The organism is Acinetobacter sp. BIGb0102, from assembly GCF_003815055.1.
Lineage (GTDB): Bacteria > Pseudomonadota > Gammaproteobacteria > Pseudomonadales > Moraxellaceae > Acinetobacter > Acinetobacter vivianii.
This window is the reverse complement of record NZ_RKQE01000011.1, coordinates 115,343-346,028: the sequence shown is the minus strand read 5'-3', so window position 1 is coordinate 346,028 and position 230,686 is coordinate 115,343. Positions and strand designations below refer to the sequence as shown.

Annotated in this window: 224 protein-coding genes, 7 tRNA genes and 2 pseudogenes (2 of these 233 cut by a window edge); 73 read left to right on the top strand and 160 right to left on the bottom strand. The window is 40.6% G+C overall.

The features are described from left to right. The 4 genes from EC846_RS07885 to EC846_RS07875 form a co-directional block, all read right to left on the bottom strand. Positions 1-268, bottom strand: the beginning of a protein-coding gene (locus EC846_RS07885) for a hypothetical protein (RefSeq protein ID WP_123774790.1). The gene continues 332 nt to the left of window position 1, outside the view; only the first 268 of its 600 coding nucleotides appear in the window; its start codon is at positions 266-268; its stop codon lies off the left edge, out of view. Between the two features lie 486 nt (positions 269-754). After that, entirely contained in the window at positions 755-1,237 is a 483-nt protein-coding gene (locus tag EC846_RS07880) for a hypothetical protein (RefSeq protein ID WP_123774789.1), read from the bottom strand. A 125-nt stretch (positions 1,238-1,362) separates the two neighbouring features. Continuing rightward, positions 1,363-1,539 (bottom strand): hypothetical protein, encoded by a 177-nt coding sequence (locus EC846_RS18305; protein ID WP_171410001.1) that lies wholly within the window; start codon positions 1,537-1,539, stop codon positions 1,363-1,365. A gap of 393 nt (positions 1,540-1,932) precedes the next feature. Further along, positions 1,933-2,253: a GrlR family regulatory protein gene (locus tag EC846_RS07875; protein ID WP_123774788.1), complete on the bottom strand. Its 321-nt coding sequence runs from the start codon at positions 2,251-2,253 to the stop codon at positions 1,933-1,935. A 578-nt stretch (positions 2,254-2,831) separates the two neighbouring features. Here EC846_RS07875 and EC846_RS07870 point away from each other — a divergent pair. Beyond that, positions 2,832-3,761 (top strand): lauroyl acyltransferase, encoded by a 930-nt coding sequence (locus tag EC846_RS07870; RefSeq protein ID WP_123774787.1) that lies wholly within the window; start codon positions 2,832-2,834, stop codon positions 3,759-3,761. A 69-nt stretch (positions 3,762-3,830) separates the two neighbouring features. Here EC846_RS07870 and EC846_RS07865 read toward each other — a convergent pair whose 3' ends face one another. The 3 genes from EC846_RS07865 to EC846_RS07855 form a co-directional block, all read right to left on the bottom strand. Beyond that, on the bottom strand, positions 3,831-4,040 hold the full coding sequence (locus tag EC846_RS07865) for a cold-shock protein (RefSeq protein ID WP_032866722.1): 210 nt from the start codon (positions 4,038-4,040) through the stop codon (positions 3,831-3,833). A 103-nt stretch (positions 4,041-4,143) separates the two neighbouring features. After that, entirely contained in the window at positions 4,144-4,365 is a 222-nt protein-coding gene (locus EC846_RS07860; protein ID WP_047428614.1) for a hypothetical protein, read from the bottom strand. A 199-nt stretch (positions 4,366-4,564) separates the two neighbouring features. Continuing rightward, positions 4,565-4,641: transfer RNA gene (locus EC846_RS07855), tRNA-Met, on the bottom strand. 247 nt (positions 4,642-4,888) lie between these two features. Between EC846_RS07855 and EC846_RS07850 the strand changes: the two genes are divergently transcribed. After that, positions 4,889-5,533 (top strand): glutathione S-transferase family protein, encoded by a 645-nt coding sequence (locus EC846_RS07850; protein ID WP_123774786.1) that lies wholly within the window; start codon positions 4,889-4,891, stop codon positions 5,531-5,533. A gap of 75 nt (positions 5,534-5,608) precedes the next feature. On the opposite strand, the gene arsH is transcribed toward EC846_RS07850, so the two are convergent. The 18 genes from arsH to EC846_RS18395 all read right to left on the bottom strand — a co-directional run bounded on the left by arsH (position 5,609) and on the right by EC846_RS18395 (position 23,044). Then, positions 5,609-6,313 (bottom strand): arsenical resistance protein ArsH, encoded by a 705-nt coding sequence (gene arsH, locus EC846_RS07845; RefSeq protein ID WP_123774785.1) that lies wholly within the window; start codon positions 6,311-6,313, stop codon positions 5,609-5,611. A gap of 5 nt (positions 6,314-6,318) precedes the next feature. Continuing rightward, entirely contained in the window at positions 6,319-7,362 is a 1,044-nt protein-coding gene (arsB, locus tag EC846_RS07840) for an ACR3 family arsenite efflux transporter (RefSeq protein ID WP_123774784.1), read from the bottom strand. A gap of 7 nt (positions 7,363-7,369) precedes the next feature. Further along, complete coding sequence (locus tag EC846_RS07835; RefSeq protein ID WP_123774783.1) at positions 7,370-7,843, bottom strand: arsenate reductase ArsC; 474 nt, start codon at positions 7,841-7,843, stop codon at positions 7,370-7,372. A gap of 5 nt (positions 7,844-7,848) precedes the next feature. Next, the gene (locus tag EC846_RS07830; protein WP_123774782.1) at positions 7,849-8,172 is read right to left on the bottom strand and encodes an ArsR/SmtB family transcription factor; all 324 of its coding nucleotides are present in this window, start codon (positions 8,170-8,172) and stop codon (positions 7,849-7,851) included. 365 nt (positions 8,173-8,537) lie between these two features. Further along, complete coding sequence (locus EC846_RS07825) at positions 8,538-9,119, bottom strand: glycoside hydrolase family 19 protein (protein WP_123774781.1); 582 nt, start codon at positions 9,117-9,119, stop codon at positions 8,538-8,540. Positions 9,120-9,179: 60 nt separating this feature from the next. Beyond that, positions 9,180-9,401, bottom strand: a complete 222-nt coding sequence (locus EC846_RS07820; protein WP_005231578.1) for a hypothetical protein — start codon at positions 9,399-9,401, stop codon at positions 9,180-9,182. Next, positions 9,391-9,672 (bottom strand): phage holin, encoded by a 282-nt coding sequence (locus EC846_RS07815; protein WP_123774780.1) that lies wholly within the window; start codon positions 9,670-9,672, stop codon positions 9,391-9,393. The genes EC846_RS07820 and EC846_RS07815 overlap by 11 nt, the downstream gene beginning before the upstream one ends. Positions 9,673-9,735: 63 nt before the next feature. Beyond that, positions 9,736-13,170 (bottom strand): host specificity factor TipJ family phage tail protein, encoded by a 3,435-nt coding sequence (locus EC846_RS07810; protein WP_123774779.1) that lies wholly within the window; start codon positions 13,168-13,170, stop codon positions 9,736-9,738. Continuing rightward, a complete protein-coding gene (locus EC846_RS07805; protein ID WP_123774778.1) occupies positions 13,163-13,525 on the bottom strand; it encodes a hypothetical protein in 363 nt (120 codons plus the stop codon). The genes EC846_RS07810 and EC846_RS07805 overlap by 8 nt, the downstream gene beginning before the upstream one ends. Beyond that, a complete protein-coding gene (locus EC846_RS07800) occupies positions 13,522-14,028 on the bottom strand; it encodes a DUF1833 family protein (protein WP_005231582.1) in 507 nt (168 codons plus the stop codon). The genes EC846_RS07805 and EC846_RS07800 overlap by 4 nt, the downstream gene beginning before the upstream one ends. Then, complete coding sequence (locus EC846_RS07795; protein ID WP_123774777.1) at positions 14,028-14,426, bottom strand: hypothetical protein; 399 nt, start codon at positions 14,424-14,426, stop codon at positions 14,028-14,030. Before EC846_RS07795 ends, EC846_RS07800 begins: the two co-directional genes overlap by 1 nt. Before the next feature lie 44 nt (positions 14,427-14,470). Next, positions 14,471-14,686 carry a hypothetical protein gene (locus EC846_RS07790; RefSeq protein WP_123774776.1) on the bottom strand — a complete coding sequence of 72 codons (216 nt, stop codon included), beginning with the start codon at positions 14,684-14,686 and terminating at the stop codon, positions 14,471-14,473. A gap of 16 nt (positions 14,687-14,702) precedes the next feature. Then, complete coding sequence (locus EC846_RS07785; protein WP_123774775.1) at positions 14,703-15,029, bottom strand: hypothetical protein; 327 nt, start codon at positions 15,027-15,029, stop codon at positions 14,703-14,705. 197 nt (positions 15,030-15,226) lie between these two features. After that, the gene (locus EC846_RS07780; protein ID WP_123774774.1) at positions 15,227-16,300 is read right to left on the bottom strand and encodes a RelA/SpoT domain-containing protein; all 1,074 of its coding nucleotides are present in this window, start codon (positions 16,298-16,300) and stop codon (positions 15,227-15,229) included. Between the two features lie 189 nt (positions 16,301-16,489). Next, positions 16,490-21,013, bottom strand: a complete 4,524-nt coding sequence (locus tag EC846_RS07775) for a tape measure protein (protein WP_123774773.1) — start codon at positions 21,011-21,013, stop codon at positions 16,490-16,492. 153 nt (positions 21,014-21,166) lie between these two features. Further along, positions 21,167-21,667: a hypothetical protein gene (locus EC846_RS07770; protein ID WP_123774772.1), complete on the bottom strand. Its 501-nt coding sequence runs from the start codon at positions 21,665-21,667 to the stop codon at positions 21,167-21,169. 1 nt (position 21,668) lies between these two features. Next, positions 21,669-22,343: a hypothetical protein gene (locus EC846_RS07765; RefSeq protein ID WP_123774771.1), complete on the bottom strand. Its 675-nt coding sequence runs from the start codon at positions 22,341-22,343 to the stop codon at positions 21,669-21,671. Between the two features lie 131 nt (positions 22,344-22,474). Further along, a complete protein-coding gene (locus EC846_RS18395; RefSeq protein WP_213071306.1) occupies positions 22,475-23,044 on the bottom strand; it encodes a hypothetical protein in 570 nt (189 codons plus the stop codon). 159 nt (positions 23,045-23,203) lie between these two features. On the opposite strand from EC846_RS18395, the gene EC846_RS07755 reads away from it, so the two are divergent. Next, positions 23,204-24,073, top strand: a complete 870-nt coding sequence (locus EC846_RS07755) for an ORF6N domain-containing protein (RefSeq protein WP_123774770.1) — start codon at positions 23,204-23,206, stop codon at positions 24,071-24,073. Between the two features lie 79 nt (positions 24,074-24,152). On the opposite strand, the gene EC846_RS07750 is transcribed toward EC846_RS07755, so the two are convergent. The 26 genes from EC846_RS07750 to EC846_RS07630 form a co-directional block, all read right to left on the bottom strand. Next, entirely contained in the window at positions 24,153-24,707 is a 555-nt protein-coding gene (locus EC846_RS07750; protein ID WP_123774769.1) for a hypothetical protein, read from the bottom strand. Next, positions 24,685-25,167 carry a Panacea domain-containing protein gene (locus tag EC846_RS07745; protein ID WP_123774768.1) on the bottom strand — a complete coding sequence of 161 codons (483 nt, stop codon included), beginning with the start codon at positions 25,165-25,167 and terminating at the stop codon, positions 24,685-24,687. Before EC846_RS07745 ends, EC846_RS07750 begins: the two co-directional genes overlap by 23 nt. Positions 25,168-25,381: 214 nt before the next feature. Further along, a complete protein-coding gene (locus EC846_RS18300) occupies positions 25,382-25,546 on the bottom strand; it encodes a hypothetical protein (RefSeq protein ID WP_171410000.1) in 165 nt (54 codons plus the stop codon). A 98-nt stretch (positions 25,547-25,644) separates the two neighbouring features. Continuing rightward, complete coding sequence (locus EC846_RS07740; RefSeq protein ID WP_123774767.1) at positions 25,645-26,160, bottom strand: hypothetical protein; 516 nt, start codon at positions 26,158-26,160, stop codon at positions 25,645-25,647. A 94-nt stretch (positions 26,161-26,254) separates the two neighbouring features. Then, on the bottom strand, positions 26,255-27,172 hold the full coding sequence (locus tag EC846_RS07735) for a phage tail tube protein (RefSeq protein ID WP_123774766.1): 918 nt from the start codon (positions 27,170-27,172) through the stop codon (positions 26,255-26,257). A gap of 49 nt (positions 27,173-27,221) precedes the next feature. Beyond that, positions 27,222-28,229 carry a phage tail protein gene (locus EC846_RS07730; protein WP_123774765.1) on the bottom strand — a complete coding sequence of 336 codons (1,008 nt, stop codon included), beginning with the start codon at positions 28,227-28,229 and terminating at the stop codon, positions 27,222-27,224. After that, positions 28,229-28,582 carry a hypothetical protein gene (locus EC846_RS07725; protein ID WP_123774764.1) on the bottom strand — a complete coding sequence of 118 codons (354 nt, stop codon included), beginning with the start codon at positions 28,580-28,582 and terminating at the stop codon, positions 28,229-28,231. The genes EC846_RS07730 and EC846_RS07725 overlap by 1 nt, the downstream gene beginning before the upstream one ends. A gap of 69 nt (positions 28,583-28,651) precedes the next feature. Beyond that, a complete protein-coding gene (locus tag EC846_RS07720; RefSeq protein WP_123774763.1) occupies positions 28,652-29,050 on the bottom strand; it encodes a phage tail terminator-like protein in 399 nt (132 codons plus the stop codon). Continuing rightward, on the bottom strand, positions 29,051-29,419 hold the full coding sequence (locus tag EC846_RS07715) for an HK97 gp10 family phage protein (RefSeq protein ID WP_123774762.1): 369 nt from the start codon (positions 29,417-29,419) through the stop codon (positions 29,051-29,053). After that, positions 29,403-29,798 carry a hypothetical protein gene (locus EC846_RS07710; protein WP_123774761.1) on the bottom strand — a complete coding sequence of 132 codons (396 nt, stop codon included), beginning with the start codon at positions 29,796-29,798 and terminating at the stop codon, positions 29,403-29,405. Before EC846_RS07710 ends, EC846_RS07715 begins: the two co-directional genes overlap by 17 nt. A gap of 9 nt (positions 29,799-29,807) precedes the next feature. Beyond that, positions 29,808-29,978 (bottom strand): hypothetical protein, encoded by a 171-nt coding sequence (locus tag EC846_RS18295; protein WP_171409999.1) that lies wholly within the window; start codon positions 29,976-29,978, stop codon positions 29,808-29,810. Continuing rightward, positions 29,978-30,346, bottom strand: a complete 369-nt coding sequence (locus EC846_RS07705) for a glutamate 5-kinase (protein ID WP_123774760.1) — start codon at positions 30,344-30,346, stop codon at positions 29,978-29,980. The genes EC846_RS18295 and EC846_RS07705 overlap by 1 nt, the downstream gene beginning before the upstream one ends. After that, a complete protein-coding gene (locus EC846_RS07700) occupies positions 30,346-30,726 on the bottom strand; it encodes a hypothetical protein (RefSeq protein ID WP_123774759.1) in 381 nt (126 codons plus the stop codon). The genes EC846_RS07705 and EC846_RS07700 overlap by 1 nt, the downstream gene beginning before the upstream one ends. Before the next feature lie 3 nt (positions 30,727-30,729). Next, positions 30,730-31,068, bottom strand: a complete 339-nt coding sequence (locus tag EC846_RS07695; protein WP_123774758.1) for a HeH/LEM domain-containing protein — start codon at positions 31,066-31,068, stop codon at positions 30,730-30,732. Between the two features lie 46 nt (positions 31,069-31,114). Continuing rightward, complete coding sequence (locus EC846_RS07690) at positions 31,115-32,065, bottom strand: major capsid protein (protein ID WP_123774757.1); 951 nt, start codon at positions 32,063-32,065, stop codon at positions 31,115-31,117. Positions 32,066-32,077: 12 nt separating this feature from the next. After that, complete coding sequence (locus EC846_RS07685) at positions 32,078-32,869, bottom strand: hypothetical protein (protein ID WP_123774756.1); 792 nt, start codon at positions 32,867-32,869, stop codon at positions 32,078-32,080. 102 nt (positions 32,870-32,971) lie between these two features. Next, positions 32,972-33,361 carry a Gp49 family protein gene (locus EC846_RS07680; RefSeq protein WP_123774755.1) on the bottom strand — a complete coding sequence of 130 codons (390 nt, stop codon included), beginning with the start codon at positions 33,359-33,361 and terminating at the stop codon, positions 32,972-32,974. A 56-nt stretch (positions 33,362-33,417) separates the two neighbouring features. Next, positions 33,418-33,633, bottom strand: a complete 216-nt coding sequence (locus tag EC846_RS07675; RefSeq protein WP_047428707.1) for a hypothetical protein — start codon at positions 33,631-33,633, stop codon at positions 33,418-33,420. Between the two features lie 19 nt (positions 33,634-33,652). Next, positions 33,653-34,762 (bottom strand): minor capsid protein, encoded by a 1,110-nt coding sequence (locus EC846_RS07670; RefSeq protein WP_123774754.1) that lies wholly within the window; start codon positions 34,760-34,762, stop codon positions 33,653-33,655. A gap of 12 nt (positions 34,763-34,774) precedes the next feature. Further along, positions 34,775-36,115, bottom strand: a complete 1,341-nt coding sequence (locus EC846_RS07665) for a DUF4055 domain-containing protein (RefSeq protein ID WP_123774753.1) — start codon at positions 36,113-36,115, stop codon at positions 34,775-34,777. A 39-nt stretch (positions 36,116-36,154) separates the two neighbouring features. Next, entirely contained in the window at positions 36,155-37,447 is a 1,293-nt protein-coding gene (locus EC846_RS07660; protein ID WP_123774752.1) for a terminase large subunit domain-containing protein, read from the bottom strand. After that, positions 37,407-37,925 carry a DUF2280 domain-containing protein gene (locus tag EC846_RS07655; protein ID WP_123774751.1) on the bottom strand — a complete coding sequence of 173 codons (519 nt, stop codon included), beginning with the start codon at positions 37,923-37,925 and terminating at the stop codon, positions 37,407-37,409. Before EC846_RS07655 ends, EC846_RS07660 begins: the two co-directional genes overlap by 41 nt. 59 nt (positions 37,926-37,984) lie before the next feature. Continuing rightward, positions 37,985-38,629: a putative metallopeptidase gene (locus EC846_RS07650; RefSeq protein WP_123774750.1), complete on the bottom strand. Its 645-nt coding sequence runs from the start codon at positions 38,627-38,629 to the stop codon at positions 37,985-37,987. Further along, entirely contained in the window at positions 38,586-39,065 is a 480-nt protein-coding gene (locus tag EC846_RS07645) for a hypothetical protein (protein WP_123774749.1), read from the bottom strand. The genes EC846_RS07650 and EC846_RS07645 overlap by 44 nt, the downstream gene beginning before the upstream one ends. Before the next feature lie 144 nt (positions 39,066-39,209). After that, complete coding sequence (locus EC846_RS18465; protein ID WP_228200670.1) at positions 39,210-40,382, bottom strand: hypothetical protein; 1,173 nt, start codon at positions 40,380-40,382, stop codon at positions 39,210-39,212. A 266-nt stretch (positions 40,383-40,648) separates the two neighbouring features. After that, positions 40,649-40,858: a hypothetical protein gene (locus EC846_RS07630; RefSeq protein ID WP_123774748.1), complete on the bottom strand. Its 210-nt coding sequence runs from the start codon at positions 40,856-40,858 to the stop codon at positions 40,649-40,651. 349 nt (positions 40,859-41,207) lie between these two features. Here EC846_RS07630 and EC846_RS18290 point away from each other — a divergent pair, with 349 nt between their 5' ends. Beyond that, complete coding sequence (locus EC846_RS18290) at positions 41,208-41,384, top strand: hypothetical protein (RefSeq protein ID WP_171409998.1); 177 nt, start codon at positions 41,208-41,210, stop codon at positions 41,382-41,384. 289 nt (positions 41,385-41,673) lie between these two features. Here the strand turns inward: EC846_RS18290 and EC846_RS07625 are convergent, their stop codons facing one another. The 13 genes from EC846_RS07625 to EC846_RS07560 form a co-directional block, all read right to left on the bottom strand. After that, a complete protein-coding gene (locus tag EC846_RS07625; RefSeq protein WP_123774936.1) occupies positions 41,674-41,904 on the bottom strand; it encodes a hypothetical protein in 231 nt (76 codons plus the stop codon). Positions 41,905-42,063: 159 nt separating this feature from the next. Then, positions 42,064-42,543 (bottom strand): hypothetical protein, encoded by a 480-nt coding sequence (locus tag EC846_RS07620; RefSeq protein ID WP_123774747.1) that lies wholly within the window; start codon positions 42,541-42,543, stop codon positions 42,064-42,066. Positions 42,544-42,714: 171 nt separating this feature from the next. Further along, positions 42,715-42,897 (bottom strand): hypothetical protein, encoded by a 183-nt coding sequence (locus EC846_RS18285; protein ID WP_123774746.1) that lies wholly within the window; start codon positions 42,895-42,897, stop codon positions 42,715-42,717. A 131-nt stretch (positions 42,898-43,028) separates the two neighbouring features. Further along, complete coding sequence (locus EC846_RS07610; protein WP_123774745.1) at positions 43,029-43,346, bottom strand: hypothetical protein; 318 nt, start codon at positions 43,344-43,346, stop codon at positions 43,029-43,031. 506 nt (positions 43,347-43,852) lie between these two features. After that, positions 43,853-44,083, bottom strand: a complete 231-nt coding sequence (locus EC846_RS07605; RefSeq protein ID WP_123774744.1) for a hypothetical protein — start codon at positions 44,081-44,083, stop codon at positions 43,853-43,855. Positions 44,084-44,315: 232 nt separating this feature from the next. Then, positions 44,316-44,873, bottom strand: a complete 558-nt coding sequence (locus EC846_RS07600; RefSeq protein ID WP_123774743.1) for a hypothetical protein — start codon at positions 44,871-44,873, stop codon at positions 44,316-44,318. Positions 44,874-44,877: 4 nt separating this feature from the next. After that, the gene (locus tag EC846_RS07595; RefSeq protein WP_123774742.1) at positions 44,878-45,291 is read right to left on the bottom strand and encodes a DUF1064 domain-containing protein; all 414 of its coding nucleotides are present in this window, start codon (positions 45,289-45,291) and stop codon (positions 44,878-44,880) included. Continuing rightward, on the bottom strand, positions 45,288-46,145 hold the full coding sequence (locus EC846_RS07590) for a DNA cytosine methyltransferase (RefSeq protein WP_213071309.1): 858 nt from the start codon (positions 46,143-46,145) through the stop codon (positions 45,288-45,290). The genes EC846_RS07595 and EC846_RS07590 overlap by 4 nt, the downstream gene beginning before the upstream one ends. A gap of 116 nt (positions 46,146-46,261) precedes the next feature. Continuing rightward, entirely contained in the window at positions 46,262-47,311 is a 1,050-nt protein-coding gene (locus tag EC846_RS07585; protein ID WP_123774741.1) for a replication protein, read from the bottom strand. A gap of 217 nt (positions 47,312-47,528) precedes the next feature. Continuing rightward, positions 47,529-47,813 (bottom strand): hypothetical protein, encoded by a 285-nt coding sequence (locus EC846_RS07575; protein ID WP_123774740.1) that lies wholly within the window; start codon positions 47,811-47,813, stop codon positions 47,529-47,531. Next, a complete protein-coding gene (locus EC846_RS07570) occupies positions 47,810-48,094 on the bottom strand; it encodes a hypothetical protein (protein ID WP_123774739.1) in 285 nt (94 codons plus the stop codon). Before EC846_RS07570 ends, EC846_RS07575 begins: the two co-directional genes overlap by 4 nt. 17 nt (positions 48,095-48,111) lie before the next feature. Continuing rightward, on the bottom strand, positions 48,112-48,420 hold the full coding sequence (locus EC846_RS07565; protein ID WP_123774738.1) for a hypothetical protein: 309 nt from the start codon (positions 48,418-48,420) through the stop codon (positions 48,112-48,114). 30 nt (positions 48,421-48,450) lie between these two features. Then, positions 48,451-48,684: an XRE family transcriptional regulator gene (locus EC846_RS07560; RefSeq protein WP_123774737.1), complete on the bottom strand. Its 234-nt coding sequence runs from the start codon at positions 48,682-48,684 to the stop codon at positions 48,451-48,453. A 130-nt stretch (positions 48,685-48,814) separates the two neighbouring features. Here EC846_RS07560 and EC846_RS07555 point away from each other — a divergent pair, with 130 nt between their 5' ends. The 8 genes from EC846_RS07555 to EC846_RS07515 all read left to right on the top strand — a co-directional run bounded on the left by EC846_RS07555 (position 48,815) and on the right by EC846_RS07515 (position 54,439). Next, positions 48,815-49,564, top strand: a complete 750-nt coding sequence (locus EC846_RS07555; protein WP_123774736.1) for a LexA family transcriptional regulator — start codon at positions 48,815-48,817, stop codon at positions 49,562-49,564. Positions 49,565-49,722: 158 nt separating this feature from the next. Continuing rightward, complete coding sequence (locus EC846_RS18460; RefSeq protein ID WP_123774735.1) at positions 49,723-50,643, top strand: hypothetical protein; 921 nt, start codon at positions 49,723-49,725, stop codon at positions 50,641-50,643. Positions 50,644-50,698: 55 nt separating this feature from the next. Then, on the top strand, positions 50,699-51,646 hold the full coding sequence (locus EC846_RS07545) for a hypothetical protein (protein ID WP_123774734.1): 948 nt from the start codon (positions 50,699-50,701) through the stop codon (positions 51,644-51,646). Beyond that, positions 51,621-52,076: a hypothetical protein gene (locus EC846_RS07540; RefSeq protein ID WP_123774733.1), complete on the top strand. Its 456-nt coding sequence runs from the start codon at positions 51,621-51,623 to the stop codon at positions 52,074-52,076. Before EC846_RS07545 ends, EC846_RS07540 begins: the two co-directional genes overlap by 26 nt. A 218-nt stretch (positions 52,077-52,294) precedes the next feature. Then, on the top strand, positions 52,295-52,492 hold the full coding sequence (locus tag EC846_RS07535) for a hypothetical protein (RefSeq protein ID WP_123774732.1): 198 nt from the start codon (positions 52,295-52,297) through the stop codon (positions 52,490-52,492). A 3-nt stretch (positions 52,493-52,495) separates the two neighbouring features. Further along, entirely contained in the window at positions 52,496-53,041 is a 546-nt protein-coding gene (locus EC846_RS07530) for a hypothetical protein (RefSeq protein WP_123774731.1), read from the top strand. Between the two features lie 11 nt (positions 53,042-53,052). Then, entirely contained in the window at positions 53,053-53,778 is a 726-nt protein-coding gene (locus EC846_RS07525) for an ERF family protein (protein ID WP_123774730.1), read from the top strand. A gap of 361 nt (positions 53,779-54,139) precedes the next feature. After that, a complete protein-coding gene (locus tag EC846_RS07515; protein WP_123774729.1) occupies positions 54,140-54,439 on the top strand; it encodes a hypothetical protein in 300 nt (99 codons plus the stop codon). A gap of 23 nt (positions 54,440-54,462) precedes the next feature. Here the strand turns inward: EC846_RS07515 and EC846_RS07510 are convergent, their stop codons facing one another. The 8 genes from EC846_RS07510 to efp all read right to left on the bottom strand — a co-directional run bounded on the left by EC846_RS07510 (position 54,463) and on the right by efp (position 62,978). Continuing rightward, a complete protein-coding gene (locus tag EC846_RS07510; protein ID WP_123774728.1) occupies positions 54,463-55,479 on the bottom strand; it encodes a tyrosine-type recombinase/integrase in 1,017 nt (338 codons plus the stop codon). Between the two features lie 255 nt (positions 55,480-55,734). Continuing rightward, positions 55,735-55,811, bottom strand: a tRNA-Val gene (locus tag EC846_RS07505). 35 nt (positions 55,812-55,846) lie between these two features. After that, a complete protein-coding gene (locus EC846_RS07500) occupies positions 55,847-57,835 on the bottom strand; it encodes a transglutaminaseTgpA domain-containing protein (RefSeq protein WP_123774727.1) in 1,989 nt (662 codons plus the stop codon). A 2-nt stretch (positions 57,836-57,837) separates the two neighbouring features. Next, positions 57,838-58,755, bottom strand: a complete 918-nt coding sequence (locus EC846_RS07495) for a DUF58 domain-containing protein (protein WP_123774726.1) — start codon at positions 58,753-58,755, stop codon at positions 57,838-57,840. 13 nt (positions 58,756-58,768) lie between these two features. Beyond that, complete coding sequence (locus tag EC846_RS07490) at positions 58,769-59,728, bottom strand: AAA family ATPase (protein ID WP_123774725.1); 960 nt, start codon at positions 59,726-59,728, stop codon at positions 58,769-58,771. A gap of 78 nt (positions 59,729-59,806) precedes the next feature. Further along, positions 59,807-60,109, bottom strand: coding sequence for a YbdD/YjiX family protein (locus tag EC846_RS07485; RefSeq protein ID WP_123774724.1), 303 nt, complete (start codon positions 60,107-60,109; stop codon positions 59,807-59,809). Positions 60,110-60,111: 2 nt separating this feature from the next. Further along, positions 60,112-62,214 (bottom strand): carbon starvation CstA family protein, encoded by a 2,103-nt coding sequence (locus tag EC846_RS07480; RefSeq protein ID WP_004770454.1) that lies wholly within the window; start codon positions 62,212-62,214, stop codon positions 60,112-60,114. Between the two features lie 194 nt (positions 62,215-62,408). Beyond that, positions 62,409-62,978 (bottom strand): elongation factor P, encoded by a 570-nt coding sequence (gene efp / locus EC846_RS07475; protein WP_004652839.1) that lies wholly within the window; start codon positions 62,976-62,978, stop codon positions 62,409-62,411. An 89-nt stretch (positions 62,979-63,067) separates the two neighbouring features. Here efp and epmB point away from each other — a divergent pair, with 89 nt between their 5' ends. The 3 genes from epmB to EC846_RS07460 are packed head-to-tail and all read left to right on the top strand — an operon-like array spanning position 63,068 to position 67,924. Next, positions 63,068-64,084, top strand: coding sequence for an EF-P beta-lysylation protein EpmB (gene epmB, locus EC846_RS07470; RefSeq protein ID WP_123774723.1), 1,017 nt, complete (start codon positions 63,068-63,070; stop codon positions 64,082-64,084). Positions 64,085-64,097: 13 nt separating this feature from the next. Then, the gene (locus EC846_RS07465) at positions 64,098-65,852 is read left to right on the top strand and encodes a hypothetical protein (RefSeq protein WP_004770456.1); all 1,755 of its coding nucleotides are present in this window, start codon (positions 64,098-64,100) and stop codon (positions 65,850-65,852) included. Next, the gene (locus tag EC846_RS07460; RefSeq protein ID WP_123774722.1) at positions 65,834-67,924 is read left to right on the top strand and encodes an EAL domain-containing protein; all 2,091 of its coding nucleotides are present in this window, start codon (positions 65,834-65,836) and stop codon (positions 67,922-67,924) included. Before EC846_RS07465 ends, EC846_RS07460 begins: the two co-directional genes overlap by 19 nt. A 99-nt stretch (positions 67,925-68,023) precedes the next feature. On the opposite strand, the gene rpmE is transcribed toward EC846_RS07460, so the two are convergent. The 4 genes from rpmE to EC846_RS07440 all read right to left on the bottom strand — a co-directional run bounded on the left by rpmE (position 68,024) and on the right by EC846_RS07440 (position 72,131). Next, entirely contained in the window at positions 68,024-68,248 is a 225-nt protein-coding gene (gene rpmE, locus EC846_RS07455; protein WP_004770458.1) for a 50S ribosomal protein L31, read from the bottom strand. A gap of 199 nt (positions 68,249-68,447) precedes the next feature. Then, complete coding sequence (locus tag EC846_RS07450; protein ID WP_171410009.1) at positions 68,448-69,422, bottom strand: bile acid:sodium symporter family protein; 975 nt, start codon at positions 69,420-69,422, stop codon at positions 68,448-68,450. A 133-nt stretch (positions 69,423-69,555) separates the two neighbouring features. Beyond that, positions 69,556-69,957 carry a lactoylglutathione lyase gene (gloA, locus tag EC846_RS07445; protein WP_004770462.1) on the bottom strand — a complete coding sequence of 134 codons (402 nt, stop codon included), beginning with the start codon at positions 69,955-69,957 and terminating at the stop codon, positions 69,556-69,558. A gap of 2 nt (positions 69,958-69,959) precedes the next feature. Further along, entirely contained in the window at positions 69,960-72,131 is a 2,172-nt protein-coding gene (locus EC846_RS07440) for an AmpG family muropeptide MFS transporter (protein WP_123774720.1), read from the bottom strand. Between the two features lie 184 nt (positions 72,132-72,315). Here EC846_RS07440 and EC846_RS07435 point away from each other — a divergent pair, with 184 nt between their 5' ends. Further along, positions 72,316-74,952, top strand: coding sequence for a Lon protease family protein (locus EC846_RS07435; protein ID WP_123774719.1), 2,637 nt, complete (start codon positions 72,316-72,318; stop codon positions 74,950-74,952). Between the two features lie 38 nt (positions 74,953-74,990). Here EC846_RS07435 and EC846_RS07430 read toward each other — a convergent pair whose 3' ends face one another. The 3 genes from EC846_RS07430 to surE all read right to left on the bottom strand — a co-directional run bounded on the left by EC846_RS07430 (position 74,991) and on the right by surE (position 77,767). Further along, entirely contained in the window at positions 74,991-75,920 is a 930-nt protein-coding gene (locus tag EC846_RS07430; protein ID WP_123774718.1) for a LysR family transcriptional regulator, read from the bottom strand. 136 nt (positions 75,921-76,056) lie between these two features. Beyond that, positions 76,057-76,887 carry a peptidoglycan DD-metalloendopeptidase family protein gene (locus tag EC846_RS07425; RefSeq protein ID WP_069579752.1) on the bottom strand — a complete coding sequence of 277 codons (831 nt, stop codon included), beginning with the start codon at positions 76,885-76,887 and terminating at the stop codon, positions 76,057-76,059. A gap of 109 nt (positions 76,888-76,996) precedes the next feature. Beyond that, the gene (gene surE, locus EC846_RS07420; RefSeq protein WP_004770469.1) at positions 76,997-77,767 is read right to left on the bottom strand and encodes a 5'/3'-nucleotidase SurE; all 771 of its coding nucleotides are present in this window, start codon (positions 77,765-77,767) and stop codon (positions 76,997-76,999) included. Positions 77,768-77,869: 102 nt separating this feature from the next. On the opposite strand from surE, the gene EC846_RS07415 reads away from it, so the two are divergent. Beyond that, a complete protein-coding gene (locus EC846_RS07415; RefSeq protein ID WP_123774717.1) occupies positions 77,870-78,244 on the top strand; it encodes an MCR_0457 family protein in 375 nt (124 codons plus the stop codon). Positions 78,245-78,344: 100 nt separating this feature from the next. Here EC846_RS07415 and EC846_RS07410 read toward each other — a convergent pair whose 3' ends face one another. Beyond that, the gene (locus EC846_RS07410; RefSeq protein WP_005258570.1) at positions 78,345-78,704 is read right to left on the bottom strand and encodes a hypothetical protein; all 360 of its coding nucleotides are present in this window, start codon (positions 78,702-78,704) and stop codon (positions 78,345-78,347) included. A gap of 325 nt (positions 78,705-79,029) precedes the next feature. On the opposite strand from EC846_RS07410, the gene EC846_RS07405 reads away from it, so the two are divergent. The 8 genes from EC846_RS07405 to purB all read left to right on the top strand — a co-directional run bounded on the left by EC846_RS07405 (position 79,030) and on the right by purB (position 86,115). Then, the gene (locus EC846_RS07405) at positions 79,030-79,434 is read left to right on the top strand and encodes an MCR_0457 family protein (protein ID WP_123774716.1); all 405 of its coding nucleotides are present in this window, start codon (positions 79,030-79,032) and stop codon (positions 79,432-79,434) included. 127 nt (positions 79,435-79,561) lie between these two features. Next, a complete protein-coding gene (gene dacC / locus EC846_RS07400; RefSeq protein WP_123774715.1) occupies positions 79,562-80,710 on the top strand; it encodes a D-alanyl-D-alanine carboxypeptidase PBP5/6 in 1,149 nt (382 codons plus the stop codon). Between the two features lie 91 nt (positions 80,711-80,801). Beyond that, positions 80,802-81,344: a gamma carbonic anhydrase family protein gene (locus tag EC846_RS07395; RefSeq protein WP_123774714.1), complete on the top strand. Its 543-nt coding sequence runs from the start codon at positions 80,802-80,804 to the stop codon at positions 81,342-81,344. 64 nt (positions 81,345-81,408) lie between these two features. Then, entirely contained in the window at positions 81,409-82,176 is a 768-nt protein-coding gene (locus EC846_RS07390) for a DUF4262 domain-containing protein (RefSeq protein ID WP_123774713.1), read from the top strand. Positions 82,177-82,261: 85 nt separating this feature from the next. Continuing rightward, positions 82,262-82,750, top strand: a complete 489-nt coding sequence (locus EC846_RS07385; RefSeq protein WP_005258573.1) for an NUDIX hydrolase — start codon at positions 82,262-82,264, stop codon at positions 82,748-82,750. Between the two features lie 4 nt (positions 82,751-82,754). Continuing rightward, positions 82,755-83,888: a tRNA 2-thiouridine(34) synthase MnmA gene (gene mnmA, locus EC846_RS07380; RefSeq protein WP_047428793.1), complete on the top strand. Its 1,134-nt coding sequence runs from the start codon at positions 82,755-82,757 to the stop codon at positions 83,886-83,888. A gap of 18 nt (positions 83,889-83,906) precedes the next feature. Further along, positions 83,907-84,638, top strand: coding sequence for a high frequency lysogenization protein HflD (hflD, locus tag EC846_RS07375; RefSeq protein ID WP_123774712.1), 732 nt, complete (start codon positions 83,907-83,909; stop codon positions 84,636-84,638). Positions 84,639-84,726: 88 nt separating this feature from the next. Continuing rightward, the gene (gene purB, locus EC846_RS07370; protein WP_123774711.1) at positions 84,727-86,115 is read left to right on the top strand and encodes an adenylosuccinate lyase; all 1,389 of its coding nucleotides are present in this window, start codon (positions 84,727-84,729) and stop codon (positions 86,113-86,115) included. 74 nt (positions 86,116-86,189) lie between these two features. Here the strand turns inward: purB and EC846_RS07365 are convergent, their stop codons facing one another. The 8 genes from EC846_RS07365 to EC846_RS07330 all read right to left on the bottom strand — a co-directional run bounded on the left by EC846_RS07365 (position 86,190) and on the right by EC846_RS07330 (position 92,727). Beyond that, on the bottom strand, positions 86,190-87,641 hold the full coding sequence (locus EC846_RS07365) for an amino acid permease (RefSeq protein WP_123774710.1): 1,452 nt from the start codon (positions 87,639-87,641) through the stop codon (positions 86,190-86,192). A gap of 454 nt (positions 87,642-88,095) precedes the next feature. Continuing rightward, positions 88,096-89,133, bottom strand: a complete 1,038-nt coding sequence (gene astA, locus EC846_RS07360) for an arginine N-succinyltransferase (protein ID WP_123774709.1) — start codon at positions 89,131-89,133, stop codon at positions 88,096-88,098. A 583-nt stretch (positions 89,134-89,716) separates the two neighbouring features. After that, a tRNA-Trp gene (locus EC846_RS07355) sits at positions 89,717-89,790 on the bottom strand. Between the two features lie 67 nt (positions 89,791-89,857). After that, positions 89,858-89,942: transfer RNA gene (locus EC846_RS07350), tRNA-Leu, on the bottom strand. A 146-nt stretch (positions 89,943-90,088) separates the two neighbouring features. Beyond that, a tRNA-Trp gene (locus EC846_RS07345) sits at positions 90,089-90,162 on the bottom strand. A 69-nt stretch (positions 90,163-90,231) separates the two neighbouring features. After that, positions 90,232-90,316, bottom strand: a tRNA-Leu gene (locus EC846_RS07340). Between the two features lie 106 nt (positions 90,317-90,422). Further along, positions 90,423-91,244, bottom strand: coding sequence for a protein kinase domain-containing protein (locus tag EC846_RS07335; RefSeq protein WP_123774708.1), 822 nt, complete (start codon positions 91,242-91,244; stop codon positions 90,423-90,425). Next, entirely contained in the window at positions 91,219-92,727 is a 1,509-nt protein-coding gene (locus EC846_RS07330; RefSeq protein ID WP_004770491.1) for a DUF3336 domain-containing protein, read from the bottom strand. Before EC846_RS07330 ends, EC846_RS07335 begins: the two co-directional genes overlap by 26 nt. A gap of 173 nt (positions 92,728-92,900) precedes the next feature. On the opposite strand from EC846_RS07330, the gene EC846_RS07325 reads away from it, so the two are divergent. From EC846_RS07325 to EC846_RS07305, 5 genes are all read left to right on the top strand, one after another. Next, the gene (locus EC846_RS07325) at positions 92,901-93,791 is read left to right on the top strand and encodes an ATP-binding protein (protein WP_004770492.1); all 891 of its coding nucleotides are present in this window, start codon (positions 92,901-92,903) and stop codon (positions 93,789-93,791) included. 99 nt (positions 93,792-93,890) lie between these two features. Beyond that, on the top strand, positions 93,891-94,991 hold the full coding sequence (locus EC846_RS07320) for a DUF6670 family protein (protein WP_123774707.1): 1,101 nt from the start codon (positions 93,891-93,893) through the stop codon (positions 94,989-94,991). Between the two features lie 183 nt (positions 94,992-95,174). Next, complete coding sequence (locus EC846_RS07315) at positions 95,175-95,753, top strand: TetR/AcrR family transcriptional regulator (RefSeq protein WP_123774706.1); 579 nt, start codon at positions 95,175-95,177, stop codon at positions 95,751-95,753. Beyond that, positions 95,750-96,655 carry a DMT family transporter gene (locus EC846_RS07310; protein ID WP_123774705.1) on the top strand — a complete coding sequence of 302 codons (906 nt, stop codon included), beginning with the start codon at positions 95,750-95,752 and terminating at the stop codon, positions 96,653-96,655. Before EC846_RS07315 ends, EC846_RS07310 begins: the two co-directional genes overlap by 4 nt. 22 nt (positions 96,656-96,677) lie before the next feature. Then, positions 96,678-97,085, top strand: a complete 408-nt coding sequence (locus EC846_RS07305; protein ID WP_123774704.1) for a hypothetical protein — start codon at positions 96,678-96,680, stop codon at positions 97,083-97,085. 96 nt (positions 97,086-97,181) lie between these two features. Here the strand turns inward: EC846_RS07305 and EC846_RS07300 are convergent, their stop codons facing one another. Together EC846_RS07300 and tsaD are read right to left on the bottom strand one after the other, a co-directional pair. Further along, a complete protein-coding gene (locus EC846_RS07300) occupies positions 97,182-97,685 on the bottom strand; it encodes a hypothetical protein (RefSeq protein WP_123774703.1) in 504 nt (167 codons plus the stop codon). Positions 97,686-97,864: 179 nt separating this feature from the next. Continuing rightward, complete coding sequence (gene tsaD / locus EC846_RS07295; protein ID WP_047428814.1) at positions 97,865-98,872, bottom strand: tRNA (adenosine(37)-N6)-threonylcarbamoyltransferase complex transferase subunit TsaD; 1,008 nt, start codon at positions 98,870-98,872, stop codon at positions 97,865-97,867. Positions 98,873-99,016: 144 nt separating this feature from the next. Here tsaD and rpsU point away from each other — a divergent pair, with 144 nt between their 5' ends. Both rpsU and EC846_RS07285 read left to right on the top strand, forming a co-directional pair. Further along, on the top strand, positions 99,017-99,232 hold the full coding sequence (gene rpsU / locus EC846_RS07290; RefSeq protein WP_004652785.1) for a 30S ribosomal protein S21: 216 nt from the start codon (positions 99,017-99,019) through the stop codon (positions 99,230-99,232). Positions 99,233-99,261: 29 nt separating this feature from the next. Further along, a complete protein-coding gene (locus EC846_RS07285) occupies positions 99,262-99,708 on the top strand; it encodes a GatB/YqeY domain-containing protein (protein WP_004770502.1) in 447 nt (148 codons plus the stop codon). A 77-nt stretch (positions 99,709-99,785) separates the two neighbouring features. On the opposite strand, the gene EC846_RS07280 is transcribed toward EC846_RS07285, so the two are convergent. From EC846_RS07280 to EC846_RS07255, 6 genes are all read right to left on the bottom strand, one after another. Beyond that, positions 99,786-100,145 (bottom strand): hypothetical protein, encoded by a 360-nt coding sequence (locus EC846_RS07280; RefSeq protein WP_062848234.1) that lies wholly within the window; start codon positions 100,143-100,145, stop codon positions 99,786-99,788. A 40-nt stretch (positions 100,146-100,185) separates the two neighbouring features. After that, on the bottom strand, positions 100,186-100,551 hold the full coding sequence (locus EC846_RS07275; protein WP_123774702.1) for a GFA family protein: 366 nt from the start codon (positions 100,549-100,551) through the stop codon (positions 100,186-100,188). A 29-nt stretch (positions 100,552-100,580) separates the two neighbouring features. Continuing rightward, complete coding sequence (locus tag EC846_RS07270; protein WP_416332314.1) at positions 100,581-101,996, bottom strand: M48 family metalloprotease; 1,416 nt, start codon at positions 101,994-101,996, stop codon at positions 100,581-100,583. Between the two features lie 162 nt (positions 101,997-102,158). Further along, a complete protein-coding gene (locus EC846_RS07265; protein ID WP_123774700.1) occupies positions 102,159-102,737 on the bottom strand; it encodes a 1-acyl-sn-glycerol-3-phosphate acyltransferase in 579 nt (192 codons plus the stop codon). Positions 102,738-102,848: 111 nt separating this feature from the next. After that, a complete protein-coding gene (locus EC846_RS07260) occupies positions 102,849-103,814 on the bottom strand; it encodes a 2-hydroxyacid dehydrogenase (RefSeq protein WP_123774699.1) in 966 nt (321 codons plus the stop codon). Positions 103,815-103,830: 16 nt separating this feature from the next. After that, entirely contained in the window at positions 103,831-104,475 is a 645-nt protein-coding gene (locus EC846_RS07255) for a hypothetical protein (RefSeq protein ID WP_123774698.1), read from the bottom strand. A 280-nt stretch (positions 104,476-104,755) separates the two neighbouring features. Here EC846_RS07255 and EC846_RS07250 point away from each other — a divergent pair, with 280 nt between their 5' ends. Further along, positions 104,756-105,856 carry an MBL fold metallo-hydrolase gene (locus EC846_RS07250; protein ID WP_123774697.1) on the top strand — a complete coding sequence of 367 codons (1,101 nt, stop codon included), beginning with the start codon at positions 104,756-104,758 and terminating at the stop codon, positions 105,854-105,856. A gap of 165 nt (positions 105,857-106,021) precedes the next feature. Here EC846_RS07250 and EC846_RS07245 read toward each other — a convergent pair whose 3' ends face one another. Beyond that, complete coding sequence (locus EC846_RS07245; protein WP_123774696.1) at positions 106,022-106,618, bottom strand: NAD(P)H-dependent oxidoreductase; 597 nt, start codon at positions 106,616-106,618, stop codon at positions 106,022-106,024. Positions 106,619-106,717: 99 nt separating this feature from the next. Between EC846_RS07245 and EC846_RS07240 the strand changes: the two genes are divergently transcribed. After that, positions 106,718-107,629 (top strand): LysR family transcriptional regulator, encoded by a 912-nt coding sequence (locus EC846_RS07240; RefSeq protein WP_123774695.1) that lies wholly within the window; start codon positions 106,718-106,720, stop codon positions 107,627-107,629. 55 nt (positions 107,630-107,684) lie between these two features. Here EC846_RS07240 and EC846_RS07235 read toward each other — a convergent pair whose 3' ends face one another. The 4 genes from EC846_RS07235 to EC846_RS07220 all read right to left on the bottom strand — a co-directional run bounded on the left by EC846_RS07235 (position 107,685) and on the right by EC846_RS07220 (position 111,824). Then, on the bottom strand, positions 107,685-108,611 hold the full coding sequence (locus tag EC846_RS07235; RefSeq protein WP_123774694.1) for an alpha/beta hydrolase: 927 nt from the start codon (positions 108,609-108,611) through the stop codon (positions 107,685-107,687). A gap of 227 nt (positions 108,612-108,838) precedes the next feature. Beyond that, a complete protein-coding gene (locus tag EC846_RS07230) occupies positions 108,839-109,747 on the bottom strand; it encodes an AraC family transcriptional regulator (RefSeq protein ID WP_123774693.1) in 909 nt (302 codons plus the stop codon). Positions 109,748-109,909: 162 nt separating this feature from the next. Then, a complete protein-coding gene (locus EC846_RS07225) occupies positions 109,910-111,208 on the bottom strand; it encodes a Y-family DNA polymerase (RefSeq protein ID WP_123774692.1) in 1,299 nt (432 codons plus the stop codon). Positions 111,209-111,212: 4 nt separating this feature from the next. Further along, complete coding sequence (locus tag EC846_RS07220) at positions 111,213-111,824, bottom strand: LexA family protein (protein WP_004770534.1); 612 nt, start codon at positions 111,822-111,824, stop codon at positions 111,213-111,215. Positions 111,825-112,118: 294 nt separating this feature from the next. On the opposite strand from EC846_RS07220, the gene EC846_RS07215 reads away from it, so the two are divergent. Further along, positions 112,119-112,349 (top strand): hypothetical protein, encoded by a 231-nt coding sequence (locus EC846_RS07215; protein ID WP_004770535.1) that lies wholly within the window; start codon positions 112,119-112,121, stop codon positions 112,347-112,349. A 219-nt stretch (positions 112,350-112,568) separates the two neighbouring features. Here EC846_RS07215 and EC846_RS07210 read toward each other — a convergent pair whose 3' ends face one another. The 5 genes from EC846_RS07210 to EC846_RS07190 form a co-directional block, all read right to left on the bottom strand. Further along, entirely contained in the window at positions 112,569-112,796 is a 228-nt protein-coding gene (locus EC846_RS07210) for a hypothetical protein (RefSeq protein ID WP_004770538.1), read from the bottom strand. Positions 112,797-113,115: 319 nt separating this feature from the next. After that, positions 113,116-113,448, bottom strand: a complete 333-nt coding sequence (locus tag EC846_RS07205; protein ID WP_123774691.1) for a hypothetical protein — start codon at positions 113,446-113,448, stop codon at positions 113,116-113,118. 267 nt (positions 113,449-113,715) lie between these two features. After that, the gene (locus EC846_RS07200; RefSeq protein ID WP_047428846.1) at positions 113,716-114,168 is read right to left on the bottom strand and encodes a hypothetical protein; all 453 of its coding nucleotides are present in this window, start codon (positions 114,166-114,168) and stop codon (positions 113,716-113,718) included. Between the two features lie 225 nt (positions 114,169-114,393). Beyond that, complete coding sequence (locus tag EC846_RS07195) at positions 114,394-115,299, bottom strand: LysR family transcriptional regulator (protein ID WP_228200668.1); 906 nt, start codon at positions 115,297-115,299, stop codon at positions 114,394-114,396. A 165-nt stretch (positions 115,300-115,464) separates the two neighbouring features. Then, positions 115,465-116,445, bottom strand: coding sequence for an MBL fold metallo-hydrolase (locus EC846_RS07190; RefSeq protein ID WP_123774689.1), 981 nt, complete (start codon positions 116,443-116,445; stop codon positions 115,465-115,467). A gap of 116 nt (positions 116,446-116,561) precedes the next feature. Between EC846_RS07190 and EC846_RS07185 the strand changes: the two genes are divergently transcribed. The 3 genes from EC846_RS07185 (at position 116,562) to EC846_RS07175 (ending at position 120,595) form a co-directional block, all read left to right on the top strand. Beyond that, positions 116,562-117,506, top strand: coding sequence for a LysR family transcriptional regulator (locus EC846_RS07185; RefSeq protein ID WP_123774688.1), 945 nt, complete (start codon positions 116,562-116,564; stop codon positions 117,504-117,506). A gap of 131 nt (positions 117,507-117,637) precedes the next feature. Then, positions 117,638-118,708 carry an AraC family transcriptional regulator gene (locus EC846_RS07180; protein WP_123774687.1) on the top strand — a complete coding sequence of 357 codons (1,071 nt, stop codon included), beginning with the start codon at positions 117,638-117,640 and terminating at the stop codon, positions 118,706-118,708. A gap of 282 nt (positions 118,709-118,990) precedes the next feature. Next, a complete protein-coding gene (locus EC846_RS07175; RefSeq protein WP_171409997.1) occupies positions 118,991-120,595 on the top strand; it encodes a M28 family peptidase in 1,605 nt (534 codons plus the stop codon). Positions 120,596-120,931: 336 nt separating this feature from the next. On the opposite strand, the gene EC846_RS07170 is transcribed toward EC846_RS07175, so the two are convergent. The 11 genes and pseudogenes from EC846_RS07170 to EC846_RS07120 form a co-directional block, all read right to left on the bottom strand. Continuing rightward, entirely contained in the window at positions 120,932-121,213 is a 282-nt protein-coding gene (locus EC846_RS07170) for a hypothetical protein (protein WP_123774685.1), read from the bottom strand. 353 nt (positions 121,214-121,566) lie between these two features. Next, positions 121,567-121,776 carry a hypothetical protein gene (locus EC846_RS07165; protein ID WP_123774684.1) on the bottom strand — a complete coding sequence of 70 codons (210 nt, stop codon included), beginning with the start codon at positions 121,774-121,776 and terminating at the stop codon, positions 121,567-121,569. A gap of 40 nt (positions 121,777-121,816) precedes the next feature. Beyond that, a complete protein-coding gene (locus EC846_RS07160) occupies positions 121,817-122,410 on the bottom strand; it encodes a LysE family translocator (RefSeq protein WP_123774683.1) in 594 nt (197 codons plus the stop codon). A 366-nt stretch (positions 122,411-122,776) separates the two neighbouring features. After that, on the bottom strand, positions 122,777-124,495 hold the full coding sequence (locus EC846_RS07155) for an acetyl/propionyl/methylcrotonyl-CoA carboxylase subunit alpha (protein ID WP_123774934.1): 1,719 nt from the start codon (positions 124,493-124,495) through the stop codon (positions 122,777-122,779). Further along, entirely contained in the window at positions 124,495-126,078 is a 1,584-nt protein-coding gene (locus EC846_RS07150; protein WP_123774682.1) for an urea amidolyase family protein, read from the bottom strand. Before EC846_RS07150 ends, EC846_RS07155 begins: the two co-directional genes overlap by 1 nt. A gap of 32 nt (positions 126,079-126,110) precedes the next feature. After that, entirely contained in the window at positions 126,111-126,926 is an 816-nt protein-coding gene (locus tag EC846_RS07145; RefSeq protein ID WP_123774681.1) for a putative hydro-lyase, read from the bottom strand. A 2-nt stretch (positions 126,927-126,928) separates the two neighbouring features. Beyond that, positions 126,929-127,693, bottom strand: coding sequence for a LamB/YcsF family protein (locus EC846_RS07140; RefSeq protein ID WP_004770563.1), 765 nt, complete (start codon positions 127,691-127,693; stop codon positions 126,929-126,931). A gap of 34 nt (positions 127,694-127,727) precedes the next feature. After that, positions 127,728-128,982: pseudogene (locus tag EC846_RS07135) on the bottom strand (NRAMP family divalent metal transporter). A 338-nt stretch (positions 128,983-129,320) separates the two neighbouring features. Then, positions 129,321-130,232, bottom strand: coding sequence for a LysR family transcriptional regulator MumR (gene mumR, locus EC846_RS07130; protein ID WP_123774679.1), 912 nt, complete (start codon positions 130,230-130,232; stop codon positions 129,321-129,323). Positions 130,233-130,340: 108 nt separating this feature from the next. Beyond that, positions 130,341-131,285: a DUF4424 family protein gene (locus EC846_RS07125; RefSeq protein ID WP_123774678.1), complete on the bottom strand. Its 945-nt coding sequence runs from the start codon at positions 131,283-131,285 to the stop codon at positions 130,341-130,343. A gap of 273 nt (positions 131,286-131,558) precedes the next feature. Next, entirely contained in the window at positions 131,559-132,575 is a 1,017-nt protein-coding gene (locus tag EC846_RS07120; RefSeq protein WP_123774933.1) for a fatty acid desaturase, read from the bottom strand. Positions 132,576-132,789: 214 nt separating this feature from the next. Here EC846_RS07120 and EC846_RS07115 point away from each other — a divergent pair, with 214 nt between their 5' ends. Further along, the gene (locus tag EC846_RS07115) at positions 132,790-133,794 is read left to right on the top strand and encodes an AraC family transcriptional regulator (RefSeq protein WP_123774677.1); all 1,005 of its coding nucleotides are present in this window, start codon (positions 132,790-132,792) and stop codon (positions 133,792-133,794) included. 59 nt (positions 133,795-133,853) lie between these two features. Here the strand turns inward: EC846_RS07115 and EC846_RS07110 are convergent, their stop codons facing one another. The 3 genes from EC846_RS07110 to EC846_RS07100 all read right to left on the bottom strand — a co-directional run bounded on the left by EC846_RS07110 (position 133,854) and on the right by EC846_RS07100 (position 137,737). Beyond that, positions 133,854-135,221 (bottom strand): amidohydrolase, encoded by a 1,368-nt coding sequence (locus EC846_RS07110; protein ID WP_123774676.1) that lies wholly within the window; start codon positions 135,219-135,221, stop codon positions 133,854-133,856. A 38-nt stretch (positions 135,222-135,259) separates the two neighbouring features. Beyond that, complete coding sequence (locus EC846_RS07105) at positions 135,260-136,633, bottom strand: OmpP1/FadL family transporter (protein WP_123774675.1); 1,374 nt, start codon at positions 136,631-136,633, stop codon at positions 135,260-135,262. A 222-nt stretch (positions 136,634-136,855) separates the two neighbouring features. Continuing rightward, a complete protein-coding gene (locus EC846_RS07100) occupies positions 136,856-137,737 on the bottom strand; it encodes a LysR family transcriptional regulator (protein ID WP_123774674.1) in 882 nt (293 codons plus the stop codon). A gap of 198 nt (positions 137,738-137,935) precedes the next feature. Here EC846_RS07100 and EC846_RS07095 point away from each other — a divergent pair, with 198 nt between their 5' ends. Next, positions 137,936-138,805, top strand: coding sequence for a DMT family transporter (locus EC846_RS07095; protein WP_123774673.1), 870 nt, complete (start codon positions 137,936-137,938; stop codon positions 138,803-138,805). A gap of 90 nt (positions 138,806-138,895) precedes the next feature. Here the strand turns inward: EC846_RS07095 and EC846_RS07090 are convergent, their stop codons facing one another. Both EC846_RS07090 and EC846_RS07085 read right to left on the bottom strand, forming a co-directional pair. Then, the gene (locus EC846_RS07090; protein ID WP_123774672.1) at positions 138,896-140,176 is read right to left on the bottom strand and encodes an OprD family outer membrane porin; all 1,281 of its coding nucleotides are present in this window, start codon (positions 140,174-140,176) and stop codon (positions 138,896-138,898) included. 32 nt (positions 140,177-140,208) lie between these two features. Then, on the bottom strand, positions 140,209-141,555 hold the full coding sequence (locus EC846_RS07085) for an MFS transporter (protein WP_123774671.1): 1,347 nt from the start codon (positions 141,553-141,555) through the stop codon (positions 140,209-140,211). A gap of 373 nt (positions 141,556-141,928) precedes the next feature. Between EC846_RS07085 and EC846_RS07080 the strand changes: the two genes are divergently transcribed. The 5 genes from EC846_RS07080 (at position 141,929) to EC846_RS07060 (ending at position 148,059) form a co-directional block, all read left to right on the top strand. Then, positions 141,929-143,614: an arylsulfatase gene (locus EC846_RS07080; protein WP_123774670.1), complete on the top strand. Its 1,686-nt coding sequence runs from the start codon at positions 141,929-141,931 to the stop codon at positions 143,612-143,614. 25 nt (positions 143,615-143,639) lie between these two features. Continuing rightward, complete coding sequence (locus EC846_RS07075; protein ID WP_123774932.1) at positions 143,640-144,593, top strand: formylglycine-generating enzyme family protein; 954 nt, start codon at positions 143,640-143,642, stop codon at positions 144,591-144,593. 12 nt (positions 144,594-144,605) lie between these two features. After that, positions 144,606-145,793: an OprD family outer membrane porin gene (locus EC846_RS07070; protein ID WP_123774669.1), complete on the top strand. Its 1,188-nt coding sequence runs from the start codon at positions 144,606-144,608 to the stop codon at positions 145,791-145,793. A gap of 232 nt (positions 145,794-146,025) precedes the next feature. Further along, entirely contained in the window at positions 146,026-147,102 is a 1,077-nt protein-coding gene (locus EC846_RS07065) for an aromatic ring-hydroxylating oxygenase subunit alpha (protein WP_123774668.1), read from the top strand. A gap of 12 nt (positions 147,103-147,114) precedes the next feature. Further along, positions 147,115-148,059: a PDR/VanB family oxidoreductase gene (locus tag EC846_RS07060; protein WP_123774667.1), complete on the top strand. Its 945-nt coding sequence runs from the start codon at positions 147,115-147,117 to the stop codon at positions 148,057-148,059. 43 nt (positions 148,060-148,102) lie between these two features. Here the strand turns inward: EC846_RS07060 and EC846_RS07055 are convergent, their stop codons facing one another. From EC846_RS07055 to mhpT, 3 genes are all read right to left on the bottom strand, one after another. Continuing rightward, positions 148,103-148,795 (bottom strand): GntR family transcriptional regulator, encoded by a 693-nt coding sequence (locus tag EC846_RS07055; protein ID WP_005802836.1) that lies wholly within the window; start codon positions 148,793-148,795, stop codon positions 148,103-148,105. A 123-nt stretch (positions 148,796-148,918) separates the two neighbouring features. Then, complete coding sequence (locus EC846_RS07050; RefSeq protein ID WP_005070428.1) at positions 148,919-149,374, bottom strand: MarR family winged helix-turn-helix transcriptional regulator; 456 nt, start codon at positions 149,372-149,374, stop codon at positions 148,919-148,921. Positions 149,375-149,443: 69 nt separating this feature from the next. After that, on the bottom strand, positions 149,444-150,676 hold the full coding sequence (mhpT, locus tag EC846_RS07045; RefSeq protein ID WP_123774666.1) for a 3-(3-hydroxy-phenyl)propionate transporter MhpT: 1,233 nt from the start codon (positions 150,674-150,676) through the stop codon (positions 149,444-149,446). A 248-nt stretch (positions 150,677-150,924) separates the two neighbouring features. Between mhpT and EC846_RS07040 the strand changes: the two genes are divergently transcribed. The 8 genes from EC846_RS07040 to EC846_RS07005 all read left to right on the top strand — a co-directional run bounded on the left by EC846_RS07040 (position 150,925) and on the right by EC846_RS07005 (position 160,577). Then, the gene (locus EC846_RS07040; protein ID WP_171056853.1) at positions 150,925-151,764 is read left to right on the top strand and encodes a p-hydroxycinnamoyl CoA hydratase/lyase; all 840 of its coding nucleotides are present in this window, start codon (positions 150,925-150,927) and stop codon (positions 151,762-151,764) included. Positions 151,765-151,801: 37 nt separating this feature from the next. Next, a complete protein-coding gene (locus tag EC846_RS07035; protein ID WP_123774665.1) occupies positions 151,802-153,253 on the top strand; it encodes an aldehyde dehydrogenase in 1,452 nt (483 codons plus the stop codon). Positions 153,254-153,334: 81 nt separating this feature from the next. Further along, a complete protein-coding gene (locus EC846_RS07030; protein WP_171409996.1) occupies positions 153,335-155,221 on the top strand; it encodes a feruloyl-CoA synthase in 1,887 nt (628 codons plus the stop codon). Positions 155,222-155,295: 74 nt separating this feature from the next. Next, positions 155,296-156,435 carry an acyl-CoA dehydrogenase family protein gene (locus tag EC846_RS07025; RefSeq protein WP_123774663.1) on the top strand — a complete coding sequence of 380 codons (1,140 nt, stop codon included), beginning with the start codon at positions 155,296-155,298 and terminating at the stop codon, positions 156,433-156,435. 82 nt (positions 156,436-156,517) lie between these two features. After that, a complete protein-coding gene (locus tag EC846_RS07020; RefSeq protein ID WP_005258687.1) occupies positions 156,518-157,768 on the top strand; it encodes an OprD family porin in 1,251 nt (416 codons plus the stop codon). Between the two features lie 57 nt (positions 157,769-157,825). Next, positions 157,826-158,362, top strand: a complete 537-nt coding sequence (locus tag EC846_RS07015; RefSeq protein ID WP_123774662.1) for a DUF3237 domain-containing protein — start codon at positions 157,826-157,828, stop codon at positions 158,360-158,362. 40 nt (positions 158,363-158,402) lie between these two features. Beyond that, positions 158,403-158,792, top strand: coding sequence for a PaaI family thioesterase (locus EC846_RS07010; RefSeq protein ID WP_123774661.1), 390 nt, complete (start codon positions 158,403-158,405; stop codon positions 158,790-158,792). Positions 158,793-158,825: 33 nt separating this feature from the next. Next, entirely contained in the window at positions 158,826-160,577 is a 1,752-nt protein-coding gene (locus EC846_RS07005) for a tannase/feruloyl esterase family alpha/beta hydrolase (protein WP_123774660.1), read from the top strand. A 75-nt stretch (positions 160,578-160,652) separates the two neighbouring features. On the opposite strand, the pseudogene EC846_RS07000 reads toward EC846_RS07005, so the two are convergent. Beyond that, positions 160,653-163,912 (bottom strand): annotated as a pseudogene (locus EC846_RS07000) (AAA domain-containing protein). Positions 163,913-164,481: 569 nt separating this feature from the next. Between EC846_RS07000 and EC846_RS06995 the strand changes: the two are divergent. From EC846_RS06995 to EC846_RS06985, 3 genes are all read left to right on the top strand, one after another. Further along, positions 164,482-165,180: a DUF1826 domain-containing protein gene (locus tag EC846_RS06995; protein WP_171410007.1), complete on the top strand. Its 699-nt coding sequence runs from the start codon at positions 164,482-164,484 to the stop codon at positions 165,178-165,180. A 145-nt stretch (positions 165,181-165,325) separates the two neighbouring features. Next, complete coding sequence (locus tag EC846_RS06990; RefSeq protein WP_123774658.1) at positions 165,326-166,552, top strand: acetamidase/formamidase family protein; 1,227 nt, start codon at positions 165,326-165,328, stop codon at positions 166,550-166,552. Positions 166,553-166,858: 306 nt separating this feature from the next. Continuing rightward, complete coding sequence (locus EC846_RS06985) at positions 166,859-167,284, top strand: DUF4377 domain-containing protein (protein ID WP_123774657.1); 426 nt, start codon at positions 166,859-166,861, stop codon at positions 167,282-167,284. 103 nt (positions 167,285-167,387) lie between these two features. Here the strand turns inward: EC846_RS06985 and EC846_RS06980 are convergent, their stop codons facing one another. Further along, the gene (locus tag EC846_RS06980; protein ID WP_123774656.1) at positions 167,388-169,646 is read right to left on the bottom strand and encodes a TonB-dependent siderophore receptor; all 2,259 of its coding nucleotides are present in this window, start codon (positions 169,644-169,646) and stop codon (positions 167,388-167,390) included. Between the two features lie 133 nt (positions 169,647-169,779). Next, positions 169,780-170,811, bottom strand: coding sequence for a LysR family transcriptional regulator (locus EC846_RS06975; protein ID WP_047428913.1), 1,032 nt, complete (start codon positions 170,809-170,811; stop codon positions 169,780-169,782). A 196-nt stretch (positions 170,812-171,007) separates the two neighbouring features. Between EC846_RS06975 and EC846_RS06970 the strand changes: the two genes are divergently transcribed. From EC846_RS06970 to EC846_RS06960, 3 genes are read left to right on the top strand one after another with little or no spacing between them, the layout of a single operon-like run. Beyond that, positions 171,008-172,231, top strand: coding sequence for an efflux RND transporter periplasmic adaptor subunit (locus EC846_RS06970; RefSeq protein WP_123774655.1), 1,224 nt, complete (start codon positions 171,008-171,010; stop codon positions 172,229-172,231). A gap of 5 nt (positions 172,232-172,236) precedes the next feature. Next, on the top strand, positions 172,237-175,416 hold the full coding sequence (gene adeG, locus EC846_RS06965) for a multidrug efflux RND transporter permease subunit AdeG (RefSeq protein ID WP_123774654.1): 3,180 nt from the start codon (positions 172,237-172,239) through the stop codon (positions 175,414-175,416). 10 nt (positions 175,417-175,426) lie between these two features. Further along, on the top strand, positions 175,427-176,878 hold the full coding sequence (locus EC846_RS06960; protein WP_123774653.1) for an efflux transporter outer membrane subunit: 1,452 nt from the start codon (positions 175,427-175,429) through the stop codon (positions 176,876-176,878). Positions 176,879-177,082: 204 nt separating this feature from the next. Here the strand turns inward: EC846_RS06960 and EC846_RS06955 are convergent, their stop codons facing one another. Further along, entirely contained in the window at positions 177,083-178,435 is a 1,353-nt protein-coding gene (locus EC846_RS06955) for an outer membrane protein transport protein (protein WP_123774652.1), read from the bottom strand. Between the two features lie 249 nt (positions 178,436-178,684). Then, positions 178,685-179,290 carry a TetR/AcrR family transcriptional regulator gene (locus tag EC846_RS06950; protein WP_123774651.1) on the bottom strand — a complete coding sequence of 202 codons (606 nt, stop codon included), beginning with the start codon at positions 179,288-179,290 and terminating at the stop codon, positions 178,685-178,687. 413 nt (positions 179,291-179,703) lie between these two features. On the opposite strand from EC846_RS06950, the gene EC846_RS06945 reads away from it, so the two are divergent. After that, entirely contained in the window at positions 179,704-181,239 is a 1,536-nt protein-coding gene (locus EC846_RS06945; protein WP_171409995.1) for a flavin-containing monooxygenase, read from the top strand. Positions 181,240-181,310: 71 nt separating this feature from the next. Then, positions 181,311-182,222 (top strand): alpha/beta hydrolase, encoded by a 912-nt coding sequence (locus tag EC846_RS06940; RefSeq protein WP_171409994.1) that lies wholly within the window; start codon positions 181,311-181,313, stop codon positions 182,220-182,222. Positions 182,223-182,419: 197 nt separating this feature from the next. Here the strand turns inward: EC846_RS06940 and EC846_RS06935 are convergent, their stop codons facing one another. Continuing rightward, a complete protein-coding gene (locus EC846_RS06935) occupies positions 182,420-183,052 on the bottom strand; it encodes a TetR/AcrR family transcriptional regulator (protein WP_228200665.1) in 633 nt (210 codons plus the stop codon). A 212-nt stretch (positions 183,053-183,264) separates the two neighbouring features. Further along, the gene (locus EC846_RS06930) at positions 183,265-184,137 is read right to left on the bottom strand and encodes a phytanoyl-CoA dioxygenase family protein (RefSeq protein WP_123774648.1); all 873 of its coding nucleotides are present in this window, start codon (positions 184,135-184,137) and stop codon (positions 183,265-183,267) included. Between the two features lie 613 nt (positions 184,138-184,750). Here EC846_RS06930 and EC846_RS06925 point away from each other — a divergent pair. Next, positions 184,751-186,760, top strand: a complete 2,010-nt coding sequence (locus EC846_RS06925) for an esterase/lipase family protein (RefSeq protein WP_123774647.1) — start codon at positions 184,751-184,753, stop codon at positions 186,758-186,760. Positions 186,761-186,802: 42 nt separating this feature from the next. On the opposite strand, the gene EC846_RS06920 is transcribed toward EC846_RS06925, so the two are convergent. Together EC846_RS06920 and EC846_RS06915 are read right to left on the bottom strand one after the other, a co-directional pair. Next, the gene (locus tag EC846_RS06920) at positions 186,803-187,210 is read right to left on the bottom strand and encodes a hypothetical protein (protein ID WP_069576121.1); all 408 of its coding nucleotides are present in this window, start codon (positions 187,208-187,210) and stop codon (positions 186,803-186,805) included. 291 nt (positions 187,211-187,501) lie between these two features. Next, positions 187,502-188,098, bottom strand: a complete 597-nt coding sequence (locus EC846_RS06915) for a TetR/AcrR family transcriptional regulator (protein ID WP_069576117.1) — start codon at positions 188,096-188,098, stop codon at positions 187,502-187,504. Positions 188,099-188,179: 81 nt separating this feature from the next. Between EC846_RS06915 and EC846_RS06910 the strand changes: the two genes are divergently transcribed. Together EC846_RS06910 and EC846_RS06905 are read left to right on the top strand one after the other, a co-directional pair. Continuing rightward, the gene (locus tag EC846_RS06910) at positions 188,180-188,932 is read left to right on the top strand and encodes a hypothetical protein (RefSeq protein WP_123774646.1); all 753 of its coding nucleotides are present in this window, start codon (positions 188,180-188,182) and stop codon (positions 188,930-188,932) included. A 76-nt stretch (positions 188,933-189,008) separates the two neighbouring features. Continuing rightward, positions 189,009-190,382 (top strand): NAD(P)/FAD-dependent oxidoreductase, encoded by a 1,374-nt coding sequence (locus tag EC846_RS06905; RefSeq protein WP_123774645.1) that lies wholly within the window; start codon positions 189,009-189,011, stop codon positions 190,380-190,382. Positions 190,383-190,473: 91 nt separating this feature from the next. Here the strand turns inward: EC846_RS06905 and EC846_RS06900 are convergent, their stop codons facing one another. The 12 genes from EC846_RS06900 to kdpA form a co-directional block, all read right to left on the bottom strand. Next, the gene (locus EC846_RS06900) at positions 190,474-191,370 is read right to left on the bottom strand and encodes a PoNe immunity protein domain-containing protein (RefSeq protein ID WP_123774644.1); all 897 of its coding nucleotides are present in this window, start codon (positions 191,368-191,370) and stop codon (positions 190,474-190,476) included. A gap of 79 nt (positions 191,371-191,449) precedes the next feature. Further along, positions 191,450-192,517 (bottom strand): PoNe immunity protein domain-containing protein, encoded by a 1,068-nt coding sequence (locus EC846_RS06895; protein ID WP_123774643.1) that lies wholly within the window; start codon positions 192,515-192,517, stop codon positions 191,450-191,452. Positions 192,518-192,520: 3 nt separating this feature from the next. Then, complete coding sequence (locus EC846_RS06890) at positions 192,521-193,987, bottom strand: hypothetical protein (RefSeq protein WP_123774642.1); 1,467 nt, start codon at positions 193,985-193,987, stop codon at positions 192,521-192,523. After that, positions 193,984-197,052, bottom strand: coding sequence for a type VI secretion system Vgr family protein (locus tag EC846_RS06885; RefSeq protein WP_123774641.1), 3,069 nt, complete (start codon positions 197,050-197,052; stop codon positions 193,984-193,986). The genes EC846_RS06890 and EC846_RS06885 overlap by 4 nt, the downstream gene beginning before the upstream one ends. A gap of 185 nt (positions 197,053-197,237) precedes the next feature. Continuing rightward, positions 197,238-197,423: a hypothetical protein gene (locus EC846_RS06880; protein ID WP_004773573.1), complete on the bottom strand. Its 186-nt coding sequence runs from the start codon at positions 197,421-197,423 to the stop codon at positions 197,238-197,240. 204 nt (positions 197,424-197,627) lie between these two features. After that, positions 197,628-199,505 carry a potassium transporter Kup gene (locus EC846_RS06875; RefSeq protein WP_005258723.1) on the bottom strand — a complete coding sequence of 626 codons (1,878 nt, stop codon included), beginning with the start codon at positions 199,503-199,505 and terminating at the stop codon, positions 197,628-197,630. 91 nt (positions 199,506-199,596) lie between these two features. After that, the gene (locus EC846_RS18570; protein ID WP_032810794.1) at positions 199,597-199,809 is read right to left on the bottom strand and encodes a hypothetical protein; all 213 of its coding nucleotides are present in this window, start codon (positions 199,807-199,809) and stop codon (positions 199,597-199,599) included. 175 nt (positions 199,810-199,984) lie between these two features. Next, the gene (locus tag EC846_RS06865; protein ID WP_047428947.1) at positions 199,985-200,683 is read right to left on the bottom strand and encodes a response regulator; all 699 of its coding nucleotides are present in this window, start codon (positions 200,681-200,683) and stop codon (positions 199,985-199,987) included. Between the two features lie 11 nt (positions 200,684-200,694). Further along, entirely contained in the window at positions 200,695-203,340 is a 2,646-nt protein-coding gene (locus EC846_RS06860; RefSeq protein WP_123774640.1) for a sensor histidine kinase, read from the bottom strand. A 12-nt stretch (positions 203,341-203,352) separates the two neighbouring features. Then, positions 203,353-203,964 (bottom strand): potassium-transporting ATPase subunit KdpC, encoded by a 612-nt coding sequence (kdpC, locus tag EC846_RS06855; RefSeq protein WP_123774639.1) that lies wholly within the window; start codon positions 203,962-203,964, stop codon positions 203,353-203,355. Positions 203,965-203,973: 9 nt separating this feature from the next. Further along, positions 203,974-205,986, bottom strand: coding sequence for a potassium-transporting ATPase subunit KdpB (kdpB, locus tag EC846_RS06850; protein WP_123774638.1), 2,013 nt, complete (start codon positions 205,984-205,986; stop codon positions 203,974-203,976). A gap of 16 nt (positions 205,987-206,002) precedes the next feature. Beyond that, a complete protein-coding gene (gene kdpA, locus EC846_RS06845) occupies positions 206,003-207,700 on the bottom strand; it encodes a potassium-transporting ATPase subunit KdpA (RefSeq protein ID WP_123774637.1) in 1,698 nt (565 codons plus the stop codon). Between the two features lie 233 nt (positions 207,701-207,933). Here kdpA and EC846_RS06840 point away from each other — a divergent pair, with 233 nt between their 5' ends. The 6 genes from EC846_RS06840 to EC846_RS06820 all read left to right on the top strand — a co-directional run bounded on the left by EC846_RS06840 (position 207,934) and on the right by EC846_RS06820 (position 213,689). Next, complete coding sequence (locus tag EC846_RS06840) at positions 207,934-208,323, top strand: cytochrome b562 (RefSeq protein ID WP_123774636.1); 390 nt, start codon at positions 207,934-207,936, stop codon at positions 208,321-208,323. A gap of 258 nt (positions 208,324-208,581) precedes the next feature. Continuing rightward, complete coding sequence (mutS, locus tag EC846_RS06835; protein ID WP_004773597.1) at positions 208,582-211,239, top strand: DNA mismatch repair protein MutS; 2,658 nt, start codon at positions 208,582-208,584, stop codon at positions 211,237-211,239. A gap of 138 nt (positions 211,240-211,377) precedes the next feature. Next, positions 211,378-211,545 (top strand): hypothetical protein, encoded by a 168-nt coding sequence (locus tag EC846_RS18280; RefSeq protein WP_004773598.1) that lies wholly within the window; start codon positions 211,378-211,380, stop codon positions 211,543-211,545. Positions 211,546-211,713: 168 nt separating this feature from the next. Continuing rightward, positions 211,714-212,043: a ferredoxin FdxA gene (gene fdxA, locus EC846_RS06830; RefSeq protein ID WP_004652744.1), complete on the top strand. Its 330-nt coding sequence runs from the start codon at positions 211,714-211,716 to the stop codon at positions 212,041-212,043. 126 nt (positions 212,044-212,169) lie between these two features. Further along, entirely contained in the window at positions 212,170-212,883 is a 714-nt protein-coding gene (locus EC846_RS06825; RefSeq protein ID WP_032874297.1) for a D-Ala-D-Ala carboxypeptidase family metallohydrolase, read from the top strand. A gap of 137 nt (positions 212,884-213,020) precedes the next feature. After that, complete coding sequence (locus tag EC846_RS06820; protein WP_004773601.1) at positions 213,021-213,689, top strand: O-methyltransferase; 669 nt, start codon at positions 213,021-213,023, stop codon at positions 213,687-213,689. A gap of 119 nt (positions 213,690-213,808) precedes the next feature. Here EC846_RS06820 and EC846_RS06815 read toward each other — a convergent pair whose 3' ends face one another. The 12 genes from EC846_RS06815 to EC846_RS06760 all read right to left on the bottom strand — a co-directional run bounded on the left by EC846_RS06815 (position 213,809) and on the right by EC846_RS06760 (position 225,841). Then, positions 213,809-214,651, bottom strand: a complete 843-nt coding sequence (locus EC846_RS06815) for a universal stress protein (protein ID WP_004773602.1) — start codon at positions 214,649-214,651, stop codon at positions 213,809-213,811. 383 nt (positions 214,652-215,034) lie between these two features. After that, entirely contained in the window at positions 215,035-215,649 is a 615-nt protein-coding gene (locus EC846_RS06810; RefSeq protein ID WP_123774635.1) for an acyltransferase, read from the bottom strand. Between the two features lie 77 nt (positions 215,650-215,726). Then, complete coding sequence (locus tag EC846_RS06805; protein ID WP_047428975.1) at positions 215,727-216,314, bottom strand: IMPACT family protein; 588 nt, start codon at positions 216,312-216,314, stop codon at positions 215,727-215,729. Positions 216,315-216,408: 94 nt separating this feature from the next. After that, a complete protein-coding gene (locus EC846_RS06800; protein WP_004773607.1) occupies positions 216,409-217,599 on the bottom strand; it encodes an HlyD family type I secretion periplasmic adaptor subunit in 1,191 nt (396 codons plus the stop codon). Between the two features lie 24 nt (positions 217,600-217,623). Continuing rightward, complete coding sequence (locus EC846_RS06795; RefSeq protein WP_032810841.1) at positions 217,624-219,747, bottom strand: type I secretion system permease/ATPase; 2,124 nt, start codon at positions 219,745-219,747, stop codon at positions 217,624-217,626. Then, complete coding sequence (locus tag EC846_RS06790; protein WP_004773611.1) at positions 219,747-221,237, bottom strand: TolC family protein; 1,491 nt, start codon at positions 221,235-221,237, stop codon at positions 219,747-219,749. Before EC846_RS06790 ends, EC846_RS06795 begins: the two co-directional genes overlap by 1 nt. A 347-nt stretch (positions 221,238-221,584) precedes the next feature. Continuing rightward, a complete protein-coding gene (lptB, locus tag EC846_RS06785) occupies positions 221,585-222,331 on the bottom strand; it encodes an LPS export ABC transporter ATP-binding protein (protein WP_004773613.1) in 747 nt (248 codons plus the stop codon). Next, entirely contained in the window at positions 222,331-222,879 is a 549-nt protein-coding gene (gene lptA, locus EC846_RS06780; protein ID WP_005258742.1) for a lipopolysaccharide transport periplasmic protein LptA, read from the bottom strand. The genes lptB and lptA overlap by 1 nt, the downstream gene beginning before the upstream one ends. Next, a complete protein-coding gene (gene lptC / locus EC846_RS06775) occupies positions 222,863-223,411 on the bottom strand; it encodes an LPS export ABC transporter periplasmic protein LptC (RefSeq protein WP_004773616.1) in 549 nt (182 codons plus the stop codon). The genes lptA and lptC overlap by 17 nt, the downstream gene beginning before the upstream one ends. 39 nt (positions 223,412-223,450) lie before the next feature. Continuing rightward, complete coding sequence (locus EC846_RS06770) at positions 223,451-223,990, bottom strand: KdsC family phosphatase (RefSeq protein ID WP_004773617.1); 540 nt, start codon at positions 223,988-223,990, stop codon at positions 223,451-223,453. A 3-nt stretch (positions 223,991-223,993) separates the two neighbouring features. Then, positions 223,994-224,971: a KpsF/GutQ family sugar-phosphate isomerase gene (locus EC846_RS06765; protein WP_123774634.1), complete on the bottom strand. Its 978-nt coding sequence runs from the start codon at positions 224,969-224,971 to the stop codon at positions 223,994-223,996. 222 nt (positions 224,972-225,193) lie between these two features. Then, positions 225,194-225,841, bottom strand: a complete 648-nt coding sequence (locus EC846_RS06760; protein ID WP_123774633.1) for a hypothetical protein — start codon at positions 225,839-225,841, stop codon at positions 225,194-225,196. Between the two features lie 260 nt (positions 225,842-226,101). Between EC846_RS06760 and cysS the strand changes: the two genes are divergently transcribed. Further along, on the top strand, positions 226,102-227,523 hold the full coding sequence (gene cysS / locus EC846_RS06755; RefSeq protein WP_123774632.1) for a cysteine--tRNA ligase: 1,422 nt from the start codon (positions 226,102-226,104) through the stop codon (positions 227,521-227,523). A 62-nt stretch (positions 227,524-227,585) separates the two neighbouring features. After that, positions 227,586-227,661, top strand: a tRNA-Gly gene (locus EC846_RS06750). A gap of 150 nt (positions 227,662-227,811) precedes the next feature. Here EC846_RS06750 and EC846_RS06745 read toward each other — a convergent pair. Both EC846_RS06745 and EC846_RS06740 read right to left on the bottom strand, forming a co-directional pair. After that, complete coding sequence (locus EC846_RS06745; RefSeq protein ID WP_123774631.1) at positions 227,812-229,125, bottom strand: MFS transporter; 1,314 nt, start codon at positions 229,123-229,125, stop codon at positions 227,812-227,814. Positions 229,126-229,225: 100 nt separating this feature from the next. Further along, entirely contained in the window at positions 229,226-230,446 is a 1,221-nt protein-coding gene (locus EC846_RS06740; RefSeq protein WP_123774630.1) for an alpha-hydroxy acid oxidase, read from the bottom strand. A gap of 98 nt (positions 230,447-230,544) precedes the next feature. On the opposite strand from EC846_RS06740, the gene EC846_RS06735 reads away from it, so the two are divergent. Next, positions 230,545-230,686, top strand: the 5' portion of a protein-coding gene (locus EC846_RS06735) for a LysR family transcriptional regulator (RefSeq protein WP_123774629.1). It continues 779 nt past the right edge of the window; only the first 142 of its 921 coding nucleotides appear in the window; the start codon lies at positions 230,545-230,547; the stop codon falls past the right edge of the window.

The following is a 230,686-nucleotide window of genomic DNA, read 5'->3' as shown; positions in this document are numbered from 1 at the left end:
TATTAACCCCATAAAATTCATCTACATAAGGTTTTAAAGCATAGTGAACCCCAAGACATTGAGCAACTAATAGGTCCGGTGTTAAATTTAAGTGTTTTATATAATCATGAAATTCTAGCAAGGACTCATCTGTTACAAGCCGTTGATTGGTCTTTTTAAATGATTTATATGTGCCTAAACCATTTTTTAACGTATTTTTGACGGCATTTGAAAACTCAAGCTCATAACCCGTTTTATTTGAAAAAAATAATTTTATCTTTTCAAACATAATTTAACCTTATACTTGTTAAAATAATAACTAATGTTTTATAAGCTAAATAATACTAAATCTATTTATTTGAACAATTCTTAACAAATTAAGTATTAATTCATGTGATCTTGAAATGCCTTCATTAAAGGGCTTTTACACATATCCCATTTTTAAGAAAAGGTCCTTTTTGGCTGCACGGCGATGAACAAGCCCACCTAGTGCTTCAGTGATAAAGAGTTAGAGCCAATGAATGAAATAGAAGAAATTGTTTTAGGCCAATATAGAGAAAATCGACCAACACTATATGTTAATTCAAAACTCAAGTTCGGATCACATGAATGAAATAAAGCCCTTATCAGGAAAAAAGATCAGATTATTCTTTTAGGGCTTAAGTTTAAGTAATGTCTTTATTTGTAATCCCCAATTAATACAATAACTTACATATTTTTAATTTTATAATTATTATTCAATTGCATATATAAGATACAATCTTATAAAATTTAATTAATAAAGTTTATATCTAAATTTTTGCATATCATGTGGCATGTTTAGTTTTACATACCATTTATCACCCTTTGGATTTCCAATGACGATTGCATCAACCTCAAAAGCGTCATGTTCAGATAAACTTTTTATTTTTATAAAATTACAAAATTCTTTGGCACTACTCTCATTTAGATATCCGACCCTTAAAGTATCAATATATACTCCAACCTTTCCTGTAGCTTCTTGAGCAATAATTGCATCCTTTTTGACCTTAATAAACTCTTCACTCTCTATCCCTATCACTGTTTTCAATTCATTCTGATAAAGTATAACTATTACTTCATGTCCATACTCCTCTCCTGCTTCATTAAATATTTTCCCTAGAATATTTAGCGTAGTATTAGGCATTTCTTGTACCCTGCCTTTTTTTCTTATATTTTTTTCAAACTTAAAATATAGCACCCATAATAATACTATTGTTATAAGAAAAGCAAAAATCATATTATTTCACTCTTATATATACAATCCAAAATCACTCACTTAATCAACAAACTGTAAACGACAATTAGAGAGCTATTTATAGCTCTCTAACGCCAACTTATTAACTATACTAAATAGTTAAAATTCTAAATCAATAATGACCATTTAGATTGTTCATTATTTCCTTTAGGCTGATTAATCACTGGCTGCTGTGAATCTGGCTGTACAGGGGGATTCTGTTTAGGATCAGATTGCTGTTGTTGTCCAGGTGGTTGATTTTGTTGATTAGACTGTTGTTTTGAATTATCTTGATTCTGAGACATTAGTGTCTCTCCTGTATAATGATGTGTAGATAACTATCTATCACTCATTCACAATAAGCCTTTAGTTGATATATAGATAGCACGAACTTTCATTAAGTTGTAATTAATTAATTCCTACAAAATTTAGAAAACTATAATTAACTAATAAATATGAACATTACACTCCAAAGCTTTACACCTATATTATTATCTCTAAATCCTTTCTCATTAAATCCTTAATTAAAATCAAGGTGTTTCAACTTAAGCTTCAGATTAGTATTACTAACTTCTTTCAAAACACATTTAACCAATAAACTCAATTAATTCTTTAAAGTTCAAGCTATTGAAATTATTTTATTAAAAAAGCCTAAAATAGGCTTTCTAATTTAAGAAAAACTTTAAGCAATGAAAAAGCTAACTTTTTTTACCAATTAGTTTTGCTTGGACGAGTAAAGGTACAGTCTGTAAATTTTCAACATTTCCATGCAACATATAGCCTTGATTATCCTCTTGAAAAGTTAAATTAAGTTTTAGTAATCCAGAACCTCCAAAAAGAGAATGTACATTTATATTGTGCTTGCTGAGACTTAAGATTAGCCGATTCTCTTCAATATACCCATTGTAAGAATAGGTTGTATCTCCTCCATTAGCTATCTCATCATCAACAACAAGTATTCCATTTCCAAAATCTTTATCACTGCTTTTAAATGTTAGTAAGTAAATTCCATCTTTCATAGCTAGCTCACCAAACGATACTGAATATACAGTTATATTATTTTAACTCAGGATCATCACAAAAAGTCTATAAACCGCCATTGAATTGTAATACTTTATTTTTACAAGAATAATAAAATGTTTAAAAAGAAGACATTATACAAGTAGGATTAGTTTTATTTAATGGACTCTCATATATTTCAAGAGGCAGATCATATTATTCTTGAGTTCAGTATTACCAAGTTAACCTTTATAAAAACTTTTTCTTAAGAAAACTGAATACAAGCCTGATTAACAATAAAAAAGATAATACCCAACCAAACTACGTAAAAAATAGATATGCTTGAGAATACATCCAAAAACTTATAGGAATAACAATCAAACCCAAAACTATTCTATGCTAGTTGAGATATGTAACTATAAAATCCCACTTTCAAGTAATTTAATATAATACCAATTCTTATAAGCTGTTATTTTCATTTAGGTTAATTAGCACTACTCATCAATCTTACCAGTAGATTATCGTGTCATAATTAAATAACTGAATAAAAATTATCTATGTTACTCTATACAAGACTCTTCTTAAGAAACACTCTGCTATGAATTACACATATCCGTATATCGCAGGTACGTTTCTCTGGTCATTTTTGCTACCTAAATATTGGTTTATCTGGGTTTCTATTGGAATTTTATTAGTGTTGGCATTATTGCCCTGGGCGCTTCAATGGCGTCTTGCAGAAATTTTATCAAAAATAGCATGGAAGACTTTAGGATCTCGCCGAAAGACAACTCTTCGTAACTTACACTTATGTTTTCCTCAGAAATCGTCCTATCAAATTGAATTAGATGCTAAACAAATTTTTTTTAATGGAATGCTTGGTTATTTTGAGGCTATAAATTCTTGGTACTCACCTAAATGGTTTGCAAATAGAATTCATATAGATGGATTAGAACACCTTAAAAAGCATAAAGGCAAAGGTATACTGCTCCTTGGGAGTCATACTACACTTTTAGATGCTGGAGGTTTCGTAAGTAGTTGCTTCTTTAATTTAGATGTTGTGTATAGACCGCAAAATAACCTTCTTTTAAATTTCTTGATCATTAGAGGGCGTTCTAGAGTTTATCAGAATCAAATTCCGAAAAATGATATGAAGGAGCTTATCAAAAATTTAAAGCAAGGTCATGCTATATGGTATAGCCCAGATCAAGACTTCGGTTTAAAACAAGGTGTAATGGCCCCTTTCTTCAATGTTCCTGCAGCCACCCTGACAGCTCATAGGCGTTTAATGAAAATTGCAGACGCAGTTGCCATTCCATTATTTTTCTATAGGACAGGTGATATAAAGAACCCTCAATATCATGTTCTCTTAGAGCCTGCATTAGACAATTTTCCAAGTACCGATGAAGTAGTTGATGCGACTAGAGTTAATCAAATACTTGAAAACCAAATTAGCATGTATCCTACACAATATATGTGGTTCCACCGTAGATTTAAGACCCGTCCCTTGGGGGAGGAAAGTCTATATTAAGTTACATAATTTTGTGTATGTAAGAAAATAAAAAGCCCACATATAGTGAGCTTTTTATTTTTCTATAAATTAAATAGCTTTAATATAAGTAGCTTGTGGACCTTTCTTACCCTGACCAGAAACGAAACTTACTCGTTGACCTTCATTCAGAACTTTAAAGCCACTGCTTTGAATCTCGCTGAAATGAGCAAATAAATCTTCACCAGAATCAGCCTGGATGAAACCAAAACCTTTAGCTTCATTGAACCACTTAACTGTACCAGTAGATGTATCAGACATATTTTAAACCTTATATACTTTATTTAGGGATTAAATCATAATTTTAAAAATGCTTTAATCCATTTCATCTTTATTAAAAAGATACTACAAATGTGTGAATTAGTTAGATTAATCGATAAAGTTGATTAACATCAGTATAGAAACTATTTCCATCTAAATTAAAGTCAATTTCTTGGCCACAATTTAGTAGTACTCTTTTTCCAACCTCTACCCATTTGAAACCTTGCAACGTACTCTGTTGACGTTTCAAAGGGATAATTTTCACACAAATTTCATTGCCATTGATGGCTTTGGCTACGCGCCAGTCATTAATAATTGTTAACACAAAATCACTCTACTTAAGAGCTCAAATGATTGATTTTATTTACTATACGCTAGACAGATAAGAGGTGATAACTGAGTTTCTAGAATTTAATAATATATAGCTTTATTCAGATTTATATAAGCTAACTTAGTCGTTATTCGTCTTCTCAAACAAAATATCAACTTTAAATACATCACAGAGCAAAATTAATTTAGTCGGTTGGTAGCGGGAGCTGGATTTGAACCAACGACCTTCGGGTTATGAGCCCGACGAGCTACCAGACTGCTCCATCCCGCACCGACGAGTTAGGTTTATAGGCTCTTTACCGTTCATAAGCAAGCTTAATCGTGATTAGCAGTGCTAGAAGGTCAATATACATACTATTATTCTATATTTGAGAGTTTAATCAAACTTCCTAAGAACAACTCATGTTTAACTGTATGGTGTTACCACTCTGTCTAAGACCTTGCTACAGCAACAGCTAGCTCTACGATACGACTAGGACATGGGAAATTACCCATAAATTTTTAAAATTGGAATTATCATGATTACATTACATCACTTAAATCAATCACGCTCTTTTCGAATTTTGTGGTTACTTGAAGAAATTAAAGAACCTTATCAGTTGAAGTGCTATTACCGGGACTTAACCACGCATTTGGCTCCTGAGTCATTAAAAAAGATCCATCCTTTAGGAAAATCTCCCGTGATTGAGTGGGAAGGTAAAGTCATTGCAGAATCGGGTGCTATAGTAGAGTTATTAATTCAAAAGCTTGCCCCTCACCTAGCACCAGATATAAATGATGCTGCATATGCAGATTACCTACAATGGATTCATTTCGCTGAAAGCTCGGCCATGGTCCCATTTCTACTAAAAACTTTTAATGCGATAGAAATGAAACAGGGAACCAAATTGGCATTTCTAGAAGACTATGCTCAAGTTGAATTTGATAAAGTCTTTGGTTTTTTAAATAATTATCTAGATAATAAAGAATTTTTAGTAGGCGATCGTTTAACTGGAGCAGACTTTATGATGGGATTCGGACTTCATGGCTTAATCCATAATATGGCCCAAGGTGAAAATTATCCACATCTTCAAAGCTATGTTGAACGTTTGAGCCTTCTTCCGAGTTGGAAAGCAGCAGAAAAGATTGAAAAAGATAGCCTAATCTTAAAAAACAAAAATTAAGGATAATTAAGAAAATTTGCAAAGAAATTAGCCAATGATAAAAGCCCTCCTCAGAGGGCTCACATCTATATCAGATCATATGTTTTTTTGATTCACTCTTTTAGACAGCTCTTCTGCGGATTCTTTTCTCTCTGAATAACGATCGGTTAGATACTGGCTTTGCCCACGGGTAAGCAAGGTAAATTTATAAAGCTCCTCCATCACATCCACAATGCGGTCGTAGTAAGAAGAAGCTTTCATACGTCCATCCTCTTCAAATTCCAAAAATGCTTTAGGAATTGAAGATTGGTTTGGAATCGTAATCATCCTCATCCAGCGTCCCAAAATACGCATCTGATTCACGCTATTAAACGATTGCGATCCCCCACAGACTTGCATCAATGCTAATGTTTTACCTTGAGTCGCACGAATTGCCCCGCCAGCAAGCGGAATCCAGTCAATTTGCGATTTAAAGATTGAGCTCATGGAACCATGACGTTCAGGTGAGCACCACACCATCCCTTCAGACCAGGCGAGTAAATCATGCAACTCTTTCACCTTTGGATGCTCAGTGTCCGCATCTTCAGGTAAGGGCAAACCTTTCGGATGAAAAATTTTTACTTCAGCACCAAACTGCTCCAAGATACGCCCTGCTTCCATCACCGCCAATCGGCTGTATGAGCGTTCGCGGTTAGAACCATACAGCAGCAAAATTCGTGGTGGATGATCCAGCTGTTTAGCTTGTACTTTTTCTAAAGTAGGTTGATCCAAAAGATTCATATCTACATTTGGGAGAGTCATAAGAGTTAAACCTCTTCTTTAAAAAACTTTTTTCTGAGCCACAAAGACACACCAACTAAAGCGATCAATACTGGCACCTCAACCAAAGGACCAATCACTGTGGTAAATGCCACAGGTGAAGCTAAACCAAAGGTTGCAATTGCGACAGCCAAAGCCAGTTCAAAATTATTCCCAGCAGCCGTAAACGAAATTGCTGTTGTTTTAGGATAGTCATTCCCCATCCATTTGCTCATAAAGAAGCTAATGAAGAACATCACGATAAAGTAAATCGTCAATGGAATGGCAATACGCAAGACATCCATCGGTAAGCTCACCACATCGCTACCTTTCAGGCTAAACATCGCCACAATCGTGAACAATAAAGCTAACAAACTCAGTGGACTGATCTTAGGTAAGAAGACATTTTGATACCAATCAAGACCTTTAGCTTTCACTAGAGTGAATCGTGTAATAAAGCCAAGGAAAAATGGAATTCCCAAATACACTAATACCGCATGGGTAATGGTCCAAAAATCGACATTGATCACTTGCCCTTCAACACCAAAATAAGGTGGTAGGAAGGTCAAGAACAACCACGCATACGTACTAAAAAATAAAATTTGGAAGATACTATTAAATGCTACCAATGCAGCTACATATTGGTTATCACCGCAAGCTAAACCATTCCACACCAAGACCATTGCAATACAGCGAGCTAACCCAATCAGGATTAGGCCTGTCATGTATTCTGGATAACTATGCAAAAAAATAATGGCTAATGCAAACATTAGTACTGGTGCTATCACCCAGTTCTGTACCAAAGACAAAGTTAAGGTTTTTTTGTCTTTAAACACTTGTGGTAGGGCTGCATAATCCACTTTGGCTAACGGTGGATACATCATCAGAATCAAACCAATCGCAATTGGAATATTGACGGAATCCACACTCATTTTATCCAAAGCGACGGAGGCTTGCGGAAAGAACACACCTATCGCAATTCCCAATGCCATGGCGATAAAAATCCATAGAGTGAGGTTGCGATCTAGAAAGGACAATCTTTGCTGAGCCATGATGTTCTCATTCAATATCTGAGATGTGATTGATTGCAGAAATCAATTCAGAGCGTGTCATATTTGCTGTGTCCAGTGCGAATAGAGCATCTAAACGACGATTAATATGGTCTACAGTCACTTGGAATGCCTGTAGCTTTTCTTCTTTCGGCAAATCTAAATGTGAAGGATCAGCCAAGCCCCAATGTGCCTTGATCGCTCCGCCCAAATAAAGGGGACACGCTTCCTGAGCTGCTGAATCACAAACAGTAATCACCACGTCAGGCTGGTATTGTTCGCAGTCATCAATAGTTTTGCTCCACAAACCATCTGTTGAGAGGCCAAGATTTTCTAAAGTTTCTATAGTCAACGGATGTACTTGCCCTGATGGCTTACTACCTGCACTGTATGCTTTCCACCCTTCATGCGCACGACTGTTAAAAAGAACTTCTGACAGGATGCTACGGCAGCTGTTGCCTGTACATAGAAATAAAAATTTCATTGATATTACTCACATTGAATTGATATTGACGAAATAACATTTTGATTGTTAATAGTTTCATCATTTTGATTTGCAATAATATTTAAAACAGATTTAGCCCATTCAGGAATATCTGGATTTAAACTGTAATACACCCATTGCCCTTTTCTTTCGTCTAGCAATATGGAAAGGTTTCTTAATAGTGCCAAGTGTCGAGAAATTTTAGGTTGATTCAGTTCAAGTTGTTCTGTGAGCTCACAGACACAAATACTGTTTTTAGCAAGAACCAACCTCAAGATATCCAAACGAGTTTGATCTGAAAGACATTTGAAGAAATCAGTTTGATCCATTTTCTAGCTCAACTTAGTATTATTATTTAAATATACGCATATCCGCATATACATACAAGAAGTTTATATTGATAATTGTTTTTTTATAAAAAATGCCAATCCCTTAAAATTGGCATTTTTCATGGTATACATATTTATCAATAACTTAATTTATCGGTAGTTCGCCCAAAACTCAGCTGCAGATCTTCGTACCAAAAAATTTATTTGGAAGATAATGCCAATCAAACAATGAAATCAAAGTGCTCGAACGCATATCCCAACTTGAATATTATTGTTGATCGTATGCGCCGTACAACCTGGCAAAATTATCAATACCGCAAGACTCAGTGCAATGGATACTGGTGAACATCTGCAATGATCGTGCATCACTTCCCCAGCATATTTTTCATCGTATTTAACTTTGCCTTTCGATCATCTAACCCATTGTAACCACCATTGATACGGCGTGTAATGAGATTGATATCGTCTTTATCGGCCAGCTCATTTAATCCATTATCGAACCAGTACTTACATGCCACCAGCATCCCGATACTCGGTAAAGCCACAATCTCTGGATTATTCTCAAAGTCTATTCCAAGAGCACGGCCATATTTACGGTAATTTGCACGACCTGTTAACTGGATCGGTCCACGACCTTTGTATCGAGTACCATCCCCTTTTTCAGTATTACCCAGATCCTTACGTCCTTCGTATGCTCTGCCACTGGCGATTTCCTCCATATAGCGGAAATTACCCGATTCATGAGCCAACTGAGCTATGAAGTGCGCCAGACGTAGATCATTATCTAAAATATGATATGTAGGCATGTGTACATTCGCTGCAAGTGCAAGCTCTTCAGCACGTGCATGTGATGCACCTAGTTTCTTGAATAAAGCTGTTAAAGTTCCACGGCCAGCAATACCATCATCATTAACACCTAATGCTTTCTGTAAATTTTGAATACTCATCACTTTTCCTCATGCATAAAAAAACCGCCCGAAGGCGGTCACGATTGTTTAAAAACTTAACTACTGATTTGGACTGTCTTTATCTTTCTTCTTTTCCTGCTCTGAACTACCGAAATAGAAACCACAGGCTGTAGTCATTGCTCCAGCAATGAAACCTAAGGCGGTATTAATCAGGTTGCTATTTTCCCGTGGCATATCCACAAAAAATAATGCAATCACCAGAACGAACATCAGCCCAACCAATGCAAAGGCTAGATAAGCCCGAGTCTGTTCACTTGTCATCACAATCCCCCTTTAAACGTTCTTTAGTCTGCTCATATTGCTTCTTACGCAATTCATGGATCTCCTGAGCCCGCTTGTCATCTCGCCGTTTAAAATACAGTGTGGTAAAAAAAGTAATTACACCGATAAAGACTGAGGCCCATACCGCCCAATCAATGCTTGCTGCATACGCTGCCACTGATAACCCCGCTGATGTATATGAAACCTTGGATGCTGTTGCTGCGATTGTGTTTGTAGCAGCTTCAACCGCGCTTGCTGCCTGTTCTTGCATTTCCTGTCTCCAATAGACAATAAAAAAGCACCCGTTTGGGTGCTTATAAAAGATTTAAGACTGTTAAAGCGTTTGTAGGATTTGTCCTCCATTGATTATCTGTAAGGTCAATAGCGGTGCACCAATAATTGCTGCTCCACCGGGTCCTGCCAGCCCTTCAAGTGTTCCGTGATAACTCCAGTTCCACGTACCAACATTAGCTGAATTGGTACCACGCTGGCCCCACCCCCCACCATTACCAGATACGGGTGATGAATAATCACTATCCAGTTTTTGATAACCTTTTCCTGGTGTATCAAAGGTGGCATCAGTCACCTTCTCAACAATATAATTATTGTCAAAGAATGCCCTGAATCTCGGTACCTCTTGTGCAATAGGTACATTGGTTAGAACCCTTCCATACGGGGCACCACCACCGCCTGGTACACCCATAAGCCCGTAGCCATATTGGTTGCTCACACCACTTGGCGTAGCTCCACCACCAGAACCACCACGGGCCACGATGCCGCCATCAATGATTAGATTCACTTTAGAATGACGAACAAGTAAGCCCGGTGCACCTGCATACCCATCGCGCCGTGATTTTGTATAAGCATCATCAGCAGTGTTTGATGTGCCACTGCGATAAGCAGCATGAGCTGCCCCACCGTCACCACCTCGACCAACGATCGTGCCTTTAATGATCAGGTTTACCAGCAGATCTGGCGGGAAATCACCAGTATCGATAGCTGGTACTTCCTTCATCGCAGGAACGGTATAGACAGATTTAGGCATATCAGGTCGGTGTTGATAAATGAGTTTAAGCTCATCCCGATACGCACTCGAACTTAAAATAAGAATGCCTGGCTCAACAATAAAAGTGATTTCCCCAGTCTTTGGTAAATCACCCCGTTGCATCTGATATAGACGAGCCAGATTAATATCAAGCTGGTCATAACGAATGTAAAGAGGCGTGTCATCCACTGGTGAGTCAGTAAAGTCCTTGTCGTTCATGTAATACCGATCATCGTAGTTGATGGCGGTGATTTTATTGCTCGTCTTGCCCACTGGTTCCTTTTTTGCCACCAGATAAGGCAACGAGCCTTTAGTATCATCGCTCACCACGATATACGTCGTGTTCATGTAATCCTCTGGATCTAACTTAAGCGGACTATTCGGCAAGCGTCCTAACACGACTTTGTTTGAAGACGAACCTGCAGTCACCGGAATCAGATCCACGCTGCCATCACTCATCTGCAGATAAATCACATAGCTTTTGCCTGCAATAAACTCCACATCATGACTTAAGGTCAGGATCAGACCTTCTTGCTGCAGCACATCACCGCTGCGGTGAACACCATTGCGATAGTCCGCCACTGCAATCCGGTCACGTAGTACCAGCAACTCTGACTCGGATGCTGCATCGAAAGTAATCGATCGACGCTGGAAGCGCATCTTGTTCCAGAGCCGGTACGCATTAAAGTGTGCTTGCCACTTGTTACGTACACCGACCGATTTCACCACTTTAGGATTCTTGGCGCTCTTGTCTGGCAGATAGATATTGATACGGCTATCGTCAACAGGATCCGTGTATTCATAAATCAGGCCATCATAGTCATCCATCACACCAAAGCTCAGATCCCTTTGATAGGTATCTGGATAAATATTCCTGAAGTTAAACAACAATACCGAGTTATCCGTAGGCCTTTCAAAATACAGCTTGAGCTTGTTGTTCTGGCGATATGACGTACAAAATACAGCATCACAAAGATTAATCACCAGTTCTTCAAATGATAAGTTTGAATCATCAATGGTTGTGCAGAACTCTGCAGCCAGCGGCGTACCAAAATAATCCACGATCTCATGATAAGTACGATAGATGTTTTCCAGATCGATCTCATCAATAGTACGGCGACCGATCTTTTCATCCAGTGCCATTGCAACCAGCGCATCAGCAAAGCTCGATGTCGGGTACAACTCTGTGGTCATCGCGCCATTTTTATAAGTCGGCAACATCCGCTGCAGATCAAAATTGATCTTGCGTGTCTTGACTGATAGAGCGCCTGTGGTCGCATAGGTTCTGGCACGGAAAACAGTTTCGCTGTGATATTTGGTGCTCTGTAGCGGGAAAGCCCCGTAAAGTGCCTGCCACTTCACTTCATCAACAACACTTGGTGCATTGATTGCGCCGGTTACACGACGTGCACGGACACTGCAACGGCCCTGAAATGTGGTCATATCCAGCGTGACACCCACAGTTTGGCGTGACTTAGAGGATCCTTTCATGGTAATGCGCTGGAACATTGGATTACCCAATGGCTCACCATTCACATTGATCGGTGTCACTTCCACTTCAAGCTCAACATCCAATGCACCTTGAATGTTGCCGTTGAAAATAGCGTAGAGACCATTGGTCGCTACAAAGTTACAGAGCACACGGCTACGTTCAACATTGTCCAGAACAAAAGGCCCGATCCATTTCTCGCCTATCGATGCAAGTCGTGGTGATAGCTCAGCTGTTTTCTGGGTTTCCAGCTCTTTCAGGATCCACCAGCCTGGATTGACTGCGGCTGGATTGGATAAGGTCATCCGGTCATTTGCAACAGACAAAACACTGTAGACCCCATCCAGATGATAAAACTGGTTATTGAACCAGAAACCGCTATTGGTGATTTCTACCCGATCATTACTGACAAACTTGGTGGTTAAATCCGTAAGATTAGATGCAGATCTTAAAATTTCATTCGGATAACCAAATCTTAAATGGTTGGTACCTTCCAGTACCTGAGTATCTGCAGAGCGCAGGATCTGGCCGTTGACCGAGTTTTGTTGCTGCACGGACAAAGGAAGTGTCGTAATCTCACTGCCTAAAAAGAAATAAGGATTGCCTGTAACAATATCGACATCAGGGCTATACACCTCAATCGATGCACCGGCAATATCAACAATATTGGTTTCACCGTCATATGCGCCATTGATGTGATAGTGGCCACGGCCAATACAGCCGACAATATGCTCAACCTCAACATTGTTCTCGTACACCTTGTAAGGCACAGCCACCAGATCAGGTGTATCGTTTGCAGCGCCGAATAGATCCACAACACGGCCATTGACTCGCATCTTGTTCTCACGGCTTGAAAGCTCGTTATTTGCTGATGAGGACTGGTTGTTATTCTGAGTGGTCTGTGCGATCGACGGCGTTGGCATCAGCAATGCAACGGCAAGGCCAACGACTAATGAAACAACTGCAGCAACCAATGCGGGGATCCCTTTCGGATTCTCGATCACAATGAATGTGCCAGGAAGAAAATCGAGCTGCTTCAAGTCATGGGCATTTTTCGGTGTGACCTCATTGGCCATTGAAATTTCAGCATGCTCCATATCACTCGGATTGTGGAAAATACGCAGGTGCTCAGGCATATGCTCATACTTTGCGGTGAGCCATTGCCCTAAGGTTGCAGCGCGTTCAACCACCTTCTTTTCAGATAAAGGATCCTGTTTATAAATAATCTTAATCATAGTAACTGACCCGATTAAACCCCATTGCCATAACAACTTGTTCAGATAAATAAGACACTCCGCTTTCCATCAGGTGCAAAACCTTACCCCCACGAAAAAGCCCCACATGCGGGGGCTTATTTTTCAGTCTGGGGTGGAAGGCGACTATGCAGCCCTCCTTGGGCATGGGCAGCGGATTAAGCAACTTCAATCGTGAGGGTAAAAAAGTGATTTCACCCTTAGGTTGCATGAACAGTTCTAGTGCTTCACCACGGTCGATGCCGTACAGATCCAATGCTGCTTCATGGGCAAAGTGGACACAGTTATAACGTTCCTGATCGTATTGCCGATCAAGTAAATGATCATGACCTTTCATAATGCCCCCTTGAGACCCGTGAAGCGATCCAGTGAGAAGATGTCGCCAGTCTTGGCAGTATTCAGTCGCGGTGATTCAGCTTTGAATGTGACTGCCTTATGATCCATGGCCACGCCTGAGAGTTGCAAGCCAAGCAGGAAGTACATCGGTGTATTGAGATTATCTGAGCTATAAAGCCGGTAATTTACTGTTGGCTTAATATCCGGATACTGCCCCTCCATCACTCGCTCAAACTCATCCGGCAGCACATCACCCAAGCCTGATATTGAAATCGTTAAGGACTGGTCCAGATCGCCCAGCATGCCCGAACGCTGAATCTCGGCAGGCAGATATTCATAGAACAGCTGGCTGTCATTCTCCTTGTGCCGGACATAAACACCCTGATCATCATTACGGACCACCCGATAGGTATTGATGAAAGACGGATGTGTCAGCTCGATACACTCCAGCTGATAAATGTCGACCGTGCGATTGAGAAAGAACTTTGCATATTCCTGATCCATCACACCACCCAATCATTGATAAGCGCCTGATCAGCAGCCAAGTCCTTCTGATTCTGTACGACCTCAAGCTGAGCATTTACCCGGTATAGATTGCCGTTAACTTCATTGGTTTTGAAAGTGCCTGGCATGAAGTTACACAGGTATTGCTGACGTGTGCCTTGGTCAATCACCAGATCCACATAGAATGATGCAGGCTGACTTTGGTAAACTCGCCAGAAAGCCATCATCTTATTGAAGTCGGCTTTGCTTAAGCTCCAGTTCACATCGACAATGTGGCTATTACGCTTTACATCAATGTAGTAGCGGCCACGGCCACCATCAAACTGCTGGCGTTTCACATCATCACCTGGTGTCACGCCATAGCCACTCGTTTGAGGATTAAGTTTTAACTTGTACATAACTTTCCTTCAGGCAATAAAAAAGCGCCTAACGGCGCTTTAAATTAAAGTTTTTGAATTCTGACTATATCAATTAAATGATCTCCAGTTGTGGACTCAGAATGTTCATCTACAATTCTAATTTCTCCGTTGTTCTGAAGAATTTTAATTAGATGAATTACACTCTGCATTTCATTTAAATCAAAATCATTGCCAATCCACATTTCCTTTCCAGAATCCAGATTTTTAATTTCTTCTTCCAATATGGCTAATTTGCTCATAAAAGCTCCCACAAGGTTAATTCACCCATTTCGGCAAACATTTATATTTCTTTAAATGCTTTTCCTCATAAAGAGAAACAACATCAAAATATCCCCATACGGCAATTACTATAGGAACAATGCCTTGCCCCCAAATAATTAACTTTACATTTTGCTGGATGATCTCTTGAAAGACATACATCCCCATAATGTTGAACTTATAAAGAAGAACTACAAATGGCTGATATAGTATCGCCGCCATTACTATCAAAAAAACGAAGAATATAGAACGCCATTTAAGGACTGGAAACTCGCTAAATGCATAAGCAACCCGGCCTAATCGCCCCTCAAACCAATCAAACATAAACCCCTCTTTTTAATATGTTTAAACCTAAAGATTAACAAATAATCAGCATAACTTAATACCGAATATAATTTAGACGACAATAGATGTCGTTTAAATCAATCACTTTTTCCTTAAGAAAAAGAAAACCACCTATCAAGGTGGTTTTCTAAAAAATACATCTAGCTCTAAGAGGGATTCTCACAAGGAGGCTTAAATCACACCTCTAAAAACTTCTTAAATGCTGACTGCATCTCTTTAATAAATTGATTCGTATCTAAAAAGTAGTTTGGATAAGCTTTTTTAATTGCCTTTAAGTCACCAACAGATACTAAAACCACATCCACATCAGGATCACTTTTAACGCTAGCTTCTAATGAAGCATAAAAAGTTTTAGCTAAATCCTCTTGATTTTTAGAAAAAGGCATTACATCTACTTTCCATGCATCCTCATCTCTATACAATCTCAAAATATGATATGCATAACGACTATTAGAAGTAGATTCAATGTGTTTTGCGGTAATCGCAATACCTTTGAGTTTCTTAAAAATTTGCAGTCTTTCCTCAATTTCTTTTGCTTGTAGAGCAATCTCATGAGGGCTAAGTTCAGAAAACTCAGTTAACATAGGAGTTTGCTCTTTTATTGAAAAAAGCGCACTACTCAGTTTAAAGAATTTCTTATGATCATCAGATCCAAAGCCCGACTTAATTGACGCCTTTTCAATGATTCCAAGCGTTTCCACAGCTGTTGCCCAAGAATGCTGAAGCTTGGTTCGTATTTGCAATTCAATACTCAATCCATCTAATTCAGCATGATCTCTACTTTTATAGATGAATATTTGATGAAGACTACGATAGCCATCTTTTTTGGGGTTGTGAATATAATCATCACAAGGAAGTTTGGGTTCATGGCTGAACCTTTTATTTACATGAATTAAATCAGCATGTAAACGATAGACATCTTGGATGCTTGGCAAAATTACCCGCAATCCTCCAATATCTTGCATACGCGCTAAATTCATCCCTGGATGCCGTTTCAATTTAGAAACAATAGAAGGCAAACGCTTAAGACGCTGCGCAACGGTAAAATCCTTAAATTTTAATTCAACACATCTTCTTTTCAAAGTTTTTTGAAAAGTGTCAATAGGGTAAGTATGTAAAGATCGCCATGCAGTTAAAACTTTAAAGGCTTCTATTTTCTGAGTTTCACTTGCCTCAGAGCTGATTAAAGTGTTACCTGCTCTTCTTAATACATTTGTACCCGGTACAACTATTTTTTCTGAGCCACTCATAACCAATACCTAGTATTTGTTTAAAAACAATTTTAACATATTTTTTAATTTGGTGTTTTAAATTTCTAATAAATTAATGTTTTTAAATATTAATTTCAAGTCAAAACCAGCTTTAAATGAAAATTAAAAATAATTTCTACTCCAAAAATTGTAAAAGAAAAGGCCACCTCGAAAGGTGGCTTTTGTTGATTAACGATTACGGCGTGCAGTCGTGTTGGTTGAAATGGCTCGGCTAATTGGTGAGTTAGGTTCCTTGATTTGATCACTGACAATCTTCGGCACCTCACGTGGAAGCTCCTTTTTCAACTCATCTTTAACAATAAGCCGGACAGTACTTTCATCCAGTTGCTCTGCTTCGACCGTTGTCCCTTTCACCTGGTTCACGACTTCAATTTTAAAGTTGATCGTAGGTGCTAATGGTTGAACTGAAGCTATCGCCTCAGCCTGTGGCCGTGCAGATCTGCCTAGAGTGAAATCATAGACATCCTCAAGATTTGAGCGATCCTGAACCAGACCATTTGGTGAGAAATACACTTTGCCATCATGATACAGATCCGAACCGGTAGAGATCTTTGGAGTATCTGTAGTCTGATTCGCCTTATAGATAATCTGGCCATCTCCGGATTGATTGAAGATGTTTGATTTCTTCTGGCTTTCCATAAAGGCATTTGAGCTCATCAGTGCACGGCGCATAATATTTTCAGCCGAGTTGTTTTTGAGGAATGCTTCAGGGTTCGCACTCTTACGCATACTCTCAACTAAATTGACACCACCCCAGCGTTTAATATCATCCTGTGACCATACGATCTCGCCTTTATGAACAGATCCGGCAACCTCGTATTTACCACCTTTACCCGTATAACCACCCTCAGCAAAGCCTTGGTCCTTAATTGCACGGATATTGCTGATAATGCTGGCACCTTGAGCAATCGCCCCTGCAATTAATGGCAAGTTTTGAGGAAAACCAACCTTGGCAGCTTGAGCAATGTTCTGTTGAATCGCAATACCGGCTGCTGCGATCGCATAGGCTTTATCTGCAGCAAACATGATCTTGTAGGCCTTGGATTGCTCACCGAACATAGAACCAAACATCGATGTTACTGAACCAATCATTTGCCCACCGAGAGCAATTTGAGCATTCAATCTATCTTGTTGGTACTTATCTTCAATCTCTTGGGCATTTTGAGCATATTCATCATAGATGATATTGCGTTGCTCAAGAGCGGCTTGCATGATCGCTGTTTTCTGATCCTCAAAATCTTGCTGTGTTAAAAGACCGGCCTGGAGTTTGGAGTTGATATCCTCAATACCGCTCTGCTCGCTATAGTCCACCGCTGCTGACTTGCTATCAAACAGATCCTGAGCTGCACCAAGGCGGCTAAACCGGTCTTGATCCTGTCTATAGAAATCACCATAGCCATTCATATCAGCCTGGATACTCCCCCAGTTCTGAACAGCACCGGTAATCTTGTCATGCACCTCCTTTTCCTGATTGGCTTTGGAGAACGTAATCAGTTTTTGGCGCTCTTCAATACTCAGCTTGGTATTTTTTAAAATTTCCTCCCGTTCTAATCGATATCGTTCCTGCATAGCTTCTGTTTCAGATAATAAGGATAGCTTCGCCTGGAACAGACGCTGTTCTTGTGCCAGTTGTACCAACCCGAGCTCTTGCTGATATTGTTGCTCCAGCAGTTCAACAGCCTGTTTTTGTTCAGACTTGCTTAACTCAATATCATGAGCGGCATTGAATTTTTTACGGGCAAAGCTTTCTGCAAGCAACTCAGTTTCAGTTTTTTGGAACTCCTTATAGTCATCCAGCTTAGTACGTAAAGCTTGTTGAGCGATCGCAATATCATTGTCTGCACGAGCTTTCAGATCGGCAACAATCTCCGCTTTACGTTCAGGACTAAAGTTGGCTTTATCAACATCCTCTAATTTTTGAGCCAGATCATTGCGTATCTTGGTTTGCTGATCAGCAACTTCATTTTCAAGTTGAATCCGTAAACGTGCCTGCTCTTCAGCCATTTTGGCGTCATCTTGAAGCATTTTTGAGAAATCTTTTGATGAAATATCACCAGCAGAATATCCATTGATGCCTGCCATATAGCCCTGAAAGTCTTTCCAGTATTGATTGTTATATTTACCAATACCTTTACCCTTCTGAACGTTGCCCTCACCGGCATGGTAAGCACGTACAGCCTTCTCCAGATCACCCTTAAACAGTTTGAGAAGGTAGGACATGTACTTACCTGCACCCTCCGCAGACTGAGCCAGATCTGTTCGATCTTTGACACCGTATTGCTTGGCAGTACCGGATAAGAACTGGAAACCTCCCGTTGCGCCGGTATCTTTGTTATAGGCTTTTGCATTCCCTCTGGATTCAATCATGTGAATTGCAGAGAGTGTTCCTGCAGGCAGTCTGTATTTAGACTCAATGTTGGAAAAACCAAATTTTGATGCATTGGCCTGAACCTTGGCATTTACAGATAGAATTTTCTGTTGTTTAGACAACTCATCTGTTGTTTCCTTTAATGCCTTATTTTTAGCCTCTATAACCTGGTTATTTTTCTCCTCAATGGCTTGAACTCTCAACGCTGCCTGATACATCTCAGTAGTAATCTGCACACCATTTTTTCGCGCCCAGTTTGCCAAATCTAATAATGCCTTTACTTGTGCTGGAGTATAGTTCTTGGCAAGCAGTCTCTGTGATAGTTGGGCATCAAAATCACGATCAAATAATGAATCGGCATATTTCTTTTGGGCCTCTTTTGCAGCCAAAGCAGCCTTTTCATTTTCAGTTAATGACTTGGTATTTTTATCAAGTCCGACAATCGCATTCTCAGCTTTATTGCCCGCAAGGGTTACCTCAATCCCAAACAAACTATAGGTTTTTTTGGTCTTGTTGGCAGTTTCAGCGGCCACATCATAGGCGCTTACTTGTTTGAGCAATGCATCCCTGAGATCTGAAGGGATTCTCTGATCCTTCAGTTGCTCTATCGCTTCAGTATATGAAATGGTACCAAGGCGGGCCTTATTTGAAATATCGGTAACTTTTACATTACCAACTGCATAGTTTTGAATGGCAATTAAAGCTGATGCGACCGCCTGCTCTTGTTGCTTCAGCTTCTTGTTCTGATCATCCAGCGTTGCAGCTAGATCAGCAAGCTTTTCTTTACGTTGCTCTTCACTCAGTGCCTTGATTTCATCTTTGGTTAACTTTGCAGCCTCAGCTTGCTCTTTTAACTTTGCCGTTGCCTCCTCTGCCTTACCATTGAAATAAGAGTAAGCGGCAGTCAAACCGGCCACGCCCAAGGTAATTGCACCTATTGGTCCACCAATTAAGGCAAACGCTCCACTAGCCAATCTTCCTACATTGATAGAAGCAGCTGCAAGACGTCCTTGCGCTGCTGTTTGTGCATTCGTAGCGGCCGTGACCGCTGCTTGAGCCTGTGCATAACGAGCTGCCGCTGCCGTAGCGCCGTATTTAGCCTGTGCTTCAGCATTGGTCGCCTGAACATTGGCAAGATGTGCTTTAGCCGCATTAAGTGTTGCTGTTGCTTCTGCAACCTCAGCCTGAGCATTTGCAACAGATGCCTGACGACTGCGGATGGTTGAGATAATCCCGGTATCGGTGGCAACAGTTTTAGCAATAATTGTCTTTGTTAAATAAGCAAGACCACCTGCCGCTGCTGCACTCATCACAATATCAATATTATCAGCTAATAAGCCTAAGCTTGCAGCTGCAGTATTGGTTGCACCCGTACTCTGATTGATTTCACCAAGCAATTTGGTCACGGCATTTGACAATGTAGTCAGGCCATCTGCCAGACTATTCTCCATTGCATCCGCTAATTCCTGATTCGAGTCTCTGGTGGCTTTTAATGTCTTGATCAGATCTTCTAAAGAGATTTTACCGGTTGCACCCAGCTCACGAATTTGTACCTCAGTCTTACCTGTGGTTTTGGCCATATCTGCAATAATGTTATCGGCAGCGGTAACAATCGAGATCCAGGCATCAGCATCAATTTTGCCTTTGGCCATAGATTTAGAAAATGCATCAATTGCTGATTGCGCCTGGTCAGCACGTGCTGCATTTGCCGTAAATGAAAAGGAAAGTGAGTCAGACACATCCAAGGTATCATTGGTGGCGTAACCTAAGGCTTTCATCCCACCAGCCAAGCCTAAATAAACCTCTTGCGCTTCACCTAAGGCACGGTAAGTGCTTTTTGTAGACGCATATAGACGCTCCTGAACAAGATCAAACTCAGCAGCACTATCTGTTGCATTACGAATACGTGCGGCCATCTGAGTTGCACCATCAGCTCTGGCAATTGCTTCATTTACAGTAACCAGACCCACCATAAAACCGGCCAAGGCTTTAATCGATGCCCCATAAGAATGAATCGACTTTTCCTGTTTATCCAGCTCTTGCGATGTTTTTTTAATTTCCTGTGAAAACTTTTGGTTCTGCTGAGTTGCCTGCTTGGTAACTGCAACCGTTTTTTGCACGGATGAGTTGGCATTGTTTACCGTGGTATTGAAGTTCTGGACAATGTTATTGGTCACAGAAAACTGTTTACCCATGTCCTTTGTAGATTGTGATGCTGAATCGCCACGCTCAGTAATTCTAGACATTTCATCAGCCAAGGCTTTGGCATTGCGTTCAGCATTCTGTGAGTCAATTACGATGACTAAGCGGGATTCTTGCGTCATGTTTACTTTCCTTCAGGCAATAAAAAACCGCCTAAAGGCGGTCATATGTTGGATATAAAAAAAACCACTCATTGAGTGGGTTATAAAGTTGAATATCTTTATCTTTAAGTTAATGATAAAAAAGAATTATGTGGTACTTTCTTGTATCAGTAATTATAATTTTGAAACATCTGCACTTGCTTTACTATTGGGATAATAGCTTACGCTAACCTGAGCAAATGAAATACTTGCTATTGCAACTCTGCTCAACTCAATAGTAGTACTATTGGTTTTCCAAGTTACAGTCTTCTCATCGCTAAACTGGGGTTTTCCATATTTTTGATGAAGCAGCTTGCTTAATGAAGCAAACTGCAAATTAATAATTCCAGCATTCTTTTTTTCATTGCTAGTAATTATTGTCTCTACAAGTCGATCTGAAGTATCAAAAATAAAATTAACTGTATATTTGCTCTTATCAATCTCCAAGTCTTCTATCTGCACCTTACTGAAACCAGAATCATATTTCTTTGGTTCAATTAACTGAGCTTTGCCTTTCTCAACCTTAACAACTTGTTCTGGATTCATTTCCCACTGAGTATTGCTGTAACCTAATCCTTTAGCGAAAGTTATTACAGGAAATAAAAGAAAAATAAATGCTGTAATGATCTTTTTCATATTAGTCTACCTTGTTAAAGTTTTTGATCACTTTATATTTAATATTTTGGTTTGTTGCTTCAATAATTTCCAATAATGCACCTTTATAGCCAATTTCTTTTGATTGACTTAGATCATATTCAACATCATTATTAAATGCAGGCCTAGCAGTGTTGCTTGAAAACTCACGATATCCAACATTAATTTTACTACCAACCTTTCCACTATAAATAAGAGTTTGCTGGAATGAATTGTCTGCTGCTATACCAATAGTTGATAATTTAGCCTCATGCTTTTCTGTGCAGGCTTTAGCATTAAAAACAGTAATAACGCATATTTCATTTTTAGAGTCCAGCATAACCGCTTTAAATGGATCAACAATAAAATTTTTCTGAACATTCCCTCCATTTGGCATCATATTTACTGCTTGGAAATAATGACCTTTTTTATCATCACCAGTTTTTAAGTAATATCCAGAATTAAAAGTGTATCCACTATGTTTCACGGTTTTTGGAATATACAGTGCTTCTCTTTCAATAAAAGTTCCCTGCTCCAACATTTTGTCACCAACAAATGCGTGATTAATAGAACCAATTGGAGGTTTGCTAATGTTTTGAGGTGTTGCTTGATAATTATATTTTGGAGTAGCACACCCCACCAATCCAGACACCAGCCCAATTAATAAAATCTTTTTCATAAAAACACCCTCTTAAAATCAAAACACAATTTAACAAAAGGTTAAAATAAAGTCATTAAAAAACCCACATTGAGTGGGTTATCTATTTTAAGTCATCTATAGAAATGAGAAAAATATTAATTATCTCAAATCTACCAAGAACCCCATGTTTCACCATAGTGTTTTTTGCGTCTCTCGTCAGCTTCTTCTCTTGTCTCATTCATAGATTCATCTAACTGCTCTCCCTCCTCTTTATTCAAATGAACATAGTGATCTTCGACAATTAACCAATTCAGACTCCCTACACCATTGTCCACAATATCTAGATGATTATTACCTTGATAAACGAAAACATTTTTATTAAAAAATGCCAATCTTTTAAACAATGAGGAATCGTAAAGTCTTTGTAATGAAATCTCGATATCCGCTTTTAATGAAGTTAAATCTTGAGTGTAATCAAGGTCGAAAGCTTTCAAGAACTTGCCATACACCAAGCGTTTCATTCCATTCTCAAGCTTAATTATTTTTATGTCTAATTCTGCTGGATCAACACGGCTCTCCACAACTTTTAATCCATTATCCATAAGTTCAATCATGGCTGTATTTAGAGAGATATCTTTACTCTCTGCATACAAAACTATGTCCTCGTATTGATCTTGAGGAATACGAACTTGGGTACGCTTCCATTCATCTTGATTCTGAGTTCTTATCTTATCAGTCACAGCACCAATCTCATTAAATACATATTGACATAAGATTAATGTCACACTAGATTATTGTCAATGACATAATTTTAATGTCGTTACTACAGTCTAATAAAAAGCCTCGCTGCCCGTGGAAAGAAAACGAGGCTCTTGTCTAAACCAATGGAGATTTAAGACATGGCTAGTTTAGCACAAATCAATGATACGCAAGTATCAATCATTAATTTCAAATCTGTACCAGTTTTGACAACTGAACAATTGTCAAAATTCTACGATACCGAACCTGTCCGTATTCGACAAAATCATCATGAAAATAAAGGCCGCTTTGTTGAAGGAAAGCATTTCTTCAAGATTACTGGTCAAGAACTTAAAGATTTTGTGAGTAGTTTAAAACTACTCACAAATTTCCCTGTAATTTCAAACAAAACCCGTTCCCTCATCCTCTGGACAGAACGCGGTGCTGCACGACACGCAAAGATGTTGGATACAGACCAAGCATGGGAAGTATTTGAACAACTTGAAGATTGCTATTTTGTCCGCAAGGAAATTTTAGCCAAAACCCACAAATCAGAGCGTGAACCTTTAACAAACGCCGTTAATATGCTGGTAGCTAAAACCAAGCATCTCAACTACAGCGATGCATATAAGCTCGTACATCAGCGTTTTAATGTAGAGCATATCGAAGACATCCCTTTTGACTCAATTCCGGTAGCCGTGGAGTATGTTCATCACCTAATTGCGCTTTACAGCAATGCCCCAAACCACTTCCCATCACAGCCCCCAGATCTGGATTCTCGCGCCAAAAACGTAGCAATTCACATGTACTGGGTATCTGCATGGTGGCGTTGTTTTGGTGATTCAATCAGAATGTTAAACCCTAAAATGGCTGGACATATTCACGATAATTTCGCAGACGGCGCTTTTAGTGCAGGTCTGATTTTAGGATGTGACTACAGCCAAGAGCTTAATGCACATATTTTGAAAGAACTACCATATGATCTAAGCGAAAGCGGACGTATTGATCATTTTCGCCGTCTCCAATTCTAATAAATAGCAAAGCCCTTCGGGGCTTTTCTTTTGAAATAAAAAACCACCCGAAGGTAGTTTAGTTTTAGTGGTATAAATTCTATTCCTCAGTATTCTGATCTTTATTTTGTTTATCTTCGGTTTTTTTGTCTTCTTTACTTCCTTTGTAAAGCCATACTGCTGCGATGGTGTACAGACCTAATATTGTTGCAGTTGTAGTTGTGATTAACGCAATGAATGCTTGATTGGTTAATTCGAATTTGGGGCTTGAAATATAGAAAGGAAGTTTCTGCAACCACTCATCTTTAATGTAAATATTCACAAGGCCATTGCCTTTAAACCCCTGCAAGTAACTTACAACAGAAATTAAGCCTAACCAATATATTGTGATCTTAGATAAAAATCGTAGATGCTCTTTACGTAGCGCATGTTCTTCCCTTTCATGCTCCATTCGCATTTCAGCAATTTTTACACCAATTTGCTCTAATGACTTAGCTTCATCATTAAGCTGTTGAGCCATCAGCGCATTTTGGGATGCCTCATTAGTAGCTATATCTTCTAAAGGGTTAGTAGGGAGGTCAGTACCTTCCTCCCTTAGTTGACTGATTGCGTCAGTATTAGCAGAAAGCCTATTATGAAGCGGACGTCGTTTCATTGAAATATTTCTTATACAGATCTTTATAGTGCTGTTGGATCAATGAATCAGGAATTTTCTCAGCCCAACCATTTTCATTATATACAGCCGACCACGGAGTATTTGGCATGTGTGTAATTTGAGAGAGCTTAGCGGCTGTTGAATCCCCATAGACCTCTAAAGTAAACTTAAGAGTATCAATCTCATTTTCTGTAAACTCATCATCTTCACCATAAGTTAAAGATGGGACTGTCACCTTGGAAGATCCAAATATTTTAATGACAGAATATAGATCTGGAATTACTGGGCCATATTTCCAAGCCTGAATTTCACTATTAATCAATGGTTGATCGTAAGCACCCAACATCCACCCATGAGCAATGTAAACCAGTTTTAGCAATTGCATCTGAGTGAATTCTAGACCTTTCTCTCTACCTAATAATAGAATTTTATTTGCAACTTGAAGTGCAGTATGTGCCATGCTGTACCTCCTTAAAAATTTATGCAGAAAAACAGTCCACACGAAAAAGTGACTATGTGCGAACTAAAACGCACATAATCGACTATAGGCGCATATAGTAGCACCTACATATTATTAATATAGTATCTTTTTATGATATTTAAATGATACGAACAAAGAGTCGCAAACGACAAATTGGGACGCAAATGTTTATTCTACCGTCCCACTCAACTCATCACTTCTTCCTTTTGTCAGCCTCTACCTTCACCTTTTTATAGGCCTCTTCCAGAAACAGATCATCCAGCGCAAAGATGCAGTCATTAAAGATATGTGGACCAACAGGCAGATCATTATGCTCGGCATAAACATTTATAGCCTGCTGGTCTATTGATAACGGCATACCCTGCTCATATCGTCTGGATCTGCAAATCGTGCTGAAGGCCAGCAGAATTGATTCAGCTGCATAGGATGATTCTGGTGGCTCAGGAATATGTCCACCTAAGAACTTGATTTGTTCGATTTCGTGCGGCGATTTCGACGCATAGGTTTTTTGGTACTTGTAGAGCTCAATGACTTTCCCAGAATAACTGCCTTGTCCTTATCCGCATTTTCTTGAATCTTCTGAGCTTCAGTTTTAACGAATAACCAGATCGCCACACCAATGTCACCAAGATTAAAGAGCTTGGATGCGTTCTCGGCTGTATAAGGCATATCAGTCTCAACCGTTTTACCGTTCACTACCTCAGCGAAGAATACGCCCTTCCAGTCTTCAATCAGATGCGCAGCACAGGCATCCATCAATAACTCATGATAAAGCTTGTCAGCTGGATCTATGGCCATAACGTCATAACCTTTGGATGTAATCTGATTCCCTGCCCGTTCGATTGCCACCTGAAACGGTTTATAAGCAACTCCACGGATCTTGAATTCGGCCTGAACCTCACCTTTATCATTCTTAAACTGGCACCATTTAGATACCTCTGAACTTTGTACAATACCGACTTTTAACGCCATAACGACCTCTAAAATTTAAGCAATCAAAAAGCCCATGGCATTGCATAGGCTTGGTTTTTAAGTTAGATGAATACTTGTGTTATATACGCACTTATTACAACAACGCACGCACAATGGTTGGGCTGGTACGCACTTGGGCAAAGTTGATGTCTACTGTGATGATGTCATCACCACCGCCGTCAGGATGATTAGCTTCCATCACTTCCAGCTGCGGAAAGTTCAGTGAGTATTTGCTATTTTTGTTATCGGTGATATCAAAGCCCAGCGTGAATACATCACGAGTTTTGATCGCATCAATCCAGGTAGCTGATGTCGCCGAGAACATGAAATTACCGTTTACACCGATATCCATCATCTTTTCTAAGTAAAACTCTGGTGTGTATTTGCCAGATCCAATACAGCGGATCGCCTCCAGGTTGTTATTAAAGTTAATAGTGAGTGACTGCAGACAAGCTTTGCCCTGAATCGACTGGCCATTAATCAGTAATTTTTCAACGTTTGGCATACTGACCACTGGACGGCTTGAAGCTGGCACTGGATTGGTCACTGGATTCACTTGCTGACGGGTAAAGGAACTACCGACCAGACCAAAGTTACCTGTGATCTTTCCTGTGGTCTGTATAGTGATTTCACCGGTATTGACCTGTACACCACGATAGATAAACACCTGGCCAACATCTTCATAAACTTTAACCAAGGTCAGCGATTTACGTACACCGCCACCAAAGCTTAAGGAATTGGCCGCCCAGTTATTAAAGGCAAGCACACTCAGGAATAAATCAAAAGTGCCAAGTGATAATTCAAATTCCAGCTGGCCAGTGACTTCCGCTTCAGTAACAGATGCACCCTGACGGAAACGTGAATCAACCACCTCATTGCTTTGTTCGGTAGATACGTTTTCTGATAACCCATCGGTTACACGGCGAACGGTGTACCAGACCGGATTTGCTGGAGTGGTACCGAGCACTGCCTCTTCACAAGCATATAGTCGGATTTTTGCGCCTGAACTCATTTATTGTTCTCCAAATTTTAGGCATTAAAAAACCCGCTTTCGCGGGCTATTAAAGTGATTCGTTTGATGGTTCGTCCTGGATCTCTGGTGGCTCTACACCGTCCATGGCAGCTGCCACGGCCTGAGCCAGATTGGTTGGTTGGAACTCCAATGGGGTTTCATTAATAAGTTGTTCTGGAAGTGGCTCTTCATGTAAGCGGACATCAATCCAACGCCCTGCAGGAATATCAAGTGGATTGTCCAGGTCAGCCACGACTGCAGCTATATCAAAGTCAAACTTGCGTTTGTAGGTTTTAATTGAGATGTCACCGTTCTCTAATGTTTCATAGAGTACTGCGACGACTGTATTACCATTGGCATCTTTTGGAATTTCGATATACCAACCTTCTTGGGCAAATCCTAAAGAGCCTTTAAGGAGATAGTCACCAGTACCTAACTTTTCAAATTCAATTGGCTGCTGCTTTGCTTCTTCATTCAGTTCAATTCCATTAGCAAAAAGCTTAACAATCGGAGAAGCGGCTTTAATAAATCCATTTGAATCAGCTGCTGAGTTACCAGTTGTCCAGAACTCCCTCCAACCAGTATAAGTATTGTTTGTACCTGCCACCCTAAAAGCAACACGTGAAAGCGTATAATTATATGCCGTTTGCAACTTCCCAACATTCGGCTGATAGGTTGAGATAGTTTCAATGTAATATAGCCCAGACCCAATAGAAGGTCGATTATCAACCCCTTGAGCGACTCCAGACATCAATACCTTGGTACCTACAGGTAAATCATCGAGATTAGTATAAGTTGGTGTACCCGTCCCAGACCAATAATAATCTACGGCAGTTGAAAAGGCGCATCCAAAAACATTTTGTACTTCTACAACATTTCCATTACTCGTCCCAGTATTCTTTGTCGCAGCCGTTCCCACACCTTGGACTTGAGAAATATCTGGTGTCAGATTTGGAATGCCTGAAGCAAACGGCAACATAAACTGCTGCTTACCTTGTGCAGCATTATAAGGATATGGTCGATGTTCCCAATTAAATTTAAAGACAAGATTAGCCATTATGCAGTCACTCCATCAATGACCTGAAACGTCAATGTTTCAGAATGTTGAGTTACACCGCCGACTACAGCTTTGAGATCCATCTGGACCAGTCCCAATGGCCATGCTGCGGTACTGGTACCAGACTTCACATTCAACCAGCCTTTTTGATTCGTCTGGTTTAATGCAGCACAGGTTAAAGTGGCAACGGCAGCACCGTCACTCAAAGCTTTGACCTGAGATGTAAAAACATATCCAGTTAGGTTAATCGCACGGCGTACATCATCCGCTGGAAATTGCAGATTCTCGTCCATATCGACAAGTTGCAGATTCAGGTTAAAGGTGTCACCGCGCTTAAAAACAAAATTGCTCATAAGTGATTCCTATAGACATAAAAAAACCACCGATGAGGTGGTAAGTGTTAAAAAAATATTCAAATTGATTTAATTGATTTTATAGCCGATCGTTACGTTGTACTGGATGAAATCGCTATCCATGCCTACATTGAGGGCTTGCCCCTGCAGACATTCCAGATGCTCAATACTGAAATACTCGAAATGAGCCAGTAATGCATCACTGAGTTCAGTAATCGCTTTCTCTCCAGCATGCAGCCGGTCAAAGCATTGGATCATAATGTTGCCGGTTCGCCGTGTGCATGGCTTGTCGGCTATACCTGAAATAAAGCTTGATCCACCAGCAATCGTTAAACGACACCACAGGCCAATTTTAGGCACTTTAAATTCTGGTGCATTCGGATACTGGATCCGGGCTTGTTCGATGCCAGTGAAGCCCTGCATGCGTGCAATGACGGCTTGTCTTGCCTGCTCTAATGTCATTGCCATTTAGCCACCGTACTTTTGGGTAATAAAGTTAAATGTCGTGCTAAAGATGCCCTGAGGTGCCTGATCTGACCAGCCATTTTCCAGACGTTCAGCATAAGGCAGATTGTTCTGGATATAGACCAGATTACCCAGCTTGATTTTAACCGCCTGTACTGCAGCATCCTGATTGGCATTTACCTCAGGTCCACGGACACCCATATCAGCAGATCCAATAGAGACAATGTGAGAAGCACGATATGCGCCGGTATCGACTGGACTCGAAGCAACCAAGGATTGAACTGAATCCATCACAATATTTTTTACATGTGTTTCTGAATCGCTGACTATCTGCACGGCGAATTCAGTTGGTTTTTTACCCTTCCACCCCATCCTTCACCTCACTAGCTTCGTGCATTTCAAAAAGATCCTGAGCGATCGCTTGAATTGAATAAGCTTCAAATTCAGTGCTCGGCTCACGCTCACCCATCAATACTCGAACTTGCTGCCAAAGGTGCACCGCTTCATGTAAAAGCAGCCCATACACTTCGATAAGATCACGATCTGAAGTATCACCAAGTTGAACAACTGCATAAGTCCCTGCCTGATAATAATCAACTTGAGCTGCAGCACCTTCCATCGAGAGGAACTGATCAGCTTCTTGCATGTCATCAAATAACAGATCCATGTGAAGTTGATTGCGGGCCAACGTGTATTGCATGTGCTGAAAGGGAGATTCGCGCCACATCGGTACATAGTTAGTGTTTACCATGGATCCTCGCTAACTTGGCAAAGGCGTTTCATAATGCTCACGCCCATCAAATGAGTAATGAATAAAAATGCCATCCTTATAATCGGGATGGCATTCGCAATGAAAAAATGTGTGTGGTTTCAGATCATCATCAGGTACCACCTGCACACTGTCGTGAAATTTATATACGGTCCAGCTCACTACACCTTCCTCAACTGACATTTCCAGATTGTTTCTGCCGGATCCTGCTGAATATGCATGACTCGGAATACGCCAAGGGGGGTAAACCACTCATCATCAATTTGCGGTGTCATGGTTACTTCATTCTGCAGAACAACCGCCTTTTTATCGGTGGCCAAGACTCCTAACGTCTGGATCTCGTATTGATTGTATGAACCAAACAGCACACCACGGCCAGAATAGATCTCTTTAACCCCCTTATGTGTTTCGGTCAGAGGATCCCAATCTTTTTTGATGATCCGCTCACACGAAAAGGATTGAACGGCATCTGCCAGATCTTCATTAAATGCCTCGGCAATGTCTGCTTGCAGTTCAGCACGTAAGCCCATTAGATCCTCCGGATAAAGAATACTGAAGAACGTTTGGTGAATGGCTTGATCAGATCCAGAATGTATTGCTCAGTGGCATTCAGCTTTACTGATCCATCCTGATATTCCTTTTCCGATTCAACCGAATCAGCCTTAACCTTTTTACGTTTTAAGGACTGTTCTTGCCCTTGGTAAAGCTCACCCTTCAGGATGCCCTTAATGATCTCGTATGAGGCTGTTTTTAGTGCCTTAGGCACTTGTGTCACATCATCATAGGGTTTTACGTTACGGGCGATCAGATAGGCTTCGGCTTTTTGCAAATAATCAGCCTTATCACTGGCAGATAAAGCCTCAAAGCCTTTTACATGTTCAATCGCTTCTTGTTCAGTGATAAAGCTCATGGATTATTCCTTTGGCTCTTGAGGGATAAGTGCCAGCAACTCGTCTTTACGGGTAACGCCGTCAAATGAAATGCCTTTTTCGGCTAATACTGCTTTGATTTCATCTACCTTCAGAGATGAATAATCAACAGGTTTATTCTGTTCCTGGTTATCACCTGCACCCGTTTGTTTCTGATCACCTGAACCGGCTTCCAGCTCGGCAATACGCGCTTTCATTGCTTCAGGATTATTTTTGAATGCAATAAACTCACCTTTTACGCCAGCAAGTTGCTCTTCAAGTTCATTCACTTTTTGTTGTGTCATTTGTCGTTCCCGTGCTCGGTTAAATGATGAAAGTCCCATGTGAGGATCTCCAAAAAAGATTAAGGCGGGATTACCCGCCTTTTCGTTATTTGACCTTGTGTTTAAACGCCACAATACGAATCTGCTTTGGATCGTATACGCGTTCCCAGTTACTTTCTGTTGAAAGGCCTCCATTGTTCGGTGCAACGCCCATTGCGCCAGCCCATTTAATGCCACGAGGATGCAGAACAAAGTGACGACGGTTAATCAGAATGTCTGAACCGGCTAAACTGTCACGGTCTGTTTCAACTCCAACTGGAGCACCAATATCCTGAAAACCAATTGCACCTTGGCCAAACAGGAACGACGTAAATACATCACCGTCAACCGGCATCCCATCATCTACAATAACGCGGCGATCCATAAAGGTTTTATAAAGCACCACACCATCTGCATCACGAACGGTTTCAATCAGACCTTGTTTCGCCAATGCAGCCATTGTCGCTGAGTGCATGGCAATTGCAGTTAATTTATCTACAGCATCACCCAACTTATAAGACGCATCAATAAAGGAAACGCCGTCAATCACCGCTGCAGCGCCCGCACCTGCTGAAATATCGTGGATATTACTGGCCATACTGGCAGAACCGAACACACCTTTAAGAGTATTCACGGTAAAGCCCTGAAATTCACGAGCCCAGTAATCTGCAACAAGATCACCAATAGCACCCAATGGATCATCACCGGACAATGCTTTGGCTAAGTCATTGGCACCCCATGCTTTACCGCGGGCATGTAAAATCGCAATATCCTGGCCCGCTGCAATGTTATTTACGGTTAAGGCCTGACTATCTGACAGAACTTCAGACTCACCATCCAGATCGTTCCAGAATGGGATATTTACGGTAGATCCGCCTTGAGTACCAAATGCAACTTCAACATCCAGCTCACCAACAATACCGGACTGCCATAAAGCAGACTTCTTGGTGGTTTTGTTTAGAACGTACTGTGTGAATAATTCCGGAACGATTACATCAGCAATTTTTGTTTCAGCCATTTGGCCTTCTCCTTAAAGTTTAATACCATGTTTTGCAGCAAGCTCTTTGGCTAACTGCGGATTTTCATTTCGTAATTGAGCTAATTTAGTGAGGTTCACAGACCCATCAGGTTTAGTGATATCGACCTGAGTTTTTGTATTGGTGCTGCCAGGTGAACCCGAACCATTTGCTTTTGGCCAGAAGTAAGGTTTTTGTTCACGCAAGGTTTCAACCCATTCCTTTGGTGATAATGGCGTCTTGCCATCTTTACCAATGACGACGTCACCGTTTGAATCGACTGCGACCGCTTTGCCATCCTCATCTAATACAAATTTAGACTGGGCAAGAAATGCGATATCAACAGTTGCTTCTGGTAGGGCTTCAAGTTCAAGAGCAGCCTGTACAATCTGGCTTTGAACCACGGACTGTTTAAACTTATTGGCATAGGCTTCGGCCTGATCAGCACGTTCTTTTTCAGCATTCAGTAACTTGTCATGTTGTTCACGCATCTTCTCGGTACGCTTCTGAATGACTTCGCCAACCTTGCCTTCAGCAATTAACTTTGCATCTTCATCAAGTTCCAGTTGGGCAAATAACTTTTTAACGGTTTCAGGATCGATACCCTCAAACTGTTTCTGCAGGCGTTGTAATTCGCGTTGTGCAGTCTTAGCGGCATCACGCTCGCTTTGAAGTGCAGTTTTTAGGCCTTTGGGATCTTCGTAACCTTCTAAGTCAAGGCGAAACTTCCCGTTCTCCTCAACATACAAAGCATGATGTTCTTCTTTGATCTGGTCTAGTGAATCCACAATAAATGGCAATGACATGTTCAAACCTCTCGTTTGATTAAGTTGGGCCTTTTCTCAAGGCAATAAAAAAAGCGCCCTTAGGACGCTTGAATTGATAAATATTTAGAACTTTGTTGAGATTTACTGTTGTTGCAATTTCTCCTTAAGCAAATAACCCTCTAACGCCCAAATTTTATTACGGGCATTTTCATACGCAACTTTCTGGCCAATTTCAGCATTAAAGTTTTCAGGGCTTGCACATGCAGACTCACCTGTAACCGTAAAACCATTTTTAAGTATAATTACACAAAATGTCAGTAGGTCTAATTCCTGAGGAGTAATTACCACACGCTCCTCTTCAGGAAGATTGTTAAATTCTGCGGAACCAGTAATTGCTCCAACAAAGCCATCACCTGCGGTAAAGTAGGCAACATGTTTAATAACTGAATCGATATGACTCGGTATTAAGCGAGGTGCATTTAGCCCCTTACTTTGAATTTCATTTTCAATTTGTTGCTCGGTATTTGACATTTCTTTTACTCACAAAAAAAGCACCCTTTTGGGTGCCTTACGATTAATGAAAATAGTTAATCAGATTCTAGCGTTTTGACTGTGACGCTCGTAAACACATAACGATCAGGCCGATCAATTTCAGACACATCAGTAAAATTCAGGTAAATATCATGAATATTGACACCCGTTTCGATTTCAAACTTATTGACCAGTTCTGCAATCTGAACCGTTAGAGCTTTTTCCAGTTCTTCCTTGCGCTTTTTGCATTCGCAGATTGATAATTTAGACATTTTAAATACCTTCCTTACTTTAAATACCTAGCTCTTTAAAAGCTCGTTCATCCAGAAGTCTTAATTGCTCTAATGTATAAAGCTCACCTTCAGGATCGAAGAACTTTTCAAAATCAAACTTTCCCTCTTTGTAGAGCTTGTACCGTTTTGGACCGAGCCATTCCTTTTGAAAGAAATCATCTGTTTTTTTGAAAAATTCTTTAAAGGTGGTGTTTGCGTCTAACTGGCCAATCAGCTGATCACGTTCCTCTTTAGGAATGTCCTTAACTTTGCGCTCATCCATGACAAAAGGTCGTTGACCAGCCAGTTGCCCATCCTTCTCAACAGGAACCAAGGTACTTCGGCAGTTAGGATGTAACGGCGGGACACGTTTTGCAGGATCATCAATTTTCCAGACCGAGCCATCCAGGGAAGCACAAACTTTGGAAGTTCTTCCATCGAGTACGCTGATAAACCTGACATATTGAATATCTAGCTCTTTAAAACTGTTTAAATAGGCCTGATTAGAGACATGAGTACGTATAGTCCTTACCGTACGATCAATATCAATTTTGGTACTGTTTAAAAGCCCGTCTTCATATTGAAGTCTTTTAGTACCACGGATACGTTTAATAATCTGGTGATTGGTCATCCCAGTATTAATGCCGTCACGAATCGCATATTCCACTCTCTGACGGGCAGTTTCTGTGATTTTAGATAAAAGTTCATCAACGAGTGCTCCACCCGCCAAAGGTACCTGTTTCGCTGTTTTATAAAGCGGTTCTCCTTTATGAGCTTTCTTTGTTGAATGGCCAAACAGTTTTGACGTGTAATTCGCTTCATAAACTGCAAATGAAATGGCTGATACGGCGAACGTCTCTGGTATAGCAACATGAATTGACGTAAACCACTGGTTAATGAGATCCCGAACTTCACGTAAATTTGAGGTTGTATACTGACCACCAGCAAGTGCAATCTTCTCGGCATCGCTTAATTCATCAAGCAAACCATTTAATCGGGTCAGCATATCCATCGTTGCATCATTAAAAATACCTAGCAGTTCATTCACTGATCTCGAAGCAGCACGATATAAATATGCCTGATGCTGTGTTAGAACATTAAACAGAATTTTTTCATCATGATTTGCCATAAAACGTTACCTCTATAGTGGCGCACTCTCCTGTTCTACTTCTATACGCTCTAATTCATCTTTATATTCATGTGCTGGTAATTTCCCAGTCACCAGATACTCCCAGTATGTCTGGAATGAATTCTTACCTGCTAGTGCACCTTCGTAAAGTTGTTTAGCAAGATTGATATCATATTGCTGAACAATGAACTCAGGCTTCACCGTAAATGCGTATTTAGACGGATCCAGCTTTAACCACTGAGCAGCATATTTAATGGCCTGCTCGATAGCTTCAGCCGCACACATCACAATGCTGTGCAAGCTGGCATGCTGATCATCCTGACGTGCACGGCGGGCTTCACCAGATTCCTGGCTATTGGTATCAATCACCTTTGCACCAGCTTCAAGTGCTGAGTTCTTCTGGGCATCCATTTCCTTTTTGGTCATATCGATGCCATCCCCTGATATTTCCAAATAACCGCAAGTCGAATCCTTAGGTAAATCCCATACCGCCATGACTCCAGTCACACTAATATCGGTTCCATCATCCAATCCGCTGATCCATGGTTGCGGATGCGCCGTGTGGTGTAATGACTGGTAATAATCTGCACTTAACTGGTAATACTTCAACGCAGCTTTGGCCATGGTTAATAGTGGTACCGATCCGACATGCGGTGAATTGTCTGTGGTACCGCAGAATACAAACGGCGTAAAAGAAAGCTGGTTTCCGCCTAGATCTGGCGTTTTATCTTCAGGTAAAGCCCCATCAAATAACCGAACCGTTAAAGCACCATCCTGCATGGATAAAACACGGTGTACGGTTTTAGTTTCGTGGCCAAACTCATCTTCGCTATTATCAAACTGCTCCTCGAGCACCAACAGCTTTAAATCCTTACGGCCACCAATGCTGTTCTCCTTCCAGTTAATGATTGATAACGCGTCATACATTGCGAAATAGGGTACGCCGTCCCCATCTACATCCACCAGCAAACCACAGCGACCACATTCCAGCAGTTCAACACATACGCGGATAAATAGCTGCTTTAACCCAAAACCATCATTGGTCGCGTTATTGATCAGCCCCTTAAGCAAAGAACTCTCAATCACGATATCTGGCTCAAGTTTGGAGACCAGGCCAATCATGGTCCGTAATGAATCCTGAACCCATAGAGGATACTGAGCTCGGTTCACATATGCCTTATAGATCTCGCCTGTAGTATCACCCTGCTTCTCGGCTTCAATCATGCCTGCAGACTTGGAAAGGTACTTTGTTGTGGCCTGCTTAATCTGCTCTTCGCCAGCAATGGAATCACGCATCATCTGCCAGCTTTTTTGTGCAGCCTTATACTGCGGATGTTTATCAGTAACTGCCATAAAAACACCATAAAAAAAGCACCTGTAAAGGTGCATTGATTAATAAGACATACCGCCGATACGACGCCGTTTAAATACTTTCTGAATGATGATCGGGAAACGCTTCGCCAGTGGGTATCCACCTGCATCACCTACGTGATCCAGACCAGCACTTTTATCAGGCATTCCAAATGAGTCGTAAATCTGCTGCTCTAAAGTCGCGGTGAAATTTGGGCATTTATTGGTATTCACTTTTAGATTTCGCTCACCTTCAGCATTCAGGATCTGGGAATTCACCGCATTGATCCGGTCTTTAATGCCAGGGTTAACGCTGTTTACTTCCACCTTAAATCCATTTTTCTTCAGGATTGCATGGTCTGACTCACTAAAACCTTTTGATGATGTCGCTTGTCCCGAGGCATCAGGAATAACTGTAATGTCATGCTCTGGAAAATGCTCCTTGATTAGATAACACATGGTCGGTGTGTCTCTCACTCCAACCAGCTCATCCAGCGCTCTTGGCTTGCCTTCTCTAATGACATAAACCACAGCAGCCATCTTCAATACGTTAAAGTCCATCCCGATGAGCAAAGGTTCATTCGGTGTAATTTCCTCATCCGTATGGTTGAGCCTACGATCAAAGTCCGGATATACGGCACCACTGGTTAAGTTAACGAATTGCCCTTTCAGATAAGCTGAAATCAACTGGGGCGGATATGATTCATATAACGATGAAATATAGTCATCTGGCAGATTGGCTTCATTGTCATAAGTTGAAGCCTGAATCATTCCATATAATGCCCGTTTAGCTGGTGTTGAATTGGCTTCTTTTACAAATTGCTCATAAGTGAACTTAAAGCCTTCAGGTGTGGTAGCAACATCAATACCATTCAGTAAACCCGCTTGTTTATATCGCATACGTGCAATGATCTTACGCCACGACTGCTGTGCCTTCAGCATCGCCATTACATCGAGCTCATCAATCAGCGCATGGCCAATCTTGAAGCCGACAATGGTTGCCGGCTTTTCCATAGATCGGCATATGATTGTGGTCCGATATTGGCGACCATAATAAATATCCACTTCCTTGTTGGTTTCATAAACCTTGGTTTTAAGTCCCCAGTCGAAAGCAACCTCATCAATTGTGGGAAAGAAGATATCTCGGATCTGAGGATATGTCGGTGCAAAGTAACCTAAAGGAACCTTAGGAAACTCCCAGGCTTTATTACATAAGCTTGAGCAGCCAACCCAGGTCTTCCCCGATCCAAACCCAGCGACAAAAGCCCGGAATTTCTTTTCCATCTGTAAAAAATTAGCCTGAGGTACATTCAGTGTCGGATTGATATTCGGCATCTTTTTTACTCGCATCTACAACCTGGATGGTTACTTTTACTGGTGTTGGATCGTCAGCACCTTCGCCGTCACCATTCCTGATTTTTTCGATCTCAAGCTGTTTCAATTCTAGATCCAGCAAATGCGCTGAATGGCCATGCATTTCATCCTTCACCTGCTTAATGATGTTCTGCTTAACGACCTTGTTCTTGGTTGTGTCATACATCTTTTGCAGTTCATTAATACGAAATGACTTATTGGCCAGAGGAATATCAAAAACATTGTTCCTAAAATCTTCACGTGTCTTTTCGAACAAGGCTTTCAGTTTCTTACTTAGATTTTTCCCAGTTGCTTTTGTTGGATCGTAGAGTGCTACCTGTTGCCGCTCAATCTCAATATTAAATTCTTGCTTTACAGCATCCGCTACCTGTTGAGGTGTTTCCATGCAAGCAAGCGACTGAACTATAAAGATTTTAACAGGCTCTTTAAGTGCAGCCATACCTACCTCTTCGTAAAGCTACGTAAAGCAAAATAAATAAAAAAAATGAGCCAAACGGCTCAACTTATTAAACATGTCCCACAGCACCTGGAGATATTCACATCTGATACAAACGGCGCTTGCTTCGCCACTTCAACAAGTCGCTTCACGTCTTCGCTTGCTCCCCAGCGTTTGACCACGCCGACAAACTCTTCAATATCATGGCCAGCAAGATAATGTTTAGGCAGGCCTGTCATATCGCTATAGATTGGCTCGCCGTCTTCAGGATCTCGCTCGACTCCGATGTGATACAGCTCATGTTCGATCAATGCACAAAAGTCCCGATCCGAAGCTTGTTCGCAAAAACTTGCATCAATGGTAATGAGATATACCGGTACATAACCGAACCAATCCCGCATCTGCTGCTCTTGTCGGGCTTTACGCCATCCGCCTTGGTTAAACATCACCTTTTCACACTGGCCGAGCACCATACGCTTTTTAGCTACACATGCGGATGATGCCCAAGCAAATGCCAGAAACTCTTCGCCGTCGTGGATGAGCTCAGCAATATGATCATGGTCAGGATTGTGTAGCGGTCCACCAATCGTTAGGAAATTATCAATTACCCACTGCATCAGATCTGGCGCCGGTGCCAAGCGGATCGCTTCTTCCTCATCGGCTTTATCCATCAATTCCGTCGGTGGAAATGGTCGAATCTGGCTCATTGAATTTATGCCTCTTTAAACTTTTAAGCCATTGGTCTGCATGGCAAGCTTCAATCTGTGTTGGTCCTGATTCATCAATTCTGTATCGAGTAGATGATTCAATCCTTACAACCGTATAATCCTTCTCCCAAGCCTGATCATATTTATCTTGGCTCCAAGCTTTACTTGCCAATTTACCTTTACGGCCACCCGACCAAGGACCACCAGCAATCTCAATTAAGATCCGGTGTTCAATAAGGTGAAAGTCATAACGCCAGTGCTTTGTTGATTTGAACTGGAATAGTTTTTCGTACTTGATCTCAAAGATCTGTAGAGCACGTTCCATAACTTGAAAGGTATCTAGATAGGCTTGTTTGGCTTTCGGCAGCGGCCTACTTTTAGGCTTGGGTTTCGGTACAAGTTTTCTGGTGAGTATAAAATACTTGTCGATATCCATTCTTTCACCCGTATGTCACGGCGACCTTTCAGCCAACTTAACTTTTCAACTAACAAAAAAAATCGCTCATCTGAGTGAGCGATTTTTTCAGAGAGAATCCATTCACATGAATTCCATTTGAAAAAGTAAATTTATCGAATTTTATTAATAAACAAAAGAAAAGCCATTTTCGTAGATTTTATCTGTTGGAACATAGAAATATCCGTGACACGCTCCTGTTACATCATCCATTGCTCCAAGAGAAAGAATACCACTTGCAATAGTTAGCGCCGTAAATACTGGACCACCACTGTCACTAGGACCACAGGTATTGGTATTAACTTTTACCCAAAAAGAACCAGGAAAGCTTGGATCTCCAATCGAGGTCCCAACAGCCTCTACTTTCCCACAACTATATCCTGTCGCGACGCCGTAGTGACAAACACTATCACCCACTTTTGTAGATGATAAAGTTCTACGCCCTGTTAGGGTGCGCGTGGTATTTGGACCAACATAAAATTTATTTGTGATATTTGCTACAGTACTGTTCCATTGCAAATCATTCGATTGAGAAAATGGCTTTTCTCCAACAAATATGTATTTTGTCCCATTTTGTTTATCTTCAAAATTATTAGGACAATGAGCAGCTGTACTCATGTATTTGGTACCAGCTGAGTTCTTAATACCGAATGCTGTCGTACAATCATAATAGGTTGGAGCTTGAGACTTATCGACTACAAAACTTCCACCATGAGCATCAACTAAAGGCTTAATTGTCCAATTAACAAAATTAACCTCTAAAGGAATATTAGGGTTCTTCCACTCAGATTTAATCTGCTGAATTTTCTTGAAATTCTCTGATGTATTACTACCTTTTACATTTACAACAATACTTCCAGTTTTTTCATCATAACTAGCTGTTTGTACATTAGTAAAATATCGTTTTACTAGCTCTTGAGCCTTCTTAATTTGCCCCTTAGCCGTATCCCTTGTTTCAGAAGCTCCATATTGTACTTCTATAGGAAGATTACTTTTTGCTTTGGCATTGCTAATAGCTACATTCCGCTTTTGGTTAGTGCCATACCCTTTAACTCTTACAACGATCTTATAAGTTGGTGTATTTTCAACGTAAATACCCGCAATACGCCCTTTAAACTCTTTCTCAATTGCTTCTAAAGCAGCATCCCTATTTGCCTCTAAAAAAATAGCTTGATTAGCTTCAGCAGTACTCACACCATGTAATACAGAATAACTACGGATATCTTGCTCAACACCATTATCAGAGGCTGCAAATGCGTAAGAGGATGATATTAATAATGTTAATAATATTTTTTTCATTTTTTACCAACTGTTCTAAAAATAAGTTTCACAATATAAAGATATATTATTTAAATAAAAACCAAGTAAAGCAGTAAGATCAACATCAACACTTCTCTATAAGAACTAACACTTTCTCTCAACCATTGAATATATAAGTAAAAAAAATTGAGATTTCAATTTATAAAAAGCAATCTTAGTAATTGTTATTTTTTGTTCAACTTGTTTTTCTAAACCCATCGTTGTAATTAAAGCGCAAAATTAAAAACCCGCCGAAGCGGATCAATTCATTTTATATAATAGCTATTTCCATCAGAGCTATTAAAAACCCAATCTAAAGTAGGATAAATAATTTCACCTTTAATCAAAATATATTCAATTTTTGCACTTGGGATACGTTTTCTTGAAAGTGTAATTTCAGTATTTTCCTCTAGATAGCATGCCTGTGCTCTTCTTTCGCTACCCTGATAATCAACAACTGTAATGTCTTTTAGCATCAATGTGCTCCATTTTAATCATCCATAGTATGCTTAGAAGCCCATTTATACAAACTATAATTTTATTACTATCATTTTTCTTATCTTGCAGAATTTCTAAATAATTTCCTAATCAAAAATATATATGTGTGCTTTATGTACCCCTACTTGAAATTCACAAGGTATGTTTTCAGTCTTTTAATGATAAGACTCAAGCAGTTATATATAATTGATTTTATTTGTGAAATATTTCATCGAGATAAATATCATCTGTAGCACATATCAACACATATAGATCTTAAAACTACCGTAGTGTAACGGCTTTTAAAGCGTACTATGGGCTCTCCACAGTGAAGTTAAGAAGATAAAAATGTCAGGTTTTAAAAGTTTCTCACAAAATACAACTAACCATGCTAATACGATTAAAGCTCAATCGAATGAGCATACAGAAGTAAATTCCCCTACTGAATCTCAACCTTCACAAGTTCCAGGCCTCGATAAAGATCAGCCAGAAAATAATGAACAGCCAGATCCTAACAACAAATAATTTCTTATTAGCAGCGCTTTAGTGTTATTTAATGTGCTGCTACTATTAAGAATAAATTAGTGCACTGATTTATTTTACTTTTAACTACTATTATCAATTTAATTTGTTTAGTTATTTAAGAAATTACAACCATTCATTCCCTAAAATTGATATGACTAGTCTCTCAGATCTGAGGGGCTTTTTTAATTGTTTTCAGCGCCTTACTCTTCTACCAGCATTTTTCTTTCGAGTACTCTCTATACAAAAACGCCCACCTTTAGATGAGCTATATCCTTTTATATAAATTAAATTACGAAAGATATGAATATTTTTGTGCTAAGTAATTATTCGCCATCCTTGTTGTCTCTGCATAAGGCAATTCAGCACAAAGCCAAAAACGATATGTATTTTCACCAATGATATAGCTTTGCCGATTGTATGTAGACTGTTTACTAGAATCTATCTCGCTTGCTTCAAAGTATGCTCCTTCCCGGTTAGTCACTACTACGCCGTCTAAATCACCACCTATACAGATGTGCATCATACTTATCCTTAAATTTATGATTCACAGCTTAACACATAAAGTAAAAAGCCCCGCTAATAACATGTATGTCAGCGGGGCTTCTTGTGCCGAAATACGCTCGGCCAGTTGACTCGTATTGCGCTGTTACGAGAGGAGTTAAAACAATAGAATTCCAATTTAGATTATTTTTTTAAACTCATTACTTTCAAAGTAACTCTTAAATTCATTAAGAATCTGATGTTCCTTTGATTTTGTTTGTTCCTCAACTTTCTTCACGCCTTCCAGTTCCAGTAATTCCTCTGGATCACTTGATATAGTGAAATCAGCAGGAACATCTTTTACAATTGGGGGTAGATACTCACGCCCTCCTGTAGTAATTTTCTCAATGAAACTGGCGAACCACAATATGAATTCATCTTGCTTCTTATATGATGGTATCAGGCTAACATCTATACTCACCCCTTCTTTATTGACCGGTTTTTTAAACCCTTCATGAAAATCAATAAAATTATATAATAGCTTTAAGTTGGTTCCCTTCACTTCCTTTCTGATGTGTTTTATCAATAAATTTAAATAGTCCAAAGGTTCATCTGTAAATAACTTTTTAGACAAAAGCTCTTTATATATTTTTTCAGCAATTTTTAAATGAATTGGCATTTATCGACCTCTATCTAATAGTTGTTTTTACAATAAATTATGAAAAATATTATTTTTCTGAATGTATATTTTTTTATTAGTCATGTGAAAAATATTACATCTCGTAAAATATAATTTATTCAGGTGATAAAAACAATTAATTAAAGATCAAAAAAACAACTACCTTCGCATTCAACTCCATAAAGAAGATTCAACTTTAACTGTTATAGGAATATTCGTATTTTTATCTAGATAAACAATCCTATTTTCTTTCATCCTTTTTTTTAGCCTCTCCAAGGCCGCATCAATTTTTGCAGTAATTAAAGACTCTTCCTCTTGCTCCGGATCGGGGATGTATTCAATCACTAGTTTCATCCTTTAAAACATGTGTTCCTTAGTAGAATTAAAGCATATACCCAATAGAATCAAGTAGATTAGTGTTCTATTTTTCATAAAAAGCCCGTTATAAATGAGTATAGCGGGCTTTTTACGGTAACCAATACTAATTACTTCGCTTCATTTATACCCACAATAAATTGACTACAATTTGAACCTTCAACTGCATTAGACAATGCTTTTTCAGAGAAGTTAAATTTAGATGCGACTGAAGCATAGTCTTTTTTAAGAGCGCTACCAGTTAAGTTGCCCAATTGCTTAACTTGCTCAGCAGTTAACAACTCATTATCAACAGCCTGATTAACAATGACACAAGCTGTTGTCATAGCATCATAACGTGCAGCAGTTTTTGAGTACCCTAAAGAGCCAATTAGACCACCGATGATCAAACCAAGAATCGAAGATAAAACTATGTACTTTTTATTCATTTTGGTGACCTCAAAGAAAAAGTGTGAAAAAAGATGTAGGAATATAAATCAGCTTTCTACTACCCACAACATATTGTGACACACTTCACACAAAACCATTAGGAATCAGATCGATATAACAAATGGTTTAATTTTTCTCAAAACTTTCAAATTTAAGATGACGATCAACTTGAGATTGAATGATCAAAAAAAGAAAAATTGTAAATGCAAGTACGTATCATCTGATGCTCCTACATAGAAATACTAATATTCCCCAATAAGATAATACTCATTCCCATCTATCAAAACTTTCAAACCAATAACATATTGATTTGATTCAAACAGCTGTTTCCAGTAGAAATTATATACAAGATTCCCCGTCCCATCTTCATAAAAAACACGAGAACTGTAGCCTTCACATTGTTGAATGTACTCTTTTAATCGAAATCTCCGCTTTGATTCAGGATCATAAGCAATAAGCTTAATCCTCATGCGTCTCTCCAGCTCTTACCATTATTTCGTAGGTATTATAGATTATTGTCATCAGAGCTTTGCTTTGTACTCGTTTTTGTAGTGTCTGAGTCAGAAAGCCTTAGAGCATCTTGTGCATTGGCTATTGAATTCTCTGCCTCTTGAACAAGCCGTTCTGTTTTTGTAGTTTCTTCAGAAGCATGAACGGGTCTTGATCTTGTGGCGATCACATATGCGCAGTAAAAAAGAGAAGTTCCAAGAGCGACAACCAGTAATTTTTTTAACATAAGCGAATTATCAAAACATTTCTCTTTTATCATACATTTCTGTGATGCTTTTATCATTAAATTAATGGCAAAAAAATTATTATCTATCTATTCTCAATCAGTTATCCAATTCCATGCAGTAAATGTAATAAATAAAAAAGCCCGCATAAGGCGAGCTTTATATACTTATCGTCACAGATAAATTGTAATACGACCATTCTATAAAAACTATACCCTAGTTAGCAGAATAATGCTAACAATTATTTTTAATTTCTTTGTAAGTCGCATTCTTATATTTTTCTATGGCTTTAGAGGCCTCATCAATTGCAGATTCAATCGCTATTGTCATAAGGTTTTCATAAGGCTTCCAGGTTTGACGGTATGAACTAATAGACATTTGAGTGCGCTTCACTCCTGCATACATCAAACGCCCTTTAGCTGTGTAATTTTCTTCTAACTCTGGATCTAAAGCAAAATCCAATACCATTCGAGCAATTAACCATGCCAGATGAAACATGGCTATTCTCTCAGGTTCTCTTTTCTTATCTCCAATGGCGTTTTTAATTAAAATATTTGCCAAGTGTTGACGAACATATTCATAATCACTTTGTGCCCGCCCTTCAAACACAATTAGAGCTGTAACAGACTTTGCTAATTGAGTTTCCATTGACGCAATAGCACCCAAGCGATCTTGATAGTCCAATGGTTTCTCACCTGTTCCGTGAATAGATGGTTCCTGACTTGGTGAGCTCACAGTTAGGCCGTGAGCCAACCATTCAAATTGTTCAAACTTCGCAGCTGTTGCACTCATCTATTTACACCTCATTCACATCAATATTTAGAACCGTTTTCATCAAATGTTTTTTATTCCTATAGCTGTCTTTTTTTCTTGTTATTGCAGATTTCACATCTTCAACGATGTATTCACCAGTAGCAGTGTAATAGGTGAAATCTGCAAAATAACGTAATGCTGGCTTTGCCCGCTTTTCTCCATCGATCTTTGTTTTTGGTGCCAGTTCAAACTTAGTGTGATGTTCTAGGTTGTAAATTTCTCCACGCTGCTGCATAGCCTTGAGCTCAATGTACCGCTTGTGCTCTTTTTTGCTATCGAAGGTCATACCATCGCATTCGACCTTACTGGCATTGAACTTGTTACGTTTAGTAGCCTTAGGCAGACGAGACAGCTTAAGAATTTCTTCACGGTACTGGGCGAGGCTCATTGAAGTCATAGGCCATCACCTAAATATTTGAATGCGTTTTTAGCCACGATTGGAACTTGTCCATTTCCAATGGCTTTAAGTCTGTCCACCCGATGGGCCACCCCATCAGCCACTCGACCCAATCTGGATTTAATGCCCCAGATGTGTCCGACACACTCATAGAAAGTCCGATTTGTTTGCCATTCTTGATTCTCCGCTGGATCACTGGAGAACCAAGATTTCCCCTGTCCCTGCAATCTGAGGCTTGAGGTGTCGGAAAATTCTTCACTTGACCGGCCAATCCATTTCTTGGATCTGAATTCACCATTCCTCGCTTGTTCCCATCTAGTGCCTTTGGTGTAGCCCACATTTTCACCCGTGACTCTAGACACGGCGCTCTTCGATTCCGCTCCGATCGACAATCCTTCCGTATGGAATCCGATGCTTTGGGTGTAGGCAACAATCCAGAGACGGTCACGTTGATGGGGCGCTCCAAAGTTAGATGCTGAAAAACGTGTCCAGTGCGCGTCATACCCCATTTGGGCAAGGTCACTGATGACTCGGGCAAGTCCTCTGGAAACAAGCATTGGTGAGTTTTCCACCCAGACTTCTCCAGGTCGAACTTCACTGATAATTCGTGCCATTTCTGACCAAAGTCCTGAACGTTCCCCATCGATCCCTGCGCCTTTTCCTGCAGATGAGATGTCCTGACATGGAAATCCGCCAGATATAACATCAACAATTCCCCGCCATGGTCTTCCGTCAAAAGATTTAATGTCAGACCAAATTGGGAAAGCCGGGAGAATTCCATCATTTTGTCGTTGCGCCAAAACTTGTGCGGCGTAGGCATCACGTTCAACTGCGCACACTGTTGTACATCCCATGAGATGCGATCCGAGTATTCCGCCACCAGCGCCTGCGAAAAGAGCCAACTCATTTAAACCACCTTTATTTTTAAATTTCTCACTTAAACTAACTGTCAAAGAATTAAGAGGTCGATTCACGCCACATTCCCCTTATGCTCATTGCTGATGTTGATCAGGTACTCAGCCCACTTCTTGAGATTTGCAGGATCTTTAAGCATTGGCTCCAAACGTTTCGCCAACTGCTCATAGCTTTCGTTGCCTACCGAGTATTTAGCGAAGTCAGGTAAACGAGCTAACTTGCTTGCAAAGAAATATCTCTGTTTGTCGCTCAATCCGTTTGATGCAGTCTGTGGGACTCGAACCTGCGATTCTGGTTTCAACTGTGTGGTAGTTTGTTTCTCGTATTTGAAATATGCCTTCAGCAACCAGTCTGCAAACAAGTAAATTTTGAAATCAGGATTATGGTTACGGTCTGCATTGAAACTCTCAAATGCCTCAAGTTCTCGTTTGAACCATTTCGCCTCAGTAATTTTCTCAACTGGAATTGAATCATTTGCCGAAGCAATCTGATCTTTCAATTTTTTCAAAACCAACCAGCTCTTTTTTTTATTTTGATTAGTTTTTTTTGATAGTGTTTTTTGTGTGTAAAAATTTTTAACTAGCAGCGGTAAAATATTTTTACTAGTGAGGTTAAAATTTTTAACTAGTAAAGATTTTTTACTAGGACACTTGAGGCGGATTTCCCCGCTATTAGGTGTTTCTGGACTGACCTGATTTCGAGAATTTTTAGGGGGGTTAAAATTTTTAACCAGCACGCGTGGATAGCTTGTATTGGTGAAGCTAAATTCTTTGACTAGTAAAAATTTTTTACTAGGGAATTTTATTCTCTCCCCAATATTGTAGTTATCAATCAGCGAATAGACATTCCCATAGATTGAAGGAGGATGCTTCTTTACTAATCCGACTTTGACTAACTCATTGAGGCATTTAACAACGGTAGGCCTACTTTTACCTGAAAGCTCTTCCAATTGGCTTAATGAAAGTGAATCACTATCTTTCCCCCAGCCTCGAGTTTTTCTCACAATCAGTAAATAGATCTTCACAGATGCATCACTGAGTTTATTCATCGCTTCATCAACAAAGGCATTCGTGATTTGAAATGAGTTTGGTACAAACTTGCTCATGACCTGCCTCCATTCTCAGAGTTCTCATACTTGTCTGCATAATCTGGATCGATCCATCGGCACTCGAAGTCATAAACATACAAATTTGCGATTTCACGGGCGCATTCAACACATAAGCAAATGCGTCTATTCATTCGATAGATGGGATAAAAAATTTCTTTGGTATGGCAGAGATCGCAGAAGATTCTTTCATCTACATTGGTTTGATTATTGTGGCTCATGTCATCTCCTTAGGTCGAATATATCCGCCCATAAATTCAACCTTCTTAGCCTTATACAGACTCGTTTCTATCTCTCCCGCCAAATACAACGTAATGCGTCCACAGCGAGCGAGTTGTTGTCTAAACTCTTCACGGGTTATTGCTGCATTTTCTTCGTTGTATCCACGTTTACGGAGATTTGCTTTATTGCGTTCAAGCAATTTATTAAGAATATCCAATGCAGGTTCATACCAAGATTGAATCGCCTGAAGTTGTTTGTAATCTGGAAGTTTTGTATTCATGAAACCTCCGCCAGCACTTGCTCAATATCTGTCAGACGGCGTTTGGCATTCAACTCAGCAATTGAGGCATGGCGCAGTTCAGATTCTGCTGCTGTAACACGTTGGCCATTCACCAAGATGGTGATTCCACTACTCTGGAGTCCACAAATATCCTGCACTGTGAAAAGCTCATCTGAGTCAAAAGTTCTGTTGATAAACTCAAATGGTGTTTTAATTACAACCGTATCCCCCATAATGAAATCACTGTTGTGGGTTGATACTTCGTTTGATATATTTGTCATGTTCTTGATTCCTTCGATTAATGAACACTGCTCAAAGCTCGATCTCGCACATCGGGCTTTTTGCTTATTTGGAATACCGAAAAAAGACTTTTGAATAAATTCATGTATTCGCTTGAATTCATTGTATTCTTTGATTTTTTCTTCGCTTCGCTTAAAGATTGACCCAAATCAACTTCAATCTTTAATTCAATGGCCTCTCTAATCCATTTCGCTCGATTACCATCAGCCAAATCATCAACTATCAGCTTTACATCAACAGGGACCCGGGTGGTCATTGGTTCTAATAGCTTTTCACTCGATTTAAGTTGTGCTGTTGCGTTTTGCATATCTTTTCCTGTTTTGCAAATATCTTCTTTTCACAATGTCGACTGTTGCCCCAACTCTTTTCCTAAGAAAAAAATAAATAGGCCTTCATGGGTTAATTTTTTATTGCTGGCATCAACCATTTTTTGGATCGTATCCATGCTTGGTTTTTTTCGGCCATGAATCAAATGAGATTCCATATATCCATATGAAATGCAGGTTGTTTCACAAAAGCGGATACGTTCGCTCTTTTCTAATCCGCGCCAATATTCATAAAGGGTAACCATACATACACCTACTAGGTAAATTAGATATAAATATACCCAACAGGTAAACAAAATACAACCTATCAGGGTATTTATTTTTTCTACCTTACAGGTAAATTATTCAACTAGAATCAAGCAGGTAGATTTCGTCATGAGTGAATTAAAGACAATTCATGAAATAAGACTTAGTAACACCAAAAAATTAATGAAAGATTTAGGGCTTAGTCGCACAGAATTCGCTGATAAAATTGATATGTCTTACAATCTGCTCAGCCAATATATTGGGAAAAATCCAACAAAAAATATTGGTGATGAAACTGCAGAAAAAATTGAACAGGCTTGCAATAAGCCAAAAGGATTTTTAGATCAAGCTAATGGCTTATCACCAATGACTTCATCGAAAGATGAGGCGTATATAAGCTCTTTGAAATTTCAATCATCCTATGAAAATAAAAATACTGTAAGAATCCCTGTTCATAAGGATGTAAAAGCTGCGTGTGGTAATGGCGTGACCAATTTTTTAGAAGACATTTCTGACTATTTAGAAATAGATCCAAACATTCTTATGTTATTAGGCATTAAATCAAAACCTGAAAATTTGAGAGTAATTTATTCTGCGGAATATAGTATGTGGCCTACTGTTACACCTGATAGCCCATTGTTTGTAGATATATCACCTATTGATACAGCTGCGATTATTAATGGAGATGTGTATGTATTCCTCCATAATGGATACTTACGAATGAAACGAGTTTTTATCAGCTATGGGAATGAAAAAACTGTTCGTTTGCAAAGTGATAATCCTGATAAAAACAAATATCCAGATGAATTTATAACCAAGGAACAATTAAATGAGCTGAGCTTTGTTGGTCGATTGGAGTCTGCTTTGGTTAAACCCTAAGAAATGTAAGGACCCTCAAAGCAATTTTTAATAAACATGGTGAGTTTTTATGTTTTGGTCACCGCTATATTTTAAATATAAAACATAAACTTACAAACAATAAGGTTGTTTTGATCACCACCTAATTTGAGTAAAATTAAGTCTATTTGGAGTGTGAAATGTCGTCAACAAACCAAGGCAATTTGGGGTTATTCTCAATAACAGAATCCAGAAGTAATGATTTGGGTATGGGGGTATTAAGTGATGGAACGCCCTACTTAACCAATCGAGGATTGGCTAAGGTTTGCGGGGTTGATCCATCTGCCACATTGAGATTATTACAAAAATGGGAGGAAGAGAAACACAAACCCCGTGGCCGAAAAATATTAGAGTTATTAAATGCTCAAGGCTACTCGGAATCCAATTTGTACATAGAGGCAAATGGGATACATGGGATGTTTTACGCCATACCTGATGCTGTTTGTATGGCTTTCCTTGAATATTATTCCTTTGAAGCAGGTCAACCCAATGCTGAAATAGCAAAAACAAACTTCCGCCTTTTAGCTAGATCATCCTTTAAACTATATGTCTATGAGCAATGCAATTATAATCAGAATCAAAAAATTGATGATTCTTGGCAGCTATTTCATGAACGTTTATTATTAAATGATGATATACCACATAACTATTTTTCCATATTTAAAGAACTCTCCGCAACAATTGTAAACATGATACGTGAAGGTTGTAAAATTGATGATACAACCGTTCCCGATATTAGTGTTGGCCAAATATGGGCGAGATATTGGACACAGAATAAGTTGGATGAAATATATGGTGAAAGGTTTAAATTTCCGCATACATATCCCGATACTTTTCGTCAATCAGCGGGCGGTCAATATGATGCATGGGTATATCCCATAGATGCTCTAGGTGTCTTTCGTAGATGGTTGCATGAAACATATTTTATGGAAAAGTTTCCTAAATACTTAAACACAAAAATCACAAGTGGAGCCATAGTTGCTCAAGATGCCACCAAACTACTTGATGTGCTACAAAAACCAGCTCTTAATGCTCAAAATAGCAAAGACAAAAATATTTAAAACTGTGAACCCAACACACTCTCTACAATAGTTTATTAAATTTTGGAGTTAAAAGATGGCTATAGCCAAATTACGTGCGTTTGAATTAATCAATTCAGATATTAATAAAAAAAATTCAGATTTAGGTGATAAATTAAGAGCTAAGCTGCAAACATCAGTTGCAGTTCATGATAGACGAATGCTCTTGAATGCAGAAGACCCTCAAAAGGAAGAGGACTTAATATCTGACTTTGCAAGAAATAGCTCTGCTGGGGATCCACTTTTCTGCACTATGCTTAGGGTTGCCTTGGGTAATAATGTACAACATATAGATGGCACATTGTTCTCAAAGCCTAACTTTACTATTGCAGAGTTAAACAACAGCGTAGTTAATGCGGAAGCGATTTATAAGAATCACTACTACTTTGCCGTGAATAATAATTTTCTAATAACAAATATGCCGGGCAACTTAACAATTACTCGCTTGCAAACCTACTTAAATTGGTTGCTTAATGATCTATATGAAGTTAATCCATTGATCGCTGAAGATGCAATGCCAGAGTTAGCAAATATTAAAGACATTGTTGTAAGAGATCCAGTTACAGGAGGGTCTATTTCTACTTCTGGAGGGAAACCAACATTTGGAAAATCATATAATATTGGGAAGGCAGCTTTAGAGTTGGTAAAAGAGGCATTAAGTGATACTAAAAATCTCTCTGACCACCAGTTAGAACAGATGATATCGGCAAAATTAGTGATCGAATTTAAAAAACCAAAAAAAGATGATGATGAGCAAATCAAGAAAGCTTTTGGAGCTCTATTGAAGCCTGTATCCGATTTAGATAATTTTGAATTTATGACTAGAAATAACAAAAGAATTATTAAAGGGAAAAAGTTATTAAGAGTAAAAGAAGTTACAATAGAAACCACAGACACAAACTTGTTTAACGAGGCTCAACTATCCCAAGAGATGAGTAGATTTATTAGAGAGTTGGAAAATGAACGTAAAAAAGCTACTGGTTAATGTTTCACTTTTTTTAGTGATCTCAGTTGCCGTAGCCTCTGCTACCTCAAAAGTTCCTAATACCTCATTTTTAAATACAATTTACACAGTATCAGGAATAATGTTCTCTATTGGCATGGGGGTTTTATGCACCCTTAATCCAGAAAAAGTAAAGAATGAAATTTATTACATCGCAATTAAAGAGAATGTTCTGGCAGTTCGGGACTCTTATTTGATGTATTTTTTCATTCTATCTTTTATATATTTACTATATCAGATCCATCCTGATGCCAATTTTGTTAAAGATTTCTGGAAAGTACATATAAAACTTGACATTGCGTATGCTACATTGTTTTTGAATATTCTAGGAATCTTGTATTTCATCGCTAATTTTATGCAAATACAAAAGTTAGGTTTCGATATTTCAGATCGAGTAAGAGAATCCGATTAAATTATCTCAGCCTATAGTTCTAATTCACCCACCCTACCGGTGGGTTTTCTTTTACTTAAAAACAGAAAATTACCCAGCAAGTATATATATATTTTCGATTATTTTACCCATCAGGTATTTACAATATTTTACCTTATGGGTATATTTGTCTCATGCACAACAAAAAGCCCCGAAACTTTGGACGGCGACGGGGCTTTACAGAAACCTGCGAGATAAGTATGAAACAAAAGCCTATACATAGTCAAACGTCCCAACGTTTGCATCAACACCCTTCTGCTGCTGATTATCAGGTCAGTACGCTTGAAGTCATCAAAACCAATCTTAAAGATGCGATTAAGCTCCTCCCTATTATTTTAGTCGTTTTCCTACTCTGGCTAGTCCTTACTGCTGTCGTTTATGGCACTTTTGGAGGATAAGTCATGACACATTTACATGCAGCTTCCAGCTCAAAAACCAAACCATTTAACGGCTCGTTATCGAACAAAATACAACCGACAGGCTATGACGCACATCGACTTGAAAGCCCTGTAAATACTGGGCATTCAGCATCATATACACAGGGTAAGACCAGTAATATGGAGCCTGTCATGCAAAAGAAACGCTATACCACACCATTCGCAGAATTTATCTGTAAAGACGTGAATGGCTACTACAACGTACGCCTTGGCCCAAAAATTTATCTGGTCAAAGTATCGTTAAATTACACTCCTGGTTTTGATACAGAATTCTTCGGTGGCATTCAGGCTGCTGCTTTTGACTGGCACTCTATCCTCATCAAGGAAACGCCAGATAGCGAGCCTCGCCCGATCAATGAAGAAGAATTATCTGTGTACTGGCTAAAAGGTAATATCAAGAAGCTCGTAAATTACCAACGCGCGATTCAACGCAGTGCCAAAAGCCAAACTCCACGCTATAGCAAAGAACAACGTATTGATTACCGTAACGCGCAGCACAACGGTGCCTAAGGAGATTTAAGATGAATGCAGCAGTCAATCAACAAATGGCATCGGCAACTACACTTGATGCCTTACAACTGATCCAGCTTGAGTTAAAAGCACCGAAGAGCAAATACAACAGCTTCGGTAAATTCCATTACCGTAGCCTTGAAGATATTTTGGAAGGTGTAAAGCCACTCTTGCAAAAATACGGCGCTACCCTTGTGGTGACGGATGAAGTACAAGAGATCGGTCCGGTTGTGGTGATCACGGCCAAAGCAGTCTTTACCGATGCACAAGGCAAACAAACCATGACCACCGCACATGCTGGTGTAGAGATCAATAAAAAGGGAATGGATGTGGCGCAGACTTTTGGCTCATCCAGTTCCTATGCGCGTAAATATGCATTGAATGGTCTTTTCCTGATTGATGATACTCAGGATGCCGATACCGATGCTTTCCATCAACAGACCAATGCACCTGCCCGTAACAACCAACAGAATGCCCCTGCTCAAAACCAGCAGCGCAATCAGAACCCGCCACCAACGCAACAGCAACGTCAGCCACAGCAGCAAAACCAGATGGCTCCGGCCAATGCTACTCAGCAATTGACTCAAGACTTCCAGCAGGCTTTAAACGCGATCCATCATGCGGATAAAGAAGTAGATCTGGGGCCGATCTATAAACAGTTTAAGGGCACCCGCTACGAAGCCCAGATCGTGCAGGCCTGCAAGGCAAAAAAGGACATGGAGGGTTGGAGTGCGTAAAAACCTACATCTTTAAGTATGTGGCCAAGCTTCACAGCAAAGGCAGCTTACGAGGACGTGTAGAGGCTACGACAGCTCTCCAGGCAAAACAACAGGTCCTGCAAGGTAATGAAATGATCAAGGATGTTTCGGTCTCCTTGTTAACCAATCAGAAGGCTGCTCGCACGCAGTCTTTTGAAAAGTTAAATAATTAAAAGTTTTTGCAGGTGGAAGTATGAAGAATTTCATAAATCCTATTAAACCTAAAATTTAAAAAACACACTTCTAAACAATAGAACATTCTTAGCAATGTTCTCCAGAAGCGATCGTATTGTTGACCCATGTGATCGCTTCTGGAGTACATTGCATAACAGGTAGAAGCATGAGCATTATGCAAAAATATATAATTGTTGTTGAATCAGAAAAACCACCAAGAGTGTGTTTGCAGGATGTGATACCACAAGTGGGCAAAGTTTTAGAATTGAAATCTGAGGCGCTCCCTCACCGGGTTGATACCAAGTGGGTAATGGAACGTTATGAAATGGCTCGCACCACAGTAATTGAATTCTTAAAACCATTCAATAAAGGTTCAGGTGGTAAGTATTCCTATGATCCTTTAGAGATTATCCCAGTGTTAGATAACCGCCATAAAATAAAACGCGGTGCAAAGAGAAAAAACTAAGCCCCTATCAAGGGGCTTTTCTTTTATGCTGCATTTAGCATTTTTGCAATCTCTGATGCGCTAGGATTGTAATAAGTATTCACTAAAACATTAATGGTTTTATGACCTGTAATTTTAGCGAGGATCTCTACAGGGATTTTCTGAATATTTACCAAACGTGTAATAGCTTCATGGCGCGTATCATGGAACGTAATGACTCCATTTAAGCCAACCTTAGTTAAATTCCGCTGCCAGATAAGTCTAAATGAATTGCAGTTATGTTTTAACAGCTTCCCTTTCCGACCTTTTAATAGATCCAGCAATTTACGTCCACGTGTTGTTAAGGGCACATCCCGTGCACTTCCATTTTTGGTATCTGGTAAATGCACATAGTCACCATAATCATGGATGTCATGAATACCTAATATCTCACCTCTACGCATAGAGGATTCCATGGCAAACAAAAATGCCCATGCGACCTCTTGAGCTGGTGTAACCGGCTCTTTTTCTTCATTGTAGTTATCTAAACCAGCCAGAATGATTTTTACATGTTCATCAGTGATTCGTTGATTTCGTGGCGGTGGTAGAGATGGCTTCTTGATGACTTGAACGGGGTTATTTTTTAATAAGAATAATTCACTAACAGCATATGTGAATACAGCAGAACATAGACTTAGTTCTCGGCTAACCGTACTTGATTTAACCACCTTTAAACGACGATCTCTGAGGGCAACCATATCTTGTGGAGTAATATCGTAAATTGAAGTATTTGCTAGATGGCCACAATAATAGTTGAAACGTTTAAGATAGTTCTTTATATAGGAGCTGCTTTTTTTATACTTCCCTACATTTTCGTAGTACTGGGTAAATAGTTCGGAAAAAGGGATATCTGGTTGTTCAAGTTTTTTTAATTCTTCTTGGTATTGCAGCTGAAGCTCCATCAGTCGACGTGCAGCCCAATCTGTACACTCTTTAGCGGTGTCTCTTGTAGCTGCGTCACGGAGATGTTTGTATTTTACCTGGATGCGATAAGAATTACCGCGCTTGACTGGCTTTTGCATATTAACCTCTTAATATTTGTGCTTAAATCAAGCGCAACAAAGAGGAACGAAAAAGTTCGCCCGTTGGCGCCCGATCCGAGAGCCATACTTCAGCATTAGATGCTAAAAATGGCGCCCAAAAGCGGAATATAAAGTAGTTTTTATGCCTTTTTTGAACTTTTTGAAGGTTCAAATTTGACCCGAAGGACAATAAAAACAAGGCCGAATTCATTAAAAATTCGGCCTTAAAACGCTGATTTTACTCAACTTTAATCTTGGTAGGTATATCCAGACTCGAACTGGAGACCTCTACGATGTCAACGTAGCGCTCTAACCAACTGAGCTATACACCTAGAATGAGAAGCATCATATTCATTTTTTTGACGCTTCACAAGTTTTTTTGCGACTGTTTTATTACAATCGCACAGTCTTTAAGCAACTGCTTAAACTCTTGGGTATTTACCTTATCCTTTTGCTCTAAAAATACGATTTTTTGATATAACACAGTCACTTGTTTAAATGAGTCTTTCTCCTCAACCAACATAGAGAGTCGCTGCATCCAGCTTTGAAAGGTTTCAGATGGATATTTATGCAAATGCTTGGGTAATTGTTTTTCAAATTGAATAATCATGCGTTGATACTGATCTTGTTGCCCTCTTTGCCTCCACCAGTACCATCCTGCATAGATGATTAAAATACTTCCAATACCAATAACTAAAACAATCACATAGCCATAACTTGAATCCAAACCCAATCTAGATAGCCAGTTTTTCTGTTTTTCTGCATCATAGCCAACCACTTTGCTTTGCCATTGGTAACTTAAATAATCACTCCAGATGCGTACATTTTTCAAAAATTTAAATTGCTGCACACGCCAAGCCTGAGTTTGCCCATCTCCCCATACAGCCTGATCTTGCGCCAAATAATCTTGCATCCCCGTATCAATTCGTTGCGGTGCAATCATTGCAGTTGGATCGATCCTTTGCCATTTTCCATTCAGATAAACCTCGCTCCATGCATGTGCATCCAGCTGGCGTACTTCCCAACTTTGTCCGTCTGGCGCCAATTGTCCCCCTTGATAGCCAGTCACCACTCGTGCAGGAATCCCGACATAACGCATTAGCATGACAAAACTAGATGCATAATGTTCACAAAACCCTTTGCGACTAGAAAACAGGAATTGATCAATCCGATCTCCACTCAAAGTGCCCGGCGTCAAGGTATAGGTAAAGCCATTTTTCCTGTACCACGACAGCACCGATTGTAGGTACTTTTCAGGCTGTCTCTGGTTCTGCTCAAATAATTGCTGCGCCAGTTGCTGTGCTTTTTTGTCTTTACCCTCATCAAATCGAGTATTCAGTTCAAGTTGACGCGGTGACAGGAAAACGGGCTCTGCTGCTGTTCGCCCTAGCCAAAGCATCTGTATGGGTTGATTGCGTTTAATCAATTTAGAAGGACGAATACTATCGTCTTGATACAGCTGTAAATAACGCTCTTGCGGAATCGAATATTCCAGTCCCATGATCCAGTTGGCTTGCTCATCAGCAGGTAAATATTGATAGCTCACACGACGCGATGAGACAGGGATGCGCTTTAAGTGCTGATTATAAAAACTACTACTCCATGTGGTTCCATCATATTCGTCTAAAACCAACGCTCGCCAGTACAATTCTGATCGACTAGGCAAATCATACATCGGTGCGATAATACGAAAAGCCAAGGCAGACGATTGAGATAATTGAGCAATATCCCCCGGTGACATTCGATCACTGATGCCTGTGGTCGCGTGGTTCTGTTGAATGGGAATCGCCCAAAGCGGCGGTAAACGTGGGAAGAAAATAAACAGCAGAATAAAAAATGGCGTGGCAATCCCGACAAATTTTAGGATTTGTCTCAGATCTTGTTTTAACTGATTTCTGGTCTGATTCTTCTGTTTAAATAAATCAGTTTGAATCCGATACAAGCCCATCAGGCACATCACAAATGCCACAAAGACAATCACGGCCATCCAGAATGCTTGACTATATAACAGTAAACTTGCACTGACAAATAAGGCAAAGTTAAAGACAATCAGCAGATCACGAGTGTTTTTAGATTCAAGACTTTTGGCAAATAAACAAGTTGTTAAAAATGCAACCCCAGCCTCTACACCTAGCAAGCTTTGATACTGAATATAAATCAATGCAATCGACAATAAGGTAAATGCCACTAAAAGCAGTTTAGGTAATGGTGTGATTTTTTGCTTGTGATAGCGCCATACCAAAGTCAACCAAACGATGCCCCACAATCCACTTAATGAAGCAGGAATAAAACTGACTTGACCCATCAGGATCAATCCTAAAGCAGCTAAAATACAAAAATAGATGGCTTTGGTCATGTTTAAGCCTGCGCAAGTAAAAGTCTGGCTTTCATCAATTGGGTTTGGCCTTGCCCACTTTCCAGTCTGGCATGCGGCAAAATCACAGCATAGTCATCGCCAAATTGTTCACACTGTTCAATCAGCCCCATCATAAAACTTAATTTTTCCTCATGACCTAATGCAGGTATTTGCTGATAGTCAATTTCTACATGTTGATGATTGGCCTGCGCTTCAAACATCTTGATAAAGAAACCCTGCCCACGCGCAACTTGCTTCCATGCCACGTTCTGATAAGAGTCTCCATGCTGGAAAGTTCTAAGTTCCTTAAATTCATCCAGACTATCCTGCGCCGAAGTCGGCTGACTTTTATGTTCTTTTTGCCAATCATAGGCTTTCGGTGCAATCCAGACTTTTTGTTTTGGATATAAATAGGTCCATGCACGGACTAATCCCAAAGGATAGGTCGCATAAATTTTCAATGCATCTAGTTCATATCTGCCACGCTGTTCAGGTAGAACCGCAAGTTCTAGGCTTTGCTGAGTTTGGTCCAGATATAGAAAATGTTCTTGTCCTTGCCAATCTAAACGCAAATATCGAACCGTCTGTACAGATTGTTTAAATAAAATTTTTAGGATTAGCGGCTGACTCACTTGCCCAACCTCTGGCGTGACCAGTTCAAACTCCAAGCCATGCAGTTGTTTAAAAGTCAGATAAAAGCTGATACAGAGAATAGCGCTGATTAAAAAGCAAAACCCGAGAATCAGGTTATTTGCATAGTTAATCCCTGCAATAAATGTAATGACAATCAGAACCAGATATAAGAAACCTTGCTTATAAATAAATACCAGCACATCTTTCTGCAATAAGACCTTACTGCCTTCGACCTGAAAGCGCTTCGCAATCCATTGTTGTAGCTGCTGCTTGACTCCTTTGTGCATATGCCGATCTCAACTATAAGACATCGACCGATTGTAAAATCTGCCCAACTTCAACGTCACTCAGACTTAAACGATGTGCCACCACAGCGACAAATACAGTTTGTATATCATCTGTCATTACAAAACCACGCCCCTCAACCAATGCATAAGCTTGTGCCGCAGCCTTCAATGCCAATACCCCACGCGTTGACAGCCCATGACGTAGCTTCCTTGTTTCAGCAGCCAAGTCCAAAATATAATTGAGTACAGCCTCGCTCAGAAAAACCTGTTTTGCCAGCTCACGTAAATGTAAAATATCAGCTTGATTAAATACAGCATCCAGTTGATGGATCAAAACCTGACGTGAACGCTGTTGCAATAACAATTTTTCCGCTTGTCGAGAAGGATATCCCAACGACAAACGCATCAAGAAACGGTCGAGTTGCGATTCTGGTAATGCATAAGTACCACTTTGAAACAATGGGTTTTGCGTGGCTAAAACCCAGAATGGTTGTGGCAATTCATAATGCACACCATCTACGGTAACAGCCCCTTCCTCCATTGCTTCTAATAAGGCGCTTTGAGTTTTGGGACTACAGCGGTTAATTTCATCTGCCAACAAAATCTGGGTAAAAATCGGCCCTTGCTTAAATTCAAATAGATGTTCTTTCTGATTAAAAATATTGATCCCAATCACATCACTCGCCAACATATCGTTAGTGAATTGAATCCGCTGGAAATGCAGCCCTGCCAGACGCGCCAAAGCACTAGCTAAAGTGGTTTTACCTAAGCCGGGTAAATCTTCAAACAACACATGACCACCCGCCAACAAGCAAGTCAGCGCCAATTTGGTTTGCTGTGGTTTATCTAAAATCAGCTGGTTTACTTCAAATAAGAATTGCTCAATCTTCTGGGCAAAGCTTTGAATATCTTGTTCTAATGCCTGATTCTGTTTTGTTTTCTCTTGAGCCGATGACTTTTCCATGCCCCACATTATTCTATCCCCCAAAATAAAACAGTGTATGTTCAACATACACTGTTTTGGTTTTTTTTCAAAGAAATCAAATAATTTCTAGCAAGGACACTTCTTCATATTGCCACCCGCAGAAGGATAACGCGCATCGATACAATGACGATAAAAAGTCTTTGCATCCATTGGCGTTAAATCTGGATGATGCACTTTCATATGCTGCACATAGGTTTCATAATCAGGCACACCGACCATCAGACGGAAACTCTGCTGCAAACGTTGCCATAAAACAGCAATACGCGACCAATTCTTCGGTGACAAAAGTAAGTGCTTTTGCGACATGATGGTGAATTTAATAATCTTCACGATCACTGCGCTACCTTGCCGAGCAATTTTAAAATCCATCGCTACTCTCCTTTGATGCTATTCGCAGTCATCGGGGTTTCTGAATAAACCGCTGGCGCTTCATTCGCGGTTGGTGTTGGGCTTGCCAAAGCACGGCGTATAATGCCAATTGATGCAATCACCATAACAATCGCAACAATCATAAAGAAGCCACAAAGTGCCGCATTGATTTGATTCGACATTACAATGGTCTGCATTTCAGCAACAGTTTTGGCTGGTGCCAATACCTCACCACGTGCAATTGCATCAGAGAAACGATTCGCTTGTGCAAGGAAACCAATTTTCGGATTTTCGTGGAAAATCTTTTGCCAGCCCGCTGTCATCGAGGTAATAAACAAGAAAATCGTTGGGACAATCGTCACCCAAACATATTTCTCTTTCTTCATTTTGAATAAAATGACGGTTCCCAAAATCAATGCCATCGATGCAAGAATCTGGTTACCGATACCAAAGAGCGGCCACAACGAGTTAATCCCGCCGAGTGGATCAACCACACCTTGATAAACGAAGAAACCCCAACCTGCGACCGCGACAAAGGTCCCGACCATATTTCCAAAGAATGAACTTGATTGCTTGATCGCTGGAACCACGATACCCACTGTATCCTGCACCATGAAACGACATGCACGTGTTCCTGCATCAACAGCAGTCAAAATGAATAAGGCTTCAAACAGAATCGCAAAGTGATACCAGAATGCCATCATGGAGCGGTTATTGAAAATCTCGGAAATGATATGCGCCATACCAATTGCAAATGTAGGTGCGCCACCTGTACGAGACAGAATTGAACTCTCACCCACTTCCTGAGCCAGTAAGGTCAACATTTCTGGACTAACCACAAAGCCAAGATTACGCACTGCTTCCGCAGCGGTCTCTACCGAGGTTCCTAAAACTGCTGCTGGCGCATTAATTGCAAAATAAATACCAGGATCAAGTACCGTTGCACAGATCATTGCCATGATACCGACAAATGATTCCATCAACATACCGCCATAGCCGATCATACGAATATTGACTTCATTATCGACCAGTTTAGGGGTTGTACCTGATGCCACCAGTGCATGGAAGCCTGAAATCGCACCACAAGCAATGGTAATAAATAGAAATGGAAATAAACTACCTGCAAATACAGGGCCTGTACCATCCACAAAATGCGTGACTGCTGGCATTTTCAGATCAGGCATCGCAAAGATAATCCCAATCGCCAAACCTGCAATCACACCAATTTTCAAGAAAGTTGATAAATAATCACGTGGCGCTAATAACAACCAAACTGGTAATACCGAAGCGATAAAGCCGTAAATAATCAGTGCCCATGTCAATTGCGTTCCACTGAGGGTAAATAATTGTCCCCAATATGGATCTTTTGCCACATCACCACCGTAGACAATTGCCGCCATCATCAGCACAAAGCCAATAATTGATACCTCAGCAATTTTCCCCGGGCGGAGATAACGCATGTAGATACCCATAAATAAAGCAATTGGAATCGTCGCTGCAATACTGAACACACCCCACGGGCTATGTGCCAAGGCTTTAACCACCACCAGTGCCAATACTGCAAGGATAATGATCATTACACCAAGCGTACCCAGCATCACAATCACACCAGCAAAAGTACCAAGCTCCTGTTTTGCCATCTCACCTAAAGAACGGCCATCGCGTCTTGTGGAGATAAATAAAACCAGAAAATCTTGTACCGCACCGGCAATCACTACACCGACCAAGAGCCAGATGGTACCAGGTAAATAACCCATTTGTGCTGCAAGAATTGGCCCGACTAAAGGCCCTGCTCCAGCAATCGCAGCAAAGTGATGACCAAATAAAACGAATTTATTGGTCGGTACATAATCCAGACCATCGGCAAGGCGATGCGCTGGTGTTAACCGTTTAGGATTTAATTCAAAAACTTTGTTTGCAATAAATAAACTGTAGAACCGATATGCAATGCTATATACACAGACCGCAGCAAGAACCAACCAGACTGCATTGACATGCTCACCACGACTAACCGCCAATATCCCAAATGAAATTGCCCCAACAATGGCAACCAAACTCCATAGGAGTTTTGAGGAAAGTGTTGACTTCGCTTGTGTTGTCTCCATTCAAAACCTCTCAAATACATAACGCGTGGTTATTTAGCTTTCCCTTTCTATATTTTCTGTAGAAGAAATATCTTTGTAAGTTTACCTTCTAGCTTCAATTATTTATCTAATACTTTGGCATAAAAAAAGGGATGATTGTTCATCATCCCCTTCGATAATTGTATATCTTGCGTAGCTCAGCTACGCCTTCACAATTATGCACGCTCTAGGTAGTCACCAGTACGGGTATCTACACGAACGCTTTCTTCTTGCTGTACGAATAATGGAACACGTACCACAGCACCTGTTTCAAGTTTCGCAGGCTTACCGCCACCGCCAGAAGTATCACCACGTACACCCGGATCAGTTTCAACGATTTTGAGGACAACGAAGTTCGGTGGGCTTACTGTTAAAGGTACGCCATTGAACAACATAATGGTACATTTTTCATTTGAATCGTCTTTTAACCATTTCGCAGCATCACCCATTGCTGTTTTATCAGCAGCGATTTGCTCAAAAGATACAGGATCCATGAAGTTCCACATTTCACCATCGTTGTAGAGGTAGTCCATTTCCACTTCTACAATATCAGCTGCTTCTAAAGAGTCACCTGATTTGAATGTTTTTTCTAATACTTTACCAGAGCGAAGGTTACGTAATTTCACACGGTTAAATGCTTGACCCTTACCTGGTTTTACATATTCATTTTCCATGATTGAACATGGGTTGCCATCAAGCATAACCTTAAGGCCTGCTTTAAAATCATTTGTAGAATAATAGGCCATGAAAGGCGCACTCCAAACTTAAAACTCAAATCTATTAATGCTAGACTACACGCACTGGTGTAACACTAACACTATTTTTAACGTATGGCATGATAAACTATTTACATCAAGAGCAAAACTGGCAATCGCAACTCAGTGACTTAATTACTGATCCTTTAGAGCTGTTAAATCTGCTTGAGTTATCTACCGATCAGCTATTATCAGGGGCAATCCTCGCCTCTGAACAGTTTAAATTGCGCGTCCCGCGCGCATTCGTCGGAAAAATGAGCATTGGCGATCCGCTTGACCCCCTGCTCCTGCAAGTCTTGCCTCATCACTTGGAACTGGAACAACATCCCGAGTTCGTGACCGATCCGCTCGGTGAGGAAGCGGCCAATCAAATGGCGGGGGTTCTGCATAAATACCAGTCGCGTTTTTTACTGACCTTGACCGGTGCCTGTGCAATTCACTGTCGATATTGTTTCCGTCGACATTTTCCATATCAGGAAAATCTTCCAAAAAATGACGACTGGATCAAGATCAAAACTTATATTGAACAAAATCCACAGATCAATGAAGTGATTTTAAGTGGTGGCGACCCACTGACTTTAAACAATCGAAAACTTGCTTTATGGCTAGAACGTCTAGCATCTCTCCCTCAGATCAAGATATTGAGAATTCATTCACGCGTTCCGATTGTGATCCCGAACCGTATTGATGAAGAGCTGATTTCTATATTAAAAAACAGTAGGCTACGCATTGTAGTAGTGGTACACTCAAATCACGCAGCTGAACTCGATGATTTCACTTGCTCAAAGTTATTACAGTTATCACTCCACCATATTACCGTGCTAAATCAGGCGGTTTTACTGAAAGGTGTGAATGATTCTGCAGAAACTTTAAATGCATTGAGTTTCCGTTTATTTGAAGCACGAGTAATGCCCTATTACCTTCATGTTTTGGATAAAGTCAAAGGTGCTCAGCATTTTGATTTAAGATCTTCAGAGATAGATCATATATACACTGATGTATTAGCAAGTTTGCCGGGCTATCTGGTGCCAAAACTTGTCAGGGAAATTGCGGGCGAAAAAAATAAAACACCGCTTTTTGGGGTTCAAACGTTCTGAGATTGATAACACAATGATGAATAATGCTTTTTCGGATATTTTTCAAATTCCAACTGTCTTGAGACGAGACAAACTCAGCTTTTGCGATACCAATTCGAAAAGTCTAAATGAATGGATTTCCAATTTATCCATCATGCAGTTGGGTGATACCTCTAAAGCATTATTTGCAGCCTTACTTGAACTAAGCGAACTTGAATGCCCTGAAACCTTACGTTTTGATTTGGTTCAGGTGCTGCACCCAACCATTGAAAATGTTTTGGGAAGTCTAGAAAAGAACTTTTTCAATCAGGGCGTGATCAGTTCAGATCGTAATGAGCACATTATTGAACTAGCCATGTTACTGCGCTGTTATTTTGCAGCGATTTATATCAATATCGTCCGCCGTAGTAACGATCAGCTCGATCAACAAAAATTCTCTATCTTTGCGCTAAATCAAAAGAAAAATCTACAAACGGCACGTACCCTCGCAACCTTTCAGTCCTTACAACAACTGACGCAACTGCTCTATCAACAACATATGTTGTATAGCGAACCTGTAGCAGGACAATGGCTGATTGCGCATCAGCTCTATGATGCTGCAGTGACACATAAATATCAGCATACCAATCTGGATCAGGTACAAGGTAAACCGAATGCATTAAGCAACATCTCACAAGCCTATGCCCAATTGATTTTGATGGATATTTTTAATACCAATCAAATTCGCCAATCCGAAATTCAAGCGTTATTCCAGTGTAGTTTTGACTGGGCAAAAATGGTTCAGATCCTGACCAAAGAAACAGACCTGACCAAATATGTAGTCGACACCACCAAAGACCACCCACCCATTTATAATAAAAAACAAAGCTCTGGCTTTAATCCAAATATTTTTATTAGTACGCATAGCTTACTGGATCACGTCACAGCAACCCTGCATAAAAATGCAGAATATGTTTCCAAGAATGAGAAGATCTATTTAACCCCTGCATTAAAATTCCATGTGCAAACCATTCTGGGCACGACAGCAGAACGTCGACATGAGCGTTATGAATATTCGGCTCAATTGCATATCTGTTTTGGCTTACTTACTGCTCACTTTTACCTATCTAAAGCCAAAAATTTTTCAGAAACACTGTTGTTAGATCATAGTTACGGTCTACAAAATGAATCAAAATTTATGTCTGCTTGGGATAAGAAAGGCTCAACGGACAATCAGGAATCGGCCATTCAACGTTTAAGCCGTGAAAGTAAAGCCGTTTACCAAGCTGATATCCTCGATATTAGTGTGAACGGTTATCGTATTAAATGGTCTGGGGAGGCACCAAAGAACTTAAGAACAGGTGAATATATTTTAGTTAAAGAAACATCGCATGGGCATTGGCGTGGCGGTGTGATTCGTTGGCTCAAACAATCGACCGAGAAAAGCCTGGAACTCGGCTTAGAAGTGCTGGCACAGGAGATCTTCCCTTGTGCGGTACGTGTTCAGGCAGATCGCCACATCAGCAATTATCATCCTACACTTTTATTAAAAAACCAGAATTTGGATGAAACCAAAACAACTTTAATTTTACCAGGTTCACAAATTTTTCGAGAACACCAAGCTGTTCATTTAAGATTGGGGAAAGAGGAAGTAAAAGTGTACTTATTAAACGCACAATTAATAACCCAAAGTTTTGTTCAATTTGATTTTGAACTGCTGAATGATGAGGAACAACCGATTCTTCAGCGATATATGGCACAAAAGAATATGGACACCATTGATCAAGATTTATGGGAAGCTTTAAAGTGAGAAATTCTTTACTCTCTAAAAAATTAAAACGCACTGAAACACGTTTATTGATTATTGATGATAACCAGCTTCGTTATAATCAGATTTCAGCTTTATTTACGGCTCAAGATCATCAAATTAAAGCAACCTTGCTCGATGATCTCAAAACCTTCGAGAAACAGCTTAATTTACCTTGGGATATCGTTATTTTTGGTCGGGCCTACGACTTAAAAATCGAACAGACCCTCTCCCTGATTCAAGCTTCATCGCAACCAAGTTTGCCAGTTCTGTTACTCGAACCTGAGGACTATAAAGCCGATCAATATCAGACTTATATCCATAAAGGCATTTATGATATCTTAAATCTAAAAGCCCCAGAAAAATTCTATATCAGTATTATTCGCGCGCTTTCTTACAGTCGCTTAGTACAAGCAGAACATCGCTTGCTCAATGAGCTGGAAGCTGCACAAACGCAAGCGCAATCACTGGTTGCAGAAAGTCATAAAGCGGTTGCCATTTTGCAGGAAGGTATTCACATGAATGTGAATGCTGAATATGCAAATCTATTTGGTTTCGCCAATCCAGAAGAATTAGTAGGCTTGCCGATTCTGGATGTATTGCAGCCAGAAGACTTAAGCCAGTTTAAACTGCGCTTTAAAAAGATTTCTCAAGGACAGTTTGAACAAGGCCGTTTTGAACTTCGCACACAAAATTCAACGGTGAAGCAAAATCCCCTTCATCTGGAATTCTTACCTTCAGGCAATGAAGATGAAATCCAGCTCAATATTGAATGTGGCACTTCATCTCAAGCGGCAGCAACGCCTTCAACAGCCGCACCTGTAGAGAAAGCATCGAGTCTAACCAGTGCCTTACAACACATTAACCGTCAGTTGACCAATCATCCTGCAAATGCCAATGCGCTGGTTTTATTCAGCTTAAGCAATTGCCCAAGTGAGGTTTTCCAAACCGATTGGCGTGGGACGCGTGCATATTTTGCCAATATTCCTCACTTCATTAAAGAACAAGTAAACGTCCCTGTATGTCAGGTTGAACACGGTTTGTATGTCTCATTATTTCAAGCAGAATCAAAGAGCGTGCTCAATTCGCTCCTGATTGGTTTGAATAGCTTACAAAAACCACAACTGGTGGTGACCGATCATTATACCTTCCCGCTGCATTTAAAATTAGGCTATTGTGAAATTACCCAACCAATTGCAGATGAAGTTCGTTTTGAACAGGTTTTAACCAAGGCTTTCCTGGTTCCTCTACCTGTGTTTAATAGCCCGAAAATTGATGCAGATATTGGCCTTACCACAGAACATATTCCTGTTGCTGTACAATTAACTCTGCTACAAGAGCTGAAAAAGAAACTTGATGCTGGCGATATCCATCTGAAATATCAGCAGCTCTATGACAAGCAGGATCAACACACACATACTTATGAAGTATCTGGCGGGTTTATCTATAATAATCAGTGGCAGGATTTAAGTGATCTTGGCGACTTGAAAGATGATCCTGAGCTCTCTATTCAACTCGATCGCTGGATTCTTGTTGAAGCCTGCAAGCAGTTACACAACTTTATTACCCAATATCCAAAAGCGAAATTGATTGTAAATCTCAATCATCACGTCTTGCTGAATGATAAAAAGCTGCCAGAACTGGTGGCGAAGCTGTTAACCATTATTGGCAGTAAACAAGCTCATCCTTTAATTTTGCAGTTCTCTGAACAATCACTGCAACAAAACCTGTCACAAGCACAACCGCAAATCGCTTTATTGCGTCAGCACGGCGCCGAAATTTCAATCCGCGGTTTTGGCGATTCCCTCTACAGCGATTCGATGTTGCAACAAATCGATGTTCAGTATCTGAGCCTACATAGCAAACTCACCCAAATGCTGAGCGCTGAAAAAGACATGGCGACACTACAAGAGAAGATTTTGCACTTTATCGGGCAAAAACCTGTCGAAATATTCTTAACCGAACTCAATGATATGAACCTGTTTGCCAATGCATGGAATGTTGAAGCACGCTTTTTGCAAGGTAACTATTTCCAGAAAAAACTGGATCGTCTTACTGACGTACAGGATCAATAACACCTTCTCAGGATTGAGGAACTGCTGCAAGTGTTTCTCAGTCCAATAATCCACACGCATAAAAAAACGGGCATATAGCCCGTTTTTTCTTTCTTGATATTAACGTTTGATAGAACGTGACATACCAGAGAAACGTTGTTTGAATTTGTCGATACGGCCGCCTGTATCCACATTCTTTTGTTTACCAGTATAGAATGGGTGGCAAGCTGAACATACGTCAAGGTAAATTGTTTCTTTACCAAGCGCAGATTTAGTTTCGATAACGTTACCACATGAACAAGTAGCAACTAATGTTTCGTATTTAGGGTGAATATCGGCGCGCATGGTCGATGCTCCTATTTAGTAAGAAAGGCTTAAGCTGTTATCGCAATTGATCACTCTCAACATGAGGAAAGCAAAGTGTTCTCACACTTGCAGATCAACACCACAACAGACCATTTCTTTTGACTCACCGAGACTCTAACGGTCAGAGCAAAGTCAACAAGTGGCGAGCATTATACGCCAATAAATTAAATTTTGCGAACTATTCTTGATTCGATTTTGACCAATGATTCGCAATAATGCCACAGACCATGAGCTGGATTTGATGAAAAATCATAATCGGCAGCACAATCATTCCCAAAGGCTGTCCAATAAACAGGATCTGCGCCATCGGGACACCACTCGCCAAGGTTTTCTTGGAACCACAAAAGAAAATCGTAACCTGATCGGCTCGTGTAAAGCCTAACCATTTTGGCACATATAATGCCAGCAACATCACGATGGTTAACAGTACCGAACATGCCAGGATTAAATAAAACAATGTCAGGCCATTCACCTGTTGCCATAGACCTGCAATCACGGCGCTACTAAACGCACCATAGACCACCATCAGAATCGATCCCTGATCGAAAGCCTTGACTAAACTCGGCATTTTAACCATATAAGGGAAAATATAAGGACGTAGTAACTGACCTAACACAAATGGTACCAGTAGCAACAAAGTAATTTGCAGAATAGATTCGGTCGGATCAAAATCATGCTGACTTTGGCCTAAAATAAAATAACTGACCAAAATCGGGGTAATCATCATGCCGACAATATTAGAGAAAGACGCACTACACACTGCCCCAGCCACATTGCCTTTGGCCATAGAGGTAAATGCAATTGACGACTGCACTGTTGATGGCAAGAAGCACATGAACAGGAAGCCCCAATAGAGTTGCTGGCCTAATAGCGGTTCTAACACAGGCTTTGCCAATAACCCAATCGCTGGAAAAACCAAGAAAGTAAAAGCAAACACTAAAGCATGCATTTTCCAGTGCAGCATGCCTTCAACCACAGCTTCACGTGAAAGTTTTGCCCCGTGCAAGAAAAAAAGTACGGCAATTGCAACAGTCGTAAGAATATTAAAATAATGTGCAACCTGACCTGAAACTGGAAAAAAAGTTGCCAGTATCACCATCACAATCAATAAAATTGTAAAGCGGTCCAATGCCAATAATTTCAACATAACTATCCCTATCCACGCTAATAATGAAAAAGCCCAATATGGCGAATAATTCAACCATTTGATCAAATTACTCATCATACTGGGCTATTTAAATAAAGCTAGCGTTTTAGGCCAAAAATCTTGAACTTTAAAGCCAAGATTAGTTGTTATAGGCATCCTGATCTTGTTGAATCAATTCGACTTTATAGCCGTCTGGATCTTCAACAAAAGCAATTACCGTCACACCACCTTTCATTGGACCAGCTTCACGTACGACTTTACCGCCACGTGCCTTGATTTCTTCACATGCTTTATAAGCATCGTCTACACCAATCGCAATGTGACCATAAGCATTGCCCAAGTCATAGCTAGAAGTATCCCAGTTATGCGTGAGCTCAAGTACGGTATTGTCTTTTTCATCACCATAACCTACAAATGCTAACGTAAAACGCCCTTCTTCATAGTCACGTTGGCGTAGCAATTTCATACCAAGTACCTCAGTGTAGAACTTTAAAGACTGTTCTAAATTACCTACTCGTAGCATCGTATGTAACATGCGCATAGTTATTCACCTTTCTGCTGTGTTGTCTGGTTTTCATGATCACGTAAAAGTTTCGCGACCCAAACCACAAGAACTAAAATTGGGATACCAATTAAAGTCGTCATTAAAAAGAAATTCGGATAGCCAATATTGCTGACAATTGTTCCCGAATACCCACCCAACAATTTAGGCGTGAGCGTCATGAGAGAACTGAAAATCGCATATTGAACGGCTGTAAATGATACGCTGGTTAAGCTAGATAAGAAGGCAATAAATGCTGCACCTGCCAAACCAGAGGCTAAATTATCGATAATAATCGCCAAATACAACCATAAAGAACTGTAGCTCTTAATCACCTTACCTGAGAGTTCAACAGTTCCAGCCTGACCTGGATCAATCACCGCCACAGGCTGAATATCAATATCTAGCGCCTCGGTATGTGAAGCAGTATCGATACGGTATTGTCGTGTTGCCAGTAATTCATGACCAGCATTATTTTTCTGATTCGCCAAAGCAGTAATGGTTTTGCTGCTAGATGCTTGCAACAGTTTGCCGTCTACCGCACCCGTAAATAAACCATTGGAATCAACTTTCGCGACAAATTCCTGACCATCGAGTTTTAAAACAACAGGACGTTCAGCATTTAAATCTTCAGCTTTGATTCCTGCCAACTGCCCTTTAATCACCAAACTTTGTTTTAACTCTTTTGGGGTTAACTGATCGTCATTACTAATCGGCAACAACTGGATTTGTGGCTGTTGCGAAGTAATTAAATAAGGCACTGCAAGTTGAATGTTTGAATCAGCTTGATTCTGATACTGGGTACTGACCTGAACTGAATTCGCTTTCGCCAAGACCTCATTCGGTACTTGCAACTTCCAGTAGCCCACCTCATCAGTGTGTACCTGATAGCGTTGCTCACCCACCTGAACTTGTACCTGATCCAGTGGTTGACCAGATTTCACCAAACCAATGAAAATCAAATTGGTTGAACTTGCCAGCACCGCCCCCACAAACATCAGTTTCATAATGTTCATACGTTGTGCCAGCAAACCACCAAGGAAACCACCAATCAGGCTAAATAGAACGCCATAGATCTTCACGGCTTCCGCAATCTGTTCTTTACTAAAGTTCAGATCCTGATAGAACACATTGGAAATGACCCCTGCAATGATGTCCGAGATACGGAAAAAACCGATGAGCAATAACAACACCAATGCAAGCTTGACACCATAACGCTTAAAGAAGTCCAGAATAGGCGCAACCCAGGTTTCTTTCGCCATTTGCTGGTTCACAACACCGATTTTGACCAGTCCAAAACCAATCAATAGCGCTGCTGCTGTAGCGGTTAAAAAGCGTAGTGCTTCTAAACCAAATAATGCGGCTGTGTCTTTAATGTCTGCTGATTTAGAAATTGCCTCTGTTACATTGCCCGAATAGATATAACTCACCACGAATGTAGCGACTGCAACAAAAAATACAAAGACTAGGCGATAGTAATCAGTGGTTTTGTAGTGCTTATGAATACGATTGACCTGTGGCTCACGCACACATAGCGTGGTGATAATACCGACGACCATGACTGCAGCCATAGTTAAATAAGTATATTTCCAAGCCTCGTAAATATAGTTCCCTTTTGCAGTTCCGAGATAAGCAGCCAAGAACAAAGCACCTGCACCCGCAACAATCATCCCGATACGGTAACCGGCATTGTAAGTTGAGGCTAATACCGTCTGCATTTCAGTTTCAGCGAGCTCAATACGATAAGCGTCAATCACAATATCTTGCGTTGCCGCCGAGAAGCCCAGTAACACAGCGCCCACCGCCATCTGGATCAAATAGCTCTGTCCAAGTGCTGGATCAGAAAATGCCATAATACAAATCGCACAGATAATCAAACTTTGTGCAATCAGCAACCAGGCACGACGGCGACCCAAGCTTTTGGTTAGAAATGGAACTGGCAACTCATCAATCAGCGGTGCCCAGACAAATTTAAAGGAATATCCTAATGCAGCCCAACTGAAAAAGGTGACTGCACTCTTCTCAATGCCCGCCTCACCTAGCCATAAAGACAAGCTAGAAAAAATCAATAAAATTGGTATCCCCGCAGAGAAACCAAGAAATAACATAATCAGGGCACGACGATCTAAAAATGCTTTAAATGCCGAAGCCCACCCAGTGGCTTGTGTTGTCATTGGTTATTATTTTCCAATAATCTATAAATGTGCTTATTCAATCGTTTCTTGCTCTTGCTTGCAAGTTGCTTTATGCAATCATTCTTTTGTTTTGTCGATAAAAAACACAAGTTCGCTTGATCTTTAGGTCCAAAACTGTATACCTTTAATTACTCAACTTACGTTTATTTGTTGGATAGCAACAGTGACCCAAAAACTTGATCAAATGACTGCAACAACTTTATCTTTAACACCAACAAACACGATTACAGCGAAGATCAATTCATTTCCAAGCGCTTTTGAACAGACGGACATACAACCAACACTGATTAAAACAGCACTACGTGCAGACCAACTCACGCATACTCCAGATTTAGCGGAAATACCAAGTTCAACCAAACGAATCAAGCCTCTTAATAACTTCTTAGGACAAGATCGCGCACGCGCTTCGGTTGAGGCGGGTATTGCCCTGCCTTATTCTGGCTATAATATTTTTGCTGTGGGGACAGCTGGACTGGGTAAGCGCACCATGATCAAGCGTTTACTGCAACAACACGCCAAAACCATGCCAACCCCAGATGACTGGGTATATCTCAATAATTTTAAAAATCCGCGTCAACCGATTGCTTTACGCTTTCCAGCAGGACAAGGCGTTAAATTCCAGAATGCCTTACAGCAAACATGGCAAATTATTCTTAAACAATTAGAACGCCGTTTTAGTGCCGAAAGTTATCACAACCGCATTGAACGTATTCGTCAGGCCACAGGCGATGTCCAACAGCAGGCACTGGTCGAACTCACCAAAGAAGGTGAAGAACTCGATTTAAAACTGATTTCGCGTAATGACAAACATGTCTTTATTCCGATGCAACTCAAAGATAATGAATATTATGAGTTGACGCAGAGTGACCTGAATACGCTCAATAGCAAAGAACGTGCTGAAATCACCTCAAATATTCGCTATATGGAGAAGAAACTTGAGCGCCTCGGATTACATCTCGGTGATCTGGAAGATGATGCACGCGATCAAGTTTCAAGTCTAAATCGCGATATTGCAACGCAAGTGGTTACGCCTCGGGTAGAATCGATTTTAAATAAAAATAAAGACGTCAAAGGTCTGGATTTATATTTAAAACATTATGCAGAAGACATTATTGACAATGTTGAGCTCATTCTTGAACAAGAAGAGGATGACTTTACCCCAGCTTTATTCAACCGTGTTCCATCACGCTACCAAGCCAATGTCATTGTATCGAATAAACCGAACAGCGGTGCGCCAGTCATTTTTGAAGACTTCCCAACACACTACAACCTGTTAGGCCATGTTGAGCAACTGACCCATAACGGCACCATTACCACTGATTTCACCTTGATTCGTCCAGGTTCATTACATCAGGCCAATGGTGGCTTTTTAATGCTGGAAGCTGAGCAATTGCTTGAGCAACCTTATGCATGGCAGGGTTTAAAACGCGCATTAAAATCTGGTCAGCTTAAACTGTCTTCACTAGAGCACATGCTAACCCTAACAGGTAGCATCTCGATAGAACCTGCTTCAGTTCCCCTTGATATTAAAGTAGTTTTATTGGCAGAGCCTGAAATTTATTATGAAATTTTAGAGGTTGAACCTGAGCTCGGCAGTGTCTTTAAAATTCGCGCTGACTTTACAGATACATTACAACGTAATGACAGTAATGAGCAGGCATATATGCAGCTGATTGCGGATTATGTACAAGCCGATAAGCTATTGCCTTTTGATCGCTCTGCACTTGCAGCGTTACTGACGGATTCAAGTCGTCAGGCTGAAGACCAAAGCTCACTCTCTTTGCATGCCTCTACGCTGGGTGATTTAATTCGCGAAGCACATCACCATGCATTTAAAGCTGGCGACAAGATTGTGACCGATGAGCATGTCAATCAGGCATTGCATCACCGTCAATATCGCTTAGGCTATTTACGTGAACTCTACTGGCAGGATCTGTCTCGTGGGACACAATTGATTGAAACCTCTGGGCATCGTCTGGGGCAAATCAATGCCCTCTCCGTGATTCATTATGCTGATGTCGAGTTTGGTTTGCCTTCTCGTCTCACTGCCTCTGTTTATCAGGGTGGCGGTGATATTCTGGATATTGAGCGTAGCGTAGAACTGGGCGGCTCTCTACATGCCAAAGGTGTGTTGTTAATGTCGAGCTTCCTGAAAGCACATTTTGGTCGCGAACAAATCCTGCACTTCTCTGCCGCATTAGCCTTTGAACAAAGCTATGGTCAAGTCGATGGAGACAGTGCGACAGTTGCAGAATTGTCTGCACTGATCTCCGCAATCTGCCAGATCCCGATTGATCAATCTTGGGCAATCACAGGTTCGATGAACCAGTTAGGTCAGGTTCAGCCGATTGGTGGGGTCAATGCTAAAATTGAAGGCTTCTATGATGCCTGTAAATTACAAGGTCTAACTGGCAAACAAGGTGTGATTATTCCACGTCAAAATATGCAACACCTGATGCTACGTCAAGATGTCAGCGAAGCGGTTAAAGCGGGACTGTTCCATGTTCACGCAATTGACACCATTGACCAAGCTTTAGAAATTTTGATGGCACGCCCAGTCGGCACGCTGGATAAAAAAGGTCGCTACAGCAAAAACTCGATTTATGCTGCAGTGATGGAACAACTTGAGTACTGGCAAGCAATCGAAGACGGCGAAGCGGTTGAAGAGGACGAACCAAAGAAAAAGAAAAAGCGTAAAAAAGCCAAGAAAGATGAGGTGGAAGCAAAAGCCAAAGCGAGTGAAGAAAACACCGCTGAAGCGAAAACGCTAAAATCGATAAGTAAAAAGAAAATTAAATAAGTAAAAAGGCCATGTTCTTCGGAACATGGCCTTTTTACTTAGGCGACACCCTGCAAGGAGCGTCCACCAGGTAACTGGGCAAAATATTGCTTCAAGGCATCAATACAACGATGAACCTTTATTGGGTATTGTTCACGCTTCGAGGTTAAAGCATGCAAGGTATAAGCTGGTAGTTGCCAATCTGGTAGAACCTCAACCAAAGATCCATTGATCAGCTCTTTTTGAATATCCATATAGAGAATACGCGCCAAACCATGCCCTTGCTGACATAACGCCTTGGCAACGAATACATTATTAGTACCTAAACGAGTTTTCATATCCACATTGACTACATCCCCACTAATACCGTGGCGGAAAGTAAAATGCTGATAGTTTTGCATTAAAGTAATTGGAAGCAGCTCATGATGACGTAAGTCTTCAGGACGAGTAATCGGTTGTGCTTGATTCAGATAACTTGGAGATGCAACCAGAACCTGATCTACACGTGCCAATGGCACAGCAGACAATTGCTGATCTTCCATCTTCAAACTCATTCGAATCGCAATATCAATACGCTCTTCAATCAGGTCAATATAACGATGGTCTGCTTCAAAATGAATCGCCAGCCCTTTATGCGCCGACATCCAGTGAGACAATGCAGGAATGACGTGTAATGCACCCAATTCAGGTGTGGTGGCAATACGCAGATCTCCAACCAGATCATCACGTAATTCATTAATACGAATTTTGCCCCGTTCAGCTGCAGCCAGCATTTCCTGACAACTGAGGAAAAATGCCTGTCCAGCTTCTGTAAGACTGAGTTTTCGGGTTGAACGATGAAGTAGGGTCACATCCATTTCTTGTTCTAAAGAACGGATTTGTTGGCTAACCGCACTGGTTGTAATTCCGAGTTCCCTTGCTGCACCACTAAAAGAACTTTTTTCTACAACGCAAGCAAAGACCCCCATTGCACGCAATTGATCTAGCATAGACTTCCCTCTCAACTTAATTTATTAATATGCTTATTGTTCTAATGAAAGCAATCAAATTAAGTATACAAGGAAGTCTATTTTTAGACTAGGGGGATTATTAATAAATTATTGAAAGTTTATTAATAATCTTTAGTTAATTTGGTAAAACTGTGCTTGGGTTCACAGGTTTGCCATCCAGGCGAACTTGGAATTCCAACATGACTTGTGATGCGCCAGAAGACCCCATTTCTGCAATTTTCTGTCCAGCTGTCACATTATCACCACTTTTCACCAGCATTTTGCTGTTGTGTGCATAAGCTGTGATATAGCCATCAATATGTTTCACCAACACCAGATTGCCATATTCTTTTAGGCCGTCAGCCGCATAGACTACCTGACCATTTGCAGCTGCAAAGATTGGATCGCCAACATTACCGCCATAGCGTGTACCTTTTACATTACTCGCCAGATTGAAGGTTTGAATCACAGCACCATTCGATGGTTTAACCCAACGCAGACTTGATGCGACAGTCGAAGATGACGGATTCACTGGAACCGCTGGCACGACAGGACGAGGTACAACTGGTTGTGGTTTTGGCGCTACAGGTTGCTGAGTTGGTAAATTAATACTTTGACGCTGGATTGGAGCTGTTTGCGCCATCGCTTGCGTTGATGTAGTACGCTGAGCAACTGAACCTTTTAAACGCAATGATTGATTGACATAAATACGATAAGGCGGTGCGATATCATTCAGTGCAGCAACATTAAGATAGTTCAAACCATAACGATTTGCGATCCCGCTTAAGGTATCACCTGAACGCACCGTGTAATAGTTTGGTGCTGGCATCGTATGACGTGCTCCACCATTGACTTGCGGTTTTGATGCACACCCTGTCATAACTGCCACTGTCGCAACCGCCATAGACAAAACGATTGTTTTAATCATTTTCTGTGATAGAAAAACCGAGACATGGTTTAAGTGCATCTTCGCCCTCATCGAAAAAACCTCAATTTATTTGCGCTAAGAGTATCAAAAAAGTGAGAAAAAACGAGTTCTCACTTTCTTTATTCACAAAGTTATAACATTCACACCATTATCCATTTACATGAGCATGTAAATTTTCCAGCACCGTGTAGTTGGTTGCATCCATCTGGATTGGGGTAATACTGACATAACCATTTGACACAGCAAAGAAGTCTGACTGAATAAAATCCGAGACAGGCTGCGGATCTGTCACCGCTTCACCTGCCAGTCCAATCCAATACACCTGACGTCCACGCGGGTCAACATGGCTGCTGATCGGTTTCGATTGTGCCCTGCGCCCTTGATAGGTCACTTGAGCACCTTGAATCTGCTCAACATCCGGAATATTAATATTAAAAATATGGCGCGGTGGTAAAATTGGTAAACCTTTGGCAATAAAGTCGTGTACCCATTGTGCTGCTTTTGCATAATGTTCTGGATGCTCATATGCACGTACATTCGCGCCCGCCAGAGATACTGCAATCGCAGGATGTTTCATTAAACGCCCTTCAAAAGCTGCACCAACAGTCCCTGAATATAAAACATCATCGCCCAAATTTGCTCCACTATTGATTCCGCTGACCACCAGATCAAATTCAAAATCAAATAAGCCATTCATGGACAAATAAACACAATCTGCTGGTGTGCCATTTACCGCCCAGACATCTTCAGATATTTGAACAGGACGTAAAGGACGATCCAGCGTTAATGCACTTGAATAACCACTACGTTCACTTTCAGGCGCAACCACAACCACACGACCTAAAGGTTTTAATGCTTGAGCCAAAGCCTGTAGGCCAGGTGCGAACACACCGTCATCGTTTGCAATTAAAATATTCACTAAAATCAATTCTCTTCAATGTTACTAAGCAGTTTTTTCAATTGAATTATTCTTTGAATTATATATATTTATGGCTTCTTAGTATTAAAAATTTACGCAGCCATGAGACATTTATCTAATTTTCTTAAAGTTTTTGGGGTGAGTTTCACGCTTTTTACAGCACCTGTTGTATTTGCAGATGAAGCGGTTTCAGTTAAAGAAGCAGATGCACTGATTAAAGATGATATTGCCAATGCGCAAGTACTGATTGAGATGTGTCCAGCTCTGATTGGTAAAAATGCCAAATTTGATCAAAACATCAAAAAAATGGTTGGAACTTATTTAAGTAACTATTCTGACAAATCAGCTTCGCTTGAGAGTTTGCAAAAGGATGCGGAATTTAAAAGTTTGTTGAAGGATGCCCATGAAGCGGCAACTGAAGTCGACAAGACTGAGCAAAAAGCGGTATGTGAAGAAGTATTGAATTTCGAAGGTTAATCACACTTTAGAATATCAGTGTGGTTTTAAATCTAGATTGTTTAAAACCACACCTTCTCCATTTCATCATCCACATCATATCCCTATATCGCTACAGCCATTACCACGCATCTGGCTCACGAACCATATGAATAATATTTGCAGGGCTGGTAATCCATCCACCCTTAAAACCTTCGGGCAAAGGCTCAATCGCATCACAACGCACAACACCCGCTTCATTTAGATATTGAGCTGCCTCAGTAAAATCATCCGTAAATAGTTCAAGCCAAAGTTCTGCCTGACTCATTTCTGGTACGGCGGCGATCCACAGTTTGACTGGCCCGAATTCAAAACCAATATCAGGTTCTTTTTCTGTAATCTGTTTAAGACCAATCACATCCCGATAAAATGCAACTGTCGCTTCAAATTGATGAGGTGGAAGTTTTAGTGCGATATCAACACCACCATTAAATCTATTCATTCTCTTACTCCTTACGTTAATCTCTTCTTTCTTTATTAACTCCTTCTTATCATTTTAATTTTCTACCTCACCTTTTAATGGCTAATTTTTAATCTTGTTTAAGTCTATACAGGATGTCAAGTGACCTCATGCCATCCTCCACGACAGCGAAAGCAGGACGAATACGGCAGGAGAAAATCGCTTAAATCTATTGAAGAATTTAAAATTCTGAAAATTTAAACCCACACTTTCTCCACGTTTCCTACAGCAAACATACAATTTTTTACCTGCATCTATGCTATAAGTTATTCAAATTCTTTAAGTCTTGTTCTGAGTTTGATTTCTTATGAAGAAAAATGTTTTTAAAACACTAGGTTTATCATTTCTCATCGCTTCTAGCGCTTTAGCTCCTACAGCATTTGCGGCAGATAAAAAATCTACGGATGCAGAAAAGATTGAAGTGACTCCAACTTCTGATAGCGTAACCAAGCAAGAGCTTGCAGCGATCTATGTTCTCTCTGAAATTTGTCCAAGTCTGATTGGCAAAGATTTAAAATTTAACAAAGCCTATGACAATCTGGTTAAAGCTTATTTAAATAATGACCCGAAAGCAGTTGAAACTTTAAATAAACGTGTAAAAGGCCAAGATTTTAAAGAGGCTTTAAAAGAAGCACGTAATGATGCAAAAGCAGCATCTGACAGTGATAATCGTCAAATTTGCGATGATGTCCGTAATTATTATTCCAAATAAGATGAACAATTAAGGTTCAGGTTACAATACTGTATGAAAAAGCCGATTTCCCCCGTAGAAGTCGGCTTTGCTTTATCCTAAAATGCTAGGCTCGTCTGCTTCATACAAGATATTGGAACCACCTAGAATGACACACAAAAGCGCTCTTGCTGCATTATTACTTTTGCCAAGCTTTTCATATGCAGCAACTGTCCTATCCGCTCCACCAGAATTAAATAATAAATCCTACGTATTAATGGATTACGAGACTGGACAGATTCTCGCTGCCAAAAACGAAAATGAAAAACTTGCACCTGCTTCAATGACAAAAATGATGACAAGCTACATCATTGAGCAGAAACTTTTAAAGGGTGAATTGACTGAAAATGAACAGGTACGCATGAATGAATCTGCGTGGTGTCGTGGTAGCAGCTCTGAATCATGTATGTATGTTCCATTAAATGGCACTGCAACCGTTTTAGAAATGTTACGTGGGATTATCATCCAGTCTGGTAATGATGCTTCTAAAGCAATGGCTGAACATATCGCGGGCAATGAAGGTACCTTTGCTCATATGATGAATCAGGAAGCAAAGCGTGTTGGTATGGTGAATACTCACTTTATCAACTCAACAGGTATGCCAGCTGAAGGTCATTATTCAACAGCCAAAGATATGGCAATCCTTGCACAGCACATCATTAAAGACAGTTCTAAATACTATCCAATCTATTCAGAAAAAGAATTTGCTTTTAATGGCATCAAGCAAGGCAACCGTAATGCCCTGCTTTATACCGATCCAAGCGTTGATGGTTTAAAAACAGGTCACACCAATGAAGCGGGTTTCTGCTTAACCACTTCAAGTAAACGTGGCCCAATGCGTTTAATTTCAGTGATCTTCGGAACACCAAGCATGAATGAACGTGCTAATCAAACACGTACACTTTTGGCTTGGGGCTTTGCAAACTTTGAAACAGCCAATGTTCAACCAGCAAACCAGGTTCTTGCCAAAGCAAAAGTATGGTTTGGTAAACAAGACGATGTTCAAATTGGTTTAGCAGAAAACTTCAATGTGACCATGCCTAAAGGCCAAGCAGATAAAATCAAAACTCAGCTTGTGGTTCAACCTAAACTCAATGCACCTTTAGCAAAAGGCCAAGTTGTAGGTAAACTGGTTGCAAGCCTTGATGGTAAAGTGATTGCGGAAAAACCTCTGGTTGCATTAAAACCTGTTGAAGAAGCTGGTTTCTTCGCACGTATGTTTGACCATATCAAAATGTTCTTTAGCAACTTGTTCTAAATTTTAGAAGAGTTAGATTAAGCATTCATGCTCTTGGGTATGAATGCTTTTTTATTTTATAATTCCCCTAAATTTTCAAGCGAACGCTGCTATGCCAAAGAACATTCGTCCTTATCTCGACCAAAAACCTGATGTTGATTCTAGCTGTTATATCGATGAGATGTCGGTTGTTGTAGGTGATGTTAAACTCGCTGAAAATGTTTCGGTCTGGCCTTTTGCTGTGATTCGCGGTGACGTGAACTCAATTCAGATTGGTAAAAACAGTAATGTACAAGATCATTGTATGTTGCATGTCAGCCATAAAAACCAGTCTAAACCGAATGGTTCGCCATTGGTCATTGGTGAAGATGTCACTGTTGGGCATCATGTGACTTTACATGGTTGTACCATTGGCAGTCGTGTCTTGATCGGAATTAATACCGTTGTTTTAGATGATGTGATCATTGAAGATGATGTAATGATAGGTGCTGGTAGTCTTGTTCCGCCACGTAAAGTGTTAAAAAGCGGTTATTTATATGTCGGTAGTCCAGTACAACAAGTGCGTGCACTGACTGAGAAAGAAATGGAGTTTTTACCTTATTCAGCACGTCATTATGTGAAAGTGAAGGATAATTACAAGAATAGCGAAGATTAACTTCGCTTTTTCCTCTTCTATTCTTTATACATCGTTAAGAATAATAAACTTTTAGAGATATCTAATGAGCACTAATCATCCACATGATTGCCCCACTCCAGATGAACTGATTAATACAACTAAACTCAATATTGAGAAATATGGACTGCAAGTCGTAGGAATTAGTGCGACAGACTATCTACCTTCTTTTAGCTATAGTGTCGGTTTGTATGAAAGCTATCAACATCCTGAAATTATATGCTTCGGATTACCAACTGACTTAGCCCATATGATTATCAATGATGTAGCGGATCTAATCAGAAATGGTGAAAAGATAAAATCTTATAATCATTATGGAAACATCTTCAAAAATAGTCGTGCTGAGTTTTTACCAGTAGATTTTAGAAATATTGAAGATTATTTTGGTGCTGCTTTAAATTACTACCAACACAACAACTTTTCCGCTTTGCAATTAGTCTGGACAGATCGCAATGATAAATTTCCTTGGGAAGATGAGTTTGAGGAAAGATTTATTCATGATCAACCACTCTTAGACCGAAATGCTGATTTTAAATTTAGAGAGGCTAAAAATTTAGGCGTCTTTACGACTAGCCAATGGTTAGAACATAACCAGCCTATTTTAAGAGTTGTTCATGACATTGATGGTGACTGGCAATTTTTAACAGGCGATCAAGAACAAGAAGATATTCGTCTTGTTGCTTTGGAACAAATGGTATTAAGAGATCCAACTCTGAATGAGGTGTTCGATCTAGACTACAATCAAGCAGCAGAAAGAGGCTTTATCGGTGGAAAATGGGAAAGATCAAATCTTGAAGATTATGAGGATATATAAGGCAATTATTTTGTCTAGAAATCTGACCATAGCCAAAAACTCTCAAATTTTGTAGAATACATTTTTTAAAACCATGGTGCTTTCTATGACCGCTTGGACACCTCATGTCACAGTCGCCACTGTTGTCGAAAAAGACGGACGTTTTCTGTTTGTTGAAGAACACAGCGAAGGCTTTGTACATACCGTGTTTAATCAACCTGCTGGTCATGTAGAATGTGGTGAAACCATTATTCAGGCAGCGATTCGTGAGACTCTGGAAGAAACAGGTCATCATGTTGAAGTCGATCATCTGCTCGGTATCTATACCTACACTCCTCCAATGTTCCCCGATCGTACCTATTATCGTTTTTGCTTTTTGGCGCATGTCACATCAGTTGAAGAAAATGCGCAGCTGGATACAGGTATCGTGGGTGCTGTGTGGATGAATCTGGATGAACTACAAGAATCTGCACGAGCGCGTAGCCCATTGGTTTTAAAAGCTATTGAAGATGCCCTTGCTGGCAAAAAATATCCTTTATCGCTTATTTATGAGCACCCTTTCTCTCCCTCATTAACTTCTCATTTGGATGCTTAATTAGATGCAACAACGTGTCATCGTCGGTATGTCTGGTGGTGTAGATTCCTCTGTTTCTGCCGCATTATTACTTCAACAAGGATATCAAGTTGAAGGTCTTTTCATGAAAAACTGGGAAGAAGATGATGGTACGGATTACTGCACAGCCCTTGAAGACTTGGCAGATGCTCAGGCCGTTGCAGATAAAATTGGCATCAAACTGCATACTGCCAACTTTGCCATGGAATATTGGGATCGTGTCTTTGAGCATTTCCTCGCTGAATATGCTGCGGGTCGCACACCAAACCCAGATATTCTCTGTAATAAAGAAATTAAATTCCGTGCGTTCCTCGACCATGCCATGACTTTAGGTGCAGACTTTATTGCAACAGGTCACTATGCCCGTCGTGGTGCAAGCATGCAAAATTCGCGTGGCGAAACCTATGCGCCATTACTCCGTGGTGTTGATAATAATAAAGACCAGACTTATTTCTTACATGCTGTACATGGTCGTGAAATTAACAAGACCTTGTTCCCTGTAGGTGAAATCGAGAAACCAGAAGTTCGTCGCATTGCAGAAGAACTAGATCTGGCAACAGCCAAGAAAAAAGACTCCACTGGTATCTGTTTTATTGGTGAACGTCGTTTTACTGATTTCTTAAAACAATACCTACCCGCCCAAGCTGGAAAAATTGTTTTGGAATCAGGTAAAGAAGTTGGTGAACATCACGGCTTAATGTACTATACGCTGGGTCAACGCGGCGGTATTGGTATCGGTGGTATGAAAGGTGTGCAAGAAGGTGCATGGTTCGTACTACATAAGGATATTGCCAATAATCGACTGGTAATTGGACAAGGACATGAACATCCATTGATGCAAAGCACACAGCTTTGGAGTGAGTCGATTGACTGGGTGGCTGGCGAACAGGATATTCCAACGACTGGTTTCCGTTGCACAGCAAAAACCCGTTATCGCCAACCTGATCAAGCGTGTACAATCTACCGCGATGAACAGACTGAAAATGGTGTGCGAGTTGAATTTGATGAACCGCAACGTGCGGTGACTCCAGGACAAAGCGTCGTGTTCTACTCAGGAGAGGTTTGCTTAGGCGGTGGTGTAATTCACCATACTAATGCACCTGAACCAGATTTTATTTAAGGAAATTGGAAGCGAAGCATGGTCGAGTTACCCTTTCAGCACACTCAAGCGTTGAATGTTAGACAAAACCGTGCTTTGGCATTGGCGGCAGTCTTTCAGGCAACTCAGCTAACGCATATGACAGCGATGGCGGGTCAACAAAGCATTGGTGATAGTGGTAATTTTTATTTTGAATTACTGATCAAGGCCAGCCTAAACATCCGCCCAACTTCAAATAAGGCGACTCAAACGCTCGATTTCTTTAATCAGCTTGCTGACATTTCCCTCGGTTTAAAAACTTTAGAAGGCTGCATTACCCAGCCTTTTAATACTGCACCGAAATCTCGTGTGCCAAAAATGTCGACTGCCAAGTTACCAATGTCCTATGCAATGGCTTTATTGCAACTGGAAAAGAAAGTCTACAGCAATCCTGAATACGTCAAAATCATTGAAAACGCCCAACAAAAAATCTTAAAACAGCTCTCTTTTTTCGATAATAATTATTTGCATCCAAGCATTATTGCCAACCTCGCACAAACCTATGTTGAAACGGCAGGCCAAATTAATCCGCGCATTTTAGTCCGTGGTAATGCGGAAGCATTTAAAGATATCAATCATACCAACCGTATCCGAGCTTGCCTGTTTACAGGCTTACAGCTGGCCCATTTATGGAAACAATCTGGCGGCAGCTCGTGGAGTATGATCTTTAGTAAACGCAAATTATTGCAAGATATTCAAGCTCTCGCTCGTTTGCAGTATCAGGTGGTATAGCCGATGCGCCAACGATTTTATTTTTATGTCGTTTTACAACCTCTCTAAATCTCTCCTATAAGGAGAGACTTTAATTTAAGGAATCTGTATGAATGCTTTAACCGCACTCTCGCCACTTGATGGACGTTACGCTAGCAAATGCGATGCCCTACGCCCTTTTTTGTCTGAGTTTGGTTTAATCCACGCTCGTGTCACGGTTGAAGTGCGTTGGTTACAAGCACTTGCAAATCGTGCAGAAATCATCGAAGTTGCACCTTTCTCAAATGAAACCAATGCAGCGCTAGATGCGATTGTGACCAACTTCTCTGAAGAAGATGCAAATCGCATTAAAGAAATCGAACGCACCACCAACCACGATGTAAAAGCAGTTGAATACTTCCTTAAAGAAAAAATTGCCAAGATTGATGAATTAAAAAATGCTGGTGAATTTATTCACTTTGCATGTACTTCTGAAGACATCAACAACTTGTCTCATGCATTGATGCTAAAAAATGGTCGTGAAGTTTTAGTTGCAAGCATGAAGCAACTTCTCAATGCGATTTCAGCTTTAGCAACCACGCATGCCGAACAGCCAATGTTGTCTCGTACACATGGTCAAACTGCAAGCCCAACCACATTGGGTAAAGAGATGGCGAACGTTGCTTACCGTTTAGCGCGCCAAATCAAGCAATTTGAAAATGTTGAATTACTCGGCAAGATCAATGGTGCGGTAGGTAACTACAACGCTCACCTTTCTGCTTATCCTGAAATTGACTGGGCTGCACATGCACAAGCATTTGTTGAGTCTTTAGGCTTAGCATTTAACCCATATACTACGCAAATCGAGCCACATGACTATATGGCTGAATTGTTTGATGCGTTACGTCGTTTCAATACGATTCTGATCGACTTTAACCGTGACGTTTGGGGTTATATCTCGCTTGGTTACTTCAAACAAAAGTTAAAAGATGGTGAAGTTGGTTCTTCAACTATGCCACACAAAGTAAACCCGATTGATTTTGAAAATTCAGAAGGTAACCTAGGTATTGCCAATGCAGTATTGGGTCACCTTGGGGAAAAACTTCCTGTTTCTCGCTGGCAGCGTGACTTAACCGACTCAACCGTATTACGTAATATGGGTGTTGGTTTTGCGCAAAGCTTGATTGCTTTTGATGCCTGCTTAAAAGGTGTAGGTAAACTTGAACTCAATGCTGCACGTTTAAATGAAGATTTAGACCAAGCACAAGAAGTTCTTGCAGAACCAATTCAAACAGTTATGCGTCGTTATAATGTTGAAAAGCCATACGAAAAATTAAAAGCCCTGACTCGTGGTCAAGCTATGACGCGCGACATGATGGTGAACTTCGTTAAAGGTGACGAACTTGCTCAAGTTCCAGAAGATGAGCGTACTCGTCTAGCTGAGCTTACACCTGCAACCTACACAGGTAATGCCGCTGAACAAGCAAAACAGATCAATGATTTAATCAGCAAAATCTAACTGATGACATAAAAAAGCAGAGCTTCGGCTCTGCTTTTTTGTTTTTAAACTCGGTCCGCTCTACTCAATCCTGCTTAAACATAATCCATACTTCTGGCTTTTAATACATCCAGCTCCAGCATCTTTTTCTTTTTACGGCGATAGGCAATAAACAGACCAAAAAACCAGATTGGTGAAACCGCCAATGCAATTAAGGTATCATGATCCAATGCCAAGATAACAATGGTAAACACCAAAAATGACATCGTGAACCATGCCATGATTAAGCCACCAGGCATTTTAAACTTAGACTGCTGATGTAACTCAGGAAACTTCTTACGATAACAAATGTAAGAAAGAACAATCAGTATAAAGGTAAAAACACATAAGATCGAAGTCAGCGCTGAAATGATGGTAAACGCGGTCATGACATTAGGCACAATAAATAAAATCGAAGTACCGATGGTGACGCAAGTCATGGAGAAAACCAAACCACGAATCGGCACTTTTCTTTTCGATAATTTACTAAAACTTTTAGGCGCATCATTATCCAATGACAAACCATAGAGCATACGACTGGTTGCAAAAATACCACTATTGGCAGAAGAAAGTGCCGACGTCGCCACCACAAAATTAACCAAGCCAGCCGCAATCGGTAAGCCGATCAGTGAGAACATCTCAACAAATGGACTTTTTTCTGGTGAAATTTTTGCCCAAGACGTGACTGCAATGATACACACCAACGCCCCAACATAAAATAACAGGATACGTAACGGAATAGAGTTAATCGCTTTCGGCAGTGATTTATGTGGATCTTTAGTTTCAGCCGCTGTGGTACCCACCAGCTCAATCCCAACAAAGGCAAAAATCGCAATCTGGAACCCAGCCAAAAAGCCAGTGAGGCCATAAGGAAACATGGATTCAGTTTCAAATACATGACTCATCGAAGCCTTTACACCGCTTGGGGAAGTAAATCCTGTACTAATTAAATAAATCCCTGCAAGGATAAACAGGATAATGGCAGAGACTTTAATTAATGAAAACCAGAACTCCAGCTCACCAAACATCCGGACGGCGACAAAATTCAAAATCGTCAAAATCGCCAGCGATGTAAATGCCGGGATCCATACTGGTACATCGGGATACCAGAACTGCATGTAACCACCAATCACAATGACATCTGCGATTGCGGTAATAATCCAGTTCCCCCAATACGACCAACCCAGAAAAAAGCCAGCCCAAGGGCCTATATACGCGGTTGCAAAATCAGCAAAGGTTTTAAAATTGGTATTTGCCAGCAACAGTTCACCCATCGCCCGCATCACAAAGAAAAAGAAAAAGCCGATAATCAAATAAGTTAAAACAATGGAGGTACCCGAAACGCTCAAGGTTTTACCAGAACCCATAAACAAACCAGTACCAATTGCGCCACCAATCGCAATCATCTGAATATGACGATTGGTCAAAGAACGCTGTAACTTTTCCTCATCCTGCTGATTCCCTGACAGGTCTTCATCCTGAAGTTGCTTTTCTTTATTATGACTCATGTAATCCTTACTCCAACTTACAACAACCGTTATAAGCACTTGATAAAAATAAAATATTTTTAAGCTGCTTTAATATAAAAATTCCATTTCGTTCAATAAAATTATTTTAAAATGAATAGCTTAGTTCATTCACCTCACCTATAAATCCTTTCTATGTCTTACTTATTGAGCCACTAAAATCTGTTCTTATTGATCAAAATTATTTTAGGCGCAAGCATCATATCCTATTCATCAGCCACTTTAGGAGCAGACCTCGCTTTTTCGCTCAATTAGCAAGCAATTAAACGTGAAATATATTTAATTATTAGAGGGATTTTTTATGTAAATAATCTTTGAAATTACCTATCCATAAGAAGTTAAAAATTTCTACCGATAGATTCACACCATAAAAAATACAATACAAGTCAAATAAATTTCACGCTTATAAATGCCCGAATAGCCAAGAGGCCACGCTTTATGACTTGTGATGAATATTGATATTCAACACCCGAACCGAATCACCATTTTTAACGTGCAACTCACGCGCTTGCTGTTCACTTAATTTCACCTGATTGTGTTCTGGATGGTTATAGATGAGGATGGCGCGATAATTGTCATAATCATCATTGGCAACGATATAAGGCTCATCTCCTACAGCGATCAGATCGGATTGCTCGACCTGCACCTGAACCACATGACTCTCTTTAATGGCTCTTAGATTTTCGATATCCGCCTGTAGTGTTGCACCACCATCAAAGATATCGACATAGCCCTTATAACGCAGCCCTTCTTCAACCAAGAGGTTATAGGCAGGAACCGTATTCGGATGCACTGCACCAATCACCGCTTTGGCCTCATCAGGCAACATATCGACATAAAGCGGATGGCGTGGCATCAACTCTGCAATAAAGACTTTTTTGCCTGTTCCACTTAAATAATCCGCTTTGGCAAAATCCATATCAAAAAATTTATGACCGACTGCATCCCAAAAAGGTGAATGTCCATTCTCATCAGAAAATCCACGCATTTCAGCAACGATCGTTTCTTCGAAATATCGTCTAAACGCAGATAGAAATAAAAAACGAACTTTGGAAAGGAACTTACCATTCTTATTTAAGCGATAATCAGGATCGAGGAATAAGGTACAGAGTTCACTGCAATTAGTATGATTATTACTGAGATACAAGGTCGGCAGCGCTTTATAAACATTCAAAGGCTCTGAAGAATGAACTTGTGTACCGACATGGAAGTTATACCACGGCTCTTTTAACCCGAGCGCCACCTCAATGCCACACACACCCACGACTTTATTGAGAGCGGTATCTTCCAGTACAAATAAATAACCCTGCTCCGACTTATCTAATTTACCTTCCACTGTTTTTACAGCCCGATCAATACGAGCAGCCAGCATTTCCATATCAGGTTGCAGGGAGGTTAAGCCAAAACCTGCTTTTTGCGCCAAATGGTAAAGATCATGAATATCTTTCTGCTCGATATAACGAATAATCATCATGCGATTTGGTCCTTATTTTGAATCATTAAAAAAAGAACCAGTCCCACAGTAACGATCTCGTTGCGTAATGCCATCCAGATTACGCTTTCCTTGCTGAACCATGCACAATACCAACATTTGTTATTCCTTAATTATTAAATTTTCCCTAGCTAGGCCAATTTTCGGCTGAGCTGACTTTAATTATGCAAGTCTTTTTTGACTACTTTCATCAACCTGAAACCAAAATTAAATAGCATCACCAGATGCATATTCAGATTGATAACTCTATTATTCAAAAACTAATTGCCATACAAAATTTAAAATTAAGCAAAAAATGAGCTGTTTTTTAGCAATTTATTCATTGACAGTGACAATATGAAAACTATTTAAATGCCTGTTTGAGGATTTATTCAAAAATAGACTCACTTGCTCTAAAGGGAATCAACAATAATAGAAAACTACGGCTGTAAAATTTGACTCATCAGAGTTTGGACTTAATGAGGTGAATAACAACAATGATGTGTAGCAACTCAGACAATAAAAATAGAATAAAAATTCAGACAATAAAAAAGCCCTTGTTTTCACAAGGGCTCTTCTATTTATTTGGCAGAGGATCAAGGACTCGAACCTTGACGAACGGTTTTGGAGACCGTCATGCTACCATTACACCAATCCTCTAAACTGCATGATTAGTACCTAACAGGTCTAACCATAAAAAAAGCAAGATGTTCTTGCCTTTTAAATTTGGTGGGGGCGAAGAGACTCGAACTCTTACACCTTGCGGCGCTGGAACCTAAATCCAGTGCGTCTACCAATTTCGCCACGCCCCCGATGGGTGTGTATATTAGAGAGAAACTTTCTCCATGACAAGTCCTTTTTATAAAAAAATCATGTCTATGAAACCTAATGCTTTTTTAATATACAACTAAAAACAACAGACGTAAAAAAAGGACTTTTAAAAAGTCCTTTTCAAATTTGGCAGAGGATCAAGGACTCGAACCTTGACGAACGGTTTTGGAGACCGTCATGCTACCATTACACCAATCCTCTATAACCGCATGATTAGAGCCTAAGAGACTTAACCATAAAAAAAGCAAGATTGAACTTGCTTTTTAAATTTGGTGGGGGCGAAGAGACTCGAACTCTTACACCTTGCGGCGCTGGAACCTAAATCCAGTGCGTCTACCAATTTCGCCACGCCCCCGATGGGTATGCATATTAGAGAGAAACTTTCTTTATGACAAGTCTTTCTCGCAAAAAAACCACTCAAATGAACATATAATATTCAAATCAAGATGTTATGTTTACTTTTAAAGCGAATTTATAGCATTTAAACTGCTTTTTACCGCTTCAACAGAGCTCAATCGTTGTTGTACATGCTTTGACAATAAGCCTGTTAACACTGGCAAAAAGCACTGCAATCGTTCTGGAAGCTGTATATGCAGTTGCTGGCAATGCAAGATTGCCCAGTCATGATAGCTTTGAGCCTGTAATCTAGTTTGCGTCAACCATTCATAAACAATAATACCAAAGGCATATAAATCACTTTGAATACTCTTCCCTGCGCCATGAAACAGTTCTGGCGCCATATAATGCGGTGTTGCATCTAGAGTTTGAATGGATTGCCCTATTCTAAAAGTCTGCTCAAAATCGATCAGCTTGCAAGCGTTAGCGTGAACACGAAAATGTTCTGCCTTTAAATCCCCATGAATCCAGCCTGCTTGGTGTAAACCATTCAATGCATCTAAAGCTTCAACGATCTTTTGTTTAATGAATTCAATGTCATAGCTATCCGAAAGAGGTATAAAAAACGCTTTTGCAGCAACGGTGACCAATCCAACCTCATCACCAGAACAATCCAGTTGCTGTTTAAAAGGATTTAGTTGAATGATCTGATGGGGCAATAAAAAGCTTTCTAGTTCTTGGCGATGCTGATAAAAATCTAGCTCGCGCAATAGCGCCTGTTCAAAGCCTTCATGTGTATTTGAATGATGGAATTTAAGCCAGTAACGCTGCTGATGAATTTCAAAGCTATATAAGCGTCGCCCAAAGGCATAACTTTGCGCTTTGGTCACTAATGCCAAGTTTTCAAGTTCAATCTTGGGATCACAGATCCACGTAGTAAAACTCATTCTGCTGCTTTTCTTCCTGCTTTCGCAATGATGTTAAACAATGCTCAATGGTTTTACCAATCCTTGCATGGGTTTCGATTGCAGATATTTTCGGCCAGGTCGCCCGCTCACCTTCTCGCTGCAATACTTTGAACAGTTTTGGTCGTGGATTTTTCAACATATAGCTATAGTGCCGCAAACCATATTTGGCAATGATGTTTACATCACCATAATAGCGCTGTCCCAAAATGCCATAACCATGATCCAGAGCACGACGGATCGGGAAAAAACTTCCTGCATAGTTACGTGTCAGATCCATTACTTCAAGTGCAATGGCTTTGCCTTGGCGACGTACAATCCGCTCAGGCCAACTCAATACATCTCTACGGAAGCGATCAGAATCACTTTGCATAAACGGCACAATATGCGGATTGACCTGACTGGCGATGGTGTAATTAATATTATACAAGCGAGCCATTTTTTCCTGTGGAAAATCACTGCGCATACTACCATCCACCCATTTGGTATTAGCAAGGTATGGCGTATGTTGCCCGTCATAACGTTTACTGGTCAGATGCACAGGGGGAAACAAGACTGGAACGGCACAGGAAGCCAAAACTGCACTCCAGACCAATACATTCGGCGCGGTCAATGCATTCATGATCCGTGGGCTTTGTGCCGTGTTATACGGAGCAATCACAATATTAATATGGCGCTTGGACTGCTGATAAGCTTCCGCAAAAGTCACATCTCCCAAGTTTTGCATCAGGAATTGTTTTAAATACATGACATCCGCAATACCACCATGCCCTCTGATCAGTTCACTCACTTTTCGGAACTTGAATGCATCACTAAAGAAATGCTCCCCCTTGAGCAAATCAGGAACCTGATCCGATGCAGAGACACCCAGCATACCGGTCATGATTGCCCCAGCACTAGAACCCGATAACACCCGTGGCATTAAATCCTGCTCTAGCAAAGCCTTACACACACCAGTGTGAAACAGCCCCAAAGTTGCGCCACCAGAAAACATCAAGGCTGGCTGTCCATAAGCAGTCTGGCATTCTTCAAAAAACTGGATTTTTTCCTTTAACTGAAAGGTAATGCATTCACTGGAGGCAAGATAACGAAAACAGTCGCTCATTTCCTCGACATAATTTTCAATAATCTTTTTTGTTCCAATATAAGTCTCCGCAAATAACATCGGATGACCAATATTGGCAAAATCATAGGACAATCCTTCTCTTAATACATAAATCAGATCCAGTGTCCGATGCTGAGTCCGATACTTCTTTAATAAGTTATAGCGCTTAGACAGAATTTCTGCATCAAAATAAGGCGATTCATTGTCATATTTCCATGCTTCATGGCCTGAGTCTTCATCCAGTTTTAGTGCAATTTCTTTCCATTCATCATAAGAGCTTGCATGTCGTAAGTGTTCCTGCAACACATCAACCCTATGCGACTGATATGTATTCTTTTTTTCTTGAACTCTATTAAACATTCGCGTTCCTGATTTTCGGCATATTTTTTGAATTCTTGCACCTATACAATGCAAAAAGCTGCCGTAACAATCAAGGGTAAAATCGATTTATTTCGATATTTCTGATGATATTTTCTTTATTTCAGTAATAGCAATGTTAGTATCCCTATTCATCATTAAGTTGGTTTGTATTTATGGCTATCCTTGATTTACCAGAATCTATCATCCAGTCCTTATCGAATGTTTTAACACAGCTTCAGCAAGTGCTTCCCGCTCCGAAACAACCGACAGATTTCTCTGCAATTGCGTTTCGTTGGGAAAATCAGCAGCTGGTCGCAATACAGCAGCCAAAGAAGATGTATCTGGAAGATTTAAAAGGGATTGAACGCCAAAAAGACAAGATCATTCAGAATACCTTGCAGTTTCTGAACGGCTTACCCGCCAATGATGTATTACTTACCGGCTCGCGAGGCACAGGAAAGTCTTCGATTGTACGTGCCCTTCTTACTGAATATTCAGCGCAAGGTTTACGCCTGATCGAAATCGAACGTGATGATTTATCGGATTTACCTAAAATTCAGAAACTCATTGAAAATCGTCCCGAGAAATTCATTGTCTATTGTGATGATCTGGCGTTTAACGCTGAAGATGAAAATTATCGTAGCCTGAAAAGCGTATTAGATGGCTCACTGCAATCAGGTTCAAGCAATTTTATTATTTATGCGACCAGTAATCGTCGTCATTTATTGCCTGAATTTATGCATGAAAATACGCCTGTGCAAAAAGTAGATGTACCGCAATATACTGAACTGCATCCACAGGAAGCGATTGAAGAGAAAATTTCACTCTCGGATCGCTTTGGCATGTGGCTTTCCTTCTATCCAATGGATCAGCAGCTTTATCTACAAATTGTAGAGCACTATATTGTGAAAGCTGATCTGGAATATAACGACTTGGTGCGTAGTGAAAGTTTAAAATGGTGTCAGGCTCGTGGACAACGTTCTGGCCGTGCCGCCTATCAATTCTCAAAACACTGGATCGGCTCACAAAATCTGGAAAAATTGTCCAACAAAGCGTCTGCATAAATGTCCTGAAAAGCCGTAGCTTTGTCCTTCTTTCCGCTTAGCATGGGCAATTGTTTTTCATAACCTACTTTTCAGCTTCGATAAAGTTTAGGAAACAAGATGAAAAAACAGTTGCCTCCCACTTCCCTCACCAGCAAAATCATGGGGAAAAGCCTACTCTTGGCGCAGGGTACATTAGACCAAGCAATTCAATATTCAACCCTGCCATTTTCCCAACCTGACATTATCCGACCACGTACACAAGAAAAGTTCTATACATGGACACATTATGGGATTTTCTTTCCGCTTCTGCCTGAACCACATCGTTATTTAAATATTATGATTTTGCTCGGCACACCCGGTGCGCTGGCATTCGACCATGATGATATTACTTTGGATGATCCAAGAAAAACTGCAACATTCTTTTCAAGTACGGCTGCAATCGACGAGCATCTATTAAGAGCCTACATCATTCCAGAAAATACCAATATTCAAGACAATGGATCAGTCATCCAACTTGGAGAAGAAGTTTCAATTCAAGGGACATTACCCCATATTCAACTCAAAGGCGCTTATCACGGCTTAAGTTTTGAATTTGATCTGGATGTGAGCGATCAGGTTTCATGGTTTATCAAAACCCCGATTTATGATCATTTTAGTTTATTGGCAAACTTTAAAGGTCAGCTTGAATATCAAGGTCAAGTTACCCCTGCCAAAGGCTTATGTACCTACGAATATGCACGAGCAGCAGGTGCACACGGAGTCGTGAAAAAGCTACTCCCTGAAGCCTATAAATTACCACTTGATTTTTTCACTTATCAAATCATTAATCTAACTGAAACAACTCAGCTACTTCTGACTAAAGCCGATATTCTTGGGCAAGCTGCTGCCTATACTTTGCATGTCCGACACACCGACCGACCTGCTGAAATCTATACTAATGTTGAATTTAAGGTCATCAGCAATCAGCCGAATGCTCATGTCTCTCCAAGCGGTAAGAAAATGCGTCTACCGCAACAATTTATCTGGTCTGTCAAAAATAATGCTGATCAGAACGTTTTAAATATTTCTGCGGAAATCGATAGCCCATTCCGTTATGGACATGGGATTGGTTATGCCAGTGCTTACACTTTTACAGGTGAATATCTAGAGCAACCAGTCCAAGGACGTGGTTATATTGAATATATTGATGTTGAAGATCAAAGTTCATTTCAAAAATAAATCTATTTACACGCGTATAGCTTCAATAAGTCTTTGAAATAATTCAAAGGCTTATTTTCTCTTTCACTCCTCACTCCGCTTCATATCTGGATAATATTGCTCTCTACTTGAGCATTCCTGCTTGCTAATTAAGTGATTTTTACCTAATATTAGGTAGGTCGGTATACATAAGAAATTTCTACAATGAGTTCTAAATCAGCAAAACAAAAAATTCTGGATGCAGCATCCACCTTGTTTTATAACGATGGCATCAGCAACACAGGCATCAATACCATTACAGAGAAAGCCAATGTGGCCAAAATGTCTTTGTATAATAACTTTGCCACCAAGTCAGATCTGATTACTTGCTACATCGAAACACGTCATCAGGAATGGCTCGACTTATATGAAAAAAGAAAAGTTCAGATTGAAACACCCTTAGATGGAATTCTGGCTGTTTTTGATGCCTATCAGGATCACGCTGAATTTGCATATGAAAAAGGTTTCCGTGGCTGTGGCTTATTAAATGCTGCCGCCGAGTTTCCTGCACATAGTCCTGAGCGATTAGCTGTCAAAAACCATAAAGATGAGATTGAAGCAATTTTAGTGGGACATTTAAGTCAATTAACCAGCAATCCTGAGCGAGCCAAAGAACTGGCCCTGCTGCTTTCTTTTATTCTGGAAGGATCGATCGCCCGTGCAGGTTTAGAAAGCTCCAGTGATAAAGTATTTGCCGCAAAACATATGGTTCAGCGATTATTAGAACAAGAGATTGCAAATTGAATAGCTCAATCAACCTAAAAGCTCATTATGGCTTTATTGCGGTTTTAGTGGCCTCTATTTTATGGGGAACAACAGGAACTGCTGCTTCGTATGCACCGAATTTAAGTCCTTTAGCCATAGGCGCAATCGCAATGGGCGGTGGTGGATTACTACAAGCCTTATTGGCCCATAAGAACATTCGCAGCCACTTACCACAAATTCGCTCTTACTATCCTTTGCTTTTGATTGGCATGGTTTCGGTTGCTATTTATCCACTGGCCTTCTATTCCTCTATGCGGATGGCTGGCATCACAATTGGGACTGTGGTTTCAATTGGTTCAGCGCCTTTATTTACGGCATTGCTGGAAAAATTCTTTGATAAAAAAGCACTTTCTAGCCAATGGTTTATCAGTTTCATTTTTGGCGTAGCTGGCGTGTTACTGTTAACGATTGGAGAGTCTCATTCCCAAGGTACAAGCCAAAACATTGCAACGGATCAGAAAACGATTGGTATTATTCTCGGACTGATCGCAGCGCTGACCTATTCCTTATACTCTTGGGCAGCCAAAAAAATGATTGATCGAGGCGTTGATTCAAAAGCATCGATGGGCTTAATTTTTGGTTTCGGTGCTTTAATCCTATTACCGACTCTATTTTTTACGGGAACCAATCTGTTCGATGAACCTGTTAATCTTTATGTCGTGGGTTATATGATGCTGATCCCCATGTTTCTTGGTTATCTGTTATTTGGATATGCCTTAAAGACCATTTCAGCCAGTACCGCGACGACATTGACGCTATTTGAACCATTGGTTGCAGCATTGTTTGCCGTCTTGTTGGTTGGAGAACAATTGGCCCCGATTGGTTGGGTTGGTATGGGGTTGATTTTTGTTTGTCTGGCGGTGTTATCTAAAAATAATTAACCGATTTGTAAGAGTCTTGAATATGTGTGAATGCCAAAAGGTAAAATCTTTTTTTGCATGTCCTGATGATTTTACTGATCTTTTCAGTTTTGATTATCAAGCAAGTTATAGCTTTCCAGAATACTTCAAAGAAGAAATCCCTACAGATGAAGTCATACCTAATTTTGATTATTCTATTACATCCTATCAATGTTCAGTATGTCAGCAATGGTGGTATTTTGAGTGCTCGCCCACAGAAAGTTCATACCCAATCTTCGGTATTAAGTTAGATACTAAAGATCATGTTCTATCTGACAATGAAATTAAAGCAGTCAAACAATTTCTGGCAGTTCTTAGCCATGATGGATTTTCAGCAGAGAAATGTATTCATCATGAGTGTACAAATTTGGCACTTAAAAAAATCAAAATGTGTGTAAATCATTTTATTTAATATCAAAAACCCCATCTAATATGGGTGATTCTGCATAAACTTGCCTATCGATGCAGAGCAAGACATTGTCTCTGCATCGAAAATAGAGCTTAAAGATTAATATTCTTTTGCTAACTTCTCTAAAGTAGTTAGCATTTTTCTCACTACACTTCTTTTATGATGTAACATGTTCTTAATGTTACTTGGATTAAAACCTGTCAATTTTGCGACACCACGACTGGTCATATACTCACCTGTTTTCGCAAAGTGCTTTTCACTTAACTCGGTTTTCGCATTTGAGAATCGAACTGCCAATTTATAATCATTAAACTCAGACCACGCACCCGTCTTATATTCATCCGCATCAAAGCTACCCTTCTGCTGAGTCGGTTTTTCTCGAAGAATATTATGCAAGCGATTAATGACAATTTTTTCTTCACTTTGTTCAATCAATTGATAAAGTTCAGTTTCTTCAAATGGTCGCCCTAAAGCGATATCTTTTCTATATTGTTCAACTACTTTTTCTTTTGATGCAACCTTCTCCTCACCTTTTTGAGTGAGGCATAGAATCTTGAATAAAGATTCTAGTCGGCCACATGTAAAAATATAAGAAATTTTCAACTTTTGTACTCCACAATGAGTTTTAGCTCATCAAAATAAATAATATATCCAATACTTTATACCATAGCGCCAGTTTCAAGCCTGCGCCATGTACATAAATCAAGAATCTGATTTTTAAATATGAGAATAGACTAAACTGACCAGCAGCTTAGCAACCAATAACACTGACCATTTGTATTTTAGGTTGGTTTTAACTCTGTCATCGGCCAACGAGGTGTCGTTGTAACCGCCAAGCCATCATGCTGCCCAGCCTTTAAACGCTGATATCCAGCAAAAGCAATCATGGCACCATTATCAGTACATAAAGCAGGTTCTGCATAGTAAACCTGTGCTTTAATTTTCTTCAATGAAGTTTCCAATTGCTCACGTAAGCGGACATTGGCACTCACACCACCAGCAATCACCAAACGCTTAAGACCAGTTTGTTTCAAGGCCTTCACAGACTTCTTCACTAAAGTATCGACAAGCGCTTCCTGAAAAGAAGCAGCCACATCCGCATCGCGATTTTCTTCACCTAACTTTTTCAACTGTACAGAAACCGCAGTTTTCAGACCACTAAATGAAAAGTTTAAGCCTTGATGCAACATCGGACGCGGGAATTCAAATGCTTGTGCATCGCCTTGTAAAGCCAACTTCGCAATATTCGGCCCACCTGGATAAGGGAGCTTCATCATTTTTGCGACTTTATCAAAAGCTTCACCCGCCGCATCATCAATCGATTCACCCAGCAATTCATATTGACCAATACCATAAGCAGCCATTAATTGCGTATGGCCACCAGAGACCAATAATGCGACAAACGGAAATTCTGGTGGAGTTTCCGAAAGTAATGGTGCCAGCATATGACCTTCCATATGATGTACACCGATAGCAGGTTTATTTAACGCAAATGCTAAAGTACGACCAAATAATGCACCTGTCATGAGCGCACCCATAAGACCAGGGCCACGTGTATAGGCAACTGCATCAATCTCTTGCTTTGTGACACCACTTTGCTCAAGCAATTGATTAATCAAGGGAATCATTTTACGAACATGGTCACGCGAAGCCAGTTCAGGCACTACACCACCATATTCAGCATGCAGTTTGATCTGACTATATAGAACCTGTCCACGTAAGCCGAGCTCGCTATCATAGAGTGCTAACCCAGTTTCATCACACGAAGTTTCCAAGCCCAAAACAATCATTAAACTGCCTTTACAACGATCAAAAATAATATCTGAGCTATTATAGACTTGTGATCTGAGTTGTAAATGAGTAAAATACTGACCTTCACTTGCGATCTAGTGCATAGTGCGTTAGATCTTATCCATAATCTTAGAGGATTTTACATGCCACAAGTTAAGTTGAAAGAAGGCGAACCAGTAGACGTAGCTATCCGTCGTTTCAAACGTTCATGCGAAAAAGCGGGTGTTTTAGCTGACGTTCGTAAGCGCGAATTCTATGAGAAACCAACTCAAGAACGTAAGCGTAAAAAAGCTGCTGCAGTTAAGCGTTATCAAAAGAAATTGACTCGCGAATCTGTACGTACTACTCGCCTTTACTAATTAATTTGTGATTGACTGCTGAAAATACTATGAATACTTTAAAAAACCAGATTACTGACGTGTTAAAAAACTCAATGCGTGCCAAAGATATGGCAACAGTAACGGTTATTCGTGGTGTACAGGCAGCAATTAAGCAAATCGAAGTCGATGAGCGCATAGAGCTTGACGATGCTCAGGTTCTTGCGGTCATTGAAAAGCAAATTAAACAACGTAAAGAATCGATCAAAGCCTTTCAAGGCGCTGGTCGTGATGATTTAGCTAGTAAAGAACAAGCCGAAGTTGAGGTTATTTCTCAATTTCTACCAGAAGCTATGACTGAGGAAGAGCTTGATTCTATCATTGAGCAAACGATTGCTGCTCAAGAAGCTACTAGCATGAAAGATATGGGTAAGGTGATGAATTCTCTACGTCCGATCATAGCCGGGCGTGCCGATCCTGCACAAGTTTCTTCTAAAATTAAAGCAAAATTAAGCTAATCTGCTTAACTTCCTTTCTATTCCCCAGCTTTATTTAAAACTGGATTCATTTTAACAATGAACCCAACGTCTTGGTTTTATTTAAAATCACACTGAACATTATATTTCGCAAGCATTTGCATCTCTTTAGATTCGGCAACCTGCTTGATTAAATCCTGCTTGGTCATATTCGCATATTGCGGTGGCAATGAAGAACGATTACGTTCAATTGCATCTGACATATCCTGAATATAACGCTGATTAATCTGGCAATATTTAGCCTGCTGCTCAGGTGTAAACTGGGTAAGTTGCGGATTTAAGCCACGTAAAAAACCACGAATATCCTGCGCATAGGTACTACGAATTTTATCCACCGCATTTACATACTGCTCAACAGATGCTGCTGAACTTGTCCCCACTGTGCTTAATGCAAAAATTAAAACTAAAATCTTTTTCATAAATGTTCTAAGTGCTCAGCAATTACTTACGCCCGCCATCTTATCTCAATTCAATAAAATTTGGTTTATGCTCCAGAAAAAATTCTTGTTTCGGAGCAGGTAATTCACCTTCAGTCACCGTACCCAAACGTAAACGAATAATATTCGGCAAATCCGTACGATAGGAATAAAGTGGACTGGCACAGTTTTGACAAAATACACGTGCCTTGTTCGGCGTATGAAAATATTCTTTCAGTTGCTCACACCCAGAAATCAGCTCGAATTTACTTTGCTCAAGTGGACTGTTCCAACCTGCAATTGAACCTTGTGCCTGCTGGCAATGAATGCAATAACACAAAATGCTGTTTTCAATTTCCCCATGATATTGATACTGCACAGCACCGCACAAACATTGCCCTTTAATCATTTTATTTTCCTTAATTTTTTAAACTGCTTTTAGATTTTCATACGCCGTTCATCTTGCATTTGTTTTAGGCGTGACTCGATTTTGGCCGACATTGCCAAATTACCTTTTGCTAAACGCTGGGCATGTAGCATCGATTTAATCGCATTTTCCTCATATCCCGACCAATACTCTGCTTCTGCACGATAGCACAATACATTAATTGCCTGTAGAGATGAGCTTTTATCCAGATTGGTGGCGCGTTGTAATAATTGCCAGCCTTCAATATCTCTTTGGTTCTTATGAATAAAACGTTGCACCAGACTTTGTGCCTGAGCAATTTGTCCCTGTCGAATCAAGACTTCTGCCAGCTTATAGGACAATGCCCGATTTTCAGGCATGGTTCTTTGTACTGAACCAATGCTACTGCTGGCTTGCTCAATTTTATTTTGACCTAAATAAATATCTGTCTGAATCAAAGGGATCAGAATGTGATTCTTCAATTTTGGTTTTACCAAATCCAAATTTTGCTGCGCCTGCGTATAATCACCGCGCTCTAGATAAAACTTGCTGAGCGCAAGTTGCGCTGCGGTATTGTTCTGGTTGGCCAATGCCTGTAACTGGATTTCTGTAGCCTGATTGGAAACAACAGAGGTGTACAGTTTCAAAATTTCAAAATCAATATCATATATTTTTGATTTAACTTTAGGCAATTGATTGGCACGCAAACGCGCCTCACTCATACGTTCTGTGGTTAACGGGTGGGTATACCAGAAATCGGGCAAGAAACTCACACGGCTGGTCGCCCGATGCATGGTTTCAAAATAATCCGCCATACTTTGTGGATTATAGCCAGCAGCATACATAAATTGCATGCCAATACGATCTGCTTCACGCTCCTGATTACGACTATAACTGAGCTGCTTATCCATTAATGCTGCTTGTGTTCCAAGCATCACTGCCGAACCTGCATCGCCATCGGCCTGAGAGGCAATAGCCGCACCGACGATAATCCCTGCCAATGCCAATAAACCCTGCCCTTTGAATGCTTCTTGTGAACGACTGTAATGTCGCTGTGACACATGCGCAATTTCATGCGCCATAACGCCAGCAATCTCATCCAGATTTTTTGCAGAAGTAATCAGCCCCGTGTTTAAGGCAAACAGTCCACCTGGCACAGCAAAAGCGTTAATTTGAGGATCTTTGATAACCACTAAACCAATTGGTCGTCCAAGTTGGGTCTGGCTTAAAATACCTGAGAAAACTTGTAAAAACTGATCTTCCAGCCATGCATCTTGCACAGTTGGCATTTGACGATGCACTTCACGATAAACTTTTTCACCAATAAATTTTTCTTTTTGTTGGTCGAGTAAACCGATACCGCTGCCAATTTCGGGCACTTCTGTTTGCCCAGCCGTCACCGTAGGTAAAAAGACCTGAGTATGAGTAAGTTGAGTTGTGGCAAACAAGCCACATGCAAGCAGCAACGATCTCAAGTGGTTTCTCTATGATTTTAATAAAGAAATTTAATATAGCATTGAAAAAAGGAGAAATTTGCAACAATGTGTTATAAAAGGCAGAAAAATCCTGCCTTATTTTATGATTTTTGCAAGCGACGCAAATGATTGCGGCTAGATGTAACGCTGATCGACACTGAATTTTTCAGGGAATTTCGCATTAATCTCGGCATAGAACGACATGATTTCCATCATATCTTTTTCATAATCCCCTGTCGGGTAAACGATTTTTCCTACACCTGTCTTTTTCTTAGCATAGTCCATATAAGCCAAGGCAATGGGTACACCCGCCGTAATCGCGACATGATAGAAACCAGTTTTCCATTGTTCCTGTTTTGCTCGCGTTCCTTCTGGCGTCACCAACATGACCAATTTAGGATGTGTTTTAAATAGATCGCTCATGAGCTGAACCATACTTGGACGTTCCTGACCTTCCAGCTTCACACTACGATCAATGCCAATTCCACCCATCGCCCGTACAAAAGGGCCAAATGGAAACTTCATATAGCTGTCTTTAATGGTGATACGCACATTAACGCCGAGCGCTTTCAAGGCCAAACGTGCATAAAGTGCATCCCAGTTACTGGTGTGCGGAGCAGCAATCATGACACATTGGTCAATATTCAGATCCCAATGATTGTCAATTTCCCAACCCATTAAACCTAAACTTTGTTCAGCTAATTTCTCAAACACCAGACGCCCCAAGATGAAGTCACAAAGGGCGCAAGTGTAGCAATATTCACCAGTTTAAAAAGATCGACTCGTGCAATAATGCAGCAATCAAATGCTCAGCATTGTAAGCAATTATTCGAATTTCGGATTGATTAGATAACGCGGCGTCCGATCTTCTAGAGCCTCAATCAGATTTTGATAAGCAAGATTTACCATCTTCTTACGTGTTTCGGCTGTTGCTGAGCCTAGATGCGGCACAGTCACAGCATTGGGTAATTCGAATAAAGGAGAGCTTTGCAAAGGTTCTTTGGTATAAACATCCAGCCCCGCTGCAAAGATTTTGTTTTGCTGTAATGCGTCAATCAATGCATTTTCATCGACCACTGAACCACGGGCAATATTGACGAATACTGCATGTTTCTGCATGAGATCAAACTCTGCTGCGCCAATCAGCGCTTTCGATTCAGTATTTAAATCAACGGCGACCACGATAAAATCAGACTGTGCTAACAGTTGATCAAGCTCTCGATATTGGGCATTGAAGGCTTGTGCAACTTCAATTTTTTCACGGCGGTTATGGTACAAAATATTCATATTGAAACCATAAAAACCACGGCGGGCAATGGCAGCGCCAATATTTCCCAGGCCAATAATACCTAAGGTTTTTCCAAAAACATCGACACCAAACTGTTCAGTCGATACGGTACGTTTCCATTGCCCCTGTTTCGTCCATGTATCCAGATATGGAATTTGACGCGCTGCGCTGAGCAATAATGTAAAAGCAAGATCTGCCGTTGTTTCGGTCAATACATGTGGTGTATTGGCCAACCATATTTTTCTTTGATTCAGATAATTTACATCGTAGTTGTCGTAACCCACCGAAACGGTAGAAATCACTTTTAGTTTTTGTGCTGGCGCTAAATTGCTTTCATTGAGTAAGCGCCCTGCACCAATCATGGCATCGGCATCGACTACTTCAGTTCGGATTTGTTCATTGATATCACCAAGCTTGGGATTCAGTACCACCACCTGATAATCTTGCTGTAACTGCGCTATAACGTCCTGGTCTATCTGGCTAAATACAACGACTTTCTTCATTATTAAATTCCGCTCTTTATTGCATGAGCTGCCACAACCGTCGTTTTAATGAAGGTTGAACCAGCATTTCTTCCAAACTCGCTAAATGTAATATATTAGAATGCTGAATAAAGTCCAGTTGACCTAAGCATAATATTTTTTTACTGGTGGCTGTCGCGTCCAGAAAACCTTGGATATATGAAGCCAGTCCTCGGCTTTCCTGAAAAGCAGCCAATGGAAATGGCCATTTCAACTCGGCATATTGTCCCAGTTTGGCCTTTTGAATATTTTGCCATAACTGGCGCTGTGCATCGTTTAACTGACTGCTTTCTAATAAAATGGCGCAGTTGTCCAAGACATACATTTGCAATTCAAATGCTGGAATGTGGGCGGTAATCACGATCTGTTCTTTTTCAACGACCGCTTCTTTAACCACAGCTTCTGCAACAACTTTTGCCTGTTGAGGGCGTTCAATTTCTGTGACTGGTGTTGTCTGTGGTGTGACTTGGATGTCTTGCGCAACGGGTGCAGTCGCAAAGGTAAGCACAGGCGCTTGTTGAACTTCTTCAACCACTTGATCTCGCCATAGGCTGGGTGCAGTATTTTTTTGACATACGACTTCCCTAGGAATCCAGACATCTATTCCTAAAGTTGCTAATACGTTTCTCTGCTGCCCAATCATCTTACCTACTCATTGTCTACACTTACAGTCATTTTCAATACTGTAACGCCCGATAGTCTAACATAAACCAACCTCCTCGAAATGGCTTCCTTTTGCTCAATCACGCCATTACATATTCAGTCTCATACAGAAAAGTCGCATCTCATTAATTTAGGCAAATATTCAATAAAAATAGGCAACCTTTCATTCGTCGGCTTTTAGATAATATTTCATCATTTTGTCGCTTTGACTTTTTATTACTGTTGTATCGAATGCTCAAATGAAAAGGTTGACTCCATTTATGCTTATTCTTTTTGCGATCGCTGTGGTACTGCTTATTGTGAGCAGTTTCATCTATACGCAACAACCCTTATTTGGTAAAAGCCCTTCTGGCGAACGCTTGCAATTGATTGAAAGCTCTCCCAATTATCGCCAAGGCCAGTTTCGTAATTTAATTGAAAAATCAGGTATGAGTGAAGGTTCCAGTATTGTGGTCGAACTTTATAAAACCTTTATCAAAACCATTCCACATCGTAATCCGATTGACCCTATTCCTTCGATTAAGACCAATTTAAAAACACTGAATCCACAACAAGATGTGATGGTCTGGTTTGGACATTCCTCTGTGTTCATGCAGCTGCATGGCAAAAAGTTTCTGATTGATCCCGTCATGAGCGGCAAAGCCTCGCCTTTTCCTTGGGGCACACGCGCCTATAAAGGAACGGATATCTATCAGGTCGAGGATTTACCCGATATTGATTATTTACTGATTTCGCATGATCACTATGACCATCTGGACTATGACACCATTGTTAAACTCAAAGACAAGGTCAAATATGTCATTACAGGGCTGGGTGTAGGTGAACATTTCGAATATTGGGGTTATCCGCGTGATAAGCTGATTGAAAGAGACTGGGGAGATAAAATTGAGTTCGATGATGGCATCCGCATTATCACTGAAACGACTCACCATGACTCAAGACGGGCTTTTGACGGCGGTAAAAACCTTTGGGTGTCCTTTGTGATCCAATCGCCTGATAAAAATATTTTCTATACGGGCGATGGTGGATATGACCAGCACTTTGCAGAAATTGGCAGAAAATACGGACCATTTGATTGGGCCTTAATGGAAAATGGTCAATACGATCCAGCTTGGCGCTCAGTCCATTGTCATCCGGATGAAGTGGCTCAAGCCACAGAAGAACTGAATGCACGCAATATGATTCCTGTACATCATTCAAAATTCAGCTTAGCCAAACATGCATGGAATGAACCGATTACCCGTATTGTCGAATATTCAAGAACACGCAATTATCGCCTTGCAACACCGATGATTGGTGAACTGATTGAACTCGATAATGAACAGCAAGTCTTTCAACAATGGTGGAAAAATATTCGCTAATTTGCCTAATTATGTTCTATTTTAAACACTTAATTTTTATTCACTCTTACAAGATAGCGTAAGTTTTAGAGTACCTTAATTTTTTTATCCAGATAAAAAGAAATCGGACAGGCGTTGGAGCATTGTCCGATTCTGCCAAAGGAGCAGCAAAAGGAATAGGAAATTTTAAACTGCGATCTGCTGGGCTTTAAGATGGGCATTTTTTAAAGCATCTGTTCTTAACGCCGCCATATCCAGACCTTCAGCATAGATAAAATCAACCTGATGAATTCCCATCAAGCCTAAAACAGATTGAAGATAAGGTGTTACTGCATCGGTCGCTTGCCCAACATGAATCCCACCGCGACTGCTCATCACAATGGCTTTTACCCCTTCTACCAAGCCTTGCGGATAGGTTTCTGTATATCTGAAGGTATGGCGGGCACGCGCAACCAGATCAAACCAGTTTTTCAATTGTGTCGGTACATTCAGGTTGTACATCGGTGCACCGATCAGCAATAGATCAGTTGCCTTAAGCTCAGCAATTAATTCATCCGATAATTGAATAATTTCCTGAATTGACGCTGAGACATTTTCAGCACCACGTAAAGCATGGAAAATTTCAGCATCGAGTACAGGTAAGTTTAAAGTGGTTAAATCGCGAATAATGACTTCATCTTGCATACCATTTTCAACACGTTGCTTTAAAAATGAATCAATTAAACGATTGGTTTGCGAGTTATCACCCATGATGCTCGATTTTAATACCAACACTTTCGCCATGTTTGTTCTCTATATCTTTGATGTCGTCATCTTACTACTATATTTTATTCACCAGTAGTGATACTATTTCATAAAATTGATTCCAAAAACGCTACAATAATGCAAACAGAACTCAGCACGATTTCAATCTTTGTCGCCGTTGTTGAAGCTGGTAGCTTTTCCAATGCCGCAGAACAATTACATCTGACCCGTTCAGCGGTCAGCAAAAGCATTGCCCGTCTGGAAGATCGTCTTGGTGTCTCTTTATTTAAACGCACCACCCGCACATTAAGCTTAACTGCTGAAGGCACCTTATTTTATGAACACAGTCATCGGGCCTTAACAGAAATTACTACAGCGGAAACCTTGCTGGATCAAGGTAAAATCAGTGCCACAGGTCTGTTAAGAATTTCAGCCCCTGCGCTGTTTGGGCAACTCTATATTGCGCCCTTGATGGTTAACCTTGCGCAACAACATCCAGACTTACAAGTTGAGCTTTCTTTAAATGACCGAACTGTGGACTTGGTCGATGATGGCTTTGATCTGGCCATCCGTATTGGGACACTGCCAGATACCACCCATTTAGTCGCAAGGAAACTTGGGGATCATCGCATGTTACTTTGTGCGACACCTGAATATCTGAAGCGCTCTGGCCCAGTGAATACACTGGAGGATCTACAGCAACATACCACCATCGCCTACTCTTATTCGGGACATCTGCAAAAGTGGTATTTACAAGATGAAAATAAACAAGCTTATTCCCTAAAGCCCAAAGCCAAATTTATGCTCAATGATATGCAAGCCATTAAAAAGACGGCTTTATCGCATCATGGCATTGCATGGTTACCAGACTGGCTCATCCATACCGAACTCCATGACGGTACTTTGCTACAAGTATTGGAAAATTACTCAAGTATATATTTCCCGATCCATGTGGTATGGCCGAACTCGCCTTATATGCCGCTCAAGACTCGCTTGGCTATTGATGAATTTGTCGACTGCTTACCGCAGCAACTGACCACGCCAATCTAAGCAAGCTGCCATAAAAAAGACAGGATAAACCTGTCTTTTTTGCTTCACGTAAGGATTAAAGGTGTTGTTTAAAAAACGGAATGACTTTTTCTAAAGCTTTCGCTACAGGTTCTGGCTGATCATACAATTCATAGTGCGATGTATTTTCCAAAACCAAGAGTTCTTTCTGCTTTGAGGCGGCACGATTAAAAATTTCATAGCCATCCCGATAAGCACCAAACACACCTGGCTTATCTCCAATTACGACCAAAATCGGTTGAGTAAGCAATATTTCTGATAAATGAAATGCATCCCAGCCCAATGCCACACTCATTCGCGAGAACAAAGCACGGGTTGCACCATTCGGCTGTTGCCCTCGTGACGTTTTGTAGTAATCCGTTGCTTCTAATGGGTCGATATCGGTGATGCCAGCTTGTTTACCAGCCTCCACTGAAGCAGGAAGAAAATCATTGACCAAGTGTGCCGCACCACGCGCTTCAGCGGTACGCTGTTGTGCAATAGCATCAAGGCCATCAATTAAAGCCTGCCCTGTACCGCCATAGCCTTCACGCATCATCCGACCAAAATTTACTCCTGTAATTGAGGTAATCGCTTTAAGACGACGTTCAGTTAATGCCGCATTTAGGACATAAGCACCGCCACCACAAACGCCTAATGCACCAATACGATTTTCATCCACGAACTCTTGTGTAACTAGATAATCTACGGCATAGCGAATGTCTTCAACACGATGGTATGGGTTTTCGATAAAACGAGGTTCTCCACCGCTTTCCCCTTGAAAAGAGGCATCCAGCACTAAAACCACAAAACCAGCTTCCGCTAAGGCTTGACCATACACATTGCCTGAGGTTTGTTCTTTACAGCTTCCGATGGGATGAACGCTGACAATCGCAGGATATTTCTTACTGCGATCAAAATCATTGGGGAATAAAATATTTGCTGCCGATTCCCATGCCAAATTTTTATATTGAATTGCTTGCATGCTGAGTACCTCACCAGATGATTACGTATAACGAAAATCCGTGTTTTAGACTGGATTTTTGCTTTTCATGCAATGAGTATAGAATTGTTAAACCTGTTTAAATTGCCTATTTTGACGGGATATTTGCCTATTTTATTTATTCATACTAATTCAAAATTTAGTCATTAGTTTCAAGCAGATATAAAAAACCAGCGCTACCTAGAAAGCTGGCTTCTCATATTCTCAAGCTATAAACCCTGTCGCATCCGTTGAATATCCCGCTGGGGCGACTCACCAAACAAGCGACTATATTCACGGCTAAATTGTGAGGCACTTTCATAACCAACCAGCCCCGCTGCCCGTCCTGCATCAACATTCTGATTAAACATCAAATGTCGGGCTTCCTGTAAACGTAGCTGCTTTTGATATTGTAAGGGACTCATGCCAGTCACAGCACGAAAGTGCTGCCTAAACGTCGAAGGACTCATAAACGCTTTATCCGCCAAATCATCCATACGCATGGGTTGTACATAGTTATGCTTGAGCCAGCTTACCACCTGATGGATTTTATGATGTGCCGAACCTGATTTCACCAATTGCCGCAAATAGATTCCATGCGGGCCATTGAGTACCCGTACAATAATTTCTTTCTGAATCAGGGGAACCAGATGAGGAATCATCACAGGTTCATCTAGCACTTTCACCAATCGCAAAAATGCATCGACCAATGCTGCATCGACCGTCTCCACGGAAAATGAAGGATGATTATGTTCTGATTCCATCCATAATTCTTGAGGCATATCCGCAATGACCTGATTCACCATTTGTAAATCAAGTAACAGTAAAACGGCTAAAAAAGGCTTCTGCGGTGAAGCCTGCACAATATGGGAAGTAACGGGCAGATCGATCGTGGTCAGCATACTTTGCCCTTCTGAGCATTGATAGACCTGATCCCCGATAACGACTTGTTTCTGCCCCTGCAAAATTATGCCAATGCCTAGATTATAAATACAATGCGCACTGTCTGTCGGATGTTTGCGACTATGAAATGAAAGCTGTGGAATGTCCGAGACATGATCGCCCTGCACCTCTGTAAAACGTGCAATTGCGTTAATCAGTTGCTCGGTCGGTATATGTCTTTCTACAGAAATCGCCATACAAGGTGTCTATCCCAATAAAACGTTAAATCAAAACCAATAATTTGATATTAAAGCACTTTAATTTATGAAATGTACGTTGCGTGATATCACTTTCAGCTTAATCAAGCTGGGGGCAAAGAGTATATAAGGATTTGGTAATACCGATTACGATTAGAAATATTATAAAACTCTCAGAACTTCATCCCACTTGGTCAAATAACTGGGAGATTTATGATTCTGGGTCATACTCCATGTTCGTCCATGCGGCGTAATTAACCGGCCTAAAGTCATGGCATCCCGACCAAATTTTTTATTGATCTCATCAAAGGCCAGTGACAGGTTCCTTCGGGCGATCAGCTCATCCGTATCGTGGAATAGATCAACGGCATGACTACGTTGTGGAATAATATCCAGTAAAATCACTTCGGCTTTTTTATAGCGGTGTCCTGCCTGATAAATACGGTCCAGACCTTGTTGCACGGCTTTCATGATCTCAAGTCGATCATCACTATAGTCAGCTAGATACACCACCGTAAACGGACGATAGTAATTTTCTTTATTAAAGCGATTGGTACGGATACTCACCCCGACCGCTTTACAGAGTAAGCTCTGCAACCTAAGCCGTTCTACCGCACGTAAGGTAAATTCAGTTAAAGCTCCGCTTAGGCTATTTTTATCTTCAATCGGCTGCCCAAAAGAACGGCTACTCAATACTTGCTGACGATCAGCGATCACATCTTCAATTTCCAGACAGGCCATACCCTGTAATTCTTTCACCGTATTTTCCATCACCACTGAAAAATACTTTCCCATCATTTTGGGATCTGCTTGTACCAAATCCATAACCGAGTAGATATTCATTTTTTCCAGACGTTGCCGAATCTTGCGACCCACGCCCCAAACTTCACCAGCCGGCATGTTTCCCAGCAAGCTCTCAATCACACAGGGATCTTCAGCCACCATATTACAGACACCGTTAAAACTGGCATGATTCTTGGCTAAATTATTGGCAAGTTTCGCCTGCGTTTTGGAATAGCCAATACCAATACAACATGGAATACCTAACCATTTTTTGATTGTGTCTATAATCTGTTGGGCATATTCACTTAAATCATAACAATGTTGATAGGCCGTCAATTCCAGAAAACTTTCATCTATCGAATAGATTTCCTGCTCACAAGGATCGACGAAATTCCCCAATATATTCATGAAACGGCGTGACATTTCCGCATATAAGGCATAATTACTGGAAAACACCTCAATCTGATGTTGCCGGATAATGTCCTCAATCTGAAATACGGGTGCAGCCATTTTGATACCGAGTTTTTTGGCTTCATAAGAACGAGAAACCACACAACCATCGTTATTGGACAGCACCACCACAGGACGATTTTCTAATTTTGGATTGAACACACGCTCACAACTGACATAGCAGTTATTCACATCAATCAAGGCAAAAATACGTTGTGGCAGGCTCATCGGCTTATCTCATCGGTTTCAAGTTGTAAGTCACAACGCCCCAGATCAGTAGCTCTTGGCCTTCGCTAATATAAATATCCTGATAGTCAGGATTCTCGGCTTTTAACCAGACTTTTGGTGGATTGAAATGATGATCAATCATTAAACGTTTTACGGTAAAGTCATTGTCAATTAAGGCGATGACAATATCACCCGATTTGGCAGATAAACTGCGATCCACCACGAGAGGATCATCAATATCAATGCCCGCATCCAGCATTGAAAGCGAATTTGCCTTGACGATAAAAGTAGAGTTTTCATTACGAATTAAAAACTGATTTAAATCCAGTGCTTGTTCAATATGATCCTGAGCAGGCGATGGAAAACCCGCTGCAACACGTTCCGTGGCAAGCGGAATATGGTAAAGTCGATCATTATTAGCTTGTACATTTTGTATTTTCAATGAGGAGGTCAAATCAGAACGTGAGCCTGTTTTGACATTATTCCGTAACCAGTTTTTGATGAAATCTACTTGAGACTCAGGTACACGAATCACTTTTGTTGGTTCACTGAACTGGGCCTTTCGTCCAGCATTAGCTCTGGCACCGCCATGTTCAAATTCCGTTTTTTTGGTCATATCCCCCCCCCTTACCCAAGTCTAAAATGCGTTTAAATAATTTAACTTGAAAAAGTTACAAATTCAAGTTGACGGCCAATTAATTTTGCATAACAATAAATCCCATAGATCAGATTTTGGCTTGTTTAACTTAGACAAGGACGTAAAACAAAGCAAATTAATGATTTAAATGAATAACTTATGATTTTTCAACGGTTGGTTTAAAAGAGTAAGTTATTGATCTGATTCATAAATATTTCTGATCTTTCAGCAGTTAGGTTTTATTCAAATATTTTTGATGTGGAGACATGAAAAATGAACAATCAACGTGATGCTATTTTAGGTTATGCAGACGAACAACATGCATATTTTATTCGTCTGATTGAAAACAATACCGTACTTGGCAATAGCTATGGGCTCTTTTGTGAAAGTCCAGACAGTGAAAGTGCCGAGAGTATTATGACCACACTTTTCCTCAAGAAATCCTTCTGGTTAAATGGTTCAGAATTTAATGATATCGTGAAAGGCCTCAACCCAATTACTTGATCAAGAACACCCTAAAAATGATATTTGATTTAGAAAGAGCTTGGACTCCGCACGTCAACCCGCCAGCTCTTTAAATCATCTCCCGTGCAGTACCCGAGATATTGATAGAATAAAAATAATTGATGAAGAAAACGATATTTTTTATGATCGACAACAACAGAACCCACTTATTTTAATGCTAAGTGGGTTTTCTATAACAGAAATGGAACTTTATTAAATTTAAACGAATCTTTTATCGTCCACAGGCGCAACGAGTTTATAGATTTTTCCATCTGCTTCACTTTCAAACAGCCAATCTATATTTGGATGAATAATATGCCCTTCAACTTCGATATGTTCGACACGTTTAAAAAACGGAATATCCTGATCTTCGAGGTCATTTAACTGGGCCACGACAATAGACTCATTTTCTTCTTGATCTTTTACGATGACTGTAATCTTATCCATAACAGTTCTCCCAATAATCTTGTTCATAGGACTATGGGAAATTTTCTATAAATTGTCGATCAAATGGTTGTAACAAGAGTTATAAGTATTATAGTTTTATTCTTTAAAACGCTAAGTCATTGAAATTCACTCTAAAATCATGGTTTTTGTTAATATTGAATTAACCATTGGGTTACAATGAAGGGAGGAAACGTTTCAAAATAATTCCAAGCACAATGTAATCACTTAGATATCGATATATTCGCTTTATCGCGTTTTGAAGCCTCCAATCTTAGATCCAAACTTGCCTGATCAAATCCCTTTGATACCTGAGCAACGGCTATTTGCTTGCCACTTCCTCCGTAGTATTTTTCACTTTGGCTTTTTCTATCGGCTGTTGCTGCGGTTCTTTTTCTACATCATTTCTGAGTTCAAGATATTCCCGCGCATCCTCTCTACGATGGATACCGCCTAGCTTTAAGGCTTGTGTATCTACTTCCTCATTAATATTGGCTTTTTTCACCGATTGTTTAATAAGCGATTTTTTGCTTTTGTCCGTAGAGATCTGAGCAGCGGGAACAGGCTCTAAATTCTGTAACTTTGCAGATGCATCAGCAGCAAAAGTCACTGTTGATATAATAAAAATAACCACAGAACATAGTGTCTTTTTCATTCTCAAGCCCCAATAATTTTTAATTTTAGTGATGAATATTATCATGTTATGTTGTATCAATTGGCATAAAATTTAGCTTAATCTTTACCTAAATCCAGCTTTCCCCTATCTTTCAATCTGATTCGACGAAAAATAATTTATTCAGCTTATCCAGCAAGCTTTTGTATTGTTCACCTTGATCCAAGCCATGATTTTTATAATATTTACAGCAAAAAGCATAACGATCTCATTTATCTACTAAAGAGATCCACTGCTTATTCAATCGAATCAGATATTCTTGATTTCTTCTGCGAAGTCATCACTCCTAAAATAAGAGATAATTCTTTCGCCACTATGTTCATTTCGTATATCTAAAACGACATTTGGATCACTCTGGAACGTAAATTCAGGCGGAATATTGGCATGGATCGGCGCTAAGCGTTTTACCCCACCTTCCGTAATTTTTTCAATAAAACCTGCAAGCCACAACACAAATTCATCTTTATGCTTGTAGCTCGGAATTAAACTGATATCCAGAGTCATGCGTCGATCTTTGAGTGGCTGCTCAAATCCGTCAACAAAATCAATATAGTTATAAATTAGCTTCAGATCTGTATCGACAAGTTCTTTACGGATTTGTTTAATAATGAGATTCAGACAATCTTGTTTATTGTCCGTAAATCTATCATTTTCCTTAAATTTCCGATAAATATTTTCAGAAATTCTTAAATATTGAGGCATTTCTATTTCCTTTAGGTGCAAGCTGTTATTCTTATTTTGAGATGAAAACTATTTTTTAATTGTAAAGATTCCCACCTTACATGTAAGTAATACGAGGGTTCTGCAACCGCCTACACATTTTTTAATAGAATTGGCTTTATTCACTTTATTATTTTTAAAGAAAACGCTAAGCAAATAATAGACTTAGAGTAAGTCTATCAGTTACTTTGCAAGGTAGCTTAAATATTAATTATAGGGGTTTTCACGAAAGTAGAGTTGCTTCAAGATTTTTGAGAAATAACTCACCTTATCCAGATATTTCTTATCTGAGTAGATAATACCCATATTCAGGTTTACCTTAAAATCCTCTACCAGAACAGCCTCTAAATCATTGTTAGCCTTCATATAATGATCAAAAAATGGTTTCGGTAAAATACTTAAACCTTCATCATTTAAAATACTGTCTAATAAAAAATCTATTCCAAAGGCTTCTTTATTCACATCAAAACTTAACTGTTTTTCTTGCAAGACATCACTTAAAAGTTCTCTTAAGTAACATCCCTCAGGCGGCATGACCCACCCTTTTTTGCAACAACTCTCTAAATCGCTATATTGTTTAACGCCTACATTTTTAGACACGATGACCAACGGTACTGCACCAATATTTAAAAAAGATAAATGCGCTGGCAACTTGAAATTGGATGGCAACATGACAATCGCCAGCTCCAACTCCTTATTTTGCACCTGCTGGATCAGGCTTTGCGCTCTGCCCCCATAAATATCAAACTCTGTAGAAGATTGAGCAAATTTATACTTTTCATATAGATACTCAGACAGACCATCCATCAAGGTAATTGAAATACCGACTTTTACTTTTTCCTTAGACAGTCCAATTTCCTGTTCATATACACTTTCCAGCTTTTCAAGTTGTCCAAGAATATAACGCGCCTTGAAATAAACCTTCTCTCCCAGTTGTGTTAATCGTAACGGTCGACTTCTTCGATTAAATAGTTCTCCTTGCACTTTCTCTTCAAGCTGATTGATACGCTTGGTGATCGTGGATTGATTCACGTTCAACTCTTTAGACGTATCTGCCAAAGAAGAACTCTCGACAACATTGATGAAGGTTTCTAAATCTTTAATCTCTAACACTTTAATACTCATTAATTGCTTATGAAAATTTCAGATATTTCTCATGACTTCCTTATTGAAAACATAAGAAAGCACATGAAAATTCGTTATCTTCAAGATAATGGTGCACTTAAATAAGATTAGAATCCGCGATTGGATACATCTTCCTATGAATGAGGATGGTAATTACCAGTTGCCTCTTCGATGGTTAGTCACCCAACGATACATTCCCTGAATATTTGGTATTTTCATCGTACTAAAACCTGTCCAGCTTTGTACTTCAGGACTAAATTTTACGTTTCGATAGAGTTGATCCCATGACTGTCCTGCACGAACCAAATCTAAAACTTGTTGATGTAAATCGATAATGTAATGACGGAGTGCTATCTGATCTGCACGCGTGGCGGGCGTATAATGCCCAACATCAATAATATCCACATCCTGATTGATCACCCAATTCAACGTATCAATCCAGCCTGTGTAATAAAAATCTAAAAAATCATTGTAAGGCATGCTCTTACTTTCGCAGACATCCGTACATTGCAACGCTTTATATTTTGGGAAAAGAACCATCACCATACTGTCGGAATGGCTAGGTGCAACATAATGTAATAAGACTTCCTCACCTCCTAATGTGATTTTCATATCCTGATCAAAAACTTTATCGGGTAATGCAGTCGGTAATTTCTCTCCGACAATAGGTTCAACCGCGCGTTGATTTGCAATAATGGTTGCACCCGCATTTTTAAAGACTTGACCGCCACTGATATGATCTGCATGGGCATGGGTATACACCACATATTTCACAGGTACATTAAAGCGACTCTTGATCTCATCTTTTAACCAGGTAGATGTACATGTCATTGCTGGATCGATTACCAATGCACCTTCTTTGGTGATCAAGACAAGACCACTATGCACCGCTAGACCAGCACCTGTGGTATGACGATAAAGATTGCCCTTGACCTGTGTTAAAGCGCGGGGATTATCGGGGCATGCGGCCGCAGTAAAATCCGCCAGCACGGGTCGATTCTGATATGCAGACTGATCAAAAGTTTTGCCATTATCATGGGCAGCAACTGAAGTGACTGCACATGACATCAAAAGAAACATAAAAACTTTATTTGTCAAACTCTTACGGATCAGTTGATTTTTATATATACTCATTTATAAAAATCCCATCGATATACCTTTAAATAATTTAGCAACTTAAAGAAATTGACAGAACTCATAAAAATCACAATATACTGTTCTAAAAATAGCAACAATGATTTATAGGGCGAATGGAAAAACTCGACGATCTTTTATTATTTACTGAAGTTGTAGAACACGCAGGCTTTTCAGCAGCCGCGCGTAGCTTAGGCATACAACGCTCTAAATTAAGTCGACATATTGCTAATCTTGAAAATAGAATGGGCATTCGTTTGTTACATCGAAACACCCGAAATGTTGTTCTAACTCCAGCAGGTGAACAAGTCTATCACCATGCTGTAGAACTCAGACAGGCCGCACGCAATGCTTTTTCTGTCGCCTCAGACCTTTCCAGCACACCTCAAGGCATATTAAGAATCGGTTGCTCCTCCACGCTTGCTCAAGAAGCTTTGGTTCCAATTCTGAGTTTGTTTATGCAGGAATATCCTCAAATACGTGTCATTATCCATGTCGCAGATAGCAATATCGATCTGATCAGTTCCAAAGTTGATCTGGTTTTTCGCATCACATCAAAAGACCTAGAAGACTCGAGTTTAATTGTACGTCCAGTCTGCGCGATTCCGATGATACTGGTCGCAAGTAAAAACTATAACAACGGTAAAGTCCAAGTAGAACATCCGAGTGAACTGATAGCCTTTAACTATATAACACTAGGGATTCATGAAAATTATGTATTAAAGGACTTTGTCCACAAAAATGGTGAGGTATTGAACGTGCAACTTGAACCCTATTTAAGCTGCGGAAATATGTCTGTTATAAAGTCTGCTGTTAAAAATGGAATGGGAATTGCTGTTCTTCCGCATTACTTATGCATTGATGAATTAAGAGAAAATCAGTTTATTGAAGTGTTTAGTGCGCAATCGCACTGGTCATCCCCTGACTCTTTAATGAATGCACTGCTTCCCACACGACAAAATGTTCTACTGATCACAAAACTCTTTCTGGATTTTGCAATGCCATTGCTGCGTAACAAACTTACTCGATTCGATTTTGATGTAGAAAGTTTAAATACATAAACTTAAATCAATTTTACTGCGCGGATTCTTTAATTTACAGGAAAAATGGAATGGTTGTTTTGAGGTTGTTGAATATATATATGCATCGTTATACTAAAACGATACTATAGATTCATATATTGCAGGGCTCAATGGAAATGAATTTATCCTCGCAAGAACTACCAGTCGATAGTAGTGTTCTGGTCAGTTTAATCAAGCATATTCTAGATAATGCGGCGATGTTTCAGACCAGCCGCTCAGCCTTGCTGCTTGCCAGTGGCCTTGACGAGGAATTACTGATTGATCCCAATGCCTGTATTCCCCTGTACTATCTGGAACGTATGGTGAATTACTGCTATCAGCTCAACCATGATCCTCTGATTAGTATCAAACTGCTACAACAACTCGACCCTACGGCTTACGGGGTATTGGGACATTTAGTACCACTGAGTGGTACCTTGGGCGATGCCATCGAAATGATGCAGCGCTACCAGCAATTGATTGGAAGAATCGGTAGAATATCACTAAAAAGAAAATCTAATCTGGTCTATTGGGGCTGGGATTGCAACTCCCAAGATCCGATCTTTGTGCGCTGTGCAACAGAATATAATCTGGGCTACTGGTCTATGCTGGTACGGCTGATCAGGGACAATGGTTATCCCAATTTACTGGCGGTGCACTTTCATCATGAAATGACTGATAAAAATGATATTGCATTATTAAGTATTTATGAGCAAACATTTCAATGTCCTGTCTACTTCGGCATGCCTGAATCGGCCCTGATTCTGTCAGATAAAGCACTCAACCTGCCGTTAAAAACAATGAATGCTGCCTTATATGATAGTGTCGAGCAATTAGCGCGCAAACTTCTTGAACAAATGGCAATAAAAACCACCTTGATTGAACAGGTTAAGGCGCGTATTCGACTGATGCTTCATCAAGGAAAATCTTCTAGAAAAATGATTGCAATACAATTAGGAATGAACGAACGAACTTTAAGTCGCAACTTACAACAAGAAGGTAAAACCTATAGTCAGCTTTTAAATGAAGTCCGTTTGGAACTTGCAGAAAATTATCTTCAAGACAAGAAAAATACAGTTGAATCGATTACTAGATCTTTAGGCTTTAACACCAGTCATTCATTTATTAGCTGGTTTCGCACACTAACCACTTATACGCCTGGGCAATATCAAAAAAATTTATTGATGTATAAAAAGAAATAAGTCTAGCTCATGTATCAAGCTTAGTTTAAGTCACATTATTTTCCTCTCTATTTTGCCCTAAAAACACAATAAAGTGACCTGCTTCCGTTATTTTGTCTTCTGTCATTTAAGCTTATGCTGGGTAGGCCTATCATTAGGAAATGACATAGATGTGTAAATGGATTGCAATCTATAAGTCTGGTGAATAGCCAACCCTTTATTAGATATTAGCCATCATCTTTTACAAATAAAGTAAGTTTTAAATAGCGTACATCCAATACGGAGAAAGAAATGAACATCAGGATGAATCAACGTTCATATCGCAAATTTGCCTCAGCTTGTCTATTGGGACTGTTTATTTCAGGCTGTGGAAATGATCATCAGTCCTCTTCGGACACCTCTCCTTCCAAAGATCAAGATTGGCCGACTCAAAGCCTGCCAGCAAGTGCAGCAGTTAAGGTTGATGAAACACAATTCTTACCAACCCAGCTCATGCGTGAGTGGCATAAAGAACTCGATGCCTATGGTTTACGTACACCAGGTTCTGAATCACATGAAGCTTATACGCAGGATCTATATAAACGCTTGCAAAAAGCAGGTGTGAAAGATGTGCATCTTGAAGAGATCAAGATTAAGGTTTGGGAACCCACTTCATGGAATTTAGGGATTAGTTCTGGAATCAACCAATATGAAACCGTGAATGCATCTTATGTGCCGTATTCAGGTATTACGCCAGCTCAAGGCACCACTGCTGAACTTAAATATTTGACGCCAAGTCAATTAAAAAGTCTATTATCAGCATCTACAACCTTTGAGAGCCTAGCAGCAGAATACTCAGATAAAATCGTGCTTGTGGACTTTCCAACGCCAGCCTTAACCATCAGTTTTTATGCTGATAGAGCGGTAAGTACATACGACCCAGACAACACATTAAGCCCTTCAGATCCATTTAAACGTTCAGCAAATGGCATGGGTTCTGTTATTAATCTACTTAAAGGCTTTAAAGCAATTAATGCCAAAGGCATTGTTTTTATTGCTAATGATGCAGGCAGTAAAGAACTTGCTCAAATTTATGCACCGTTCTATGCCGAGGTTTATGGCTTACCAGGTTTTTATGTAGATATGGCAACAGGCGTCAAACTACGCCAAGAAGCCAATGCTAAACATACTGTTCAAATCAAACTGAATGCGACAGAAAGAGAAGTGACGACCAAAAATATCATCGGTACCATTGCTGGAAAAAGCGATGAGCTGGTTGTACTGAATAGCCATACCGATGGTACAAATGGTGTTGAGGACAATGGACCAAATGCAGTCATTGATATTGCCCAATATCTGACCCGACTTCCTCAAAAGTCTTTAGATCGAAGTGTCATGATCATGCTATCGACGGGCCATTTCTTTGCAGGCAGTGGCATCCGTAGTTTTCTGGATCAGCATAAAAATGATGGCATTGCGGATCGAATCAACGCTGCGATCACGATCGAACATTTGGGTATCAATGAATGGATTCCAAATGAGAAAGGTGTGCTCACTGCAACGGGTAAAAAAGAGTTTGGAGCTTTATTTACCTCTAATCAACCTGCCCTTGTCGAGTTATCTAAGCAATGGCCAGTCAATGCCAAAGCGGGTGCAACCTTTATCATGCCGCCATTACATCCAAATGGAAGCTATGCTGAAGATTCGGTCTGGCCGGGTGAAGGACACTATTTCTGGGGCGCGGGTGGTATTCCAACCATCAACTATCTCACAGGACCAGCGTACTTACTGAACTATGGTCTTGATACCGTAGATTTTGTTGATTTTGATTTGTTACATCGACAAACCGCAGCCTTTACCCAAATGACAATGGATCTAACTCGCGTACCGCGTAGCGAATTACCAAGAAGAGAAACTATTGCAAATTAAATAGTATTGAGTTTCTTCAATTATTCAATCTTAAAAATAAAAGGCATCAGATGATGTCTTTTATTATTTAAAGTCCTCATTTTTATTGTTGATTTTTAAAATCTTAGCGCACTATTTTTTATCTAAATAGATTGAAAATTTACTGAACTGACAAAGGGATATCATTAAATAGAGCTTTGGATAGAAATGAGATACTGAGTAAAAAATCTAGACTTCTATTTTTAATTTATTCTTATTGAATTAAAATCTTGTTATTTATATTCTTTTAATGAAACAAGAATTTCATACCATTATTCAAACATCCTCCTTCTATTGACTCCTTTTATACAATATTGATCAGCGCCCCAAACATCTACACTCACCAAATATTTTATAAACAAGTTGCGCAGGTGCATCTAGCGGATAAACCTGAGTATCCTTAAAGTAAAGGATTAAACCATTATCCAGCACGGTCAAGATTTTGTTCTTTATTCTCAATATCACGCCCTTTTTGATTAAGCTATTTAGCTTACCAGCAATCACGTCATATTGATAAAAGGAAACGATCTGCCCTAATTTTAAAGTATTTGGGTTAAATCGCTTATACTTCTTACATGTTTTACAAATCCATTCAATCATTAAAGACACCCTATAAAAAGAGTATTCATTATATAAAAACATAAAATAAAAAATTATCATTAGAACCATTTTAATTTGACAATTAATGTATTTAATGAAATGCAGGAATAAACCCAATATTAACCGTTATAATTTCCTTATAAAAAATAACAAATTAAATACGCTTAAGCATCTTGTTTATTATATTTTTTAATTACCAATAATTTTCAAACGCTTGGCTTCTAGGAAATAGATAAATATAAGCAAAAAAATTTAAATAATTCAATCGAATAATAATAGCAACAAAAAATTCCATGACTTTTGATCATGGAATTCATCTTATCATCGAGAATATAAGCTTCTCAATAACTCAATTATAGTTCCTTTATAAATCTATAGATACGGCCATCTTTTGGGTTTTCATAAAGAAGTTCCATATTTGGCAGAAGGATCTCTCCTTCAATTTCAATATGTTCTATTCTTTTAAATAAAGGGATTTCTTGATCATTCGCCTTTCGAATTAAGGCAACGGCTATGTTTTCAGCCTCAAATTGATCCTTTACTTTGATTTTTATATTGTTCATCAAATAACTCCATTTTAAAAATTGAAAAAAACTAAATAAATTAAAAAGATGTAATTGCCGAAAAAGCTAAAGGCATTGCAAAAAAAGTTAAAATAAAAGCAGCAGTTCGTTGCAAGTTAAGTTGATTTAGCCAAACGACTTTATTAGAAATCAACATGGTTCCAAAAGCAATCCATAAAAATGCAATTGGCGTAATCAGGGCTAAAAATGTTCCCATATGGATAAAATATTGATCTGGATTCAACCATGCTGTATGTGGAAAGACGGCTGAAGCAAATAATAACGCTTTCGGATTAAGCAGGGTTGCAACAAATAATGCCTTAGATGTAATCAATGGCTGATTTAAATCAATTTCTTTTGTTGAGGTTAACCAAAGCTTTACAGCTAAATAAATAATAAAAACAGCACTAAATAGCTTTAATAACGGAGGCAACCACGGTACTAAATGGGAAACAGACTCCAGTAAAAATCCCCAAGTTGTAATTGCAATAAGATAGCCTAAAACCTCAGATGGGATTAATTTAAGTGAATGCTTTACACCAACCTGAATTCCAGATGAAGCCAATAATGTATTCGTTGGACCTGGTGTAAGTAAAATCGTAATGATCAAACCAATGAATAAAAATGACACCATAGGCAAATTCCTTTGCTAAGTTTGCAAGCGAATATCGCAAATAAAAACAAAGTTTGTCGACTAAAGGGTTGTAACGAAAAATGTAGATCTTCTTGTTAAATATTAAAAAACAATAAGTTAAAAGCAAAAACCAATCAGGTGAAACTTTCCTTAACCTAGGTAAATATGTGATTAAAATCACAATTTAAAATTAAAACCCTCTCTGTAATTTAGTTATATTTCACACAATATTTTGATTCTCCAACAAAATTTAGCCTTATATCTGGTTATATATTTCTCTATTTCAAACAAATAGGTTGAATTCAGCCTGATAGAGCAGATTAGCATCATCAGGCCAAAAAATTTTTGTAAGTCTCTTGAGTAAAATTAACGGATCGTGCCAATGATGCTATCTGCCTGACTAGTCGCGCCTTTCTCTGCACTAATCTGAATAACACCACTACGGTGTGCCAGTACCTGCACTTCCATTTTCATGGCTTCCATAATGGCAACCACTTGGCCTTCGGTGACTTGCTCACCATTTTCGACTTTCCAAGCGCTCATCACACCATTAATTGGGGCAAGTAAATGCTCGGCACTTACTTCTGGCTCGGCTGTTTGTGCTTGAACTGCGCTTGCTGGGCCTTGTGCAAACATGCCCGCAGGTAAACCTAAACGATGTAACTTGCCATCAATTTCAATGTAGCTGAGTAGCATTGGTTGTTGATGGTTTGGAATACCACGTTTAGTCGGTTTCAACTCTTGTTTAAAGTCATTTTCGATCCAGCGCGTATGTACATTAAACTCATCGGTAAAGTCAGGTTCATTAAGTACTGCACGGTGAAAGTCTAAAACCGAAGCTACACCTTCAATTTTAAATTGCTTCAAAGCACGTTTAGCACGAGCAATTGCAATTTCACGAGTTGGACCAGTCACAATCAGCTTTGCCATGAGTGAGTCAAAGTGGCTAGACACTAAAGAGCCAGTCCGAACACCTGTGTCGACGCGTACACCGTGACCAAACGGCGCTTCAAATAAACTCAACACACCAAATGCAGGAATAAAACCACGTGCTGGATCTTCGGCATTAATACGAAACTCAATGGCATGTCCCTGCGCTTTTGGTGTTTCTTTAATAGAAAGCACTTCACCTTGCGCAACACGTATTTGCTCAACCACTAAATCGACTTTTGAGGTTTCTTCGGTCACTGGGTGCTCAACTTGCAAACGGGTGTTTACTTCTAAAAATGAAAGCTTGCCGTCACGACTCAGTAAATATTCAACTGTTCCCGCACCCACATAGTTTGCAGCCTGACAAATGTTTTTTGCCGAGCTTAAAATTTGCTGATAAATCTCATCGCTAATAAATGGTGCTGGGGCTTCTTCAACTAACTTCTGGTTACGACGTTGCAATGAACAATCGCGTGTACCTAGTACCACAATGTTGCCATGTTGGTCAGCTATTACTTGCGCTTCTACATGGCGGGGTTTATCAAGATATTGCTCGACAAAACATTCGCCACGGCCAAAAGCAGCTTTTGCCTCTCGTACTGCCGACTCATAAAGCTCTTGAACTTCTTCAAGTTTCCACGCGACTTTTAAGCCACGCCCGCCACCACCAAACGCAGCTTTAATAGCAATTGGTAAACCATATTGCTTGGCAAACTCTAAAGCTTCATCTGCACTATTGAGTGGATCTTGTGTACCCTGAACCAATGGTGCGCCTACCGAAGCGGCAATTTTACGCGCTTCGATTTTATCGCCTAGTTTTTCAATGGCACTTGGTGATGGCCCTACCCATTTTAAACCTGCATCAATCACGGCTTGGGCAAACTCAGCACGCTCAGATAAAAAGCCATAACCCGGATGCACCATCGTCGCTTTTGATTTTTTTGCAATTTCAATAATCGCAGGAATATTTAAATAAGTTTCACTGGCAGTCGCACCAGCCAAGCCCCATGCTTCATCTGCAAGTTCCACATGCATGCTGCCAATGTCGTCATCTGCATATAACGCGACCGAAGAAATTCCCATGTCACGACAGGCATGAATAATACGAACGGCAATTTCACCACGATTCGCAATCAATAATTTTTCTGTATTCATCATTCATTCTCAAAATCTGTAAATTCGGCAATTTTTTTAAATTTGATGCGGCAACCTGCTGGAATCTGTGCCACCAAGTCCCAATGGTGTTTAGCAACAGAAGCAATGACTGGATATCCACCCGTTAAAGGGTGATCATTCATAAATAAAACGGGCTGCCCACTCGGTGGAATCTGCAAAGCACCAATACATGTGCCTTCACTTTCCAGTTCATGGATAATTTTGCGAGTTAAAGGCTCTGCACCTGAAAGTCTTAGCCCGACTCGGTTGCTTTCATTGGTTACCAGCCACTCTTGCTGACAGAGCAGTTCAATACTGTCTTGTTCGAACCAGTCTGTACGCGGCCCCATTACAATATCTAGCTCAACGACTTCGCCAGCTTGTGGCAAGTCACTTTTGCCCACTTCATTTAGGCTAATGTTGGCAGCCTTCACCTGTCCTTGGTAAATGGTATCTCCAAGCTTTAAAGGTTCTGGCCCTAACACCGCCAAGCTGTCAAATGAAGCACTATTGAGCACTGGTTCAACATCGATGCCACCACGAACTGCCAAATAGTTTCTTAAACCTGCTGTTGGTGGCTGAATTTGAAATTCATCACCTTTATCCAGATCAATCGGTTGATAGCTTGCAAAGTCTGCGGTTTGACCGTCAGCAAATTTCACACGAATATTTGAAATGGCACCTGCCACCGCAATAACGCCCGCAAGCTGCATTTTGGCTTTTAAGCCACCATTTAAAACTTCAATGACAGGTGTATCGGTTGGGTTCCCCACAATACGGTTAGCACTATGCATGGCAGATAAATCCATTGCACCCGCCACGCCAACACCAATATTAGTCTGATTTAAGCGCCCTTCATCTTGAATGAGCATCTGTAGACTTGGTGCAGTAATCGTAAACAGTGGCACAGATCGTTTCGGCTCAACTGTACGGCTAATTTGCTGCGGTACATTTACGGTTGTAGGCTGATGCGTAACATCCTCAAAATGTACAGTCATACCTGGTAACAGCAAAGCAGGATTTTTACGCTCTAAATCCCACATTTTTTCTGATGTTGTACCAATCAGTTGCCAGCCACCCGGACTGTCTTTTGGATAAATACCAGAGTATTTTCCAGCCAAACCCAAAGAGCCTGACGGTATTTTTTTACGTGGAACCGTTAAGCGTGGAATATCGGTAAAAGGCTTATCGGGACTGCTCATATAAGCAAAGCCCGGCGCAAAACCAATAAAAGCGACATTCCACACGCTTTGGTGATGTTTTCTAATCACATCGGCAACAGACAACCCTTGTAACTCGGCAACTTGCGCAAGGTCTTCACCGTCGTAACGAATCGGCACAATCACTTCTTGGCCGCTACGCTCAAATCCAGAATCAACTTTAAGGCTCTGAATTGAAGCGACCAGTGTTTTAAAGTTGGTTTCAATCTCGTTGAAAAAAACCAAAATTGTTTTTGCAGCGGGGACTAAGTCTTTAATTCCATTCAATTGCGTATTTTGCAATTTATTGTACAACGCCAAAGTTTCCTCTAAGCTCGCAAGCTCAATCAGAAAACAATCGGCGTTTACCGATAAAAAACGCATTTGCTTATCCTTTTAATTCTTCTTTAGCTCAATTAGCCAATCCAAGCACGGTCAGGAATGTCGGTAATAAACATATGACCCGGTGCATGACTAATGGCAAAAGGAATTTTCGAGTTCATCACCGCAGCTTGCGGTGTTACGCCACATGCCCAAAACACCGGAATTTCACCCGCCTCAATACGAGAAGCATCACCAAAGTCGGGTTTATTTACATCCTTAATACCTAAGCTTTCAGGGTACCCAATATGTACAGGTGCACCATGCACGCTTGGCATACGTGATGTAATTTTTACCGCTTCACTAATTTGATGCGATGGAATTGGTCGCATGGAAACCACCATATTTCCAGAAATACGCCCTGCCGATTGGCACTGAATATTGCTCAAATACATCGGTACATTGGTATCGTCATGAATATGGCGAACTTCAATACCCGCTTCTTGCAAAGCTGTTTCAAACGAAAAACTACAGCCAATTAAGAAAGTCACCAAATCAGGATGGGCGTTGTAAATCTCGCTCGCATCGGTCACTTCATCAACCATTTCCCCATCTTTCCAAATGCGATAGCGCGGGAAGTCAGTTCGAATGTCTGAGTCTGTCGCAAGCTTAGTTGCGTAGATGCCTTCTTCGAGCACATCAAGTACTGGGCAGCTTTGCGGATTACGATGTGCATAGAGTAAAAAGTCATATGCCCACTCTTTTGGCACCGAAATCATATTGACCTGAGTCATACCCGCTGCCATGCCTGCCGTTGGTTTATCAAAACCTGCACGAATTTTTAAACGCGCATCTAAAGCGGCTTCAAGTTGAGCTGGGTCGACTTTAATATCCTTATACATGGTGCTCATCCTTATGCTTTGTTTACAAATGGGCGGATTTCAATATTGTTTTTTACAAGCTCGGCTTTAATGGCTGCCGACATCTCTAATGCACCATCGGTGTCGCCATGTAAACAAATGGTGTCGGCCTGAATTGGCGTAAAGACACCATCAATTGACTCTACCCCACCATTTTTAAGCATAGACACCACACGGCTCGCCACAAATGCAGAATCGTGTAAAACCGCACCTTCTAGACGACGAGACACCAGTGAACCATCGCTGTTATAAGCGCGGTCTGCAAATGCTTCAGATACCACTTTTAAGCCAGCCGCACGTGCCTGCTCGACTAAGTTCGATCCCGCCAAAGCCACTAAAACCAATTCAGGGTTATACATTTTAATCGCATCAATCACTGCGGCTGCCTGAGCTTGGTCATGTGCAATGGTGTTGTAGAGTGCGCCGTGTGGTTTAACGTACTGCACTTTTGAACCTGCTACTTTAGCCAAGCCATCGAGTGCAGAAATTTGATAAAGCACATCGGCAATCAGTTCATCACGCGACACATCCATATTACGGCGGCCAAAACCAACAAGGTCTGGATAAGACACATGAGCACCAATGGTCACACCAAGCTCAACTGCTTTACGAACCGTTTTTAAAATACCGAGCGGGTCGCCAGCATGGAAGCCACACGCAATATTAGCGCTGGTCACAACAGGTAATATCTGATCATCATTACCCATTTTCCATGAGCCAAAGCTTTCACCCAAATCACTATTTAAATCTACAAACATGGCATTATTCCTTTATCTCTTCACGTCGTCTGGCTTAAAGCTTGGTCAAATAGTTAAACACGGTTGTAAATGACATATAACCCATCCACCACGTCAACAGACATGTTAACCCACCCAAAATAAGTAACCATTTTGGATAGTTATAATTACCCATTAAATCTTTTCGGCAAGCAGCAACATACACAAAAATTGTAAGACCAATTGGCAGCACCAAACCGTTAAAACCACCTACAAAAATGAGTAGACCCGCTGGAGTTGCACCCAATAATACATAGAGCAATAAAGCCAATGCGATAAAGGTAATGGTCGTATAATTGCTTTGCTTTGGTGTTAAGTTCTTTTTAAACGCAGTAAAGAATGATACTGATGTATATGCTGCGCCAATGGTGCTACTAATACCCGCTGCCCAGAAAATTAAACCGAATAATTTAAAACCAAATGTACCCGCTGCATATTGGAATGCTTGCGCTGCTGGATTAGCGTCATGGCTGGCTAAATCAATCGTTGCACCGCTCACCACCACACCTAAAAACGCTAAAAACAATACGTAGCGCATGATACCAACCACGACAATGCCCTTGGTCGCAGCTTTCGCAACTTCATCAATATTTTCAGGGCCAACCGCGCCTTTATCAAGTAAACGGTGTGCACCCGCATAGCAGATATAGCCACCCACTGTACCGCCGACAATGGTGGTAATAATGGCAAAGTCGATCTGATCTGGCGCAAAGGTTTGCTGTACCGCTTGCCCAACAGGAGGCATCACAATGACTGCGACGATGATGATCAGGATGATTTTCAGCAATCCCAACACGATCATGCTTTTATCCATGGCAAGCGTGGCTTTTCTTGATGCAAAAATCAAAATGGCTAACGCACCACTTAAGATACCGCCCCACTTTGTGTCTAGGCCAAAAAGTGCATTTAAACCTAAAGCTGCACCTGCAATATTACCAACACTAAAGAAAAAACCGCCCAAAATCACCAGAAAAGCCAGTAAATAACCACTACCTGGTAATGCTTTATTGGCAATGTCTGATGCACGCATTTGCGTCAGTGTGACCACTCGCCAAATATTTTGTTGAACTACATAATCAATCAGAATGGAAACTAAAATGGCGAAGCCGAATGCTGCGCCTAACTTGACTGTAAATACAGCGGTTTGAGTTAAAAATCCTGGCCCCATTGCTGAGGTCGCCATCATAAAGATCGAGGCGACAATGGCCCATTGGCGATCTGATAAAAAAGAAGATTTCAGTAAAGACATATTGAATGCGTTCCTCATCCATTTGAGCTTCATAACGCTATTTTTAATTTGATTCAGAAGTATCATTTTTGACCAATGATCTTCTTCAATCCTTTTCAATAACCAAGATTCTCTGTTCCTGAATGACCACATGAGTTCATCAAATCTTGTATTTAAGATAAAAATACAGCACAGCCAGCTGAACAATACGACTTTTTACATCAACCTTTAAACTCAAGTTTTTGAATTTTAAATATTTTTATTTTCAATATCTTTAATGATAAATTTTACTTATCACGTTCTATAAGCTGTGTTTATCATTGGGCAAATAAGCAATGTTTATAAGAATGAGAAAAAGAACTGGAAAATGCCGCCAATCATTTAGGCCTTAATCTGCGCATTCAGTCTTTTCATAGCACTATCCGACACCATCACCGCAACGTCAGTTAATTTTTCTTTCAAGGCCACATCGTTGCCATGAATATACACCGAGGTAAAGTGGAAGGTCTTTAGGCGAATCGGCGTATTTAAGATTTCCAGCCGACCGTCAGTGACCTCCTTCAAGGCGGTTAAGGTCGGCACAACGGCGATGCCCAAACCTTGCTCAGCAAGACGTAGCAGTGTTGCCAAGGAGTAACTGGTAATTGAAAGTGGTTCATCAATGCCTTGTTCCTTCATTTTTGCTTTGAGTTCTTTATAGGGATAAGTAATTTTTGGATAGGTCAAAATGGTATGAGACATTAATGTCTTAAATGACATTTGCCCAATTCCACCTTTAAACGAAGGTGAAGCTAAAAAACTCAGTTCAAAATTACACAGTGCCTGTTCGATACATTCAAAGGCTAAGGTTGGTCCAAGTAAAAAAGCCATATCCAAATCACCTGTTCGTACACCTTCCTGTAAGTTAGGCGTCAGATCGACCACAATTTCGACTGAAACTTTGGGGAATTCTTGCTGAACCTTTTCGATATATTCAACTAGCCATGTATAAACAATAGTTTCCGATACACCCAAGCGAATTGTGCCAGTCAAATGCTGGTTTTCAGTCAGCTCAGCCACTAGATCCGTCTCTAGGCGCATAAACTTTTCAGCATACTTAAATAAAGTCATGCCCTTATGCGTTGGTTTAAACTGACGAAAACTACGATCTAGAATTTTAAAACCAAGATCGTTTTCAAGTGCTGTGATTTTCTGGGATACCGCAGGCTGCGTGGTTTGTAATTTTGTTGCAGCCTTATTAAAGCTATTTAAAGTCACCACCCAATAAAATGCTTCCAGATTCTTTAAATTCACGCTTAATCCTGTGTCGTCTCTCCCTAACCCACCTGATAGTATGAGAGTTACACCCCTGATGACGCTAGGCATTTATTGAATTTTATGAGGATGACCTTCAGTGAGTGCTTATTTCACAGTCACAAAGATAATATCCAGATCATTTTTGGGAATGAAATTGTGCTTGATCATCTGGAATCGGGTTGGGCTAATTTTTTCGACGCTTCCCTTCCAGCAAAAAGACACCAGCTCGTTTTTATCACGCTCAACCGTCAATTTAAACTTTTCAATCGGCTTGGCCCAGTTTGCTCCAGTCCTCAGGATATAGCTCAAGGCACTAAACGGCGAATGTTCTGCACTGGCTTTTTTTAGTCCCCGTTTAAATTGGGTGTCCATACAAAATTTTTGATTATATTCATCTGGATATAACGCAACAGAACCACCGACCAATGGTTGATATGTATGCTGAATCTTGGTCAATGCATTGGCTTTAAAAGTCTGTTTCCAACTATAAATCACTTGAGATGACCACGGAATCACATCATCTTTTTGGAAATTGGCCATAATTTTTTGTATTTGTGGCTGCTTACATTGTCTCAATTTATCTTGATAATATTCATAATCATCGTTATTTCTCGCCCAAGGATTGAGCATATCGGTCTGACTAAAGCCACATTGTTTAAATGCATCCGTCGTATCAATGAGCGGCGACGTTTCATCCTTTTGAATAAATGTTCGCACATGCATTTCAGGTTTTATATTTTTTCCATCGACAATAATCTTAAAACTTTTTAGAAGCTGCTCGGTATGCGCAAAATCCGCTTCAAAGAAATTATCGATACGCGGCAAGGGAAATAACACGGTTTCAGTAATATCTTTCTTACTTAAATTGTTATAAACATAATCAACCTTGATCAGCTTTTTGCTAATAAACAGGTCTTCACTTTGCATCGCAATCTGTGCATTTTTAAGATATTGAATGCCGCCTGTCCCAACATAGCCCGTAGAATCATTGGCAAGACTAGATGTTGATAATGGAGCTAAACAAACCAAAGCTACTGCAATTTTTTTCATTTTTTTAACTGCTCTATGGGAACTTGTTCTTATCAGATATTCATTAGAATCATAGCGTTTATAGAACAATAATGTGAAATTTTTATTGTGATGGATGAGAGAACATCATTTCTATACAGTGAATGTGAATTTTCAATATTCAAGATATTTCATTGAATGCGATCAGTGCAGCATTCCGCACCCAAGAAGAGATTTTACAATGATTCAATAAAACAATGTCCTGCCAGCGAAAGGAAGAGTATAACGTCTCGCGCTACACTCCTCCTGTTATGCTTAATCGATAATCTTATTCAGTTCCCAACGATTCGCACGCTTGAATGTGCCGAGGTCATTGAATCTAACCCCCATATCGCGCATCACCTGATGAGCAACGGATGCAGTCATCTGTCGAAGATAAAAAGGCTCTTTAATCACAAAATGATGGATTGCATGGGTTGAACCAAAATTACAGCAGAATAACTGGAACGGTAGCATCCACCACGGAGTCAACACCTGCGTCTGCTGAATCACATTGCCCAATTCAACATCACCATAATAATGCATATTACTGGTGACAAAGTGCAGGCAAAAAGTCCGTAAGACATTTGGGGCAATCCATACCACGGTCAAAATATTAATCACGTGCATGACTTGTAATGTCGTTGCTGACCATACAATCGGTGCATCAACAATACTTGAAATCGCATTCAGGGCATGGAAACCTAGAAACACATACCAAATTGACCAGTGAATGATACCCAAAGGAAAATAGGCAGCTAAACTCCGCTTAATCACCATTTTTCGGAGATGACTGTCTTTCAGCTTAAATACTCTAAATAAAACAGATAGCCCATTATCGCCCGTAGCAAAAAAGCGCAGTACCCCCCATTGCTCACCATTCCATAATGCTCTTTCCTCAACATCTTTTTCTGTACCTGAACATTTATGATGATTGAAATGCAGTTCTCGACGTAACCACGGATTAATGGTACTTGGTCGAGCCAGCCAAACCAACCCCATCATTAAATGATGTGCCCACGGTTTTTTACGAAAATACATCCAGTGAATCAGGTCATGTTCTAATTCATGGGTGAAAGAAGCAAAAAATGCAATCAGCGGAATAGTCCACCATACGGATAGTTGTTGTGTGATGTAAAAATAGGCGGTAGCGCCCATTCCGAGTAAAGAAAATAATAGAATTAAAGCGCCAATGGTATTTTGATGATTTAAAACAGAATAGCGTTTTCTCAATCTAACGCCTTCGTCCATAACGACACGTTTAATATGTTCTGTTTTTTCGGTATCAGTCATACCTGCTGGATCTTTGTATACGTAGCTCATCATCGTTCCTCGATGTTCTTATGACTCTACTGTATTTAGATCGGTGATTTGATGCTTAACCCGAAACGCCAATTTATTGGCTATAGATGCCAATTCATGATTGTCAGCAGAATTGAATAAAAAAATGATGAAAAAAACCTTATACTCAGTTCAAGAATGAGAATTAAACGTTATAGGACATGACATGCCACAGACGGCGACAGCATTGACAAGTTGGGTAAAAGCAATTCAAAAAGCCCTTGAAAAAGCAGGTTGTGATAGTAAAAGTTTAATTGAACAGGCTGGACTGGATATACAGGCGCTGAATGATCCGAATGCCCGCTACTCTCTGCAACAAACCGCACGTTTATGGCAACTGGCAACCGCGGCAACACAAGATTCATGTTTTGGGCTTAAAGTTGCCAATCAGGTCAATCAACATACCTTCCATGTTCTGGGACATTCTTTGGCGACCAGTACCACACTCAAAGAGATGTTTATCCGAATCATCAGATATTTTCGTTTGGTAACGGACATTCCAGAACTGGAGTTCTATGGCAAAGACCAGAATCATTACTTCATCATCCATGTTCCAGATGAAGTTCAGTATGAATCAATCGATGCTTTTATTTCCGTGTTTATCCGTTCATGCAGAGCGTTGCAAGGATCACTTTTTTCACCGTTACGGATCGAGTTAAGACGTTCTGAGCCCAGTGATCTCGAAACATATCGCAGTATTATCAAAGCCCCTCTTATTTTCAATGCACCCCAAGACATGATTGTTTTTGATACGGCGACGATAGAACTTCCGCTGGAAGGTGCAAATCCGATCCTGTCACAGGAATATGATGAAATTATCATGCGCTATTTGGCTCGTTTCGATAAGGAAAATATTCAGGCAAGGATCAAGGTAAAAATTATTGAAAATCTCGCGGCAGGAGAAATACAGCAACAAGAGATTGCTAAAAGTCTCGGGCTGAGCACGCGTAGTCTGCAACGAAAACTGTCTTTAGAAAATACCTCATACAGTGAAATTTTGGATAAGACGCGGCAGGAACTGGCAAGCTCTTATATCAAAAATAATTCTTATAGTATTACTGAGATTGCCTATATTCTCGGCTTTACAGATGTCAGCAGTTTTACACGGGCATTTCGTCGCTGGACCGATTGCTCTCCACTGCACTATCGTGAAAATCTCTCCAAAAGCTGATTTTTTCCCTCTTAAAATAAAAAAGATACATCGATTGCGATGTATCTTTTTTCAAGGTCTTACTTTTTATTCAATAATTCCAGCATTGAAACAGTGGTGATTTTTACCCCCATTGGCAATGCCTTTAAATCGACAACATAATTCGGACTATGCGGGAGATAAGGTACAGCTTGTCCCTTTAATTTCGCCGCAGCAAAAGTAAGTGGATTGGCAACCCCGACAAACATAAAAGTAAATGGAACATCTTTCTGCTCATCGATTAAATGATGCACATCCTCTGATCCCATAAATGCAGGGAAATCATTCACCACCTTTTTATCACCCAATAATGCTTTTAAAGGCCCATTTAGGCGGTTGGAAAGATCTTTATCATTGATCACAGGTGTTACAGAACCTCTCATGGTCAGTTCGGGGAGTTGATCTTTTTCCATGCCTTGCATCTGGGCTGCGCCATCACTCATAAGTTTGATGCTATTGAGCATATTGTCGCGGACTTTTGGATTAAACCAGCGGATATTCATTTTGACCAAAGCTGAAGACGGCACAGCGTTATTGGTCGCGCCGGCCTGAATTGAACCGACAGACAGTGCCGCTGGCTCTTGAGCACTGACCACATTGCCCATAATCGTCTGATATTGGGTAATCGCATTAGCCACCATATTAATCGGATTCTTAATTAAATGAGGCACTGAGCTATGCCCAGCAACACCTTTAAATAAAACATCGAACTGATCGGTTCCTGCCATACGTGGTCCTGGTGCATTCAATACCATGCCGACGGGAATAGGTGTAGTATGCACTGCAAAGAAATAATCAGGTTTGGGTAAATTATATTTTTTCCACAAGCCATCAGCTAACATCGCTTTCGCACCTGTGACCGGTTCTTCAGCGGGCTGGGCAACCAGAATAATGGTACCACTCCATTCATTCTTCAAAGCCGCCATGGTACGCGCCATTCCTAGCATCCATGTCACATGTGCATCATGACCACACATATGCGCAACTGGCGTTTCAGTGCCATCAGCAAGTTTAGCGCGAACCTTGCTGGCATAAGGCAAGCCGGTCGCCTCTTCTATGGCTAATGCATCCATATCGGCACGATACATCACTGTTGGGCCTTTGCCATTTTTTAAAACACCGACCACACCTGTTTTGGCAATACCTGTCGAAACTTCAAAACCTAAAGCTTTTAGTTCATTGGCTACAATTGCAGAGGTACGGGTTTCCATAAATCCTAGTTCAGGATGTTCGTGAATATCCTTGTAAGTTTTGCTCAACCATTCTGTTTGACCATCAATAAGGTCTAATGCTTTTGCCGATACCGCAGGGAGACTTGCTTTTGCTTCATCAGCATGTACAGCGCCTGCATTGACGAGCAGAAATGCTGTTACTCCGATCCAACCCAATTGATTCACAACTTTTTTCATTGTCTAAATTCCTTTCTCAATGAACTTTTTTAATCTCATTAAAATTTATAGCCAATTTTCAGACCATAACTGATTGAATGGTTATCTTTAAAATCTGCGACGTAATAGTCACTGCCTGCCTGTGCTCCGAGCTGCCCTTTCGCATCTCCTAACCAGAAATATTTAATCCCACCAGAAATAAAATATTGAGCTGTTGGACTATATTGAGCACCTAAACCTAAGTTGTAATATCCCTTAACAGGCCCACCTGTAGAGACTTTATCTCCCGCTCCCGAATCCCATCCGATCGATACACTCCCCAACCATTGAGGTGAAAATCTCTGCCCGACCCCTAAATTTGCAGACCATTGATCGTCATAAAAACGAACCAGACTAAAACCATCTGGACGACTTGGCGTAGAAAGGACACCTAATACTTTTGAGATTTCACCAAAGCGATAAGGTTGAAAATTCAACTCACTCCAGTTCACCCAACGGACATTACCGAACAGCAAAGTCCCTGGACGTAAACCGGTCTGAAACTCAAGATTGACTGAGTCTGGGGTTTTAAACTGGGTGGTTCCTGAATCCTGGGTATGTGCCAATCCTGCAACAATCTGATTCAATGCAGCCTTTTTCTGTGGTGACATTTGACCAATAGAAATCATGTAATCTAAATGCTGGTCAACCAAATCACGGCCTTGTTGAGTTTTTAACATATCGACCAAGGGTGCATTTTCAACTGCTTTCACTTTGTGCTGAATTTCAGAACGATAGGTTATTGAGGCTTTGATTGCTTTTTCAGGTATCTGATAAGCGAGTCCCGCCAGCCATCCCCAATCGCCAACACTTTTGCTATGCAAATCATAGCCATTGTAAACACTAAAGACATTGCCCCTGAGCTCGACTTCACTTTTAAAGGTCTGATAAACAGGCCCTGCATAAACGTTCCAGTTTTTATTGGGTTGATAGCCCAAAATGAGACTCAGATTCTGTATATCGAAACTTGATTTGGAATTTCCTGTAGGGAGATTGTCTTGGGTTGCATTTGCCAATCTGGTGGTTGTCAGTCCAGACAACATCACCATATCTTTGCCTGTGGCAACAAAGCTATTATTTCCTGTGTATTCTGTATCTGAACCAAAGGGCTGGTCATACAGCAAGCCAAAAGAGAACTGCGGGGCTAGCTGTAACTTTAAGGCAGCTGTCGGGCGGTAATCTGTATGACCAATATCAGAAATCGCACTATTTCCTGAATTTGTACCTGCTTCCTGCCCCTTTAAAGACGTGTCCGTAACTCCAAGACTTGCTTCAAAATAATGATCAGGCTGCAAAAATGCCGCAACAGATTGTCCTGTTTTATCAAAAGCTGCCGCATATAAAGAACATGTCCAAATAGAGCTGATTGCTATAACTAAGATTTTCTTTTGCATCGTAAATTCCCAAATCCATCCTGGACTTTTTTATTTTCTTGAATCAATATATGTAGATATGAAGGAATTTACTTAACCCTAAACGCCAAACACTTGGCTGTGCATGCCAATAGGCTGTGCTAAATGAAAAGAGGGTTTTAAGTGAAGGAATAAATGTTTTTAGGTGTAATAAAACGACTTAGGCTAGCTCTACACTGAACATCTCATTCTAGATATTTTTGTTTAATACTCATGCGACACTGACACCGCTTGTCTAAGCGTTTTAACTAAAAGTTCGTTTAAGTGATCTACCGCTTTTGAGTCACGAGAAGTATGGCTTCGGTAAACTGCTACCTCCATTGGCTCTAAAGGGCCCAACCCATGTTCAGCCCCAAGAATTTCTAAATGCTGTGGTGCACTACATTGAGTAAAAACAGCAATCGCCAATCCACTTTCAACAGCAGCAATTTGTCCAACCAAACTTGAACTACTGTAAACCACACGATAACGGCGCCCTTGCAAGGTAAGAGAGTTGATTGCACTCTTTTTAGCTGAACTGGTACTTTCATACACTGCAATAGGGACTGGGTCTTCACGCCAAAGCTCAAATTGTGGAGACCCCACCCAAACCATCGGCTCATGAAATAATAAAGTACCTTGACGCTTGCTATCTCTGGAAATTAAAGCCAGATCAATATCACCACTTTCTATACGAGGAATTAAGGAGGTGGATTGTTCGCAAATGAGTTCAATTTCAACACCACTATAACGAGGTGCAAATCGTTTCAATACTGGGGTCAGATATTTCACAGCATAATCATCTGGTACTCCTAAACGTATCCGCCCACTTAATTCTTCCCCATGAAATGCCATCACAGCTTCATTATGCAAATCTAATATTCGCCGTGCGTATCCTAATAGCATCTGCCCCTGAGGGGTGAGTTCTATCTGTCTATGGGTTCTGATCAATAGCTGACACCGCACAGCTTCTTCTAATTTTTTCAATTGCATGCTGACCGCGGATTGTGATCGATATAGCTCAGGAGCCGCATTTGAGAGAGAACCAGTATTAACCACCGTAACAAAACACTTTAACCAGTCTATTTGTAAGTTCTTTAGATTCATGGCAAATCTTTCTATTTGATTTTCGAATAGTATATTCAAGAATTATGCGCTTTTCATTATTTAATAATATGACAATACTTACCCTATTCAGCAGGCCATCACATTGATTTGAAGGCTTTTTCCGATAACTTTTTACCATCATTTTTTATTTTAAAAATTTAATAATTTCTTAGGAATTAAATCACTAGGAGTGATTCCATGTACCTCAATAAAAGTACACTTGCCGCACAAAGTGCCACTTCAGGATTTGTTCTATTATGGGGCTGCGCTGCAATCTTTACTCGTTGGGGGCTCGATAATGCATCGCCAATCGCTTTATTAATTTTACGATTTTCAACTGCTTTAGTAGTCCTCCTCTTACTTGCTCTCTATAGAAAAAGATTATTGCCTATACATGGGAGTCGCAAACAAGTGTTATTCACTGGACTTCTCATTATTGCGGGCTATTCGATCTGTTATTTTCAAGCAATGGCACATGGCGTTACACCTGGTTTAATTGCGACTATTTTGGGAATACAGCCAATTCTAACGTTATGCATCATGGAGAAAAATATACAAAAAACACGCTTGCTAGGTTTATGTATCTCGTTAGCAGGTCTGGCTCTTCTCGTCTGGAAAAGCTTGTCTATGTCCCTGATTGCACCTATTGGTATTTTGTTTGCACTGGCTGCGCTGCTCTGCATGACTTTTGGAGCCATCATGCAGAAGAAGATTCAACAAGCACCTACAGAAGTATTACCCTTACAATATGCAATCAGTCTTGTCGTATGCTTAATCTTTATTCCATTTGAACATTTTGAAATTCACTGGAACTCACAACTTGTTATCTCTGTTCTTTTCCTTGGAGTTTTGATTTCTGTTGTTGCCCAACTTTTATTGTATAAGCTGCTAAGTCAGGGAAATATTGTAAATGTGACGAGCTTGTTCTACTTAGTTCCTGTCGTGACTGCATTACTCGACTTTTTAATTTTAGGTAACAAACTGCCAATAGCAGGTCTTATTGGGATGGTCGCAATTTTATTAGGCTTGTTGCTGGTGTTTAGAAAAGAATATGACATTAAACGCTAAAATGATGGCACCTTTTCACCTGACTTCTATTTTTTATTAATTTTCAAACGGTTTTCCGATTTTTAGAAACCGTTTGAAAATGTTTACTGTTTAAAACTTAAAGCTATAGTCAATATTTAATCGTGTTTCATTGGCGGAATGGAAAGTCATATTAGTGGGCATATCGTTGCGATAGTGAGAAAAGCGAGCTCGCATTCCCAAGCCTTTTAACTTGCCTTCTGGAATTTTATAACCCAAATCAAATTCCATTGACTCCTCTTTAAAACGCTGATCGCCGTATTGCAACAAATCAATGTCTTCGCCTTTGGCATAGCGAGTCATAAAACGCAGTCCGTTTAATGAAACATCGCCTAATTGGGCATTTTTAAAGTCATATTCATAACGTATCGAATAGACTTTTTCATCTTTATTTGAATAGTCTGAACTCATAAAATCAAGCACAACTGGGCTTTCAGTTCCCGACAAAAACGGCAGGCCTGTTGAACCAAACGACTGCATGTAACCCAAAGAAACCGTATGATTTTGATAGTTCAAACCAAATAAACCACTCATATGTAGGTTATCGACCTCTCCTATTTTTTTGCTTCCAGTTTCTTCACTATTAAAAAAGCGCACGTCACTTAAAAAGTTAAGCTGATCATTTAAAGGCTGTTTTCCGTTAAAGCCCAAAAATTGTTGCTGGTAAATGTCTTTCAGTTCGGCATGATAAGCACGTAGGCGATAATCCTTTAACTGATAACTTCCACCTAATGTATAAAAAGAATCGGTAGTTGCCGCTTTGTCAAAACGATGGTTGATATTGTCTGTTCCAACATCGGTAAAACGGATTGAGTCACGTTGACGCACTTCATCAACATAAAAGCCTTCGAGTTGAAGATTTGGAATTTCATTTGAAACAAGGCGGATACCGCGATAAGTCTGTGGGAACAAACGCGCTGGCGATGAAAATATAGTCGGTAACTGTGGAACCAGATCGCCCACAAAAAGCTCATTCTTTCTAAATTTCGCTTTCCCTGTAATGCCGATTTTCCCATAGTAATCGTCACGTGAGTTATCGGTATTGACTTGAAGTAAGCCACTACGCGCATAGTCATCCGCCCGATTTCCCATCAGGTTAAAACCTGCCATTGCCAGTACATCAACTCCAAAACCAACTGTCCCTTCGGTATAACCAGACTGTCCTTTAAAAATTAAACCCTGCGCCCAATCTCTGGCTGCTGTGTACGGATATGGGTCTTTTTTATAGTCTCGGTCAAAGTAAAAATTACGTAGTGTCAGCTCAGCTTTACTGTCTGCAATAAACTCGGCATGCACAATTTGACTCAATAATGGGCACAAGCATACCCCCACCCACAATGGTGTCTTTTTCATTTTTTATCTCAACTATTTAATTTTTTAAGGGTTTAAGGCACTGTTTTAAGTGCGTAATCTGGCTCTTTCTTATTTCGGTAAAAAGCATTACTCAAACTTAAAATCAGGAAAATGGCTAAAATAAAGACCACACCGTAATAGGCATAAAGCGTTGCAGGTGCTATACCTTTATCTAGGAAAATACCTGCAACCGTTGGCGATAAAATTGCTCCAATTCGTCCAAAACCAATGGCATAGCCCACACCGCGACTACGAATTTCGGCATCATAAATTGTTGGAGAAATAGAATATAAACCTGCTACACAGCCATTAATAAGTGTGCCAAGCAATAACCCCACCATGAGTGCAATGCTGACTTGAGATGAGACTGCGACAAATAGGAAAACACATGCCGAGGTTAGCCCTAAAAATAGACTTAAGGCATAGAAAATTTTCATGCGTGAAGCGAGTAAACCAATAATGGCTGCCCCGAAAATGCCACCAATACTAATTAAAATACCGGTACTTACGCCTTGTTCTGGCGACATCCCCATTGAGATAAGAATTTTTGGTGTCCAGCTCATCACAAAGTAAAAGCCAAACATCACTAAAAAGAAGGCGAACCAAAGACAAAGTGTCTGAAATCCAAGTTGTCCTGTAAATAATTTGCTGAGTTCACTGCCATTTTGCGTACTGATTTTTTCATAACGTGGCATAACGGGTAGTTGGTTAAGGCCCATACGATTTACAGTTGCATTAATTCGTTCGAGTGCCTGATTTGGTCGTTTCGCCAATAAATAATCTAAAGATTCAGGTAATAACCATATGCTGATCAACAACATTGCAATGGTGGTAATGCCGCCAGCTAAAAAGATTGAGCGCCAACCTAAATGTTCAATCAATGCCAGTGATAGTACTCCGCCAAGTGTCGCGCCAATTCCATAACCTGTAGACATTAAACTCACTGCAAGACTGCGCCAGCGCGCATTAGCATATTCACTTGCCAGTACATTACTACTTGCAAGAATCCCACCCACCCCAATTCCGGTAATAAACCGAAGTGCTGCCAACATGCCGTGGCTTTGTACAAAAGCACACCCCAACATGCTAAGACCTGCGATGACAAGACAAACTAAGATGAGTAAACGACGACCGATTTTATCGGCTAAAGGCGCGAGAAAAATGGAACCGGCAGCCATCCCAAAAAGGCCCGAACTGAGCAACAAGCCAATTTGCGCACCTGAAAGTGACCATTCTGCCGAAACAGATGGAGCGGTAAATGCCATCACCATCACGTCAAAGCCATCAATAATATTGAGACAAATACAGATCAAAATGACGAACCATTGGTAGCGGCTCATGTTGTTTTGATTGATCTCACTTAGAACGTCTCTTTCCATTTGTGTATCTCCCTTGGATAAGACATACACACGACATTGCTGATATGAGCGATTGGGTGGTTATGCATATCCGTATCCATAATGACCTAGAGGAATATTTGTTTTTTGAGCATCCTGCTCTTTTTCTATACTGAATATTTGGATCCAAAAAATCAACTAAAATTATAAATGGATTATTAAAAAGTATATAAATACATAAATTATATAAGTATAAAATTATTAAAAACATAAAATCAGAATGCTTGAATATTTTTATGGATCCATATTAAAAAATCTATTATGATCGATTCCAGAGCATTTTTTAGCCAAAAAATACTTTATTTATCTTCAAGAAATGCAAGATGCATTTATAAAACATCAAAGGATTGTTGTTATGAAACTCAAAAGAGTAAGTCAGCTTACATTGGGACTTTTTTTTGCCAGCCAATTGTTTTACACAACGCAAGCAGCACCTCCAAAAAATCAACAACCACCTAACATCATGATTATTTTGGCCGATGATCTTGGATTCTCAGACATTAGCGCCTATGGCGGCGAAATTAAAACCCCTCATATCGATAGCCTGTTAAAGCAAGGAAAAATGCTTTTTAATTTTCATGCTTCATCAATGTGTTCACCGACACGTGCGCAACTTATGACAGGTGCAGATAACCACTTGGTCGGTTTAGGTGCCATGTATGAAACGTCAAAACGACAAGAAAAATTGGTTGGCGCCGATAGTCCGCGTGCACTCCTCAAAATTGATGGCTATTCAGGTCACTTAACGCAAAATGCTTATACACTCGCAGAAATTTTAAAGACTAAAGATTATTACACCTTCATGGTCGGTAAATGGCACTTAGGCTTTGCTCCCGAACAAAACCCTAAAGCTCGTGGTTTCGATCAATCTTTTGCCCTGCTCGATGGCTTCGATTTACACTTTAAAGACCAACCTAAAAACTATCCGCGCAATACCCAGTACACTGAAAATAGTCAAAAGGTTACTTTGCCTGACAACTACTACTCAACCGACTTTTTTACACAAAAAGCCTTTGAGTACTTAGATAAAAATAAAGCACAAAAACCATTTTTTGCCTATCTAGCTTATACCGCTCCACATTGGCCGATACAGGCACCTGCTCATTATAGAGACTTATACAAAGGTAAATACGATCAAGGCTACGATGCAATTCGCAAACAACGCTTTGAACGTCAAAAGAAATTAGGATTAATTCCTGCAAATGCAGAATACCCAAATGAAAGTGGCAATCAGGCTTTAGGCACAAAAAACTGGAATGAACTCACCCCACAAGAGCGCAAATATGAAGCGCGTAAAATGGAAGTTTATGCGGGCATGGTCACCCATTTAGATGATCGCGTGGGTGATGTCATCCAGTATCTTAAAAAGCATCATTTATATGACAATACCCTGATTGTGTTTATGTCAGATAACGGCGCTGAAGGTGGTGATCATAATTTCCCAATGGGTGATGCTGACAACCGCTATGAGAATATAGGCAATGCCAGCTCATATGTTTACATGGGACCACGTTGGGCAGAAGTAAGCAGCACACCATTTACCTACTGGAAGTCAGCCGCTTCAGAAGGTGGGGTACGAGTTCCATTTATTGTTAAATCACCAACTCAGGTTTCTAAACAACATGGAATTAACAATAACTTTGCGACAGTCAGAGATATATTCCCAACTGTGATGGAGCTAGCTGGTATTCAAAATAGTCAGGTTTATCCAACTTCAAGCACCAAAATTAAACCATCTGGTTTTAGTCTGATCCCTGCATTTAAAGATAATACTGCCCGTATTCGTCCTGTTAATTATTATGACTTTAAAGAATTACATGGCAGCCGCTACGCTAAAACTGACGAATGGAAACTTGTTGAAAACTCACCTTCCAAATTTAAAAGCCACGGTTGGGAACTCTACAATTTAAAAACAGATTTTAATGAGCAACATAATGTTTACGCAAAACATCCTGAGATTGTCAAAGTCTTAAATGACAAATATTTAAGATATGCTGATGAAAATGGTGTCGTGGATTTTGAGCAATACAATAAAAAGTAGGGAAAACCAGATGAAACAGATCATGATGCTTTCATCGTTCCTCTTACTTTGTGCGTGCCAAAAAACCACGCCTCAACTAGAACAGACCACCTTGCCCGACTTAGGTACTCAAGCTAAATGTTCTTCTTATTCGGGCCTTCCTTCGGGTTGGCCTAAAAATAAAGAAGCAGGTATGGTCAAACTTCCTCAAGGAAAGATTGTTTTAGGTACCACACAAGGTTATGAAGATGAACGCCCATTAAACTTACAGGCAACTTCCGTTCCCGCTTTTTTAATTGATGCGACTGAAGTCACCAATGCTCAATTTCAAGAATTTGTTAAACAAACGGGTTATGTCACCGATGCAGAGAAGCAAGGCGGCGCAGCTATGTTTGTACAACCTGAGTATCCAGTTGAAGAATTACAATGGTGGAGATTTGAAACAGGCGCCAATTGGAAACACCCATGGGGCTTAAATAACCCCAAACAACCCGCGCCTCATGAGCCTGTGCGTATGGTGACATGGAATGATGCTTATGCTTATGCAAACTGGCTAGGTCACGACCTACCGACCGAGCTTGAGTGGGAATATGCAGCCAAAGGTTTTCAACAAAATTCCGATATTGGCCCAACTCATGAAGGCCATATTGTAGCCAATTTCTGGCAAGGTGAATTTCCTTATAAAAACATTCAGGAAGATGGTTTTAAGGATGTTGCCCCTGTTGGTTGTTTTAGTAAAAACCCCTTTGGTTTGTATGACTTGATTGGCAATGTATGGGAATGGACGCAAACACCCTATACAGGTCCAAGAGATCACCATATGGGAGATCCATCAAAATATCGGCAACGTCATGAACAGATTTTGCAATACACGATTAAAGGTGGCTCTTATTTATGCGCAACCAACTATTGCGCGCGTTATCGTGCTGCCGCGAGGCATCCACAGGAACTCGACCTTGCAACTAGCCATGTCGGATTTAGAACAGTAAAACGCTTTTAAACGGATTAAAAAATGAAGCATATTTTAATTTATGGGATTTTCTTCTCAGGGACAACCCTTGCCTGCTGTTTCGCTCATAGTGAAGTAGATGTTAATTTTCAAAATACACTCACACTAAAAACATTCAACTTCGACAGACAATATGAAAATGGCACTAGTCCCGATACCCATAGCTTGAGCCAAGGTCTGATCTATCATGGCGACTGGTCTACCAAACTTAATGATGTTCAACTCCACCTCAATCCAAGCATTCAATATGCATATCGCCTAAGTAGCGACCAACACACCAATGATATGGTCATACCCTTTGACCCTAACACTAAAAAACAAGCACAAGATCAAGTTAAATATGGCTTAGGTGCTGGAGTTGAATATCAGAATTTTCGTATGAATGTGGGTGAAATCACTCCTGATTCACCACTGACTCCACAAGTGGATACACATCAATTACGCGTAAACTACAAAGGCGTGGAATTAAAATATAAGACACCACAACAAAATTTCGAGCTGGGTTTGATTAACCGTTATTCACCAAAAAATGAGGAGGACTACCACAAACTTGCCATCTCAAAACATGAATCTGATGGGCTTTACTTTTTTCAATGGGATGGGAAAACGCCTAGATATCATTGGAAATTTTATAATGGCTATTTAACCGACCTTATCAATCAAAGTTACTTTGCTTTTGATTATCAATGGACAAGGCAGCACACCACAAAATTACGTGTGTTTCGCCACGACGACGTCGGTAAATCAAAACTTGGAGAATATGACAATACATCCTTAGGCGCTATGCATTTTATCAAACATGGCAACTTTACAACTGGAATTGGCTACCAAGAAAACTTTGGCAAAGATGGAATTCCAAAACTCGACAATATGCCCATCCCCCATATGGTGAACTGGACCTTAGGCGCGTTTACCAAAGCAGATGAAAAGTCTTATCATTTCGTTGCCTCGTATGACTTTAAAGACTATATCAAGGGTTTAAAAATCACCTATAAATACATTTATGGCGATTCATTTCAAACAATGAATCAAAATGATTTTGAGCAAGAAAGTGATGTGTTGATTCAGTATGATCTCAATGCTTGGGTTAAAAATCTTAAATTCCTGTTCTTGAATATTAACTATGACACTAAACATGGCAAAAGTCTGGATGAACAACGCATGATGCTTCACTACACTGTAAATTTCTAAATTTTCACTCTCCATAATGACTTAACCACAGTCATTATGGATCCAAATTAAGATCAATAAAAATTTAGCCTCTAAAATTCAAAGTAATCACAAAAATCTTTAATAGCAATTAAAATATACAAAACAACCAAATCAAAAGATCAATATTTTTTAAAAAATATACTGCTTATCAATTGACCAATATTTTTATTTATTATAAATTGGATCCAATAAGTGATAAGGAGTCGTCACAATGTTTATTAAAAATGCTTGGTATGTTGCCTGCCGCCCAGAAGAAATCCAAGACAAACCATTAGGTCGCACCATCTGTGGTGAAAAAATTGTTTTTTACCGTGGCAAAGAAAACCAAGTTGCAGCCGTTGAAGATTTTTGTCCCCATCGCGGTGCCCCGCTTTCACTTGGCTATGTAGAAGATGGAAACCTTGTTTGTGGATATCATGGGCTAGTGATGGGTTGTGACGGAAAAACTGTTGCAATGCCAGCCCAACGTGTCAATGGTTTCCCTTGCAACAAAGCATATGCAGTTGTCGAAAAGTTCGGTTTTATTTGGATATGGCTGGGTGAGAAAGCCTTAGCTGATGAAGCAAAACTGCCAACTTTAGAATGGGCAGATCATCCTGAATGGAGCTATGGCGGAGGCCTGTTTCATATTCAGTGTGACTATCGCCTGATGGTCGATAACCTGATGGATTTAACCCACGAGACCTATGTTCACTCAAGCAGCATCGGACAAAAAGAGATTGATGAATCATTACCTGTCACTAAAGTTGACGGCGACCATGTGGTTACCGAACGCTACATGGAAAATGTGATCGCACCTCCATTTTGGCAAATGGCTCTTCGCGGCAATCACTTGGCAGATGATGTACCTGTTGACCGCTGGCAACGTTGTCACTTCTTTGCGCCAAGTAATGTGCATATTGAAGTGGGTGTCGCACATGCTGGACATGGTGGTTATCACGCACCAAATGACAAAAAAGTTTCCTCAATTGTGGTCGATTTTATTACGCCAGAGACTGAAACTTCACATTGGTATTTCTGGGGAATGGCACGTAACTTCCAGCCAGATAATGCTGAACTAACCGATCAAATTCGTGAAGGCCAAGGCAAAATCTTTACTGAAGATTTAGAAATGCTGGAGCAACAACAACAAAATATTTTAAATAATCCACATCGTAAATTACTGATGCTCAACATCGACGCGGGCGGTGTACAGTCTCGTAAAGTAATTGAGCGACTACTTGCTGAAGAAAATAAAACACCTCCTGAAACATCCGCACAGAAGTTTCCAAACATACGGATTATTTAAAGGAGCATGAACATGGACGTTATTATTCAGAAAATTCACCAGCTCACCCCGACCATTCGTGCTTTTGAATTGGTTGCAGCAAATGGTACAGCGCTACCGAATTTTGAGGCAGGTGCACATATTGATGTGCATCTGAAAAATGGCCTGACCCGCCAATATTCACTTTCAAACTGCTGCACTGAAAAGCACCGTTATGTGATTGGTGTTTTACATGATACCAATTCACGCGGTGGCTCACGTTGCATCCACACTGAATATCGTGAAGGCGACCATTTAAAAATTGGTGAACCACGCAATTTATTTGAGATTCACCCTCACACAAAACAGGCGGTTTTATTTGCGGGTGGTATCGGTATTACCCCTATTTTATCGATGGCCTATCGGCTTAAGTCAGCCAATATTCCTTTCGAATTGCACTATTTTGTTCGTAGTCATGAAATGATTGCCTTCTATGGCAACTTAACCGAGCACTTTGGTGACCAAGTCCATTTTCATATTCAAGATCAACCAGATACTGAATGTCATATGGCTGAGGTTTTGGGCCAAGCTTCACCTAATAAACACTTATATGTATGCGGTCCGACAGGGTTTATGCAGTTTGTCATGAACTCGGCCGAACAAGCAGATTGGCATAGCGATCAGTTACATCAAGAGCATTTTGTTGCGCAAAAAGTAGATACGACTAACGATGAAGCTTTCACTATTGAAGTGAAAGGTACGGGTCGCCGAATTGAAGTACTACCAGAGCAAACTGCGACTGAGGCATTAATTGCAAATGGTTTTGATATTCCTGTTTCATGTGAACAAGGCATTTGTGGCACTTGTATTACCCGCGTAGTAGAAGGCACGCCTGATCATCGGGATATGTTTATGACCGATGATGAACATGCTTTGAACGACCAGTTTACGCCCTGCTGTTCTCGTGCAAGAACTAAGAATCTTGTGATTGAGCTTTAATTCTTGAGTTCCTTTATTCAAACATAAAGGAACTTATTTTACCTTAAGCACTTAAAACATTTCTGAGCGTTTCACCCAAAATCACTACACTACTGTGCTCACGCATTAAGGTTTCAGCACGCCCTGCCTGACGATGTACCAATGCATCAAAAATCGAACAATGCTGCAAATGTGCATAGTGCAAACGGCGATATTCTGACAAAGCCTGATTCTGGTCATAGGTAATGGCTTGAGCAGAAGCCATCGGTAGCTGATTGTTTTTCGCCAAGGCTTGTATGAGTGCGACGTTTTGCGCGCCCTCAATAATCGTGTCATGAAAAATAACGTTAAAATGATGATAACGTTCTAATTCAGCATCACCAAACTCGTCTGTTTCATTAAAGAGTTTTTCAGTTTCTTGAATGCAATGTTGCAGCGTCTTTTTCTGCTCTTCGCTTAAGCCTTGTTCTGCCAAAGTTTTCGCAGCCAATCCTTCGAGCACCCCTCGCACTTCAAGCGCATCATGAACAAGTTGTTCTGAAATTTCACGAACCGTGTAACCACGAGTTGGGTTTTTAATGAGGAGGCCTTCTTGCTCGAGCAAGCGAAAGGCAATACGAACAGGCTGCCTTGAAACACCAAGTAACTCGGCAGTCGGAATTTCGGCAATTCTGGCACCGCCTTCAAGTTCCCCTGAAATAATCATTTTTCTTAGTTTAAGTAAAACTTGTTGTCCTGAAGACATTCGCTGCCACACATCACCAAAAACGTCACTTCGATGCTAGCAAGTTCATTTGTAAAATGAAATAAATTTTCTGTGTGAATCAGTGCTTAAGCATTTCTGTAGATTTTAAAAAATTAAATTACCAACCACCTTTTATCAAAGGTTTTTAAGATTATTGACCATAATATCGAGATTATTACGGATTAAATAAGCCAAGTTAATATCAATGCCTTCAAGCATTTTTTCTTCGACTTTTAAAACCACTTCATTACATTTATTTAGCTTTTCAACACCGCTTTCAGTCAGGGTAATTAAAATACGGCGGCCATGTGTTGGATCTGGTTTTTTCTCAATCCAGCCATTGACCAGTAAATCTTGCAAAATTTTGTTGGCCGATTGCGGCTTAATAAAAGAGCGCTCAGCAAGTTTGGCATTGGATACATTACTTTTTGAAGCTAAAACAGAAAGTGCTGTAAATTGCGGCAAGGTAATCTCAAGCTCTTTTAAATGTTCTGTTAAATGTTTACTAATAATTCGATCAACACGAGCAATCATGTAACTTAACTTAGGCTCATCTTCTACTTTTTTTTGAACTGAATTCGAACGTACCATAACCTTTCAATCATCATAAGAAAATCTGTAATGAAAGTATGAGGATCTACCCCATACTTTCGTTGAAACTTAGCGAGCACCTGAGCTTTGTACTAAATGTACAGGCTGTTTAGGTTTTTTGACAAGAAGTAATGCAGAGATCGCTGCAATTAAAATTACTGGAATGCTTGAACCAATCACAATGGTTGAGCTTTGTCCAAGCGAGAGTAAAAAACCAGCCATTAAAGGTCCTGCAAAAGAACCAATACGCCCGATTGCAACTGCTGAACCCACTCCTGTTCCACGCATTTCGGTTGGATAATACATGGCAGCCAGACCATACAAAGCTGATTGTCCGCCCACAATGAATAAACCACAGCCCACTGCCGAAAGTGCCAGTAAAGCCACGGTCGGAGAAATTGCTAAACAGCACAGTGAAAATAAAATACCGAGATAAATCAGTTTAATCACAAAGCTCATACGTAATTTATCCAGCAATACGCCCATGAGAATTGAACCTAAAATTCCACCAACGTTGTAGCCCATCTGTACATAGTTTGCCTGAAGTTTCGATAAGCCTTGCGCACCCATCAGTAACGGCAACCAGTTCAACAAGAAATACAGTACAACGAGCGTACAGAAAAAACTTACCCAAAGCTGAATCGTCGACATACGGCGTTCTTTTGCAAATAAAACTTCCAAAAATGGCGTGGTTTTTTGCGCTTGACCTTTACGTTGTAGGTAATCATTTGACTCAGGCAAAAAGCGCATAATCAGTGGAATGAGTAAAATAGGCGCAATCCCACCAATATAGAAAATATGACGCCACTCCGCATCACCTGCCAACGACATAGCAACGACAGAGGTGAGTAATCCACCAAAAGGAATGCCACTATACATAATACTTACCGCGGTCCCTTTATATTTATCAGGTACAGCTTCAGATGCCAGTGTAATCATCATCGGAAGTGCCCCACCCATTCCTAAACCAGTACAAAAACGAATGAGTAACAGCAAACTAAAGTTAGCAGCATATGCCGTTAGCAAAGACATAATTCCAAAAAGTAAAATACTAAAAATCAGAATTTTCTTACGCCCGATAATATCTGCAAACCTACCACCTAATATCGCACCTGGTAGTGTTCCTAAAATTGCAGCACTAAATGCCCACGCCATCTGGCCATTGTCCAACATAAACTCAGCCCGCATTCGTGGGGCGGCCACCCCCATTGACTGAAGATCAAAGCCTTCAAAAATTGCTATTGCAAAGCATAATAGCAACGTGATTTTTGCCCTTGCAGACTGTCCTAATATCTTTTCCATTGTGTTATCCCTTATTGACTAGTCGTTCCATTTAGCCCTTTGTGTATTATTGTTTAAACACATCAAAAATATCAGTTAAACTTACTAAAAAATCAACATATTTTTATATTAAATCGTAAATAAAATTAATTAATATTTAAAATACAATGAATTATAAAATATTTATGAAATTTTATAAAAAAGACTTGAATGTAAGTTTAACTGATATTAAATTAAATCCCAGAACAGCTAAAAATCATTCAAGGAGTATGAAGATGAGTTATGAAAACCGCTGGGAAACAGTAGATGTTAAAGTTGAAGATGGAATTGCATGGGTAACACTAAACCGCCCAGAAAAGAAAAATGCCATGAGCCCAACACTCAATCGTGAAATGATTGATGTACTTGAAGCGATAGAACTTGATCAAAATGCACGTGTGCTTGTGTTGACAGGTGCAGGTGATTCTTGGACAGCAGGAATGGACTTGAAAGAATATTTCCGTGAAGTTGACACTCAGCCTGAAATTTATCAAGAACGTATTCGCCGCGACTCATGCCGTTGGCAGTGGCAACTTCTTCGCATGTATTCAAAACCAACCATTGCTATGGTCAACGGCTGGTGCTTTGGAGGCGGTTTCTCACCTTTAGTGGCTTGTGACCTCGCAATTGCAGCAGATGAAGCAACTTTCGGTTTATCTGAAATTAACTGGGGGATCCCACCGGGTAACCTTGTAAGCAAAGCAATGGCAGACACTGTTGGTCACCGTGCCTCTTTGTACTACATCATGACGGGTAAAACCTTTAGTGGTAAAGAAGCTGAAACGATGGGCCTCGTGAATAAAAGCGTACCGCTTGAACAGCTAAAAGCTGAAGTGACCGAGCTTGCAAACTGTCTACTTGAGAAAAACCCTGTGGTTCTTCGTACCGCTAAAAATGGCTTTAAGCGTTGTCGCGAACTCACTTGGGACCAAAACGAAGACTACTTATATGCCAAACTTGATCAATGTATCCACCGCGATACAGAAAATGGTCGCCAAGAAGGTTTGAAACAATTTTTAGATGAAAAATCAATTAAACCGGGTTTACAGAGCTATAAACGTACTGGTTAACTTTTGATTCTCTAATGGCAATGTAAGGACGCAACCCATGCAAAATGTACAGTTACTTATTCACGGTCAATCTGTTGATGCATCAAATCAGGCAACTTTTGAGCGTATTAGTCCCATTGACGGATCAGTGGCAACGAAAGCCGCTGCTGCAACATTGGAAGATGTTGATCGTGCAATCGATTCGGCACAACAAGCTTTTAAAATATGGTCGAAACTCTCGCCTACCGAACGTCGCTTACGTTTGTTAAAAGCAGCCGATTTAATGGACCAAAAAACCGAGCAATTCATTGAAACTGGAATGCAAGAAACAGGTTCAACTGCAACATGGTATGGGTTTAACGTTCATCTTGCTGCCAACATGTTACGTGAAGCCGCAGCCATGACCACACAAATTGACGGAAGCCTGATTCCGTCAGATGTGCCGGGCAATCTTGCGATGGGTGTACGAGTTCCTTGCGGTGTCATTGTTGGCATTGCTCCTTGGAATGCCCCTGTCATTTTGGCAACACGTGCGCTTGCTATGCCTTTGGCTTGTGGTAACACCGTTGTATTAAAAGCATCGGAAGCCTGCCCAGCAACACATCGTCTCATTGGTGAAGTGTTACATGAAGCAGGTCTAGGTGAAGGTGTGGTGAATGTGATTACGCATGCCGCCGAAGATGCACCACAAATCGTGGAACGTTTAGTGTCTCATCCAGCCGTGAAACGCATTAATTTTACCGGTTCAACCAAAGTCGGAAAAATTATTGCCGAGACTGCTGCTAAATATTTAAAACCAGTTTTACTCGAACTCGGTGGTAAAGCTCCTGTTGTGGTTTTAAATGAAGCTGATATTCATGAAGCCGTAAATGCAATCGCTTTTGGAGCATTCTTTAATCAGGGACAAATTTGTATGTCGACCGAACGTGTTTTGGTTCAAGACAATATTGCCGACCAATTTATTGAAAAGCTGATTGAGAAAACGCGCTCTATTCAGGCAGGTAATCCAACTTCAAAAGACAATGTACTCGGTGTTTTAGAAAGTCGACGCGCTGCAAACCGTATTCAGCATTTGCTGGAAGATGCTCAAAACAAAGGTGCTGACTTACCTTTAGGCATTCATATTGAAGACACCACCATGCAACCGACATTGGTGCTCAATATTAAACCTGACATGCTGCTTTACCGTGAAGAATCATTTGGACCTGTATGTACAGTTCAACGTTTTTCAAGCATTGAAGAAGGTATAGCACTGGCAAATGACAGCGAGTTCGGTCTGTCTTCAGCAGTGTTTAGCCAAAATATTTCGCAAGCATTGGAAGTCGCTCAACAGATTGATTCGGGTATTTGTCACATTAACGGCGCGACCGTACATGACGAAGCTCAAATGCCATTTGGCGGAACAAAATCGAGTGGTTACGGACGTTTTGGTAGTAAAGTCTCTGTTGCCGAATTTACCGAACTACGCTGGATCACCATTCAGACCCAATCACGTCATTACCCGATTTAGTCAGGCTAATGCGGACAACAATATATTAAATAAAAATTGCATGATGCAAAAAATAAAGCGCAGTGATGCGCTTTCCATGGAGTGAAAGAAATGCAAATGAATGCCACTCAATCACAAGACCGCGAACGGTTCGTAAAATTAGGGCAACATGATATTCATTATCACCATAAAGATGACACGCTCTATATCAGCCCAAAAGAGCAATTAAAACCGTATCCACAAAAACTGACAGATCGGTTAATTCATTTTGCACAAACCAAACCAGACCATATTTTTGCAGCAAAACGCAATGCTCAAGGTGAATGGGTCAAACTGAGTTATGCAGAAGTTTTACAACGTGCATGGCACATTGCTCAGGCATTACATGAACGTAAGTTAAGCCAAGAAAGACCTCTGGTCATTTTAAGTGGTAATGATCTCGAACATTTAACACTCTCTATGGCTGCCATGCTAGCAGGTGTACCTTTCTCAGCTATTTCACCCGCCTACTCTCTGATTTCTCAAGACTTTGGCAAACTCAAACATGTGTTTGAAGTGCTTACTCCGGGTATGGTCTATGCCAGCGATGGACAAGCTTTTGCCAAAGCGATTCAGGCATGTATTACATCCGACATTGAAGTGGTGACCAATAAAGGCATTGTAGGCGATCAGATCTGCACGTCTTTTCAATCGCTATTGGATACGCCTGTTTCAAATGTCCAAGAGTTTTATCAAACCCTAGATGAAAACCAGATTGCCAAATTCTTATTTACGTCAGGTTCAACCAAATTGCCTAAAGCTGTACCGACCACGCATTTAATGTTGTGTGTTAATCAGCAAATGTTATTGCAAACTTTCCCTGAATTTGAAGAAACACCACCTGTCCTACTCGACTGGCTATCTTGGCACCACACATTTGGCGGCAGTCACAATGTCGGTATCGCACTCTATAACGGCGGTACCATTTACATTGATGATGGTAAACCCGTTGCAGGAAAATTTGACGAAACCATTCGTAATCTCAAAGAAATTTCTCCAACCGTTTATTTAAATGTGCCAAAAGGTTGGGAAGAACTCACCGAAGCTTTAGAAAAAGATGAAGAATTAAGAGACCGCTTTTTTGCCAAAGTTAAAATTTTATTCTTTGCAGGTGCAGCGCTTTCAGAAGCAGGCTGGAACCGACTCGATAAAATTGCTCAACAACATTGCGGAGAAAAAATTCGTATCATGAGCGGATTGGGCATGACTGAAACTGCTCCCTCTTGTGCTTTTACCACGGGCCCACGCGTAATGGCTGGCTTTATTGGTTACCCTGCTCCGGGATGCGAAATTAAGCTGGTTCCATGTGGTGACAAACTAGAATTTTGTGTTCGCGGCAAACATGTCATGAAAGGCTATTGGCGCTTAAAGGCAGACCAGCAAAGTACTGTGTTTGACGATGAAGGCTTTTTCCATACTGGTGATGCTGTTCGTTTAGTCGATGTGAATGATCCAACTAAAGGCCTGATGTACGACGGACGAATTGCCGAAGACTTTAAACTTAACACGGGTACTTTTGTGAATGTGGGCACACTACGCAACAAAGTACTCATTCAAGGTAACTTACTGGTTCAAGATGTTTGTATTACAGGTTCAAACTTAAATACGGTTGGCTTTTTGATTTTTCCAAAACTAGACGCGTGTGCTCAACAAGCTGGTCTTAAGCTTGGTGAACATTCTCAAGCAGAGATATTACAACACCCTAAGGTTCAGCAATGGTTCCGCCAATTTTTAACGACCTTTAATAAAGATGCGACTGGCAGTTCAAATACAGTCTCAATGCTTTATTTAATGACCGAGCCACCTCAACTCGATGCAGGTGAAGTGACCGATAAAGGCAACCTCAATCAAGGCAATATTACCAAGCGTCGTGCTGCTTTAATTGATGAACTTTATCAAAAACAGGCCGAAAACCCACTGATTATTCGGGTACCCACCTTAAAGCAATAAGCAATTGAAATAAAAAAGGAAGCTCAAACTTCGGTTTGGGCCTTAGCCTCACTTTTGCCTAAAAAAGGTTCAACATGCCACACGATACAGAATTTGAACTATTTCGAGACAGCTACCGCAGGTTCTTAAAAGAACAGGTTGCTCCATATTATGAACAATGGGAATGCGATGGCCTTATCCCACGTGATCTATGGCTTCGTCTTGGGGAAAATGGCTTTTTGTGCGTCGATGTGCCCGAGGAATATGGCGGCTACGGCGCTCCTATTCATTACTCACTCATGCTAGTTCAAGAAACTGCTCAAGCGGGCTTTGCATCTTTGGCGGTTGCCATTGGCGGACAAAATGAGCTGGTTTCCCCTTATCTGCAAAATATTGGAACTGAAGAGCAAAAACGTTATTGGTTACCGAAAATGGTCACAGGTGAAGTCGTCACTGCAATTGCCATGACAGAGGCCAATGCCGGTTCAGACTTACAGGCCATACGCACTCAAGCCATTTTAGAAAATGACCACTACCGTATTAATGGTTCAAAAACCTTTATTTCAAATGGTTTACATGCCGACCTGATCGTTCTAGTAGCAAAGACTGATCCTCAAGCTAAAGCAAAAGGTATTTCAATTTTACTAGTCGATGCCGCTTTAGACGGCGTTAAAAAAGGCCGTTCATTACAAAAAATCGGACTCCATGCTCAAGATACAGCCGAACTATTTTTTGATGATGTCTGTGTGCCTGCAACTCAGCGTTTGGGTGAAGAAGGACAAGGTTTTGCCTATTTAATGCAAGAGCTACCTCGCGAACGTTTGAGTATTTCCATGATGGCTTTGGGATCAATTTTGGGGGCTATCGGAGTCACCAAAGACTATGTGATGCAACGTAAAGCTTTTGGACAACCGTTAAGCCAAATGCAAAACACGCGCTTTGTGCTGGCAAATGCGCAAATCAAAGCAAAAGCTGCTCAAGCCTTTGTAGATCAATGTGCAGCGCTATACCAACAACACATGTTAAGCGTCACTCAAGTTGCCGCATTAAAGTGCTTTCTTACCGATGTCCAATGTGAAGTGATTGATCAATTGCTTCAGCTTTTTGGCGGCTACGGTTACATGCAGGAATACCCGATTTCGCGCTTTTTTGTGGATGCACGGGTACAGAAAATTTATGGGGGAACCAATGAAATTATGAAGGAAATCGTGGCCCGAGAACTGCTCGGAAAATAATTCGATTTAAAAACTAAATCAGGCAGACACAACAATCATGCCTTATTGAAAACAAAAAAATGATATTTCAGGAAGAAATGCGATGTCGAAATTATGGATGTACTCTACCCTTATGCTCTCAGGCTCGGTCTGGGCGGGCAGTTTTATTGATAACAGTTCAGTAGAACTCACCACACGAAATTTCTATTTTGACCGTGACTACAAAGAGCAATCCGCTTACCCCGCTGCCAAGGACTGGACGCAAGGGTTTATTCTCAAAGCCAACTCAGGTTATACCGAAGGGACAATCGGTTTTGGGTTGGATGTACTGGCAACAGCAGGTTTTAAACTCGATGCTGATGCCGAACATGCTGGTACTGGCAATTTACTCAGAAATGCGGTCACCAATGAACCCGCCGATTCTTATGGAGAAATTGGGGTTACCGCAAAAGCCAAAATGAGCCAGACCGAGCTACGGATCGGTACGCTTATGCCGATGAATCCTGTTCTAGTGGCTTCACCTGCTCGTTTGCTTCCTCAGACTTATCGAGGTATTTCACTGACCAGTAAAGATATTAAAGACTTCGACTTACAGGCAGCCTATCTCGATAAAGTGAATCATCGTGATTCGACCGACTACGAAAAAATTAAAATTTCAGGCGTGAATGGACGTTTCAAAGGTGCTGAAACCGATGGGCTCTATTATTTAGGGGGGAACTATCAGCTCAATCCCGCATTCAAGCTCACCGCTTTTTATATGGATGTTGATGATCTATATAATCAGACTCTGGTCGGTGTATTACACCAATATAAAATTAATGACAGCACAAATCTGAGTTCACAATTACGCTACTACCGCAGCCGCGATGACGGACAAGCAAAAGCAGGCTTAGTCGATAATGACCTTTATCATGCGCATTTCGAACTCAAACATCAAAACCATAAATTTATTTTTGGGACTTTCCAACACCACGGCGACACTGCCTTTCCGTATTTGACTGGAGGTGAAACCGGACTTCTTATTGATACATGGCCAGGTGAGTTTTTAAACCCAAAAGAGAAAGCCTATAGCTTCCGATATGAATATGACTTTAAAGATTATGTACCGGGTTTACGCTTTATGACCCGTTACACCACAGGTCACAATATTTATGCACCCAACTTAGGTGGAACCAATCTAAAAGAACGCGAAACGGACTTTGATTTAGGTTACACCGTTCAAAGTGGCTGGTTAAAAAATCTAGGGCTACGCGCGCGTTATGCCATTTATGACAACAACATGCTCTCTACAGCCAACATCAAACCTGTAAATGAAACCCGCATCAACATCGACTACACATGGAAATTTAAATAATTCAAAACAAGAGGTTCTGTCACAAATAGAACCTCTTTTTATTTCGGGAAATCCATCATGAAGAAAGTTGTAACACTACTCTGCGGAATGAGTCTAATTGCCCTGACTCATGCCGAAACGCAATATAGCCCACCACCTATTCAACTTGAGCCTTTAGCAAAATTTAGTGTGGATTTGAATGCGCCTGTTTGGGAGTTAGGTACCACCAGTGACGCAGGTAAACGCCGAATTATTCCTATTACGGGCGGGACATTTGAAGGAAAATCACTTAAAGGCCGCATTTTAAATAATGGCGCAGATTGGCAAATTGTCGACAGTAAAGGGTTGGCAATTATTGATACGCGATATTTGTTAGAAACCGATGACGGCGCGCTTATTTACCTTCAAACCAAAGGTTACCGACATGGCTCAGCAGAAACGCTAAAACATCTTGCCCAAGGCAAAGATGTCGACCCGAAAAATTACTATTTCAAAATTACCATGCAGTTTGAAACCAGCTCACCTAAATACTCATGGCTGAATCAGACCATTGCGGTAGGGAGTGCTATGCGCTTGGGCAAAGCGGTTATTTATGATGCCTATACCCTGAAATAATAATTTTTATAACACTGATAAAAAGGATGGAGCCTTGATTATGGATCAAAAAACTTTAAAACACTTACCGCCCATCCATCACCATTTGGGTGGACATAATATCCATTGGAATGACAAGAACACTGAACTCACCATCCACTACACAGCGCTAGAAAACTTTACCAATCCACGCGGCACTGTTGAAGGTGGCATGATCTGCGCCATGCTTGACGATGTGATGGGACTTTTTGCATATCTCGCCAATGGCCATAAACCCGCTACAACCATCAACTTAACAATGGATTTTTTAAGGCCCTGTACTGTGGGCGAAGTCATTACAAAATGCCGATTCATTAAACAAGGCAAAACCGTACTGAATCTCGAAAGTGAAGCTTGGCAAAACAACAAAATGATTGCTCGAAGCACAGCTAATTTTCTGGTTTTAGATTAATTACGACCATTCATTCAATAAGGATATGAATAAATGAATTACACCAACAATAAACGAATTTTGACCCACTCCGTTTTAATGCTTGCCATGCTTGGTTCTTTGGCAGGCTGTGGAAGTGATAATGATGACACAACGTTTCCGTCAACAACCAAACCACCGCAGTTGTCTCCTGCTGTTAGGGTAAAAATGACAGGAAGCTGTACGGACTTACTTGGGTTTCAATACAACAATACGGTCATTAGCTCAGCCACGCTTCAAGAGGCAGGCACATTGACTGTCGCCAATAAACCGATTGGCGCTCATTGTTTGGTCAAAGGTTTTATGGACCAACGTGTAAGCCCAATCGATGGACAAACCTATCAAATTGGTTTTGAAATGCGCTTACCTGTTGACTGGAATGGCCGTTTTCTCTATCAAGGCAATGGTGGAACCGATGGTAACCTAGTATCTGCAACGGGTCAGGTCGGCAGCGGTGGTCCACTGACCAATGCCCTACATGATGGCTTTGCAGTCATTTCTTCCGATGCCGGGCATAATGCCTCACAAAATCCAATGTTTGGTTTAGACCCTCAAGCTAGAATTAACTACGGCTACGGTACGATTACCAAACTCACGCCTATGGCAAAAAACCTAATTAAAACAGCATATGGTAAATTGCCAGATCGCTCCTATGCAGGCGGCACATCGAACGGTGGCCGTCATGCCATGATTGCAGCAACTCGTTTGGGCGACCAATATGATGGAATTTTAGCAAGTACACCAGGTTTTCATTTACCTCGTGCAGCCGCGGCTCAACTCTATACGGCACAGCAGCTTCGTCGTGTCGCAACAGATGAAAATGACTTAAGTACCGCCCTGACCCTTTCAGAGCGTAAAGTATTAGCAAAAGCGATTTTAGATCAATGCGATGCTTTAGACGGTGTTGCAGATGGCTTGGTTCAAGATGTCGAAGCTTGCCGTACAGCTTTTGATATTCACAAAGATGTCCCCGTTTGCTCAAGTACAAGAGATGGTACTTGTTTAAGTACCGAACAAATTGATGTATTAGCCAACATTTACCGTGGACCTGTGAACTCTGCTGGACAAGCACTTTATGCAACCCAGCCTTTCGATCCGGGTTTAGTGGGTAGTAATTGGGCAAGCTGGAAATTTGAATCTTCGGTCGGAACAGCGCGTGATCCAGTTGCAGTCGGCATTCTTTTTCAAGTCCCACCAGACCCAACCGTAACGCAAAACTCTAGACAATTTGCCTTTAATTTTAACTTCGATACCGACTATCAAAAACTATCGGCAACTAATGATATTTACACTGAAAGTTCGATGTCATTCATGATGCCGCCCGATGAATTGAATCTAGATAAACTCCGTAATCACGGTGGAAAAATGATTGTAGTACAAGGCACAGCAGACGGCGTTTTCTCTGTGGATGACACTCAAAATTGGTACGATCAACTGCTACAACACTATAAAAATGATGCAAAAGGTACAGCACCTGAATTTGCACGCTTCTTTAGAGTGCCGGGCATGAACCATTCCCGTGGTGGCATTGCAACCGACCAATTTGATGCTTTAACCACTTTAGTCAACTGGGTTGAATATGGACAGGCACCAGACCGTATCATTGCGACTGCGCGCGGTACAGGCAACCCAAGTGGCGAAGTGAATACTGAACTTCCGCAAGATTGGGCACCAGACCGTACCCGTCCACTTTGTCCTTACCCACTGATTGCCCGTTACAATGGTCAGGGTGATATTGAAAAAGCTGAAAACTTTAGCTGTAAATAAGTCCGTTGCAATTAAAAGAGAGCTTATTTAAGCTCTTTTTTAATTTTAAGAATGACGGTTTTTAATGACGATAAGTTATTCCAACTCAATTGATTTATTTGTGATATTGACTGTTTTCACTGGCAGAGCATCAAACAAAGTCGAAAAGTAATTCATTTTAGACCAAGTATGAATATTACCGATGACATATAAACGAGCCTTGGCTCGGGTTACAGCAACATTTAATAGATTTGGGCTTGAAGAAGCCCAAGCTCTGGCCCCACCCCCTTGATCCTTAGACGTTCCTAACACAAGAAACACAATCTCAGCTTCTTTCCCTTGAAAGGTATGCACAGTGCCACATTCAATACCTGTTAGTCTTTCTTCTCTAATACGCTTTTTACAGGCTTGGATAACTTTTCTAAAAGGAGAAATGACATATACTTTAATTCTTGACTGATCAGCTGAAAGTTTTCGATTTGCTTCAAGCTTTCTTAATGAATAAATCAATACATTAAGTTCTTCACAATTAACAGGATGAATAGAATCTACTGAATCCACATTGAGCCATGAACTAGCACCAATGTCATAAGCGATCTCTATAGCTTTAGGCTTTCCTACACTATCCACACGTCCTTGTACCATTTGACCAGCATAAGCAATATTATTTGCAATGGAGAACATCGGATCGTCACATCGACGATGTGTCCTTAAGGGCATACCCGTCCAGATTTTTGATAGTTCGTTTCCATTACCATCACCAATCCATGAACCAAATTGTGTTATTCGATCAGCAACCGTTTGTACAGATTCAAATACAGGAGACCAAGAGATATCTACATTGTTTTGTTTGCATAGGACTTCAACCATACTATCAGGCAATGTAAATACAGGTTCAACTTGTAAAGGATCACCAATTAGAATCGCTTTTTTACTTCTCCAAATTGCTCCTGCTGCGGATTGAGGGGTAGCTTGACCAGCTTCATCAATAAGTAACCAGCCTAAACTATCTTGTCCTAAGCCTGCAAAAAGCCGACTAAATGAGGCTAAAGTTGTCGATACAACAGGTACAACAGGTACAACAAAAAATAAACTATCCCAAATTAATGGGCGATCTTCATACTCTAATCCCTTTGCATTACCTGCTAGCATTTGCCCAACCATTCTCAAATTGCTTAAGAACCGTTTAGCATTAGATAAAATCGTTAGTTTATGTAGTTGTATTGATTTAATAAAAATACGAGCCCTCATATCATCTATGACTTCTGATGTATTTAATGAAGTTCGATGAAGCTCTTCAAATGATAATTTCCATAAATCGGGACTAACAATATTTTTTACACCTAAATTCTTTATGGCCAGTAGATCATGACTTAACCTTTCATATTCTTGTTTTAACTCAAGAGATTCATTATTAAGCTCCAATAACTCTTGCTGACAGATTTTTATAGCTTCATTTCTTGTTGTCTTATCATGAATTAAATTTTCATAGTGAGAAGTAGTTTTTTGCAATGATAAGGTAGCCTCATTAATGCGCTTATTATAGATTTCTAGACGGTGTGTCCGATAACCAAATAATGCACATAAGCGGTCCCAGAATCGAGGTCCGTATGAGATCTGGATCTGCTCTAATATCTGCCGTTTAGACTGTATTAAGATAGATTGATCTTGTAATTCACTCTGTATCTGATCAAATACATGTTGATGCTCATTTAATATATTATTCTTTAGAAGGATCGTTTTTGATAAGGTTTCTCTCTTCTCTCTATTTTCAGAAATAGATACTGAAGCATGCTCTGCTTTCATTAAAATTGAACGGATTTGTTCTAATTGCTCAATTAATTCGAGAAGTTCGCACTTTGTTTTACTCCATTCTTGACGATGGGAATTCACATGGGGAATAGCATCCTCAAGTATTTGCTTCATTGATGCAAATGAATCTTCACCACTCTCTTCATCTTTATCAGGAACATGATCTTCTTTAAAAAATGCACGAGCAAAAGATTTACGGTTAGTACTATTACCTAATGCAGCGGCAATGATTCCCCAAGTAGGAATCGGTCTTTGATTTTCATCTAGAACTTTTTGGCTATCAAACACTCCTTTTATGACTTCTGAAAAATACAAGGAGATAGAGGCATACTCCTTATCTAATTTACTAAGAGCAGGTAATTCCTGTGAGATATTCTTCACCGCATTATTATTGTTACTACTTACGACAATTGACGTATCTCGTACTAACTCTTCTAAAATCGGTGAGAACATTCTTCCCATGAGTCGAATAGGTTCTTTAAATATAGCTTCAGGCGCAGCTAATGCTGAGATTCGCTTGGCACGTTCAGTAATAACTGTTGCAATCACATCGCATAGTAAAGTTGTTTTTCCTGTACCAGGCGGGCCATTTACACCAATAATACCGTCTTGCTTACTTAAAAATTTTTGAATATGTGCAACAACAGCTTGTTGTGCCAAAACCAAGGGTTTATCGGGTGACGTAGGCCAACGAGTAATCGGCAAGTATGAAGCACAAACAAGCTCCGCCATAGCTTCATGATTTTTTAAAATATCTATTCGATCATCATGAATAATGGAAGGACCAAGATATGCTGATAATGCTTGTCCAAATGGTTGGTTTGACATGCTCTGTTTCAGCATTCGGTCAAGATCATCTAAATAAAATGAATTAAGAAAGTTAACCTCTTGTTCAACTTTCTCTAAACCTGATGTTTTTTTGGAGAACGCTTAGTAACAACGATAAATCGCCAATCTAGCTCGGCCTGATCATCCTGATCAAAAATAGAACGAACTAATTCCGTCTCACTTTGTAAATCTTTCCATGAACAACGATAGTCCAATTTTGATTGAGATAAGCTGTGACAGCGCTGAGCAAACTCTTCCTTTGCCCGTGTAAGTCTTATATTCAGATCTGTAAGAGACTCACCTTGAATTAAAGCTTGAGTACCATATACATAACTGGCTGGTGTATAACTATCTTCGTTCAAACACCCATTTTCATTTACCGAAAAAGAAGCTAACCAACCAGTACCAGAAATACGTTCACGCTCTTTATCACTCAACTCTTTTCTTACAATCTTTCGCAAAATAAGTCGAGTAAGATATTCTTGTTCTGTAACACCAATATAAACTGTATGTATAAACATATATTTTTGTGTTGGATGATACTCTAACTTATTCCAAGGTAATTCTTCACCAAGCCTTAAGGTTGTTATCTTTGTAAATTCATTACTATCTTTCGCTGTCGGAGCAGATGGTATAGTAAAAATTTCTAAATCTCTCCAAAATGAAAGAATTTGGCTCACTTCAGTAAAATTACAATTGCTCTTGCTATTATCCATATAAATTCTCAAAAAATTATATTCGTATCCTTCAAAATAATTAGTATTTAAAATACTAATCTAAATAGATAGTTAGCACTTCAAAACTAAGTATCCTCCCCTGCCCTATATTGATTTATATTGTCTATCAACAAATGACAGGAATACTTAACAATGAAAATGAAGTATGGAAAACATCCTTCTATACCACATACCTTAGGATCTTTAGGACCCAAGGACTGCTCAATCTTCTGTTATAAGCTATACACTTAAATTTAATCCATTTTACAAAGTATAGAGACCGCCTGTCTATACAGATCTGTCTATTTCAAGCTTAAGTTCTTCTTATCCTAGTTTGATTTAATTTTTTAGCGCTGGCCAAAGTTTACCGAGGATAATATTTGATAAATTCTTCAATTTATAAAAGTTAGTCTTAACGTTCGAGGACATCTATGTTTTAACTCAATTAACACACTTCACTTCTACCGATTCATCCTATTGCCCAAATTTAGTCGCCTATAGCTCAAAATAAAAAAATCATTAAAATGAAGTGTAATATTATTGGATATGGTCTCTTTTTTATTTCTAATATGAACAATACGCTCTCTGACAACAAACAAGTTGGAATAGTTTCTACTTTTTCCGAACTTATAAGCACCCATTTTCAAGGAGAGATGAATGCCATTTGCTGGTACAGAAATTTGGTTGGCGATTTTAAAGAAATTGTGGCTCAACTTCAGTTAAAAGAGAACGTTACAGAAATTTCGATAGAAGATCTTTTGGCACTGCAACTTTCAGTACAAGGTCATCTGGCAAGAGAAATTATCTTAAATGATATGCAATTATTAGCTGATCTTGGAGCTTCGCCTGCGCTTAATTTAATTCAAAGTTACGAGCGCGATGATGAACTGGATTTCATTTCCACAGATGTGTATTCCTATCACGTTGATCGTTCACCCATCGAAACAGACACATTTTTATGCACCTATCATGGGACGGCTAGCGAAATCCTGCCCAATGATCAGGCGCAACAAAAGATTTTAATTCCAGAAATCAGAGAACAGCTCAGAAAATTACATGACGGGCCAGAAGCTGAATTTGAGCATTTCTTGCAAGAATACTTTTTTGATTTGCATTATCAGGCCCAGCCTGATGCACAACCAGTCAATTTAGGCGTAGGACATATTTGGCGCTTAGCCGTCGATCATCCAACCCAACAAGTCTTGCCTTGTGTTCATAGAGCACCTATTGAAAAAGATGGCGAATATAGGTTGCTGTTGATTTGTTAGGAGGCTAATGCACTAGATTAGACAGCTATTGTGTGAATATAGTGCATTTTTCATATAAATTATCCAATAAAATAGAATTTTAGCATGGCATAAAATTTGCTCTAAACATATCCGTTATTTTTTAAAATTCATTAGGATATGTTTTATGTTTAAGCGCTCGCTCCTCTCTTTTGTCATTCTCAGCAGTTTTGCGACGTCAACGGTTTACGCAGAAAATTTCAATATTCTTAAACAGATCTCAAATAAACCTGTCCAGCTAAAAGATGGTGACTATAAAGGGAATTATTATGTGCCTTCAACTTTAGAGACCATCACTTGGGGCTATTTACCCAATAAAGATGCCAAGCCTGTTATTGCTGTTCCATCAGGAAGTGTGGTGACCTTTGATACGGTCTCACATGAAGGCTTATTGGAGGATCAAGGGCGTGATGCAGAAAAATATTTTAAATCGAAAGGTGTAAAAGCTGAAAATATTCTCGATGAAGCAAAAACAATTACGAAGTCTAATTTAAAACATGATTTTCATCAGGATGGCCCGCATATCGTCACTGGACCTGTTGAAATTCAAGGTGCACAACCCGGTGATATTTTAAAAGTCGAAGTCATTAAAGTTGAACCTCGTGTTCCTTACGGCGTGATTTCCAATCGTCATGGTAAAGGAGCACTGGTGGGTGAATTTCCTAAAAAACCTAAACAAGAAAATGCATCTGCTGCTCACCCAGAACGTTATGGGAATGTTTCAGTATTTACCCCGATAGAAAAGAACGCCAAAGGTGAATACGAAGGCGTACTCAGAACAGAATCAGGAAAAGCGATTCGTTTCCCGCTTTATCCATTTATGGGCATTATGGGAGTAGCGGCCAATACATCTGAGCCTGTCCATTCTGTCCCGCCTGCAATGTATGGCGGTAATATTGATATCAATGAATTAGGCGCAGGATCAACCATTTATTATCCAGTACAAGTTCCGGGTGCGCTGTTCTATACCGGCGATAGCCATTTTTCACAGGGTGATGGTGAAGTTGCGCTGACAGCGCTAGAGGCATCCGCTCGCGCAACCCTTAAATTTACCTTATTAAAAGCAGGTAAAGATAAAATTCCGGGTAAGGAAATTATGCAGCCTTTGGCAGAGAATGCTGAATTCTGGATTACGCCAGGACTGGATGAGGATTTAGATGAAGCTATGAAAAAGTCGACTCGTGAAGCGATTCGCTTTTTAAATCAGGAATATGGCATTGACGAAGCGCTTGCTTACGCTTATCTAAGTGCAGCTACAGATTTTGAGGTTTCGCAGGTAGTGGATAAAACCAAAGGAATTCACGCAAAAATACGTAAAGCTGATTTTAAAGAATTTAATCAAGCAGCCAAATAATACAGTCAATCCCTAATTGTTATTTTGCTCAGAGAGTCAGCGGGTATCACTTGGCTCTTTGAGCTTTATATTTAATTGATAGGATGAAGATAGTATGGAAATTGATACTTCTACTCACTCTATATATTCTCTACAATGACCAGTCGAAATGGAATAAAACACGTTCAGTTGGTTAGGAATATCACCCAATATCTTAGAAAAAAGATACTAGATTGCTCAATAAAAATGATAATTAGTTAACACTTTATTAACATCAGTTCTTATGATTTCTTTTATGATGAGACTTTTCAATAATTGAGAAAACAAATGAAAAAAATCTTATTTATAGCATTAACAACAATTGCGCTAACAGCTTGTTCAAAAGACGCGAATAAACAGACTGAGACCAAACCCACAACTGAAGATAAATCTGTCACTGCACAAACGGGAGCAGAGCAAACTCCTAATCGAGTTTCCTATCTTGAGATTTCTCCAAAAACTCAAAAATGTGATGCTGGAGCAGGACAAATGGATTGTTTACAAGTTAAACAACTTGATTATAAAGATGGGCAAAAAACATATAAGAGCAAAGATTGGGAAAATTTCTATGCAGGAATCGAAGGTTTTACGCATAAGAGCAATGAACAAGTCCTCATTCGCGTTAAGGAATATGACATCCCGAATCCACCAGCTGATGGCTCAAGTATCCGTTATGTCCTAGATGAAGTCATTGAAACGGTTCCTAATAAATAAAAATTTAAAGATAAAAACACTCGGTTTTAGCGCCGAGTGCTTTTTAGTTTTAAAGCCTGAACTGTTTAGTTGGCGGCCCGCCTACATCTTTCTTATATATGATTTAGAATTTTGCTCGCAAAGATAAGGTTACATTACGTGGTTCTCCCCAATACACACCATTATAAAACCCTATTTCCTGATAGTACTTTTTATCAAATAAATTAGTAACTTGAATATTAGCACTCAGATCTTTACTTAATTCATAGCCAATATTGGCGTTTGCCAGAAAATATGCTTCTTGTCGAATAAAACCATCTGTATTCGATGGTGCTCCACCCCATTTGCGCTTTACTTCACTTTGCCAATTTACCCCAAAGCCTACGTTTACCTTATTTGCACCATCCCATAAATCTTCTGGTAATTTAAAGTTGGTATAAACCTTCGCTAAGTTTTGGGGAATAGAGGTAGAAGCGCTTACTTGTTCTGAACTTATGCTGTTTACATAGGTATAACCAGCTGTAATATTCCAATTAGGTGTGATCTGCCCAATAGCTTCGAGTTCAAAACCTTCAATTTTTAACCCCTCACCTGATGCTTTCATGGGGTCAGCACCATCATCTGTTTTAATACCCGCAGCGACTGCTTCACTATCAAGTATGGCAACATTCGATTTTTTAGACCAAAAAGCAGCAGCTGTTGCCAGTAATTGATTGTCTAGCAAACTTGCTTTCAAACCAACTTCATAACTTTTACCAACTTCTGGCTCCAAGAAACTATTATTACGGTCTTTTTGACTACTTGGATTAAACATATCGGTATAACTGGTATAAGCCGTTATAAAATCATTAAGATCATACGTCACTCCAAAGTAAGGCGTAAATGCATCAGCTTTTACATCACTTTTCGTTCCATTCGTCGCTGAATAATCACTATAGCGTCCGCCTATAATTAATTTTAATTCATCGGTAACATTGAGTTTTAAAGTGCTATATACCCCATAATTACGTTGTTTGGCATCTTTGGTTGCTGGCGTAACGGTATAATCTGGTTTAATGGTTGCATTGCCATCCCATGTACGCCAATCATTAATCACGCATGTATCACCAATATTATTAGAAGGTAAAGTGACATCATTCACTTTTTTAGTACACGTCAATTGACCACTCGCCAAACCATTGAGCTGACCTGAAGGACTATCTGTAGAACGGTCAAAGCCATTAGCACCAATAATAAGTTCATGTTCGCGATTAAATAACTGAAAAGGACCACTCGCATACAGCTCTAAACTGGTTTTTTTAGATTCTGATGTTGGATAGACTGTTGACCATACTCCGACTCCAGTCCCATCATTTTGATTCGGGAAACCAGAACCGCCATAGGACATCAACCAAAAACTTTTGGATAGTGAATACGCGGCAGCAGCCTTGATCATCCAATTATTATCAAATTTATAGGTCAAATCGGCAAATGCTGTTTTATCTCGTTGACTAATGGTGTTCCAGCTATTCGCCAAGCTAAAATTTCTTGGTAAATTGGCAAGCGAACCATCTTGATTCCAGTAAGGTACTGTTCCCCATGTCGAACCACGAGGCTGATTATCTTGATACTGGAAGCCAATACTACCCGTTAATTTTTCTGTAATATCGGCTTCTACCATTGCCATTGCAGCCAAAGTTTCTAGAGAGTAGTAATCCATATATGAATCACCCTCAGTTCGGGCTGCCATCACTCGGCTTCTTACACTTCCATCTGTGGATAATGGAATCGAAACGTCAACTTCATTACGAACTTTATTCCAACGGCTAAATGAAGTTGCTACATTACCCGACAGTTCTTTAGTTGGTCGCTTACGAATCATATTAATGGTTGCAGAAGGATTTCCTGTACTCCCTGTTAAACCCGTCGCACCCTTCACAACCTCAATACGGTCAAAGAAAAAACTATCTACACGTGGGCTATTTTCACCTATTGGCATTCCATCGATTTGTCGATTTGTAATTGCATAACCTCTCGCAAAATAATTTGAACGCTCGCTATCACTTTTAGTGACTGTTACCCCAGGTGTAGCAGCAAGGACATCATCGATAATATTTAGATTTCGCTGTTCTATTTGTTCTCGTGTAATCACACTGACTGATTGAGGGGTTTCTTTTAAAGAAAGTTTAAGCTTGGATGAACTTCGAGATGAGTTCGCTTTAAAACTTTTATTCCCTTCAGTTTTTTCATCTTCTTCCGCAGTAACTTTTATCGTAGGTAAGATTGAAGATGACTCCTTGGCCAAAAGCTGTTCTTGTGCAAGCGCACTGTTTGATAAAACGCCCCACACTAAGATTGACTTTATCGCAATATTTAAAGCAGTTTTTCTGATCTGGCTGTCCATAATATTTTAACAAATAAACAAGAATCATTATTATTATCATTTAACCAACAAAAACAAACAAATTTAACTGATTTCTATTATTTATTAGAAATATAAGCCTCTTGATCGCATATTTTGTCTTTAATTCATTGAATCAAGTCTTTAACGCCCTTGCCTCAGCGATATTATGCTGCTCAACCAAAGTACGAATCGTATATTCATGATTGGTTTTCTGGTCACAAGCAAATTCACATTTTTGATCCAAAGGCAACGCACTACCCCCAAGCAATGGACAGCCTGCAAACAGCTCTGCTACCCAATCAACAAAGACTCGAACCTTTTGTGATAAATGTCGACTTTGCAAATAAACGACCGAAATTGGCATCGGTGCAGGTGTCCATTTTGGCAAAACTTCTTTTAAACTTCCCGCCTCAAAATGATTGGTCAACATATAGCGCGGGCCTTGGATCAAACCAAAGCCTTGCAAGGCCAAATCAATATAAGCATCACCATCATTAACAGACACATGTCCATTAACACTGACACTTTGAATCAGGTCATCGACCACAAAATCCCAGTCAAAATTACGCCCTGTACGACTAGAAAAGAAATGAATGGCTTGATGATTCTTTTGCAAATCCTCAAGTGTTTTCGGTTCGCCATATTTTTCCAAATAGCATGCCGATGCCGCTGTTGCACACTGAAAAGTTCCGATACGGCGTGCAATTAAGCTCGAATCCTGTAATTCCCCCACCCGAATCGCGCAATCCACCGCCTCACCGACCAAATCCACAGGGCGATCATTCATTCCGATCACCAAATCAATATCGGGATAGCGGTTATGAAACTCTCTTAATCTTGGAATTAGAATCAAACGGCCAATTGAAACTGGGACATCAATACGTAATCTTCCTCGCGGTCCTCGTTCCTCATCATGGAAAGAAGACTCAATATCTTCAACATCCGCCAAAATTCTGAGCGTACGGTCATAATACACTGCACCATCGGGGGTTAGACTGAGTTTACGCGTGGTTCGATTCAGCAGGCGAACTTGTAAATGTTTTTCTAAAGCCTGAATCGTGGTCGTAACCGATGCACGTGGTAATCCAAGGCTATCCGCTGCCAGACTAAAGCTGTTGGTTTCAACCACTTTATTAAAGACTTTCATTGCATGAAATAGATCCACTGGCCCACTCCCATTGATGCATTTTTTGGCTTTTATACATCAATTATTATAAAAATACGAATAGTGTTATCAAATTTAGTATATTTATTCGTAATTGACAAACTTTTATGCTCCTTTCATTCCATAAACCTGTTTCTCCCATACAGACCAAAACAAAAAGTCTGAAAACAGGGATTCAAATAACCAGGAGCATCCCATGTCACTTTCCCGCAAACAGCTGACGCTGTCTGCTGTCATTATTGCCATTTTAGCAACAGGTGGCAGTTTTATTCTCTTCCAAGAAAATGCAGATGCGAAAGCTACCCCGGCAGCAAGTTCACCGCCCGCCGCAACTGTGGATGTGGCCAGTGTACTCAGTAAAACCATTACGGATTGGCAAGAATATTCTGGACGTCTCGAAGCAATTGATCAGGTTGATGTTCGCCCTCAAGTTTCAGGCAAGCTGATTGCCGTTCATTTTAAAGATGGCAGTTTAGTGAATAAGGGTGACTTACTTTTCACCATTGACCCACGTCCTTTTGAAGCAGAATTGAATCGGGCCAAAGCACAACTGGCTTCAGCACAAGCGCAAGTCACGTATAGCTCAGCAAACTTGGGCCGAAACCAGCGTTTAATCCAGAGCAATGCGATTGCCCATCAAGAACTCGATCAAGCGGAAAATGAAGCGCGTTCGGCCAATGCTAATCTACAAGCCGCCAAAGCCGCAGTCGAAACTGCCCGTCTAAATCTGGAATACACCCGTATTACTGCACCTGTCAGTGGTCGCATTTCCCGTGCCGAAGTCACGGTCGGTAATGTGGTTTCCGCAGGCAATGGCGCACAGGTGCTGACCAGTCTGGTTTCAGTTTCTCGTCTTTATGCATCTTTTGATGTAGATGAACAAACCTATCTGAAATATATCAGCAATCAACGGAATTCAGCCCAAGTCCCTGTTTATCTCGGTCTTGCCAATGAATCTGGTTTTAGCCGTGAAGGTTATATTAGTTCTATCGATAATAATTTAAATACCACCTCAGGCACGATTCGTGTCCGAGCCACTTTTGATAATCCCAAAGGCGTAATGCTTCCTGGACTCTATGCCCGTATTCGCTTGGGTGGTGGACAACCTCGCGCAGCCATTCTGATTAGCCCAACGGCAATTGGTGTTGATCAGGATAAACGCTTTGTGGTCGTCGTTGATGCGAAAAATCAAACTGCTTATCGTGAAGTTAAATTGGGTGCGCAGCAAGATGGCTTGCAAATCATCAATAGCGGCCTGCAAGTGGGTGATCGCATTGTCGTGAATGGATTACAACGTATTCGACCGGGTGATCCTGTCAAACCTCACCTCATTGCTATGCCAAACCCTCAAATCACTGTCGATAACAGCGCACAACAACCTCAGCCTACAGATAAAACCCCAACTTCGGCAAAAGGTTAATCCTCATGAATATTTCCAAGTTTTTTATTGATCGTCCGATCTTTGCTGGGGTGTTGTCCGTCCTGATTCTACTGGCGGGCTTACTCTCTGTTTTCAAGTTGCCGATTTCTGAATACCCTGAAGTAGTGCCGCCCTCTGTCGTAGTGCGTGCGCAATATCCGGGTGCCAACCCCAAAGTGATCGCTGAAACTGTTGCATCTCCGTTGGAGGAATCTATCAACGGCGTAGAGAACATGCTGTATATGCAGTCTCAGGCCAATAGCGATGGTAACTTAACCATTACCGTCAATTTCAAGCTTGGGATTGATCCAGATAAAGCACAACAACTGGTCCAGAATCGGGTTTCTCAGGCTTTGCCTCGTTTGCCTGAAGATGTGCAACGTCTCGGCGTGACTACGCTAAAAAGTTCACCAACCTTGACCATGGTGGTGCATCTCACTTCACCAGACAATCGTTATGACATGACCTACTTGCGGAACTATGCCGTACTCAATGTCAAAGACCGTCTGGCACGCTTACAAGGTGTGGGTGAAGTCGGCCTGTTTGGTTCGGGTGATTACGCCATGCGCGTATGGTTAGACCCACAAAAAGTGGCGCAACGCAACCTTACGGCTACTGAAATTGTGAATGCGATTCGTGAACAGAATATTCAGGTTGCCGCAGGTACTATCGGTGCTGCGCCCAACAATTCACCTTTACAGCTCTCGGTGAATGCACAAGGTCGTTTAAGTACCGAACAGGAATTTGCCGATATTGTTTTAAAAACGGCTGCAGATGGTGCAGTGACTCGACTCGGTGATGTCGCGCGTGTTGAACTTGCCGCTTCGCAATATGGTTTACGTTCATTGCTGGACAATAAACAGGCGGTGGCGATTCCAATTTTCCAAGCACCGGGTGCCAATGCCTTACAGGTCTCCGACCAAGTGCGTAGCACCATGGCGGAACTGTCCAAAGATTTTCCATCTTCGATTAAATACGACATCGTTTACGACCCCACCCAATTCGTACGCTCAAGTATCAAAGCGGTGATTCACACCCTGCTTGAAGCGATTGCACTGGTCGTTATCGTCGTGATCCTGTTCTTACAAACATGGCGTGCTTCAATTATTCCGTTACTGGCAGTGCCTGTTTCAATCATTGGTACCTTCGCCTTGATGCTGGCCTTTGGTTATTCCATCAATGCATTGTCACTGTTCGGAATGGTACTCGCCATCGGGATCGTGGTCGATGATGCCATCGTGGTAGTGGAGAACGTCGAGCGGAATATTGAAGCAGGACTCAGTCCAAGAGATGCCACCTATCGTGCCATGCGTGAAGTCAGTGGACCGATTATCGCGATTGCGTTGACGCTGGTTGCCGTGTTTGTCCCCCTCGCCTTTATGACGGGATTAACAGGGCAATTCTATAAGCAATTCGCCATGACCATTGCCATCTCCACCGTAATTTCGGCATTCAACTCACTCACCCTATCTCCTGCTTTAGCAGCCATGTTGCTCAAAGGACATGATGCTAAACCTGACTTTCTGACCCGTGTGATGAACCGTGTCTTCGGACGCTTCTTCGCACTGTTTAACCGTGTGTTCTCACGTGTCTCGGATCAATATGGTCGAGGAGTGAATCGGGTCATTTCCCATAAAGCCTCAGCCATGGGCGTTTATGCAGCCCTGCTTGGCCTGACCATTGGTATTTCTTATATCGTTCCGGGTGGTTTTGTCCCTGCGCAAGATAAGCAGTACCTGATCAGCTTTGCCCAATTACCTAATGGCGCTTCACTGGATCGAACCGAAAATGTGATCCGTAAAATGAGTGATGCCGCGCTAAAACAGCCTGGCGTAGAAAGTGCGGTGGCCTTCCCGGGTTTATCGATTAATGGCTTTACCAACAGTTCCAGTGCTGGGATCGTTTTTGTCACCTTAAAACCTTTCGCTGAACGTAAAGCAACTGATCTTTCTGCCAATGCCATTGCAGGTGCTTTAAATCAGAAATACTCAGCGATTCAAGATGCTTATATTGCAGTATTTCCACCACCACCCGTGATGGGTCTCGGCACCATGGGTGGTTTTAAACTACAGCTGGAAGATCGTGGTGCTTTAGGTTATGCCGAGTTGAATAACGCAGCACAATCCTTTATGAAGGCAGCACAATCTGCACCTGAGTTGGGGCCGATGTTCTCTAGCTATCAAATCAATGTGCCACAACTGAATGTTGATCTGGATCGGGTCAAAGCCAAACAACAAGGCGTTGCGGTGACCGATGTATTTAGCACCATGCAGATTTATCTCGGTTCACAATATGTGAATGACTTTAACCGCTTTGGTCGTGTCTATCAGGTACGTGCCCAAGCCGATGCACCATTCCGTGCCAATCCTGAAGATATCTTACAACTTAAAACCCGTAATAATGCTGGACAAATGGTGCCGCTGTCTTCTCTAGTCAATGTCACTGAAACCTATGGCCCAGAAATGGTGGTGCGCTATAACGGCTATACCGCAGCGGATATTAACGGTGGCCCTGCACCGGGTTACTCATCGAGCCAAGCCGAAGCAGCAGTTGAACGGATTGCCGCTGAAACCTTGCCACGTGGCGTAAAATTCGAATGGACTGATTTGACCTATCAAAAAATCTTGGCAGGTAATGCTGGATTGTGGGTCTTTCCGATCAGTGTGCTGTTGGTGTTCTTGGTCTTGGCGGCACAATATGAAAGCCTGACCTTGCCATTGGCTGTGATTCTGATCGTACCGATGGGTATCTTGGCTGCACTGACAGGTGTTTGGCTCACAGGTGGAGATAACAACATCTTTACCCAAATCGGCTTGATGGTACTGGTCGGGCTGGCCTGTAAGAATGCCATCTTGATCGTCGAATTTGCCCGAGAACTGGAAATGCAAGGCGCAACTGCATTCAATGCTGCGGTTGAAGCCAGCCGTTTACGTTTGCGTCCGATTCTGATGACTTCAATCGCCTTCATTATGGGTGTAGTTCCACTGGTCACATCAACAGGCGCAGGTGCTGAAATGCGCCATGCCATGGGCGTTGCGGTGTTCTTTGGTATGATCGGAGTGACCTTCTTTGGTTTGTTCCTGACGCCTGCCTTCTATGTGTTGATTCGTACCCTGAACAGCAAACATAAACTGCATTCGGCAGCGGTGCATGAAGCACCATTGCACAGTTCACACGATCACTAAGGAGCAGGATATGACAGGATTCAAACCACACTGGATACTCTCCTCACTCATGGGAAGCCTGCTGCTTGCAGGCTGCACATTGGCACCTGAATATCAGCCAGCCAAGGTGATTATTCCACTGCAATTTAAAGAAGCGGATGCCAAACTGGATGATCCTAACTGGAGCATTGCTCAACCCGCTGATGCACAATCTCGTGGTGAATGGTGGCTGATTTTTAATGATCCACAGCTGAATGATCTGGAACAACAGGCAATTGCGGGAAACCAGAATCTAAAAGCAGCAGCAGCCAATATTCAGGCATCACGCGCCTTGAGATCTGCCGCACAAGCTGAACGTTTACCTAGCATCGGCGCAGGTTTTGGCCCGACCCGTCAAAAGCCTTCACCCGCTTCTTTAGGACTCGATGCAGATGCACCAACATCTGCACGTACCTTATGGCGAGCACAAGCCAATGTCTCCTATGAACTGGACCTATTTGGACGGATTGCTAGTAGTGTCAATGCAGCAACTGCTGATGTACAGCAACAGGAAGCCTTGTATCATTCCGCATTGTTAGCACTGCAAGCCGATGTTGCTCAAGCTTATTTTCTGATTCGTCAATTCGATGCCGAACAAGCCATCTATATACAAAATATCAAGCTGCTCACGGAAACACGTAATTTGATTCAAGCGCGCTATCGCAATGGCTTGGTCAGTGATCTGGATGTTTCTCGCGCACAAACTGAACTTTCTACCGCACAGACCAATGCACTCAGCATTGCACGTAGTCGAGCCAGTACCGAACATGCATTGGCAGTATTACTTGGTAAACCCCCTGCTGATTTCAGCTTAGCGATTCAACCCTTATCTGCTACGGCAATTCGCCTGCCTGCGGGTTTACCTTCGACCTTGCTCGAACGTCGTCCTGACATTGCTGCCGCAGAACGCGCGATGGCCGCGGATAACGCCCGAATCGGTATTGCACGTGCTGCCTTTTTCCCCAAACTTGATCTCACAGGTGCACTGGGTTATGAATCTGCAAGTTTAGGTGATTTAGGCAAATGGTCGAGTCGGACTTTTTTACTCGGCCCTGTTGCTGGCACAATTTTGTCTTTACCGTTATTTGACGGTGGGCAACGTAAGGCGGGTATCGCTCAAGCGCGTGCAGGCTACGAGCAAAGTGTCGCCAATTATCGGCAAACGGTGCTGAATGCTTTTCGTGAAGTTGAAAATGGCTTGTCTGATCAACGTATTCTGGATCAGCAAATACAGGCTCAGGGCCAAGCCCTGGCTTCATCCCGACATGCCAATCAGCTTTCACATTTGCGTTATCGTGAAGGCCGCATTAGCTATCTTGATGTAATTGATTCTGATCGGAATATCTTGCAACAGGAACAATTGGCTGCGCAGCTTCATGGTAGTCGAATGATTGCCAGTGTAGATCTGATTCGGGCGTTAGGTGGTGGTTGGCACACCCAATAAGAATCGCCCAACGATAGAGTAAAAGCAGCAAAGTATTAGAAAAATTTCATTGCTTTGCTGCGCTTTATACAACGGTAAGATGAATGGGCTACCTATCTCTGTCATTCACTAAATTGCCAATGTCAGAGTAGAAATAACTTATTTTTTAGATAAGCACAAAAATCAAAAAGTCTTTTCAATTCACGATTACACTCATCAAATGACTTAGAAGTGATAGCCAATTTTGAGCCCATAAGCGATAGCATGATTGTTTTTAAACTCAGCCTGTTCTGCCATTTCTTTAATTCCATCGATAGGTAAATAGTAGGCACCATCTTCGGACTTGGCATCACCTAACCAGTAGTATTTAACACCAGCGGCGATAAAATAATTTTGAGCAGGATTGAATTGTGCACCAAGTCCCATTGACCATGATCCCTTCATTGGCCCCAGCGTAGAAGCAGGATTACCCGTGCCAGAATCCCAACCGACATCGGTGGCAAAACTCCATTTTTCTGTAAATTGATGGCCTATTCCTAGGGTTACATTATATTGATCCTTTTGATATGAATCTAAATCAATGCCTTCCTTGTATGCACCTCCCGTAAGCTCATCCAGATAATCCGCGGTAACTGCGTTGTATTGGGTTGGGCGGATATTAAAATCTTTCCAATTCACCCATCTCAAATTCATATAAGCAATTGTTTTTTCAGCAACTCCAGTTTGAAAATCGATATTGACGGATTGAGGGGTTTCAATTGTCGTTTTTGCGGCTTCGACATACTGTAAAGGTTCGCCAAATATACTTTCATCGACCTGAAATTTATATTTGATTTTGGAGCGATACGTGACTGCCGCTTTCAATGCAATTTCTGGAATTTGATAGCTCACCCCAGCCAGCCAACCCAACTCTCCTTTTTCTTTAAAATTTGCCTCGTAACCATTAAAAGCCTCGGTATAGGCCATGCCTCGGAAAGACGCTTTTCCTTTAACCTCCTGATAAACAGGCCCGCCATAAATCTGGAAGTTCTTAAAAGGTGAATATCCAAAAATGAAACTTAAGTCCTGACTTTCCACATTTACAGATGTACCTTCCTGACTAAAATCATTATCTGAATAGCTATTGTTGGGGCGAAGTGGATATGCAGTTTTTGCCGCAAATGGTTGGTCGTAAAGTAGGCCGAAACTAAACTGATCAGTTAACTGTAGCTTCAATGCAGCTGTATAAAATTGCACATTTTGCCCAATATCACCTGTATCACGGCTTTGATTTGCACGCACAAGATTTGGACGGTCATGCACAACACCAGAAACTGAAGCATCGACAGCAAATGCATTCGCTTCAAAATAATGACCATTTTCTAAAAATGGCAGTATCGACTGACCAGACTGATCAAGTGCGGAAGCTTGGGTATAATCACTGATCAGCACACTGATTATGCCGCACATAATGGGAGCTAATCCGAACCGATGGATCTTAGAAAATGAGCCATTCAAACCATTATTTCGAGTTACTTCTCTAGTTTTCGAGAATAATCCAGAGAAGCCCACACTCTCCTTGCATACAGATTTTTCCATTATTAAATTCATCCTGAAAATTATAATTTTTTGTTCAATCACACAAATGATGAGATATTTCCTTATCCATTTACCATCATGAAGACCAGATGAAATGGATAAAGAATATACTGATAAATAAATTACACAGTGTCAATGACTATGTGTAATTTATGTAGAGAAATTGCTACACCTGCCAGTTATATTTAATACAAGCCATTCATAAACAAAATTTTTTTAGTTAAAATTTTTTAAACTGTAGATAATGTTTTATTTATTCTCATAAAGTGTTGAAATCCAGATATTCTGGAGTACGCGAATCACAACTTCAGGTTCTACAGGAGATGAATGTCCAAAGGCTTCTGAAAGATAGCGTTCTTCTAACCATATCAGCGCTTTTGCTGTTTCCTCGACATCCAGATCTTTTTTTATTTGCCCAGCAGCTTGATCTGCCCGAATATGTTGGGCGGCAGCATGAATAAAATCCTGTATTAAAGTACGGTAAACATTCTCGACACGTTCGTCTCCACTTGCAGCTTCGACAAAAGCTCTTAATAAGCGCCCATGTTGTACATAGACTTGTACAGAATCAACGAGAGCACGGCGCAAATCTTCTTGTGGATGAGTACCTGCTAACCAGCGATCTGCAATATTAAATAATTCTCTGGCAATATTCTCAACAAGACGAAGCGTAAGATCGTGTTTATCACGGAAATGGACATAAAAAGCTGGGCGTTTTAAACCTGTACGGCGCATAACCTCATCTATATTGAGGTCACGAAAATGATGTTCATTTAAAAACTGTTCAGCAGCTTCTAATATTTCTCGCTCAGATTCTTTTGGATCATGTTTAGGTCTACGGCGAGAAGTTGTCATACAGTCCCATTTCCTATTGGTATGGTGTCATTGTAGGTATTAATAAATCTTTCGACAAGTCTTTGTGCCATTGTGCGTTCCCTCTATCCGCTTAAAATAAAAAAAATGACTCATTAAAAAATCAAATATAAATTATAAAATTCAGTAGCTTAATTCGACCAAATTTCCCCTTCCTCTTTATTTCCTCTTAACCCGAAAGACAATATTGCAATAATTACACACAGTCATTGACAGTGTGTAATTATTGGCTTAATAATATTCACATGCCTAGACTTCACTCGATTTAAATCGAAGTGAATGTGGACTGGATCAAGGACTTTGTTCATCAGGGAAAATGAAGATTATAAAAATCATCATCTTAGGAAATCTAACTGATGCTCAATTTATTAAAATTGTGTGAAGAGGAAAAAGATATGAGTACATCAGACCAAATTGCTATTACTGATGTTTTAATTATCGGCGCAGGGATCTCAGGTATTAGCGCAGCATATCATCTAAAAAAATATAGACCGAATACCACATTCACTTTGCTCGAAGGCCGCGACGAAATTGGAGGCACATGGAGTCTGTTCCGTTACCCAGGCATTCGTTCAGATTCAGATATGCAGTCTTTTGCATTTGGCTTTAAACCGTGGACCAATAAAAGGGTTTTTGGCAGTGCTCAAATGATCTGTAATTATTTAAAAGAAACGATCACTGAGAACGACATCGAATCTCATATTCGCTTTGGCCATTATATGACTAGTGCTGAATTCTCATCTTCTGAAGGCCTATGGACAGTAAAAGTGAAGCGTAAAGATCAGAAAGCTTTAACTACTTTCCGCTCCCGCTTCTTACTGATGAGTACAGGTTATTATGACTATGATAATGGCTATACACCTGAGTTTAAGGGAGCGGAGGAATTTCAAGGACTCATTATTCATCCTCAACACTGGCCAGAAAACCTCGATTATTCTGGCAAAAAGGTTGTGGTGATTGGTAGTGGTGCGACAGCCGTGACCTTAATTCCTGCGATGGCTGACAAGGTCGGGCATATTACCATGCTCCAGAGATCACCAAGCTATGTCATGGCAGCGCCAAGTACAGATGCAATCGCGAATACTCTCAATAGTGTTCTCTCACCACAACGTGCTTTCGATCTTATCCGCCGTAAAAATATTGCCTTGACACGGGGCGTCTACAATTTAAGTCGTCGCTTTCCAAAGCTGATGCGTCGCTTTTTAATCTCGGATGTCCAACGAAATCTACCAAAAGACTTTGATGTCGCCACTCATTTTTCACCGAAATACAATCCGTGGGATGAACGTTTATGTGTTGTCCCCGATGGCGATATGTTCAAAGCGATTTCTGCGGGTAAAGCCTCTGTAGTCACCGATCATATTGAGCGTTTTAGCAAAGAAGGCATTTTACTTAAATCAGGAAAAACGCTGGAAGCCGATATCATTGTGACCGCAACAGGTCTCAATGCGGTCGCATTTAGCAAGACGCAATTGATTGTGGACGGGAAAAAAATCGCTTATCCAGAGACCACGATTTTCAAATCAATGATGTTATCCGACATTCCTAACTTTGCTTTCGCATTCGGCTACACCAATCTGGCATGGACCTTAAAAGTTGATCTGGTCTGGAAACACTTCTGTAGATTACTGGATTACATGGATGAAAATAAGTACGCAACATTCACCCCCGTCATCAGTGATAAAAGCATGAAACGCATTCCATTTGTAGACCTGAACTCAGGCTACATTCAACGAAGCATCGCACAATTTCCAATGGCAGGTACACAAGGCCCATGGATTGTAAAACAAGATTATAAATTCGATGTTGAGCGACTTCGTAAAGGTCCTGTTTTCGATAAAGAACTAAGTTTTACCCAGATTAAGCCAAAGAAAAAGCCAAGCGTTGTTACCACAGAAACAATGCCAGAACAGATCAAAATTCAGGCTTAACACAGCGATTTACATTGACATCTCTTATTGCCAGTAGCAATCAGGGATAGATATCGATCAAGGAAAATATGATGGAAAATATTAAATTTACAAGTAAAGGAATTACCTGTTCTGCATGGTACATCCCTGCAAAATCGGATGAATACAAGTCTTCTCAAGGACGGCCTTGTATTATTTTGGGTAACGGTTTCGGCGGTACCAAAGATACGGGATTACTCGATTTTGCAGAACCTTTCAGTCAAGCAGGTTTTGATACTTTCGCATTTGACTATCGTGGATTTGGAGAGTCTGCTGGACTACCAAGACAGCATGTATCTTATATTCAACAACGAGAGGATTATCATGCCGCGATCGAAGCTGCACGGAATTTACCCCATGTAGATGGAAGTCGTATTGCGCTGTGGGGCACGTCTTATTCGGGTGGTCATGTGGTAGTGGTTGCTGCACAAGATCCAAAAATATCGGCTGTCGTTTCCATGAATCCGGCAACTGATGGTTTAGCAGCTCTAAAACAAGTATTCCAATATGGCGGAATAAAACAGATATCGACTGCAATCGGTCATGGCATAAAAGATTTAATGCATGCCATCACTCAACGCCCTCCCCATCTCATTCCAATTGTTGGACAACCCGGTACGGCTGCAATGATCAGCACACCCGGTGCCGAAGAAAGCTATACCTCTATGGCAGGTCCGACTTGGCGGAATGAAGTTTGTGCTCGTGCAGCTTTGGAAGTTTCATACAACCGGCCTGTGGCTTTTGCAAAAAATGTGAAATGCCCGACATTGATTCAGGTTGGTGCCAATGACCAGATTGCACCACCGAACCCAGCCCGAAAAACTGCACGTCTAATTCAAGGCCCAGCTGAATTGCTGGAATATCCAATTGATCATTTTGATTTCTATACCGAATCATGGGGTGAAACCGTGCTAATTGATCAGATCAATTTCTTAAAGAAAACCTTCTCAAGGATGCCAGCCTAAAAAGTTTAACAGCAAAAATTAAATAAGCGGTTGAATATCCTTTAATATTTAACTGCTTATTTTCTTCTTTTTTAAACGAGAATAATCAAATAGGTGTCTTTCACCACCAACTATGTACTGTATTACATTCTGGTATCAGTAGTGATTACATCATCAGATAAAATCTTAAACAGACATCATTCAAAGTTGCCCATTTCTTAATTTCTATGTTCCAAATCTTCGGGGAAATAGCATCTTAAATAAGAGATAAGTGCTTTGTGGGACTCTTTCACAATTTCATCAGGGAGAGCGTTATATTGCAGAAAGGCATTCTTCCAGATCCCATCCAATATATACATCGCAATAATCATCTTTTCAGTATATCGCTCTCTGTTTATACCTTCGTAATATGTGTCTAATTTGTCCATAATCGCGATAGCTAGATTTGCACTTTGATTGGTATCTACTGCTTTTGTTTCAGCTGGCGCAGTACTGCTCAACATTAATTTAGGGACAAAAGCGTGATTATTTAGATAGTTGGCACCTATCCATAAAATCTGAAGAATTAACGCTTGCCATGAGTCAGTATGAGAAACTTGATAGGAACGAATATTTTCTCTCCATAACTCATGAACTCTTTCTGCAAGTGCGATTAAGATACTATTTTTATTCGGAAAATGATAATAAATGGAGGGTAAGCCGATACCTGTGATTTTAGAAATCTCTGCCAAACCAATATCATCAGGATCTTTTTCCCTGAGCAGAGATTCCATGCAATCTAAAATTTGATTGGTTCTTTCTATCTGCCTTTGCTGAGGAGCTCTGCTACGTTTTTCACTCTTATTAGACACAATACCCCACCAACTTTAAAGCGATTATTAGTACAAAAATTTGATTTTATCTTGCTGATTCATTCTATAAGTTTTCCTAAAAAACTTACAAGTATTTGATCCCATTCCCCCTCAAATTCAATCCAATGAATAAATGGCAGCCTAAATCCTGACATAGATTAGGCCACCATTGTTAATTTCTGAACTTTTATTTTATGAAGCAGCTTAATAAATTAATCCAGACCGAGATACTCTTCTAATCTTTCATAATTATGTTGCCATAAACCATTACCTGTAATTGGAAAAACGGATCTAAATCCAATCATTTTTTGCACACGCGCAGGTAATGTTTTCACAATTTCCAGATCAATTGAGAAGGCATAAGTTTCTTCTGGCGTAAAATAAGCTGGCGTCAACGGTATGGTAATACCGCGTCTATACTCATTTTGAGTTTTGTTTTCTCCCCCAGAATGTACCACCTTACCTTCCCAAATCAACATATCGCCAGCTTTCATAAGTGCAGGAATTGTATCTTCGTGTTTAAAGCGATCTTCAACCGACATATTAAAATCATCCCAGAGATGACTACCCGGAACAACACGAGTTGCGCCATTATCTTCGGTAAAATCTGTTAAAGCGATCATACAATTCGCTGTGACACATGGCCCACTTTTACCCAAGCCAATAATAGCTGGATAGTTTTCTAAGTCTCGATGGAGCGCTTGCGCTGAATTACCTGGGCCAATTTGAATTAATTGAGTCGCTTGCAGCCACCAATCACCACTTTCTTCTCTAAAAAAATGTTCACCAAGCGCATGAATCAGATCATGATTCAATATCTGCTCTCTAAACGTTTTACTATGTGTGACTAAATTGTTCACTCGCGTTGTCTGGTACCCATGGAATTGTTTAAGCAATTCATCTATATCATCTTTTTTTGTTCCCGGCCCAGTATCAATCACAGGTTGATCAAAATCCAGATTCATTTGCTTAACCTGATCAAGACTCGCAAATCCTTCTAAAATCACTGCACCATCTTCTTTGAGAATGCCAAAAAGTTCTTGTACATCGACATTTTTATCCACTCTTCTTAATTGCATAGACATGTAACTCTCCTTATTCGTCTTAGTCCTGCTTAATAAAACTATAGAACATATAGTTTTATTGAGCAATATATATTTAATTAATCATTAAAAAGTGAATATAACTATATGAACAATAGTTTAATATTTTCAATTTAATCGATATCCGAGCTTTCAACGAGTAAATTAAAAATAAAGATATGAAGAACTTAGGAGCGAATCGCATTTTGGAAACGTAATTGAGACCTTTGGATCTATCAGAGAGAAGGTCTAAAGAATAGCTCTAGCAATGGTATTGATAAGTTAGAGTCGTCATAGAATAAGACTTTCATGCTTTCAAAAAGCCATTTTTTAGGAATTGCGTTACCAGCCTGTCCCCATGTAGACATTAAGTACTTTAGATAAAATAGAATTCTTATCAGAAAAATTAATGAACAATTCAAAATGACAAGCCATTAAGTCATAAACATTCTTATTTTGAATTTTATATGAATGAATCAATTCTCTTATCGCAGTCTAATTTATTCTCTCATCTCCACACTGTTTCCACACTTTAATAATCGTCATTACACAAACATTCAAAATAATACCAGCATCAAAACTCCCCAATCTGGACAGAATGCCGAAGGGCCAATTTATGAAAAGACTTACATTTCCTCTATATCAGCCGCTGTGTATTCTGACTGTATTTAGCGTTCTAATAACAAGTGGCTGTCAGGTGGTTAGCCTAAAAAAACAGACACTGCATACCACCATTGCCAATGAACGTAACAGTATTCTCACTCAAAATAAATTAAGTGGCGCCAGCCTGAACCTGCTCTATATGTCCGATATGGACATGAAACTGTGCATGAAAAATCCAGATGCATGTATTGTCGATCTGGAAAAAATTCCTCAGGTACAAACTGAACAATTATTATCAGCCGCTAGCGAGTTATATCTCTCTAAAGCTCTGACTCTTGCAGACTCACATGATTGCAAAATCAATAAAAATACTAAATTAGAATCTAAACCAGCCCCACAGGTGAATGAATGTTTAGACCAACAACTTCAAGCTTTAGATAAAAGTATTCGGTACAGCTATGCTTATCTGTTTAAGACCTCTCGTCAGCCTCAAGAGCGTATTTTTGATAATCGTCAGGTGCAAATTCGGGACTTCTATAATCAAGCACTTAATCAGTTAGTAAATGTGTACAGTGCTAAGAATTCATCAGCGACGATTCCAGACAGTATTAAAATTGGTGAAAGTACCTATAAGATTGATATTGATTCCTATCCCAAACTACAAGGTAAAAAGCTTGAGAAATTTACCTCAAGCTACAACATGAATTTCTCTGGATTAAGAACCATTAACCGTCGTGATGGTTTCGGTGCAGATTTCGTCGCGGTTTTGCACACTAAAGAAAATGATTCCAAAAATGGAAATCCCTATATTCTTGATCCACTGAACTATGCTTACCCAAATGGCGTTAATCCCAATATCCATGAAGCCCATTATCTTGCGTCGACGCTGATTGCCCAGCCAGTTAATGAGCAAACCACTCTCAGCGAGATACTCAATCGGCCTGATTTCAAAATAAAAATCTATGATCCTTACCATATCGAAAAGATCAAAATTGAAGATAAAGAATATTCCCTTGCTGCGAACTTCTCTGCACCCTATGGTTTATGGTTAGCGGAGAATAACTTAGGCTCTGCTGCCTATTTAACCTTGATCGACCGTAATCAACGTTTGACCATGCCTCATCTATATATGCTTGAACCTTATAATCCGAATAAAAAAGTGATTGTATTGATCCATGGACTCGCCAGTAGCCCAGAGGCGTGGATTGCGGTGACCAATGAAATTATGGGCGATAAGACGCTACGTGAGCATTATCAGGTCTGGCAGGTATTTTACTCAACCAATATGCCTATTCTGGAAAGCCGCTTTCAGATTTCTGCTTTACTGAAACAAACATTTGCCTCTCTCAATCCCCAAGACCCTGCTTCCCAAAATGCTGTTTTGATTGGTCATAGCATGGGAGGAATTATTAGCCGCCTTTTAGTCAGTCATGCTGATATTTCAAAAGAAGCCTTACCGATGATGAGTAACCACGTGCAAGCACGGATGAGAAAACATCCCGTCATAGGTGAACGCTTAAAGATGGAACCGATTCCAAACTTTGATCGCGTCATTTTCCTTGCTGCGCCTCATCGTGGAACAAGCTACGCCGACCGCTGGTTTACCGTCACTGCACGAAAGATTATTGGACTGCCCTCAGTATTTTTAAAAACATTAACCGATACACTGACAAGCTATGATGATGATCTTAAAGATTTTGTCAGAACCATCAATAATAGGCTGCAAAATGGCCCTAGCGATTTGAGTAATAAGTCGGAGTTTATGGAACTCACCTCGGGTATACAGCCTAAAGAAGGTCTAGTTTTTCATTCAATCATGGGTAATATCACCAAAAGTAATGATACGGATAAGATTACCGATGGCATTGTTCCTTATAAAAGTGCCCATTTAGAAGGTGCGATTTCAGAGAAAATCATTAAAGGCGGGCATTCTATTCAAATAAAGCCTGAAACGGTATTGGAACTTCGCCGTATCTTGAGCCAACATTTAACCGAGCATGGTTTAGACAAAGTGAAAAACTAAACATCCAAAGCTAAAGTGACAGCACTTTAGCTTTTTTTCTTTTTATTGCTCGCTTTCCTGTATTCTTTTACGAATTTCTTCTCGCCATTTCAGTGCATTTTCTTGTTGTTTATTGAGTAACACACCGAGCATATAAGCGGTCACTGCCGCACCAATCAAAGCAATGCCACTTTCATAAATGATATCGATAACGAACTCAAGCACACCTTCGGATAAGAATGCTAACATGCCAGAAAATTTCAGAAACTTGGCGATTGCTACAACCAGAATCCCTAATAATGCTCCCGTCCATAAAAAGATTTTATGGATATTGATCGGCGCTGTGACCTGGTCAATTTGATCAGGATATTTTCGATAGTACTCGATTTCCTCCTTTGTCACTTTAGAGGAGGATTTGAATAATAATTTTATAAATAATGTATCTTGATCGAGTTTTGAATTTTTCTTCATAGATACCGTGCATTATTAGTTTTCTTGTCTCTAATTTTACTGATTGTTGTTGAAGAAGTAACCCTCTTTCACAAGAACGGGCCTTTATAACAGTTGAATAAATCTCTCTTTGATCCTTTCAATCAAGGACAAAAACGCTTAATTTAAGCTAATCCATTCTTAACAAACTGAAGGATGATTTGCTCTTAAACTACATCTATACACGAATAGGTTAAATCAAGCGTCCGTAGAACTGGTTTAATCCACTGTCACATTTCCTAAGCGACCTTTTTCAATTTATTCTGATAAAAATCAGATTAAACGATTCAACAGCATTAACACAGTTTGTTCCATTTGCTTTTGTTTCTGTGTATCCGTAACGCCTTGCACACTGAATCCCCAATATGCTTCAAATAAACAAGCCAGTACGTAAGCAGTCGAACTAATCGCATCTTGAGTTGCGTTTGGATACTCTTGTGCCAACTGATTTTCAAAATCAGGCAGCCAGTGCTGTGTCCAAAGATCATGCAGCATCTGCTTGATCAACGGATTTCTGGCACTTTGCGCAACCAGTTCTAACCAAACAATCAAATCATCCTGACTCCGATAAACTTCGGGCGTGAATAACATGACGATTCTTTCGCTCAATGGCTTTCCACTAAACCGATGAATAATTGCAGTCCCCATTTCTCCAATATAGTGCTCAATAAAAGCATTGATTAAATCTGCACGTGAAGAAAAATAATGATGTACCAGCGTGCGTTGCATGCCTGATGCTTCCGCGACTTTGGCAAAAGTAATTCCTTCTAGTCCTTCCCTAGCAACGACTGAAACAGCAGCTTGAAGAATTTCATACGACCTTTCATGCGCTTTACTCGGTCTTCCTATCTTGTTTTCCATCATCGTCATAAATAAAAAAAATGTTTACTAATTAATCATACCATATTATTTTACTGACATGACAGTCAATTAATTAAAGGAAGTCATATTATGAAAATACTTGGACTTGCTGTCGGTAGCGAAATGGACGCTACAACAGCACAAATCTTAACTGATAGTGAAATGCTGCATGCCGCTATTCTGGAAATTATCAATATCTGTGGGCTAGTTGCCTGTATTGTGCTGGCGCTTTCGGGCTGGATTTATGGCGCGAAATTTCTCAAGAAGAACAACTACCTGCTTGGACTAGAATGGTGGATTGTGGCTTTTTCTGCGACAAACTTTGTGTTGTATATGCTGACGGGTGGACATGTTCATTATTCAATTACAATGTTTCTGGATTCATTCTCACGCAGCTTTGGTATGCCCGTCATTGCCGTACTGGGCTTAATGGCACTGACCCATAATTATAAACCCACAGCGTTGAAGGAAGTGCTGCTGTTCGCCGCTGCATTTGCGGGCACATTTGTTATCTTTCTGGCCGATTTCTTTGAAGGGATACGCCCGTATTTTTACGTCGTCATGTGGGTGATTCTTGCGATCTATCTCTGCTACTTCATTCTTTGCTTGGCACGTGCTGGGGAAACTCTGCATGCCGTGGCGACAACATTCACTTTAATCGTCAGCCTCGCCGTCGCAATCGTCTATGACTTCTTCCCGATCCCTGGCGATGATACGCATATGATCTTTATGACTTGGGCATTCATTACCTGGGCTTATGCTGTCATCCAGTTGTATTACGCTTATGACGCACTGGCACGTTCTCAGACACTTTCCAGAGCATCATTGGTTCCAGCTCACTAATCCATACATCACCGCATCATTATTTTTAAAATCAAACACCGTACAGGAGTACGGTGAAGATAAAAAAGGATAGCAAATGAATCATATCAATGAAGAAATGGCGAACTACAACCCAAAATCGTTACCCTTTCGTCTTCTGGGTGGCTGGATAGAGCAACCAGATGATCTTCAACCAGAACTGGAAGGTTCCGACAGCGCTGATGTCATTGTGGTGGGGGCTGGATTTGCCGGGCTCTCAACTGCCCTTGAGCTGACCGCCCGTGGTGCAAAAGTGATTGTGCTTGAACAGGAGTTCGGTGGCTTCGGTGCCAGTGGGCGTAATGCTGGTTATCTACTCGGCAGTATGGGAATTGAGTTTGAAATGTTCGCAAAACGAGTCGGCGTTGAGCATGCACGAAAATTTGTGAATTTTTATGACGAAGCCGTGTGCTACGTCGAAAAGCGTCTAGCCGAGTTAGAAATTCAATGTGATTACAACCCTTCTGGCATCATACGTGCTGCGATTGATCCTTCTCAGGAAAAATGGCTACGTCGCAGTATGGAGGTTGGTCGTGAACTGGGGTCAATCACTCGCTTTGTAGATCAAGCTGAAATGCGCGCTCGCGGTATTCCACCAGCATTTCTATTTGGTAGTGAGCAACGTGGCGGCACGCTCAATCCTGGTAAATATGTCAGCGGTTTACGTCGTGCGGCACTTCAGGCAGGCGTTAAGCTCTATGAAAAAACGCCCTTGCTGTCTTACAGTGAAGGCGCGGAAATAACCTGCAAGACTCCACGGGGTCGTGCAACAGCCCCAATCGTGGTATTGGCGACAAATGCGTTCACACCACAGTTGGGGTTACTACGTGATAAGGTAGCGCCGATACGCGTATCAGCAATTGAAACCCAACAGTTGTCTCCAAAGCAATTGGCATCTTTGGGTTGGCAGAATAGAGAAGGAATTATTACACCGCATCTCATGATGGAGAGCCATCGTCTCACAGCACACAATACGATGGTCTTGACGGTGAAGAAGTTAAATTATGTTTATGGTTCAAAGACCCCGAATGTGCCAGATCAAGATGCCTATGCTGCACTGGTACAGACCTTACGTGAACGTCATCCTACCTTACAAGGTCTTGGTGTTAAGCATTGCTGGAGTGGTTACGTTAGCGTGGCATATGATTTTCTGCCTGTTGTAGGTACTACAGGAACACATCAAAATATCATTTATGTTGCTGGCTGCACTGGACATGGGCTTGCCACTCAATCCTTCATGGGGCAGCTACTTGCCGAGAAAATTAAAGGCGTTGAGAGTCCTATTTTAACAGCCCTGTATCATAAAACGCCTTCGACCCTCCCTGAGCCATTGCAGTGGTGTGCTTTTAAAACCGCTTTCTCAGCGGCTGCTTTTTATGATCGTCTAACTGACCGTAAAGCACGTTCTATTGCCACAGATTCGGTGAGGTGAGTAAGTTTTAAATAAAAAGCTCTATAACAAATCTCTTTCTTATATTTGATGAAAGCGAAGACAATCAAAATGAAATAGAGATTTGTTGGAGTTAATCACCTAAAACTACTTTTGACTGTGTTCGAGCAAAATCAACCAAATCATTTGGATAGAACTCATGTTCACGATATAGAGTATCGTCTATATCCAGCAACCACGTTACCGCCGCTACTTCCCATGACCAATAGCCATAATAGCTAACTCCATATCTTATGTCTGGTTGAGGATGTTGATCATAATAAGGCTCTCGGCGGCTCGCCTCATACCAATCTTCTAGGTATTGCAGTATTAAAGCTGGACGCTTTTCAGGTGAAGCATTAAACACTTTAATGAGCTTACGATAAGGCAAATGTCGTCTTGCTTCATCTGGTGGAGTTCCACGATCTGCAACAAAAGGAGCAACTAAACGTTCAATTAATCCATCTTTTTCCTGTCCTTCAGGTGTTGCTTCTACATAGTCAATGATCGGCATAATCCGATCCATCTGATCTGCATAGCCAGTCAACAGCCCAAAACAAATCAGACGTAAAGCAATATACCAATAGTCTTCTGTTCCCAAACTGATATGCCAAACAAATCGTCCATCTGCCTCAGGGCTTTGATGATATTGACTATGAATTTCGGCATATTCTTCTGTCCAGTTTAAAAGATATGGGTAAAGTTCCTGAATAAATGCAATATCTCCACCTGAAGAATAATGTAATGACATTAAATCCAATACATCAATAATACGTCTTCTACCCGCTGCCATCATTTTACTGGATTTAGCATTTGTCTTATATTTTTGAAAACCGTCAGTTACTGAATAAATACCATTTAAAAATTCATCAAAACTTTCCTGATAATCCAATTCTGTTAAATAATTATCTCTAAAATTTTCATGAACTAATCTTTTTTGATTAAACCACTGTTCCCAATCAATATTTAAATCATTTATTTGGTTATTCAACTTTCTTACTCCGGCAACATATCATTTGGTAAAAGTAAAAAACCATCCAAAAGAGGATGGCTTTTCTCAAATGATTAAATTATTTTTCACCATCCCAATACCAATATACCTCCCCCCAATCTAGCTCGATAAGTGCGGGAACAATCTCACCTTGTTTAAAGTATTGTCGTGAATCTGGTTGTGCTGGTGTTCTCCAATAACCTGTTTTAATACAGGCTTCTCCGCCCTTAACTTTCATTCGCTCTAGTTGTTGATCATCTAGAACTACTTTTGACTGTGTTCGAGCAAAATCAACCAAATCTTTTGGATAGAACTGATGTTCACAATATGACGTATCATCTATATCCAGCAACCACGTTACCGCTGCTGCTTCCCATGACCAATAGCCATAGTAACCTCTTCCTGATCTTAAATCAGTTTGAGGATGTTGATCATAATAAGGCTCTCGGCGGCTCGCCTCATACCAATCTTCTAGGTATTGCAGCATTAAAGCTGGACGCTGTTCAGATGGAGTATTAAACACTTTGATCAGCTTACGATAAGGTAAATGTCGTCTAGCTTCATCTGGTGGAGTTCCACGATCTGCAACAAAAGGAGCAACTAAACGTTCAATTAATCCATCTTTTTCCTGTCCTTCAGGTGTTGCTTCTACATAGTCAATGATTGGCATAATCCGATCCATCTGATCTGCATAACCAGTCAACAGTCCAAAACAAATCAGACGTAAAGCAATATACCAATAGTCTTCTGTTCCCAAACTGATATGCCAAACATACCGTCCATCTGCCTCAGGACTTAAATTATATAAATGGCTTGCTTCTGCGTACTCTTCTGTCCAGTGAAGTAGATATGGATATATTTCTTTTAAAAATTCAAGGCGTCCACCTGCCGAATATTGTAAGGAAATCAAATCTAAAACATCTATTATTCTTCTTCGACCAGCTGCAATATAACCACCATATTTTTTTTCATTTTTATAATTACTAAAACCATCCGTTACAGAATATATTCCATTCACAAATGTATCAAATCTTTTACTATACATTTTTTGTTCAAGCAAATTATCTCTAAACAAAGCTGTGTCTTTTATTTCTAAACTTAACCACTTTTGCCAATCTATTCTCTGCTCATTTATTTGTACGGACATTTATTAACGCTCCAGCATGTCATTCGGTAAAACAAATTCTAATTTAATTCCATGGGCGGTTACTGTACGTGTGCACTTCGGTTTATCAAGCCCCTTACATTTTTGATGATGATCAAATTTATCTCCAGTAATAGTCACTAAACTTCGATCATAAGGACATCTAATCGCTATAGTTTTACCTAATTTTTTTTCAGCTGAAGCCTTAAACTGCACTCTTTCCCATGCATCTATATCATCAATTAAATTATCGTGCGCAGGAACAATCGCTGCACTGCCAATTTTTCTAGAAATCCACAGATGTGACATTTGTACGCCATCACTTACAGTAGTACCAACTGAGCGTGTTACTTTATCATCTTCATCTGAAGCCATATAAACATCTAAGCCCATTCTCAAAGCCATCATTGCAGCTTTTGGGGTCATCAATGATCTGTGACTTAAAGCATTGGTCGCCTTGCTGTCGGTTACTCGGTATTTATGTCCTAATCTTGCACTATGCCATACATGATCAATCCCGTTGTGACCTTTATCATGATATTCATAAAGCACACCATTAAAATTGATTTTAGTTCGACTTTTCATGCGCTTAACATAGTAGTAATCCGTTATATGTTCACCACCAGAGCCTAACTCTTGATTTGAACGTCGTCTTCTCTTTCTTTGCTTTCTTTTGGTTGAATTATTTTGTGTGCCAGCATTCGCCGCATTTCCACCAGTATTTTTAGGTACACTACCATTTGGCGGTGTGTGAGGCGCAGGTTGTTGATTCGGTTGTCTAGGAGTCTTTGCTGCTGGTGTTGAGGGTGCTCTCGTCGTCACAACTGGAGCTCGTGCTGTTGTATTAGGGTAAGGTGTACCCAATGCTTTTCGATGCGCAGCTTGTAATTCTTTCATCACCATATCAATTTTTTGATTGGCAACTTTTTTCATTTGCTTCAACTGAGTAACCAAGGTTTTTAGTCTAGCTTGCCCTAATACAGCTCTAGTTAACCAGCTATCAAAAACATCAGTTAAACCATCAATAATCTTATTACAAGTCGTTTGCAGCTCTTTGGTATAAGTATTCCAGTTTACATTTCTAAACCACTTATCAACATTGCCTCGCATGGTTTTACTTGGAATCGCATCTAAAATAGCCCCCATCGCTTTACCTGAGCGTAATTGCTTAAAGACAATTTTTAACCCATCTCCAGCTACAGGAATAAATGCCACAAGATTAAAAACCAAATCAAACCAGTTATCTTTCTCTTCTGGTTTTTCAGCTATCTTCACTACAGAAACAATGACATTCCCAACGTCTACCCCTTGACCGACAAAAGGAATACAACCAATCACAACAGCAACAATAATCTGTGCTGGGCTTGATCCACTCCCATCAAGTACCCCTTTAATCCATTGAGCTGCCGACTCCTCACCTTTCTGAGTGACTCTCATTGTTTGAGATGTTGTTCTTGCTACAGCTGTATTCATTGTTTATCTCCTAGCCCTAACCCAGAAGTTGAATCCTCGCCGCTTAATAGAATTTCTTCTGCATCATCCTCCAGTACATCTTCTGCATTATTTTCTGATGCAATTAAATGTTCTTCATAATCGCTAATATGATCATCATATTCGATATCATCTCCTTTGATCATATCTTCAATCTCATCAGGAAAATATTCATCTAATAAGGTTGCTAATTCTTGTTGATTATATTGTTCGATTAGTTGTTCTGCTTCTGCGACACTCATAACTTTCCTATCTTTAAAAGGATTAGCTACTTTCTCTTTATCAGGCTTTGCCTCTATGAGACTAAATCCATAATAAACTTTGGATTGTGTTTTATCTCCAGAAATAGATACCTTAGCATAGCCATTTGCATCAAGAATTCCTTCCTGAGAGGTACCATCTGAAAATATTAGTTTATAAGGTGCTTGGATTACAGGCTTTAAATCATCGTAGACATACTTTAACTCAAGTTCTTTAGGCAATAGATTTAGAGCTGGCAATGCTGGCAAATTAGGTGAAACTTTCGCCCCACCCATAAACAAATGCTGCCCCGCCTTCACCTCAAACTTTCCACCCGTGGTCGGAAAAATCCCTGAGCCATTCAGCTTGAGTTGCGAACCTTGCGCGGTAAATACAATTTCTTTTGGGCTGGTAATTTCAATGCGGTCTTCGGTCGAGATAATTTGAATCCCTTGCTTGGCAAGTAAATCCATTCCATCCGACTGGGCATGTACTTCATACTTACCTTTCGCAGCCACCTGCTTGATCCCATTCTGCGCAGCAAACAGGCTGATCCTGTTCTGGACATGGGCAACCAGATTTTTTTGTGTGCTTAGGTTAATGCTATCGCCCGCAATCTGATTGATCTGTCCATCCGCAGAAAGATGAATATCTTCACTAGTACTCAAACCAATTCCCGCAGGTGAATTGAGTAATAATAGTGCTTTCTCAAATTTTGCGATCTTGTCCTGAATCTGATCAGCAAAGTCTTTTAACTGTTCTAATGATTCAATTTCATCCGTTTGCTGGTTCTTGGCAACTTCACTTAATGCTTTGGCATTGCTCTGGTTGCCTTCAAGCTGTTGCTTGGCTGGCTGTGCATCCAGATGCTCACCTTGGGCTTGATCCTGCTTTTGTGTGCTAACAAGTAAGCCTTGTCCTGCACGCACCGCACCCCATTGGTCAGTACGAAGTTCAAAGCCTTCTCCACGGTCTTCACTTTCAGCTTTGTCTTTTGGATGGCTGAGCTTACCGAGGTTCAGTTGGCTGGTAGCATGGCTACTTTGTAGTTGCGCGCTGATCTGACCCGTGGTGTCATCAAAACGAAGTTGGTTAAAGCCTTCGCCTTGGTATTCTTTAGATTTAATCCCTGCCAGTTTCTTGGTATCAGGCAGCTTACCTGCATTGTCAAACTTGGTCGGGTTACGTTGGGCTTCATGAATCCGTCCGACCACATAGGGACGGTCAATATTGCCATCAAAGAAGTTGATCACCACGATCTCACCAATACGTGGCAAGAAACGTGCGCCGTAGCCTTCACCTGCCCAAAGTGTCAGTACGTCGATCCATGCAGAATCGGTATCGTTGTCATTGGCTCCTGCACCACCATCATGACTATGATCATCTGTGCGGGTAAACAGGAATCTGACTTTAATGCGGCCCCATTCATCGACATGAATTTCTTCACCACTTGGCCCGACCACTTTTGCCCGTTGCGGATGAGCTTCGGGACGATGCTGCTGTGGATTGTATTCTGGAACAATCTTGATCTGACGGCGTTGTAGTGTGAGCTGATTGGCTTGGCGTTCTTCTGTGTTACCTGTATTGAACTGTTTAGGTTGCCACTGACTCTGTGCCAATAGCTGATCAATTTGTTGATGTAAATCTTTAGGCAGGTTGTTTTGATTATAGAAATGCTTGCCTGTAATCAGGAATTCCTTGTCTGCCCCATCATGCTGATCAATTTCGGGATGATCATTCAATTCAAACCAGTAACCCACTTGTGCATCATGTAGAGTCGATTGGGCAATGAATTGCTTGGCCTGTGCATTATGGTAATGGCTTAGATTTTGATTGAAACGTTCAACCTGTTGATTACCTGAAGGCGTTGCGCCATCTTCCTTGTTCAGGTCTTGCATCCATGCTGGGGTAAAGTGCCATGCATCTTCCAACCCCAGACTAGTTGCATCATGCTGTTCTGAATGCTGCTGGGTGGTGAGAACAGAACCTGTGCCTTCATCCATATCTAAAGCATCAGGCTGCCAACGGTTCACATACACCGAAGTCGGCTGTAAGGAACGGTTGCCGGTAAAACTGGTAATCGAATCAAATTGTTCCGTTGCACTGCTACGATGGTACTGTACTTTACGTCGATCCAAAGCCTGATACTGGGCATTGTCATCAATCAGCCTCAAGCGTTGCGCCTGAATGGCACTACTTGAATTCGGTACTGTCAGTTGTGCTTCATCAATCAGCCAGTTAATCCCTTCACTACGCATCAATCGCGTCAGAAAATCATAGTCGCTTTCATTTTGGGACATGATAAATGGACGGACATCATATTGCTGGCTGAGTCCAGTTAAGTCCAAAGTCAGACTAGAAGCGAATAATGGGCTTCTTTCCTGCCATTCTTTAAAAATGGTCTGAACCACATCGACCACAGATTTTGCCATAAAAACACGGCTGTTTCTGCGATGCTTCCAGAGCGCAGTCGGGTCTTCTAAAGTCAGTTTATAGACTGTCAGACTACCATCCGATTGCCCCTGCAAAGCTTGAGTAATAATACCTGTGGTACGGAACAATTGCCCTGTATCTGTAACCTGATCAACAGCAACCTGACTACCAATGAATTGTTTGAGGGGAATGGTGGCATTGGTTGAAAGGCAGATAAGTTCGGCTTTCACACCAGCATTGATTTGGTGTTGCCCATCGATACGCTGCAAAAAGACTTGCGTATTTAAATCTGAATTTGAAAATAAAATATGTAAGGCGCGTTTTTGTGCAGTAAGCCCTAAGCTGTCTAAGGCTTGAAATATATTGTTCAACATCTTCTTATAGGCTTACGCTTAAATTTAGTGCATTTTACAAAGTATAGTGTTGTTCTGTCTATACGGTTCTGTCTGTTTATGACAATTTACGTCACTCAATTTTTATAGCGGAATATCAAAAATTAAAATCAATATAAAAATAAAAAGCCCATCCTTAGATGAGCTAATTAATTCTCTAAAATATACTAACAGTTGCCTTTCTTGGCTTGTCCAGGAGGACAGAAACGACCATTTCCATGCCCGTCATAGTAGCGCCCATCATTGAGTCGGCCTTCAGGATCAACAACGATACTTCCCTCACGCGTATGTACAGCACAAGCCGTAAGACCCACACTGCCTAGCAACGTCACCACCAATAAAAAATATTTCATAATTCACTCCTTTTTAATAAAAAAATAAAATTAATCAGCCTGTTTTTCAACTAATGTTTTGTTATCAGTATTTTTCCGTATAACAGCTTAGAAAATATGTTAGCGCCTAAAACAAAATATTTTATATCGAGATTTTCTCATCTATAAAAAAGAATAAAACTGCACCACGCATGATGCAGTTGAAGCAACTATTTAAATCACCAATTAAATTTCAATCTGGCTTCCCAACTCCACGACACGATTGGTTGGAATTTGATAAAAGTCACTAACAGGACTGGTATTACGTTGCATCGAAATAAATAAGCGCTCACGCCAAGGTGACATCCCATCCCCGACGCTATGCACAATACGATCACGTGAAATAAAGAAGCTGATTTGCATCACATCATATTCAAACTCTAATTGCTCATAAGCCTGAACCAATGCTTGCGGCACATTAGGTTCGTCTTTAAACCCATAGAAAATCTTAATACGATAAAAATGCTCATCCAGAGTTTCAACACTGATACGTTCTTCATGTGAGACGAATGGGATATCTTCCACCACGACTGTCACGAGAATGTTACGCTCATGCAAGACTTTATTGTGTTTAAGATTATGCAGCATCGAATGCGGAACTACGTTTGGCGTCCCAGTCAGGAATACAGCATCACCAGGGACACGCAGTACACTATTCCCGATACTTTTGACGAATAATTCCAGTGACAATGTATCGTGCTCAAGCTTGGCAAAAGTAAGCTCCCGCCCTCGTTTCCACGTCATCAATATTGTTATTGCGATACCACCAATAAGAAGAGGTACCCAACCGCCCGAGAACATTTTTAAAGATGTCGCCGCGACTAAAACAGATTCCAGCAAGAAGAAAGGAATAATCAAAAGTAGAACTTTTGGCAAGCTCCATTTCCATGCATAGTAAATAAAGACCGCAACCAAAATCGTGTCACACAACATGGTCAAGGTGACCGCCAGACCATAAGCACTGGCTAAGTTGGAACTGGTTTGAAAAATCAAGATCAGCACCACGATTGCGACTAAAAGTAACCAGTTTAGAAAAGGCACATAAATCTGGCCTGCCTCTAAATCAGAGGTATGCTTAATACTTAAGCGCGGTAAATACCCCAATTGTATGGCCTGACGAGCCAAAGAAAATACACCAGAGATAACAGCCTGTGAAGCAATCACCGCAGCCATTGTCGCTAGAATAATCATGGGGTATAACGCCCAACTCGGCACCAGCAAATAAAAAGGATTTTCAATGGCAGCAGGATTACGCAATAGTAATGCACCTTGTCCTGCATAGTTTAAAACCAGACATGGAAGTACCACACTAAACCATCCCAACCGTATAGGTTGAGGGCCAAAATGTCCCATATCAGCATAGAGCGCCTCGCCTCCAGTTACGGTTAAGACCACGGCACCCATAATAAAAAAAGACTGTACAGGATGGGTAAAAATAAATTGTATCGCCCAATGCGGACTAATCATCCCAAGCACTAACGGCGTCTGTATCACACTGGCAATACCAAGCAACCCCAGCGAGAGAAACCAGACTAGCGTAATTGGGCCAAAGAATTTCCCCACAAAAGCGGTACCATGTTTTTGCATTAAAAATAATGTAATCACGATCACCAGCGCGATGGGAATAATAAAAGGATCAAGCGCATTCGTGGCAATAGATAAGCCTTCAACTGCCGAAAGCACGGATATCGCTGGCGTGATAATACCGTCGCCGAAAAATAAAGAAGCGCCGATAAAACCAATTGCAATCAGATAAATCTTTTTATGATCTGTAATTTTAGCTTTACGCAGATTCAATGCGAGTAAAGCCATGATGCCACCTTCGCCATTGTTGTCAGCACGCATCACGATTGCAATATATTTAATACTGATAATCAGCATTAAACACCAGAAAATAATCGAGAGAATGCCCAATACATTTTCAGGCTGAATCGCTAAACCATGCGCGGCATGAAAAGACTCTTTTAAAGCATATAAAGGACTGGTTCCAATATCACCAAAGACCACGCCTAAGGCTGCTAATGCAGTCGCTGGCAATGCAGCTTTTTTTACAGTACTTTGCATAATGAATGTTCTATATCATGTTATGGCGGGCAACATTTTTAACAATGCGTGATTTTAATTAGCTCAGTTCTTTGCTCTAGATTCTGCAACGCTAAGCTCTTTGCAACTTAAGCATCTGCTGTATTTCTATCGAGGTGTATCCTCTTTCTTTTAAAATCTGAACAATTATTTTTTGTATTTCAGCAGGCTTTACGGGATATTTTTCAACCAGGACTTCAGTGCTGTAACCTGTAAATACGCTTTTTTGATTTAGAACCATGTTATGGAAATGATTGCTTTGACTGTCCGTATTAAAGAAACCCATTCACCTACCCATAATAACGATCTCCAAAATCGCATTTTAATAATCTTAAAAAGTTACAGGCGTAAAATTTGCGTAAATTTTTCCTCTCGTCCATCGACTTTAATTAGACAAAGTTTGCCCGCCCTGCTCATCCATTCACGCAGGATCAAAGTCATTTAAATGATGTGTTAAAAAATCAGCCCAGAAAACGCAGCCCAACACCTGCTATCGTGTAAATATATTTTGGACTCAGCGCTGAATCCCCAATTTTTGTTCTGAGTTTTTTTACCAAGATTCTCAGGTAATGGGTGTCTTCTTCATGGGTAATCCCCCATAACTCAGTCATGATTTGTTTTTGGGTCACAATCTTGCCTTGATGACGAATCAACAAGGCTAATAACTGAAATTCTTTCTTGGTTAAGGTAATTTCCTCACCCGCCAAGGTGACGGTATGTTCTGCCACATCCACCCAAAGCTGACCATCGTTGAATACCGTATTTTGTTCTGCATGTTGTGGTTTATTGCGAAACATCACACGGATACGGGCACACAGTTCCTGAATACTAAAGGGCTTTGTCACATAATCATTTGCACCTGCATCCAGCAATTTAATTTTCTGATTTTCATCGGGCCGTGCAGATAATACGATCACAGGAATATCTGACCATTGCCGTAATTCAGTTAAAACCTTCTGTCCCTCCATATCGGGTAAACCCAAATCCAGAATCAGCAGATCTGCACCACGTGTCGCTAGACTCTCTAGTCCCTTCATCCCATTTTCAGCGACATGTACCGAATACCCTTGCGCACGCAAAGCAATATCCAGAAATTTCCGAATTTGGGGTTCATCATCAATGATGAGAATAGAGGCATGCTGATTTAATGTTTGCGGCATAAATAATGATTTTAATCCTGATGAAGTGGTAAGCGTATTCTAATTAAAGTGCCTTGAGCATGAGTTCCCGCTAAAGCTTCTATACTGCCCATATGCGCCCCAATGATGGCTTTTACGATGGCAAGCCCTAGACCCGTTCCTGTTTTACCACGATCTCCACGTTGCATGGTATAGAACATATCAAAGATTTGCTCGCGTTCATCTTCGGGAATCCCGACACCCTGATCTTCGATATCAATCTGTAAGAAATTATCCTCTTGTTTGATTGTTACTTTGATGGGCACATCATCAGGCGAAAACTTGGCCGCATTTTCCAATACATTAAAAATCGCCTGTTCAATTAAAGCTGGATGCACGTAGAGCTGAGGTAAATCTTCGGTTAAGGACACATCAATATTCACGTGTGGTTGATAGCGTTTCAGACGTTGTGTGGCAGATCCAATCAGCTCTTCAACACCGATCCAGTCTCGGCTTAAGCTTAAACCTTGATGGCCCAAGCGGGTCATATCCAGTAAATTTTGAATATAACGATCCAAGCGTTCACCTTCGACATGAATGGTATCTAACAGTTCATGGCGATCTTGTTCAGGCATCTGTTCGCCGTAGTATTTCAGCGTATCCGCAGAACCAATCATCGCGGCTAAAGGCGAACGTAAATCATGCGATACCGAAGACAGTAATGCAGAACGCAACTTTTCAGTTTCAGCGACCACACGAGAATTTTCCAGTTGCAAAGCTAGCTGTACCCGCGAAGCCGTTTGGGCAATATCATCGATCATCAATTCAGCCAGACGTTGCTGTTCAAAACTGATGCTTTCTGCATTTTGCTGAAAGCGTATCGCAATCACACCCAAGCCCCCCACCAGATTAAGCGGATTAAACCACCATTCGGATTGAGTCAAAGTATTGGTAAAGCGCCCGCACGGCTTGGCATTTTTCTGTGTCCAGTTTGCCGCGATCTGATCTTTTTCATTGAATAGAGCGTCTGCTCCCGACTCTTGTGTTCCGATTCTAAGCCAGACCAGCGCATTCAAAGAACTTTCTAAATGTTGTTTGGCGACATTCAAAACTTGCTCAAGATCAACACAGCTAGATAATTTTCGCTCCAGTTCCTGAAGCTGTACAGAAATAGAATTTGCTGCACGTAAACTCAATACCTGAGCGCGTAACTGATTGGCTAAACGCCCGACCAGCAAAGCTGAAATGATAAAGATAATCATCGTTATCACCCCACGCTCGGCACTAATTCGCAAGGTAAAACGCGGTTCAATAAATAAGTAGTTATAGAGCAGGAAGCAAATCAGAACACTTATGATCGTGATAAACATCCTTGCCCGCATTGCAACCACAAGTACCGTGACCACAAAGATTAAAGCCAATTCGCTATAACCAATAAAATGATCACTCACCGTTGCCGCGATTAAACCCAGCAACACAATCAAAATGCTTTCAATCATTTCACGCGGATGAAAATTCAGTGCTTGCCTCGGCCACGATGAAGCAGTGCTATCGACCTGCTTCATCTCATGATTTTTAGCTTTTAAAGGCTGAACAAAAGTAATCTCAAAAGGATACTGCTTTTCTAACAACTGATCGGCAATATGATCTGAGAACAACCGTTGCCATAATGATTTTTGAGGACTTTTGCCAAGCAGAATATTGGATGCTCCATAATCATAAGCTGCCTGTAAAATAGTCGCTGCAATATGATTGCTATAGAGCAAATAGGTATCCGCACCCAGTTTACGTGCCAGATTAAATGCTTTAGTCACCGCAAAGGATTGGGTATTTGAAGTCTGACTCTTTTGAATCGAAATCACGCTCCAGATTGCATTGCGTCGCTCTGCAATACGATGTGCGCGTCGTACCAAGTCCTCCGAAAACGCAGAACCATCAATCGCCAACATGACATGATTCTGAATCGGAATGATCTGTCCTTGGGTGACAAACTTTTCCCGATAATCAATCTCAACTTGTCCTGCCACCGTTTGAATCGCCAAATCACGTAAGGCGGTCAAATGAGCAGGTTTAAAAAAGCCTTGTAACGCATGTGGTGCAACATCTGCCAAATAAATCTTGCCATGCTTCATCCGTTCTAATAATTCAGGCACAGGTAAATCGACCAGACGAATATCCTTCAAACGTTTGAGTAACGCATCGGGTACGGTTTCGCTGACCCGAATCCCCGTGATCTGATACACCACATCATTGAGACTTTCCAGATGCTGAATATTCAAGGTGCTATAGACATCGATGCCCGCATCTAATAATTCATTCACATCCTGCCAACGATATTCATGCCGGCTATTTGGTACATTTCGATGTGCCAACTCATCAACCAGCACAATTTCAGGTTTCAGCTTGAGAATTTGGTCGAGATCCATTTCTTCCAGCATTCGCTCCTGATATTCCACTGTCTTTCGAGGAATAACATTCAGCCCCTGAATCAAACGTTCGGTATCAGATCGACCATGGGTTTCGACTATTCCAACCACAACCTGCTGCCCTTGCTGCATCAACTCATGTGCTCGGGTCAGCATCGCATAGGTTTTCCCTACGCCAGGTGCAGCCCCCAAGAAAATGGTCAGACGTCCAGACTGTTCACGTTGGCTATGTGCCAGCCATGCATCAGCTTTGTTATTACGGTCGATCTGCATAATTACGCTCTATCAACGTGTGGTCGATGACAATTGATCTAGGGCCAGATTCAGTTGTAGAACATTGACCCTCGCTTGCCCATACAAACCAAACTGTGCAGGCTGAATCTGTTGCTGTACTAAATCTTTGACCTGTGACTCTGACAAATGGCGTTGCTGTGCCACGCGTTTCACTTGTAACAAGGCACTGTCAGGTGAAATATCTGGGTCAATCCCACTGCCTGATGCCGTAACCATATCGTTTGGTACCTGCTGTTCTGAAATATGATTATTCTGGGCAAATTGCATTGTTCTTTCTTTAATTTGTTTTTGCAAAACAGGATTAGAAACCGCCAAATTACTTCCCGCCATCCCATCAACATTGTAACTTACCGCACTGGGGCGGCCATGAAAATATTGCTCACTCACAAAATTTTGCCCCACCAAACTTGAACCTACAATCTTTCCATTCAGCTCTATCAAACTACCATTCGCCTGTTGAGGAAAGACCAATTGAGCAATGGAAACACTTACCGCACTATACAACACGCCTGCAATCAAAAAGCCAACCAAGATCAAACCAATACTTGGACGTAGTGCAGACTGGATTTCGGTTGATAAGGGTAGATTTTCTAAGGTATTCATTTCTTTCTCCTAAATCCACAACGACACAACAAGGTCAATCAACTTGATCGCAATAAAAGGGAAAATCACTCCACCAACACCATAGATCAACATATTACGGCGTAATAGTTGCAATGCACTGGCAGGCTTAAACTGCACCCCTTTTAGTGCCAATGGAATCAACATCGGGATAATCAGCGCATTAAAGATCAAGGCTGAAATCACGGCACTGCTTGGACTGCTCAGTTGCAAAATATTCAGTACACCCAGTTGCGGAATTGCCACTGAAAATAAAGCGGGCAAAATCACAAAGTATTTAGACACGTCATTTGCCAAAGAAAAGGTGGTTAATGCACCGCGAGTGATTAATTGCTGCTTCCCAATTTCCACGACATCAAGCAGTTTGGTTGGATCTGAATCAAGGTCCACCATATTGCCTGCTTCTTTGGCTGCTTGGGTGCCTGAATTCATGGCTAAGCCAATATCTGCTTGAGCTAAAGCAGGTGCATCATTGGTTCCGTCACCGACCATCGCCACCAATTTACCAGCCGCTTGTTCTTTACGAATACAGGCCAGTTTATCTTCAGGTCGTGCTTCAGCAATATAATCATCCACCCCAGCTTCAGCTGCAATCGCAGCGGCAGTCAATGGATTGTCCCCTGTGACCATAATGGTTTTAATGCCCATCTCACGTAATAGTGCAAAGCGTTCTTTAATTCCTTGTTTAATCACATCTGAGAGTTCAATCACCCCTAAAATACTGTGATTCGAAGCAACCACTAATGGGGTCGCGCCTTTCGAAGCAACCTGTTCTACGCGGGTTTTAAGCTCAACGTTATCCCTGATGTCTTGGTTAGTAAATTTAATAATCGCATCCACCGCACCTTTACGAATGCTTTGCCCTGTGACTAAATCCACACCAGACAAGCGTGTTACCGCACTAAACTGAATAAATTCTGCATCTACAGGTTCTTTAATGCTTTCACCCAGTTCTTTCCCAAGGCTGATTACCGACTTCCCTTCAGGAGTTGGATCGGCAAAAGAAGTTAACATTGCGGCTTGGCGTAACTCTCTTGGGCTTACGCCAGCCAAAGGATAAAATGCAGTGGCTTGGCGGTCTCCATAGGTGATCGTGCCTGTTTTATCTAATAGCAGCACATCAATATCACCCGCAACTTCAACCGCTTTACCTGATTTGGCTAAGACGTTGGCTTTTAAAGCACGGTTCATCCCCGCAATTCCAATTGCAGGCAGTAATCCTCCAATGGTGGTTGGAATTAAACACACCAGTAAAGCAATCAACAAGACTAGACTGATTTTGATCCCGACCATCGCTCCAATGAATGGCAAGGTCGCGACCACCACAATAAAGGTAATGGTCATGATGTTGAGTAAAATACTCAGTGCGATCTCATTCGGTGTTTTTTGGCGATTGGCACCTTCAACCAATGCAATCATACGATCTAGAAAGCTATGTCCCGCTTCATTACTCACCCGAATCATAATTTCATCAGATAAAACTTTGGTTCCCCCAATGACACCTGAACGGTCAGTATTGGCTTCACGTAATACAGGTGCAGACTCACCAGTCACCGCAGACTCATTAATGGTCGCGAAACCTTGAATAATCTCCCCATCCGCAGGGACAATTTCACCAGCTTTGACAATCACCAAATCATCTTTTTTGAGTAGGTTTGCAGAAATGATTATCGGTGCTGCATCCAGATCGGCAATCCGATTAGCAGTTAAGTTTTCACGCGCTTGGCGTAAGGATGCTGCCTGTCCACGTCCTTTGGCTTCTGCGACTGCTTCAGCATAATTGGCGAATAATACAGTGACCAATAGAATCAAGCTCAACACTACACCGAAACCGAAGCTGGTACTTCCCATCAAGGTCGCTGCAATGGTTAAGAGTGTGCCCACCCATACACATGCCATGACTGGATTTTTAAATGCATATTGCGGTAATAGCTTATAAAAGGTTTGTTGAAGGATTTCTTTATTCAAAATATCCATCTGTTGTGTCGCATTTGAATGTTTCATTGAGCTTGCTCCACACTTAAACTTTGATAGACAGATAGTCAGCAATTGGTGCGATCACCAACACTGGCATGAATTGTAATAAGGTGAGAATCAACACAATCCCGATTAAAGTCAGTGCAAATGTGGGTGATTCGATGTGTAAAGATCCTTTGCTTTCAGCAGCTTGAGGTTTGGTTGCTAGGCTGACCGCAATTAAAACAGGAATAATCAACACGCTATAACGACCTGCCAATAAAGCGACACTGGCACTCAGATTCCACCACAAGGTGTTATCGCCTAAACCTTCAAAACCAGAGCCATTGTTGGCATAAGCGGAAACATACTCATAGAACACTTGGCTAATGCCATGAAATGCTGGATTAGAATTGCCTGTCAGCGTTGGAAATGCGATTGCGATCGCAGTCAAACCAAGAATCACCACGGGTTGTAACAAGATCACAAGAGCTAAAAGCTTGATTTCAGTGACTTCCACTTTTCGACCAAACAATTCAGGGGTTCGGCCTGTCATTAAGCCAGCAATGAATACTGCTAAAAATAGATAAATAAAGAACTGTAATAAACCACAGCCAATCCCTCCCCAGATGGCATTGATCAGCATATTGCACAGTTCAACCAAGCCTGTGAGTGGTGAGGCGGAGTCATGCATCATGTTGACTGAACCATTGTTCACTTGTGTGGTGAGACTTGCCCAAAGTGCTGATGCATCCGCACCAAAACGCACTTCCTTACCTTCCATCAAGGCTACATTAGCAATTAAAGATGATTTTTCAGTCCAGAAAGCCAGTGAAGTCGATATCAATGACATCAACAACATACTGCCAAAAATCATCCACATCAGTTTTTTACGTTGGATAAAGCGTCCGACCATAAACACCACTGACAATGGGATCAGTAAGATCGCAATCATCTCAATCACATTGGATAATGGTGTTGGGTTTTCTAAAGGCACACTACTATTTGGGCCATACCAACCACCACCGTTACTGCCAAGCTGTTTAATTGCAACCATGGGCGCAACAGGACCAAGTGGAATATGTTGTGTTTGTACCTCAGCGCTTTGATCTAAGACCTGTGCTGTTGGTCCCGCAGACAAGGTTGCTGGCACACCTTGAAAAGTAAGCAGCAAAGAAAAAACTAAAGCGAGTGGAATAAAGAATCTAAATAATGGGCGAATGAGATCCATCCAGTAATTACCCAGATTGATCGTATCCCAGTCTTTTTGATTCGCTCCTTCTCCACGACCCGATTGCAGGAATAAAGCCCTTAACATAGCGACCAATAAGGCCAGACCAATTATGGGTGATAAATATTGCAAGCCGACAATCACGGTCATTTGTGATAGATAAGACAGTTGAGCCTGCCCTGAATAATGTTGCTGGTTGGTATTGGTCAGAAATGAGATCGTGGTATGCAAAGCTAAATCCCAGTTCATATTCGGAATATGATCAGGATTCAGAGGCAGCCATGCCTGTGTCATCAAGATTGTGACACTTGCACCAAGCAGTAAAATATTGCTAAAGGTAAAAGCAGCAAGATATTGGCGCCAGTTCATACCACGGCGCTTTACGCCAAGTACGGCATAAATTGGCTGCTCGATCCAGTTAAACAATCGGTCGCTTTTCATTGGTTTGACTTGCATCACATCGGCAAGATAAGCACCGAGCGGATAAGCCAGCAGCAAGGAAAGGACAAATACAGAAATAAATTCCCACATAGCAGATGCCATTTAAAAATTGGTCAACATCAGTATGGAAATGAGGGACGTAAATTCTCTATATTGAAAAAACCTGAAAGCGTAAATTTTACGTAAATAAAAATCCCCTCTACAATCTGCTTGGCGAAGCTAATCGCGTCCAGCAAGTTGATGTTATTATTTTTGGGATACTTCAATTTCCATGTGGAGGGGCCTCCTCTATTGGACATGTTATTTTATAAAGAGCAAATTAAATGAAAATTCTTATTGGATTCATTTTATCAATAATACTAAGTACGTCTTGTCTTGCAGAAACTTCCGACAGAATCTATACCGTGCAAAATTTAGAAGTTCACTATAAAGAATTCCAAGCATCTAAAGATAAATATCAGGCATTAGACTCTTTATTTAAGATGAACAATGCCGTACTTGATCTGATGGAGTTTTTGCCAGCTCCTTTAAATCAATTACAGGAAAATGATCCAAAGGTTATTGAATATCAGGATGTCATGGGTAAATTACTCACGGAAATAAATGAAATAAAAAAATTATTTATCGCTGGAAAATTCGTGGAAGGTAAAAAGGCTACGAAAGACATGAATAAACTGATGACAATCGTCCATAAAAAATATCGTCAGAAATAGTGAGTAAAGTAATTTTCTTTTGTTGTTTATTTCTTCATTTCTCCAAGCAATCCTTTTTGTGAATTTCTATGGATTTGTTAAGATGAACCACGTGCAAATTTAACTGCACCGCATATGCCACTGACTCAATGTGACATAAAAAAGCTATACTTTTTTGTCTAATTCAGTCAGATTTGCACAGAATTATGAGGATGGATAACATCGTTAATCCTCCAGATCAGATTTATCTAAATATTAAGTTTCAAGGATTTAGTACGAATGAACAGCGCTGAAATCATGGCTGACTTATCCAACCATACACCAATGATGCAGCAATACCTTAAAGTCAAAACCGACTATCAACATGCTTTGCTGTTCTATCGTATGGGCGATTTTTACGAGCTTTTTTTTGAAGATGCTCATTTAGCAGCCAAATTACTCGGCATTACACTGACCCATCGTGGTAAAGCCAGCGGTCAACCGATTCCAATGGCTGGCGTGCCTTATCATGCAGCCGAAGGTTATCTCGCGCGTTTAGTCAAAGCAGGACGTACTGTTGCCATCTGCGAGCAAGTAGGTGAAGTTACAGGAAAAGGGCCTGTTGAGCGTAAAGTTGTTCGTATTTTGACGCCTGGAACTTTAACGGATGATGCACTGCTTGGCAGTTATCAATCTTCAAATCTGGTTGCGCTTTGCATTCAGCAAAATCAAATTGGTTTGGCCTTGCTTGATCTAAGTGCAGGTATTTTCAAAGTCCAGCAACAAGACTATAAGCCAGAGCAACTGGCAATCGAACTGGCACGCCTAATGCCAAGCGAAATCCTGATTGATGAAGATCTGATTGATAAAAATATTATTGAGCAGATCAAAAAGAATCTGGACTGCCCGATTACCAAGCGCCCAAATGTCGACTTTAATTTAAATAATGCCCAAAAGACGTTATGTGACCAATTTTCAGTTTCGACCTTATCTGGCTTTGGTTTAGACCCATTACCGCTTGCCAGAGCTGCCGCTGCTGCGCTGATTCATTACGCTAAAGAAACCCAAAAAACGGCATTACCTCATATCCGTTCCATTCAGATTGAGCAAAGTACTGACTTTATTGCACTTGATCCAATCACGCGCCGCAACTTAGAGATCATTGAACCTCTATTTGAGCATGGTACTTCTCTGTTTCAACTCATCAATGATTGCCAAACGGCGATGGGCGGACGTTTGCTGAGCCGAACGCTGATGCAACCGATCCGTGACACAGCCATTCTCGATGCACGTCTTGATGCGACTGAACAGTTATTAAAAGGTTTCCATGAAGCGCCTGTTCGTTTGGTATTAAAAGAAATTGGTGATATTGAACGCGTGCTCAGCCGTGTTGCTTTAGGCAGTGCTCGCCCCCGTGATCTGGTACAACTCCGTCATGCCTGTGCACAGATTCCGTTCTTACGTCATGCCTTAGCGCCTGTATTAAAAACCCAGCAATCTAAATTACTTACACAGCTTGACCAAGAGCTGGGCGACTTTAAAAGCTTACATCAGCACTTAATGGCCGCGATTGTTGAAAACCCACCTGTACTTCTTCGTGATGGCAATGTAATTGCAGAAGGCTATGACGAAGAACTGGATGAATTACGCAAAATTCGTGATCATGCGGGTCAGTTCCTGATTGATTTAGAGATTAAAGAACGTGAGCGTACAGGAATCAACACCCTAAAAATCGGTTATAACCGCGTCAGCGGCTATTATATCGAACTCACTCGTGCACAAGCTGAACAGGCCCCTGCCGATTATATTCGTCGCCAAACCCTGAAAAATGCTGAACGATATATCACGCCAGAACTGAAAGGCTTTGAAGATAAAGTCCTTTCGAGTGAATCTCGTGCCCTCGCCCGTGAAAAACTTTTATTTGAATCGTTGTTAGATGAATTGCGTCAAAATATTGCGCATTTACAAATGATGAGTGCAGCGATTGCGCATATCGATGTATTGGCAAACTTTGCCCATCAAGCGCGATTAAATAGTTGGGCAAGACCAGAATTTACTGCTGAAACCTGTATCAAGATTCAGGCTGGCCGTCATCCTGTGGTCGAAGCGTTAAATAAAGCACCATTTACGCCGAATGATACTTTCCTTGATCCACAGCATCGTATGGCAATTATTACTGGCCCGAACATGGGCGGTAAATCAACCTTTATGCGTCAGACGGCGCTTATTAGTTTGCTTGCCTATTGTGGTAGCTTTGTCCCTGCCAAAGCTGCAAAGCTAGGTTCGATTGATCGTATCTTTACCCGTATTGGTTCTGCGGATGATTTATCGACAGGTAAATCAACCTTTATGGTTGAAATGACTGAAACCTCACAAATCCTTCATCACGCAACCAGCCAGTCCTTAGTACTGATGGATGAAGTCGGTCGTGGAACCAGTACCTATGATGGTCTTTCTCTGGCTTGGGCCTGTGTGGTTGATTTAACCAAACGCGTAAAATGTTTGTGTCTTTTTGCGACCCACTATTTTGAGCTGACTGAACTGGGTAGCGAAGCTGGTATTGATAATTACCATGTCACCGCACAAGAGCTAAATGGCAATTTGATTTTGCTACATAAAGTTCAGCATGGCCCCGCAAGCCAAAGTCACGGTTTACAGGTTGCGAAACTGGCAGGTATTCCTGCAAGTGTGATTAAGGAAGCCCAAAAACGTTTGAAAATTCTGGAAAAGCAGCAGCATCAACATTTACCAAATAGTGTGCAGAATGACTTATTCAGTGCAGTTGAGCATGAAATTGAAACTCAGGTCATTGAAAAAGTCATTGAGGTTGAAGCAAAATCACCTGCATTAGAGTTGTTACAAAACATTGATGTTGATGACCTGACGCCACGTCAGGCACTTGAACAGCTTTATCAACTCAAAGCTTTATTCAAGACCAGTCAGACACTTGAGAATTAATCCTTCGATCAATAAGCTCTATCCTTTGAGGTAGAGCTTATTTACATAGCGCTTGTGCAATCTAACAATTGCTCACCCACCTTTTTTAAGGTTCATGTTATTCCTAAACCTAGAAAATTATTCTGTGGAGGAAATACCATGTCTCGTGGCGATAAATCTGCATATACAGCAAAACAGAAACGACAAGCCAAGCATATTGAAGAAAGTGAACTGGAACAAGGTCGCTCTCAGGAAGATGCTGAACGTATTGCTTGGGCAACGGTGAATAAGCAAGATGGTGGTGGTCTCAAGAAAAAGCACAAATAAGCTAATTGCGGCTGTAGTTGAGACTTATTATCAACAAAAGTCATATAAATAAGCCCATTTCATTGATACGAATAATAAATATCAATAAAAGGAATTGTTTCTATCGGTATTTTTTGCCTAAAATACGCTATGCAAAATGAAAACCATATTTTTTAGGTAGCTGCCGCCATGACCTTTGTTGTCACCGAAAATTGTATTAAATGTAAATATCAAGATTGTGTTGAAGTTTGTCCAGTAGACTGCTTCTACGAAGGTCCAAACTTCCTTGTGATCAATCCAGATGAATGTATTGACTGCGCACTATGTGAACCAGAGTGCCCAGCAAATGCAATTTTCTCGGAAGATGAGTTACCAGAAGGCCAAGAAGTCTTTATCGAACTCAATGCTGAATTGTCTGAAAAATGGGCTGGCAATAACATCACTCAAATTGGTGAGCAACCTGCTGACCGTGAAGAGTGGAATGGCAAGCCGGACAAGCTGCAATATTTAGAAAAATAATTGAAAAAGGCCAGTTTTACTGGTCTTTTTTATACTTTAATCACACATTTCTTTGCAATTACCTCATTATTCATACGCCATTTTGCATTAAAATAATACGCCTATCGATTATGAACTGCGCTTTTTATGATTCGAAATAAATTACAGGGTCTATTATCATTATTTGCCATCCCTGTGATGATGGTAGGTTGTACGAGTTCAACCACAAAAGTAAATCAAAACCAAGGTAAAAGAATTTACATTCCTCAAGAACAAGTCACTTTAACCCGCCCTGTTCCAAATAAAGTCGAACCTGCTTCCTATCGCCGATGGCTCGGTCAAGGCGATAATTATGCACGCGTTCGCGAATACGAGCAGTATCTCGCCCGTAATAATGTTGCCCATATTGTTCCAAGTTTTGAGTTGCTACGTACTGCACGAGACTGGCAAAAATGTGGCCGTTCTGAATATATGGTGCCTAATCGTGAGTTATGGGGAAATGCCCTGCCAACCTTACGCGTCTTTAAATATCTGGTCGCAGCAAAAGTTTTAACGGATTTTGAAGTCACCTCGGTTTATCGAGATCTGCCTTTGAACCAATGTGCTGGTGGTGCAGGCTCTTCAAAACATCTATTTAACTCGGCCATTGATTTCCGTATTGGCCCTGAATACCCACAGCCACAAGATTATGCCTTTATCGAACAGACCAAATTCAAGTTATGCCAGTTCTGGGCACAGCATGGACAAAGTCTGGATATAGGCGTTGGTTTATATAGTTCTGGACAGATTCATATTGATACTCAAGGCTATCGTACTTGGGGTCCTGACCTGACCCGCAATAGCTCGATGTGTAATTTCTAAAAATCCTTCGGCAACTTGAAAAGAGATCAAATTGATCTCTTTTTTGTTTCATTGCACAGGATTAATTGAGCAATCAAATTGCACTCTGATCATAAACGTTTAAAATGCAGCTAACAGATTCATAGGTAAACTTGATTATGCAACAGATGTGGACCGACATTGATGACTATATCAATTCACATTTAATTCCCACAGACCCAAGACTTCAACATGCATTAGACAATACCGATACTCAAGGTTTTTCTAATCATTTGGCTGTTGCGCCTAATCAAGGCATGTTTTTGCAGATGCTGATCCAGATGAACCAATGCAAACGTGTATTGGAACTAGGAACTTTTGGCGCCTACAGCACCATTTGGCTTGCAAAAGCGCTGCCAGAAGATGGTTATCTACTCACTGTTGAAGGACGTGATACCCATGTGATCATTGCGCAGGAAAATATTGATTTTGCCAATATGCCAACCACCATCGAACTAAAAAAAGGTCGTGGTGCAGATATCATGAATCAGCTGATTGCAGAAGGCAGCGAGCCATTTGATTTCATTTTCATTGATGCGGATAAGCAAAGTTATCCTGAATATTTTGAGTTAAGTTTAAAACTTGCTCATTCAGGTACCATTATCGTGCTGGATAATGTGATTCGTGCAGGAGATATTCTGGATGAAAATAACAAGAAGCCAAGTATTGAAGGGATTCGTGAAGCTTTCACGGCGTTAAAAGACCATCCTCAACTGTTATCTTGCACAGCATTACAAACCGTAGGATCAAAAGGCCATGATGGCTTTGCAATTGCCATCGTAAAATAGAGATTAAAAAACAACCTATTTAATTTAGTTGTGTAATATCAACAAATTATATTTATCTCTAATGCTTTTCCATACAGTTATCCACAGGAATTGCGGATAACTATATGGAAAGAAATGAATCACTTAGCGACAAGCAAAGGTACATTGGCATTACGGAAGATCGTGGTGGTGATACTACCCAAGAAGAACTGATGAATTTTACTGTGGCTAAATGCCCCTAATACAATCAGCTGAATATCATGTTCCCTTTGATATTCAAGAATATTTTGAGCAACATCACCATAACGGTACACGGATACTACTTCCAATCCTGCATCGGTTAAGTACTTCTCTGGTTCTGCCAGCATTTCAGGATGATCACCAACGTAGAGCAAGTGGCATTGCAAGAGTTTCAACAGGTCACTTTTTGCAATACGTTGCAGCATTTTCTGGCAGGTTGGTGAATATTCATAGGCAAAGATAAAACGTTTCGGTGGCTGGAAATGCTCGCCTACCGTAATAACAGTACAGTTTGCACCACGAATGAAGTTTTCAACATTGCTACCAATCGGTTTGTTTTTCTCGGCAGCACGCTCACCCACCCGACCAATAATCACAATATCGTTTTCATCGAGAAGATTAAAACTTTGCTCAAGAAAATCACCTTTTTCCTGAATCTTGGTGCTGGTTAAGCCATACTGTTTTTCGATAAGCTCAGAAATATGTTTAAGCAAATTATTACTATAATCCAGTGCAAGCTCACTTTGCTTTTGTTCTAGCTCAGCCAGCTCTTTCAGCAGCATGGCATTACTTTCAAAGCCAATCACACCGCTGATTTCACCTAAATGATAACTCGCTGGGTAATAGTCCAGAATTTGCAATAGTACCAATTCTCTTTGTGTCTGTTTGGCCACCCACACAGCCGCCTCAGCCACAGCATCAATGCAGGGTGAAGAATCAATACATGCAATTACACGGTTCATTTTTCGCCTCTCTTTAGGTAATACCTTAGGTCTTCTACTTATTTTTAACTTATCACAGATGAAAGCAAGGAAGGTTAAATTTATGTATCGAATCTCATAAGCTTTTTAAGAGGGTCTGTTGATATTTCAAGATGCTTGCGACAGTGGACATTTTTTAGATGGCACAAGGCACATTTGGCGAAATTTAGTCATTCTAAATGAGCTGAATGTAACGCAGTGGCAGCAAAAAATGTCCCTGTCCCACAGGGTTATGGCTAAAATCTCCTCAAACTTCGTTATGAAATTTGACAAGGGGGTCGCCATTGCCTGCATTTCATGCCTTGTTTGAGTCGTTTTAGCCAATAACGCAATGCATGGGTGAAATTTCAATAGACCCTACACTTTTACTCATTACGATAACGGATTATTTTTGCTGGATTCCCTGCCACGATTGCATAATCGTCTACATCTTTGGTTACCATACTGTTCATGCCCACAACTGCATGATCTCCGATTTTAATACCATCCTTAATCCCCACATGCGCGCCGAGCCAGACATCACGTCCTACCACGATTCCTTTAGAGCTAACAGGTTGCTGATAGATAGCACGATCCATTTCCATACCATGATCAAAGGCATATAAATGACTATAAGCCGCGATTCTGACCTGATCATGTAGTTTAATGCCTGTACGTCCTCCATCTAGAATACAGTGATGGTTAATCGCAACTTCATTGCCGATTTCTAATGGGCCATGCAAGGTACAATCCGCTGCGATAAAAGTATTATCTCCAATCGAAATCTTACGTCCACGTTCTGCAAAAATATGTGCTAATGGAGAAATGAAACAGTTCTTGCCGATTTCCACAGTCTCCATGTCCATTAAATAAGCCTGATATTCAGCTTGCCATGCTTCTGCCCATTCACGATGTTTTGGCTTGAGTGTCCAATATAACCAAGGCATATAATTAAGGCGCTGCTTATGCTGCTCGCGATATTTCAGTAAAGGATCATTCATCCTCTTGCTCCTCAATAAACTTCAGCACTTCACGTCCTGAGAGGCATCGCCTCGCAAGAGAAGAAGACAGATACATTTCAGTCATCACATACATGTAATTTCTCACGTCCTCTACTCACATCTTGCAGCTTAAGTCTTAAAGGCTCAATTTGATGCACTTGCAGTCGAGCCTGAACTGTAACGCCAGTATCGGTATAACTTTCCTGATACTCAATCTGTTGCTGCATCAACTCATACTGCATAATGGCCCATTCATTGAACAGACAGGCAAACTGGATTTCTTTCTTTTCAATCAGTTCAATTTTTTCTGCTAACAATAAGCACTGACCTGCGCAACCGCCATAGGCACGTACCAAACCACCCGTACCCAATTTAATACCACCATACCAACGATTGACCAGTACAATAACATTGGTCAGTTCATTACCTTCAATGGTCGCAAGAATGGGGCGACCTGCCGTGCCTGAAGGTTCGCCATCATCATTAAAACGGACATGATGCCCAATTTTCCATGCCCAGCATTGATGCGTGGTTGAAGTATCTTTGTATTGCTCCAGAAAATCTTTAACCTGCTGTTCATTTTCAACAACAGCCGCAATCGCTTGGAAACGACTTTTTTTAATGTCTTCTTCAAAAGTTACCGTACTGGCAATGGTAAATGGCATAAAAAACAAGATAAAAACTGAAAAACAGATTATAGCCGCTTAACTGACAAATAAAAAACCTCGCCTGAAGCGAGGTTTTCTCAATCAGCACAACTTAGCGTTCGCGTAATGCTTCTTTAGCTTTATTAAACGGTTTAAGCAGGTAATCCATAATGGTTTTTTGACCTGTACGAATATCTACTGTCGCCACCATACCTGGGGTAATACTAAATGCCTTACCCGCCTTGTTATAGAGACGATCCGAATCGGTACGGATATAAACACGATAATAGAACTGATCCTGCTTCACTTCATCACGAATGGTATCTGGAGAAATTACAGTTACTTTCCCATCCAGACCACCGTAAATCGAATAATCATAGGCCGTAATCTTCACCAAGGCCTCTTGTCCCGGACGAATAAAAGCAATATCTCGCGGAGAAATACGAGCTTCAATCAACAGTTTATCTTCCAGCGGTACAATGGTCATCAATTTACCATTTTGCGGAATCACCCCACCTAAAGTAGTGACATCAATTTCTTTGACCACACCACGTACTGGCGCTTTAAATACCGCACGTTGTAAGCTATCAGCACGTCCATTCACCACTTGTTGTTGTGTCTGGATATCAGTATTGGCTTTGGAAAGCTCTTCTCGCGCTTTGACATAATATTCGTTACGCGTGTCATTGATCTTATTATTCAAGTCATTGGCTTCACGTTTTAAGCGCAACACTTCTACTTCACTTGCAGCACCTTTTGCCACTAATGGCTCAGTCATGGCAAGCTCTTGTCGTACTAGCTTGGCAGCCTGTTCATAACCTGCGATGGATTGCTCCAGATTCTCACGACGCGAATAATAAAGTGCGGTTTCCTCTTGAACCAGCTTAGGACTTTTCTTAACTTCCTCAGGAAAAGTCAGTGGCGTTCCATTCACTTCCGCGCGTAAACGCGCTGCGGTTGCCTGTGCCGAAATCAGTAAAGACTGCGACTCCCCTACATTCGAAGCTAAACGTGTCGGATCAAGTTGAGCAAGAATCTGCCCCTTTTCCACTACATCACCCTCATTCACATCAAGCTTGGTTAAAATACCACCCTCAAGTGACTGAATGATCTGCTCTTTTGAAGATGGAATAACTTTACCCGTCCCCGTAGAAACTTCTTCTAAATTAAACAACCATGCCCAGATCAAGAGTACAAGTAAACCAATCCCAATCATCCAAACAACGAGTGTCGAACGAGGTAACTTAGGTTCCTTGTAAGTTACATTCATCGGACGGCTACTCGTTTTTTGTTCTTCACTCATAAATTTGCCTCTATTCTCTAAGTATTAAACTATTTTTTGTTTTATTGCTGATTGTTGTAAGACTTGTTCCACTGGCCCATCCATCACGATCTTGCCTTCATTCATGACAATAATCCGGTCAACCAATTCCAGAACGGCACGACGATGAGTCGCCACCACTAGAGTTCGATAACCCAACCAGTTTCTTAAATGGTCAATAAGCTGCTTTTCGGCGACATCATCAATGGCTGCCGTTGGCTCATCAAGCAACAGAATGTTTGGTTGACGGATCAAGAGACGTGCTAACAATAAAGCTTGTCGTTGCCCCCCAGAAAAACCGACGCCACCTTCTAAAACCAGATGATCGAGCCCTTCTTTCTTCTCATGCACAAAGCTCAATGCACCCGTCACTTTCAGTGCTTTTAAAATGTCTTCATCGCGTGCCAGTGGTGCGCCCAAAGTCAGGTTTTCACGGATCGTGCCATAGAATAGATGTGCATTCTGATTGAGTAAGCCCATATCACGGCGTACATCAGACGGATCAATCAGGCTAATATCCAGATCATCTAAATGAACCGAACCTGCATTCGGAAATTGCATGGCAGATAAAATCTGGAGCAGTGTTGATTTGCCTGCACCATTACGCCCGAGAATGGCAATACGTTCACCAGCACGAATCTTCAAATGCGGGATAGACAAACTTGGACGTGGATCATCTTCGGAATATTGGAATACAACTTTTTTAAGCTCGTAGTCGCCGTGTAGCACTTCTTTATGAACCAGATGAGCCTGATCTGCCTGATCAACAGGCTTTTTCATTAACTCATCCAGACCTTTTTTAGCCACTTTGGCTTGTTGTAAACGTCCGAGAATCCCTGTGATTTGCGAAATCGGTGCCAGCATACGAGAAGACAAAATCGAACATGCCACCAATGCACCCGTGGTCATATCACCTTTCATCACCGCAAAACAGCCCACCAGAATGACTGCAGCATAGGTCAGGCCCTGAATCTTTTGTGTCCATGCCGTGAGCACACCAACAATTTTACGTTGTTGCATACTAATATCAGCAGACACTTCATTCATGTGGTTCCACTGGTTCTGGAAACGCGACTCCGCACGTAATAGCTTGATATCTTCAATACCTTGCACGGCTTCGACCAGAATCGCATTACGGATTGAGGATTCGCGCATCCCTTCTTGGGCCAGTTGAGCCAGTTTCTTTTGTGCCAAGATCGCAGGCAAAATCATTAAAGGCACAACAAGTAGCATGACCCAAAATAAATTTCCGCCAATCAGCGCAAAGATAATCAGGAATAAGAAGAAAAAAGGTAAATCTGCAATCGCGCCCATTGTGGTCGAAGTGACCAGCTCACGTACGCCTTCCAGCTCCCGAATTTGAGAAATAAAAGTACCAGTAGATTTAGAACGTTCACTATTTTTGATACGTAGTGCATGACCAAATACACGATCTGACACTCTTAAATCGGCACGCTTTCCAATAATATCTGAAATGTAAATACGCGAAAGACGCAGTACAAATTCGAAAATCGCAGCGATTAATACACCGGCTGCCAATACCCAAAGTGTCGGAATGGATTGTGAAGGTACGACCCGATCATACACCTGCATCGAGAAAATAATGGTCGCCAATGCCAGAATGTTGGCAATCATCGATGCCAGCATAATGTCGATATAACGCTTCCAGTCTTGCAGAGCGATCGACCAGAACCAGCTTGGTTGATAAGGTTTGATATATTCATCAACACGCGCATCAGGCACCGACTGTTCAGGACGCAGTACATAGACATTTTTAATGATGTGTCTTAGCGCACCCACAGCAAATTTTTGCGAAAGCCCCTGATCACCACTCAACTGAATACTGACATGACCAGTACCATCAGCCTTATCGATAACACCCACCTGTCCATCAGCCAATTCGACCAATACAGGTAAACGCCAAGGGTTAATCACTTCATTGGTGAAAGCAACTTTGCGTAAATTCAGGCCAATCTGGCGGCTAATCAGCACTAGAACCTCATCCAGATTCTGGTTTTGATTCCAGTCTAGTTGTAAGCGAATCCGTTCTTCAGATGGTTCAATTCGGTAATGCTTGGCGATGGTTAATATTGCTTGTAACCAGGGCTGATAATTTATTTTTGTAGTAATCATGGTTGTACCTCAAACCCTTGTATATTTAAATTATTGAGGTCATAGGCCTGACGAGAACGTCCTGTCGCAGCAATATATTGCGCAATGCTACTGTAAATATCATAACGTGCTGTTTCAGCCTCTGAGTTCGCACTATGAATCGCTTGTTCTGCATTTAACAAATCGACTAAAGTTCGTGTTCCCAACTTATATTGTTCTTGATAAAGCTCTCTTGTACGTATTGTTGTTGCTTGTTGTCCCGCCAAAACCTGCATCTGACGTTGTTTATTTTCAATTTGTTCACGGCTGGTTCTGATCTGATCCAGCACTTTTAGATAAACCGCATTGACCTGTGCTCTTGCTGCCTCTTCAGCATAACTCGCGGCCTTGGTTCTTGAGGAAGTTGCTCCCCCTTGGTAGAACTGGCTGCTGGCTTCGAGCATGATCGCACTATCAAAGCCACCCTCTTTATCATTACCTGGGTTGCGCCCGTGTAAAGCCTGACTCAGTTCTCCTTTTACAGATAGTGTCGGATAATTACTCACTTGTGTCTGTAATTTTTGATTACGCGCAACTTCAATACCCGCCTGCGCAGCGATCATTTGCGGAATGGTGTTGAATTGTGGAGTTGCGTATAGATCTGATTGTTTTACAAAATCTTCAGGAATCGCCCATTTCACATTACGGGTATCAAAACCAAGCAATGTATAAAGATGTTGCTGATACTGACTGAGTAAAGATTGCTGGGCAATCATCGCTGACTGTGCTGATTGTAAATACGATTGCGCTTGGATCGGATCAGCCTGACTACTGATTCCGGCATTTGCTCGCAGATTCGCCATTTCCTGAATCCGTCTGATCCCTGCGATCTGCTGATTTGCAATCTGAATAAGGGTTTGATAACGCTGAATATTGATAATTGTTTGCGCAACATCTAGTGAAATATCATCAATTTTCACCAGCACATTGGCTTGCCCAACCACAACCTTGGCCTTTTCTACATTAACGCCAGATTTAACCTTGCCGAAATCATAAAGCATCTGGGTTGCACTTAAAGTCAGTAATTGCTGACCGCGAGTACTTTTCTTACCTAAGTCTCCCGTGCTGACACCACCACCAATCTGTGGATAATAGCCCGATTTTGCAACATCGATATTGGCATTTTGTGAAGCCAATGCTGCGATTCCTTGAGAGATATCAGGATTACGTTGTACCGCAACCTGTACTGCATCTTTCAATACTTTACGTTGATTTTGCCAAAATGCATTTGCGACTGCCGTTTCTTGCGGACGCCCTGATCCAACAACAGGCAAATCACTGCCTAATGATGAATCGACCGAGAAGTTACTCAGTTTTTGCATCTGGGCAACTTTAAATTCATCACTACTTTGCGGAACAAACAGCCGAGACAGATTATTCTTTAAAGTGTGATATTGTTCACTTGGTGTTGTTGCATGTGTCATTGGCACAGATAGCGTTGCTACATAAAGTAACCACTTAAAATCCATACTTCTTTTCCATGATCCATTATTCACTTTTATATCTTTCTTTAAGTTCATATTTTTTCGTATTGTTATCATTTCAGCATTTTCATTTTAATCATTTTTTTACATAAAACACTATGTTCTAAACACGTTTTCACACATTTATAAGTGTTTATTTTTGTAAAACAGTTCTCATTTTTATAAAATATGCCAAACTAATTAAAAAAATAAAATAAATATTTATCAGCAAATTACAGCAAAATCCCCAATATTTCCTAGCAGAAGCGTTGGTATTCAGGATTTTCACTTAAAAAACTGCCATAAAAAAAGAACCTTTCGGCTCTTTCTTCAAATACAGAATGCATTCGGTATTAAACGACGAAATCATCACCTAAATACACTTTACGCACCTGTTCATTATCCAGAATTTCTTGTGGAGTACCCTCAGCAATCACAGATCCTTCACTGACGATATAAGCTTTTTCACAAATCGCTAAAGTTTCACGCACGTTATGATCGGTAATAAGTACTCCAATACCACGATCTTTGAGCGTCTGGATAATATCTTTAATATCACCCACCGAAATCGGGTCAACCCCAGCAAAAGGCTCATCCAGCAGCATAAACTTCGGGTCAGCAGCTAGAGCACGTGCAATCTCAGCACGGCGGCGTTCACCACCAGAAACACTCATACCCAATGAATCTTTAATATGGGTAATTTTAAAATCACTTAATAACTCATTCAAACGTTGCTGGCGCTGCTGTTTGTTCAAGTCCTTACGCGTTTCTAAAATCGCCATAATATTTTCAGAAATCGTTAACTTTCTAAAAATCGAAGCTTCTTGGGGTAAATAGCCAATCCCTTTACGCGCACGTTCATGCATCGCAAGATCAGACATATCGAGATCATCTAAATGAATCTCGCCTTTATCCATACGAACAAGACCAACAACCATATAGAAGCTAGTGGTTTTCCCTGCACCATTCGGGCCAAGCAGACCAACGATTTGTCCACTTTGCATAGTAAAAGAAACGTCTTTTACCACCCAACGTTTACTATAGTTTTTAGCTAAATGCTTAATACATAAAGTCTGTGGTTGTTGCACTGCCTGTTCCATTAATCACGCGCCCCTGGGAAGCTTTTAGAGCTTGATGGTGGAATAATGATTTGTACACGATTGCTCGAAGAACCTTGAGCCTCGACATCACCTTTATTCATACTATATTTCAGGCTATTACCACGAATGCTTGAACCATCCTGATACAGGTAGGCATTACCTGTTAGCGTGATAATCCCAGTATCTGCGTTATATACGATATTTTGAGCTTCACCACGTGCCAGACCTTTATTGGCATCCATTTGTTGCTGGAACTTCGCAGGTCGTCCCTTTGCCGTAATGGTTTGGATTTCTTTACGGCTATTTAAGTTTGCAACCAGTGAGTCTGCTTGCAATTTCATGGTGCCCTGCTCAATCACGACATTACCAGTATAAGTCGTTACACCCGATTTATCATTATAGGTTGCACGATCAGCAACCAGAGAAAGCTGTTGATTGCGGTCTGACGGCAAGGCAAAGCTCGTGCTTGCAGATAACGCAACCACAGCGACACAGCCGGCTTGTTTAAGGAAAGTTAGACGAGATTTAGAATTAAGAGCTTGGCGCATACTTTCCTCGAATTTTGTAAAATTCATATTGACCATTATTCATATTAGCCTTTAGACCTTGACTCACAAACTCAGCAGTTGGCGATTGAACCGTGACCTGATGTTGTGTTTCGAGTTCTCTTGTTTTTGGGTAACCTGTGAGCTCATCGGTATGAAACTCCATTTTACCCTGATCGGACAATTTCGTCGCAACAACATTACCAAGCAAGACAACTTTAGTGTTGTCATCATAGCCATTTGCCTGTTTTGCGTAAAAGGTTGCGTCTGCTTTGCCCTGTTTGTACATCACTGCATTCAGTTGATCCAGCTGAGAGGTTTTAAGTTGCATATTTTGCTGCAACTGCTTCACTTCAGCACGAATATATAAATTACCCTTCTCATCAGTTTGTGTTAAGTGAACACCCTGTGCGGAATAAGTCATATTCTTGGCTGAATCAACATCCAGCTTTTTTGCCTTGCCACTGTAATAATAATAGCCACCGCTCACCGCAGCGACTGCAACAGCAACAACATATAAAACTTTGGTATCCATAAACTGGGTTACCTAACCTTTGAGCAAATCAACACTATATTAATGTGGTACAGCAAGATATTTTTCAAGCAGTTCTTGGTAAACACCTTTTGCCATCAACAACATATCACAGACTTCTCGAACAGCTCCGCGACCGCCCATCGCCTGAGTCACCAGATTGGCACGGCGGCGGACTTCTTCATGACCATTCGGAACAGTCACTTTCATCCCAGCAATTGCAAATGCAGATAAATCTGGCCAGTCATCACCCATGTAGATACAGTCTTCAGGCAATAAACCAAGTTGAGCACAAGCTTCACGTAAGGCTGTTCCCTTATCTTCACGCCCTTGATACACCAGATCGACACCGAGATCTGACATCCGTTTTTCAACGATATGACTTTTTCGGCCCGTGATAATAATCACTTTCATACCCGCTTGCTGGACTAATTTCATGCCCAGACCATCACGGATATCAAATGATTTAATTTCATCACCCGAGTTGGTTAATGTAACAAAGCCATCGCTTAAGATTCCATCCACATCAAGCACGAGTGCCTGTAAATGACGTGCTTGTTCTTGTAAAGCATAAGATGCCATGGCTTAATTTACTCCCGCCTGAATAAGGTCATGCATACTGATCACACCAATCACTTTTTTCGCGTCATCCACCACAACAAACTGATTAATTTTTCTCTCATGCATTTTTTCTAATGCTTCCACCGCACGGGCTTCCTGAGAAATCGTTAACGGATTTTTGGTCATCACTTGAGAAACTGCCAGATTGACATCAAAACCTTGTTGCTGGTCAATCATTCGACGTAAGTCACCATCGGTGAAAATACCCAATAACGTATCATTGTCATCAACAATCGTGGTTAAACCAAGACGCTTATCAGAAATTTCATATAACACCTTATTCATTGGTGTATCTGGACGTACTTTCGGTAATTCTGTACCTGTATGCATGAGATGCTTCACATGCAACAGTAAACGTTTACCCAATGCACCTGCTGGGTGTGAACGCGCAAAATCATCTGCCGTAAAGCCACGTGCTTCCAATAATGCAACCGCTAGAGCATCACCAAGAACCAGCGTAGCTGTTGTACTTGATGTTGGTGCCAAGCCTAAAGGACATGCTTCGTCAGCTGCGCCCAGTGTTAATGCAACATCTGCATTTTGTGGCATTGGACCTTTATCATCACGGCTAATCGTGATTAATGGCACGCCTAAATGCTTGATCAGTGGCATCAACATCATGATTTCATCACTCTTGCCCGAGTTTGAAATCGCAATAAGTACATCGCCACGCACCAACATGCCCAGATCGCCATGACCCGCTTCACCAGGGTGCATAAAAAATGAAGGTGTACCTGTCGATGCGAAGGTTGCCGCCATTTTACGACCGATATGACCCGATTTCCCCATACCGGTAATCACAACACGCCCTTGGCATTGCAGCAATATTTCACAGGCACGATCAAAATGTTCATTAATTTGTGTTGCAAGTACTTCAATCGCTTGCTGTTCAATACGCAGAGTTTCTATTGCGCTTTTCTGGAAATTTATGGCTTGTGACATATGAGCTTGACTCAAAATAATACTCTATCTACCTATTGGCAGATGATTTTAATCAAAAGAATGAGGGCGATTCTAACATAACTGTGAATTATGCACGTTTCTAAATGTATAAGTTTTCATGAAAAATGGAGAGAAATAACTCAAAAGATTTGCTCTATTCAACGATCAAAAATGACCTCCTAAAGCCAAGAAATCCATATTCAAAATCTTATCTTACACTCATTACCAGCTTACCTGAACATTCCGAATTTCCTTATCTGAATATGCAACTACATTTGCCTTCCCTGAATTTTCAGAAAAAGAAATACTAGAAACATAGTACTGAAAACCAGAGCCAAGTTGTTGCTGAGCCAATTCCTTAGCTTTCTTCTCTGACTCACTACCTTGTAAGAAAATAAACATTCCGATCATAAACATAAATAGGAAAGTTGCAGAGAGATAAGCTGACAAAGGTCTATCCGTTGCATAGCCTGCTTGAGCTAATAGTCTCAATGCATGGGGAGAGGAAAGCTGACGATAAATCCAGATCATAAAGAAGAGAAAGAACATCATGAACAGGAAAAAAACTATCGCAGACCACGTATTCAGTTTTATTTGTAGTTTTAATAGATCAAAAGGCATCAATAGGCTTGCACCTATAACAATCCCAATAAACATGATAAAGAAGAATACACTCAACCATCGTGCTATATGTGCTGTCTTGACACTGCCCTTTAGAAGAAGAATACCAACAATCACAGCGAATATATTAAAACTGGATGAGTAACCAATTTGATTGATGATGCAATAAATCATCAAAATAATATCAAGAACACCGATGACCAGAAGTGCAACACCTACTTTTTTAAAAGGATTCTCTGTAGAAAACATATCGTTCTTAGCCAGTGAAATTTCTAAACATCTTGACGCGTATTAAATTCATTTTCAAATAAATTCTCTTCTATACAATGCCTTGCTTTTAGCTTGATTCAACAAATGATTCTCTATTGAGATTTACTATGCTCTAAAACAGAATTCAGTCACTCCCCTCTACATCCGGCTCATCATCTTTTTTTCTACTGATAACTTTATGAAATATGGTGCATACGTTATGATGAATAACGATTTTTGTAGAGTGTTTGAAAACCCTTATGCAACCTTTTGTTCTATATAATTCTGAGCAACGTAAAAAAGTTGAATTTGTCCCACGCAAAGAAGGCCAAATTGATATGTATGTGTGTGGTATGACTGTTTATGATTACTGTCATATCGGGCACGCTCGAGTTATGGTTGCATTTGACTACATCATTCGCTTCTTGCGTAGTCAGGGCTGGAAAGTTCGCTATATCCGTAACATCACCGACATCGATGACAAAATCATTGCACGTGCCAATGAAAATGGTGAGAGCATTCAGCAACTTACTACACGTTTTATTGATGCCATGAATGAAGACGCAGCAAACTTGGGCTGTGCTGCACCTGACGAAGCGCCAAAAGCAACTGAATATATTGATCAGATGCAAAGCATGATCAACACCTTGGTTGATAAAGGCGCTGCTTATCCATCTAGTAATGGCGATGTTTATTTTGAAGTCAGTAAATTCGATAAATATGGTCGTCTATCTGGTCGTAAACTGGAAGACATGCAAGCGGGTGCATCTGAACGTGTTGATATTGAAGTTGAAAAGAAACATCCATTTGACTTTGTGCTTTGGAAACATGCCAAAGAGAATGAACCTGCTTGGGCTTCACCTTGGGGCAATGGCCGTCCAGGCTGGCATATTGAATGTTCTGCAATGTCGACTTGCTGCTTAGGCAATCATTTCGATATTCATGGTGGTGGTTCAGATCTGATGTTCCCACACCATGAAAATGAAATCGCCCAAAGTGAAGCATCGACTGGCGAACAATATGTTAATTACTGGATGCATGTGGGCTTCATCAACGTCGATGGCGAGAAAATGTCTAAATCTTTAGGCAACTTCTTCACCATCCGTGATGTGATGGAAAAATTCCATCCAGAAGTGATTCGCTACTTCATCGTGTCATCGCACTACCGTAGTCCAGTCAACTTCTCTGATGTAGCATTAAAAGAAGCGAAAACAGCACTCAGCCGTTTCTACCACTCTTTTAAAGCCTATCAGCAAGTCTATGGTCAAAAAACCACTGAGACGTTAGAGCAGCACTTTATTGAGCGTTTTAATAGTGCTATGCGCGACGACTTCAATACGGCAGAAGCAATGGCAGTCCTGTTTGAACTCAATAAGGAACTGAACCGTGCAGTAAAAGAAGAACAAGTTGAACAAGCCACGCTTCTTTACTCTACCCTACGCCATTTAACTGACATTCTTGGCTTGGTTCAGCATGATGTTGATGACTTCCTCAAATCAGATATTGGACAGGAAGCACTAGCGCTTTCAGATGCTGAAATTGAAGATTTTATCCAGCAACGTGTTGATGCGAAAAAAGCCAAAGACTTTGCCAAAGCCGACAGTATTCGCCAATCTTTATTGGATCAGGGTGTGGTTTTGGAAGATACACGTCAAGGAACAATCTGGAGACGTGCTGATTAATTCAACACTTAGCATGCCAGAGAGTTGACAGCTGAATGAAACTCTCTATAATGCGTCCTATTGCGGGAATAGCTCAGTTGGTAGAGCATAACCTTGCCAAGGTTGGGGTCGCGAGTTCGAGTCTCGTTTCCCGCTCCAAATTCAAAAAAGCCCTTATCGAAAGATAAGGGCTTTTTTATTTGTTCCTCGTTATAGCATCAGCTTAATTTAATATGATCAGACTCGACCTCATCATATTCGAATACTCAAATAACATCTCACAACAAACACTTATCAAAACGATTAATATTAGTTTTTGTGCTTGGAGAATCGGTAACCCTGATCACATAATGCTGCAATCACAACAAAGACTGCTGCGGCTGCTAAAATAATGATGACACTAGCGGTTGAGTGAGTTGGTGATGCCGCGACCATACTTAAAGCACCCAACGGAGCTAAACCACCCGCAATTGCTGTACCAATTTCTCGACTAGAACTCACCCCTGTAGAACGATTTTCCACTGAAAATTGTCGGCATAAAAATGAGCTTTGTGAAGCAAACATCATCGGAGCCAAAATACCCGTTCCTATCGCAATGGCAATATAAATCAAGATATCTTGACCTGTCTCTAGTAATTTCATAAATGGATAAGCGAATAATAAGGATAAAAGCCCACCCAATATCAGTACTTTCTTACTGCTCCAGTAATCGCACAACCACCCAAAGAATGGCACAGTGACAATAGCGACTAAACTAGCGATCGTAATCGATAAAGATGTCACATGCGCTGTAACCTCTTTGAACTGTGTTAAATAAGCTAAAGAGAAAGTTTTAAAAATATAGCTTAAAGCGTTATATCCAATTGCCACAAACAAAACCACCAAAATCCCTTTTAGATTGGCTTTAAGTAAACTTTTAAAAGGATTTTCAGTCTTAACATTTGAATCTTCATTAATTTTTTGTTCAAAATCTGGTGTCTCAGGTAAATTTTTTCTTACCCAAACCCCAACAAGCACCAATACAAAGCTTAATAGAAATGGAATACGCCAACCGCCATTTAATAAAAATTCATCTCCATTTAAAGTAAGTAAAAAAATAGTAAGTGAAGATAATAATAAGCCCAAGTTTAAGCCCAATGCAGGCCAAGCGCCTTGACGACCACGTTTTTCATCCGATGCATGCTCATAAGACGTAATCGCCGCCCCAGCAAACTCTGCTCCTGCACCCAGTCCCTGAATAACGCGAAAAAAAACTAAAAGTATGGGAGCCCAAATACCAATCGTGTCATAACCTGGAATTAAACCTATACAGACAGTGCATAACCCCATAAGCAAAAAGGTAATATAAAGCATTTTTTTACGACCATAACGATCGCCAAAAAAACCAAAAAATATACCGCCAAATGGTCGAGCAATAAATCCGATTGCGAAGGTTGCAAAGGCAGCAATCGCTGCTGTACTCGGATCAGATTTATCAAAAAAAACTTTACTAAAAACAATAGAGGCCATCGTGGCATATAAGTAAAAGTCGTACCATTCCAACATTGAACCAACAATTGTCGCTGTTGCCACTTTCTTTAGGCGTTTGGCTTTTTCTTGTTCTGTTTCATGAACATTTTGCATATTGATAATCCTTTATTTAAGGCGCATGACCCCTATGGCCTATAGTTTCCATCTATAAGACAGGTCACAATTCAAACTGGTTATTAAAAGTAAAAATGATCTAATCTGAAGATAAACAATTAATTAGCATACTAGGATTAAGCTCATCACAACGATTAACACCTAACATTGCCATATTACGATCGACTTCATCGCGCAGTAGGTTAATTGCATGCTCAATCCCCATATCGCTTGCTATAGCGGCTGCATAATTAAATGGTCGTCCCACAAACACCATCTTTGCCCCTAAAGCAATCGCTTTGAGCACGTCTGAACCACGTCTAAAACCACTATCAATCATGACTGGGTAATCTGAACCCAATGCCTGAACGACATCTGGTAAAATTCGCATAGGTGAAATGGCGCCATCCAGCTGACGACCACCGTGATTAGATAGAATGATGCCATCGGCCCCCATCTCTTTTGCGAGACGTGCATCTTTGACACTTAGTACGCCTTTAATCACTAAATTCCCTTGCCAATATTGACGAATCTGTTTGAAATGCTCCCAATTTAAATGATCCCTAGCAGAAAAATCACGGAGCACATTCGCAGACAAGATTGGCGCACCTCTTGTGGCAAAGGAATTTTCAAAATGAGGCATCCCGTGTTTTAGAAATGTGCGAAAAAAAGTTCCAAATAACCAAGAAAGTCGGGTAAGCCCATCCCAAGCCAAACGCAAACTTGGACGTAATGGTGTCGAAAAACCAGAACGCACATTATTTTCTCTATTTGCAGAGACAGGAATATCTACCGTAATCACCAATGTCTTAAAACCAGCATTCTTTATTCGATCAAGCAATGCCAAAATACGTGGTGTATCTCCAGGAAGATAAGCTTGGAACCATGTATCAGGAGCAGCTTTTGCCACTGTTTCTAAAGGAATTAAGGAGGAACCACTCATAATTGAAACAATATTGGCAGCTTGTGCAGTACGTGCTAAAACGACATCTCCTCGGTAAGTTGATAATGCGTTTAATCCCATTGGAGCAATTCCAAAGGGTGAATTATAAGTTTTTCCAAAGAGCTCTATTTTTTGATGGCGCTGAGAAACATCTGTTAAGACCTGAGTTATAAAACGATAATCTTTAAAAACTGAACGATTATCCCTAAGGCTCGTATTATCCTCTGCCGCCCCAACAATATAACCAAAGATCGGTCTTGGTAATTTTTGACGTGCTTTTTCCTCAAAATCCTGTAAACACAAAATATCTTCTAAAACTTTAGGTATCTTCTTGGAGGGCATCTCTCCTCCTTGAATATTCTGCTTATTTGCGTTCATAAATCGCTCATCCATTTCCCATAACCTACTTTATAGTGATAGAGGAATATAAATAAAAGCGATATTATTTAAACAAAGTTATTCGGAAAAATCGAACAATGTCTTCTCCTACCATTAAGCAACTTGAAGCTTTTTACTGGGCAGCAACGTGTGTCAATTTTGCTGTAGCAGCCCAACGTCTCCATATATCCGTTTCATCGTTATCGCAAAGAATTCATGAATTAGAATGTGTTTTAGATC

Bases quoted from the DNA above. Each gene is read 5' to 3' on its own strand.
- EC846_RS07880 (WP_123774789.1), bottom strand. From the start codon at position 1,237: ATGATTTTTGCTTTTCTTATAACAATAGTATTATTATGGGTGCTATAT.
- EC846_RS18305 (WP_171410001.1), bottom strand. From the start codon at position 1,539: ATGTCTCAGAATCAAGATAATTCAAAACAACAGTCTAATCAACAAAAT.
- EC846_RS07875 (WP_123774788.1), bottom strand. From the start codon at position 2,253: ATGAAAGATGGAATTTACTTACTAACATTTAAAAGCAGTGATAAAGAT.
- EC846_RS07870 (WP_123774787.1), top strand. From the start codon at position 2,832: ATGAATTACACATATCCGTATATCGCAGGTACGTTTCTCTGGTCATTT.
- EC846_RS07865 (WP_032866722.1), bottom strand. From the start codon at position 4,040: ATGTCTGATACATCTACTGGTACAGTTAAGTGGTTCAATGAAGCTAAA.
- EC846_RS07850 (WP_123774786.1), top strand. From the start codon at position 4,889: ATGATTACATTACATCACTTAAATCAATCACGCTCTTTTCGAATTTTG.
- arsH (WP_123774785.1), bottom strand. From the start codon at position 6,313: ATGACTCTCCCAAATGTAGATATGAATCTTTTGGATCAACCTACTTTA.
- arsB (WP_123774784.1), bottom strand. From the start codon at position 7,362: ATGGCTCAGCAAAGATTGTCCTTTCTAGATCGCAACCTCACTCTATGG.
- EC846_RS07835 (WP_123774783.1), bottom strand. From the start codon at position 7,843: ATGAAATTTTTATTTCTATGTACAGGCAACAGCTGCCGTAGCATCCTG.
- EC846_RS07830 (WP_123774782.1), bottom strand. From the start codon at position 8,172: ATGGATCAAACTGATTTCTTCAAATGTCTTTCAGATCAAACTCGTTTG.
- EC846_RS07825 (WP_123774781.1), bottom strand. From the start codon at position 9,119: ATGAGTATTCAAAATTTACAGAAAGCATTAGGTGTTAATGATGATGGT.
- EC846_RS07820 (WP_005231578.1), bottom strand. From the start codon at position 9,401: ATGACAAGTGAACAGACTCGGGCTTATCTAGCCTTTGCATTGGTTGGG.
- EC846_RS07815 (WP_123774780.1), bottom strand. From the start codon at position 9,672: ATGCAAGAACAGGCAGCAAGCGCGGTTGAAGCTGCTACAAACACAATC.
- EC846_RS07810 (WP_123774779.1), bottom strand. From the start codon at position 13,170: ATGATTAAGATTATTTATAAACAGGATCCTTTATCTGAAAAGAAGGTG.
- EC846_RS07805 (WP_123774778.1), bottom strand. From the start codon at position 13,525: ATGAAAGGTCATGATCATTTACTTGATCGGCAATACGATCAGGAACGT.
- EC846_RS07800 (WP_005231582.1), bottom strand. From the start codon at position 14,028: ATGGATCAGGAATATGCAAAGTTCTTTCTCAATCGCACGGTCGACATT.
- EC846_RS07795 (WP_123774777.1), bottom strand. From the start codon at position 14,426: ATGTACAAGTTAAAACTTAATCCTCAAACGAGTGGCTATGGCGTGACA.
- EC846_RS07790 (WP_123774776.1), bottom strand. From the start codon at position 14,686: ATGAGCAAATTAGCCATATTGGAAGAAGAAATTAAAAATCTGGATTCT.
- EC846_RS07785 (WP_123774775.1), bottom strand. From the start codon at position 15,029: ATGTTTGATTGGTTTGAGGGGCGATTAGGCCGGGTTGCTTATGCATTT.
- EC846_RS07780 (WP_123774774.1), bottom strand. From the start codon at position 16,300: ATGAGTGGCTCAGAAAAAATAGTTGTACCGGGTACAAATGTATTAAGA.
- EC846_RS07775 (WP_123774773.1), bottom strand. From the start codon at position 21,013: ATGACGCAAGAATCCCGCTTAGTCATCGTAATTGACTCACAGAATGCT.
- EC846_RS07770 (WP_123774772.1), bottom strand. From the start codon at position 21,667: ATGAAAAAGATCATTACAGCATTTATTTTTCTTTTATTTCCTGTAATA.
- EC846_RS07765 (WP_123774771.1), bottom strand. From the start codon at position 22,343: ATGAAAAAGATTTTATTAATTGGGCTGGTGTCTGGATTGGTGGGGTGT.
- EC846_RS07755 (WP_123774770.1), top strand. From the start codon at position 23,204: ATGGCTAGTTTAGCACAAATCAATGATACGCAAGTATCAATCATTAAT.
- EC846_RS07750 (WP_123774769.1), bottom strand. From the start codon at position 24,707: ATGAAACGACGTCCGCTTCATAATAGGCTTTCTGCTAATACTGACGCA.
- EC846_RS07745 (WP_123774768.1), bottom strand. From the start codon at position 25,167: ATGGCACATACTGCACTTCAAGTTGCAAATAAAATTCTATTATTAGGT.
- EC846_RS18300 (WP_171410000.1), bottom strand. From the start codon at position 25,546: ATGCCGTTATCAATAGACCAGCAGGCTATAAATGTTTATGCCGAGCAT.
- EC846_RS07740 (WP_123774767.1), bottom strand. From the start codon at position 26,160: ATGGCGTTAAAAGTCGGTATTGTACAAAGTTCAGAGGTATCTAAATGG.
- EC846_RS07735 (WP_123774766.1), bottom strand. From the start codon at position 27,172: ATGAGTTCAGGCGCAAAAATCCGACTATATGCTTGTGAAGAGGCAGTG.
- EC846_RS07730 (WP_123774765.1), bottom strand. From the start codon at position 28,229: ATGGCTAATCTTGTCTTTAAATTTAATTGGGAACATCGACCATATCCT.
- EC846_RS07725 (WP_123774764.1), bottom strand. From the start codon at position 28,582: ATGAGCAATTTTGTTTTTAAGCGCGGTGACACCTTTAACCTGAATCTG.
- EC846_RS07720 (WP_123774763.1), bottom strand. From the start codon at position 29,050: ATGGCAATGACATTAGAGCAGGCAAGACAAGCCGTCATTGCACGCATG.
- EC846_RS07715 (WP_123774762.1), bottom strand. From the start codon at position 29,419: ATGGGGTGGAAGGGTAAAAAACCAACTGAATTCGCCGTGCAGATAGTC.
- EC846_RS07710 (WP_123774761.1), bottom strand. From the start codon at position 29,798: ATGGTAAACACTAACTATGTACCGATGTGGCGCGAATCTCCCTTTCAG.
- EC846_RS07705 (WP_123774760.1), bottom strand. From the start codon at position 30,346: ATGGGCTTACGTGCTGAACTGCAAGCAGACATTGCCGAGGCATTTAAT.
- EC846_RS07700 (WP_123774759.1), bottom strand. From the start codon at position 30,726: ATGAGCTTTATCACTGAACAAGAAGCGATTGAACATGTAAAAGGCTTT.
- EC846_RS07695 (WP_123774758.1), bottom strand. From the start codon at position 31,068: ATGGGACTTTCATCATTTAACCGAGCACGGGAACGACAAATGACACAA.
- EC846_RS07690 (WP_123774757.1), bottom strand. From the start codon at position 32,065: ATGGCTGAAACAAAAATTGCTGATGTAATCGTTCCGGAATTATTCACA.
- EC846_RS07685 (WP_123774756.1), bottom strand. From the start codon at position 32,869: ATGTCATTGCCATTTATTGTGGATTCACTAGACCAGATCAAAGAAGAA.
- EC846_RS07680 (WP_123774755.1), bottom strand. From the start codon at position 33,361: ATGTCAAATACCGAGCAACAAATTGAAAATGAAATTCAAAGTAAGGGG.
- EC846_RS07675 (WP_047428707.1), bottom strand. From the start codon at position 33,633: ATGTCTAAATTATCAATCTGCGAATGCAAAAAGCGCAAGGAAGAACTG.
- EC846_RS07670 (WP_123774754.1), bottom strand. From the start codon at position 34,762: ATGGCAAATCATGATGAAAAAATTCTGTTTAATGTTCTAACACAGCAT.
- EC846_RS07665 (WP_123774753.1), bottom strand. From the start codon at position 36,115: ATGGCAGTTACTGATAAACATCCGCAGTATAAGGCTGCACAAAAAAGC.
- EC846_RS07660 (WP_123774752.1), bottom strand. From the start codon at position 37,447: ATGCCGAATATCAATCCGACACTGAATGTACCTCAGGCTAATTTTTTA.
- EC846_RS07655 (WP_123774751.1), bottom strand. From the start codon at position 37,925: ATGGCTGCACTTAAAGAGCCTGTTAAAATCTTTATAGTTCAGTCGCTT.
- EC846_RS07650 (WP_123774750.1), bottom strand. From the start codon at position 38,629: ATGAGCCAGATTCGACCATTTCCACCGACGGAATTGATGGATAAAGCC.
- EC846_RS07645 (WP_123774749.1), bottom strand. From the start codon at position 39,065: ATGGATATCGACAAGTATTTTATACTCACCAGAAAACTTGTACCGAAA.
- EC846_RS18465 (WP_228200670.1), bottom strand. From the start codon at position 40,382: ATGAAAAAAATATTATTAACATTATTAATATCATCCTCTTACGCATTT.
- EC846_RS07630 (WP_123774748.1), bottom strand. From the start codon at position 40,858: ATGCTAAAAGACATTACAGTTGTTGATTATCAGGGTAGCGAAAGAAGA.
- EC846_RS18290 (WP_171409998.1), top strand. From the start codon at position 41,208: ATGTCAGGTTTTAAAAGTTTCTCACAAAATACAACTAACCATGCTAAT.
- EC846_RS07625 (WP_123774936.1), bottom strand. From the start codon at position 41,904: ATGCACATCTGTATAGGTGGTGATTTAGACGGCGTAGTAGTGACTAAC.
- EC846_RS07620 (WP_123774747.1), bottom strand. From the start codon at position 42,543: ATGCCAATTCATTTAAAAATTGCTGAAAAAATATATAAAGAGCTTTTG.
- EC846_RS18285 (WP_123774746.1), bottom strand. From the start codon at position 42,897: ATGAAACTAGTGATTGAATACATCCCCGATCCGGAGCAAGAGGAAGAG.
- EC846_RS07610 (WP_123774745.1), bottom strand. From the start codon at position 43,346: ATGAATAAAAAGTACATAGTTTTATCTTCGATTCTTGGTTTGATCATC.
- EC846_RS07605 (WP_123774744.1), bottom strand. From the start codon at position 44,083: ATGTTAAAAAAATTACTGGTTGTCGCTCTTGGAACTTCTCTTTTTTAC.
- EC846_RS07600 (WP_123774743.1), bottom strand. From the start codon at position 44,873: ATGAGTGCAACAGCTGCGAAGTTTGAACAATTTGAATGGTTGGCTCAC.
- EC846_RS07595 (WP_123774742.1), bottom strand. From the start codon at position 45,291: ATGACTTCAATGAGCCTCGCCCAGTACCGTGAAGAAATTCTTAAGCTG.
- EC846_RS07590 (WP_213071309.1), bottom strand. From the start codon at position 46,145: ATGGGATGTACAACAGTGTGCGCAGTTGAACGTGATGCCTACGCCGCA.
- EC846_RS07585 (WP_123774741.1), bottom strand. From the start codon at position 47,311: ATGAGCAAGTTTGTACCAAACTCATTTCAAATCACGAATGCCTTTGTT.
- EC846_RS07575 (WP_123774740.1), bottom strand. From the start codon at position 47,813: ATGAATACAAAACTTCCAGATTACAAACAACTTCAGGCGATTCAATCT.
- EC846_RS07570 (WP_123774739.1), bottom strand. From the start codon at position 48,094: ATGACAAATATATCAAACGAAGTATCAACCCACAACAGTGATTTCATT.
- EC846_RS07565 (WP_123774738.1), bottom strand. From the start codon at position 48,420: ATGCAAAACGCAACAGCACAACTTAAATCGAGTGAAAAGCTATTAGAA.
- EC846_RS07560 (WP_123774737.1), bottom strand. From the start codon at position 48,684: ATGGTTACCCTTTATGAATATTGGCGCGGATTAGAAAAGAGCGAACGT.
- EC846_RS07555 (WP_123774736.1), top strand. From the start codon at position 48,815: ATGAGTGAATTAAAGACAATTCATGAAATAAGACTTAGTAACACCAAA.
- EC846_RS18460 (WP_123774735.1), top strand. From the start codon at position 49,723: ATGTCGTCAACAAACCAAGGCAATTTGGGGTTATTCTCAATAACAGAA.
- EC846_RS07545 (WP_123774734.1), top strand. From the start codon at position 50,699: ATGGCTATAGCCAAATTACGTGCGTTTGAATTAATCAATTCAGATATT.
- EC846_RS07540 (WP_123774733.1), top strand. From the start codon at position 51,621: ATGAACGTAAAAAAGCTACTGGTTAATGTTTCACTTTTTTTAGTGATC.
- EC846_RS07535 (WP_123774732.1), top strand. From the start codon at position 52,295: ATGAAACAAAAGCCTATACATAGTCAAACGTCCCAACGTTTGCATCAA.
- EC846_RS07530 (WP_123774731.1), top strand. From the start codon at position 52,496: ATGACACATTTACATGCAGCTTCCAGCTCAAAAACCAAACCATTTAAC.
- EC846_RS07525 (WP_123774730.1), top strand. From the start codon at position 53,053: ATGAATGCAGCAGTCAATCAACAAATGGCATCGGCAACTACACTTGAT.
- EC846_RS07515 (WP_123774729.1), top strand. From the start codon at position 54,140: ATGAGCATTATGCAAAAATATATAATTGTTGTTGAATCAGAAAAACCA.
- EC846_RS07510 (WP_123774728.1), bottom strand. From the start codon at position 55,479: ATGCAAAAGCCAGTCAAGCGCGGTAATTCTTATCGCATCCAGGTAAAA.
- EC846_RS07500 (WP_123774727.1), bottom strand. From the start codon at position 57,835: ATGACCAAAGCCATCTATTTTTGTATTTTAGCTGCTTTAGGATTGATC.
- EC846_RS07495 (WP_123774726.1), bottom strand. From the start codon at position 58,755: ATGCACAAAGGAGTCAAGCAGCAGCTACAACAATGGATTGCGAAGCGC.
- EC846_RS07490 (WP_123774725.1), bottom strand. From the start codon at position 59,728: ATGTGGGGCATGGAAAAGTCATCGGCTCAAGAGAAAACAAAACAGAAT.
- EC846_RS07485 (WP_123774724.1), bottom strand. From the start codon at position 60,109: ATGGATTTTAAAATTGCTCGGCAAGGTAGCGCAGTGATCGTGAAGATT.
- EC846_RS07480 (WP_004770454.1), bottom strand. From the start codon at position 62,214: ATGGAGACAACACAAGCGAAGTCAACACTTTCCTCAAAACTCCTATGG.
- efp (WP_004652839.1), bottom strand. From the start codon at position 62,978: ATGGCCTATTATTCTACAAATGATTTTAAAGCAGGCCTTAAGGTTATG.
- epmB (WP_123774723.1), top strand. From the start codon at position 63,068: ATGATAAACTATTTACATCAAGAGCAAAACTGGCAATCGCAACTCAGT.
- EC846_RS07465 (WP_004770456.1), top strand. From the start codon at position 64,098: ATGATGAATAATGCTTTTTCGGATATTTTTCAAATTCCAACTGTCTTG.
- EC846_RS07460 (WP_123774722.1), top strand. From the start codon at position 65,834: ATGGGAAGCTTTAAAGTGAGAAATTCTTTACTCTCTAAAAAATTAAAA.
- rpmE (WP_004770458.1), bottom strand. From the start codon at position 68,248: ATGCGCGCCGATATTCACCCTAAATACGAAACATTAGTTGCTACTTGT.
- gloA (WP_004770462.1), bottom strand. From the start codon at position 69,957: ATGCGCATGTTACATACGATGCTACGAGTAGGTAATTTAGAACAGTCT.
- EC846_RS07440 (WP_123774720.1), bottom strand. From the start codon at position 72,131: ATGACAACACAAGCCACTGGGTGGGCTTCGGCATTTAAAGCATTTTTA.
- EC846_RS07430 (WP_123774718.1), bottom strand. From the start codon at position 75,920: ATGCTAGATCAATTGCGTGCAATGGGGGTCTTTGCTTGCGTTGTAGAA.
- EC846_RS07425 (WP_069579752.1), bottom strand. From the start codon at position 76,887: ATGCACTTAAACCATGTCTCGGTTTTTCTATCACAGAAAATGATTAAA.
- EC846_RS07415 (WP_123774717.1), top strand. From the start codon at position 77,870: ATGAGACATTTATCTAATTTTCTTAAAGTTTTTGGGGTGAGTTTCACG.
- EC846_RS07410 (WP_005258570.1), bottom strand. From the start codon at position 78,704: ATGAATAGATTTAATGGTGGTGTTGATATCGCACTAAAACTTCCACCT.
- EC846_RS07405 (WP_123774716.1), top strand. From the start codon at position 79,030: ATGAAGAAAAATGTTTTTAAAACACTAGGTTTATCATTTCTCATCGCT.
- dacC (WP_123774715.1), top strand. From the start codon at position 79,562: ATGACACACAAAAGCGCTCTTGCTGCATTATTACTTTTGCCAAGCTTT.
- EC846_RS07395 (WP_123774714.1), top strand. From the start codon at position 80,802: ATGCCAAAGAACATTCGTCCTTATCTCGACCAAAAACCTGATGTTGAT.
- EC846_RS07390 (WP_123774713.1), top strand. From the start codon at position 81,409: ATGAGCACTAATCATCCACATGATTGCCCCACTCCAGATGAACTGATT.
- EC846_RS07385 (WP_005258573.1), top strand. From the start codon at position 82,262: ATGACCGCTTGGACACCTCATGTCACAGTCGCCACTGTTGTCGAAAAA.
- mnmA (WP_047428793.1), top strand. From the start codon at position 82,755: ATGCAACAACGTGTCATCGTCGGTATGTCTGGTGGTGTAGATTCCTCT.
- hflD (WP_123774712.1), top strand. From the start codon at position 83,907: ATGGTCGAGTTACCCTTTCAGCACACTCAAGCGTTGAATGTTAGACAA.
- purB (WP_123774711.1), top strand. From the start codon at position 84,727: ATGAATGCTTTAACCGCACTCTCGCCACTTGATGGACGTTACGCTAGC.
- EC846_RS07365 (WP_123774710.1), bottom strand. From the start codon at position 87,641: ATGAGTCATAATAAAGAAAAGCAACTTCAGGATGAAGACCTGTCAGGG.
- astA (WP_123774709.1), bottom strand. From the start codon at position 89,133: ATGATGATTATTCGTTATATCGAGCAGAAAGATATTCATGATCTTTAC.
- EC846_RS07335 (WP_123774708.1), bottom strand. From the start codon at position 91,244: ATGAGTTTTACTACGTGGATCTGTGATCCCAAGATTGAACTTGAAAAC.
- EC846_RS07330 (WP_004770491.1), bottom strand. From the start codon at position 92,727: ATGTTTAATAGAGTTCAAGAAAAAAAGAATACATATCAGTCGCATAGG.
- EC846_RS07325 (WP_004770492.1), top strand. From the start codon at position 92,901: ATGGCTATCCTTGATTTACCAGAATCTATCATCCAGTCCTTATCGAAT.
- EC846_RS07320 (WP_123774707.1), top strand. From the start codon at position 93,891: ATGAAAAAACAGTTGCCTCCCACTTCCCTCACCAGCAAAATCATGGGG.
- EC846_RS07315 (WP_123774706.1), top strand. From the start codon at position 95,175: ATGAGTTCTAAATCAGCAAAACAAAAAATTCTGGATGCAGCATCCACC.
- EC846_RS07305 (WP_123774704.1), top strand. From the start codon at position 96,678: ATGTGTGAATGCCAAAAGGTAAAATCTTTTTTTGCATGTCCTGATGAT.
- tsaD (WP_047428814.1), bottom strand. From the start codon at position 98,872: ATGATTGTTTTGGGCTTGGAAACTTCGTGTGATGAAACTGGGTTAGCA.
- rpsU (WP_004652785.1), top strand. From the start codon at position 99,017: ATGCCACAAGTTAAGTTGAAAGAAGGCGAACCAGTAGACGTAGCTATC.
- EC846_RS07285 (WP_004770502.1), top strand. From the start codon at position 99,262: ATGAATACTTTAAAAAACCAGATTACTGACGTGTTAAAAAACTCAATG.
- EC846_RS07280 (WP_062848234.1), bottom strand. From the start codon at position 100,145: ATGAAAAAGATTTTAGTTTTAATTTTTGCATTAAGCACAGTGGGGACA.
- EC846_RS07275 (WP_123774702.1), bottom strand. From the start codon at position 100,551: ATGATTAAAGGGCAATGTTTGTGCGGTGCTGTGCAGTATCAATATCAT.
- EC846_RS07260 (WP_123774699.1), bottom strand. From the start codon at position 103,814: ATGAAGAAAGTCGTTGTATTTAGCCAGATAGACCAGGACGTTATAGCG.
- EC846_RS07255 (WP_123774698.1), bottom strand. From the start codon at position 104,475: ATGATTGGGCAGCAGAGAAACGTATTAGCAACTTTAGGAATAGATGTC.
- EC846_RS07250 (WP_123774697.1), top strand. From the start codon at position 104,756: ATGCTTATTCTTTTTGCGATCGCTGTGGTACTGCTTATTGTGAGCAGT.
- EC846_RS07245 (WP_123774696.1), bottom strand. From the start codon at position 106,618: ATGGCGAAAGTGTTGGTATTAAAATCGAGCATCATGGGTGATAACTCG.
- EC846_RS07240 (WP_123774695.1), top strand. From the start codon at position 106,718: ATGCAAACAGAACTCAGCACGATTTCAATCTTTGTCGCCGTTGTTGAA.
- EC846_RS07235 (WP_123774694.1), bottom strand. From the start codon at position 108,611: ATGCAAGCAATTCAATATAAAAATTTGGCATGGGAATCGGCAGCAAAT.
- EC846_RS07230 (WP_123774693.1), bottom strand. From the start codon at position 109,747: ATGGCGATTTCTGTAGAAAGACATATACCGACCGAGCAACTGATTAAC.
- EC846_RS07225 (WP_123774692.1), bottom strand. From the start codon at position 111,208: ATGAGCCTGCCACAACGTATTTTTGCCTTGATTGATGTGAATAACTGC.
- EC846_RS07220 (WP_004770534.1), bottom strand. From the start codon at position 111,824: ATGACCAAAAAAACGGAATTTGAACATGGCGGTGCCAGAGCTAATGCT.
- EC846_RS07215 (WP_004770535.1), top strand. From the start codon at position 112,119: ATGAACAATCAACGTGATGCTATTTTAGGTTATGCAGACGAACAACAT.
- EC846_RS07210 (WP_004770538.1), bottom strand. From the start codon at position 112,796: ATGGATAAGATTACAGTCATCGTAAAAGATCAAGAAGAAAATGAGTCT.
- EC846_RS07205 (WP_123774691.1), bottom strand. From the start codon at position 113,448: ATGAAAAAGACACTATGTTCTGTGGTTATTTTTATTATATCAACAGTG.
- EC846_RS07200 (WP_047428846.1), bottom strand. From the start codon at position 114,168: ATGCCTCAATATTTAAGAATTTCTGAAAATATTTATCGGAAATTTAAG.
- EC846_RS07190 (WP_123774689.1), bottom strand. From the start codon at position 116,445: ATGAGTATATATAAAAATCAACTGATCCGTAAGAGTTTGACAAATAAA.
- EC846_RS07185 (WP_123774688.1), top strand. From the start codon at position 116,562: ATGGAAAAACTCGACGATCTTTTATTATTTACTGAAGTTGTAGAACAC.
- EC846_RS07180 (WP_123774687.1), top strand. From the start codon at position 117,638: ATGGAAATGAATTTATCCTCGCAAGAACTACCAGTCGATAGTAGTGTT.
- EC846_RS07175 (WP_171409997.1), top strand. From the start codon at position 118,991: ATGAATCAACGTTCATATCGCAAATTTGCCTCAGCTTGTCTATTGGGA.
- EC846_RS07170 (WP_123774685.1), bottom strand. From the start codon at position 121,213: ATGATTGAATGGATTTGTAAAACATGTAAGAAGTATAAGCGATTTAAC.
- EC846_RS07165 (WP_123774684.1), bottom strand. From the start codon at position 121,776: ATGAACAATATAAAAATCAAAGTAAAGGATCAATTTGAGGCTGAAAAC.
- EC846_RS07160 (WP_123774683.1), bottom strand. From the start codon at position 122,410: ATGGTGTCATTTTTATTCATTGGTTTGATCATTACGATTTTACTTACA.
- EC846_RS07155 (WP_123774934.1), bottom strand. From the start codon at position 124,495: ATGAATACAGAAAAATTATTGATTGCGAATCGTGGTGAAATTGCCGTT.
- EC846_RS07150 (WP_123774682.1), bottom strand. From the start codon at position 126,078: ATGCGTTTTTTATCGGTAAACGCCGATTGTTTTCTGATTGAGCTTGCG.
- EC846_RS07145 (WP_123774681.1), bottom strand. From the start codon at position 126,926: ATGAGCACCATGTATAAGGATATTAAAGTCGACCCAGCTCAACTTGAA.
- EC846_RS07140 (WP_004770563.1), bottom strand. From the start codon at position 127,693: ATGTTTGTAGATTTAAATAGTGATTTGGGTGAAAGCTTTGGCTCATGG.
- EC846_RS07125 (WP_123774678.1), bottom strand. From the start codon at position 131,285: ATGAAAAAAATTGCAGTAGCTTTGGTTTGTTTAGCTCCATTATCAACA.
- EC846_RS07120 (WP_123774933.1), bottom strand. From the start codon at position 132,575: ATGACTGATACCGAAAAAACAGAACATATTAAACGTGTCGTTATGGAC.
- EC846_RS07115 (WP_123774677.1), top strand. From the start codon at position 132,790: ATGCCACAGACGGCGACAGCATTGACAAGTTGGGTAAAAGCAATTCAA.
- EC846_RS07110 (WP_123774676.1), bottom strand. From the start codon at position 135,221: ATGAAAAAAGTTGTGAATCAATTGGGTTGGATCGGAGTAACAGCATTT.
- EC846_RS07105 (WP_123774675.1), bottom strand. From the start codon at position 136,633: ATGCAAAAGAAAATCTTAGTTATAGCAATCAGCTCTATTTGGACATGT.
- EC846_RS07100 (WP_123774674.1), bottom strand. From the start codon at position 137,737: ATGAATCTAAAGAACTTACAAATAGACTGGTTAAAGTGTTTTGTTACG.
- EC846_RS07095 (WP_123774673.1), top strand. From the start codon at position 137,936: ATGTACCTCAATAAAAGTACACTTGCCGCACAAAGTGCCACTTCAGGA.
- EC846_RS07090 (WP_123774672.1), bottom strand. From the start codon at position 140,176: ATGAAAAAGACACCATTGTGGGTGGGGGTATGCTTGTGCCCATTATTG.
- EC846_RS07085 (WP_123774671.1), bottom strand. From the start codon at position 141,555: ATGGAAAGAGACGTTCTAAGTGAGATCAATCAAAACAACATGAGCCGC.
- EC846_RS07080 (WP_123774670.1), top strand. From the start codon at position 141,929: ATGAAACTCAAAAGAGTAAGTCAGCTTACATTGGGACTTTTTTTTGCC.
- EC846_RS07075 (WP_123774932.1), top strand. From the start codon at position 143,640: ATGCTTTCATCGTTCCTCTTACTTTGTGCGTGCCAAAAAACCACGCCT.
- EC846_RS07070 (WP_123774669.1), top strand. From the start codon at position 144,606: ATGAAGCATATTTTAATTTATGGGATTTTCTTCTCAGGGACAACCCTT.
- EC846_RS07065 (WP_123774668.1), top strand. From the start codon at position 146,026: ATGTTTATTAAAAATGCTTGGTATGTTGCCTGCCGCCCAGAAGAAATC.
- EC846_RS07060 (WP_123774667.1), top strand. From the start codon at position 147,115: ATGGACGTTATTATTCAGAAAATTCACCAGCTCACCCCGACCATTCGT.
- EC846_RS07050 (WP_005070428.1), bottom strand. From the start codon at position 149,374: ATGGTACGTTCGAATTCAGTTCAAAAAAAAGTAGAAGATGAGCCTAAG.
- mhpT (WP_123774666.1), bottom strand. From the start codon at position 150,676: ATGGAAAAGATATTAGGACAGTCTGCAAGGGCAAAAATCACGTTGCTA.
- EC846_RS07040 (WP_171056853.1), top strand. From the start codon at position 150,925: ATGAAGATGAGTTATGAAAACCGCTGGGAAACAGTAGATGTTAAAGTT.
- EC846_RS07035 (WP_123774665.1), top strand. From the start codon at position 151,802: ATGCAAAATGTACAGTTACTTATTCACGGTCAATCTGTTGATGCATCA.
- EC846_RS07025 (WP_123774663.1), top strand. From the start codon at position 155,296: ATGCCACACGATACAGAATTTGAACTATTTCGAGACAGCTACCGCAGG.
- EC846_RS07020 (WP_005258687.1), top strand. From the start codon at position 156,518: ATGTCGAAATTATGGATGTACTCTACCCTTATGCTCTCAGGCTCGGTC.
- EC846_RS07015 (WP_123774662.1), top strand. From the start codon at position 157,826: ATGAAGAAAGTTGTAACACTACTCTGCGGAATGAGTCTAATTGCCCTG.
- EC846_RS07010 (WP_123774661.1), top strand. From the start codon at position 158,403: ATGGATCAAAAAACTTTAAAACACTTACCGCCCATCCATCACCATTTG.
- EC846_RS07005 (WP_123774660.1), top strand. From the start codon at position 158,826: ATGAATTACACCAACAATAAACGAATTTTGACCCACTCCGTTTTAATG.
- EC846_RS06995 (WP_171410007.1), top strand. From the start codon at position 164,482: ATGAACAATACGCTCTCTGACAACAAACAAGTTGGAATAGTTTCTACT.
- EC846_RS06990 (WP_123774658.1), top strand. From the start codon at position 165,326: ATGTTTAAGCGCTCGCTCCTCTCTTTTGTCATTCTCAGCAGTTTTGCG.
- EC846_RS06985 (WP_123774657.1), top strand. From the start codon at position 166,859: ATGAAAAAAATCTTATTTATAGCATTAACAACAATTGCGCTAACAGCT.
- EC846_RS06980 (WP_123774656.1), bottom strand. From the start codon at position 169,646: ATGGACAGCCAGATCAGAAAAACTGCTTTAAATATTGCGATAAAGTCA.
- EC846_RS06970 (WP_123774655.1), top strand. From the start codon at position 171,008: ATGTCACTTTCCCGCAAACAGCTGACGCTGTCTGCTGTCATTATTGCC.
- adeG (WP_123774654.1), top strand. From the start codon at position 172,237: ATGAATATTTCCAAGTTTTTTATTGATCGTCCGATCTTTGCTGGGGTG.
- EC846_RS06960 (WP_123774653.1), top strand. From the start codon at position 175,427: ATGACAGGATTCAAACCACACTGGATACTCTCCTCACTCATGGGAAGC.
- EC846_RS06955 (WP_123774652.1), bottom strand. From the start codon at position 178,435: ATGGAAAAATCTGTATGCAAGGAGAGTGTGGGCTTCTCTGGATTATTC.
- EC846_RS06950 (WP_123774651.1), bottom strand. From the start codon at position 179,290: ATGACAACTTCTCGCCGTAGACCTAAACATGATCCAAAAGAATCTGAG.
- EC846_RS06945 (WP_171409995.1), top strand. From the start codon at position 179,704: ATGAGTACATCAGACCAAATTGCTATTACTGATGTTTTAATTATCGGC.
- EC846_RS06940 (WP_171409994.1), top strand. From the start codon at position 181,311: ATGGAAAATATTAAATTTACAAGTAAAGGAATTACCTGTTCTGCATGG.
- EC846_RS06930 (WP_123774648.1), bottom strand. From the start codon at position 184,137: ATGTCTATGCAATTAAGAAGAGTGGATAAAAATGTCGATGTACAAGAA.
- EC846_RS06925 (WP_123774647.1), top strand. From the start codon at position 184,751: ATGAAAAGACTTACATTTCCTCTATATCAGCCGCTGTGTATTCTGACT.
- EC846_RS06920 (WP_069576121.1), bottom strand. From the start codon at position 187,210: ATGAAGAAAAATTCAAAACTCGATCAAGATACATTATTTATAAAATTA.
- EC846_RS06915 (WP_069576117.1), bottom strand. From the start codon at position 188,098: ATGACGATGATGGAAAACAAGATAGGAAGACCGAGTAAAGCGCATGAA.
- EC846_RS06910 (WP_123774646.1), top strand. From the start codon at position 188,180: ATGAAAATACTTGGACTTGCTGTCGGTAGCGAAATGGACGCTACAACA.
- EC846_RS06905 (WP_123774645.1), top strand. From the start codon at position 189,009: ATGAATCATATCAATGAAGAAATGGCGAACTACAACCCAAAATCGTTA.
- EC846_RS06895 (WP_123774643.1), bottom strand. From the start codon at position 192,517: ATGTCCGTACAAATAAATGAGCAGAGAATAGATTGGCAAAAGTGGTTA.
- EC846_RS06890 (WP_123774642.1), bottom strand. From the start codon at position 193,987: ATGAATACAGCTGTAGCAAGAACAACATCTCAAACAATGAGAGTCACT.
- EC846_RS06885 (WP_123774641.1), bottom strand. From the start codon at position 197,052: ATGTTGAACAATATATTTCAAGCCTTAGACAGCTTAGGGCTTACTGCA.
- EC846_RS06880 (WP_004773573.1), bottom strand. From the start codon at position 197,423: ATGAAATATTTTTTATTGGTGGTGACGTTGCTAGGCAGTGTGGGTCTT.
- EC846_RS06875 (WP_005258723.1), bottom strand. From the start codon at position 199,505: ATGCAAAGTACTGTAAAAAAAGCTGCATTGCCAGCGACTGCATTAGCA.
- EC846_RS18570 (WP_032810794.1), bottom strand. From the start codon at position 199,809: ATGGGTTTCTTTAATACGGACAGTCAAAGCAATCATTTCCATAACATG.
- EC846_RS06865 (WP_047428947.1), bottom strand. From the start codon at position 200,683: ATGCCGCAAACATTAAATCAGCATGCCTCTATTCTCATCATTGATGAT.
- EC846_RS06860 (WP_123774640.1), bottom strand. From the start codon at position 203,340: ATGCAGATCGACCGTAATAACAAAGCTGATGCATGGCTGGCACATAGC.
- kdpC (WP_123774639.1), bottom strand. From the start codon at position 203,964: ATGAATACCTTAGAAAATCTACCCTTATCAACCGAAATCCAGTCTGCA.
- kdpB (WP_123774638.1), bottom strand. From the start codon at position 205,986: ATGAAACATTCAAATGCGACACAACAGATGGATATTTTGAATAAAGAA.
- kdpA (WP_123774637.1), bottom strand. From the start codon at position 207,700: ATGTGGGAATTTATTTCTGTATTTGTCCTTTCCTTGCTGCTGGCTTAT.
- EC846_RS06840 (WP_123774636.1), top strand. From the start codon at position 207,934: ATGAAAATTCTTATTGGATTCATTTTATCAATAATACTAAGTACGTCT.
- mutS (WP_004773597.1), top strand. From the start codon at position 208,582: ATGAACAGCGCTGAAATCATGGCTGACTTATCCAACCATACACCAATG.
- EC846_RS18280 (WP_004773598.1), top strand. From the start codon at position 211,378: ATGTCTCGTGGCGATAAATCTGCATATACAGCAAAACAGAAACGACAA.
- fdxA (WP_004652744.1), top strand. From the start codon at position 211,714: ATGACCTTTGTTGTCACCGAAAATTGTATTAAATGTAAATATCAAGAT.
- EC846_RS06825 (WP_032874297.1), top strand. From the start codon at position 212,170: ATGATTCGAAATAAATTACAGGGTCTATTATCATTATTTGCCATCCCT.
- EC846_RS06820 (WP_004773601.1), top strand. From the start codon at position 213,021: ATGCAACAGATGTGGACCGACATTGATGACTATATCAATTCACATTTA.
- EC846_RS06815 (WP_004773602.1), bottom strand. From the start codon at position 214,651: ATGAACCGTGTAATTGCATGTATTGATTCTTCACCCTGCATTGATGCT.
- EC846_RS06810 (WP_123774635.1), bottom strand. From the start codon at position 215,649: ATGAATGATCCTTTACTGAAATATCGCGAGCAGCATAAGCAGCGCCTT.
- EC846_RS06805 (WP_047428975.1), bottom strand. From the start codon at position 216,314: ATGCCATTTACCATTGCCAGTACGGTAACTTTTGAAGAAGACATTAAA.
- EC846_RS06800 (WP_004773607.1), bottom strand. From the start codon at position 217,599: ATGAGTGAAGAACAAAAAACGAGTAGCCGTCCGATGAATGTAACTTAC.
- EC846_RS06790 (WP_004773611.1), bottom strand. From the start codon at position 221,237: ATGGATTTTAAGTGGTTACTTTATGTAGCAACGCTATCTGTGCCAATG.
- lptB (WP_004773613.1), bottom strand. From the start codon at position 222,331: ATGGAACAGGCAGTGCAACAACCACAGACTTTATGTATTAAGCATTTA.
- lptA (WP_005258742.1), bottom strand. From the start codon at position 222,879: ATGCGCCAAGCTCTTAATTCTAAATCTCGTCTAACTTTCCTTAAACAA.
- lptC (WP_004773616.1), bottom strand. From the start codon at position 223,411: ATGGATACCAAAGTTTTATATGTTGTTGCTGTTGCAGTCGCTGCGGTG.
- EC846_RS06770 (WP_004773617.1), bottom strand. From the start codon at position 223,990: ATGGCATCTTATGCTTTACAAGAACAAGCACGTCATTTACAGGCACTC.
- EC846_RS06765 (WP_123774634.1), bottom strand. From the start codon at position 224,971: ATGTCACAAGCCATAAATTTCCAGAAAAGCGCAATAGAAACTCTGCGT.
- EC846_RS06760 (WP_123774633.1), bottom strand. From the start codon at position 225,841: ATGTTTTCTACAGAGAATCCTTTTAAAAAAGTAGGTGTTGCACTTCTG.
- cysS (WP_123774632.1), top strand. From the start codon at position 226,102: ATGCAACCTTTTGTTCTATATAATTCTGAGCAACGTAAAAAAGTTGAA.
- EC846_RS06745 (WP_123774631.1), bottom strand. From the start codon at position 229,125: ATGCAAAATGTTCATGAAACAGAACAAGAAAAAGCCAAACGCCTAAAG.
- EC846_RS06740 (WP_123774630.1), bottom strand. From the start codon at position 230,446: ATGAACGCAAATAAGCAGAATATTCAAGGAGGAGAGATGCCCTCCAAG.